Annotated in this window: 221 protein-coding genes and 4 tRNA genes (2 of these 225 cut by a window edge); 127 read left to right on the top strand and 98 right to left on the bottom strand. The window is 68.3% G+C overall.

The genetic code is table 11. The annotated features are described in order from the left end of the window. The 3 genes from ACFSXZ_RS17320 to ACFSXZ_RS17330 all read right to left on the bottom strand — a co-directional run. A protein-coding gene (locus tag ACFSXZ_RS17320) for an FkbM family methyltransferase (protein WP_378266049.1) crosses the window boundary here: on the bottom strand, window positions 1-417 show its 5' end (the start). The gene continues 3,243 nt to the left of window position 1, outside the view; only the first 417 of its 3,660 coding nucleotides appear in the window; it begins with the start codon at window positions 415-417; its stop codon lies beyond the left edge, outside the window. 169 nt (window positions 418-586) lie between these two features. Further along, window positions 587-1,771: a hypothetical protein gene (locus tag ACFSXZ_RS17325; protein WP_378266050.1), complete on the bottom strand. Its 1,185-nt coding sequence runs from the start codon at window positions 1,769-1,771 to the stop codon at window positions 587-589. A gap of 115 nt (window positions 1,772-1,886) precedes the next feature. Beyond that, window positions 1,887-3,023 (bottom strand): hypothetical protein, encoded by a 1,137-nt coding sequence (locus tag ACFSXZ_RS17330; protein ID WP_378266051.1) that lies wholly within the window; start codon window positions 3,021-3,023, stop codon window positions 1,887-1,889. A gap of 293 nt (window positions 3,024-3,316) precedes the next feature. On the opposite strand from ACFSXZ_RS17330, the gene msrA reads away from it, so the two are divergent. From msrA to ACFSXZ_RS17345, 3 genes are all read left to right on the top strand, one after another. Beyond that, on the top strand, window positions 3,317-3,988 hold the full coding sequence (gene msrA / locus ACFSXZ_RS17335; RefSeq protein ID WP_378266052.1) for a peptide-methionine (S)-S-oxide reductase MsrA: 672 nt from the start codon (window positions 3,317-3,319) through the stop codon (window positions 3,986-3,988). A gap of 278 nt (window positions 3,989-4,266) precedes the next feature. After that, window positions 4,267-4,620 carry a type II toxin-antitoxin system RelE/ParE family toxin gene (locus ACFSXZ_RS17340; RefSeq protein WP_378266053.1) on the top strand — a complete coding sequence of 118 codons (354 nt, stop codon included), beginning with the start codon at window positions 4,267-4,269 and terminating at the stop codon, window positions 4,618-4,620. Window positions 4,621-4,625: 5 nt separating this feature from the next. Beyond that, on the top strand, window positions 4,626-4,925 hold the full coding sequence (locus ACFSXZ_RS17345) for a helix-turn-helix domain-containing protein (protein ID WP_378266054.1): 300 nt from the start codon (window positions 4,626-4,628) through the stop codon (window positions 4,923-4,925). A gap of 43 nt (window positions 4,926-4,968) precedes the next feature. On the opposite strand, the gene ACFSXZ_RS17350 is transcribed toward ACFSXZ_RS17345, so the two are convergent. Continuing rightward, complete coding sequence (locus ACFSXZ_RS17350) at window positions 4,969-6,915, bottom strand: ABC transporter ATP-binding protein (protein ID WP_378266055.1); 1,947 nt, start codon at window positions 6,913-6,915, stop codon at window positions 4,969-4,971. Continuing rightward, a complete protein-coding gene (locus tag ACFSXZ_RS17355) occupies window positions 6,912-7,475 on the bottom strand; it encodes a TetR/AcrR family transcriptional regulator (protein WP_378266498.1) in 564 nt (187 codons plus the stop codon). The genes ACFSXZ_RS17350 and ACFSXZ_RS17355 overlap by 4 nt, the downstream gene beginning before the upstream one ends. A gap of 130 nt (window positions 7,476-7,605) precedes the next feature. On the opposite strand from ACFSXZ_RS17355, the gene ACFSXZ_RS17360 reads away from it, so the two are divergent. Further along, window positions 7,606-8,034: a hypothetical protein gene (locus ACFSXZ_RS17360; RefSeq protein ID WP_378266056.1), complete on the top strand. Its 429-nt coding sequence runs from the start codon at window positions 7,606-7,608 to the stop codon at window positions 8,032-8,034. A 68-nt stretch (window positions 8,035-8,102) separates the two neighbouring features. Here ACFSXZ_RS17360 and ACFSXZ_RS17365 read toward each other — a convergent pair whose 3' ends face one another. From ACFSXZ_RS17365 to pdhA, 3 genes are read right to left on the bottom strand one after another with little or no spacing between them, the layout of a single operon-like run. Further along, complete coding sequence (locus ACFSXZ_RS17365) at window positions 8,103-9,407, bottom strand: dihydrolipoamide acetyltransferase family protein (protein ID WP_378266057.1); 1,305 nt, start codon at window positions 9,405-9,407, stop codon at window positions 8,103-8,105. A 2-nt stretch (window positions 9,408-9,409) separates the two neighbouring features. After that, window positions 9,410-10,444, bottom strand: coding sequence for an alpha-ketoacid dehydrogenase subunit beta (locus tag ACFSXZ_RS17370; protein WP_378266499.1), 1,035 nt, complete (start codon window positions 10,442-10,444; stop codon window positions 9,410-9,412). Further along, on the bottom strand, window positions 10,444-11,676 hold the full coding sequence (gene pdhA / locus ACFSXZ_RS17375) for a pyruvate dehydrogenase (acetyl-transferring) E1 component subunit alpha (protein WP_378266058.1): 1,233 nt from the start codon (window positions 11,674-11,676) through the stop codon (window positions 10,444-10,446). Before pdhA ends, ACFSXZ_RS17370 begins: the two co-directional genes overlap by 1 nt. 361 nt (window positions 11,677-12,037) lie before the next feature. On the opposite strand from pdhA, the gene ACFSXZ_RS17380 reads away from it, so the two are divergent. From ACFSXZ_RS17380 to ACFSXZ_RS17395, 4 genes are all read left to right on the top strand, one after another. Beyond that, window positions 12,038-13,465 carry a M20/M25/M40 family metallo-hydrolase gene (locus ACFSXZ_RS17380; RefSeq protein ID WP_378266059.1) on the top strand — a complete coding sequence of 476 codons (1,428 nt, stop codon included), beginning with the start codon at window positions 12,038-12,040 and terminating at the stop codon, window positions 13,463-13,465. Window positions 13,466-13,578: 113 nt separating this feature from the next. After that, entirely contained in the window at window positions 13,579-14,511 is a 933-nt protein-coding gene (locus ACFSXZ_RS17385; RefSeq protein WP_378266060.1) for an ABC transporter substrate-binding protein, read from the top strand. A gap of 4 nt (window positions 14,512-14,515) precedes the next feature. Then, a complete protein-coding gene (locus ACFSXZ_RS17390; RefSeq protein WP_378266061.1) occupies window positions 14,516-15,454 on the top strand; it encodes an amino acid ABC transporter permease in 939 nt (312 codons plus the stop codon). Then, on the top strand, window positions 15,451-16,224 hold the full coding sequence (locus ACFSXZ_RS17395) for an amino acid ABC transporter ATP-binding protein (RefSeq protein WP_378266062.1): 774 nt from the start codon (window positions 15,451-15,453) through the stop codon (window positions 16,222-16,224). Before ACFSXZ_RS17390 ends, ACFSXZ_RS17395 begins: the two co-directional genes overlap by 4 nt. 9 nt (window positions 16,225-16,233) lie before the next feature. Here ACFSXZ_RS17395 and ACFSXZ_RS17400 read toward each other — a convergent pair whose 3' ends face one another. Continuing rightward, window positions 16,234-16,605, bottom strand: coding sequence for a winged helix-turn-helix transcriptional regulator (locus tag ACFSXZ_RS17400; RefSeq protein WP_378266063.1), 372 nt, complete (start codon window positions 16,603-16,605; stop codon window positions 16,234-16,236). 192 nt (window positions 16,606-16,797) lie between these two features. Here ACFSXZ_RS17400 and ACFSXZ_RS17405 point away from each other — a divergent pair, with 192 nt between their 5' ends. The 3 genes from ACFSXZ_RS17405 to ACFSXZ_RS17415 are packed head-to-tail and all read left to right on the top strand — an operon-like array spanning window position 16,798 to window position 18,211. Beyond that, a complete protein-coding gene (locus ACFSXZ_RS17405) occupies window positions 16,798-17,529 on the top strand; it encodes an alpha/beta hydrolase (RefSeq protein WP_378266064.1) in 732 nt (243 codons plus the stop codon). Between the two features lie 44 nt (window positions 17,530-17,573). Then, on the top strand, window positions 17,574-17,804 hold the full coding sequence (locus ACFSXZ_RS17410) for a FitA-like ribbon-helix-helix domain-containing protein (RefSeq protein ID WP_378266065.1): 231 nt from the start codon (window positions 17,574-17,576) through the stop codon (window positions 17,802-17,804). Continuing rightward, on the top strand, window positions 17,801-18,211 hold the full coding sequence (locus ACFSXZ_RS17415) for a type II toxin-antitoxin system VapC family toxin (protein WP_378266066.1): 411 nt from the start codon (window positions 17,801-17,803) through the stop codon (window positions 18,209-18,211). Before ACFSXZ_RS17410 ends, ACFSXZ_RS17415 begins: the two co-directional genes overlap by 4 nt. A gap of 9 nt (window positions 18,212-18,220) precedes the next feature. On the opposite strand, the gene ACFSXZ_RS17420 is transcribed toward ACFSXZ_RS17415, so the two are convergent. Next, window positions 18,221-19,219: a hypothetical protein gene (locus tag ACFSXZ_RS17420; RefSeq protein ID WP_378266067.1), complete on the bottom strand. Its 999-nt coding sequence runs from the start codon at window positions 19,217-19,219 to the stop codon at window positions 18,221-18,223. Between the two features lie 176 nt (window positions 19,220-19,395). On the opposite strand from ACFSXZ_RS17420, the gene ACFSXZ_RS17425 reads away from it, so the two are divergent. Then, window positions 19,396-21,714 carry an oxidoreductase gene (locus ACFSXZ_RS17425; protein WP_378266068.1) on the top strand — a complete coding sequence of 773 codons (2,319 nt, stop codon included), beginning with the start codon at window positions 19,396-19,398 and terminating at the stop codon, window positions 21,712-21,714. Window positions 21,715-22,008: 294 nt separating this feature from the next. Here the strand turns inward: ACFSXZ_RS17425 and ACFSXZ_RS17430 are convergent. After that, a tRNA-Gly gene (locus ACFSXZ_RS17430) sits at window positions 22,009-22,081 on the bottom strand. Between the two features lie 173 nt (window positions 22,082-22,254). On the opposite strand from ACFSXZ_RS17430, the gene ACFSXZ_RS17435 reads away from it, so the two are divergent. The 12 genes from ACFSXZ_RS17435 (at window position 22,255) to ACFSXZ_RS17490 (ending at window position 34,450) form a co-directional block, all read left to right on the top strand. Continuing rightward, window positions 22,255-23,724: a sigma-70 family RNA polymerase sigma factor gene (locus ACFSXZ_RS17435; protein ID WP_378266069.1), complete on the top strand. Its 1,470-nt coding sequence runs from the start codon at window positions 22,255-22,257 to the stop codon at window positions 23,722-23,724. 91 nt (window positions 23,725-23,815) lie between these two features. Next, window positions 23,816-24,256, top strand: coding sequence for a DUF983 domain-containing protein (locus ACFSXZ_RS17440; RefSeq protein ID WP_378266500.1), 441 nt, complete (start codon window positions 23,816-23,818; stop codon window positions 24,254-24,256). 3 nt (window positions 24,257-24,259) lie between these two features. After that, window positions 24,260-25,111, top strand: a complete 852-nt coding sequence (locus tag ACFSXZ_RS17445; RefSeq protein ID WP_378266070.1) for an Fpg/Nei family DNA glycosylase — start codon at window positions 24,260-24,262, stop codon at window positions 25,109-25,111. A 245-nt stretch (window positions 25,112-25,356) separates the two neighbouring features. Next, window positions 25,357-26,667, top strand: a complete 1,311-nt coding sequence (locus tag ACFSXZ_RS17450; RefSeq protein WP_378266071.1) for a histidine kinase — start codon at window positions 25,357-25,359, stop codon at window positions 26,665-26,667. A 146-nt stretch (window positions 26,668-26,813) separates the two neighbouring features. Continuing rightward, window positions 26,814-27,659 (top strand): S49 family peptidase, encoded by an 846-nt coding sequence (locus ACFSXZ_RS17455; RefSeq protein WP_378266072.1) that lies wholly within the window; start codon window positions 26,814-26,816, stop codon window positions 27,657-27,659. A gap of 51 nt (window positions 27,660-27,710) precedes the next feature. Beyond that, entirely contained in the window at window positions 27,711-28,532 is an 822-nt protein-coding gene (locus ACFSXZ_RS17460) for a LytR/AlgR family response regulator transcription factor (RefSeq protein ID WP_378266073.1), read from the top strand. Between the two features lie 5 nt (window positions 28,533-28,537). Beyond that, on the top strand, window positions 28,538-29,038 hold the full coding sequence (locus ACFSXZ_RS17465; RefSeq protein WP_378266501.1) for a hypothetical protein: 501 nt from the start codon (window positions 28,538-28,540) through the stop codon (window positions 29,036-29,038). 42 nt (window positions 29,039-29,080) lie between these two features. Then, entirely contained in the window at window positions 29,081-30,862 is a 1,782-nt protein-coding gene (locus ACFSXZ_RS17470; RefSeq protein WP_378266074.1) for a sodium/solute symporter, read from the top strand. A 245-nt stretch (window positions 30,863-31,107) separates the two neighbouring features. Then, complete coding sequence (locus ACFSXZ_RS17475; RefSeq protein WP_378266075.1) at window positions 31,108-31,452, top strand: DUF485 domain-containing protein; 345 nt, start codon at window positions 31,108-31,110, stop codon at window positions 31,450-31,452. Further along, on the top strand, window positions 31,449-33,056 hold the full coding sequence (locus ACFSXZ_RS17480; protein ID WP_378266076.1) for a solute symporter family protein: 1,608 nt from the start codon (window positions 31,449-31,451) through the stop codon (window positions 33,054-33,056). Before ACFSXZ_RS17475 ends, ACFSXZ_RS17480 begins: the two co-directional genes overlap by 4 nt. Before the next feature lie 96 nt (window positions 33,057-33,152). After that, window positions 33,153-33,500, top strand: a complete 348-nt coding sequence (locus tag ACFSXZ_RS17485) for a rhodanese-like domain-containing protein (RefSeq protein WP_378266077.1) — start codon at window positions 33,153-33,155, stop codon at window positions 33,498-33,500. 8 nt (window positions 33,501-33,508) lie between these two features. Next, the gene (locus ACFSXZ_RS17490) at window positions 33,509-34,450 is read left to right on the top strand and encodes a DUF4328 domain-containing protein (RefSeq protein ID WP_378266078.1); all 942 of its coding nucleotides are present in this window, start codon (window positions 33,509-33,511) and stop codon (window positions 34,448-34,450) included. Here the strand turns inward: ACFSXZ_RS17490 and ACFSXZ_RS17495 are convergent. Continuing rightward, complete coding sequence (locus ACFSXZ_RS17495; protein ID WP_378266079.1) at window positions 34,442-35,608, bottom strand: cytochrome P450; 1,167 nt, start codon at window positions 35,606-35,608, stop codon at window positions 34,442-34,444. The two genes, ACFSXZ_RS17490 and ACFSXZ_RS17495, sit on opposite strands and share 9 nt — an antisense overlap. Before the next feature lie 153 nt (window positions 35,609-35,761). Between ACFSXZ_RS17495 and ACFSXZ_RS17500 the strand changes: the two genes are divergently transcribed. The 4 genes from ACFSXZ_RS17500 to ACFSXZ_RS17515 all read left to right on the top strand — a co-directional run bounded on the left by ACFSXZ_RS17500 (window position 35,762) and on the right by ACFSXZ_RS17515 (window position 38,510). Further along, a complete protein-coding gene (locus ACFSXZ_RS17500; protein WP_378266080.1) occupies window positions 35,762-36,625 on the top strand; it encodes a DUF5926 family protein in 864 nt (287 codons plus the stop codon). Window positions 36,626-36,641: 16 nt separating this feature from the next. Further along, complete coding sequence (locus tag ACFSXZ_RS17505; RefSeq protein WP_378266081.1) at window positions 36,642-36,983, top strand: DUF952 domain-containing protein; 342 nt, start codon at window positions 36,642-36,644, stop codon at window positions 36,981-36,983. 109 nt (window positions 36,984-37,092) lie between these two features. Continuing rightward, complete coding sequence (locus ACFSXZ_RS17510; protein ID WP_378266082.1) at window positions 37,093-37,692, top strand: SigE family RNA polymerase sigma factor; 600 nt, start codon at window positions 37,093-37,095, stop codon at window positions 37,690-37,692. Beyond that, window positions 37,689-38,510: a hypothetical protein gene (locus ACFSXZ_RS17515; protein ID WP_378266083.1), complete on the top strand. Its 822-nt coding sequence runs from the start codon at window positions 37,689-37,691 to the stop codon at window positions 38,508-38,510. Before ACFSXZ_RS17510 ends, ACFSXZ_RS17515 begins: the two co-directional genes overlap by 4 nt. Before the next feature lie 5 nt (window positions 38,511-38,515). Here the strand turns inward: ACFSXZ_RS17515 and ACFSXZ_RS17520 are convergent, their stop codons facing one another. Together ACFSXZ_RS17520 and ACFSXZ_RS17525 are read right to left on the bottom strand one after the other, a co-directional pair. Next, complete coding sequence (locus ACFSXZ_RS17520) at window positions 38,516-39,067, bottom strand: ferritin (protein WP_378266084.1); 552 nt, start codon at window positions 39,065-39,067, stop codon at window positions 38,516-38,518. Between the two features lie 59 nt (window positions 39,068-39,126). Further along, window positions 39,127-39,747 carry a TetR/AcrR family transcriptional regulator gene (locus tag ACFSXZ_RS17525; protein WP_378266085.1) on the bottom strand — a complete coding sequence of 207 codons (621 nt, stop codon included), beginning with the start codon at window positions 39,745-39,747 and terminating at the stop codon, window positions 39,127-39,129. Between the two features lie 42 nt (window positions 39,748-39,789). On the opposite strand from ACFSXZ_RS17525, the gene ACFSXZ_RS17530 reads away from it, so the two are divergent. Together ACFSXZ_RS17530 and ACFSXZ_RS17535 are read left to right on the top strand one after the other, a co-directional pair. Then, the gene (locus tag ACFSXZ_RS17530) at window positions 39,790-40,800 is read left to right on the top strand and encodes an NADP-dependent oxidoreductase (protein WP_378266086.1); all 1,011 of its coding nucleotides are present in this window, start codon (window positions 39,790-39,792) and stop codon (window positions 40,798-40,800) included. Window positions 40,801-40,905: 105 nt separating this feature from the next. Beyond that, the gene (locus ACFSXZ_RS17535) at window positions 40,906-41,388 is read left to right on the top strand and encodes a nuclear transport factor 2 family protein (protein WP_378266087.1); all 483 of its coding nucleotides are present in this window, start codon (window positions 40,906-40,908) and stop codon (window positions 41,386-41,388) included. 27 nt (window positions 41,389-41,415) lie between these two features. On the opposite strand, the gene arcA is transcribed toward ACFSXZ_RS17535, so the two are convergent. Together arcA and ACFSXZ_RS17545 are read right to left on the bottom strand one after the other, a co-directional pair. Further along, on the bottom strand, window positions 41,416-42,609 hold the full coding sequence (gene arcA / locus ACFSXZ_RS17540) for an arginine deiminase (RefSeq protein WP_378266502.1): 1,194 nt from the start codon (window positions 42,607-42,609) through the stop codon (window positions 41,416-41,418). Between the two features lie 53 nt (window positions 42,610-42,662). Next, window positions 42,663-43,475, bottom strand: a complete 813-nt coding sequence (locus ACFSXZ_RS17545) for a CPBP family intramembrane glutamic endopeptidase (RefSeq protein ID WP_378266088.1) — start codon at window positions 43,473-43,475, stop codon at window positions 42,663-42,665. 24 nt (window positions 43,476-43,499) lie between these two features. Here ACFSXZ_RS17545 and ACFSXZ_RS17550 point away from each other — a divergent pair, with 24 nt between their 5' ends. After that, window positions 43,500-43,955, top strand: a complete 456-nt coding sequence (locus tag ACFSXZ_RS17550; protein WP_378266089.1) for a PPOX class F420-dependent oxidoreductase — start codon at window positions 43,500-43,502, stop codon at window positions 43,953-43,955. 15 nt (window positions 43,956-43,970) lie between these two features. Here ACFSXZ_RS17550 and ACFSXZ_RS17555 read toward each other — a convergent pair whose 3' ends face one another. Continuing rightward, on the bottom strand, window positions 43,971-44,717 hold the full coding sequence (locus tag ACFSXZ_RS17555) for a DUF2470 domain-containing protein (protein ID WP_378266090.1): 747 nt from the start codon (window positions 44,715-44,717) through the stop codon (window positions 43,971-43,973). 282 nt (window positions 44,718-44,999) lie between these two features. Here ACFSXZ_RS17555 and ACFSXZ_RS17560 point away from each other — a divergent pair, with 282 nt between their 5' ends. Continuing rightward, window positions 45,000-45,854 carry a hypothetical protein gene (locus tag ACFSXZ_RS17560; RefSeq protein WP_378266503.1) on the top strand — a complete coding sequence of 285 codons (855 nt, stop codon included), beginning with the start codon at window positions 45,000-45,002 and terminating at the stop codon, window positions 45,852-45,854. Next, a complete protein-coding gene (locus ACFSXZ_RS17565; protein ID WP_378266091.1) occupies window positions 45,854-46,483 on the top strand; it encodes an IclR family transcriptional regulator in 630 nt (209 codons plus the stop codon). The genes ACFSXZ_RS17560 and ACFSXZ_RS17565 overlap by 1 nt, the downstream gene beginning before the upstream one ends. Before the next feature lie 27 nt (window positions 46,484-46,510). Here ACFSXZ_RS17565 and ACFSXZ_RS17570 read toward each other — a convergent pair whose 3' ends face one another. Further along, window positions 46,511-47,113, bottom strand: coding sequence for a TMEM165/GDT1 family protein (locus ACFSXZ_RS17570; protein WP_378266092.1), 603 nt, complete (start codon window positions 47,111-47,113; stop codon window positions 46,511-46,513). A gap of 219 nt (window positions 47,114-47,332) precedes the next feature. On the opposite strand from ACFSXZ_RS17570, the gene ACFSXZ_RS17575 reads away from it, so the two are divergent. From ACFSXZ_RS17575 to ACFSXZ_RS17590, 4 genes are all read left to right on the top strand, one after another. Next, window positions 47,333-48,805: a cytochrome ubiquinol oxidase subunit I gene (locus tag ACFSXZ_RS17575; protein WP_378266093.1), complete on the top strand. Its 1,473-nt coding sequence runs from the start codon at window positions 47,333-47,335 to the stop codon at window positions 48,803-48,805. 229 nt (window positions 48,806-49,034) lie between these two features. After that, window positions 49,035-50,042, top strand: a complete 1,008-nt coding sequence (cydB, locus tag ACFSXZ_RS17580; protein ID WP_378266094.1) for a cytochrome d ubiquinol oxidase subunit II — start codon at window positions 49,035-49,037, stop codon at window positions 50,040-50,042. Continuing rightward, entirely contained in the window at window positions 50,039-53,335 is a 3,297-nt protein-coding gene (gene cydD, locus ACFSXZ_RS17585) for a thiol reductant ABC exporter subunit CydD (RefSeq protein ID WP_378266095.1), read from the top strand. The genes cydB and cydD overlap by 4 nt, the downstream gene beginning before the upstream one ends. Window positions 53,336-53,343: 8 nt before the next feature. Then, window positions 53,344-54,492: a GAF domain-containing sensor histidine kinase gene (locus ACFSXZ_RS17590; protein ID WP_378266504.1), complete on the top strand. Its 1,149-nt coding sequence runs from the start codon at window positions 53,344-53,346 to the stop codon at window positions 54,490-54,492. Between the two features lie 223 nt (window positions 54,493-54,715). Here the strand turns inward: ACFSXZ_RS17590 and ACFSXZ_RS17595 are convergent, their stop codons facing one another. From ACFSXZ_RS17595 to ACFSXZ_RS17605, 3 genes are all read right to left on the bottom strand, one after another. Then, window positions 54,716-55,204, bottom strand: coding sequence for a MarR family winged helix-turn-helix transcriptional regulator (locus ACFSXZ_RS17595; RefSeq protein ID WP_378266096.1), 489 nt, complete (start codon window positions 55,202-55,204; stop codon window positions 54,716-54,718). 282 nt (window positions 55,205-55,486) lie between these two features. Then, window positions 55,487-56,113 carry a response regulator gene (locus ACFSXZ_RS17600; RefSeq protein ID WP_378266097.1) on the bottom strand — a complete coding sequence of 209 codons (627 nt, stop codon included), beginning with the start codon at window positions 56,111-56,113 and terminating at the stop codon, window positions 55,487-55,489. 9 nt (window positions 56,114-56,122) lie between these two features. After that, on the bottom strand, window positions 56,123-57,505 hold the full coding sequence (locus tag ACFSXZ_RS17605; RefSeq protein ID WP_378266098.1) for a carboxylesterase/lipase family protein: 1,383 nt from the start codon (window positions 57,503-57,505) through the stop codon (window positions 56,123-56,125). 214 nt (window positions 57,506-57,719) lie between these two features. Between ACFSXZ_RS17605 and ACFSXZ_RS17610 the strand changes: the two genes are divergently transcribed. The 3 genes from ACFSXZ_RS17610 to ACFSXZ_RS17620 all read left to right on the top strand — a co-directional run bounded on the left by ACFSXZ_RS17610 (window position 57,720) and on the right by ACFSXZ_RS17620 (window position 61,121). After that, window positions 57,720-58,115: a DUF3024 domain-containing protein gene (locus tag ACFSXZ_RS17610; RefSeq protein WP_378266099.1), complete on the top strand. Its 396-nt coding sequence runs from the start codon at window positions 57,720-57,722 to the stop codon at window positions 58,113-58,115. A 38-nt stretch (window positions 58,116-58,153) separates the two neighbouring features. Beyond that, window positions 58,154-59,488: a DUF6880 family protein gene (locus tag ACFSXZ_RS17615; protein WP_378266100.1), complete on the top strand. Its 1,335-nt coding sequence runs from the start codon at window positions 58,154-58,156 to the stop codon at window positions 59,486-59,488. A gap of 97 nt (window positions 59,489-59,585) precedes the next feature. Next, window positions 59,586-61,121: a hypothetical protein gene (locus ACFSXZ_RS17620; RefSeq protein ID WP_378266101.1), complete on the top strand. Its 1,536-nt coding sequence runs from the start codon at window positions 59,586-59,588 to the stop codon at window positions 61,119-61,121. On the opposite strand, the gene ACFSXZ_RS17625 is transcribed toward ACFSXZ_RS17620, so the two are convergent. The 3 genes from ACFSXZ_RS17625 to ACFSXZ_RS17635 all read right to left on the bottom strand — a co-directional run bounded on the left by ACFSXZ_RS17625 (window position 61,105) and on the right by ACFSXZ_RS17635 (window position 63,055). Then, window positions 61,105-61,278, bottom strand: a complete 174-nt coding sequence (locus tag ACFSXZ_RS17625) for a hypothetical protein (RefSeq protein ID WP_378266102.1) — start codon at window positions 61,276-61,278, stop codon at window positions 61,105-61,107. The genes ACFSXZ_RS17620 and ACFSXZ_RS17625 overlap by 17 nt on opposite strands. Window positions 61,279-61,405: 127 nt before the next feature. After that, entirely contained in the window at window positions 61,406-62,338 is a 933-nt protein-coding gene (gene coaA / locus ACFSXZ_RS17630) for a type I pantothenate kinase (RefSeq protein WP_378266103.1), read from the bottom strand. Window positions 62,339-62,443: 105 nt separating this feature from the next. Next, on the bottom strand, window positions 62,444-63,055 hold the full coding sequence (locus ACFSXZ_RS17635) for a macro domain-containing protein (protein WP_378266104.1): 612 nt from the start codon (window positions 63,053-63,055) through the stop codon (window positions 62,444-62,446). Between the two features lie 161 nt (window positions 63,056-63,216). On the opposite strand from ACFSXZ_RS17635, the gene pheA reads away from it, so the two are divergent. The 3 genes from pheA to ACFSXZ_RS17650 all read left to right on the top strand — a co-directional run bounded on the left by pheA (window position 63,217) and on the right by ACFSXZ_RS17650 (window position 65,565). After that, the gene (gene pheA, locus ACFSXZ_RS17640) at window positions 63,217-64,137 is read left to right on the top strand and encodes a prephenate dehydratase (protein WP_378266105.1); all 921 of its coding nucleotides are present in this window, start codon (window positions 63,217-63,219) and stop codon (window positions 64,135-64,137) included. A gap of 49 nt (window positions 64,138-64,186) precedes the next feature. After that, window positions 64,187-64,804, top strand: a complete 618-nt coding sequence (locus ACFSXZ_RS17645) for a histidine phosphatase family protein (protein ID WP_378266106.1) — start codon at window positions 64,187-64,189, stop codon at window positions 64,802-64,804. Between the two features lie 110 nt (window positions 64,805-64,914). Beyond that, window positions 64,915-65,565 carry a DUF4232 domain-containing protein gene (locus tag ACFSXZ_RS17650; RefSeq protein ID WP_378266107.1) on the top strand — a complete coding sequence of 217 codons (651 nt, stop codon included), beginning with the start codon at window positions 64,915-64,917 and terminating at the stop codon, window positions 65,563-65,565. Between the two features lie 187 nt (window positions 65,566-65,752). On the opposite strand, the gene ACFSXZ_RS17655 is transcribed toward ACFSXZ_RS17650, so the two are convergent. Then, window positions 65,753-66,103, bottom strand: a complete 351-nt coding sequence (locus ACFSXZ_RS17655; RefSeq protein WP_378266108.1) for a metallopeptidase family protein — start codon at window positions 66,101-66,103, stop codon at window positions 65,753-65,755. Between the two features lie 4 nt (window positions 66,104-66,107). Beyond that, on the bottom strand, window positions 66,108-67,106 hold the full coding sequence (locus ACFSXZ_RS17660; RefSeq protein ID WP_378266109.1) for a septum formation family protein: 999 nt from the start codon (window positions 67,104-67,106) through the stop codon (window positions 66,108-66,110). A gap of 62 nt (window positions 67,107-67,168) precedes the next feature. Between ACFSXZ_RS17660 and ACFSXZ_RS17665 the strand changes: the two genes are divergently transcribed. From ACFSXZ_RS17665 to ACFSXZ_RS17680, 4 genes are all read left to right on the top strand, one after another. Further along, a complete protein-coding gene (locus ACFSXZ_RS17665; RefSeq protein ID WP_378266110.1) occupies window positions 67,169-67,750 on the top strand; it encodes a hypothetical protein in 582 nt (193 codons plus the stop codon). Continuing rightward, the gene (locus ACFSXZ_RS17670; protein ID WP_378266111.1) at window positions 67,751-68,917 is read left to right on the top strand and encodes a glutathionylspermidine synthase family protein; all 1,167 of its coding nucleotides are present in this window, start codon (window positions 67,751-67,753) and stop codon (window positions 68,915-68,917) included. 64 nt (window positions 68,918-68,981) lie between these two features. Then, window positions 68,982-69,428, top strand: a complete 447-nt coding sequence (locus tag ACFSXZ_RS17675) for a DUF350 domain-containing protein (protein WP_378266505.1) — start codon at window positions 68,982-68,984, stop codon at window positions 69,426-69,428. 9 nt (window positions 69,429-69,437) lie between these two features. Next, entirely contained in the window at window positions 69,438-70,343 is a 906-nt protein-coding gene (locus ACFSXZ_RS17680; RefSeq protein WP_378266112.1) for a haloalkane dehalogenase, read from the top strand. Window positions 70,344-70,524: 181 nt separating this feature from the next. Here ACFSXZ_RS17680 and serS read toward each other — a convergent pair whose 3' ends face one another. Beyond that, entirely contained in the window at window positions 70,525-71,814 is a 1,290-nt protein-coding gene (gene serS, locus ACFSXZ_RS17685; RefSeq protein WP_378266113.1) for a serine--tRNA ligase, read from the bottom strand. Next, window positions 71,807-72,541, bottom strand: a complete 735-nt coding sequence (locus ACFSXZ_RS17690; protein WP_378266114.1) for a maleate cis-trans isomerase family protein — start codon at window positions 72,539-72,541, stop codon at window positions 71,807-71,809. The genes serS and ACFSXZ_RS17690 overlap by 8 nt, the downstream gene beginning before the upstream one ends. A gap of 105 nt (window positions 72,542-72,646) precedes the next feature. On the opposite strand from ACFSXZ_RS17690, the gene ACFSXZ_RS17695 reads away from it, so the two are divergent. Continuing rightward, window positions 72,647-73,156 carry a DUF3558 family protein gene (locus ACFSXZ_RS17695; RefSeq protein WP_378266115.1) on the top strand — a complete coding sequence of 170 codons (510 nt, stop codon included), beginning with the start codon at window positions 72,647-72,649 and terminating at the stop codon, window positions 73,154-73,156. Here the strand turns inward: ACFSXZ_RS17695 and lhgO are convergent. Then, entirely contained in the window at window positions 73,145-74,326 is a 1,182-nt protein-coding gene (gene lhgO, locus ACFSXZ_RS17700; RefSeq protein WP_378266506.1) for an L-2-hydroxyglutarate oxidase, read from the bottom strand. The genes ACFSXZ_RS17695 and lhgO overlap by 12 nt on opposite strands. 127 nt (window positions 74,327-74,453) lie before the next feature. On the opposite strand from lhgO, the gene ACFSXZ_RS17705 reads away from it, so the two are divergent. The 4 genes from ACFSXZ_RS17705 to ACFSXZ_RS17720 are packed head-to-tail and all read left to right on the top strand — an operon-like array spanning window position 74,454 to window position 78,235. Then, window positions 74,454-75,572 carry a DegT/DnrJ/EryC1/StrS family aminotransferase gene (locus ACFSXZ_RS17705; protein ID WP_378266116.1) on the top strand — a complete coding sequence of 373 codons (1,119 nt, stop codon included), beginning with the start codon at window positions 74,454-74,456 and terminating at the stop codon, window positions 75,570-75,572. Beyond that, on the top strand, window positions 75,563-76,504 hold the full coding sequence (locus tag ACFSXZ_RS17710; RefSeq protein WP_378266117.1) for an NAD-dependent epimerase/dehydratase family protein: 942 nt from the start codon (window positions 75,563-75,565) through the stop codon (window positions 76,502-76,504). The genes ACFSXZ_RS17705 and ACFSXZ_RS17710 overlap by 10 nt, the downstream gene beginning before the upstream one ends. Window positions 76,505-76,506: 2 nt before the next feature. Further along, window positions 76,507-77,703: a glycosyltransferase family 4 protein gene (locus ACFSXZ_RS17715; protein WP_378266118.1), complete on the top strand. Its 1,197-nt coding sequence runs from the start codon at window positions 76,507-76,509 to the stop codon at window positions 77,701-77,703. Beyond that, entirely contained in the window at window positions 77,687-78,235 is a 549-nt protein-coding gene (locus ACFSXZ_RS17720) for an acyltransferase (RefSeq protein WP_378266119.1), read from the top strand. Before ACFSXZ_RS17715 ends, ACFSXZ_RS17720 begins: the two co-directional genes overlap by 17 nt. Here ACFSXZ_RS17720 and ACFSXZ_RS17725 read toward each other — a convergent pair. The 5 genes from ACFSXZ_RS17725 to ACFSXZ_RS17745 form a co-directional block, all read right to left on the bottom strand. Continuing rightward, window positions 78,232-79,065 (bottom strand): helix-turn-helix domain-containing protein, encoded by an 834-nt coding sequence (locus ACFSXZ_RS17725; RefSeq protein ID WP_378266120.1) that lies wholly within the window; start codon window positions 79,063-79,065, stop codon window positions 78,232-78,234. The genes ACFSXZ_RS17720 and ACFSXZ_RS17725 overlap by 4 nt on opposite strands. A gap of 111 nt (window positions 79,066-79,176) precedes the next feature. Further along, window positions 79,177-81,048 carry a copper resistance protein CopC gene (locus tag ACFSXZ_RS17730; RefSeq protein ID WP_378266121.1) on the bottom strand — a complete coding sequence of 624 codons (1,872 nt, stop codon included), beginning with the start codon at window positions 81,046-81,048 and terminating at the stop codon, window positions 79,177-79,179. 7 nt (window positions 81,049-81,055) lie between these two features. After that, window positions 81,056-81,742: a YcnI family copper-binding membrane protein gene (locus tag ACFSXZ_RS17735; RefSeq protein ID WP_378266122.1), complete on the bottom strand. Its 687-nt coding sequence runs from the start codon at window positions 81,740-81,742 to the stop codon at window positions 81,056-81,058. A 150-nt stretch (window positions 81,743-81,892) separates the two neighbouring features. Next, window positions 81,893-82,933, bottom strand: a complete 1,041-nt coding sequence (locus ACFSXZ_RS17740) for a multicopper oxidase family protein (protein ID WP_378266123.1) — start codon at window positions 82,931-82,933, stop codon at window positions 81,893-81,895. A 118-nt stretch (window positions 82,934-83,051) separates the two neighbouring features. Continuing rightward, window positions 83,052-85,913, bottom strand: coding sequence for a plastocyanin/azurin family copper-binding protein (locus tag ACFSXZ_RS17745; protein ID WP_378266124.1), 2,862 nt, complete (start codon window positions 85,911-85,913; stop codon window positions 83,052-83,054). Window positions 85,914-86,539: 626 nt separating this feature from the next. On the opposite strand from ACFSXZ_RS17745, the gene ACFSXZ_RS17750 reads away from it, so the two are divergent. Beyond that, window positions 86,540-87,094, top strand: a complete 555-nt coding sequence (locus ACFSXZ_RS17750) for an MmpS family transport accessory protein (protein ID WP_378266125.1) — start codon at window positions 86,540-86,542, stop codon at window positions 87,092-87,094. Window positions 87,095-87,138: 44 nt separating this feature from the next. Beyond that, window positions 87,139-87,942, top strand: coding sequence for a hypothetical protein (locus ACFSXZ_RS17755; protein WP_378266126.1), 804 nt, complete (start codon window positions 87,139-87,141; stop codon window positions 87,940-87,942). A gap of 136 nt (window positions 87,943-88,078) precedes the next feature. Here the strand turns inward: ACFSXZ_RS17755 and ACFSXZ_RS17760 are convergent, their stop codons facing one another. Then, window positions 88,079-89,050: a Gfo/Idh/MocA family protein gene (locus ACFSXZ_RS17760; protein ID WP_378266127.1), complete on the bottom strand. Its 972-nt coding sequence runs from the start codon at window positions 89,048-89,050 to the stop codon at window positions 88,079-88,081. A 91-nt stretch (window positions 89,051-89,141) separates the two neighbouring features. Continuing rightward, window positions 89,142-90,248, bottom strand: a complete 1,107-nt coding sequence (locus ACFSXZ_RS17765) for a DegT/DnrJ/EryC1/StrS family aminotransferase (RefSeq protein ID WP_378266128.1) — start codon at window positions 90,246-90,248, stop codon at window positions 89,142-89,144. Window positions 90,249-90,313: 65 nt separating this feature from the next. Between ACFSXZ_RS17765 and ACFSXZ_RS17770 the strand changes: the two genes are divergently transcribed. The 7 genes from ACFSXZ_RS17770 to ACFSXZ_RS17800 are packed head-to-tail and all read left to right on the top strand — an operon-like array spanning window position 90,314 to window position 96,089. Next, the gene (locus tag ACFSXZ_RS17770; RefSeq protein ID WP_378266129.1) at window positions 90,314-91,015 is read left to right on the top strand and encodes a UDP-N-acetylglucosamine acyltransferase; all 702 of its coding nucleotides are present in this window, start codon (window positions 90,314-90,316) and stop codon (window positions 91,013-91,015) included. Between the two features lie 2 nt (window positions 91,016-91,017). After that, window positions 91,018-91,248 carry an acyl carrier protein gene (locus tag ACFSXZ_RS17775; RefSeq protein WP_378266130.1) on the top strand — a complete coding sequence of 77 codons (231 nt, stop codon included), beginning with the start codon at window positions 91,018-91,020 and terminating at the stop codon, window positions 91,246-91,248. Continuing rightward, complete coding sequence (locus ACFSXZ_RS17780; RefSeq protein ID WP_378266131.1) at window positions 91,241-91,957, top strand: SDR family NAD(P)-dependent oxidoreductase; 717 nt, start codon at window positions 91,241-91,243, stop codon at window positions 91,955-91,957. Before ACFSXZ_RS17775 ends, ACFSXZ_RS17780 begins: the two co-directional genes overlap by 8 nt. Then, window positions 91,954-93,351, top strand: a complete 1,398-nt coding sequence (locus ACFSXZ_RS17785) for an AMP-binding protein (RefSeq protein ID WP_378266132.1) — start codon at window positions 91,954-91,956, stop codon at window positions 93,349-93,351. The genes ACFSXZ_RS17780 and ACFSXZ_RS17785 overlap by 4 nt, the downstream gene beginning before the upstream one ends. Beyond that, entirely contained in the window at window positions 93,348-94,343 is a 996-nt protein-coding gene (locus ACFSXZ_RS17790) for a LuxE/PaaK family acyltransferase (protein WP_378266133.1), read from the top strand. The genes ACFSXZ_RS17785 and ACFSXZ_RS17790 overlap by 4 nt, the downstream gene beginning before the upstream one ends. After that, on the top strand, window positions 94,340-95,536 hold the full coding sequence (locus tag ACFSXZ_RS17795) for an acyl-CoA reductase (RefSeq protein ID WP_378266134.1): 1,197 nt from the start codon (window positions 94,340-94,342) through the stop codon (window positions 95,534-95,536). Before ACFSXZ_RS17790 ends, ACFSXZ_RS17795 begins: the two co-directional genes overlap by 4 nt. A 28-nt stretch (window positions 95,537-95,564) precedes the next feature. Then, window positions 95,565-96,089, top strand: coding sequence for a hypothetical protein (locus ACFSXZ_RS17800; RefSeq protein ID WP_378266135.1), 525 nt, complete (start codon window positions 95,565-95,567; stop codon window positions 96,087-96,089). Here the strand turns inward: ACFSXZ_RS17800 and ACFSXZ_RS17805 are convergent. Next, complete coding sequence (locus ACFSXZ_RS17805) at window positions 96,007-97,848, bottom strand: DUF6541 family protein (protein ID WP_378266136.1); 1,842 nt, start codon at window positions 97,846-97,848, stop codon at window positions 96,007-96,009. The genes ACFSXZ_RS17800 and ACFSXZ_RS17805 overlap by 83 nt on opposite strands. 122 nt (window positions 97,849-97,970) lie before the next feature. Here ACFSXZ_RS17805 and ACFSXZ_RS17810 point away from each other — a divergent pair, with 122 nt between their 5' ends. After that, the gene (locus ACFSXZ_RS17810) at window positions 97,971-99,125 is read left to right on the top strand and encodes a hypothetical protein (RefSeq protein WP_378266137.1); all 1,155 of its coding nucleotides are present in this window, start codon (window positions 97,971-97,973) and stop codon (window positions 99,123-99,125) included. Between the two features lie 97 nt (window positions 99,126-99,222). On the opposite strand, the gene ACFSXZ_RS17815 is transcribed toward ACFSXZ_RS17810, so the two are convergent. After that, complete coding sequence (locus ACFSXZ_RS17815) at window positions 99,223-100,038, bottom strand: Cof-type HAD-IIB family hydrolase (protein ID WP_378266138.1); 816 nt, start codon at window positions 100,036-100,038, stop codon at window positions 99,223-99,225. An 89-nt stretch (window positions 100,039-100,127) separates the two neighbouring features. Here ACFSXZ_RS17815 and ACFSXZ_RS17820 point away from each other — a divergent pair, with 89 nt between their 5' ends. Next, complete coding sequence (locus tag ACFSXZ_RS17820; RefSeq protein WP_378266139.1) at window positions 100,128-101,015, top strand: LLM class flavin-dependent oxidoreductase; 888 nt, start codon at window positions 100,128-100,130, stop codon at window positions 101,013-101,015. Here ACFSXZ_RS17820 and ACFSXZ_RS17825 read toward each other — a convergent pair. Genes ACFSXZ_RS17825 through ACFSXZ_RS17835 form a run of 3 tightly spaced genes read right to left on the bottom strand, consistent with a single transcriptional unit; the run spans window position 101,001 to window position 102,543 of the window. Beyond that, window positions 101,001-101,942: a phosphotransferase gene (locus ACFSXZ_RS17825; protein WP_378266140.1), complete on the bottom strand. Its 942-nt coding sequence runs from the start codon at window positions 101,940-101,942 to the stop codon at window positions 101,001-101,003. The two genes, ACFSXZ_RS17820 and ACFSXZ_RS17825, sit on opposite strands and share 15 nt — an antisense overlap. Beyond that, window positions 101,891-102,358, bottom strand: coding sequence for a glycine-rich domain-containing protein (locus ACFSXZ_RS17830; RefSeq protein WP_378266141.1), 468 nt, complete (start codon window positions 102,356-102,358; stop codon window positions 101,891-101,893). Before ACFSXZ_RS17830 ends, ACFSXZ_RS17825 begins: the two co-directional genes overlap by 52 nt. After that, window positions 102,355-102,543 carry a hypothetical protein gene (locus ACFSXZ_RS17835; RefSeq protein ID WP_378266142.1) on the bottom strand — a complete coding sequence of 63 codons (189 nt, stop codon included), beginning with the start codon at window positions 102,541-102,543 and terminating at the stop codon, window positions 102,355-102,357. The genes ACFSXZ_RS17830 and ACFSXZ_RS17835 overlap by 4 nt, the downstream gene beginning before the upstream one ends. A gap of 241 nt (window positions 102,544-102,784) precedes the next feature. Here ACFSXZ_RS17835 and ACFSXZ_RS17840 point away from each other — a divergent pair, with 241 nt between their 5' ends. The 7 genes from ACFSXZ_RS17840 (at window position 102,785) to ACFSXZ_RS17870 (ending at window position 110,441) form a co-directional block, all read left to right on the top strand. Further along, window positions 102,785-103,546 (top strand): GntR family transcriptional regulator, encoded by a 762-nt coding sequence (locus ACFSXZ_RS17840; RefSeq protein ID WP_378266143.1) that lies wholly within the window; start codon window positions 102,785-102,787, stop codon window positions 103,544-103,546. A gap of 54 nt (window positions 103,547-103,600) precedes the next feature. Continuing rightward, window positions 103,601-104,827 carry a UDP-galactopyranose mutase gene (gene glf / locus ACFSXZ_RS17845; protein ID WP_378266144.1) on the top strand — a complete coding sequence of 409 codons (1,227 nt, stop codon included), beginning with the start codon at window positions 103,601-103,603 and terminating at the stop codon, window positions 104,825-104,827. Then, on the top strand, window positions 104,820-105,353 hold the full coding sequence (locus tag ACFSXZ_RS17850) for a phosphatase PAP2 family protein (protein WP_378266145.1): 534 nt from the start codon (window positions 104,820-104,822) through the stop codon (window positions 105,351-105,353). Before glf ends, ACFSXZ_RS17850 begins: the two co-directional genes overlap by 8 nt. Window positions 105,354-105,436: 83 nt before the next feature. Continuing rightward, a complete protein-coding gene (locus ACFSXZ_RS17855; RefSeq protein WP_378266507.1) occupies window positions 105,437-106,306 on the top strand; it encodes a decaprenyl-phosphate phosphoribosyltransferase in 870 nt (289 codons plus the stop codon). Further along, window positions 106,303-108,252, top strand: coding sequence for an arabinofuranosyltransferase (locus ACFSXZ_RS17860; RefSeq protein WP_378266146.1), 1,950 nt, complete (start codon window positions 106,303-106,305; stop codon window positions 108,250-108,252). Before ACFSXZ_RS17855 ends, ACFSXZ_RS17860 begins: the two co-directional genes overlap by 4 nt. Next, window positions 108,249-109,670, top strand: a complete 1,422-nt coding sequence (locus ACFSXZ_RS17865; RefSeq protein ID WP_378266147.1) for a hypothetical protein — start codon at window positions 108,249-108,251, stop codon at window positions 109,668-109,670. Before ACFSXZ_RS17860 ends, ACFSXZ_RS17865 begins: the two co-directional genes overlap by 4 nt. A gap of 51 nt (window positions 109,671-109,721) precedes the next feature. Beyond that, complete coding sequence (locus ACFSXZ_RS17870; RefSeq protein WP_378266148.1) at window positions 109,722-110,441, top strand: hypothetical protein; 720 nt, start codon at window positions 109,722-109,724, stop codon at window positions 110,439-110,441. A gap of 43 nt (window positions 110,442-110,484) precedes the next feature. On the opposite strand, the gene ACFSXZ_RS17875 is transcribed toward ACFSXZ_RS17870, so the two are convergent. After that, a complete protein-coding gene (locus ACFSXZ_RS17875; RefSeq protein WP_378266149.1) occupies window positions 110,485-111,240 on the bottom strand; it encodes a decaprenylphospho-beta-D-erythro-pentofuranosid-2-ulose 2-reductase in 756 nt (251 codons plus the stop codon). Further along, window positions 111,237-112,628 (bottom strand): FAD-binding protein, encoded by a 1,392-nt coding sequence (locus ACFSXZ_RS17880; RefSeq protein ID WP_378266150.1) that lies wholly within the window; start codon window positions 112,626-112,628, stop codon window positions 111,237-111,239. The genes ACFSXZ_RS17875 and ACFSXZ_RS17880 overlap by 4 nt, the downstream gene beginning before the upstream one ends. Window positions 112,629-112,706: 78 nt before the next feature. Between ACFSXZ_RS17880 and ACFSXZ_RS17885 the strand changes: the two genes are divergently transcribed. The 3 genes from ACFSXZ_RS17885 (at window position 112,707) to ACFSXZ_RS17895 (ending at window position 116,793) form a co-directional block, all read left to right on the top strand. Beyond that, a complete protein-coding gene (locus tag ACFSXZ_RS17885) occupies window positions 112,707-113,180 on the top strand; it encodes a GtrA family protein (protein WP_378266151.1) in 474 nt (157 codons plus the stop codon). After that, window positions 113,180-115,099, top strand: a complete 1,920-nt coding sequence (locus ACFSXZ_RS17890) for a glycosyltransferase (RefSeq protein ID WP_378266152.1) — start codon at window positions 113,180-113,182, stop codon at window positions 115,097-115,099. The genes ACFSXZ_RS17885 and ACFSXZ_RS17890 overlap by 1 nt, the downstream gene beginning before the upstream one ends. Before the next feature lie 179 nt (window positions 115,100-115,278). Next, window positions 115,279-116,793, top strand: coding sequence for a hypothetical protein (locus tag ACFSXZ_RS17895; protein WP_378266153.1), 1,515 nt, complete (start codon window positions 115,279-115,281; stop codon window positions 116,791-116,793). Window positions 116,794-116,802: 9 nt separating this feature from the next. Here ACFSXZ_RS17895 and ACFSXZ_RS17900 read toward each other — a convergent pair whose 3' ends face one another. Continuing rightward, window positions 116,803-117,045, bottom strand: a complete 243-nt coding sequence (locus ACFSXZ_RS17900) for a hypothetical protein (RefSeq protein ID WP_378266154.1) — start codon at window positions 117,043-117,045, stop codon at window positions 116,803-116,805. A 71-nt stretch (window positions 117,046-117,116) separates the two neighbouring features. Between ACFSXZ_RS17900 and ACFSXZ_RS17905 the strand changes: the two genes are divergently transcribed. Further along, window positions 117,117-117,878 carry an ESX secretion-associated protein EspG gene (locus tag ACFSXZ_RS17905; RefSeq protein WP_378266155.1) on the top strand — a complete coding sequence of 254 codons (762 nt, stop codon included), beginning with the start codon at window positions 117,117-117,119 and terminating at the stop codon, window positions 117,876-117,878. Here ACFSXZ_RS17905 and glfT1 read toward each other — a convergent pair. From glfT1 to wzm, 3 genes are read right to left on the bottom strand one after another with little or no spacing between them, the layout of a single operon-like run. Further along, the gene (gene glfT1 / locus ACFSXZ_RS17910; RefSeq protein WP_378266156.1) at window positions 117,866-118,786 is read right to left on the bottom strand and encodes a galactofuranosyltransferase GlfT1; all 921 of its coding nucleotides are present in this window, start codon (window positions 118,784-118,786) and stop codon (window positions 117,866-117,868) included. The genes ACFSXZ_RS17905 and glfT1 overlap by 13 nt on opposite strands. A 1-nt stretch (window position 118,787) precedes the next feature. Continuing rightward, window positions 118,788-119,600, bottom strand: a complete 813-nt coding sequence (gene wzt, locus ACFSXZ_RS17915; protein ID WP_378266157.1) for a galactan export ABC transporter ATP-binding subunit Wzt/RfbE — start codon at window positions 119,598-119,600, stop codon at window positions 118,788-118,790. Window positions 119,601-119,606: 6 nt separating this feature from the next. Beyond that, a complete protein-coding gene (wzm, locus tag ACFSXZ_RS17920; protein WP_378266158.1) occupies window positions 119,607-120,557 on the bottom strand; it encodes a galactan export ABC transporter permease subunit Wzm/RfbD in 951 nt (316 codons plus the stop codon). 179 nt (window positions 120,558-120,736) lie between these two features. On the opposite strand from wzm, the gene ACFSXZ_RS17925 reads away from it, so the two are divergent. After that, the gene (locus ACFSXZ_RS17925; protein WP_378266159.1) at window positions 120,737-122,569 is read left to right on the top strand and encodes a glycosyltransferase; all 1,833 of its coding nucleotides are present in this window, start codon (window positions 120,737-120,739) and stop codon (window positions 122,567-122,569) included. Between the two features lie 220 nt (window positions 122,570-122,789). Here ACFSXZ_RS17925 and ACFSXZ_RS17930 read toward each other — a convergent pair whose 3' ends face one another. Then, the gene (locus ACFSXZ_RS17930) at window positions 122,790-123,353 is read right to left on the bottom strand and encodes a bacterial proteasome activator family protein (RefSeq protein WP_378266160.1); all 564 of its coding nucleotides are present in this window, start codon (window positions 123,351-123,353) and stop codon (window positions 122,790-122,792) included. Window positions 123,354-123,455: 102 nt separating this feature from the next. Here ACFSXZ_RS17930 and ACFSXZ_RS17935 point away from each other — a divergent pair, with 102 nt between their 5' ends. Next, entirely contained in the window at window positions 123,456-124,655 is a 1,200-nt protein-coding gene (locus tag ACFSXZ_RS17935) for a cysteine desulfurase-like protein (protein WP_378266161.1), read from the top strand. Window positions 124,656-124,831: 176 nt separating this feature from the next. Here ACFSXZ_RS17935 and ACFSXZ_RS17940 read toward each other — a convergent pair whose 3' ends face one another. After that, a complete protein-coding gene (locus tag ACFSXZ_RS17940; protein ID WP_378266162.1) occupies window positions 124,832-125,809 on the bottom strand; it encodes an NAD(P)H-quinone oxidoreductase in 978 nt (325 codons plus the stop codon). Window positions 125,810-125,880: 71 nt separating this feature from the next. Between ACFSXZ_RS17940 and ACFSXZ_RS17945 the strand changes: the two genes are divergently transcribed. Beyond that, a complete protein-coding gene (locus ACFSXZ_RS17945; protein ID WP_378266163.1) occupies window positions 125,881-127,347 on the top strand; it encodes a M28 family metallopeptidase in 1,467 nt (488 codons plus the stop codon). A 5-nt stretch (window positions 127,348-127,352) separates the two neighbouring features. Here ACFSXZ_RS17945 and ypfJ read toward each other — a convergent pair whose 3' ends face one another. After that, window positions 127,353-128,282 (bottom strand): KPN_02809 family neutral zinc metallopeptidase, encoded by a 930-nt coding sequence (ypfJ, locus tag ACFSXZ_RS17950; protein ID WP_378266164.1) that lies wholly within the window; start codon window positions 128,280-128,282, stop codon window positions 127,353-127,355. Between the two features lie 501 nt (window positions 128,283-128,783). On the opposite strand from ypfJ, the gene ACFSXZ_RS17955 reads away from it, so the two are divergent. Continuing rightward, a complete protein-coding gene (locus ACFSXZ_RS17955) occupies window positions 128,784-129,248 on the top strand; it encodes a MarR family winged helix-turn-helix transcriptional regulator (protein WP_378266165.1) in 465 nt (154 codons plus the stop codon). Between the two features lie 13 nt (window positions 129,249-129,261). After that, a tRNA-Ser gene (locus ACFSXZ_RS17960) sits at window positions 129,262-129,346 on the top strand. Window positions 129,347-130,041: 695 nt separating this feature from the next. Here the strand turns inward: ACFSXZ_RS17960 and ACFSXZ_RS17965 are convergent. Together ACFSXZ_RS17965 and ACFSXZ_RS17970 are read right to left on the bottom strand one after the other, a co-directional pair. Beyond that, a complete protein-coding gene (locus ACFSXZ_RS17965) occupies window positions 130,042-130,329 on the bottom strand; it encodes a DNA-processing protein DprA (protein WP_378266508.1) in 288 nt (95 codons plus the stop codon). 640 nt (window positions 130,330-130,969) lie between these two features. After that, on the bottom strand, window positions 130,970-131,320 hold the full coding sequence (locus tag ACFSXZ_RS17970; protein WP_378266166.1) for a winged helix-turn-helix domain-containing protein: 351 nt from the start codon (window positions 131,318-131,320) through the stop codon (window positions 130,970-130,972). Between the two features lie 143 nt (window positions 131,321-131,463). Between ACFSXZ_RS17970 and ACFSXZ_RS17975 the strand changes: the two genes are divergently transcribed. Together ACFSXZ_RS17975 and ACFSXZ_RS17980 are read left to right on the top strand one after the other, a co-directional pair. Further along, the gene (locus tag ACFSXZ_RS17975; RefSeq protein WP_378266167.1) at window positions 131,464-131,952 is read left to right on the top strand and encodes an NUDIX domain-containing protein; all 489 of its coding nucleotides are present in this window, start codon (window positions 131,464-131,466) and stop codon (window positions 131,950-131,952) included. Between the two features lie 269 nt (window positions 131,953-132,221). Further along, entirely contained in the window at window positions 132,222-133,808 is a 1,587-nt protein-coding gene (locus tag ACFSXZ_RS17980; RefSeq protein ID WP_378266168.1) for an alpha/beta hydrolase, read from the top strand. Between the two features lie 72 nt (window positions 133,809-133,880). Here the strand turns inward: ACFSXZ_RS17980 and ACFSXZ_RS17985 are convergent, their stop codons facing one another. Then, the gene (locus ACFSXZ_RS17985) at window positions 133,881-134,294 is read right to left on the bottom strand and encodes a RidA family protein (RefSeq protein ID WP_378266169.1); all 414 of its coding nucleotides are present in this window, start codon (window positions 134,292-134,294) and stop codon (window positions 133,881-133,883) included. A 66-nt stretch (window positions 134,295-134,360) separates the two neighbouring features. Between ACFSXZ_RS17985 and ACFSXZ_RS17990 the strand changes: the two genes are divergently transcribed. From ACFSXZ_RS17990 to hypF, 3 genes are all read left to right on the top strand, one after another. Then, window positions 134,361-134,975, top strand: a complete 615-nt coding sequence (locus ACFSXZ_RS17990; RefSeq protein WP_378266170.1) for a TetR/AcrR family transcriptional regulator — start codon at window positions 134,361-134,363, stop codon at window positions 134,973-134,975. A 165-nt stretch (window positions 134,976-135,140) separates the two neighbouring features. After that, the gene (locus tag ACFSXZ_RS17995) at window positions 135,141-135,881 is read left to right on the top strand and encodes a GON domain-containing protein (RefSeq protein ID WP_378266171.1); all 741 of its coding nucleotides are present in this window, start codon (window positions 135,141-135,143) and stop codon (window positions 135,879-135,881) included. Window positions 135,882-136,016: 135 nt separating this feature from the next. Continuing rightward, complete coding sequence (gene hypF, locus ACFSXZ_RS18000) at window positions 136,017-138,245, top strand: carbamoyltransferase HypF (RefSeq protein WP_378266172.1); 2,229 nt, start codon at window positions 136,017-136,019, stop codon at window positions 138,243-138,245. 9 nt (window positions 138,246-138,254) lie between these two features. On the opposite strand, the gene ACFSXZ_RS18005 is transcribed toward hypF, so the two are convergent. From ACFSXZ_RS18005 to ACFSXZ_RS18015, 3 genes are all read right to left on the bottom strand, one after another. Then, complete coding sequence (locus tag ACFSXZ_RS18005) at window positions 138,255-139,421, bottom strand: hypothetical protein (protein WP_378266173.1); 1,167 nt, start codon at window positions 139,419-139,421, stop codon at window positions 138,255-138,257. Then, window positions 139,418-141,184, bottom strand: a complete 1,767-nt coding sequence (locus ACFSXZ_RS18010) for a dynamin family protein (RefSeq protein WP_378266174.1) — start codon at window positions 141,182-141,184, stop codon at window positions 139,418-139,420. Before ACFSXZ_RS18010 ends, ACFSXZ_RS18005 begins: the two co-directional genes overlap by 4 nt. 82 nt (window positions 141,185-141,266) lie before the next feature. Further along, on the bottom strand, window positions 141,267-142,595 hold the full coding sequence (locus tag ACFSXZ_RS18015) for an IniB N-terminal domain-containing protein (protein WP_378266175.1): 1,329 nt from the start codon (window positions 142,593-142,595) through the stop codon (window positions 141,267-141,269). A gap of 168 nt (window positions 142,596-142,763) precedes the next feature. Between ACFSXZ_RS18015 and ACFSXZ_RS18020 the strand changes: the two genes are divergently transcribed. Continuing rightward, window positions 142,764-143,888: a hypothetical protein gene (locus tag ACFSXZ_RS18020; protein WP_378266509.1), complete on the top strand. Its 1,125-nt coding sequence runs from the start codon at window positions 142,764-142,766 to the stop codon at window positions 143,886-143,888. Beyond that, on the top strand, window positions 143,885-145,918 hold the full coding sequence (locus ACFSXZ_RS18025) for a LuxR C-terminal-related transcriptional regulator (protein WP_378266176.1): 2,034 nt from the start codon (window positions 143,885-143,887) through the stop codon (window positions 145,916-145,918). The genes ACFSXZ_RS18020 and ACFSXZ_RS18025 overlap by 4 nt, the downstream gene beginning before the upstream one ends. Before the next feature lie 6 nt (window positions 145,919-145,924). Here the strand turns inward: ACFSXZ_RS18025 and ACFSXZ_RS18030 are convergent, their stop codons facing one another. Next, the gene (locus ACFSXZ_RS18030; RefSeq protein WP_378266177.1) at window positions 145,925-146,242 is read right to left on the bottom strand and encodes a L,D-transpeptidase; all 318 of its coding nucleotides are present in this window, start codon (window positions 146,240-146,242) and stop codon (window positions 145,925-145,927) included. Here ACFSXZ_RS18030 and ACFSXZ_RS18035 point away from each other — a divergent pair. Continuing rightward, on the top strand, window positions 146,226-146,639 hold the full coding sequence (locus tag ACFSXZ_RS18035; protein WP_378266178.1) for a hypothetical protein: 414 nt from the start codon (window positions 146,226-146,228) through the stop codon (window positions 146,637-146,639). The two genes, ACFSXZ_RS18030 and ACFSXZ_RS18035, sit on opposite strands and share 17 nt — an antisense overlap. A 61-nt stretch (window positions 146,640-146,700) precedes the next feature. Further along, window positions 146,701-148,536: a rhodanese-like domain-containing protein gene (locus ACFSXZ_RS18040; protein ID WP_378266179.1), complete on the top strand. Its 1,836-nt coding sequence runs from the start codon at window positions 146,701-146,703 to the stop codon at window positions 148,534-148,536. A gap of 46 nt (window positions 148,537-148,582) precedes the next feature. Here ACFSXZ_RS18040 and ACFSXZ_RS18045 read toward each other — a convergent pair whose 3' ends face one another. Further along, window positions 148,583-149,971 carry a purine-cytosine permease family protein gene (locus tag ACFSXZ_RS18045; RefSeq protein ID WP_378266180.1) on the bottom strand — a complete coding sequence of 463 codons (1,389 nt, stop codon included), beginning with the start codon at window positions 149,969-149,971 and terminating at the stop codon, window positions 148,583-148,585. Between the two features lie 45 nt (window positions 149,972-150,016). On the opposite strand from ACFSXZ_RS18045, the gene ACFSXZ_RS18050 reads away from it, so the two are divergent. Continuing rightward, entirely contained in the window at window positions 150,017-152,341 is a 2,325-nt protein-coding gene (locus ACFSXZ_RS18050) for a molybdopterin-dependent oxidoreductase (protein ID WP_378266181.1), read from the top strand. Window positions 152,342-152,381: 40 nt separating this feature from the next. On the opposite strand, the gene ACFSXZ_RS18055 is transcribed toward ACFSXZ_RS18050, so the two are convergent. Further along, entirely contained in the window at window positions 152,382-153,182 is an 801-nt protein-coding gene (locus ACFSXZ_RS18055; protein ID WP_378266182.1) for a trypsin-like serine peptidase, read from the bottom strand. Between the two features lie 294 nt (window positions 153,183-153,476). Here ACFSXZ_RS18055 and ACFSXZ_RS18060 point away from each other — a divergent pair, with 294 nt between their 5' ends. Both ACFSXZ_RS18060 and ACFSXZ_RS18065 read left to right on the top strand, forming a co-directional pair. Next, window positions 153,477-154,709, top strand: a complete 1,233-nt coding sequence (locus ACFSXZ_RS18060) for a sensor histidine kinase (protein WP_378266183.1) — start codon at window positions 153,477-153,479, stop codon at window positions 154,707-154,709. A gap of 23 nt (window positions 154,710-154,732) precedes the next feature. After that, window positions 154,733-155,425: a response regulator gene (locus tag ACFSXZ_RS18065; protein ID WP_378266184.1), complete on the top strand. Its 693-nt coding sequence runs from the start codon at window positions 154,733-154,735 to the stop codon at window positions 155,423-155,425. 325 nt (window positions 155,426-155,750) lie between these two features. Here the strand turns inward: ACFSXZ_RS18065 and ACFSXZ_RS18070 are convergent, their stop codons facing one another. The 4 genes from ACFSXZ_RS18070 to ACFSXZ_RS18085 all read right to left on the bottom strand — a co-directional run bounded on the left by ACFSXZ_RS18070 (window position 155,751) and on the right by ACFSXZ_RS18085 (window position 158,065). Further along, window positions 155,751-155,957 (bottom strand): hypothetical protein, encoded by a 207-nt coding sequence (locus ACFSXZ_RS18070; RefSeq protein WP_378266185.1) that lies wholly within the window; start codon window positions 155,955-155,957, stop codon window positions 155,751-155,753. A 341-nt stretch (window positions 155,958-156,298) separates the two neighbouring features. Beyond that, entirely contained in the window at window positions 156,299-156,979 is a 681-nt protein-coding gene (locus ACFSXZ_RS18075) for a hypothetical protein (protein ID WP_378266186.1), read from the bottom strand. Window positions 156,980-157,036: 57 nt separating this feature from the next. Next, window positions 157,037-157,441 carry an SsgA family sporulation/cell division regulator gene (locus tag ACFSXZ_RS18080; RefSeq protein ID WP_378266187.1) on the bottom strand — a complete coding sequence of 135 codons (405 nt, stop codon included), beginning with the start codon at window positions 157,439-157,441 and terminating at the stop codon, window positions 157,037-157,039. A gap of 147 nt (window positions 157,442-157,588) precedes the next feature. After that, entirely contained in the window at window positions 157,589-158,065 is a 477-nt protein-coding gene (locus tag ACFSXZ_RS18085) for an Lrp/AsnC family transcriptional regulator (RefSeq protein ID WP_378266188.1), read from the bottom strand. A 221-nt stretch (window positions 158,066-158,286) separates the two neighbouring features. On the opposite strand from ACFSXZ_RS18085, the gene ACFSXZ_RS18090 reads away from it, so the two are divergent. Next, window positions 158,287-159,294, top strand: coding sequence for a beta-ketoacyl-ACP synthase III (locus ACFSXZ_RS18090; protein WP_378266189.1), 1,008 nt, complete (start codon window positions 158,287-158,289; stop codon window positions 159,292-159,294). A 16-nt stretch (window positions 159,295-159,310) separates the two neighbouring features. Here the strand turns inward: ACFSXZ_RS18090 and ku are convergent, their stop codons facing one another. The 5 genes from ku to hisC all read right to left on the bottom strand — a co-directional run bounded on the left by ku (window position 159,311) and on the right by hisC (window position 163,853). Then, window positions 159,311-160,282, bottom strand: coding sequence for a non-homologous end joining protein Ku (gene ku / locus ACFSXZ_RS18095; protein WP_378266190.1), 972 nt, complete (start codon window positions 160,280-160,282; stop codon window positions 159,311-159,313). A 51-nt stretch (window positions 160,283-160,333) separates the two neighbouring features. Then, on the bottom strand, window positions 160,334-161,278 hold the full coding sequence (gene ligD, locus ACFSXZ_RS18100; protein ID WP_378266510.1) for a non-homologous end-joining DNA ligase: 945 nt from the start codon (window positions 161,276-161,278) through the stop codon (window positions 160,334-160,336). An 82-nt stretch (window positions 161,279-161,360) separates the two neighbouring features. Beyond that, entirely contained in the window at window positions 161,361-162,164 is an 804-nt protein-coding gene (locus ACFSXZ_RS18105) for a SigB/SigF/SigG family RNA polymerase sigma factor (RefSeq protein WP_378266191.1), read from the bottom strand. Further along, a complete protein-coding gene (locus ACFSXZ_RS18110; protein ID WP_378266192.1) occupies window positions 162,161-162,613 on the bottom strand; it encodes an ATP-binding protein in 453 nt (150 codons plus the stop codon). Before ACFSXZ_RS18110 ends, ACFSXZ_RS18105 begins: the two co-directional genes overlap by 4 nt. 175 nt (window positions 162,614-162,788) lie before the next feature. Then, on the bottom strand, window positions 162,789-163,853 hold the full coding sequence (hisC, locus tag ACFSXZ_RS18115; protein ID WP_378266193.1) for a histidinol-phosphate transaminase: 1,065 nt from the start codon (window positions 163,851-163,853) through the stop codon (window positions 162,789-162,791). A gap of 101 nt (window positions 163,854-163,954) precedes the next feature. On the opposite strand from hisC, the gene ACFSXZ_RS18120 reads away from it, so the two are divergent. The 5 genes from ACFSXZ_RS18120 (at window position 163,955) to ACFSXZ_RS18140 (ending at window position 168,629) form a co-directional block, all read left to right on the top strand. Then, window positions 163,955-164,578, top strand: coding sequence for a dienelactone hydrolase family protein (locus ACFSXZ_RS18120; RefSeq protein ID WP_378266194.1), 624 nt, complete (start codon window positions 163,955-163,957; stop codon window positions 164,576-164,578). A gap of 73 nt (window positions 164,579-164,651) precedes the next feature. Continuing rightward, entirely contained in the window at window positions 164,652-166,622 is a 1,971-nt protein-coding gene (locus ACFSXZ_RS18125) for an acetoacetate--CoA ligase (RefSeq protein ID WP_378266195.1), read from the top strand. Between the two features lie 26 nt (window positions 166,623-166,648). Beyond that, on the top strand, window positions 166,649-168,361 hold the full coding sequence (locus ACFSXZ_RS18130) for a phosphatidylglycerol lysyltransferase domain-containing protein (protein WP_378266196.1): 1,713 nt from the start codon (window positions 166,649-166,651) through the stop codon (window positions 168,359-168,361). Between the two features lie 63 nt (window positions 168,362-168,424). Beyond that, window positions 168,425-168,514: transfer RNA gene (locus tag ACFSXZ_RS18135), tRNA-Ser, on the top strand. A 42-nt stretch (window positions 168,515-168,556) separates the two neighbouring features. Beyond that, window positions 168,557-168,629 (top strand) — tRNA-Arg (locus ACFSXZ_RS18140). An 8-nt stretch (window positions 168,630-168,637) separates the two neighbouring features. Here ACFSXZ_RS18140 and ACFSXZ_RS18145 read toward each other — a convergent pair. Beyond that, on the bottom strand, window positions 168,638-169,030 hold the full coding sequence (locus ACFSXZ_RS18145) for a tyrosine-type recombinase/integrase (RefSeq protein ID WP_378266511.1): 393 nt from the start codon (window positions 169,028-169,030) through the stop codon (window positions 168,638-168,640). On the opposite strand from ACFSXZ_RS18145, the gene ACFSXZ_RS18150 reads away from it, so the two are divergent. Continuing rightward, the gene (locus tag ACFSXZ_RS18150) at window positions 168,933-169,436 is read left to right on the top strand and encodes a hypothetical protein (protein WP_378266197.1); all 504 of its coding nucleotides are present in this window, start codon (window positions 168,933-168,935) and stop codon (window positions 169,434-169,436) included. The genes ACFSXZ_RS18145 and ACFSXZ_RS18150 overlap by 98 nt on opposite strands. Window positions 169,437-169,497: 61 nt before the next feature. On the opposite strand, the gene ACFSXZ_RS18155 is transcribed toward ACFSXZ_RS18150, so the two are convergent. Beyond that, window positions 169,498-170,367 (bottom strand): hypothetical protein, encoded by an 870-nt coding sequence (locus ACFSXZ_RS18155; protein WP_378266198.1) that lies wholly within the window; start codon window positions 170,365-170,367, stop codon window positions 169,498-169,500. After that, on the bottom strand, window positions 170,364-171,377 hold the full coding sequence (locus ACFSXZ_RS18160) for a GNAT family N-acetyltransferase (protein WP_378266199.1): 1,014 nt from the start codon (window positions 171,375-171,377) through the stop codon (window positions 170,364-170,366). Before ACFSXZ_RS18160 ends, ACFSXZ_RS18155 begins: the two co-directional genes overlap by 4 nt. Before the next feature lie 324 nt (window positions 171,378-171,701). On the opposite strand from ACFSXZ_RS18160, the gene ACFSXZ_RS18165 reads away from it, so the two are divergent. Beyond that, a complete protein-coding gene (locus tag ACFSXZ_RS18165; RefSeq protein WP_378266200.1) occupies window positions 171,702-171,974 on the top strand; it encodes an NUDIX domain-containing protein in 273 nt (90 codons plus the stop codon). A 7-nt stretch (window positions 171,975-171,981) separates the two neighbouring features. Continuing rightward, window positions 171,982-172,587, top strand: coding sequence for a hypothetical protein (locus ACFSXZ_RS18170; RefSeq protein WP_378266201.1), 606 nt, complete (start codon window positions 171,982-171,984; stop codon window positions 172,585-172,587). Between the two features lie 310 nt (window positions 172,588-172,897). Here the strand turns inward: ACFSXZ_RS18170 and ACFSXZ_RS18175 are convergent, their stop codons facing one another. Continuing rightward, on the bottom strand, window positions 172,898-173,560 hold the full coding sequence (locus ACFSXZ_RS18175; protein ID WP_378266202.1) for a response regulator: 663 nt from the start codon (window positions 173,558-173,560) through the stop codon (window positions 172,898-172,900). Next, window positions 173,557-174,690: a sensor histidine kinase gene (locus ACFSXZ_RS18180; RefSeq protein WP_378266203.1), complete on the bottom strand. Its 1,134-nt coding sequence runs from the start codon at window positions 174,688-174,690 to the stop codon at window positions 173,557-173,559. Before ACFSXZ_RS18180 ends, ACFSXZ_RS18175 begins: the two co-directional genes overlap by 4 nt. Window positions 174,691-174,886: 196 nt before the next feature. Between ACFSXZ_RS18180 and ACFSXZ_RS18185 the strand changes: the two genes are divergently transcribed. Further along, window positions 174,887-175,267, top strand: a complete 381-nt coding sequence (locus ACFSXZ_RS18185; protein ID WP_378266204.1) for a DUF6223 family protein — start codon at window positions 174,887-174,889, stop codon at window positions 175,265-175,267. A gap of 97 nt (window positions 175,268-175,364) precedes the next feature. After that, window positions 175,365-175,733, top strand: coding sequence for a DUF998 domain-containing protein (locus ACFSXZ_RS18190; RefSeq protein ID WP_378266512.1), 369 nt, complete (start codon window positions 175,365-175,367; stop codon window positions 175,731-175,733). A gap of 20 nt (window positions 175,734-175,753) precedes the next feature. Here the strand turns inward: ACFSXZ_RS18190 and ACFSXZ_RS18195 are convergent, their stop codons facing one another. From ACFSXZ_RS18195 to ACFSXZ_RS18210, 4 genes are all read right to left on the bottom strand, one after another. After that, the gene (locus ACFSXZ_RS18195; protein ID WP_378266205.1) at window positions 175,754-176,011 is read right to left on the bottom strand and encodes a hypothetical protein; all 258 of its coding nucleotides are present in this window, start codon (window positions 176,009-176,011) and stop codon (window positions 175,754-175,756) included. 164 nt (window positions 176,012-176,175) lie between these two features. Continuing rightward, window positions 176,176-176,685, bottom strand: coding sequence for a hypothetical protein (locus tag ACFSXZ_RS18200; RefSeq protein WP_378266206.1), 510 nt, complete (start codon window positions 176,683-176,685; stop codon window positions 176,176-176,178). 19 nt (window positions 176,686-176,704) lie between these two features. After that, window positions 176,705-177,751, bottom strand: coding sequence for a NucA/NucB deoxyribonuclease domain-containing protein (locus tag ACFSXZ_RS18205; protein ID WP_378266207.1), 1,047 nt, complete (start codon window positions 177,749-177,751; stop codon window positions 176,705-176,707). 483 nt (window positions 177,752-178,234) lie between these two features. Continuing rightward, window positions 178,235-178,612, bottom strand: coding sequence for a hypothetical protein (locus ACFSXZ_RS18210; protein ID WP_378266208.1), 378 nt, complete (start codon window positions 178,610-178,612; stop codon window positions 178,235-178,237). A gap of 263 nt (window positions 178,613-178,875) precedes the next feature. Here ACFSXZ_RS18210 and ACFSXZ_RS18215 point away from each other — a divergent pair, with 263 nt between their 5' ends. From ACFSXZ_RS18215 to ACFSXZ_RS18225, 3 genes are all read left to right on the top strand, one after another. Next, window positions 178,876-179,283 (top strand): hypothetical protein, encoded by a 408-nt coding sequence (locus ACFSXZ_RS18215; protein ID WP_378266209.1) that lies wholly within the window; start codon window positions 178,876-178,878, stop codon window positions 179,281-179,283. After that, window positions 179,283-179,483, top strand: coding sequence for a helix-turn-helix transcriptional regulator (locus tag ACFSXZ_RS18220; protein WP_449224277.1), 201 nt, complete (start codon window positions 179,283-179,285; stop codon window positions 179,481-179,483). The genes ACFSXZ_RS18215 and ACFSXZ_RS18220 overlap by 1 nt, the downstream gene beginning before the upstream one ends. Before the next feature lie 101 nt (window positions 179,484-179,584). Then, the gene (locus tag ACFSXZ_RS18225; RefSeq protein WP_378266210.1) at window positions 179,585-179,809 is read left to right on the top strand and encodes a hypothetical protein; all 225 of its coding nucleotides are present in this window, start codon (window positions 179,585-179,587) and stop codon (window positions 179,807-179,809) included. A 41-nt stretch (window positions 179,810-179,850) separates the two neighbouring features. Here ACFSXZ_RS18225 and ACFSXZ_RS18230 read toward each other — a convergent pair whose 3' ends face one another. Further along, the gene (locus tag ACFSXZ_RS18230; protein ID WP_378266211.1) at window positions 179,851-181,101 is read right to left on the bottom strand and encodes an alpha/beta hydrolase family protein; all 1,251 of its coding nucleotides are present in this window, start codon (window positions 181,099-181,101) and stop codon (window positions 179,851-179,853) included. Between the two features lie 272 nt (window positions 181,102-181,373). On the opposite strand from ACFSXZ_RS18230, the gene ACFSXZ_RS18235 reads away from it, so the two are divergent. The 3 genes from ACFSXZ_RS18235 (at window position 181,374) to ACFSXZ_RS18245 (ending at window position 183,430) form a co-directional block, all read left to right on the top strand. Further along, window positions 181,374-182,147, top strand: a complete 774-nt coding sequence (locus tag ACFSXZ_RS18235) for a dienelactone hydrolase family protein (protein WP_378266212.1) — start codon at window positions 181,374-181,376, stop codon at window positions 182,145-182,147. Between the two features lie 57 nt (window positions 182,148-182,204). Next, complete coding sequence (locus ACFSXZ_RS18240) at window positions 182,205-183,083, top strand: methyltransferase domain-containing protein (protein WP_378266213.1); 879 nt, start codon at window positions 182,205-182,207, stop codon at window positions 183,081-183,083. Between the two features lie 194 nt (window positions 183,084-183,277). Further along, on the top strand, window positions 183,278-183,430 hold the full coding sequence (locus tag ACFSXZ_RS18245) for a hypothetical protein (RefSeq protein WP_378266214.1): 153 nt from the start codon (window positions 183,278-183,280) through the stop codon (window positions 183,428-183,430). Between the two features lie 133 nt (window positions 183,431-183,563). On the opposite strand, the gene ACFSXZ_RS18250 is transcribed toward ACFSXZ_RS18245, so the two are convergent. Both ACFSXZ_RS18250 and ACFSXZ_RS18255 read right to left on the bottom strand, forming a co-directional pair. Continuing rightward, complete coding sequence (locus ACFSXZ_RS18250) at window positions 183,564-184,424, bottom strand: aminoglycoside phosphotransferase family protein (RefSeq protein ID WP_378266215.1); 861 nt, start codon at window positions 184,422-184,424, stop codon at window positions 183,564-183,566. Between the two features lie 11 nt (window positions 184,425-184,435). Further along, on the bottom strand, window positions 184,436-185,011 hold the full coding sequence (locus ACFSXZ_RS18255; RefSeq protein ID WP_378266216.1) for a TetR family transcriptional regulator: 576 nt from the start codon (window positions 185,009-185,011) through the stop codon (window positions 184,436-184,438). A gap of 80 nt (window positions 185,012-185,091) precedes the next feature. On the opposite strand from ACFSXZ_RS18255, the gene ACFSXZ_RS18260 reads away from it, so the two are divergent. Together ACFSXZ_RS18260 and ACFSXZ_RS18265 are read left to right on the top strand one after the other, a co-directional pair. Further along, entirely contained in the window at window positions 185,092-186,147 is a 1,056-nt protein-coding gene (locus tag ACFSXZ_RS18260; protein WP_378266217.1) for an NAD(P)H-binding protein, read from the top strand. A 240-nt stretch (window positions 186,148-186,387) separates the two neighbouring features. Beyond that, window positions 186,388-186,870 (top strand): MarR family winged helix-turn-helix transcriptional regulator, encoded by a 483-nt coding sequence (locus tag ACFSXZ_RS18265; protein ID WP_378266218.1) that lies wholly within the window; start codon window positions 186,388-186,390, stop codon window positions 186,868-186,870. Between the two features lie 54 nt (window positions 186,871-186,924). Here the strand turns inward: ACFSXZ_RS18265 and ACFSXZ_RS18270 are convergent, their stop codons facing one another. After that, the gene (locus ACFSXZ_RS18270; RefSeq protein ID WP_378266219.1) at window positions 186,925-187,383 is read right to left on the bottom strand and encodes a nitroreductase/quinone reductase family protein; all 459 of its coding nucleotides are present in this window, start codon (window positions 187,381-187,383) and stop codon (window positions 186,925-186,927) included. Between the two features lie 244 nt (window positions 187,384-187,627). Here ACFSXZ_RS18270 and ACFSXZ_RS18275 point away from each other — a divergent pair, with 244 nt between their 5' ends. From ACFSXZ_RS18275 to ACFSXZ_RS18295, 5 genes are all read left to right on the top strand, one after another. After that, window positions 187,628-188,311, top strand: a complete 684-nt coding sequence (locus ACFSXZ_RS18275) for a L,D-transpeptidase family protein (RefSeq protein ID WP_378266220.1) — start codon at window positions 187,628-187,630, stop codon at window positions 188,309-188,311. A 21-nt stretch (window positions 188,312-188,332) separates the two neighbouring features. Further along, window positions 188,333-188,617, top strand: a complete 285-nt coding sequence (locus ACFSXZ_RS18280) for a hypothetical protein (RefSeq protein ID WP_378266221.1) — start codon at window positions 188,333-188,335, stop codon at window positions 188,615-188,617. A 16-nt stretch (window positions 188,618-188,633) separates the two neighbouring features. After that, a complete protein-coding gene (locus tag ACFSXZ_RS18285; protein ID WP_378266222.1) occupies window positions 188,634-188,903 on the top strand; it encodes a hypothetical protein in 270 nt (89 codons plus the stop codon). A gap of 87 nt (window positions 188,904-188,990) precedes the next feature. Further along, the gene (locus ACFSXZ_RS18290) at window positions 188,991-189,182 is read left to right on the top strand and encodes a DUF2795 domain-containing protein (RefSeq protein WP_378266223.1); all 192 of its coding nucleotides are present in this window, start codon (window positions 188,991-188,993) and stop codon (window positions 189,180-189,182) included. Window positions 189,183-189,256: 74 nt separating this feature from the next. Beyond that, entirely contained in the window at window positions 189,257-189,646 is a 390-nt protein-coding gene (locus ACFSXZ_RS18295; protein ID WP_378266224.1) for a phage holin family protein, read from the top strand. Between the two features lie 291 nt (window positions 189,647-189,937). Here ACFSXZ_RS18295 and ACFSXZ_RS18300 read toward each other — a convergent pair whose 3' ends face one another. Genes ACFSXZ_RS18300 through ACFSXZ_RS18310 form a run of 3 tightly spaced genes read right to left on the bottom strand, consistent with a single transcriptional unit; the run spans window position 189,938 to window position 193,082 of the window. After that, a complete protein-coding gene (locus tag ACFSXZ_RS18300; protein WP_378266225.1) occupies window positions 189,938-191,092 on the bottom strand; it encodes a sulfotransferase family protein in 1,155 nt (384 codons plus the stop codon). A gap of 11 nt (window positions 191,093-191,103) precedes the next feature. Then, complete coding sequence (locus ACFSXZ_RS18305; protein ID WP_378266226.1) at window positions 191,104-191,880, bottom strand: SDR family oxidoreductase; 777 nt, start codon at window positions 191,878-191,880, stop codon at window positions 191,104-191,106. Beyond that, complete coding sequence (locus tag ACFSXZ_RS18310; protein ID WP_378266227.1) at window positions 191,880-193,082, bottom strand: hypothetical protein; 1,203 nt, start codon at window positions 193,080-193,082, stop codon at window positions 191,880-191,882. Before ACFSXZ_RS18310 ends, ACFSXZ_RS18305 begins: the two co-directional genes overlap by 1 nt. Before the next feature lie 189 nt (window positions 193,083-193,271). On the opposite strand from ACFSXZ_RS18310, the gene ACFSXZ_RS18315 reads away from it, so the two are divergent. Continuing rightward, a complete protein-coding gene (locus ACFSXZ_RS18315) occupies window positions 193,272-194,150 on the top strand; it encodes a helix-turn-helix domain-containing protein (RefSeq protein ID WP_378266228.1) in 879 nt (292 codons plus the stop codon). Between the two features lie 24 nt (window positions 194,151-194,174). On the opposite strand, the gene ACFSXZ_RS18320 is transcribed toward ACFSXZ_RS18315, so the two are convergent. Further along, window positions 194,175-194,660, bottom strand: coding sequence for a nuclear transport factor 2 family protein (locus tag ACFSXZ_RS18320; protein WP_378266229.1), 486 nt, complete (start codon window positions 194,658-194,660; stop codon window positions 194,175-194,177). Window positions 194,661-194,753: 93 nt separating this feature from the next. On the opposite strand from ACFSXZ_RS18320, the gene cysD reads away from it, so the two are divergent. Together cysD and cysC are read left to right on the top strand one after the other, a co-directional pair. Beyond that, complete coding sequence (gene cysD, locus ACFSXZ_RS18325; RefSeq protein WP_378266230.1) at window positions 194,754-195,665, top strand: sulfate adenylyltransferase subunit CysD; 912 nt, start codon at window positions 194,754-194,756, stop codon at window positions 195,663-195,665. Further along, a complete protein-coding gene (gene cysC, locus ACFSXZ_RS18330) occupies window positions 195,665-197,509 on the top strand; it encodes an adenylyl-sulfate kinase (protein ID WP_378266231.1) in 1,845 nt (614 codons plus the stop codon). The genes cysD and cysC overlap by 1 nt, the downstream gene beginning before the upstream one ends. Before the next feature lie 158 nt (window positions 197,510-197,667). Here the strand turns inward: cysC and ACFSXZ_RS18335 are convergent, their stop codons facing one another. Next, entirely contained in the window at window positions 197,668-198,525 is an 858-nt protein-coding gene (locus ACFSXZ_RS18335; protein ID WP_378266232.1) for a S1 family peptidase, read from the bottom strand. A gap of 457 nt (window positions 198,526-198,982) precedes the next feature. On the opposite strand from ACFSXZ_RS18335, the gene ACFSXZ_RS18340 reads away from it, so the two are divergent. Then, window positions 198,983-199,735 (top strand): DUF2625 family protein, encoded by a 753-nt coding sequence (locus ACFSXZ_RS18340; RefSeq protein WP_378266233.1) that lies wholly within the window; start codon window positions 198,983-198,985, stop codon window positions 199,733-199,735. A gap of 13 nt (window positions 199,736-199,748) precedes the next feature. Here ACFSXZ_RS18340 and ACFSXZ_RS18345 read toward each other — a convergent pair whose 3' ends face one another. Then, window positions 199,749-200,948, bottom strand: coding sequence for a GDSL-type esterase/lipase family protein (locus ACFSXZ_RS18345; protein WP_378266234.1), 1,200 nt, complete (start codon window positions 200,946-200,948; stop codon window positions 199,749-199,751). A 34-nt stretch (window positions 200,949-200,982) separates the two neighbouring features. Next, window positions 200,983-202,200: a cytochrome P450 gene (locus ACFSXZ_RS18350; protein ID WP_378266235.1), complete on the bottom strand. Its 1,218-nt coding sequence runs from the start codon at window positions 202,198-202,200 to the stop codon at window positions 200,983-200,985. A gap of 273 nt (window positions 202,201-202,473) precedes the next feature. Between ACFSXZ_RS18350 and ACFSXZ_RS18355 the strand changes: the two genes are divergently transcribed. The 5 genes from ACFSXZ_RS18355 (at window position 202,474) to fxsT (ending at window position 210,320) form a co-directional block, all read left to right on the top strand. Further along, window positions 202,474-203,007, top strand: coding sequence for a MarR family winged helix-turn-helix transcriptional regulator (locus tag ACFSXZ_RS18355; RefSeq protein ID WP_378266236.1), 534 nt, complete (start codon window positions 202,474-202,476; stop codon window positions 203,005-203,007). A 71-nt stretch (window positions 203,008-203,078) separates the two neighbouring features. Next, complete coding sequence (locus ACFSXZ_RS18360) at window positions 203,079-203,369, top strand: effector-associated domain 2-containing protein (RefSeq protein ID WP_378266237.1); 291 nt, start codon at window positions 203,079-203,081, stop codon at window positions 203,367-203,369. A 41-nt stretch (window positions 203,370-203,410) separates the two neighbouring features. Further along, window positions 203,411-204,889 carry a VMAP-C domain-containing protein gene (locus ACFSXZ_RS18365; RefSeq protein ID WP_378266238.1) on the top strand — a complete coding sequence of 493 codons (1,479 nt, stop codon included), beginning with the start codon at window positions 203,411-203,413 and terminating at the stop codon, window positions 204,887-204,889. Further along, the gene (locus tag ACFSXZ_RS18370; RefSeq protein ID WP_378266239.1) at window positions 204,886-205,932 is read left to right on the top strand and encodes an AAA family ATPase; all 1,047 of its coding nucleotides are present in this window, start codon (window positions 204,886-204,888) and stop codon (window positions 205,930-205,932) included. The genes ACFSXZ_RS18365 and ACFSXZ_RS18370 overlap by 4 nt, the downstream gene beginning before the upstream one ends. Beyond that, the gene (fxsT, locus tag ACFSXZ_RS18375) at window positions 205,929-210,320 is read left to right on the top strand and encodes an FxSxx-COOH system tetratricopeptide repeat protein (RefSeq protein ID WP_378266240.1); all 4,392 of its coding nucleotides are present in this window, start codon (window positions 205,929-205,931) and stop codon (window positions 210,318-210,320) included. The genes ACFSXZ_RS18370 and fxsT overlap by 4 nt, the downstream gene beginning before the upstream one ends. Here fxsT and ACFSXZ_RS18380 read toward each other — a convergent pair. Both ACFSXZ_RS18380 and ACFSXZ_RS18385 read right to left on the bottom strand, forming a co-directional pair. Further along, window positions 210,307-212,115 carry an HEXXH motif domain-containing protein gene (locus ACFSXZ_RS18380; protein WP_378266241.1) on the bottom strand — a complete coding sequence of 603 codons (1,809 nt, stop codon included), beginning with the start codon at window positions 212,113-212,115 and terminating at the stop codon, window positions 210,307-210,309. The genes fxsT and ACFSXZ_RS18380 overlap by 14 nt on opposite strands. Next, window positions 212,112-212,315, bottom strand: a complete 204-nt coding sequence (locus ACFSXZ_RS18385) for a hypothetical protein (RefSeq protein ID WP_378266242.1) — start codon at window positions 212,313-212,315, stop codon at window positions 212,112-212,114. Before ACFSXZ_RS18385 ends, ACFSXZ_RS18380 begins: the two co-directional genes overlap by 4 nt. Window positions 212,316-212,823: 508 nt before the next feature. Here ACFSXZ_RS18385 and ACFSXZ_RS18390 point away from each other — a divergent pair. Continuing rightward, entirely contained in the window at window positions 212,824-213,363 is a 540-nt protein-coding gene (locus ACFSXZ_RS18390) for a hypothetical protein (protein ID WP_378266243.1), read from the top strand. Window positions 213,364-213,404: 41 nt separating this feature from the next. Here the strand turns inward: ACFSXZ_RS18390 and ACFSXZ_RS18395 are convergent, their stop codons facing one another. Together ACFSXZ_RS18395 and ACFSXZ_RS18400 are read right to left on the bottom strand one after the other, a co-directional pair. Next, window positions 213,405-213,995: an ImmA/IrrE family metallo-endopeptidase gene (locus tag ACFSXZ_RS18395; RefSeq protein ID WP_378266244.1), complete on the bottom strand. Its 591-nt coding sequence runs from the start codon at window positions 213,993-213,995 to the stop codon at window positions 213,405-213,407. Window position 213,996: 1 nt separating this feature from the next. After that, window positions 213,997-214,368 carry a helix-turn-helix domain-containing protein gene (locus tag ACFSXZ_RS18400; RefSeq protein ID WP_378266245.1) on the bottom strand — a complete coding sequence of 124 codons (372 nt, stop codon included), beginning with the start codon at window positions 214,366-214,368 and terminating at the stop codon, window positions 213,997-213,999. Between the two features lie 103 nt (window positions 214,369-214,471). Here ACFSXZ_RS18400 and ACFSXZ_RS18405 point away from each other — a divergent pair, with 103 nt between their 5' ends. Next, window positions 214,472-214,747 (top strand): DUF2188 domain-containing protein, encoded by a 276-nt coding sequence (locus ACFSXZ_RS18405; RefSeq protein WP_378266246.1) that lies wholly within the window; start codon window positions 214,472-214,474, stop codon window positions 214,745-214,747. Window positions 214,748-214,787: 40 nt separating this feature from the next. Here the strand turns inward: ACFSXZ_RS18405 and ACFSXZ_RS18410 are convergent, their stop codons facing one another. Together ACFSXZ_RS18410 and ACFSXZ_RS18415 are read right to left on the bottom strand one after the other, a co-directional pair. Then, window positions 214,788-215,345, bottom strand: coding sequence for a D-sedoheptulose-7-phosphate isomerase (locus tag ACFSXZ_RS18410; RefSeq protein ID WP_378266247.1), 558 nt, complete (start codon window positions 215,343-215,345; stop codon window positions 214,788-214,790). 179 nt (window positions 215,346-215,524) lie between these two features. After that, entirely contained in the window at window positions 215,525-215,806 is a 282-nt protein-coding gene (locus ACFSXZ_RS18415) for a metal-sensitive transcriptional regulator (protein ID WP_378266248.1), read from the bottom strand. Window positions 215,807-215,897: 91 nt separating this feature from the next. Between ACFSXZ_RS18415 and ACFSXZ_RS18420 the strand changes: the two genes are divergently transcribed. Next, entirely contained in the window at window positions 215,898-216,923 is a 1,026-nt protein-coding gene (locus ACFSXZ_RS18420) for a HoxN/HupN/NixA family nickel/cobalt transporter (protein ID WP_378266249.1), read from the top strand. A 67-nt stretch (window positions 216,924-216,990) separates the two neighbouring features. Here ACFSXZ_RS18420 and ACFSXZ_RS18425 read toward each other — a convergent pair whose 3' ends face one another. The 4 genes in view from ACFSXZ_RS18425 to ACFSXZ_RS18440 are tightly spaced (at most 42 nt apart) and all read right to left on the bottom strand, a layout consistent with a single transcriptional unit that may run on beyond the window. Continuing rightward, window positions 216,991-217,959 carry an alpha/beta hydrolase gene (locus tag ACFSXZ_RS18425; protein WP_378266250.1) on the bottom strand — a complete coding sequence of 323 codons (969 nt, stop codon included), beginning with the start codon at window positions 217,957-217,959 and terminating at the stop codon, window positions 216,991-216,993. Continuing rightward, window positions 217,956-219,248 carry a CHAT domain-containing protein gene (locus ACFSXZ_RS18430; RefSeq protein ID WP_378266251.1) on the bottom strand — a complete coding sequence of 431 codons (1,293 nt, stop codon included), beginning with the start codon at window positions 219,246-219,248 and terminating at the stop codon, window positions 217,956-217,958. The genes ACFSXZ_RS18425 and ACFSXZ_RS18430 overlap by 4 nt, the downstream gene beginning before the upstream one ends. Then, entirely contained in the window at window positions 219,233-222,112 is a 2,880-nt protein-coding gene (locus tag ACFSXZ_RS18435; RefSeq protein WP_378266252.1) for a protein kinase domain-containing protein, read from the bottom strand. Before ACFSXZ_RS18435 ends, ACFSXZ_RS18430 begins: the two co-directional genes overlap by 16 nt. 42 nt (window positions 222,113-222,154) lie before the next feature. Further along, a protein-coding gene (locus tag ACFSXZ_RS18440; RefSeq protein WP_378266253.1) for an IclR family transcriptional regulator crosses the window boundary here: on the bottom strand, window positions 222,155-222,688 show its 3' portion. The gene runs 252 nt beyond the window's last position; the window shows 534 of its 786 coding nt (coding positions 253-786); its start codon lies beyond the right edge, outside the window; it ends in the stop codon at window positions 222,155-222,157.

Consider the following 222,688-nt stretch of genomic DNA (forward strand, 5'->3'; position numbering starts at 1 on the left):
GTCGGGCTCCATCCCGTCGCGCGGCAACGGCTTGAGAAAGTGCGGCGCGAGCACGATGGAGCGCTCACCGGCGAGCTTCGGCACCTCGGGCATCGGCGCGAAAACCTGGATGTCGGGATCGAGGTAGATCACGACGTCGTTGTCCTGGCGCAGTTTCCGCAACAGGAACGGCTTCACCGCGGTGGCCAGCTCGGTCACCGAATACGCGGTGGCCATCCGCGGGTACTCGTCCTCGGCGATACCGAAGGAGTCCGGGCCGACCACGCGGTAGCCGTCCTGCTCGGCGTTTTCGCCGCGCGGCGCGTCGATCACCGCGATCACGAAGTCGTGACCCGGGTGATGCTCGAGGTAGGAGGCGGCGAGCACGCGCGCCGCGGGCAGGTAGTTGCGCGCGACGATCGTGCACGCGGTGGTCACGTCAGCGTCTGCAGCTGAACGCGCCCAGCCGATCTCATGGCCAGGGATCTCCTCAGTGCCCGGCCCTCGTTTTGGCTGACGGGAGCCCTGCCCCCGAGATCGGCTACCTTCGGACGGCGCGTTCGGCCGGTCATTTTGCATGGCTAACTCAGCATTCGAAAGCAGTCTCTCAGGCATTTGCCGGCAGCACCTGCATCTGTGAAGCGAGGACGTTCGAGAAGTCGGTCTGCGCGGACTGCTGGTTCTTCCCGCTCACCTCGACCCGGACGATCACGTTGCCGTGGGCGTAGTGACCGCGGACCTGCGCGTCGTTGTTCTCCTTCGGCTTGATGGTCGTGGCGTAGACACCGTTGGGGCTGTCGTTCAGCCGTGACGCGCCATTGCGGATCTGGATGGACATCAGCTGGTTGGCCGCGTTCTGCGCGGCCACCGGGCTGTTCACCTCGGTGAGCAGCAGGACCACGGTGTTGCCGTCGTCGAGGTGGTGGACCACGTACTTCGTGGCGGCGGCACCGGCGCTGGAGTAGGTCGACAACTCGTTGGAGTTCAGGTAGTTCAGGCCGGGGACCGCGTTGAAGGTGGTCACGTTCTCGTGGCTTTCCGCCGCACCCGGGATGTTCGCGACGGCCAGCGGGTCGGGCGGTGCCTGACTCGTCGGCTGGGCGGCGCTCGAGGGAGCGGCCTCATGGCCACCACCGCCGCCCGTGCCCCACAACAGGTAGGCACCCAGCGCGATACCGGCGAGCACCACCACGGCGGCGACGATCGCGATGATCTTCTTCGTGTTTCCGTTGCCGGACTTGTCGTCGAAGGACTCCGGACCCTGCTGGACCCAGCCCGGGTCACCGGACGGGACCAGCGGCGGGAGGTCGCCGCCGCCCCACGGCGGTGTCTGGTCGGCCTCGGGCGCGTTCCACGGCTGCTGGAAACCACCGGCCGGGGAGACCGGGCCTGCCTGCGGGAAACCGCCGGCGGGCGCGACCGGCCCCGCCTGCGGAAAACCGCCGGGCGGTGAGGCCGGGTACTGCGGTTGCCCGTAAGGGGGGCGGCCCGGGTCCATCGGTTGCTGGGGCCGCCACGGCGGCACGGCCTGCGTACGTTCGGCGTCCTCGGGGGGCGGCTGCTGTTGCGGCGTGCCCTGGGGCGGACTGACCGGTTGGATCACCTGCGTGCTGTCACCGGCCGCACCGTTGTTCTCGGCCGGAGGCACGGGCTGCTGCGGGGCGGCGGTGTTGTCGGGCTGTCCGACCGCCGACGACAGGACCTGGTCACGCCGTACCCGGTAGTCGTCCGCGGAGAGTCGGCCGGAAGCAAGCTCTTCGTCCAGCTTGCGCAGCTCCTCCTGCCAAGACACCAGGGGCCCCCTTAACTTGTGACTGGCGGCGTGTCGCGCGCCACCGGAGTGACGACTCGCAACATTGTGCACGCCAGCGGTACTTCTCGGATGCGCGGGTCGAAGCGGGCGATCCTCAGCCCGCGGGCAGCGTCGTCGCCAGGCTGTCGTGGACCTGCGTTATCCGGGTGTGAAGGCTTGCGGGGTTCGCGGTGAGCGGCTGGGAAACGCCGATGCCGATCACGACCGGGCCGGAGGCATACCACAACGCGGTCACCCGGCCCGTCGAATTGCTCCCGGTATAGGCGGTGTCGGCATCCGCCCTGCCCAGGGGGTCGGCGCGGAACCCGGCGTTGATGAGGGTTTCGCGGAGGCCCTTGACCAGTTTCCCCGCGTCTTCGGCGGACGCGGTCGGGATGGCCACCATCATGTAACCGGCGTCGGGCTGGGCCGTTTCCGCGGAGGCGCGATAGACGACCTCCTGGGCACCGCTCGCCTTGACCTTGGGCACGTCGGTGGCGGAGATGATCTGCATCTGGGCGGCCTTGTCCACCGACATCGTGGAGTTGTTCGGGTTCGGCGTTCCGGGCAGTTCGGGCAGCTTTCCTTCCACGTCCAGCTGGGGATTGGCGACCGCGCTGCCCGGTGCGGGGGCGGCGTTGTCCGTCTTGGAGCCGCCGAACAGGAAGGTGGCACCGATGATCAGACCGAGGACCAGGAGCACACCGAGCGACAGGAACAGCCAGGTCGGTCCGTGCCCTCGCGGTTTGCCCCACACCGGCACGCTGGGCTGGCGCACCACACCCGAGGAATGGCGGGGCATCGGCGGGATGAGGCTGGGCGTCTCCTCGGCGCGGACAGGCCTGGTGATCACGGTCGGCGCCTCCGCCATCGACGGGTAGCGCATCGACTCGGTCGGCCGCTCGTCCGCGGGACTCGGCGCGCTGGTCGGCCGCTCCGAGGCGAGCAGCGCGGCCGAAGTGCCGGTCTGTTCCTGCGGGGACTCTTCGGCCGGCTGGGCCACCTCGGCGGGCTGCTCGGCCGGGGCGGGTTCCGGCGCCGCGGTGCCCGACCCGGGGTTGGCGCTTTGCCAGCCGGAAAAACCCCGTGGCGGGGTGCCCGTCGGGGCGAGAGGGGCGGCCACCGGCGACGGGGCGGCACCACCGGAGGCGGCGGCCAGCAGCTCGTCGCGTTGCTTGCGGTGCTCGTGGCGGCTGATCCTGCCCCTGGCCAGTTCCGAATCCAGGCGGCGGAGCTCCTCCTGCCAACTCATCGGGACTCCTCGGGTCGTTCACGTGGCGTCCGGGAAAGGCCCGACGCCGGCCCACCGACACCGTAGCGCCAACGGTCAGGCCCGTGTCGCAATGATCCGACAGCGTAGCCCACCCGTCACCCTCCACCACCCTCAACGGGCACGCTTCGCGTGGCAGTCACATCCACCGTCACCCTCCACCACCCTCAACGGGCACGCTTCGCGTGGCAGTCACATCCACCGTCACCCTCCACCACCCTCAACGGGCACGCTTCGCCGGACGGTCTTTTCCCACGGCGACGTACAGTGGAAACATGGCTTGGTTCGGCAGTGACATCTCGCGCAAGACTCACCCCGTGAGCGCCGAGGAGGCGCTTCCTGGACGCAGCGAGCCATTGGTGACCCCGGAATGGCACGCGGTGTACCCGGATCGCCGTATCAAACCGCCGTTCCCGGAGGGCTCGCGCACCGCGGTCTTCGGCCTCGGCTGCTTCTGGGGCGCCGAGCGGTTGTTCTGGCAGACCCCCGGCGTGTATTCGACCGCTGTCGGGTATGCGGGCGGCCATACCCCGAACCCCACGTACGAAGAGGTGTGCAGCGGCCGGACCGGCCACGCCGAGGTCGTCCTCGTGGTCTTCGACCCCGCGCGGGTGAGCTACGAAACGCTGCTCAAGGTCTTCTGGGAGGGCCACGACCCCACCCAGGGCATGCGCCAGGGCAACGACATCGGCACCCAGTACCGCTCGGCGATCTACTACACCGACGACGAGCAGCGCGCCGAGGCCGAGTCGTCCCGTGAATCTTTCGCCAAGCCGCTCGCCTCGGCGGGCTACGGCGAGATCACCACGGAGATCGCGCCGTTGCGGGAATTCTACTACGCGGAGGAGTACCACCAGCAGTACCTGGACAAGAACCCGAACGGGTACTGCGGTTTGGGTGGGACCGGAGTCAGCTGCCCGGTGGGTCTCGGGGTTTCCAGGGACTGATCGTGTGCTCTTCCACTCCCTGATTGCCTGCGCGAGGACCGACCGCAGCGCTCGCGCCGCCGAGGGCCGCGACGCTCTTCGGGTCGCGTTGAAGTTCGCTCCACGGCATTTCGATGACCATGTGGCAATTCTGGCTTTTCGAGAAGAGTTCGCGAGCCTGTTGCGATAGTCGTGACGAGGTGAGCCGACGGGCCTGCGTCTCTTGCCCAGCGCGCCTCGGCGCGCACGAGAGCTGATCACCCAAACGTGTTCTGACGAGGACTTATAGCATTAACGGTATGCCCTGGGGTACCGTCGAGTTGGAAGCGGAAGTTCGGGCCTGGATGGAGGGTCTGCCGAGCCGGTACTTCGCAGCGGCCGCCTTCTACGTCGATTTACTCGCCGAGCACGGGCCGTTGCTAGGAGAGCCGTACACCCGGCAACTCGACGGCAAGTCGCGTGAACTGCGGTTCTACCTGAACGGTGAGGCTGTGCGAATTACCTACTGGATAGCCTCGGGGCGACGCATCGTCCTGTTGACTCAGTTTCGAAAGAGCCGCATGCGCGAGGAACGCGAAGTGGCACGTGCTCGGACGGCGATGCGGCGATGTATCGCGGAAGGGCACACTGTGGGCGAGCACGGTGGAGAGTGACGGACATGAATGAGCGAACCGATTGGAAGAGTCTTCGGGACAGGCGTCTGACGGAGCATGGTGCTGAGGATGCTTACGAGGCTGCCCGCGTGGCGTTCGAGTTGGGGAAGGCCGTCCGGGAGCTTCGCGAGTCGCGTAACTGGACTCAGGTTCAGCTTGCGGACGCCGCCGGCATGACCCAGCCTGCGGTCGCTCGTTTCGAAGCCGGTGGGACGGTGCCGACGATTCCCGTTCTCGAGCGCCTCGCTCACGCACTTGGAGCTGACTTGGTGGTGCGATTGACCCCGCGCACGTCGGCGGCGTAACCGTCACGAAGCCGTGCAACCACCATGCGACCGCTCCCAACACTCATGAGTGGTAGGCGGAGGCTTGGAGTGTGAAGAGTTCGGCGTAGGCGCCTTCCAGTGCCATCAGTTCCGCGTGCGTGCCCTGCTCGGCGAGTTTGCCGTGGTCGAGCAGAAGGATTTTCTCGGCTTGGCGCACGGTGGAAAACCGGTGCGAGATGTAGAGCGTGGTGCGTCCGTGCGCGAGGGCGCGGAGCCGGGTGAACAGGTCGTGTTCGGCCCGCGCGTCCAGTGCCGAGGTCGGCTCGTCGAGGATCAGGATCGGTGAGTCGCGCAGGAAGGCGCGGGCCAGGGCGATTTTCTGCCATTCGCCGCCGGAGAGGTTGACTCCCTGGTCGAACCACCGGCCGAGCGGGCTGTCGTAGGCCTTCGGCAGAGACTCGATGCGTTCCGCGACTCCCGCCTGCTGTGCGGCGTCGGAGATGCGCGGCCGGTCCTCGAGATGGTCGAGCTGGCCCAGCCCGATGTTCTCCGCGGCGGTGCCCTGATAGGTCACGTAGTCCTGGAACATCGCGCTGATCAGCGAGCGCAACCGCTCCGGCTCGAACTCCCGGATGTCCACGCCGTCGAGCAGGATGCGACCCGCGGTCGGGTCGTAGAGCCGGCACAGCAGTTTGAACAGCGTCGATTTGCCGGCCCCGTTGCGGCCGACGACGGCCACGGTTTCGCCGGGGCGGATCTCGAAGCTGACGCTGTCCAGCGCGGGTGCCTCCGCGCCGGGATAGCAGAACGTGACTTCCTGGAATTCGACGTGTCCGCGTACTGGTTCGGGGAGTGGTCGTGGTCGCGACGGCGCGGTGATCTTCGGTTCGGTGGCGAGGAACTGGTACAGCGTGTCGAGGTACAGGTTGTTCTCGTACATGCCGGAAAACCCGTTGAACAGGCCGGAAACCGCGGTCTGCACGGCGGTCGCCGCGCTGGTGTAGAGCGCGAGGTCACCGATGGTGAGCCGGCCTCCCACCGCTTCGAGCGCGATGTAGAGCGCGATGGCGGAACCGGTCACCGTGGACAGCAGACTCCACGAGGTGCCCACGAGGTTCCGTTTCGTGGTGAGTTCGCGTTCGCGCGCGTAGTAGGTCTGGCCGAGTTTGCGGAACCGGTCGACCAGATACGGGCCGAGGCCGAAGAGTTTGGTCTCTTTGGCGTAGGTGTCCAGGGTGACCAGCTGCGACAGGTAGTCCAGGCGGCGGCGAATCGGCGAGATGTAGAGCGCCAGCATGAACGCGCGGTTCCCGTACTTGGACTGGGAGATGAAGGCGGGAACCGGGGCCAGCAGCGAGATGATCGCCAGCACGGGGCTGATCGACACGAGCAGTCCGATCATGCTGCCGAACGTGATGGCGGTTCGTCCGAGGCTCAGCGCCGAACTCATCATCGAGACCGGGCGTGACGGAGCCTCCTGCGAAGCCTGGCGGAGGAGATCGTAGGAGACCGAGTCTTCGAAGAAGGACAGGTCCATCCGGCTCGCGTGCGCCATCACCTGGTGCCGGATGGTCAAGGTCATGCGTTCCTGCAACATCTGTTGCGCGATATTGGTGAGCGCGGTGCTGATCGCGGTGAAGGTGAACACCGCGAGCTGGAACCCGGTGATCTCGACGATCCGGGCCGTCGAGCCCTGCCCGCGCACGGCCGCGACGACGGCGTCGAGCAGGAGTTTGGCGATGTAGGCGGTGAGCGTCGGCATCAACCCACTGACCACAGTGGACAGTAAGACCACGATGGTCATCGCCGGGCTCGCCTGCCACGTCAGCCGGGCCACCCGGGGCAGCCCCCGCACGGTCCCGCCGATCGAGGTGCGCAACCGGTTCAGCCGGGCACGGAGGTCTTTCGGTTCGTCCGGCGGTTGCGGGTCGGGAATTTCGATCGGGCCGGTGAGACCGCTGTCCGGAACGGTGCTGCTGGCCTGCCTCAGGCGACGCCTGAGCCCCAGCGGCGGACCACCCTGCGTCATGAGGGCGTCACCGCCCCGTTGAGGAAGACGTCCACCAGATCAGCGGTCGTGGGTCCGTCCTGGTCGTCGCGGGCGCGGCTGAGCAGCAATGACAGGAAGACGCCACCCAGTTGGTTCGCGGGAAGCCGAAGCCGGTCGCGCTCGGGTTCGAAAAGTTCGGCCAGGGCGTCACGCATCGCGGTGAACGAGCGGTGCCGGTCGAAGCGGTGCCGGTCCTCCGGCTTCCGCTCCGGTGTCCGTCCGGACGCCTGCAGGGCGGCGGCCATCGCGCCCATCCGTTGCAGGTGGGCGGAGAGCGCGTCGGCCGCTTCGGTCAACCGGTCCACCAAGGGCCGGTCGAACGGGATCTCCGCGATCACCTCGATGACGTCGTCAGGGCGCAGGGCCTCGTGCAGGCAGGCGTCGATCAACTCGTTCTTGTCGGTGAAGGCGCGGAAAATCGTGCCTTCACCGATCCCGGCGGCGCGGGCGATCTGCGCGGTGGTGACGGCGGCGCCGTGCTCGACGACGAGTGGCAGCACCGCCCTGACGATCATCTTGCGGCGCTCTTCCTGGCTCATGCCCGGCGCCCGGCGTTTGGTTCCACTGGAGGTCACGCCGTCCAGGATGCGGAGTGAGTGCTCACTCCGTCAAATGGTTTAATTCCGGTGACGCGAAGGAAGGCAACCGGCACCACTGGCGGCACGTCGAATGAGCGTGGTTTCCTCCGAGCCGGTGAGCAGCGCGGTGACTCGTAACAGGTTTTTCCGGCCTGTCCTGGCCATCGTGGCCTTCCTGGCGGCACTGGCCCTCGTCGTGTTCGCCGGGTCGTCGGTCTCGGTGCACGAGAAGGTGCTCTACCAGGCGTCGTCGAAGGATGCGGGCGTCACGTACGAGGACATGGGAGCCCAGTGGGCGAGCGATCTCTCCCTGGTCCGGATCTTCAGCCTGAACGGTAGTCGTTACGAGTTGCACCTCGGCCCGGGCGCGAAGGACTACTACTACCCGGTGGCCTTGCGGTTCGGGTCCGGCGAACCCCGGATCCGCAAGGTCGACTGGAAGTCCGACGGCGTCACCGTGACCTTCGAATCGGGGGATTCGGTCGGTGTGCCCGCGGACAACTTCCGCAAGGTCAGATAGCTCCAGCCGGAAAGGCCGTTTCGCCCGGAACCCGGGCGAAACGGCCCCTTTCGCGAAGACCGAACCGGTCAGTAGGTGATCGCCACCGCCGGGTCGGCCAGGATCGCGCCGACATCGGCGAGGAACTCCGATCCCTGCTGGCCGTCGACCAGCCGGTGGTCGAAGCTCAGCGCGAGCTGGAGCACCTTCCGTACCCGGATCTCGCCGTCCACCACCCAGGGCATGTCCCGGATCGCCCCGAACGCGAGGATCGCGGCCTCACCGGGATTGATGATCGGGGTTCCGGTGTCCACCCCGAACACCCCGACGTTGGTGATCGTGATCGTCCCGTTCAGCATGTCCGCGGGTGGGGTCCTGCCCTCACGGGCGGTCATGGTGAGCCCCTCGATGGCGCCGGCCAGCTCCGCCAGCGACATCGCGTCGGCGTCACGGATCTTCGGCACCACGAGCCCGCGCGGGGTGGCCGCGGCGATTCCGAGATGCACGTAGTCCTTGTAGACGATCTCGCCGGCCGCCTCGTCCCACGTGGCGTTCACGTCCGGGGTCCGCTTCACCGCCAGGCAGACGGCTTTGGCCGCGAACGCGAGCGGGGTCAGCTTGATCCCGGCGAACCGGGGATGGCGCTTCAGCTTTTCCCGCAGTTCCATCATCGGCGTGACGTCGACGGTGAGGAACTCCGTGACGTGCGGCGCGGTGAACGCACTGTCCGTCACCGCCCGCGCGGTCGCCTTGCGCACGCTCTTGATCGGTACCCGGCGCTCCCGGGCGTCCGCGAGCGCCGGCGGCGGGGCCGCCGCCCGTTCCACATCCTCCCGGGTGATCACACCGCCCGCGGCCGAGCCGTTCAGCGCACCGAGGTCCACGCCGAGGTCCTTGGCGAGCTTGCGAACCGGTGGCTTCGCCAAGGGCACGTATCCACCGCGCCGCCCGGTTTCGGCCGGTGGCTCCGGTGGAGCTTCCGGCCGCGAGACCGCGTCGGCCTTGGCTGGTGTCTTCGGCGCGGCTTGTGCTTCACGGCGGGGGCGACGTTGTGCCGAACCCTGTTTCGAGCCGTAACCGACGAGGGGCTTCATCTCCTCCTCGGCGGCCGGAGCCGGCGGAGTGCCGTTCGACGCGGCGACCCCGGCGGGGTCGATGTCGATGGTGAGGATCGGGGCGCCCACCTCGACCGTGTCACCGGCCGACGCGAGCAGTTCGGTGACCACCCCCGCCCACGGGATCGGCAACTCGACCGCGGCCTTCGCGGTCTCCACCTCGACGACGATCTGGTTCACCTTCACCTCGTCGCCCGGTTTCACCCGCCAGCCGAGGATTTCGGCTTCAGTGAGGCCTTCGGCGGTGTCGGCGAGCAGGAACTGTTTGAGGTCGGGCACGCTCACCACCCCAGCGAGCGGTCGACGACGTGGAGCACCCGGTCCAGGTCGGGCAGATAGTGTTCCTCGATCTTCGACGGCGGATACGGCGTGTCGAACCCGGTCACCCGCAGCACCGGCGCTTCCAGCGAATAGAAGCACTCCTGCTGCACCCGCGCGGCGATCTCCGAGGTCAGGGACGACTCCGACGGTGCCTCGCTGACCGCGACGAGCCGTCCGGTGCGGCGCACCGACTCGAACACCGGCGCCAGATCCAGCGGGGAAAGCGTGCGCAGGTCGATGACCTCCAGCGACCGGCCTTCCTCTTCCGCCGCGATCGCCGCGTCCAGGCACACCTTCACCGAGGGGCCGTAGGCCACCAGCGTCGCGTCCGTGCCCGGGCGCACGACGCGGGAGGCGAACAACGGACCGGGTGGCGTGGTGGTGTCCACTTCGGACTTGAGATGCCCGGAGTGGTAGAGCCGTTTCGGTTCGAAGAACAACACCGGGTCGTCACAGGCGATGGCCTGCTGGATCATCCAGTAGGCGTCCGCGGGGTTGGAGCAGGACACCACCTTCAGCCCCGCGATGTGCGCGAACAGCGACTCGGGCGACTCGGAGTGGTGCTCGACCGCTCCGATCCCGCCGCCGAAGGGCACCCGGACGACCACCGGCACCTTGATCCGGCCCTGGGTCCGATAGTGCAGCTTGGCCAGCTGGCTGCTGATCTGGTCGAAACCGGGGAAGATGAACCCTTCGAACTGGATCTCGCACACCGGGCGGAATCCGCGCACCGCCAGGCCGACCGCGGTGCCGATGATCCCGGACTCGGCCAGCGGCGTGTCCAGCACGCGCTGCTCGCCGAAGTCCTTCTGCAGCCCGTCGGTGATCCGGAAGACCCCGCCGAGCTTGCCCACGTCCTCGCCGAGGACGAGCACCTTGTCGTCGGCCTCCATCGCGGCCCGCAGGCCGAGGTTCAGCGCCTTGCCGATGGTCAGGGCGCGCGGCGCGGCCGGCGTCACGTCACTGCCTACGTCCGACTTCACGGGGGCCGCCATCATCGCTCACCCGCCGCGGCGAAGCCTTCCAGGTAGGACAGGTACTCCTCGCGCTGCGCTTCCAGCGTCGGGGAACCCTCCGCGTAGACCTGGGAAAAGACCCGCTCGGGCGGCGGTTCGGGCATGTTGAAACAGAAATCTCGCAGCTCGGCGGCGAAGGCGTCCGCCTCGGCTTCGATCCCGTCGAAGTAGGCTTGGTCGGCCATGCCGGTCCGGGCCAGGTGCACCCGGACCCGTTCGATCGGGTCCTTGTGCTTCCACACCTCGAGTTCCTCGGACAGCCGGTAACGGCTCGGGTCGTCGGTCGTGGTGTGCGCGTCCATCCGGTAGGTGAACGCCTCGATCAACACCGGGCCGTTGCCGTGGCGGCACTCTTCGAGCGCCCAGCGGGTGACGGCGAGGCAGGCCAGCACGTCGTTGCCGTCGACCCGGATACCGGGGAAGCCGTAGCCGCGGGCGCGCTGGTACAGCGGGAGGCGTGACTGCCGTTCGGTCGGCTCGGAGATCGCCCACTGGTTGTTCTGGCAGAAGAACACCAGCGGCGCGTCGTAGACCGCGGCCCAGACGAAGCCCTCGTGCACGTCGCCCTGGCTGGTCGCGCCGTCACCGAAGTAGACGATGGTGGCCTCGTCGTCCTCGGCGGGATTGCCGTCGGCGTCGGTGTTCCCGACCCGGCCCTCGAACTTCTGGCCCATCGCGTAGCCGGCCGCGTTCAGCACCTGGTTGCCGATGACGATGGTGTAGGGGTGGAACCCGCGGGCGCTGAAGTCCCAGCCACTGTGGTCGGTGCACCGGAAGATCCCGAGCACTTCGCGGAAGTCGACGCCGCGAGTGAACGCCACGCCGTGCTCCCGGTAGCTGGGGAAGGCCATGTCCTGTGGTCGCAGCGCCCGGCCCGAGCCGATCTGCGCGGCTTCCTGGCCCAGCAGCGGTACCCAGATGCCGAGCTGGCCCTGGCGCTGCATGGCGTTGCATTCGCGGTCGGCTCGCCGGACCAGCACCATGTCGCGGTAAAGGCCACGGAGCGTTTCGGCGTCGACATCGCTGACGTAGGGGTCGAATCGCGCCGAGGCGACTCGTTCTCCTTCGGGGGTGAGCAGCTGAGTCAACTCAGCGCCACCTTCGGTCGTTGCTCGCAAACCGGCGATCACCTGCTCCCGGGTCGGTTGTGCCGCTCGTGCGGCCGGTCCGTCTCCGGGTTCGGGGTGCGTCCACTGTTCTGGGGACGACATGCGCTCTCCTCGGTATCCATGCCGTTGACCTGCTTTTGGCGGCCAGCGGCGGCCGGCGGCCACCCGCGCATCGGATCTCAAGCGCTCGGGTCGGCCGCCGGTTGTGGCGGCCTACGCCGAACATCCTGACATGAACTCGCCTCTCCGGGTGAGAGGCCGAAGCCCATTCGTTGCCGGGAAACCCGCTATGACCAGCGGAAATGCTTGGACTACCGAGTGTGGGCACGCCGAAGGTCGGTCTTGCTCACGCGGTGTGACCAGCTGTGGCGCGGTCCTTCGCCGGACGTGGTGGCCCAGATGGCGATCATGACGTGACCTCGGCCACACCGCTGCCCGGTGCCTTACGGGGGGCGATGGCAGGATGGTGACCGTGGAGCAGACAACCGTGCGTGAAACCGTCAGCAGGCTGTGGTCCGAAGAGATCCTGCCGAGCCTGTCCGGGCTGGTGGAGATCCCGGCGCTGTCCGAGGCATTCGATCCCGACTGGTCGGCCAACGGGCACCTGGCCGCCGCGGTCGAGCACGTCCGTGCCTGGATCACCGCGCGGAACCTGCCCGGCGCCACCCTCGACGTGGTGAAGCTCGGTGATCGCAGCCCCGTCCTGCTGGTCGACGTGCCCGCGACGCCCGGCGCCGAGGACCGGGGGACGGTACTGCTCTACGGCCACCTCGACAAGCAACCTCCGGTCGGGGGCTGGTCCGACGGCCTCGGCCCGTGGACCCCGGTCGTCCGCGACGGCAGACTCTACGGTCGCGGCTGCGCCGACGACGGCTACTCCGGTTATGCGGCCACGGCCGCGTTGGAGGCCGTCCACGCGGCCGGCGGGCGGCACGCGCGGTCGGTGATCGTGCTGGAAACCGGCGAAGAGTCGGGAAGCCCGGACCTGCCCGCCTACCTCAACCATCTCGAGGACCGGCTGGGTGAAGTGTCCCTGGTCGTGTGCCTGGACGCCGGCGGCAACGACTACGAGCGGCTCTGGCTGACCACCAGCCTGCGCGGCATGGTGCAGGTGCGGGTCACCGTCGGAGTGCTCGACTCGGCCCAGCATTCCGGGTTGGCCAGCGGCATCGTGCCCAGTTCATTCCGCATCCTGCGGCGACTGCTCGACCGGATCGAGGACAGTGAGACCGGGGAGATCAAGCTCGCCGAGTTGAACGTCGAGATCCCAGCCGATCGAGTGGCGGAGGCCCGCGCGTCCGCGCAGGCGACCCCAGGGGCGATCCGGTCGGCCTTCCCCCTGCTGGAAGGCATGCGGCCGGTGACGGACGACGAGTTCGAACTGCTGCTCAACAACAGCTGGCGCCCGACGCTTTCGGTGATCGGTGCCTCCGGACTTCCCGAACCCGCGAACGCGGGGAACGTGCTGCGGGACTCCACCACGCTCGCGCTGAGCTTCCGCCTGCCGCCCACCGCCGACAGCGCGGTCGCGCTCGCGGCCGTCGAAAAGGCGCTGACCACCGACGTTCCGTACGGGGCACGAGTGACGCTGTCCGGCCTGGAGTCCGCCGACGGGTGGAACGCCCCGGAGCCCGCGCCGTGGTTCTCGGCCGCTCTCGACGAGGTGGGCGAGGGAGTCTTCGGCGCACCGGCCCGCGGCATCGGCATCGGTGGTTCGATCCCGTTCATGGGATTGCTGGCCCGGAAGTATCCCCAGGCGCAGTTCCTGGTCACCGGTGCGCTCGGCCCGGACTCCAACGCGCACGTGCCCGACGAATGGCTGAATCTGGCGTTCGCGGCTCAGGTCACCGAGGCGGTCGCGCATGTCCTGAACGCGCACGCGCACGGCTGACGACCTTCTTTCTCGCTGCAATCAGTACGTAACAATGTGGGTACTGCGTTAGAGGTCGTTCCGATGGCAGGATGCGAGTTTCACACCGATCCGACCTACCGGGAGTGACCAACGTGGCGTGTGGAACACACATCAAGGTGCTCATCCTGCTGCCCGCCGTCGCGTTGGCCGGCCTGACCGCCGCCTGCGGCGCGGGCGGTAACGGCTCCGGCGGCGCGGCCGCCACCTCCGGCAGCAGCGCCGCGGCGGCGCCGGTACCGGCGGTGGCCAAGGATGACCGGCTCGCCGCGCTGGTGCCCGCCGCCGTCGCCGCCGACGGCAAGGTGACCGTCGGACAGGACCAGACCTATCCACCGAACGAGTTCGTGGACGAAGGCGGCAAGGTCGTCGGCTTCGACGTCGACCTCGGGAACGCGATCGGCCAGAAGCTCGGCCTCACCTTCGAGTACCAGAACGCCGACTTCAGCGGAATCCTGGCCGGTCTGGCGGCGGACAAGTACGAGCTGGCGATGTCGTCCTTCTCGGTCAACGCCGAGCGCCTGCAGACCGTGGACATGGTCTCCTACTACAAGGCGGGCACCTCGCTCGGCGTGCTCAAGGGCAACCCGGCGAACCTCACCCCGGACACGTTGTGCGGCAAGAACCTGGCCGTGCAGAAGGGCACCGTGCAGGTCGACGACGCGACCAAGCGCTCGGAGAAATGCACCCAGGAGGGCAAGCCCGCGATCAACATCCAGCAGTTCCAGGCCCAGACCGACGTGAACCTGCAGCTGACCACCCGGCGCAGCGACGCGATGCTCGCCGACTCGCCGGTGGTCGACTACGCCGTCACCCAGACGAACGGTCAGGTCGAGGTCGTCGGCCAGCCGTACGACACCGCGCCTTACGGTGTCGCGCTGAAGAAGGGCAACGGGACCTTTTCTCAGGCCGTCCAGGGCGCGGTGCAGGCCCTCATCGACGACGGGACCTACGGCAAGATCCTGGCCAAATGGCACCTGAGCACCGCGGGCGCGGTCACCAAGTCGGACATCAACCCGGCCGGCTGAGGCGATGAGCGAGCGCGTCTCAGCCGACCGGGAAACCGTCGCGCCCGAGGCCATTCGCGCGGTGCCCGTCCGGCACTACGGCCGGTGGGTCGCGGGCTTGGTCATCCTGCTGGTCGCCGTCATCGTGGTGCACAGCGTGGTCACCAACGCCCAGATGCAGTGGAACGTCGTCGGGGACTACCTGTTCAACCCCCGGGTGCTGCGCGGGCTGGAGAACACGCTGATCCTCACCGCGATCTCGATGGTGATCGGCGTGGTGGGCGGTGTGCTCCTCGCCGTGATGCGGCTTTCACCGAATCCGCTCACCTCGAGCGCGGCGGCGCTCTACATCTGGTTGTTCCGGGGCACACCGCTGATCACCCAGCTGATCATCTGGAACTATCTCGCGTTGTTCTATCCCCGGCTCGGCGTCGGCATCCCGTTCGGCCCGACGTTCGTCTCCGCCGACACCAACCACCTGATCACGCCGTTCGTCGCGGCGCTGCTCGGGCTCGGGCTCAACGAGGCCGCCTACATGGCCGAGATCGTGCGCGGTGGCATCCTCTCGGTGGACGAAGGCCAACTGGAGGCGGCGAGCGCGCTGGGCATGTCCCGGACGCAGACGCTGCGACGGATCATCCTGCCGCAGGCCATGCGGGTGATCATCCCGCCGACCGGCAACGAGACCATCGCGATGCTGAAGACGACCTCGCTGGTGATCGTCATCGGGTACTTCGAACTGATGACCTCGGTCCAGCAGATCTACGCGCAGAACTTCAGGATCGCCCCGCTGCTGATCGTGGCCGGGTTGTGGTACCTGCTGCTCACGTCGATCCTCACCGTGGTCCAGACCTGGATCGAGAAGAGGTTTTCGCGGGGTTCGGCCTCGCCGAAGACGACCATCTGGACCGCGCGCATGCTCGGCTTCCGCTTCGGCTCACGGAACGAGGGGGCCGCGCGATGACACCCGTGGTGCAGGCGCAGGGCATTCACAAGCGGTTCGGGCGCCTGGAAGTGCTCAGGGGCATCGACTTCGAGGTGCGGCCGAAGGAGGTGGCCTGCCTGATCGGCCCGTCCGGCTCGGGCAAGTCCACTCTGCTCCGCTGTATCAACCACCTGGAAAAGATCGACGCCGGGCGGCTCTACGTCGACGGGCATCTGGTCGGGTACCGGCAACGGGGCGACAAACTCTACGAGCTGCGGGAAAACGAGATCGCCGAGCAGCGCAGGGACATCGGCATGGTCTTCCAGCGCTTCAACCTGTTCCCGCACATGACGGCGCTGGAGAACGTGATGGAGGCGCCGGTACGGGTACGCCGGGAGAACAAGTCGCAGGCCCGTGAGCGGGCGCTGGAACTCCTCGACCGCGTCGGCTTGGCGGACAAGGAACGGACCTACCCGGCTCAGCTTTCCGGCGGTCAGCAGCAGCGGGTCGCGATCGCGCGTGCCCTGGCCATGCGGCCGAAGCTGATGTTGTTCGACGAACCCACGTCGGCACTGGATCCGGAACTGGTCGGGGACGTGCTCGGCGTGATGCGGCAGCTCGCGTCCGACGGCATGACCATGGTCGTGGTGACCCACGAGATGCAGTTCGCGCGCGAGGTCGCCGACAAGGTGATGTTCATGGACGGCGGGGTGGTCGTCGAGGCGGGCACTCCGGAGGAGGTCATCGGCCATCCGGCGCACGAGCGCACCCGGGCCTTCCTCGCCCGTGTGCTCACGCCGAACGACTGACCGGATTCCCTAAGCGGGCGAGGTGCGCGCGTCGTATTCGGCGCGCGCGGCATCGATGTGCGCCAGGTTCGTGACGCTCCATTCCAGCAGGGGTAGCGCGGCTTCGCGGAGGGTCCTGCCCATCGGGGTCAGCTCGTAGCTGACGTGGGGCGGCATGACGTTGTGAACGGTACGGGTCAGGATGCCGTCGCGTTCCAGCGCTCGCAGGGTGACGGTGAGCATGCGCTGACTGATGCCGTCTATTTCCCGCTTCAGTTCGGTGAACCGGTGCGGCCCCTGACTGAGATAACGCACGACCAGCAGCGACCACTTGTCCCCGACGAGATCCAGCACCGCCCGGGTCCGGCACGCGTCTTCCTGCCGCAGCTCGGAAGCGGCCATGGTTACCTCCTTCTCGCGAGTTTGCGCGCCCCCGCGATCGTGGTTACCTCCAAGGAACCGGGGCACCGAAATGTGCCTTATTGCCTGATCCGCGCCGGGCGCACCACAATGATCGTGGTTCCCAAACCATACCGAGGCGGGAATAGTAACCGCCAGTGCTTCGCGCGCTGTCGCGTATCGAAAAGGAAGATCATGTCAACATTTCTGCTGGTCCACGGCGCTTGGCACAGTGGCCGGTGCTGGGATCGGGTAGTCGGCCTGCTGGAGTCGGCCGGGCATCTGGTGCACGCCCCGTCGCTGACCGGCTACGGCGACAAGGCGCATCTGCTCAGTCCCGAGGTGGGGCTGGACACCCACGTCGACGACGTCGTCACGCTGATCGAGGACGAGGATCTCGCCGAGGTGATCCTGGTGGGGCACAGCTACGCGGGGCTGGTCATCTCGTCCGTGGCCAACCGGGTTCCGGACCGGATCGGGCACCTGGTGTACCTCGACGCCATGGTCCCGGAGGACGGCGAGAGCGCGGTCGACGTCATGCCCGTCACCCAGCACCTGATCGACCTGGCCGCCAAGTCCGACAGCAGTTGGCGTATTCCACCGATGCCCGAGCAGCCGGCACCCCATGGCCTGTTCGGAGTCACCGACCCCGCGGATATCGCCTGGCTGCGCACGATGATCTCGGATCATCCGGTGCGGTGCCTTCAGCAGCCCGTTCGCCTGGACAACCCGGCGGTGAACGAGATCCCGTGCACCCACATCCACTGCGTCGGCGGCGTGAAACCGGAGGGCGTCGTCCGCAGGCCCGTTGCCGCGACACAGCGCAACGGTTCTCCGGCGCAGGTATGGGAGTTGCCGACCGGCCACGACTGCATGGTCACCATGCCCGCCGAACTCAGCGAACTGTTGCTCAAGCTCGGCGACTGAGCAAAAATTCTGCAATTTGCATGCATTGATGCTATAATGTATGCATGTCCGCTTTGACGATCAGAGATGTCCCGGATGACCAGATTCAGACACTGAAGATTCGCGCCGCCCAGGTCGGGAAGTCGCTCCAGGCGTACTTCCTTGATCTCATCGCGCGTGAGACGTCCAAGCCTACCTTGGCGGAGATGGTGGAGCGGCTGAATCGGGAGACCACGGCCAGTATCAGCACCGACGAAGTGCTGGCCGCGATCGACGCGGCGCGGACCGGGCGATGAGCGAGACGGTAGTAATCGACTGCTCAGCCCTGGTGCATTTTCTCGTGAACCATGATCCGCTCGGCCTCGCTGTCCGCACGCGGGTAGGTGCCGCTGAGACCGTTGCCGTGCCGACGCTGATCGACTACGAGATCCAGTCCGCCCTGCTCGGCATGAGGAGGGCGGACAAACTCGCGGAACGCGAAGTCGCCAAGGCCATTGATGCCTACCGGCAGCTCCCGCTCGCCCGGCACGAGACGTTCTTCCTGTGGGATCGCGTCCGGGGACTGCACGCGAACCTGAGCGCCTACGACGCACAGTACGTTGCCCTGGCCGAGGCTCTGGCCGCGACGCTGATCACCAGTGACGCGAGGATCGAACGGAGTGGTGCCGCGAAATGTGGCATCGAGGTCTTCGGCTCGAATTGAAGAGCTGACTCAGACGTCGGCTTTCAGGGCGTAGGTGGAGGGGGCGACGCGGACGAGGCGGTCGGTCGCGTTGAGCGCGTTGCGAAGGCCTTCACGAGTGATCGGCTTGCTCAGCTTGGCCCGGATTTCGTCCAGGTGCAGCGGCCTTCCTTCGGTCTCGATCAGGCGGGCGGCGTTGTCCGCGCTCGATCCGGCCGCCTCCGCGTAGGGCTCGATGTCCCAGCCTGCGAGCGCGAACGTGCTGGGTGCGATGCGAAGGAACCGGCCATCCGCGTTGAGGCGGTTGTACAACGGGCCCCGGCTGAACCTCCGCGGCAGGCGCCGGAGGACTTCGTCGATGTGCAGCGGAGAACCGTTCTGTTCCAGCAGGGCGGCGACCAGGTCCGTCGCACTGGGCCCTCGCGCACCTCTTCGAGCGGCGGAAACGCGCTCGTGCAGCCGGTGCAGGCTTTGGCGGGGCCGGTGCAGTTCCAGGCGCGAAACCCGGTACCCGCAGTGCGTGAGCCATTCCAGAAGTTCCTCGTCGGCCAGGGTGAACCCGAGGTCGCCGAGCATGGCGGCGGGGGAACGGCCCGCCAGTTCGGTGACCGCGGCCCGGGTCATGGCCACGGCGGAGGCGAGATCCGGCACGGCGGCCCAGCCGGCGGAGACCTCGAACACCCCGCCGAAGTGGGCGAGTACGCGCCAGACGGAGACATTCGGGGCGATCACCGGGAAATCGAGCTCGGGATGGTCGGCGATCAAGCGCGCCAATGGTACGGCCGGGGCGATTTCGGCGCGCAGCTCGGCACACCAGCTCCCGAGCGCGCCTTCGCCGGTCACCGCCCCCCGGACGGCCGCCTCGAACTGCTCTTCGATTTCTCTCCGGCGATCCGGCGTGGTGGGCAGGTATTGGCCGAGCCATCGATAGGCGGCGTCTTCGTCGGCCCACAGGCGGCGGCGGAGTGTGGCCAGTTCCCCATAGGTCACCTCACCGGTGACCGTTCTCAACTCCCCAAGGGCCTCCACGTCACCGACGATAGCGTTGTTCGCACTATTCGTGCCCGCGTTCGCCTGTTCATCCGCGATTGCCCGCACGAATGGCCCGGTATCTTCGCTTCAGGGGCAAAAATCGACGCTGGAACTTCCACACACGGTAGGCCGTCACAGTAAAGTCGGTTACACCGAATGGAGGAGTGACGCGAATGGTGGTAGGCCAGATGGGGTCGGCGGAGCAGCAACCGCCGCCGCTCGACCCGTTCGCGGGAATACCCGACGCGCGGTACCACCTGGCCGCGGCGGATCTGCTGAAACCTCTGCTGGAGCCGGAAACGGGCGTGCTGCAACGCTGGCGGAAGCAGACCACCAACGCTCCGGTCGTCCCCGTTGAAAACGCTTACATAACCGGGCGGCTGGACCTCCGGGGCGCCGATCTCGATTGCCTGTTCCGCTTCGAGAACTGCCGCTTCGAGTTCGCGCCGGACGTGCGCGAGGCGAAGCTGCTCGGCCTGGTGTTCCGGCAGTGCTGGCTGCCCGGCCTCAAGGCGCGCAATCTGCGCAGCCGCAACGACGTGCGGTTGATCCGGAGCGTGGTCCAGCCCTCGGACTCCGCGGACGGTGAGACGGCGGTGCAGCGCGCCAGCGGCCGGGACCGTGGCATGCCGGACGCGGCGATCAACCTGACCGACGCGGTGGTGGACGGGTCGCTGGTGCTGACCCGCACCCGGATCGACCACCCGCAGGGCAGGGCGATCCAGGCGGACCGGCTGGTGATCACGGGCGCGCTGCTGGCCTACCGGATGGAGGCCGATGGCGAGGTGCGCCTGCCGGGCATGCGGGTCGGCGGCAATGTGAACTTTTCGGGCGCCACGCTGGACAACCCGTCGCGATTCGCGCTCGACTGCAACGGCGTGCACATCGGCGGAAGCCTGCTGTGCGAGACGGACACCTTCGGCGACGCCGGGCGGCGCCAGGTTTTCACCGCGCGGGGCGTGCTGCACATGCCGAGCGCCCGGGTGGACGGCGACGTCGTGCTGCGGGGTGCGGACCTGCACAGCGCGAAACGGGGCCGCGTCGACATGGACGGTGACCCGTACGTGGATCCGTGGCCGTCGCTGGTCGCGGACCGGGTGCGGATCGACGGCAACGTGGAGCTTTCCGACGGCCTCTCGGCGACCGGGACGCTGCGCATGCTCAACGCGCGGATCGGCGGCACGCTGCGGCTGGCGCGGGCACGTGTGAAGGTGCCGCGCGGTGAGGCGGAGCCGTTCTACGACCGGGCGGTGCACCTGGACGGCAGCGAGATCAACGGTGACATCGAGGCGACCGGGCTGCGCGTGCCGTCCGGTCAGATCCGGATGAACGACGTGACCGTCGGCGGCAACGTGCTGCTGAGCCGGACACATCTGTTGCACACCGGGCGCGACGTGGTGTCGGCGCGACGGATCAAGGTTGCCGGGAACCTGGACCTGAGCCAGGCCAAGGTCGAGGGCACTTTGCGGCTGCAGGGCGCGGAAACCGGGGGCAGCATCGACCTCGACGGCGCCGAGATCACCGGTGCGGCGGTGCGGTTGCGTTCGAGTTTCTCGGCGGACCTGCGCACCGCGCGTGCCGGGCGCGATATCACCCTCACGTCCTCGCATGGCCGGCCGTTCCACGCGGAAGCCGGCGTCACCATGGACGGCGCGGTCGCGGCGCGCCGGGTCGATCTGACCGGAGCGATGCTGAATTCCCTCCCGGAGCACCGGGTAGCGCTGGACGCCAGTGACGTCCGGGCGGACGAGTTCCTGTTGGTGCCGGGTGAACCGCCGCAGGGCCGCGTGGTGTTGCGGCACGCGCAGTGCCAGATGCTGGACGACAACGCGGTTCTCTGGTCCGCCACGGGCGGTCTGGACATCGAGGACTTCCGCTACGACGTGTTCCGGCACCCCATCGGCATGCAGGACGACCGGGCGGTGGAGGAACGGGTCGAGTTGCTGCGCCGGGCGATGGACGGGTACCAGCCTGGCCCGTTCGACCAGCTCGCCACCATGCTCCGGAGCAGCGGCAACGAAGAGCACGCGGACACCGTGCTGTTCCGCAAGCAGCAGTACCGCTACGAAGCGCTGGCCCGCGGCCGCCGGGTCCTCAAGCCCGGTGTGCATCTCTGGAGCTGGCTGCAACGCTGGATGGTGGGCTACGGCTACCGGCCGATCCGGGCACTGGGCTGGCTCATCGGCCTGCTCGTCGTGGGCAGCCTCTGGTTCGGTCTCGGCACTGACGACTGCACGACCACGGGCGGTCCCGGCTACTACATGATCCACGGTCCCCGCTGCGCGATCGACCAGCAGGACAGCGGCCTTCAGTGGAACCCGATCCTCTACACCGCGGACCTGCTTGTCCCCATCGTCGACTTCGGCAACAAGAGCCGCTGGTACATGCACGGTGCCGACAAATGGGTGAGCGACGGCTTCATCGCCGCCGGCTGGATCCTCGCCACCACCGTCGCCGCCGGCGCCGGCCGCATGATCCGCCGAGACACCTGACCCAAAAAGGTCCAGACCACACTCCCCAAACCCACCCCACCGCACTACACTTGACCCACTCCGGTGGTCCAAACCCACCCCCCACCACCCAAAACCCACACCCCTAAGACAAACGCCAACCCACAAACGACCAGTCGCAACACGCGGCACAAAAATGAGGAAACGCCCAACTCGCGGGGGGTCCAGGGGGCTTGCCCCCTGGCGGGGGCCCGGGGGTTCGACCCCCGGTGTAACGGCGATGGGGTGCCCCCGGCGAAGCGCGAAGCGCGAGTAGGGGGCAGCAAGCCCCGAGCGAGCGGACGACGGGATTCGAACCCGCGACCCTCACCTTGGCAAGGTGATGCGCTACCAGCTGCGCTACGTCCGCGTGGTTCCGGGTGACCGGAACGGAACAACAGTCTATACCGATAGCTTTCGGTGGCTGACAGCCACCCGGTAGGAGGGAAGTCAGCCACTCCAGGAGTACAAGGGGTGACGACGGGCCTTTCCCTCCGTATGGTGTGCACATTCAACCAAACGGGGGAGGAGGTGCGTCGCCGAATGACGGAGGAAACGGCGGTGCCGGAACAGCGCACGGCTTCGGCCGACGAACAGGCGCTTCTACTTCGCCTCCGAACCGGTGAGGACAAGGCGTTCAGCGAACTTTTCGAACTGCACGCCGAGGCCGTCCGGCGGCTCGCGCTCGGTCTCGCGGCCGATCGCTCCGAGGCCGAGGACATCACCGCCGAGACCTTCTTCCGGGTCCTCCAGGCGTTGCGCCGCGGCGCTGGTCCTCGCGATCACGTGCGTGCCTACCTGTTGACCGTGGCGCGCCGGGTCTCGTGGGAATGGCGGGGGGCGCGCCGGGACGTCCCGGTCACCGACGACGAGTTGAACCACCGTGCGGGTGCCGGCGCCGACGCGCACGCCGGAACGGCGGAGCGGAACCTGATCGCGACCGCCTTCACCAGTCTGCCCGAACGGTGGCGTGCCGTGTTGTGGCAGACCGAGGTCGAGGGGGAGCAGCCCGCGGTGGTGGCGCCCCACTTCGGGCTCAGCGCGAACGCGACGGCGGCGCTGGCCAGGCGTGCCCGTCAGGGGCTTCGCGCCGCCTACCTCCAGGCGCACCTGGCGATGAACCGCGTCCCGGATGTGGGGTGCCGGAGCGTCATCGAGAAGCTGGGCGGTTACACGGCCGGGAGCGTGACCGGTTCGGAAGCCCGCCGGATCCGTTCGCATCTGCTCGGGTGCGCCTCGTGTCGCTCGATGCACGCCGAGTTGCGCGAGGTCTGCTCGTCCCTGCGTGCCCACGCGGGTGTGCTCGCGATGCTCGTCCCGGCCACCGGGGTGGCATCCGGGGCGTCGGGTGCTCTGATGGCGCTGAAGGGTGCGCTGCTGTCGAAGCTGAAGGTGGGCATCGCGTTGCTGTCCACCACCGCGGCGGGTGTGGCCGGCATCGCGGTGGGGCCCGCGCTGGTCGGCTCGCACGAGTCGCGCCCCATCAGTCTGCCCGGTGGCGCCGAGTCGCATTTGGCGGCGCCGCCGTTCCCCGCGCCCGTACGGGGTTCGGCCGCCGCTCCGGACGGGGCGAAACGCGATCCCGGCCCGGCTCTCCCGAGGGACCCCGACACATCCGAACCCCTGCCGCCCTCCGTCGGCGCGTCTTCGACCGGGAATTCCTCCCAGTCTTCGGTCATGGTGAGCCTCTCACCCACGCGAACCACGGGCACCGCCACGCGTTCCAGCACGGGCGGCCCGGACAAGGGTTCCCAGAGCGCCTCCGGGTCCGGCAGGGCCGACTCGGGATCGTCGACTACGGCCACCTACGGCGCGGGTGGCAGCTCCACGACCAGGACCGGGTCCGGCGCACCGGGCACCCATTCCGGCGAAACGTCGACCGGCCGCCCGCGCCACGACTGCGGGCGGGACAAGGACGACCGGCACGAGGGGGACCGGCGATCGTCCGGCAGGGAAGGCCGCCACCCCGAGGTCGCGCCGGGTGAGCGGCACGCGCACGCGGTAACGGCGTAGAACCTTGCCCTTCCGCATCTCGCGCGGTCCGGCCCGGCCGCGCTAACGTTGACCACGCTCAGGGCACGATCGAGCGGGAGGCGTGAAGCAGATGAACCGGGCGGTGCGTGGCCAGGACGACCGGGAGTGGGTCATCCGGGCGCAGATGGAGTGGCGTAGGCCGGTCACCGCGGAGGACTTCGAGCACGACGTGGCGGGCAGCCCCGCGTCCGGGTTCGCGATGCTCACGGTGACCATCGTCCTGGCCGTCATCCTGGTGACCTGGTTGCCCAAGGGCGTGGTGGTGCCCCCCTGGGTGATCTACGGGATTCTCCTGATCATCCTCTTCTTCCCGTTGCGCTGGGTGTTGAACCGCCCGTGGAAGGTGGTCGCCGAAACCGACGGTGACGTGATGGGCGAGCAGTCGCCGGAGCGCTGGGTGGGCGTGGTCTCGGGGATGTTCCGCGTCCGCCGCGAAGTGAACGAGGTCGCCAAGTCGATCCACAAGCACTCGATGCCGGACTTCGACGGCCCCCTGCACCCGATGGAGTGACCCGTGCCCGAACTGCCCGAGGTCGAAGCCCTGGCCCACCACCTGCGTGAACACGCGGTGGGCCGCACGGTGACGCGGGTGGACGTGGCTTCGCTGTCGGTGCTCAAGACCGTGACTCCACAGTGGACGGAACTGCACGGCCGGGAGGTGACCGGCGCGGGCCGCCACGGCAAGCATCTCGATCTCGACTGCGACGGGCTGCATCTCGTCGTCCATCTGGCGCGCGCGGGCTGGCTGCGCTGGTCGGACTCGCTGTCCCCGGCTCCGCCGAAGCCCGGCCGGGGGCCGCTCGCGCTGCGGGTGCACCTCGGCGGCCCGGGTTTCGATCTGACCGAGGCCGGCACGAAGAAGGGCCTCGCGGTGTGGATCGTCCGTGATCCGCGGGAGGTGCCGAGCATCGCGCGGCTGGGCCCGGACGCCCTCGAAGTGGATCGCGAAGAACTCGGACGGCTGCTGTCCGGACGCACCGAACGCCTCAAGACCGCGCTCACGGACCAGTCGCTGATCGCCGGGATCGGCAACGCCTATTCCGACGAGATCCTGCACACCGCGAAGCTTTCGCCCTATGCCACGCCGGGACGGCTCTCCGGCGAGGCGCTGGACAGGCTGGCCGCCGCGATGCGGGAAGTGCTGACCGGAGCGGTGAAACGGTCGGTCGGTCAGGCCGCCGCGCGGCTCAAGGGGGAGAAGCGTTCCGGGTTGCGGGTGCACGCGAGGACCGGACTGCCGTGTCCGGTCTGCGGGGATACCGTTCGTGAGATCGCTTTCGCGGACAAGTCTTTCCAGTACTGCCCGACCTGTCAGACCGGTGGGAAGCCACTCGCCGACCGCCGCATGTCGCGCCTGCTCAAATAGTTCTAGTCCATTGTGGACATAAGTGTCGCTCGTCATGCCGGACGCGGAATGAGCAGGTCAGGGCGGCTGGACAGGGCGGAAAGGCGAGGAACTCGTGGCCGTCGGCCGGCTGCCGCGCGCGCGACCGCGTCACGTCGCGCCCACGCACACCTCGCCTCCGGGTAGACTGATCGTTACCAGAGGGTGAGGTCGCCGGAACAGAAAGTGGGCCGGAAGGCTTGCACCTCGCCCCCCTCTCAAAGAGCATGGACGCCGTGCCCGCGTTGCCGATCGCACAGATCATCCCCTGGTCCGTCGCAGGGGTGCTGCTGATCGCCCTCGTGGTGGTCGCCGCCCGTTCCCGCAAGCCGAGCAGCTTCGTCGACGACGCCGTTCTCGAGGCCGTCTACCACATGTCGAAGGCCACTCCCGATCTTCGCGAAGGTTTCGACCAGAACTCCGCCGACCGGATCACCTCCCAGCTGCTCGAACTGCTCAAGTGCGTGGCGATCGGCATCACCGACGCGGAAGCCACGCTGGTTTCGTGGGACGGCGAGGCCAACGACCACTACGTCGACCTGACCGCCGCGATCGGCCTGGCCATCCGCAAGCATCGCCGCGAGGTGGTGGCACACGACGACGTCCCGTGTGACCACCGCGGGACCTGCAAGATGAAGACCGCCGTGATCGTGCCGTTGATCGTCGACGGCGAGATCGAGGCGGTGCTGATCGTGGTCGGCCGCAGCCGCGGTAAGCGCCTGATCCAGATGGCGGACGCGGTCGCGCAGTTCGTCTGCACCCAGTTCGAACTGGCCCGGCTCGACGAGTCGAAACTCCAGCTCCAGCAGGCCGAAATCAAGGCGCTGCGGGCGCAGATCTCACCGCACTTCATCTACAACGCGCTCAACACGATCTCCTCGCTCATCCGCACCGATCCCGAAGAGGCGCGCGAACTGCTCCAGGAGTTCGCGGACTTCACGCGGTATTCGTTCCGCACGTCGGGCATGTTCACGTCGCTGGCCGACGAACTGCGCAACATCGACCGCTACCTCACCATCGAACGCGCTCGCTTCGGCGGCCGCCTCGAAGTCCGGCTGAAGATCGCCCCCGAGGTGCTGTCGGTGGTGGTGCCGTTCCTGATCATCCAGCCACTGGTGGAAAACGCGGTCCAGCACGGACTGGCGAACAAGCCCACCGGTGGCATGGTCACGGTGACCGCGCAGGACTACGGCGCCGAAGCGCTGATCAGCGTCGAGGACGACGGCATCGGCATGGATCCGGCGCGACTGGCCGATCTGCGCAACTCGCACCGCACGGGCGCGCACGTCGGCCTGGGCAACATCAACGCGCGGATGCGGCAGCTTTTCGGCGACGAGTACGCGCTGATGGTGGAAACCGCGCCCGGCGCGGGGATGAAGGTGACCCTGCGGGTGCCTAAGTTCGCGCCCGGCGTGCGCACCGAACTGCCGGACTACTCGGCCGCCGTACCGCCACAGGAGGCGCGCGGCGGCTCGCCCGCGCATGCTCGCCGCAGCGCCGCGTCGCACCGGCCCGACGGCAGCATCGGGATCAGGTAGCGCGGGGTCCGGGCGTTTTCCGGCGGGTGAGCCTGCTGTGTCGTTTGTTACTGATCCGACCACAGCCACGGCTATCCGGCTTGCGTAGTAACGGTACGTAATGCTCGGGGGCGGCCTACTTTTGGTCGGATCAGTAACCTGGCGGCATGGATGTCAAGACTGTCGCCAGCAGGATCCCGCGCATCGGTGACCGAAGCGATCGTACCGACGTGGTCGCGGTGGTCAGGCTGCACGGTGTGATCACGCCCTCGGGCTCGCCGTTCCACCGTGGTGTGATCAACCTCCAGTCCGTCGAGTCGGCGCTGACCAGGGCGTTCGCTCACGACCGGCTCCAGGCGGTCGCCCTGCTGATCAACTCGCCGGGTGGCGCGCCGACCCAGTCCGGGTTGATCGCCGAGCGGATCCGGCAGATGGCCGCGAAGAAGCAGGACGTGCCCGTCCTGGCGTTCTGCGAGGACGTCGCGGCCTCCGGCGGTTACTGGCTCGCCTGCGCGGCGGACGAGATCTACGCGCACTCGACCTCCATGGTCGGTTCGATCGGCGTGGTCAGCGGGGGTTTCGGGTTCACCGGCCTGCTGGAGCGTTTCGGCATCGAGCGCCGCCTGCACACCGCGGGCGAGTACAAGGCACGCCTCGACCCGTTCAGCCCGGAGAAGCCGCAGGACGTCGAATGGCTCAAGAAGATGCATGCCCAGCTTCACGAACTGTTCGTGGAATGGGTGAAAGAGCGCCGTGGTGACCGGCTCGCCGGGACCGAAGAACTGTTCACCGGCGACGTCTGGCTGGGCGGCAAGGCACTGGACCTGGGGCTGGTGGACGGCGTGGGAAACTTTCGCGAGGTGATCGCCAAGCGCTTCCCGGACGCGGAAATCACGGTGGCGGAGCCGAAAAAGCCGCTTTTGGCCAGGTTGGGCCTGTCCGCGCCGGCCGCCGCCGGGGCCATGCTGGACGCGGTCGTACAGCGAGTGGCTTGGTCACGCTACGGGCTTTGATTGTTCGTCGCCCGGCAGCGGTATGGACATCCGGGTCCCCCACTGGGCAAGATGCGAAACACTGTGAGTGCGCACAACGACACCCGAAAGCTCATCGTCCTGGCTGTGGACGACGAGCCCCATGGCCTGAACCTGCTCGTCGACAACCTGCGGGGCAATCCCAATATCGGCAAGGTCTTCCGCGCGGTCGACGCGGCCGAAGCCCTGCGCCTGCTGGCTTCGGACGATCCGGAATTACGGCAGCGCAAGGAGCGCGGACTTCCCGTCATCGACGCGGTCTTCGCCGACCTGCAGATGCCCGGCCTCTCGGGCATGGAGATGGCGAAGGTGTTCTCCGCGCTCAATCCCGCGCCGGTGCTGGTGTTCGTCACCGGGCACGCGCACGAGGCGGTCAACGCCTTCGACCTCGGCGCGGTCGACTACCTGCTCAAACCGTGCAACCAGAGCAGGCTGGACCGTGCGGTCGAGCGAGTGCTGGAGCGGTTGCGCGCGGCGCCCGCCCAGACCGGGGCCGCGGCGGCCCCGGTCAAGCAGGACGACGACGAGGTGATCCCGGTCGAACTCGCCGGGACCACGAAACTCGTGCCCCGCTCCACGGTGCGCTGGGTGGAGGCACAGGGCGACTACGCGCGCCTGTTCACCGACGACGGCAGCAGCCACCTGGTGCGCATCCCGCTCACCCAGCTCGAAGAGCGCTGGGCCAAGGCGGGGTTCGTGCGGATCCACCGGTCATTCCTGGTCGCGCTGAACCTGATCACCGAACTGCGCATGGGGCAGGGCGGCTACCAGGTGGTGATCGGGAACGAGGAAAAGCTGCTGCCGGTGTCACGGCGGCACACCCGTGAACTGAAGGATCGGCTGACCGGCCGGTGACGCCTGTGCGCGATGAGGACTACTACCAGGAGGCCGGCGGGGTCCGGGAGCCGGATCCCACGCTGGGCAAGCGGTTCCATGCGTTCGCTCCGGTGGAGTCCATCCCGCCGGCACCGCCGACCGAGCCGCCGCCCGCCCCGGCGAAGCCCCCCAAACGGCAGCGTGTGGTGCTCGCCGATCCCCGCTCCCGATCGACACCCACGCTGCGGGCCAGGGTCGAACTGGAGGAGCAGACAAGCTGGGGCGAGGCACTGATCAAGGATCTGGTGAAGCGCCAGATGCGGACCGCGCTCGGACTGGCCCTGTTGGTGCTGCTCGTGCTGGCCTCGCTGCCGGTCGCGTTCTATCTGTCGCCGGGGTTCGCCGCGATCCGGCTGATCGGGGTGCCGCTGGCGTGGCTGTTGCTCGGCATCCTGCCCTTTCCGCTGCTTTTCGTGGTGGGCCTGGTCTACAACCACCTCGCCGAGGGCCACGAGCGGGACTTCGTGGCAATGATCGAAAGTTGACACAGCACGCTTTCCATTTGCCAGCCCTGAGACAATCCCCGCGTGCAGTTGAACCCGTGGGCGTTGACCGGTGTCCTTGTGGTCGCGGTCCCGACCTTCTACCTGGGGCATCGCTCGTCCCGGTTCGCCAGCACCACCCATGACTTCCTGGTCGCGCGGCGCACCGTGCGCTCCCGCCGCAACGCGGCGGCGATCTCCGGCGAGTACCTTTCCGCCGCGTCGTTTCTCGGCGTCGCGGGCATCGTGCTCAAGGACGGCGCCAACGGCCTGTGGTATCCGATCGGCTTCACCGCCGGATACCTGGCACTGATGCTGTTCGTCGCGGCGCCGTTGCGTCGTTCCGGCGCCTATACCCTGCCGGACTTTCTCGAGGCGCGGCTCGGATCGGTGGTCCTGCGCCGGTTCGCCACCGCGTTCGTGGTGTTCATCGGCGTGTTGTACCTGGTGCCGCAGCTTCAGGGAGCCGGGCTGGCGGTGAGCACGGTGCTGCCGGTGCCGCTGTGGGTGGGCGAGGTCGTGGTGATCCTGGTGGTGATGGGCAACGTGATCGCGGGGGGAATGCGCGCGATCACGGTGGTGCAGGCGTTCCAGTACTGGCTCAAGTTGTTCGCCATCGCGGTGCCCGCCTTCGTCCTCGCCGCGGTGTTCCTCGCGGGGCGCCAGCCCGGGCCGGCCGGTCCGCTCGACTCCCCGGCACCTCCGACGTTCTCGCAGGAGACCACGGTCGAGCTGCAGACCGACGTGACGCTCAAGGTGGACCGCCTGACGCCGGTCCGGGTCCGGGCGCCCGGTGCGACGTCCGACCACATCGAGGCGTGGGTCTCGGGAGCCACCGAACGTGTCTCCAACGGCACGAAGCTGACCTTCCCGGCCGGCACGCCGACACCCGTGGTCGTCGACGCGACCTCGGCGAACAGCGACTGGCTGCACCCGGGGTCGGGCGGGTTCCCCGACGTGCTGCAGACGTATTCGCTGATGCTGGCGCTGTTCTTCGGCACGATGGGCCTGCCGCACGTGCTCGTGCGCTTCTACACCAATCCGGACGGCAAGGCGGCGCGGCGGACGACCGTGCACGTGTTGCTGCTGCTCGGGCTGTTCTATCTGTTCCCGACGCTCCTGGGCGCGATGGCGCGGATGTACGTTCCACAGCTGCTCGTCAACGACCAGACCGATGCCGCCGTGCTCCAGTTGCCGTCCACCATGGTCTCGGGGCTGGGCGGGCAGATCCTCGGCGGGGTGACCATGGCGGGCGCGTTCGCCGCCTTCCTGTCGACGTCTTCGGGGTTGCTGGTCAGCGTGGCCGGCGTGGTCTCGACCGACGTGTTCAAGGGCCGGGTGTCGCAGTTCCGGACCGCCGCGGTGATCGTCGGCCTGGTCGGCGCGACGCTCGCGCTGGCCTTGCGGACCACGGATCTGTCGCTGAGCGTCGGTCTGTCCTTCGCCCTGGCCGCGTCGACGTTCGCGCCGTTGCTGGTGCTCGGGGTGTGGTGGCGGGGGCTCACCTGGCCCGGCGCGGTCGCCGGCATGGTGGTCGGGGGCGGGCTGGTGCTCGCGTCGCTGGCCGCGAACATCATCAGCGGCTATACCCGGAACACGATGCCCTGGTTCGTGGTGCAGCCGGGGCTGATCACGGTTCCGGCCGCGTTCGTGGTCACCATCCTGGGCAGTCTCGCCACGCGCGCCGGGCGGCCGGCGGATGTCAACGCGGTCATGCTCCGGCTGCACGCGCCCGATCCGCTCGGTTTCATGCGGGACCGCGCGGTGGCGCGCTTCGGGCAAGTCGAAGAAAAGGCCCGAACCCGGCGTGGTCGCCACCGTAAGTAACCACCTGAATGGAGTAGTTAACCACTCTTTTGGTGGTATACCCTGCGCCCGGGTGAGCGGCCGCTCCGGTGCGTGCACAGGACGGCGGGGATATTCCGACAGTTTGCACTCAAACGGGCAGGAATTTGTCCACGCTTGGTGGAGTCTTTCACCCGAAAGGATTAACAACATTGGGTGGTTGACCGGGCAAGATCTACCCGCATCCCCCCCACGGACAACAGAGCAACGCAGATGGAGGTCGTTCGGTGAGCAGTACGGACCAGGACCTGGAGACGGGTCCGGGTACTGATTGGGAGCAGGTGCAGGCGAGCGCCGAGTTCGCCGATCTGCGCCGGAGGCTTCGGGTCTTCGTCTTCCCGATGACCGTCATCTTTCTGGCCTGGTACCTCCTTTACGTTCTTCTGGCGGACTACGCGCACGGCTTCATGTCCACCAAGGTGGCCGGCAACATCAACGTGGGCCTGGTCATCGGCCTGTTGCAGTTCGTGTCCACGTTCGTGATCACCTGGCTCTATGTCCGGTACGCCAACCGGAAGCTCGACCCGGTGGCCGACAAGATCCGCGGTGAGATCGAGGGAGAGTCCGAGTGAAGCAGCTGGCCGCGGGCGTCGAGGGCAGCAACCCGACGCTCAACATCATCATCTTCGCGGTCTTCGTGGCGATCACGCTGGTGATCGTGTTCTGGGCGAGCCGCAACACCAAGACCGCGTCGGACTACTACGCGGCAGGCCGGGCGTTCACCGGTCCGCAGAACGGCATCGCGATCTCGGGTGACTACCTGTCCGCCGCCTCCTTCCTCGGCATCGCGGGCGCGATCGCGGTCAACGGCTACGACGGGTTCCTCTACTCGATCGGGTTCCTGGTCGCCTGGCTGGTCGCGTTGCTGCTGGTCGCCGAACTGCTGCGGAACACCGGCAAGTTCACCATGGGTGACGTGCTGGCGTTCCGGATGAAGCAGGGACCGGTCCGCGCCGCCGCCGCGGTCTCCACGCTGGTGGTCTCGTTCTTCTACCTGCTGGCCCAGATGACCGGCGCCGGTGGCCTGGTCAACCTGCTGCTCGGGGTCAGCGGGAACGTGGCGCAGGACGTCGTGATCGCGGTCGTCGGCGTGATCATGGTGCTGTACGTGCTGATCGGTGGCATGAAGGGCACCACCTGGGTGCAGATCATCAAGGCGGCGCTGCTCATCGTCGGCGCGCTGGCGATGACCCTGTGGGTACTCGGCAAGTACGGCTTCAACCTGTCGAACCTCATGCAGCACGCGGTGGAGAAGGGCGGCAAGACCGGCGAGGCGCTGCTCGGACCGGGCAAGCAGTACGGCAAGACCGGCACCACCAAGCTGGACTTCCTGTCGCTGGCCATCGCGCTGGTGCTCGGCACTGCGGGCCTGCCGCACGTGCTGATGCGCTTCTACACGGTGCCCACCGCGCGTGACGCCCGTCGTTCGGTGGTGTGGGCGATCGCCTTGATCGGCATCTTCTACCTGTTCACCCTCGTCCTCGGCTTCGGCGCCGGCGCGCTGGTCGGGCCGGAAAAGATCAGCAAGGCCCCGGGCACCACGAACGCGGCGGCGCCGCTGCTCGCGCTCCAGCTCGGCGGTCCGGTCCTGCTCGGGCTGATCTCGGCGGTCGCCTTCGCCACGATCCTGGCCGTGGTGGCCGGGCTGACGATCACCGCGGCTTCGTCGTTCGCGCACGACGTGTACGCCAACGTGATCAAGAAGGGCGCGGTCGACAGCAAGCTCGCCGAGGTGCGGGTCGCCCGGATCACCGCGCTGGTGATCGGTGCCGTCGCGATCATCGGCGGCATCCTGGCCAAGGACCAGAACGTCGCCTTCCTGGTGGCGCTGGCCTTCGCGGTGGCCGCCTCGGCCAACCTGCCGACGATCCTGTACTCGCTGTTCTGGAAGCGGTTCAACACCCGGGGCGCGCTGTTCAGCATCTACGGCGGTCTCGTCGTCACCATCGTGCTGATCGTGTTCTCGCCCGCGGTGTCCGGTGGCGCGAAGCCCATGATCAAGGGCGTCGACTTCCACTGGTTCCCGTTGGAGAACCCGGGTCTGGTCTCGATCCCGCTTTCGTTCTTCCTCGGCTGGCTGGGCACGGTCACGTCCAAGGAGAAGACCGAGAAGTACGCGGAGATGGAGGTGCGCGCGCTCACCGGCGCCCACGCCGAAAAGGCCGCCGCCCACTAGGGCAGTGGTGCGAGGCCGTCCCCCGGGCAACGGAGCCCGGGGGACGGCCTCGGTCCTTTATGGGCAGGGAACGCGCCGGGATGGGAGGATGGCCCCGTGAACGTGGAAGAGGTGCCCACCGCCTCCGTATCCGACCTGCCCGCCGATGGTGTCTCCCTGCTCGATGTCCGGGAGCACGACGAGTGGACCGCGGGACACGCGCCCGACGCGGTGCACATCCCGCTCGGTGAACTGCCTGCCCGGGTCGGCGAACTCGCCGACCTGCCCGACGACAAGCCGGTCTACGTCGTTTGCCGGACCGGCGGGCGCTCGGCACGGGCGACGGCCTGGCTGAACGCGAGCGGCTGGGACGCGGTGAACGTGGCGGGCGGCATGAAGTCCTGGCACACCGAGGGGCGGCCGGTCGTCGGCGACCGCGACGGTGTGCCGCCGGTCATTCTCTGACGAGTCCCATGCACGGTCAGGGTGAGTGGTGGCGGCAGCCGGGTCTCCAGCAGTTCCGTCCGCGTCCGCGGATGCGCTGGGTGGCATCCGTGCCGCACGGATACCAGGCCCGCCGGCCCCGTCCCGCCGAGCGCTACAGCGGCCCGCCCTCCTACCCGTTCCCGCCACGCTGGGGATTTCCGAACCTCACCTGGCGTGAGCCGACCACCGTGCCCGGTCTGGCGTCGGGTCTTCCGTCTTCGCTGGAGCGGGCAAGGCTGCTCGCCCGCAACGCCGTCACGGTGCTGGGGTTCCTCGCCGGCCTGGCGACCGCGGCCGCCGGGGCGGAGTTCTGGCGCTACGCGCTGCTCGTGATCAGCCGGAACTCGGCGCTCGACGAGGGCGTGGTGGGCATGTCCGACACGCTGGAGATCATCACCTCGCTGCTCACGGTCGTGTTCGGGCTGATGGCCCTGGCCTGCGTGCTGTGGTGGCTCTACATCGTGCGGTATGCGCTGGCCGAGGAGAACGGCCGCCGCCCGCCTCGCACCTCCTGGCAGATGCTCGTGGGCATCCTGGTGCCGGTGGTCAACCTGGTGATGGCCTTCTCGATCGTCGCCGAACTGGAGCACGCGGTGCTGAACGGTCCGGCGGACCGGCGGCCCACCCCGTCACGCCTGGTGCTGTGCTGGTGGGGGGCTTGGGTGGTCAACGAGGTGATGATGGCGGTGGTGCTTTTCTGGCGGATGCGAAGCGGTGTGCAGGCCGAAGCCGACGCCGTGCTGCTCGGCGGTCTGCTGGATGTTTCCGCCGCCGTCCTCGCCGGACTGACCGGGTTCGTCGTCTACCGGCTGAGCAGGCTCATCTCGCCCCTGCCGCCGCGCCGCCTCCGCCAGCGGCGGGTGCTCTCGGTCAACGGCGCCCCCGCTCCCCGTCTGCGCCAGGAACGCCCCCCGGGAGCCTCACGTTGAGACCGGCAGGGTCTTCAACCCACGGATGACGAATTCCGGGCGGCGCACCGGTGTCCCCGCGAGTGACAGGCCGGGCAGCCGGGTGAGCAGGGCACGCAGGGCGGCGGCGACTTCGATCCGGGCCAGTGGCGCGCCGACGCAGTAATGGATCCCCGCGCCGAACCCCAGATGCGGATTGGGCGAGCGGCCGACGTCGAACGTGTCCGGCTCGTCGAACACCGCGGGATCCCGTGCCGCGGCACCGAGCAGGGCGGCGATCTTCTCACCCTTGCCGACGCCGAATCCGGCGATTTCGACCTCCGTGGTCGCGGTGCGCTCGAACAACTGCAGCGGCGAGTCGTAGCGGATCAGCTCTTCGACCGCCGTCTCGACCAGACCCGGATCGTCGAGCAGCCTCCGCCACTGGAGAGGGTGCCGCAGCAACGCCCACACACCGTTGCCGATCACGTTGACGGTCGCTTCGTGCCCGGCCATCAGGACGAGGACACCCGTGGCCACCACCTCGTCTTCGCGAAGGTCCGCCGCGACCAGGTCGCTGATCAGGTCCGGCCCGGGCCGGACCCGCCGCTGGCGGGCCAGCTCACGCACGTATCCGGCGAACTCGGAAGCCGCGCGTTCCGCGGCGTCCCGTCGAGGCTCGGCCAGCCCGTATTCATACATTTTGACGATCGCGTTGCTCCAGGGCACGAGCCGCGGCCGGTCGGCCTCCGGCACGCCGAGCAGCTCGGCGATGACCGCCACCGGCAGCGGCTGGGCGAGGTGGTCGAGCAGGTCGGCGTCCCGGCCGCCGGCGATCTCCCCGGCCAGCTCCGCGGTCATCGCGTCGGCGAGCGCGGCCACCTTGGGCCGCAGCCGCTCGACGTGCCCGCGCCCGAACGCCGACGAGATCGCGCGGCGCAGGCGAGTGTGCTCGGGCGGTTCGCTCTCCAGCAGCGAGTGGCGATGGAGCAGGTTGAACGAGGCGAACCGCTCGGCCGGGAGCGCGTCGGTCCAGATCCGCCCGAGCCCGCGATGGCGCAGGACCGCCGAGGCCGCGCGATGCGAAACGGCGATGACCAGGCCGAGCCCGTCGTGCCGGTGTACCTCTCCGGTCGCGCGCAACCGCGCGAATTCGGGATAGGGGTCAGTGAGGAAATCCGGATCACGCGGATCGAACACCAGACCGACGATAGCCCACCCGTCTCCCACCGCCACCCTCAACGGAAGCGCTGCGCGCTGCGGTCCCGATCATGCGCGGGTTGTCCACCCTGGTGAGGGGCATGTCGCGCGAGCCCGGGAGGCGGTCGCCGACCGTCCCAGTATTCTCCTCGCATGGGTAAGGCCGCGCGGAAGAAGACCAAGGCGCCGAAGGTGCGCGACGTGTTCGTGGCACAGCCGTTCGAAGGGCTGGCCGCCGAGCCGGAGCTGATCGCCATGCGCGAATTCGTCCCGTCGGCGACCGTCAAACTGTCCCTTGTGGACGATCCGGGCCGCCGTGTCACGCTGGGCACGGTGCTGCCGATGGCGGCGGCCGCGCTGGTCCGTACCGGTGGCGACGTGTTCCTCGGCCTGCAGGTCCAGACACGCTCTTCCGACATCAGCCGTGACCTCGGCCGCGCGCTGCGCTGGGCCCTCGAGGCCGCCGAAGGCGACGTGCTGTCCGTGCCCGACACCACCAGCCCGCCCGCCGAAGGCGAGCGCCTCCAGGACCTGCTGGTCGCCGACGAAGAGTTCGACGTCCAGCTGCACGAGGACTTCTCGTGGTGGCTGCCCGAGGGCAGCGAGCCCGCGGCCGACGTGCAGCTCTCGCTGGACCGCGCGAACGAGGCCATCATGCCGACCGAGCGGCTCGGCCCCGGCTCTTACTGGGTACTGGCGGGCGAGAAGGCGCACCTGCGCTGGGTCCGGCCGGAGCCGGAGAACCGGCTCCTCCAGGCGCTGGCACGGCTGTCCGCGGCGGGCGAGCTGGGGTTGGGCGAAGGCTCGCGCTACGCGGGTTCCTTCCGCGCGCACGGCCTGCTCGTGCCGGTCTGGGATCTCGATGCCGAGGCGCACGCCCGCGAGTGGGTCGAGCCCGCGAAGCACCTCGGCGTCCGGTTGGAGACGGCGCTGGCCTCCCTCGACAACGAGCCGTTGAACGCGGCCGAACGGCGGGCCCGTGACGGCCTGGTCGGCCGCCAGCTCACCCTCCGCTGATCGCCGAAGCGCCGGCGTGATCTTCCACATCTGTTCCGCCGCCGACTGGACCGGGGAACGCTACCGGGCTCCGTCACTGGACACGGTGGGGTTCATCCACTGCTCCGATCTCGGCACGGTGCACCTTGCCGCCAACGCCGCCTTCGCCGGCCGGATCGATCTCGTGCTGCTGGAGATCGACCCGGCACGGCTCGACGTGCCCCTGCGCTGGGAACCCGGCGATCCGCCGCATCCGGCCGGAATCTGGTTCCCGCACGTCTACGGGCCGATCGGTGCCGACGCGGTGGTCGCCGTGCACGACTTCATGCCCGGCGCCGACGGCGTCTTCCTGCCGCCCGCGCCGGTCGCCAGGCCCTGACCGGACCTGACCGGATGTGCGTCCGGCGGACAATTCCGTGACCGGTTTCAACGTCGGCTGATCCCGGACGTCTTCAGAACGGAAGGCCAGGCAACCGGAGAGGGCCGGCATGCGTGAACTGGGCGAGGCGGACAGACCGGCGGCGGAGGGAGACATCGCGGTGACAGCCTTGCCCGCGGCGCTGTATGCCGCCCCGGTGGCACCGCCTGCCACCAGTCCGGCCGAGCTCACGGACTTCGGTGAGTTCGTGCGCGTCACGCTCCCCGGCCTCCTCCGCTATGGCCACGCGCTCACCGGAAATCCCCACGATGCCGCCGATCTGGTGCAGATCGTGCTGGAGAAGGTCGGCTCGCGGTGGGCGCACGTGCGGCGTAAGACCGGCGACCCGCTCGCCTACGTTCGCCGGTCGATGGCGAACGCGCACATTTCACGGTGGCGGCGCACGCGGCGGGAGAGCCTGGTCGCCGACATTCCGGACCGGACGGCCATCGCCGAGACGGATCCCTTCGAGCACGAGCCGCTCTGGCAGGCCCTCCGGGAACTGCCGCCGAGGCAACGCGCGGTCATCGTCCTGCGTTACTACGATGGACTGTCCGAAGTGGACATCGCGCGCACACTCGGGGTCACCCAGGGCACGGTGAAGAGCCAGGCCAGCAAGGCGATCGCGAGCCTGCGCCGGAAGATGGCCGAGGGGAGGGAACCGACATGAGTGCCGAAGACGAGGAACTGGCGGGGCGGCTCCGGCAGTTGTTCTCCGACGACGCGCGCCTCGACCTGCCGTCGCGACCGGACGCCGAGCAAGCCGTGGTGGCCGGAGCGCGGCGGAGGAGACGGCGCCGCGTCGCCGCGGCGACGGCCGGTGGCGCGCTGGCCGCGGTCGTGCTGGTCTCCGGGAGCCTGGCGCTCGCGGGTCTCCGGCCGGGAACACACCCGGCCTCGATACCGGCGGCGGGCCAGCCCGCGCTCGCCCCCTCGGCCTCCTCGGCACCGTTGCCCTTGCCACTGACGGCCGTGGCGCCCACCCAGACGCCCGCGCCGGGCACGGACCTTCCCGCGCCGGCCGCCACACCGGAAAACGGGCGTCCCACCGCGCCCGGTGTTTCGTCGTCACCCAGGGACACACTGTCCACGGGACGGGTCGTGGGGCCGCTCGGCTACGGCGGGCTCCAACTCGGTATGCCTCTCGCCGAGGCGGAGGCGACCGGGATGCTCGCCGACACCGGACGGCCGACATCGGGATGCGCCACCTATCCGCTGAGGGAGGGTTCGGCGGTCGTGTCCGGCGTCGTCATCTCGCCCACCCAAGGCATCGTCCGGTTTCAGGCGAACGGAGGCCGGACCCCGGAAGGCATAGGGATCGGCTCCACCCTCGACCAGTTGCGGAGTTCCTACCGGGACCTCATGAGGTCCCGGTCCTCGCCGGGCTATACCGCTTCGGCGGGCTCAGGCGGGGCGTACGTGTTCGCGGTGGACGACAGCGACACGGTGGTTTCCTTCCAGCTCACCGCTTCGGCCCCCGCCTGCTGACCCTCTTACAGGGCGCCGCCCGCGACCGCCGGCATGGTCGGGTCGGGACCGGTTTGGCCGACCGTCTCCCGGGCGAGGAAGTTCTCGAGTTCGAAGAGGTTGCCCTCGGCGCGCTTGACGACCGTGAGCAGCGTGGTCATCTGTGAGATTTCTTCGATCTGCTCCTTGAGGAACCACTGCACGAACTGCTCGCCCTGGTAGTCGTCCTCCGCGCGGGCCGTCTTGGCAAGGGTTTTGATGTCCTCGGCGACCTCTTTTTCGCTCTCCAGCGCGAGTTCGACGACGTCGGACACCTGGGAGAAGTCGTTGCGAACCTCGCCGGTGCCGGGGATTTCCACCGGATGGGCGGTGTCCATCAGGTACCGCACGATCGCGAGCGCGTGATTGCGTTCCTCGACCGACTGGCGGTAGAAGTGCCGGGCGAGCTGCGGCAGATCCTCGCCGTCACACCACACGGCCAGCGCCAGGTACTGCTGAGACGCGTTGAACTCGCTGTGTATCTGCTTCTGGAGAAGCTCGTGGAACTTGGAGCGGGGTTCGCTTCGCCTGATGCCCATGCGACCACGATAGGGAGTCCTCGTAGCGGTCTCCACCGGAGCGCTCCCGGCGCCGGGTCCTAGGAAGCTGTTCGCACGATCGCGCTCACCACGACGTCGAAGAGGTGGTCGGCGCGCGGCGCGTGCGAGGGTTGATCACCGAGCCACGCGAGCGCGGCGACCAGGTCGAACAGTTCGTCGCCGTCGATGTCGGTCCGTGTTGTGCCCTCGACCTGCGCACGGGTGAGGAGGCGAGCGCCTGCCGAACGCAAGGTGACACACGAGGCATGCAGCGCGGACTCAGGGTCCTCGATGGCGCTCGTCATCGCTTGCGTGACACCACGGTAGGTGCGCGCGTACGCGACGAAATCACGTAGCCACGACACCAGGGCGTCTTCGGGAGAGTCCGACTTCTCCAGTCGGGTCGCGTTTTCCGCCAGTTCGTCGAAGCCCGCGCGGAGCAGGGCGGCCAGCAGCGCCTCGCGCGTCGGGAAGTGACGGAAGAGCGTGGCGAGCCCCACGCCGGCCCTGCGCGCGATGTCGCGCAGCGACGCGTCGGCGCCCTGCTCGCTGATGACGGCACCCGCGACCGCGAGCAGGTGGTCGTGATTCTTCCTGGCGTCGGCGCGCATGCGGCCCCCTTGACTGTCCGGATCAGTGATCCGTATTATCGGATCACTGATCCGGATGATTGGGATCACTGATCCGTTAAGCATATCCCGTGCTGGAAGAAGGAGAAAACGATGTCGGCAGACACGATGAGGGCGGTCCGGTTGCACGAGTTCGGCGGCCCGGCGGTGCTGCGTCACGAGGAGGTGCCGGTGCCCGAGCCGGGGCCGGGCGAGGTGCTGGTCCGGGTGCACGCGGTGGGCCTCAATCCGCCCGACTGGTACGTGCGGGAAGGCATGCCGGGCGTGCCCGCCGATCTGCTTCCGCCGATCGAGCTGCCGCTGATTCCGGGGACGGACGTGTCCGGGGTCGTGGAGGCGGTCGCGGCGGACGTGGAGGACTTCTCGGTGGGGGACGAGGTCTTCGGCATGCTGCGTTTTCCCGGTTTCGGCGGTGCCGCGTATGCGGAGTACGTGGCCGCGCGGGCGTCGGATCTGGCCCGTAAGCCGGCGAACGTCGATCACGTGCATGCGGCGGGGGCGCCGATGGCCGGGCTGACGGCGTGGCAGTTCTTGATCGAGCTCGGGCACGAGGAGCCGAACCCCTTCCAAGCGGTGCCGCATCGCCCGGTGCCGATCGGCCCGGAGACGACGGTGCTCGTCAACGGCGCGGCCGGTGGTGTGGGGCATTTCGCGCTGCAGTTGGCGAAAACGAAGGGCGCACGGGTCATCGCGGTGGCGTCGGGCAGGCATGAGTCGTTCCTGCGGGAATTGGGCGCTGACGAGTTCATCGACTACACCAAGACCCCTCCCGAAGACGTGGCACGCGACCTCGACCTCGTTCTCGACACCCTCGGCGGACCCACCAGCGGCCGTTTCCTGCGCACGCTCAAGCGCGGTGGTGCCCTGTTCCCGGTCTATTTCGCCGAGTACGACGCCGACGAGGTCGCGAGGCTGGGCGTCACGACCTCGGTCGCCCAGGTCCGTTCCAACGGTGCGCAGCTTGCCGAACTGGGCCGGTTGCTCGACGCGGGCACGGTTCGCGTCGGCATCGACAGCACGTTCAAGCTCGCCGATACCCAAGCGGCGCACGAACGAGCCGCCCAAGGACACATCCAGGGCAAGATCGTGCTGACGGTCTCCTAGCGCGTGTCTCATAAGTCCGTGTTGGCGCACGAGGCGAGGAGGTGCGCGCGATCGCGCGCCTTGGAAAACACCGCTTAGTTCTCCGACCACTCCAAGGAGTTCGCTATGACGACAACGGCGGCTTTCGGCTGGGGAAGCAGCTACCTCACCGCGACGCCCGCGGGCGAGGTGAACATCGATCCCGAGGACCGGTTCGCCGTCCAGCAGACACTGGCGCGCTATGCCTTCGCCCTGGATCACGCCGATCTGGTGGCGTTGGAGAGTCTGCTGACCGACGACGCCACCTTCACGGTCACCGTCGCCGGTGAGGCCGGCCTCGGCCCGTTCGACGGGCGCGCGGCGATACTCGACCTGGTCCGAGAGTCGACACAAGCGCAAACCGACCAGCGACGGCACAACCTGGTCAACATGGTCTTCCGCAGTGCCGACGGCGACACCGCGGTGGTGTGGGCATACCTGATGCTCACGTCGAACGCGGGGGGACGATCGAGCGTGGTCACGACCGGCTTCTCCACGTTCACGCTGCGGCGCACCGGAGACGGGTGGCGTATCGCGAAGATCCTCGTCGGGATGGACAACGCCGGGTGAAGCCGGCCGGTCAGATCTCCAGCGCGGTCAGGTGAGCGCATCACGCAGGATCGGGCACGACATGCATCGCGGTCCACCACGGCCGGACCCGAGTTCCGAGCCCGCGATCGGGAGCACCTCGATCCCGGCCTCCTCGAGCCGGGCGTTGGTCTCCACGTTTCGTTCGTAACCGACGACGACGCCGGGGGCGAGCGCGAGCGTGTTGTTCCCGTCGTCCCACTGTTCCCGCTCGGCCGTGACGGGATCGAGGCCCGTGTCGATCACACGCAGTTTCTCGATCCCCATCGCGTCCGCCGCGGCCTGCAGGAACGGCTCGGGGCCTTCCACCCGCAACGATCCTTCGCCGTCGGGACGCATCGCGTAGGCCACCAGGGAATCGCGCGCCAGCGGGTACATCACCACCGCGTCACGATCGACCATCGTGCAGACCGTGTCGAGGTGCATGGTGGCGCGCGCCTGCGCGATCGGCACGGCGAGCACGGTGTGCGCGATGTGGTCGGCGAACACCGAGCGGGCCAGCGACTCCGCGCCCGCGGGCGTGGTGCGCTCACCGATTCCGACGGCCAGCACACCGGGGGCCAGCAGCATCACGTCACCGCCCTCGACCGGAGCGGAGTGTGCGCCGTAGGCGCGAGCGGCGTGCCGGAACCGCGGGTGGTAGGCGTAGACGAGATCGAGCAGCGCGGTTTCCCGCCGGCGCGCGGGCATGGCCAGCGACGAGATCGCCACCCGGTCGCCGATCCAGATCGACGAGTCGCGGGTGAAGAGCAGGTTCGGCAGCGGATCGACGGCGAAGTCGTGGGGGTGGTGCATCTTGCGCACCAGCGACGCGGCGGGAGCGCGCGAGGCGGGCAGTTCCTCGAAGGTGATGCCCGAGGTCAGGACTTCCGCCAGCGCTGCCGCGTCCACAGTGGACAGATCGGCGCGCAGGGAACCGGCCAGCTCTTCGCCGAGGCGCATCGCGTCGACGGCCGCGTGCACACCGGCCGCGTGTGCCCTGGCGTCGGTCAGCGCCTCGCGAAGCACGTCGGCGAGCAGTAGTACTTCGATTCCGCGGCCGCGCAGGACCTCGGCGAACTCGTCGTGCTCCTGCTGGGCCCGGTCCACCCAGGGGATCGAGTCGAACAACAGCTGGTCGTTGTTGCGCGGCGTCAGGCGCTTGAGCTCGTTCCCGGGCCGGTGCAGCAACACCGTCCGCAGCCGGCCGACTTCGCTGTCCACTCTCGGTGTCACGCTGTCTCCTCTGTGCTGCGAGGGGGTGTCACGTCTGCAGGCTACGGGAGCCAGGCGACGTGCCCACGGAGCAGCGTGTAGCCGACGAAGGAAAAGACGTCGAGCAGAGTGTGCGCGACGATCAGCGGCCACAGCCGGTTGGTGCGCTGCCACACCCGGCCGAACACCAGGCCCATGACCAGGTTGCCGACGAACCCGCCGAAGCCCTGGTAGAGGTGGTAGGAGCCGCGCAACACGGCCGCGCCGAGCAGACCGGAGTTCTCGCGGAACCCGAGTTGCCGCAGCCGGGTCAGCAGGTATCCGACGACCAGGATCTCCTCGGCCACGGCGTTCCCGGCGGCGGAGATCACCAGCGCCACCGGCCGCCACCACGTGTCGTCCAAAGTGGACGGTACGACCGCGAGGTTGAGGCCGAGTTTCCAGGCGGCGAAGTACAGCGCCAGTCCGGGGATGCCGATCAGCGCCGCGAGTCCGGCACCCCAGGCCGCGTCGCGCCCCGGGCTCGCCCGGTCCAGGCCGACGGCCGCCAGCCGGATGCCTCCGCGAACGAGCAGATACGCGCCCAGCGCGCCCCAGGCGAACAGTTGCACCGCGGCGAGCAACTGCGCCAGGAGGTCGAGCAGGTCCGCGGCGGCCCTCGGCGCGTTGAGCGCGACATGCTGCCTGTTCAGCGGCTCCGGACGCAGCAGCGAGTCGATGAGGGAGACCAGGCTCCTGGCCCCGGACAGGCCGAGGGTCACCGTGAAGACGATCAGTAGTTCGATCTTGAGACGGCGCCGCTCCGGCTCGCCGGTGACCGGTGCGGGCACCTGCGGGCGCTCGGGGCGCAGCCAGTCGCGGGCCAGGGATGTCACCCTGGCACGCTACCGTCTCCAGGTATGAAGATCGCCACCGCAGACCGCGTCGACCGGGCCGGTCTCCTGGAATTCCTGCGTCCCCGCCACCGCGCCATCCTGATGACCACCCGGGCCGACGGCACCCCGCAACTGTCCCCGGTGACGGCAGGCATCGATCCGGAGGGCCGGTTCGTCGTCTCGACCTATCCCCAGCGGGCGAAGGTCCGCAACCTCCGCCGCGACCCGGCCATCTCGGCCTGCGTGCTTTCCGACGAGTGGAACGGCGCGTGGGTGCAGATCGACGGGCAGGCCGAGGTCCTCGACCTGCCCGACGCGCTGGAGCCGCTGGTCGAGTACTACCGCTCCATCTCCGGAGAACACCCGGACTGGGACGAGTACCGCGAAGCCATGCGCCGGCAGGGCAAGAGCCTGATCCGGGTCACCATCACGCGCTGGGGTCCGATCGCGACCGGCGGGTTCCCACCGGAAGCCGCCTGAGAGGCGACGGGACGGTCAGCGTAGGCCCGCCAGGAACGGGCAGCCCAGCAGCCGTCGAAGCTCGCCCGCCAGTTCGGCCGGGCAGGCCACCGGTCGCGAGAAGGCGAGCCGCACGTCGTGGTCCCCCTCCGGGTTCTCCACCCGCAGCCGCAAGCCGAAGCGGTCGAGCCCGAGCGGCCGGATCCGGCCGTCGCGCAACTCCTCCGGCACATGCCGGGCGAGTTGTGCCATGACGTCCGGGTGGGCTGTCTCGAGATGGCGGAGCCACTCGGTTTCGTAGGCGTGGAACGGGTCCGGGGTGGCCGCGCTGACCATGTGCGGGCGAAGCGAGTGTGTCCCGTCCGCGTCCGCCAGCACCATCGAGGCGGGGGTCAGGCGCAGCAACCGTGTCCCGTGGCCGACGTCGAGGAGCCGGGGGTCAGGCCGCGTCTCGGCGATCGACAGCGCGCGAGCCCTGGCGGCGATGTCGTTGAGGGGACGGAGCCAGCCGGTGATCCACAGCAGGCCGCGCACCGTCTCGCGCAGTTCGACCGGCGCGGGGTCGGTCAGTTCGAGCATCACCGGAGTGTCTTCGCGGCCGGCGAGGGGATGTGACTCCGGAAGGAGGACGCTGACACTCCCGCTGGAGTGCACGTGATGCAGTCGCGGCGCCACCCGCTCCCCGGAGCCGGTCGGGACGAGGGTGGCGGGACAGTTTCGAATGGCGATGGTCCTGGCGCGCTCGGCGGGGCTCGGCGTGGGCGGGCGTCGGGTCTCGATCACGGGCACCTCCTGGTTAGGTGAGCCTAACCTGATGTCGGCGCCTTGGGAAGGCGTGCTCCCGACCATCGCCCGATCGGGGTGTCGTGGCCGTGTTCGTGCCCGGATCGACGCGGGGTGCCGGCAACGCGGCGCGCGAATCCGGAGAAAGCGGTGTTTTCCTGTGGAAGCGCTGACTCGCGGGAGGACCGGTTAGGCCAACCGGCCTAGCCGGGATATGTACGTCCACCGAACAGTTTTGTCCATATAACGTACGCTACTAGCGTGTCCCTTGTGTCAAGCGCTGTGGAACTCACGCCACCCGGCCCCCGTGGTATTCCTCCCCTGTTCGCACGGCTCGTGGACGACTCGGCCCTGTTCCCGCCAGGGGACGCGAAGATGCCCGAAGCGCTGCGCGCTCACTTCGCGACAAGAGCGGGGGAACACGCGGGCGTGCTCGGGGTGTTCCTGTGCCAGGCTTCGCGGCTGCCGGAGCTGATCACCGAGTTGATCAAGGTGAAGCCCAAGGAACCACTGCCGCTGTCGCTGATCATCGACACCGGGCTGGGCGGTGTGCCCAAGGCGATCTCGATCGTGGAATCGCGCAGCGAGCTGCTGTCGCTCCGGATGGTGGAAATGCCCGCCCCCTCCGATGTCGACGAGGTCTGGCTGGAGCGGGTATCGGAGTTCGTGCCCGAAGACGTGATCAGGGTGGTCGAGCCACGCCGGGGTGTGGGCTGGCTCGACGGGGTGCGCAAGGTGATCGAGCACGGCAGCTGGCCGAAGATCCGCTGTGGCGGGCTGTCGAGTGAAAGTTTCCCCAGCGTCGACGAACTCGCCGACTTCCTCGCGGTGGTCGGCGGTAGCCAGGGAGCGTCGTTCAAGGCGACGAACAGCCTCCACCGCGCGGTGCGGCACCGGGAGGACGAGACGGGTTTCGTCCACCACGGCTTCCTGAATCTGCTGGTGGCGGTGGCCCGCACGCTCTCGGGCGGCGACGTCAGGGCGGCCCTGTCCTCGACCGACGCCGCGGCTCTCGCCGAGGAGGCGAACGGGTTGTCCGAGCCTGCCGCGAAGGCGGTCCGTTCGCTGTTCGCCTCCTATGCTTCGGCAAGCTTCGAGGAGCCCGTCGCCGATCTCGAGGAACTCGGCCTGCTGTAGTGGCCGCCGAAGGGTCGCTGACGCTCGAGCGAGGTCTTGCCCTGCTCCAGGCGGTGGCGGACGCGGGCGGTGAAGCGGCGACCATCTCGGAACTGGCCGAGGCCGTCGGGGCGAGCCGTGCGGCCATCTACCGGCTGCTGACCCCGTTGGCCGCACGCGGGCTGGTGCGGCGGGACGGCAGCAAGGTCCGGCTCGGCGTCGGTGTGCTGCGGCTGGCCGAGCAGGTGCTGCCCCAGGTGCGGGAGGTGGCGCGGCCGATCCTGCGGGAACTGGCCGACAAGGCCGGGGCGACCGCGCACCTGTCGGTCGCCGAAGGAGATCAACTGCAGTCGATCGCGGTGGCGGAGCCGTCGCGGACGGATCTGCACGTCGCCTACCGGGTCGGCACTCGTCATCCGATCGGGTTCGGCGCGGCGGGCAAGGCGCTGGGCCTGCGCCAGGGCGGTCGTGGCTGGGCCGTCGCCCGTGGTGAGGTGCATCGCGGCACGTCGGGACTGGCGGCGCCGGTGCGGGGCGTGCCCGGGTTGCGCGCCTGCGTCGGGGTTCTGTCGCTGGGGCCGATCAACGCGGAGAAGGCCGGGCCGCGGGTGGTCGAAGCCGCCTCGGCGCTCGCCCGGGCGCTGCGCTGACCACCCGGCCGGCCGCCGGAAGCGCGTTCAGACGGCGAAAACCTGCCACAGCGCCGCGGCCGTGAACGCGGCGAAGGCGAACCCGGCACCCCGTTGCAGCAGCTTCGGCCGGATCCGTGCGCGCACCTTGTGACCGATGAACACCGCCACGGCGGCGACCGTGACCAGGGCGAGGAAGGCGCCCAGCGCGATGGCGAGCGGGTGCCCGTAGCGGGCGGTGAGCCCCGCGGTGGCCAACTGTGAGGCATCGCCCCATTCGGCCGCGAACAACACGCCGAACGACGTGATCGCGGAGCGCGCGAAGGCCACCGGTCCGGGCCCGATGCGGGAGGCGTCCTCTTCGCCGTCCGTGCCCGTGGAAAACCCTTCCCGGAGCAGCATGAACGCCCCGATGCCGAAGAGCGCCGCCACGACGGCGGCCACCACGGTCTTCGGCAGGAGAGTCAGCACGTGTCCGAAGACGACCGCGATCAGGCACTGCACGGCGAATGCGCCGACGACGCCCGCGAATACCGGCCAAGCGCGGAAGCGAGTGGTCAGAACAAGGGTGGCGACCAGTGTCTTGTCCGGTAGTTCCACGGCAAGAATCAAGGCGAACGCGCTGGTCAGCGCCAGTAGTCCGGTCGTCATCGCGGAAGTATCCACCCCTTTCACGGTAACGATAAAGGAGCTGTCGGAAAAAGGCCAGAAATGGGGGCCTCGAATCGTTTTCTTTGGTGGGTTCGGAGATTTTTTTCGGCGTGGCGAAACCTCTTTTCCCGTGCGCCGTGGCGAGCGGGACCTAGGTCCCGTCAAGATCAGGACCCCGGGACCTGACGCGGTGATCGATGCCAGGGGAGGCTGGACGGCGTGGATGTGCTTCAGCTGGCGCGATGGCAGTTCGGTATCACCACCGTCTACCACTTTCTGATGGTGCCGCTGACCATCGGCCTGTCCGTACTGGTGGCGGGGATGCAGACGGCGTGGGTGGCCACCGGGAACGAGCGCTATTACCGGATGACCAAATTCTGGGGCAAGCTGCTGCTGGTCAACTTCGCGATGGGCGTGGTGACCGGGCTCGTGCAGGAGTTCCAGTTCGGGATGAACTGGAGTGCCTACTCCCGGTTCGTCGGTGACGTGTTCGGGGCGCCGCTGGCGATGGAAGGCCTGGTCGCCTTCTTCGTCGAGTCGACCTTCCTCGGTCTGTGGATCTTCGGCTGGGACCGGCTGCCGAAGAAGGCGCACCTTGCCTGCGCATGGGCGTTTTCGCTGGCCAGCGTGGCGTCGGCGTACTTCATTCTGGCGGCGAACTCGTGGATGCAGCATCCGGTCGGGGTGCGGTTGGTCGACGGGCGTCCGAGGATGGACTCGATCTGGGCGGTGTTGACCAACAACACCGCACTGGCCGCGATCCCGCACACCGTCGCCGGAGCGTTTTCGGTGTCGGCGGCGTTCCTCGTCGGGGTCGCCGGATGGCATCTGTGGCGCCGGCGCGACGCGCATCACGATGTGTGGCGGGCTTCGCTGAGGCTGGGCGCGTGGACCGGTCTGGTCGCTTTCGCGGTGCTTGCCGTCACCGGCGACGCGCAGGGAAAGCTGATGTTCGAACAGCAGCCGATGAAGATGGCGTCGGCGGAGGCGCTCTGCCGAACCGAGCAGCCGGCGAGCTTCTCCATCGTGGCCGTCGGCGACGTCGCCAAGCAGGACTGCGAGGACGTCAAGACGTTCAACGTCCCGGCGCTGCTGTCCTTCCTCGCGCACGGTGATTTCTCGACGCGAGTGGACGGCGTGGAGGACCTGATCGGCCAGTACCAGGCGCGCTACGGCAGCAACTATCCCGATGATCCGGACCTCGGCGCGTTGGCGGGCAAGCCGATCGACTACACGCCGAGCCTTCCGGTGACCTACTGGGGATTCCGCGCGATGATCGGGCTTGGCGCGGTTTCCGCCGGTATCGGGGCGCTCGCGCTGTGGTTGACCCGCCGCGGCCGGATCCCGGACTCGAAATGGTTCCCACGACTCGTTCTGCTGGGCATAGCGGCGCCGTTCGCCGGGAACAGCGCGGGCTGGATCTTCACCGAAATGGGCCGCCAGCCCTTCGTCGTGGCACCCAATCCGTCCGGTGTGGACGGTGTGTGGATGTTCACCGCGCGGGCGGTCTCCCGGTTGTCCACCGGTGAGGTGTGGACCTCACTGATCGCGCTCTCCACGGTCTATCTCATCCTGGGCGCGGTCGAGTTGTTCCTGATGCGGAAGTACGTGCGCGGCGGTGTCGACGGCGTGCTGCCGCCCCGAAAACCCGGTCACGACAACGAAACCGACACGCTCGCCTTCGCCTACTAGGAATGCACGTGATGACCGAATCCGCTCGGAATACCCGGGCAGCGTGGGAAGTGCGGGAAACCGTGCGGACTCCAGCCCCCCACCCTCCCGGGGGGCGACCCCTCGTCCAGCCTACCGCCCCTCGGCGCTTTTTCCGGGCTGTGGGGAAAGTTGTGGACAACTTGGGGACACTGTGGACAACACGCCGGCCCGCCGCGGTCGCGCGGGTGGACTGCCGGGGGTGTGGGGTATGAGCCTGCCGTTGGTGTGGTTCTGCGTCATCGCGTTCTTTTGGCTCGGTTACCTGTTCCTCGAGGGGTTCGACTTCGGGGTCGGGATGTTGTTGCCGATCCTCGGCCGTGACGACACCGAGCGGCGGGTGCTGGTCAACACGATCGGGCCGGTGTGGGACGGCAACGAGGTGTGGCTCGTCGTCGCGGCCGGCGCGACGTTCGCGGCGTTTCCCGCCTGGTACTCCTCGCTGTTCTCGGGCATGTACCTGCCCGTACTGGTGACGCTGCTCGCGCTCATCGGGCGTGGGGTGGCGTTCGAGTATCGAGGGAAGGTCGACTCGCGTCGCTGGCGCCAGGTGTGGGACCGCGTGATCGTGGCCGGGTCGGCGATCGCGCCACTCGGCGTCGGGCTGATCCTCGCGGCCACCTTTCTCGGGCTGCCCCTGGACGCGCACGGCGATCGCGTGGGTTCGCCGTGGGCGGGCATCCGCTGGGACACTCTGCTCGGCGCGATCGCCTTCGCCGGGTTCGCCCTCGTGCACGGCGCCGCGTTCCTCACCCTGAAGACCGACGGCCCGCTGCGGGAACGTGCCCGCTTCCTCGCGGTGCGGCTGCTTCCCGGCGCGCTGCTGCCACTGCTGGCGCTGCTGCTGATCGTGCAGGAACGCGAGGGTTCACTGTGGACAGTGCTGCCGCTGGTCATCGCGGTCGCCGCGGCCGGGATCGCGTGGCGGAAACTGGCCCTCGACCGGGACGGGCAGGCCTTCATCGCCCTCGGCGTGACGATAGCGGCGGCCGCATTGACCCTGTTCGGCGCGCTCTATCCGGACGTCCTTCCCTCCACTTTGGACAATGGTCACTCGCTGACGGTGGCCGGTGCCGCGTCCGGTCCCTACACGCTGAAGGTGATCACCTGGGTGGGCGGGTTCGGCGCGCCGGCCGTGCTCGCTTACCAGGGCTGGACCTACTGGGTCTTCCGTAAGAGGATCGGCGTCCATCACATCCCGCCGGTGCACACCCCATGAGCTTCCCCGGACGCGCGACCCTTCCCGCATCGGTGTCCACAACGGACACCGCGCGTCCGGGGAAGGGACCGCTCGGTGCGCTGCCCGTCCTTTCCGGGACAGCGCGCCGGGCGCTTGCCCTCACCGGTGTGCTGGCGCTGGTCAATGCCGGCGCGCTCGTCGCGCAGGCCTTTCTCCTGGCTTCCGCGTGCGCGGTGATCGTCGCCGGCCAGGGTGTTCCCCTCGGGCAACTCGCCGCATTGACGGGTGTCGTCGCGGCCAGGGCCGGCATCGCCTGGGCGATGCGCTTGGTCGCCGCGCGCGCCGCGGCGGGAGCCAAAGAGGAACTGCGCGCGAAGGCCGTCGATCACGCGCTGCGGCTCGGCCCCGAATGGATCGCGGCCCGCGGACCCGGTGCGCTGACCGCGCTGGCGACCAGCGGGCTGGACGCCCTCGACGCCTACTTCACGCAGTACCTCCCGGCGCTGGTCACGGCGGCGGTCGTGCCGCTCGGCGCCGGCGCCGCGGTGGTGGTCGCGGACTGGCCGTCCGCAATGATCATCGCGCTCACCGTGCCGTTGCTGCCGGTCTTCGCGATCCTGGTCGGCCGGTACACCGCGGAACGGTCGGCGGCCGCCGTCGAAGCGGTGCACCGGCTCTCCGGTCAGCTGCTCGAACTGGTCAGGGCCTTACCGGTGCTCGCGGCGTTCCAGCGGGCCGAGGCGCAGGCCGAGACGGTCCGGGCGGTGTCGGACCGGCACCGGCGCGCGACGATGCGAACTCTGCGTATCGCCTTCTCGTCGGCGTTCGTGCTGGAGTTGGTCGCGATGCTGTCCGTGGCACTGGTCGCGGTCGCGATCGGCGTCCGGCTCGTCTCGGGGGAACTGCCGTTGGTGATCGGACTCGGCGTGCTGATCCTCGCGCCCGAGTGCTACCAGCCGCTGCGTGCGGTCGGTGCGGCGTTCCACGCGAGCGAGGACGGTGTCGAGGCGGTCCGCCGGGTCGCCGGCATTCTGGCCGAGCCGCTTCCGCCGCACGGAACGGAATCCGCCTCGCCCGGTGAGGTGCGCGTCGAAGGACTGCGAGTCGCCCGACGGGACGGCTTCGCGCCCGACGGCGCGACCTTCGCGGTGAGGCCAGGCGAAACGGTGTGGCTGCGATCTCCGAGCGGATCCGGCAAAACCACGACCATCGCCGTCCTCCTGGGATTCGTCCGCCCCACCGGAGGAACCGTGACCGTGGCGGGCATCCCGCTGAGCGATCTCGATCCGGTGTCGTGGCGCCGCGATCTCGCGTGGGTGCCGCAGTCCCCGGCCTTCGCCGGGGGCACCGTGCGCGCCGAACTCGAACTCTCCTTGGCCGACCGGGAAGACCCGTCGCCGGGTGAAATCGAAGACGTCCTCGCCTCGGTCGATCTCGCCGACTTCGCGTCCGCCCGGGTCGACCAGCTGTCCGTGGGGCAACGTCAGCGTGTCGCGGTGGCGCGTGCCTTGCTGCGCGTGCGGCACGGCGCCTGGCTTCTTCTGCTGGACGAACCGACCGCGCATCTCGACGCGCCCAACGCGGTCCGCGTGATGGCGGCCGTGGAAACCGCACGGCGTTCCGGCGCGGCCGTCATCATCGCCGCACACCGCAGGCCCGAAGGCGAGGTGACGCGCACACCCGTTTCCCTCACGGCGCGGCCAGGTGAGGAGACCACGGAAACCGGGCGCGGCCCGTGGAGCTTCCTGTCACCTTGGGCACGAACACGGAATTCGGTACACGGCCTGGACTCCCGCCTGCTCGCGGGATCGGCACTCGGGGCACTGGCGCTGCTCGCGGGACTGGCGCTGACGGCGACTTCCGGCTGGCTGATCGCGGAAGCGTCACGGCAACCGCCGATCCTCACCCTGACCGTCGCCGTGGTCGGGGTGCGGGCCTTCGGGCTCCTGAGGGCCGGACTCCGTTACGCCGAACGCCTGACGACCCACGACGCTTCCTTCCGGATCGCCGGCCGGCTGCGCGTCCAGTTGTGGCGGGCACTCGTGAGGATCGGACCGGCCCGCGCCTCCGCCCTGCGTCACGGTGAAGGACAGCGACGGCTCGTGGCCGATGTCGACACCGTGCGCGACCTGTTGCCTCGCGTGCTCACCCCGCCGGTCGTGGCCGGGGCCGCACTGCTCGGCGCGGTCGTCGTGGACACGCTCCTGCTGCCGTGGGCCGGGCTCGTGCTCGCGGTAGCCGTGCTCACCGCCGCGCTCGGTGGGCCGCTGTTCGCTGTGCGGATGGAACGCCGTGCGACGGCAACGCTGGCCGCGGGGCGCCGTGACGTGAGTGCCAAGGTGCTCGAACTCTTCTCCTCGGCGGGCGAACTGCTGGCCTTCGGCGCTCATCGCACCCACCGGGACGAACTCGCTCGCACCGACTCCTGGCTCGCGGCACGATCACGGCGGCAGGCACTCGGCAGCGGTGCCGCGGACGCTTTGATCACCCTGTGCACGGGTCTGGCGGCGGTGGCAGGGACCTGGCTCGCGGCGACGAGCGACGGTCTCAACCCCGTGCTCGCGCCCGTGATCGCGCTCATTCCACTCGCTGCCGCCGAAGTGCTGGCGTTGCTCCCAGCGGTCGCTCAGCACGCCGACACCCTTCGAAACGCGAGGTCGCGTCTGGCCGGTCTCGCCGAGGTGCCTTCGGCCCCGAGCCCGGAGCCCCACCGGGGATCACCGGAAGCGGTCGAACTGCGCGGCGACATCGGGTGGCCGGACGGCGAAATCGTGCTCCATGACGTGGACGTCCGGATCCCGGCGGGGCGCTGGGCCGCGCTGGTCGGGCCGTCGGGTGCCGGGAAATCGACGCTCGTGGCCGCCCTGCTCGGATTTCTCGGCGCACGTGGCAGCCTGCCCGCCAAGGCCGCCTGGGCCCCGCAGGACCCGGGACTGGTGTCCACGACGGTGGCCGAGAACCTGCGACTCGCCGATCCCCACGCCTCCGACGATCGTCTGGCTGAGGCGCTTCGGCTGGCGTGCCTGCCCGGACTGCGACTGGACACCGTGCTCGACAGCGCCGGCAGCGGTCTGTCGGGCGGCCAGGCCCAGCGCCTTGCCCTCGCCCGGGCCCTCGTGGCGGCGCCGGCAGCGGAACTCGTCCTCCTGGACGAGCCCACCGCACACCTCGACGAACCGACCGCACGCGAGATCCGGGAAAACCTGCGCACCGCACTCGCCGGCAAGACGGTCGTCCACGTGACACACCATCCCGGCGAAGCGGAGGACGCGGACATGGTGCTCGAAGTGCGTGACGGGCGCGTCCGGGTGCTGGAGGGCGTCTACGCTTGACATTGCTCATGGAACCGACCCTCGCCGCGCAGGCACTGTCCGCGGCAACCGAGATCACCACCGCCGCCCTCTCGGGCGACGAGCCCGACGCGGTACTCGGCTCGGTGGTGCGGAAGGCCGCCGAACTGGCGCGGGCGGATCTCGGCCTGGTCATGGTGAGCCTGGACGATGGAAACGTGTCCGTCGAAGCGGACCATGGCAGGTGCCCTGCCGACCCGCGCGGCCTGATCCTGCCCGCGGAGTCGGCCGTGGGGCAGGTGGCCCGCGGAGGTGACACGGTGGTCACCGCCGATCTGACGACCGACCCGCGCACCGCGCCCTATGTGCCGGACGAACTGTCCGGCTACGGACCGTTCGCGGCGGCACCGTTCGGATCCGGTGGCCGGGTGCTCGGCGCGCTGGCGGTGTACCGGCTGGCCGGGACGGAATCGTTCTCCCCGGCCACGGTCGAGGTGCTGACCGCGTTCGCCGCGCAGGCCGGTGTGGTCCTTGCTCTCGCCGAAGGCGCCAGCGCACGGCACCGCATCACGCTCTACCAGGAACGCGAGCGCATCGCCCGCGAACTGCACGACGTGATCGTGCAGCGGCTGTACGCGGCCGGAATGCAACTGGACCGCGTGCGCAGGCGGATGCGCAAACGGTTCGCCGGCAACGACGCCACCCGTCTCGGCGAGGCGATCGACCAGCTCGACCAGACCATCGACGAGATCAGGGCGACCGTGCGCGAACTCCGGTCGGCGGTGCCCGAGCCCGAGACCGAACCCTCCGCCGACCTGGCCGAATCCGCCCGCGATGAGGTCGGGATCGCCGCCGAGCTGCTGGGTTTCCCGCCGACCCTGGAACTCTCCGGCGAGTTCACCGGCATTCCGGCGGAGCGGGCCGACCACATTCGCGCGGCGTTGCGGGAGGCACTGTCCAACGCGGTCCGGCACTCCGGCGCCAGCGAGATCCGGGTGACCCTGCACCGCGACGCCGGCGAGGTGCGGTTACGCGTGCGGGACAACGGATCCGGCGTGCCGCAGGGCGTGGCCACGCGGGGGTTGCGGCATCTCGCCGAAAGGGCGGAGGCCTCCGGCGGGAAGTTCTACCTCAACTCCTCGCCCAGTCTCGGCACACTGGTCGCGTTCGACCTGCCTCTGGGCAAGCGCACGGGCTGAACTCCGCGTGCTTGCCCCTCCACTGTGGACACACATGACGCCTTACCGCGCACGCCCCGCCGAATAAGCGGTAATACCTCGAAAGGCGCGCGTGAACATGGATGTGTCACCGGTGAGTGAGCATTACCGCACCTTACGGCGCAAAGCTTCCACGGGAATGCATACGCTCGCGGAAGCGGAATAATCGGTTTTCTCCGGTGGCGCTTTCCCGGTGCCGGGGTTTTCAGGCGGTGAAACCGGAAACCGTCCGCAGGACCGTCGAAAGAAGGCCGGCCAGTTGGTCGTGCTCGTTGCGCGAGAGGTTCGCCAGGACCGCCTTCTCCGCTTCCATCTGGCGCGGCAACAGCTGATCGATGAGTGCGACACCGTGGTCGGTCAGGCGGACCTGGATCACCCGGCGGTCCCGCTCGCTCGCGGTGCGGGAAACCAGGCCCAGCCGCGCCAGCCGGTCGAGCCGCTTGGTGATGGCCGCACCGGAGGCCAGCATCTCCCGGCTGATCTGGCCGGGATTCAGCACACCGCTGCGCCGCAGGGCACACAGCAGTTCGAACTCGGCCCGGTTCAGGTCATATCCGGCCAGCAGCTCGTCCAGGCCCCGCCGGATCAGCGAAGCCAGCCGCAGCACCCGGCCGGTCACCGCCATCGCGGAAGTGTCCAGTTCGGGCCACATCTCTCCCCACTGCCGCTGCGCTCTGTCGATGAGATCACTCAACCGATCGCTCCCTCACCCTGGGGTTATTCCGTTGTTGTCCTATAGTCAATTGTGTGGAGCGCGGGATACCCCTCGTACCACGCAATTCCCGGTCGCGACGCGCATCCGGCACGAAGTCAGATTTCGACGGCGCGAACCATGACCGGGGCGAAACCATAGTCCTGTTCCGTTCCGGCCGTGCAAGGTATGCCCGTTTTCGTGCCGATGGCCTTCATTGAAACGATCCGCTGGCCGTGTTCGGCGACCGCTTCCGCGGATGTCGTAGGCCGATGCCGGCGAGCGCTATTTACCTCGCCGCGCCACCCAAGCGGCGGCCTGTGTCCGGCGTTGCATGCCGAGTTTGGCGAGCACGGAGGTCACGTAATTCTTCACCGTCTTCTCGGCGAGGAAAAGGCGTTCCGCGATCTCCCGGTTGGACAGGCCGTCACCGATCAGTTCGAGCACACTGCGCTCGCGTTCGGTCAGCTGCGACAGGGTGTCCTCGCTCCGGCCGCGGATCTTGTCGAGCACCCGTGCCGTGGTGACCGGGTCGAGCAGCGAGCGGCCCGCGGCCACCTCCCTGACGGCGTTCACCACGTCCTGACCGCGAACCTGTTTGAGCAGGTAACCCGACGCACCCGCCATGATCGCCCCGACCATCGCCTCCTCGTCGTCGAAGGCGGTCAGCACCAGACACCGTGGCGGGTTCGGTTTGGACCGCAGCTCGCGGCACAACGCCACGCCGTCGCCGTCGCCGAGACGCACGTCCACGACGGCCACATCGGGTTCGAGGTGCATCGCGACGGCCAGGGCCTCGTCGGCGCCGCCGGCCTCGGCGACCACCTCGATGTCCGGCTCGTCGCCGAGGAGTTCGCGCAACCCCCGGCGCACCACTTCGTGATCGTCGACGAGCAACACCTCGATGGCCATACCCCGAGGTTACGTCGCCGCTTTCACCGCATCCCAGATGCGGCGGGAGGACTCCTCCGGATCGGACACGATTCGCGACGGCACGTCCCACACGCGCGCCAGCCGCGTGTCGGCGTGATATTCGGGCCAGCCGGGGTCCCCGGTCGCGGCGAAGGAGGTCCAGGCTTTCCGGATCTCCTTCGACAGCGGTTCGGCGTCGCCGGGTAGCGGGTCGCCCAGCAGCAGGGTGGCGAACGGATTGTCGAAGGTGCCGAAGGTCAGTGGGACGTCGAGCGCGTGGCAGGCACCGAGTGAGGGGCTCGACCACGTGAGTTCGTACAGGTACGCACGGCCGGGATGCTCACGCGCGCACCAAAGGGAGGGCATGCGGAAGACCGTGTCGGAGAGGATGAGTTCCGCGAGACCGGCTTCGCTCAGGCCGGGATACGCGGCGCGGTACTCCTCGACCGCGGAAGGCGGTAGCCCGAGTGCCGCCGGATCATCCGCCTTCGCGCCCAGCAACTGGGTGAACAGGCGGTATTCGTCCTGGTTGAAACCGGTGATCAGATCCACTTCGGGTCGCAAGCCCTGCCACGGCCTGCCGCGCACCAGGTCGCCGTCGATCGTCGGACCGTAGGGCGTGATCTCACCCGGTCCGATCTGGACCCGGTGGATCGCTTCCGCCGGTACGCCGTCGAAACCCTCGGCGGACGGTTCGACGCCGAGGGCGTTCGCGATCCGTTCGGTCGTGGCCCGGGCGGCCTCCGGCGTCCGCTCCGCGCGGGCGACGCTTTGCGCGATGGCGCGGCGGAACAACCCGCGTCCCGCTTCGGTCGCGGTCAGCAGCGCCACCGCGGTCGCGCCCGCGGATTCGCCGAAGATCGTCACCGCGTCCGGATCGCCGCCGAACGCCGCGATGTTGTCCCGCACCCAGCGCAGCGCGGCCAGTTGGTCCAGCACCGCGCGGTTGAGCGGAACCCCCGGCAGCCAGCCGAATCCCTCGAAACCGACGCGGTAGTTGAGCGTGACCACGACGACTCCGCCGCGCGCGAGGTTCGCGCCGTCGTACTGCGGGAAACTCGAACTGCCCGCGAGGAAGGCGCCACCGTAGATCCACACCATGACCGGCAGGTTCGCGCCGGGATCGGGCGTCCACACGTTGACGCTGAGGCAGTCCGTGGAGTCACCGGGTGACCAGACCGGCGGCCTGCCGGGCCACTGCGAAGGCTGTGGCACCGCGGCGCTGAAGGCTGTCGCTTCGCGGATACCGTCCCAGGGCGAGGGGGGAACCGGCGCCTGGAAGCGACGGGGCCCGTCGAGGGGAGCGGCGTACGGAATTCCTTTGAACACGGCGATTCCGCCGTCCATGCTGCCACGGACGGCGCCATCGGCGGTCTGCGCGATCGGATTCACATGCCGGTGATACCACGTTCCCGGACCGGTCCGGCCGGCCTTCCGCTCCGCGGAAAAATTCGCGCCGAGCCGGCTGTGGCACCGGGATCCTTTTTGGCCGGAAACCACCGTTCGTCGTGGTCCGTCCGGGCGTTTCCCGCCGGTAGCGGGCAACGGAACAGCAGGTCATGCCCTTGCGGTCGGCGGGCGTCACATTGCCCCGATACTCCATCCGGTGCCGTTTTCACGATGCGGTATCACTGTGGGCATGTCGGCGATCCCCGAGCTTCAGCAACGCCAGATCGATCGCTGGTGCGCGCGGCGTGTGCCGGCGGACCGCCGTGGCGAACTGAAGGTGATGTCCCGGTGGCGCGGTCGCATGGTGACGTTGGTGGAAAAACGCATGGAGTGGCCGGACGGAGGCGGCCCGGCCGGGGTCACCGAGCGCGCCTTCGCGCAGTTGCGTTACGGCGTGGATGGTTTGTGGACCCTCTATTACTGGCTGGACGACCCCGGGCGCTGGCACCAGTATCCGGAGAGTCTGCCCGAGAATTCGCCGGTTCCCCTGCTGGAGGACATCGACCGCGGCGCGTTCAGCGGCCGCTTCTTCGCCTGGCTCACGCCACGCTGAAACTGACGGGGACGACCCCATAGGCCAAGATATGGCGCGTGAAGGATCTTCGCGCCTATCTCCGCTCGCTCGACGTCGAGACACTGGCGGATCTCCTGCACGAACAATCCGAGCGCGACCCGGAACTCCGCACCCGGCTCCGGCTGCTCGCGGGCGAGGTCGGGGGCGATCTGGCGGAGGTACGCAGTCTGCTCGACCGGGGGCCGAGCCAGGCGGGTTTCGCCGAGGCGCCGAAGATCACCGCGGTGCTGGACACGTTGCAGCATCTGCTCGACTCGGGCACCCGGGCCGATGTCGCGCCGCTGGCCCGCCGGACCGTGGACCGGATCACGGAAGCACTCGGTACCGCCGACGATACTTCCGGCGCGATCGGCGTGGAGTTGCGGCGAGCCGTCAGGCTCTACGCGCGAGCGTGCGCGGCGCACCCACCGGAGCCGGGGCAACTGGCCGAATGGATTCTCGGTATCGCCTTCGGTGAGTCGGGACGCCTGGAGATCGACCTCGCGGATTTCGCGCAGGCACTGGGAGAATCCGGACTCGCGCTGGTCAAGTCCACTGTGGACACAGTGCTCGGCCAGGAGGAGTCCGGGCGCCGCAGGCGGGTCGCGGAAAGGCTGAACGAGCAGCTCGCCGAGATCTCCGGCGACGTGGACACGCTCCGGGAGATCCTGTCCGGCCGGATGCCGCGCCTGGACGTCAGCCTCAAGATCGTGCGGGTCCTCCGCGCCACCGGCCGGACCAGCGAGGCGATCGCGCACGCCGCCCAGGCACTCGCGAGGAGCACCGGCGGCGCGCGAGCCCCGGTGGTCGACGCGCTGGCCGAAACGTTCGAGGAGAACGGCCGTCACGACGACGTGCTCACCTTGCGCCGGTCCGAGTTCGAGCGGTCGCCGGACCGGCCGGCCTATCTGGCACTGCGGGAGAGCGCCACCGAACTCGGCCGGTGGGACACGGACCGTGACTGGGCGCTCGGCGTGCTGCGAGAGCGCGCCGATAACGATCGCGACACCGCCGGCGAGTTCGCGCGGATCCTGCACGAGGAGGGGCTGAGCGAGGAAGCCTGGCAGGTCGCGCAGCGCCACGACTGCTCCCTTCAGGTGAAGTTGGAACTGGCCGAGGCCAGGGAGACCGACCATCCCGCCGACGTGATCGACGTCTACCAGGCGCACATCGAGGACCTGATCCGCTACAAGGACGCGGATCATTACCGGCACGCCGCGAAGCGGCTGAAGAAGCTGCGCACGCTCTACCGCAACGCCGGCCGGGCCGCCGAGTTCGGCGACTACCTGGCCTGCCTGGTCCGGGCACACGGGCGCAAGGCCCGGCTGCTGACCGAGATCCGCAACGCGCGGATCGCTCTCCCGAAGTCCTGACCTGGGGTGTCGGCCGGGCGGGTGACAGTCTCGTCCTTGAAGGTGACATGAAGTAATCGTGATCCCGGCCGCACGCCTGCGACCGCGCGGTGCGACCATGAGCGACATGACGGAGCTGCCGCAGCAGGAATCCAGCGACCAGACCGAGGCCGAGGACATGACCGGACTGCTCGAAGAGGTCCTGCGAGAGTTCGCCGAGTTGGGCCCGGACGCCGACCCGCTGCGGGTCGAGCTGGTCACGTCGGAAATCCTCGGTGAGTGGTGGGAGGCCGGCGACGACCTCGCCGCCGAACTCATCGCCTTCGCCGCCGCGCCGCCCGAGCCCGAGCGCCTGGTGGCGCCGCTGGCCGCGTTGCGGGCCCTGGCGACCACCGCCGAGCACCGGGAGGCCGCCGCGGAGGCCCTGGAGAAGCTGGACCTTCCCGAGCCGCCCTGGGCCGAGGGGCTCGGCCAGGCCCCGGTGGGCGAGTGCTGGCGCACGGCCGACGTCTACGGTGACGGCGGCTCGGTGCTCTGCGTGTTCGGGACCGGGGAGTCCCGTCACGGGTTGCTGGTGGCGATCAACTACGCGACCCAGGGGGGCTGGGCCGAAGAGGCCGCCATCGTCGAGTCGCCCGAAGAGGTCGTCGCCGAGCTGCACACGCAGGCCGAGCAGAGCGGTGACCTGGTCATCTGCGAGTCGATCACGCCCGGCCGCGCGCACCAGATCCTCGCCGACGCGTTCGCGGGCACCGAGCGGCAGGACGATCCCGAGGTCACCGACGACTACGTCCGCTTCCGGGTGGTGGCGATGGCCAGGACGCGGGCCCTGCCCGAGCGGGAACCGGCCGCGCCGGCGCAGGTGCTCTCCGCCGTCCAGGAAGCGGAGATCATCGACGACTTCATCCGCGGTTCGGGGATCCCGGACAGCGAGGTGACGCGCGTCTGCGCGCTGCGGCTGATCGAGTTCGGCCTGGAGCACGACCCCAGGCAGCCGCTGCGGGTCGGGCCGGACAAGCTGGTGGCCTTCCTCGACGCGGTCGACGACGGTTCCGTCGAGTTGACCGACGAGCAGGACGAGGCGCTGGAAGCGGTGCTGCCGGCCTGGGCTCGCTGGGGAGCGAACCGTGACGGTCTCCCCGAGCACGCGGTCGAGCCACTGCTGGAGGCGGTGGACGAGCGGCTCTCCGAGCGGATCGTGGAGATCGAGTCCATCTCCTACCTCGACGACACCGACGGGCTCGACGAGGCGGCCGTCACCGACCTGCTGGCCCGCCGCCGGTTCGCGGTGCCGTCGGTGTACACCGAGATCGGTGACGAAGAGGTCGAACTCGACCCGACCGACCCGGAACAGCGTCGCCTGCTCGTCCTCGGCGAGCACCCCGAGTTCCAGCACTCCCTCACCGAGGAGGAACTCGACGAGGAGACCTTCCTGGCCGTCGCCGCCTACACGGCCGTGGTGGACCAGTTGTGGGACAACGAACCGCGCGAGGTGTGGGAGGCGGCCCAGCGCCTGAGCGAGCGGGGCCTTCCGCGCTCGGAGGTGCTGGACGCGCTGGCCGAGGTGCTCTCCGACCGGCTCGAGCCCGTCGAGGGCGACGGGCTCGAGTTCGACATCGACGACTACATCGCCGCTCTCACCGAGTTGGACTGAGCCCCGCGCCGGCGTCCGGGGTGACCTTGCCCCGGTGCCGGGCGTGGCGATCGGTGAGCGCGTCGTGGAAATCGAGGACGAAGGCGCCGAACGCCATGGCCAGCAGTACCGCGATGCCCAGCAGCGCCCCGACCCACGTGAACACGGTGGTGATCATCGGCGTGCCTCCTTCCCTGGTGAGGGATGCTTTCCCCACTAACCAGAGTGAGCGTTACGCCGTTGTGACGGTATCGGCCAACCGGTTACTGCCGAGGAAACCCGGTCAGCCATTCGGCTGACCGGGTTTACAACTTGCGCAGGCGTACGCGGTTGATGGAGTGGTCGGCGTCCTTGCGGAGCACGAGGGTGGCCCGGGGCCGGGTCGGCCGGATGTTCTCCACCAGGTTCGGTTCGTTGATGGTGCGCCACAGATGCCGCGCCTCGGCCCTGGCCTCGTCGTCCGGCAGACCGGCGAAGTGGTGGAAGTGCGAGGCCGGGTCCGCGAACGCGGTCTGCCTCAGCTTGAGGAATCGTTCGACGTACCAACGCTCGATGTCCTCGGTGTGGGCGTCCACGTAGATCGAGAAGTCGAACAGGTCGGACACCGTCAGTCGGGGCCCGGGCTGCAACACGTTCAGCCCTTCGATGATGAGGATGTCGGGGCGCCGCACCACTTGTTCGAGGCCGGGCACGATGTCGTAGGCCAGGTGCGAGTACACCGGGGCGCTGACCTTTTCGGCCCCCGACTTCACCTCGGTGACGAACCGCAGCAGCGCGCGCCGGTCGTAGCTTTCCGGAAATCCCTTGCGGTGCATCAAACCCCGGCGGACGAGCTCCTCGCGCGGGTAGAGGAACCCGTCGGTGGTGACCAGGTCGACGCTGGGATGGTCGGGCCAGCGGGCGAGCAGCGTGCGCAGCAGCCGGGCGGTGGTCGACTTGCCGACGGCGACACTCCCGGCGATGCCGATGATGAAGGGCACCTTGGTGCCGCGCCAGTCTTCACCGAGGAACGTGGTCGTCGCCTCGTACAGACGTTGCCGGGCGGCGACCTGAAGGTTGATCAGGCGGGAAAGCGGGAGGTAGACGTCGGCGACCTCGTCGAGATCGACCTGCTCACCGAGACCGCGCAACCGCAGCAGCTCGTCGCCAGTCAGCGGGAGTGGGGTGTTGCGCCGGAGTTCCCGCCACTGCTCCCGGTGCAACTCGACATAGGGGCTGACCTGGAGAACCCGTGGCATCCCACTCTCCTTGCCCGAGGCGGCGTCGTACATCGGCGTAACGCGCCCTCCACGTTAAGGCTTACCCGAGACCAACGGGCTGTGAGTTAGGCCATTGGATCAAGTTCAGCGGTCGAAGACCTCGCTCCAGGCCGCGGCGACCTGACGGGCGCAGGTTTCCGGGGCCACCCCGCCCACGCCGGTGCCGAGGCCCGGCATGGCGATCGTGCCCACCACACGGCGCAGTTCGACGCCGTGCTCGAGCCGGCCCTCGCGCCAGTGGCGGAACACCGCGCGGGCCGCGAGATACGGATGCACCGTGTCGGACGGCAGCCGTTCTCCGGGCTCCCGCATGGTGGGCGCGCTGATCATCCACGCCGGTACGGGTTCACCCGTGGGCACCGCGAGCGCCTGGCCGATGGGAAGTTCGCCGCCGTGATAGGCGAGAACAGCGCTGCGCACGTTCTGCTCGACCTCGGGGAAGGCCCTGGCGTAGACCGCGTCGATTCCACCGCGCATCCAGCCGTAGGAGTTGGCCGGGCTCACCACGGCGTCGGCGACCACGTCCAGAACGGATCCCTGGTGTACATGCACCACACCGCGCACGGCGTCCACTACGGACTGCCAGGCGCGGGCCAGCGGCTTGTCGAGGGCACACAGCACGAGAACGGGCGAGTGCGGCGAGACCCGTTCGTCGGTTCCTTGGTGGGTGGCGTGCGTGCCGGATTCGGCGGTCACCCCTACACCATGCCAAAAAAAGGAACCCGGCGTAACACCTCAGCCTGGCCGGATGCCCGAACAGAGCAGCCTGGGTGCTACGCGGCCGAGTGAACCCGCAACGGAAACGCTCCGCGTTGCCGGCAGCTTCGGCGGGTCGGACGGACGGCTAGGCTTGCGGCGTGTCACGGATCGCGTATTTCGGCCCCGAAGGAACGTTCACCGAACAGGCGGCGCGTGAGTTGGCGCGCGGCGCCGAACTGATCCCGGTCGAGACCATTCCGAACGCTTTTTCGGTGGTACGTAAGGGAGAAGCCGACGCCGCCTGCGTTCCGGTGGAGAACTCGGTGGAAGGCGCGGTGCCGGCGACTCTCGACGGGCTGGCCGAGCAGGAGCCGTTGGTGGCGGTCGCCGAAGCTTTGCTTCCTGTTCACTTCAGCGTGCTCACCCGGCCCGGGATCACCGATGCCGGTGACATCCGCACGGTGGCGAGTCATCCCCACGCGCTGGCACAGGTCCGTCTCTGGGCCGAGACCCATCTGCCCAACGCTCGTCCGGTGGCGACCTCGTCGACCGCGGCGGCGGCGGTGGCCGTGCGGGCGGGCGAGTTCGACGCGGCGGTGACCGCTCCCGTCGCGGTGCGTCACTATCCACTGCCCGTGCTGGCCACCGAGGTCGCCGACGTGCGCGACGCGCGAACCCGGTTCCTGTTGGTGCGCAGGCCCGACCATCCGTTGCCCGCGCCCACCGGAGCCGACCGCACCTCGATCGTCGCGGCCGCGGCGAACCGGACCGGCGCGCTCGCCGAACTGCTCACCGAACTGGCCGGCCGGGGTATCAACCTGACGCGGCTGGACGCGCGTCCCGCCAAGGGGAATTTCGGCGAGTACCGGTTCTTCATCGACTTCGAGGGACACGTGGCCGAGCCGCGGATCGGTGACGCGCTGGCCGCGCTCCGGCGGCGTTGCCGGAACGTCCGCTTCCTCGGTTCTCATCCACGTGCCGACGGGGCGCGTGCGACGATCGAGCCGTTCGCGGGCAACGACGACTTCGTGGACGCGGCCGAATGGGTCGAGGCCGTGCGCAGGGGGGAACAGGCGTGACCAACGCAAGTCGCGGGGGCGCGCAGGCTCGCGGAAAGGAAGAGCAGGCGTGAAGCTGTATCTGATCCGGCATGCGCAGAGCGAGGCCAACGTACGGAACATTCTCGACACCGCGTTGCCGGGACCGCCGCTCACGGACCTGGGCCGCGAGCAGGCGCAAACGCTTGCCCGGACGTTGGCCGACGAGCCCGTGGCGGCCGTTTACGCGTCGCACGCGCTGCGTGCGCAGCAGACCGCCGCCCCGCTCGCCGACGCCTTGGCACTCGAGGTGCAGTCGCTCGAAGGGATTCATGAGGTCGGCGTCGGCGATCTAGAGGGCCGTGGTGACCGCGCGTCCATCGAGACCTACCTGGCCGTGGCCCGGCAATGGACTCGCGGAGATCTCAGCGTCCCGATGCCGGGGGGCGAGAGCGGTTACGAGGTGCGCGCCCGGTACACCACGGCCATCGCCGAAGTCCGGGCCAAGCACGAGCCGTCGGACCCGGACGGCGCCGTGGCGGTCGTCAGTCACGGGGGCGCGATCCGGCTCAACGCGGAGTGGCTGTCCGACAACGTCCGCCCTGAGCTGGCAGACCAGGGCCTGATCCCGAACACGGGAGTCGTCGTGCTGGAGACCCTCCCCGGTGAGGGTTGGACGTGCCTCACCTGGGCCGGCGTGCCGATGTGACGTTGATTTTTGCCCTGATTGGATTATTTCCGGTAACAAATGGGCGGCCCGGTCCAACCGCCGGTATGAACCACACGTCTTCCGGGTACTGCGAGACAGGGAGGCGAACAATGGCACGACAGAGGTTTTCCCAGATCGGTCTGGCGGTCACGGGGATGGTCCTGGGGGCCGCCGTGGCGGCGTGCGGCGGCGGGAACAACGCTCAGCCCGCCCCAGGGAGCGCCGCGGTCTCGACACCGCAGACCGAACCGGCTCCGTCGTCCAGCGCGGTGAGCCAGGCGGTACCACCGGCCGCCGCGGGCAGCGGCGCTTCCGGGGCCGCCGGTTCCGGCTTGTGCCGCTCGTCGGACCTGCGGCTTTCCCTCGGTCGCGGCGATGCCGCGGCGGGCACCGTGTACCGCCCGCTGGAGTTCACGAACATCAGCGACCACCCGTGCGTCCTCGACGGTTTTCCCGGGGTCTCCTACGTGGGTGGCCCGGACGGCCACCAGGTCGGTGCCCCGGCGAACCGCGAGGGGGACAAGGGGACGTCGATCACCCTCGGCAAGGGTGAGGTCGCCTCGGCGATGGTCGGGTTCGCCAACGTCAACAACTACGACCCGGTGACCTGCCAGCCGCAGCCCGTGCGCGGCCTGCGGGTCTACCCGCCGCAGGAGACCGCGTCGCTGTACATCGACATGCCGACGACGGGCTGTGGCAACGACAAGATCCCCGGCGACCAGCTCAAGGTGAAAGCCATCCAGAAGGGCACCGGTTCCTGACCCGCCGAGGCCGCTGAACTGGAGCAAGGTGTGTTTGCTCGGCCGGAGGCGGCAACATCTACCGCCCACGGCGCGAATTGTCCGCCGGAGGCCGCTTCACGCGGCCGGACACGCTTTTCGTCCGGCCGCGGGTCGACACGGACTATCCGTAGTAAAGACACCTTGCTGCATAACAACCGCTCGGGCTTCAGCCCCAGCCGAGTTCGTGGAGACGGTCGTCGTCGATGCCGAAGTAGTGGGCGATCTCGTGCACCACGGTGACCAGCACCTCTTCCACCACCTCGTCCTCGGTGTCACAGAGGGCCAGGATCGGGGCGCGGTAGATGGAGATCCGGTCCGGGAGCACACCGCCGTAGGACGAGGTGCGCTCGGTCAGGGCCACCCCGTGGTAGAGGCCGAGGATGCCGGGCGCGTCGTCGTTGCGCTCTTCCACCAGGACGACCACGTTGTCCATCGCCTCGGCGAACTCGGCGGGCACCTCGTCGAGGGCGTCGGCGACGAGTTCCTCGAAGCGCTCCGCGGACATCTCCACGGGCATCCGTCTAGCCGTTCGGCGGTTTCGCGGTCGGCTGACCGCCGTTGGGCTGGCCACCGGGCGGCTGGCCGCCGGGCGGCTGGCCGCCCGGCGGCGCGTCCTGGGCCTGTTGCCGGACGCTGCCGGTGATCGCCTGGAGCCCGCTGTTGTCCGGGAGCTTGGCGCCGACCTTGCAGTTCACCTGCGTCGAACCGGCTGTCCAGCTCTCGCTCTCACGGGTGTCCCAGGTGAGGATCAGATGCTGCCCGGCGATGTCCACGCCTCCCGCGTAGGACTGGACGGCGTTGCTGCATTCGGTGTCCAGCCAGGTGCCCTGATCCTTCTGGCTCGGGTAGTCGGCGCCGCTGAAGTGTTTCTTCAGGTCGATGGTCGCGACGATCTCGTAGGCGTGCGGCTGGGCGCAGTCGATCGGATTCCCGACCGTCTTGCCTGCCAGCGCGAGGCAGGTGCCCGGATCCCAGATCGCCGCCTGGGACTGGTCCGCGACCTTGCCCTTCACCATCTGCAACGCGCCGGCGGGAGCGGCCCACTGCAGCACGCAGCGCATGTCCCTGTCGCCGCTGGACCATTCGCCGCCGCCCGGCCGGAGGGCACTGACGCTGAACTTGCCGTAGGGATCGAGCGGCTTGCCGAGGTACTTCTGCGTCCCGGGGGTGCAGCGATCCACCGCGATGGCGCGCCATTCGTCGACGGTCGGGGCGGGTGTCCCGGGCGGGTACCGGTCCGCGATGTTCACCACGCCGGTGACCTCGTACAGGTGGGGCAGTTCGCACGGCACGACGTGGATGTCCGAAACGTCGGCCTGGGACCAGAACAGGCAACTGCCGGCCGCGGCGTGGAACGCGGCCTTGGCTTCGGGCGACTCCTCGACCCGTCCGCCGCCGAGAACGCCGCCGCCCCAGGAGAAGGCGACGCTCAGGGAAAGTGCCGCGATCGCACCGACGAAGACACCGACCATGACCAGCCGGGTACGCAGCGTGTTGACTTCGACCTTGTCCGCGAGCATCGGGTCAATAATGCCCGCGTTTTCTCCCGGTGACACCCCTCGGGTGGTTAATGTTGGCCGTGATGACCGAAGAGAACCCACCGGAGTCACCCGACGAGGAACCCGCGCACGGCTCGATGCGGTTCCAGGACCCGGAAACCACGAAGCCGCGCGAGCCGACGCTGGCCGAGCAGCGAGCGCGCCGCAAGGCGATGGAAGAGCGCGAAGAGGCCGAAGCCGCCCGCGCCGAGGCCGAAGCCAAGGCCGCGACGCGCCGCAAGGTCCTCATTGGCAGCGGTGTCACAGTCGGCCTGGTGGGTGTCGTCGCCGCCTGGTACCTGGTGGGCACGCCGCAGGAGGTCAGTGCGGTCTGCACGGACGACTCCGGCACGGTGGTCGCCGACGACAACTGCGACGACAATTTCGTCACCGCCCAGCACGGCCACTACGACTCGGGGACCGGTTTCTGGATCATTCCGTTGGCCAATGGCGGTTACCGTCAGTACCGCTACAACTACGGCGGCACGGGCGTTGTCGGCAGCCATGTGGCCGGCGGTTCCTACTCCGCGCCGTCGAGCCATACCACGGTCACGACCAAGTCCGGTACCACGGTTCAACGCGGCGGCTTCGGGATCAGCGGAAGCGGAAAGAGCGGGGGGTCGTAGATGCGGCGGGGCACCAGTTCTCCCAGGCGGGACTGGCAGCGCATCGTGGAAGAGCAGGGCCTCGTTTTCGGCACTCCGGCGCGATACGGATCAGGGCAGGCGCGGCCGTACTGGGACGAGTCGGTGCATTACGTCCTCGAGATGGACGAGGTGCTCTCGCTCGAAGCGGATGTCGAACTGCTGCACTCGATGTGCCTCGAGGCCGTGGACAACGTGGTGCTGACCGAGCGGTACGCGGAGTTCGGGATCCCGGAATGGGTCTGGCCGCACATCGCCGAATCGTGGAAACGGCGCGACCCGCACGTCTACGGCCGGTTCGACCTGCGCTACGACGGCGGCGGTCCCGCCAAGCTCCTGGAGTACAACGCGGACACGCCGACCTCGTTGCTCGAGGCGTCGGTGCTCCAGTGGCACTGGAAGACCGCGGTGTTCCCGGACGACGACCAGTGGAATTCGATCCACGAAAAGCTCGTCGAGCGCTGGCAGGAGATCCGCGGCGTGCTCCCGTCGTCCGACCTCTACTTCACGTGGTCGGCCGCCGATCCCACCGGTGAGGACCACATCACCACCTCCTACCTCCAGGAGACCGCGGCCGAGGCCGGTCTGGACACGATCGGCCTGGCGATCGAGGAGATCGGCTGGGACCCGGTGCTCAACCGGTTCGTCGATCTCGAAGAGGCGCCGATGCGCAACGTGGTCAAGCTCTACCCGTGGGAATGGGTGGTCGACGAGGAGTTCGGGCGGCACGCCGCCGAGTCGCTGCCGAGGACGCTGTGGATCGAACCACTGTGGAAGATGCTGCTGTCCAACAAGACCCTGCTGGCCATCCTCTGGGAGAACTACCCCGGGCATCCGAACCTCCTGCCCGCCTTCTCCGACGATCCCGGCGTGCTCACCGAATACGTGCGTAAGCCGAAGCTCGGCCGCGAGGGGGCGAACGTGCAGATCGTCGCGCCCGGCTACGAAACCGAGACACCGGGCGTCTACGGCAGCGAGGGCTTCGTCTACCAGGCCTTCGACCCGCTGCCGGAGTTCGACGGTTTCCGGCCCGCGCTGGGCGCCTGGATCGTCGGTGACTCCTCGGCGGGGCTCGGCATCCGGGAGACGCCGGGGCTGGTCACCGATGACGGGGCGGCGTTCGTTCCCCACCGAATCCCCCAAACGTGATAAACCACGCGCGAGAACTCACCGCAGACCGCCACGACCACCGGGAGACCCCGTGACCGCCCCCATCGTTCTTGCGCTGCCCGAAACCTTCGGCCACGACCTGCTCAGGGGGGTCGGCGCCATCCTGCTCTACGGCGTCGTGGGACTCCTGCTGATGTTCATCGGCTTCTACGCGATCGACTGGACGACTCCCGGCAAGCTGTCCCAGCTCGTGCACCGTGGCCTGCCCAACGCTGTGATCGTCACCTCATCGGCACTGCTGTCCATGGCGTTCATCGTCGTGGTGGCGATCTTCAACTCCGCCAGCGACCTCACCGAGGGGCTGATCACCGCTCTCGTCTACGGCCTGTTGGGGATCATCGTGCAGGTCTTGGCGGTGCGCCTGCTGGAATGGGCGACCCGCATCGACGTCGGGCGGACCATGGAAGCGGAGCGGTTCCAGCCGGTGAGCGTCGTCGTCGCGGCGGCCCACCTCGCCCTGGGGCTCGTAGTCGCCGTCGCGATCTCCTAACCTGGGGGTGTGCGCCTGCTCAGGACACCAGACGACCGGTTCGACGACCTGCCCGACTTCGACTTCCCTGCCCTTTATGCCGATCTTGACGATCCCGCCGACGGAATCGTGCGCGTCGCCTATGTCGAGGCGGGGCCTCCGGACGGACCGCCCGTGCTGCTGTTGCACGGCGAGCCGAGTTGGTCCTTCCTCTACCGCAAGGTGCTGCCGGTGCTCGCCGACGCCGGCTTACGCGCCATCGCGCCCGACCTGGTGGGCTTCGGCCGGTCCGACAAACCGGCCCACGCCACCGATCACAGCTACGCCCGGCACGTCGAGTGGATGCGCGCGTTCGCCTTCGACGCGCTGGACCTCCGTGACGTGACGCTCGTGGGACAGGACTGGGGCGGCCTGATCGGCCTGAGACTGGTGGCCGAGCACCCCGGCCGGTTCGCGCGCGTCGTCGCCGCGAACACCGGCCTGCCCACCGGTGACGACGGCATGCCCGCGGTGTGGTGGGCCTTCCACGACGCGGTGGAGAAGGCGCCGGTGCTCGACGTCGCACGGCTGGTCCAGGCGGGGTGCCGGACCAAGCTGTCACCCGAGGTCCGCGCCGCCTACGACGCGCCGTTCCCCAACGAGATGTACAAGGCGGGCCCTCGGGCGATGCCCGGCCTGGTGCCGGTGACCCCGGACGGCCCCGGTAGTGAGGAGAACCGCCGCGCCTGGTCGGTTCTGTCCACATTGGACATACCGGCGCTCTGCGCGTTTTCCGACTCCGACCCGATCACCGGCGGGATGGCTCCGGTCCTGGCGCGGTCCCTGCCGGGCGCGGCGGGCCGGACTCACCCGACGATCGCCGAGGCGGGTCATTTCCTTCAGGAGGACGCGGGCGAGGAACTGGGCCGCGTCATCGCCGACTTCGTCCGCTCCTGAGGCTCGCGCTCAAACGGAGGAAGGTGGATTTACTCGGCCGGAGGCGGCAGCGGCGACCACTACGCACATAAACTCCTCCGCCGGAGGCCGCTGCACGCGGCCGGACACGCTTTTCGTCCGGCCGCCGATCGACGCCGTTGATCCGTAGTAAATCCACCTTGCTTCACAACGGGGCGGGCCGTCAGGAGACGGAGCCGTCCTTGTTGATCACGGCGAAGCCGGTGTAGGGCGTCAGGGCTTCGGGGATGGCCACCGATCCGTCGGCCCGCTGGTGCTGTTCGAGGATGGCGACCAGGGTCCGGCCGATCGGCAGGCCCGAGGCGTTCAACGCCGCGACCGCGCCGCGCTTGCCGTCCTTGCCCTTCCCCCGGATGCCCGCCCGCCGGGTCTGGAACGTCCCGGTGTCCGAGGCGCTGGAGATCTCGCGGTAGGTCTTCTGGCTCGGCATCCACACCTCGAGGTCGAAGGTGATCTGCGCGGAGAAACCGATGTCCCCGGCGGGCAGCTTGATCACCCGGTAGGCGAGATTCAGTTTCCGCAGGATCGTCTCCGCGTGCACGACGATCTCGTCCAGCGCCGCGCGTGAGGAGTCCGCGTCGACCAGCTGGACCAGTTCCACCTTCGAAAACTCGTGCTGACGGATCAGGCCACGCGTGTCCCGCCCGTAGGAGCCGGCTTCCGAACGGAAACACGGCGTGTGCGCGGTGTAGCGCAGCGGGAGTTCGTCGAGGTTCAGTATTTCTCCCGCGTGCAGGTTGACCAGCGGGACCTCGGCGGTGGGGATGAGGAACAGTTCGCGGTCGGCGACGGCGGTGCGGAAGAGGTCTTCCTCGAACTTGGGCAACTGGCCCGTGCCGGTCATCGTCTGCCGGGTCACCAGCGACGGCACCGAGAACTCGGTGTAGCCGTGTTCCTGGGTGTGCACGTCGAGGAAGAACTGGGCCAGCGCCCGCTCCAGCCGTGCGCCCGCGCCGCGGAACACCGCGAACCGGGGGCCGGAGAGTTTGGTGGCCCGGCCGAGGTCGAGGATCCCCGCGCGCTCGCCGAGGTCGACGTGGTCCAGCGGCTCGAAGTCGAACTCCGTCGGGGTGCCCCAGGTGCGCACCTGTTCGGCGAACTCCTCGGTGGCACCGTCGGGCAACTCGTCCAGTGGCAGGTTCGGGATGCTCAGCAGAAACTCGTTGAGCTCGGCCTCCACGGCGCGCTGCTCGCTTTCGAGTTCGCTGATGCGGTTCTTGAGTTCACGGGCCTGCTCGCGCAGGCCGGTGACGTCTTCGCCACGGCGCGCGGCGGCCTGGACCTCGGCGGCGGCCTTCTTGGACTCCGCGCGAGCCTGGTCACCCTCGCCGATGACCTCGGATCGCCTGCTGACGAGCTTGCCGAGCCGGTCGGTGTCCAGCACATACCCGCGACGGCGCAGCTTGGCGGCCGCATCGGTGTCCGGGTCGAGAAGAAGGCGAGGGTCATGCATGTATCGAGGGTAGCCACCGGCTCCAGGGGTTTTCCGGGTGCCCGGCCATATCCAGGGCCGCCCACATCGTCACCTGGTTCGCGGTGAGCACCGGTCGGCGGACGTAGGTTTCGAGCGGGCCGATGAGGTCGTAGGTGGGCACGTTCGTACAGCTGATGAACAGGGCGTCCGCCTCCCCGGTGTCCACGGCGTTCACCGCGGCGAGCACGTCGGAATAGGACATCTTCCAGATGTCACCCAATTTCCCCAGACCGACGTACGAGGGGACCGAGATGCCGAATTCGGCGAGGAAGGCCAGCAACCGCTCGGTCACCGCGTCCACGTAGGGCGTGATCACCGCGAGCCGCCGCACACCGAGGTGTTCGCAGGCGCGGATCATCGCCCCCGAAGTGGTGACGGCGGCGGGCGCGCCCGCGTCGAGCATGCCCTGGACCAGGGCGGCCTCACCGGCCGCGCCACCGGCGAAACTGCCCGAAGCGCACGCGTAGGCGACCACGGCGGGCTCAGGGACCAACAGGTCCCTGGTGGCCCGCAGGACGCCGGCCGAGTCGCCCAGCGCTTCGGCCAGACGGACCGTCACCGGTTCGGGCACGTACGGTAACCGTGTGCTGTGCAAGGACACCTGCTCGGGTACCCAGCGCCACAGTTCCCGGTCCAGCGCGAAATCGAACGGCGCGATCACGCCTATTCCCGTTTGCGCTGGAAGTGGGATCTCGAACTGCCTCATCCGGCCTCTCACTCACTCGATCGCCGCGGTACACGCTAGGTTCGGCGTGCGACGACCGCGGCCGCCCGAGGTTTCCGGGCGGTAAAACATCCGAAGGGTGCGCGCTTGAAGGGCCGATACAGCGTTCTGCTCGCCGCGGCGCTTCTCGTGACCGGGTGCACCGTCTCGGTGAACGGCACGCCTGGCCCGACGGCGGGACGGAGCTGGGCGGTCAACCCGTGTTCCCTGCTCACGGACGCGGAGGCGAAGCAACTCGGCCTGCAGACGCCGGGCACGCCCAAGCCCGCCGCGCCGCAGTACCGGACTCCGCCGAGCTGCCTGTGGTCGCCGGCGAGTCCGGATGCCGCCTACGAAGGCTCGTTACAGGCGTTTTACGCCACGGACCAACCCATCGACCAGTACTACACGACGAAGTCGACGGTGCGGGTGCAACTCGGTGGCCTCGTCTGGGACCGCTATCCGAGCGCGGTCGGGGACTTCATCTGCGACCTGGCGGTCCGGCTCTCGAACTCGTCGTTCGTCGCGCTGTCGAGCCAGGATCTCGCCAACACCACCAAGGCGTGCGCGGTCGCTCAGGCGGCGGCACCCGTGGTGGCCAGGCACCTATCGAAGTGACTCCAGCCCGGCGACATGCCGGGCGATCTCCAGCGCGCTCGTCGCGGCGGGCGACGGGGCGTTCAGCACGTGGACCTGGTTCGGTGCGGTCTCGATCAGGAAGTCGTCGACCAGGGAGCCGTCGGGCAACAGCGCCTGCGCGCGCACTCCCGACCCGTGCCGCACGATGTCGTCAGGACCGACAGCGGGGACCAGGCGCGCGAGGCTCGCCGCGAAGCGGCGCTTGGACAGGGAGCGCCGCACTTCGTCGAGACCGGTCGGGAAGGCGTACTTGCGCGCGAGTCTCCAGGTTCCGGGGAAGCGGGCCACGCCGGCGAGATCCGCGGGCGAGATGTCACGCCAGCGATAGCCCTCGCGACGTAACGCGAGGACGGCGTTCGGACCGGCGTGCACACTGCCGTCCAGCATGCGGGTGAGGTGCACGCCGAGGAACGGCAGCGCCGGGTCGGGCACCGGGTAGATCAGGCCGCGCACCAGGGACGAACGGTCCGGCCGCAGCGTGTAGTACTCGCCGCGGAAAGGCACGATCCGTGCGCGTGGCGTGATCCCGGCCAGGCGCGCGATCAGGTCGGACTGCAGGCCCGCGCAGTTCACCAGCGCGTCGGCCCTGATCACCTCGGTGCCGGTGGCGACTTCCACGCCACGGTTCGCGCGGATTCCGCGCGCGGGCGTGCTCAGGCGCAGGTCGGCGCCCTTGTCGGCGAGCAGGCCGGCGAGCGCTCGGCAGATGGCGGGGAAGTCGATGATTCCGGTGGACTCGACCCGCAGCGCGCGCACGCAGGACACTTCGGGTTCGTACTCGAGCGCTTCTTCGCGGCTGATCAGCCTGGCGGGGACGCCATTCGCCTCGGCCCGGCGGGCGAGTTCGGCGAGCGCGGGCAGTTCGCTTTCATCGGTGGCCACGACGAGCTTGCCGCAGACCTCGACGGGCACCCCGTTTTCCCTGGCGAAGTCCACAATGGACCGGTTTCCGGCCACCGACATCCTGGCCTTCGCCGAGCCCGGCCGGTAGTACAGGCCCGCGTGCACGACATTCGAGTTGTGCCCGGTCTGGTGCGCGGCCCAGTGGGCCTCCTTCTCCAGCACCGTGACGGCCGCGCCACGCCTGGTCAGCTCCCAGGCGACGGCCAGCCCGATGATCCCGCCCCCCACCACCACAACTCGCTTCACCACGTGGGCACCCTCCCACAGCGACCCCCTGATTAGGGAGCGCGCCGAGGCTTTTACCCACCCGCACCCGCGGTAACCTGGGCGTTCGCCCGATCGTGTGGCGGGGGTCTCACGTACGCTGCGCGCGATGATCGAGGGAATTCCGCTGGGGCGGCCGAGTGTGGGCGAAGCCGAACTCGCCGCGGTCGCCGACGTGTTCGCCTCCGGGTGGCTGTCCGGGGCGGGGCCGGCGTGCCGCCGGTTCGAGGAGGCTTTCGCCTCCGCGACCGGCACCGGGCACGCGCTGGCCACCAGCAGCTGCGGCTCGGCCCTGTTCCTCGGGCTGCGTGTGCTCAAGGTGCGCCCCGGCGACGAGGTGATCGTCGGCGACTACACCTTCCCGGCGACGGGGCACGCGGTGGTCCAGGCGGGGGCGACCCCGGTCTTCGCGGACGTGCGGCCGGACTCGTTCTGCGCCGACCCGGCGGCGGTCGAGGCCGCGGTCACCTCGCGCACGGTCGGCATCATCGCGGTGGACGTCGCGGGCCAGCCCGGCGACTTCGACGACTACCGCGCCATCGCGAGCCGTCACGGGCTCTGGCTGTTCGAGGACGCCGCTTGTTCGGTGGGCGCCACTTACCGGACGCGGCCCGCCGGGAGCCTCGCCGACCTGGCCGCCTTCTCCTTCCACGGCCGCAAGGGCATCACCGCGGGGGAGGGCGGCGCGCTCGTCTCGGACCGTGCCGGGGAGATCGAGCGGGCGCGGCGTCTGCACACCTACGGTGTCGAGCCCGCGCTGTCGCGGCGGCAGGTGGTACCGGCGTTCGAGGAGATCGGGTACAACTTCCGGCTTTCCGACGTGCAGGCCGCGATTCTGACCGTCCAACTGGAACGCCTGCCCGCGCTGCTCGCCGCGCGAAGGTCCGTTGCGCGGCGCTACCACGAAGGCTTCGCCGGCCTGCCGGGCGTGACGGTCCCCGCGGAACTTCCCGACCGGGAGCATCCCTGGCAGAGCTACCTCCTGCTGCTGTCTCCCGGCATGGACCGGGATCGTGTGGTCACCGCACTGCGCGCCCGGGGAATCCAGTGCACCTTCGGCACTTACGCCTCGCATCTTCAGCCCGTGTACGGGAAGCGGGATCCTCTGCCGGTTTCCGCGGGGCTGTTCCGGCGGCACCTGGCGTTGCCGATGCATGCCGGATTGACCGCGGAGCAGGTGGACCGGGTGATCGAAGCGGTTCGTGAGGAGATCGCCACATGCGGGTGAACGGTGACGGGCGAAGGGTCTTCTTCACCGGTGGTGCCGGATTCATCGCGGGCCACACGATTCCCCTGTTGCTGCAGCGCGGCTATTCGGTGCGGATCTTCGACAACATGACCAGAGGTGACCGGGAACGGGTCGCGGAGTTCGCCGCGGACGGTGCGGTGGAGTTGGTCGAAGGCGACGTGCGGTACGGCGGGGCCGTCCGCGCCGCGATCCGGGGCTGCACCCATGTGGTCCACTTCGCCACGGTGTCGATCAACCGGTCGGTCGCGGATCCGCATGAGTCGATCGACGTGAACATGACCGGCAACCACAACGTGTTCGCCGCGGCCGCCGACGAAGGCGTCCGGCGTCTGGTCTTCGCCTCGTCCGCGTCGGTGTACGGCGAACCGAAGACGTTGCCGATGCGCGAGGACGACCCTCTTCAGCCGCTGACCCCGTACTGCGTTTCCAAGCGCGCCGGGGAGGATCTGCTCGGCTTCTACCGACGGCATGCCGGACTTTCGTGGATCGCTCTGCGGTTTTTCAACGTGTACGGGCCGGGGCAGCGGATCGAGGCCTACTACACGTCGGTGATCAACCATTTCATCCAGCGGCTGCTCGCCGGTGCGCCACCGGTGATCGACGGCGACGGAGCGCAGTCGATGGATTTCGTCCATGTCGGCGATCTGGCCAGGGCCGTGGTGCTCGCGCTGGAATCGGAGCGCGCGGATCTGCCGGTCAACATCGGCACCGGCGTCGACACCTCGATCGCGACGCTGGCGAAGATCCTCATCGACGCCGTCGGGGTGGACCTGAAGCCGCAGTTCGGGCGACGGCCGGTGCTCGTTTCCCGGCGGGCGGCGGACATCACCCGGGCACGGGAAATCCTTGGCTGGAGTCCGGAAATCAGCGTGGAGGACGGTATGCGCGCACTGGTGGAGACCTACCGGTAACCATGCGCATCGCGGTCGTCAACAATTTCTTCCCGCCGAGGGTCGGTGGCAGTGCCCACATGGCGGCGTCGCTGGCGCAGCGGTACGCGGCCGCCGGACACGACGTCCTGGTGCTCACCGCCGCCTACCAGGGGGCTCGCGTCACCGAGAGCCACGACGGTTACCGGATCGTCCGGCTGCCCGCGGTCACGATGCCGAAACTGGGCCTGTCGATCGACTTCGACCTGAGCTTCCCGTCGCTGGTGCCGGGCACGCGGCGGCGGATCTTCCGCCTGTTGCACGAGTTCCAGCCGGACGTGCTGCATCTGCACGGTCAGTTCTTCGATTTGTCGTGGCTGTCGGGCCTGTACGCCCGCAGGCACGGGATTCCGGTGTTGCTCACCGTCCACACCCTCCTGGTGAGCGAACGCATCGGGTACGCACTCGCGTTCCGGTTGCTCGACGCGTGCCTGGTCAGGCCGATCCTGAAGCGGGTGAATCCCCGGTTCGCCGTGCTGGACAAGCCCGGCCGCGACTACTGCGTCCGCCGGTACCGGGTGGAGGACCGGGAGCTGGAGTTCCTGCCGATCGCGGTCGACACCCGGCCGTTCGACCGGCCGGCGCGGGGTGGCATCCGGGCCGAGCACGCCATCGGCAACGACCCGTTGATCGTTTCGCTGGGCCACGTCATCCCGCTGCGCGACCGGATTCCGTTGGTGGAGGCCATGCCGGAGATCCTGGCCAGATATCCGCGCACCCGCGTGCTGGTGGTGGGCAAGGTCTACCACGATGCCTTCGTCGAGCGGGCCGAGGACCTGGGGGTACGGCACGCCTTTCTCGTCCGGGGCGCGGTGCCCCGGAACGACGTTCCCGCCTACTTGGCGGCGGCGGACATCGTCACCCACGACCTCAACGGCGGCTGTGGCACGGCTTCTCTGGAGGCGATGCTGTCCGGCACCCCGACGATCGTTTCGATCGGTGAAGACCATTACCCGGGTGTCGATCTTCGCGACGGCGACAACATGCTCCTCGTGCCGCCGGACGACCCGGACGCCGTCGCGTCGGCGGTGATCGGCCTGCTCGACGATCCCGTCCGGGCGGCCGCGATCGGGCGGCGGCAGGGCGAACTGGTGCGGCGCACGTTCGCCCTCGACGTGGTGGCCGGACAGTACCTGCGGATCCTGGAGAAAATGGTGGCGGCGGATGTTCTCGGACGATGAGCGCAGTAACCGGCTGCGGCCGCTGATCCTGACCGAACTCGTCGCCCAGTATCTCAACGACACGGAGCGGGCCCGCTTCTACGGGCTGCCGGAGACCACCCGTATCCGGGAGCGCGCGAAGATCATCAGTCCGGACCGGCTGGTACTCGGCGAGCACTGCTGGATCGGCGAGGGCGCGGTTCTCGACGCGAGCGGTGGCCTGACCATCGGCGAGCACACCAGCATCGGGGTGAACACGCTGGTGTTCACCCATTCCAGCTGGCTGGCGAACATGATGCTGGAGAACCATCCCGGCAGTGACCTCATCGAGCGCAAACCGGTCCGGATCGGCAAGGGGTGCTTCGTCGGTGGCCTGAGCGTGCTCCTGCCCGGCGTGACCGTGGGCGATTTCGTCGTGGTGCAACCGAATTCGGTCGTCGCGCGGGATGTCCCGGATCGCTGCCTGGTCGCCGGGAATCCCGCCCGCGTCTTCTCACACCACGACGAGGACCACATCCGGGCCGAAGCCGCCCGCGTTCGCGCTTCCGGCTAAGGGAAGCGGACGGCGATCCGGCCCGCGGTTTCCCGTGGCCAGGAACGGAGAATCTCGTAGTGCCGCAACGGCCATCGGCAGACGATGACGTTGAGACGGCGCCCGAGCTGGTCCGTCAGCCGCCGCACGAAGTCGGTGCTCTGCCCCGGGCTGAACGGGCCCAGCCCGGCCTGGAAGTAGACCACTCCCCGATTCGAGACGGCGAGGAGCACGTTCACATCGCCGAAGTAGTCACGGAAACCGGAAAGCAGGTTCCGCCCTTCCGCGGCGGGCCGGTACGGGGCCTCCAGCGGCGCGTGCGGCCGGGTCCACGCCACCCAGAGCACCTCCCCGTGGGGGATCCACCGGTCGCCGTCCGTGGTGGGCCGTCGCCCGGCGGCGACACCGGTCACCCTGCCTCGCATCATCCGCTCGAGATGCGGCTCTTCGATCAGGCGCCAGCGGGTCAGGTACTGGGCCACCGTGGCCGGGTTGAGCGGGATCCCGAACTCCCGGTTGACGAGTTCGGCGATCGCCTGACGGGTCCACAACCGGTACGGCATGCCGTGCGCGTCCGGCGTCCCGGCCACCATGGTCTTGATCGTCCACGCCTGTTGGGCGGGAGAGAGCGCGAGTTGCTCGCCCGGCCTGCGGCCGCGTGTCTTCGGCCGGAAGGCGTCGTCTCCCACCGATCGGTAGGCGAGCACCCAGGCGCCGACCGTTTTCCTGGACACCCCGAACAGACGCGCCACCTCGGTCCGGGACGCGCCCGATTCGACCGCCGCGACGGCGCGCCTGCGCAGCGTTTCCAGCGCCTCCGAGGAAAGGCTGCGGGCGTCACGTGTTGCCATGTCCAAGCCCTGTAATTTGACGGATGTCCGGTTCATGCCTGGTGCTCCCGAAGTTAAGGACAGGTCACCGTTGGCGGGGTGAACGGCGATAGGACGTAACAGACGCTTAACTCACCGTGCGCCCACCGGGACCCGGACGACCGCCTGGTCCGTTTCGGACGTTCGCACCGTGATGCCGAGCTCCCACTGACCGGGCATCGGCAGGGAAGCGTTCTGAGCGATGTAGTGACCCGCGCCGTCGTCTTCCAGAGACACCGGGAGTGGCCCCAGATTCCGTTCCGGCAGCCGGAGTTCGGCGCGGACCTCCGCCACGTCGCGAGGCTGGTTCTGGCCGTCCAGCACGGACAGATGGATCTCGTTCGGACCGACCTTGCCGGGCAACACGGTGACCGCGAGCTGCCCGCTTCCGTTCGCGCCGCCCGCGGCGAACGGAAGGACCACACTGACCGGTCCGGTGATCGCCGGCGGCCGTGCCGCCGTGGCTTCGCGCGTGAGCTGGGCGTCCGCGGGCTCGACGCTCACCAGCGCGCTGGTCACGCCGAGCACCAGCACGGCGACCACGGTTTCCGCGGTGACCGCGCGCCGGAACCGGCTCAGCTCGGCGGGCGGCGGGCCGCGGCGGGCGCGCCGTTTGTCGGAGACCGAAACAACACGGAAGCCGTAGTGGGTCCGCACCCAGCGCCGGGCCGACCAGGCGAAGGTGGTGATCACCGCCACCAGGCCGGTCTTGACGAGCAGCAGCGTGCCGTAGGTGGTCCCGGTCAGCGCCTTGAGGGTGCCGGTCTCGCGCCAGGCCTGGAAGACCCCGGTCGCCACGAGTACGCACACACAGATGAGCGCGGTCCTGGAAAACCGGGGGACGGCCACCCGCATCCCCAACACGTCACCCGAACGCAGCATGACCACGCCGAGCACCGCGAGGCCGCCGAGCCAGACGCTCATCGCCGTCAGGTGCGCGGCGTCGGTGATCAGGGCAAGCGGGACGAGCGGACCGGTCGCGGCGTGGTCGGCAAGACTCCACGTGAAACCGAGCAGCATGCCGGACGCGATCACGGCCACGGCGGGCATCCGGCTTGCCCACCCACTCGCGCCGGCCGGATTGTCCGAAGTGGACACAGGGCTCTCCGGTACCGGCGGCTCTGCCGGTACCGACCGCGCCGAACCCCCGGCGCGGGCTCCGGCCAACGCGGGACGGCGGACCGGTGCGGGGGTGGGCGGCTCGGGGATCCGGCGCAGGATCGGCACCGACGCGGCGGCCGAGATCCCGAGCAGGACCAGGCGGATCAACAGCGTCAGGCCGAGCCGGCTGGCCAGTGTGGGACCGAGCAAGGAAAAGGCGCTCGACAGGCCTCGTCCCGTCGCATAAGGACTGTAGACGACGAGAATGCCCAATGTGGACATCACGAGCGCGCCCCATCCGGTCCACAGGAACCGGCGCACGGCCGTCCTCGTGCTGCCACCGGGCCAGCAGACCGTGGCGAAGAACGCGGCGCCGACGAGCAGTGCGAGCGCCGCGTAGGCCGTCCAGCGGAAAAATCCGTACACAATGGACAGAAGCCCGCCACCCGAAGCGGCGGCCAACGCGTTCGGCGCGGCACCACCGCTCGCTTCGCCGACGCTGAACGTGAACGCGCCCTGCACCGGATGCGAATCCGCGGAGACCACCTGGTAGGCCACCGTGTGGGTGCCGTTGGCGAGCGCGTTCGGGATCGCCACGGAGAGCACCGACGCCTGTCCGGCCGGGTGCTCGGGACGCCCGATGCCGGAGATCTCGTCGCCGCGAGGTCCGATCAGCCGGACTTCGGCCAGCGCCGCGTCGACCGGTTCGTTGAACCGCAGGGTCACAGCCTTCGGCGAGGTGTCGACGACCTGCCAGCCCTCCGGCGTGGTGCCGAGGAGCACGGCGTGCGCCGACGCCGTCCCCGGGAAGGCGAGCAGCACGACGAAGAAGGCGATGACAACGAGGGCTGACTTCCGTGGCATCGGGGTCTCACACTCCAGCCTTGGCCCGGTCCTCGACGGACGCCGGTTCGGCGCCGGTGGCGCGTTTGCGGCCGGTGAACCACCAGCCGAGCGAGGTCAGGCCGGACAGCAGGCCCACGGTGCCGAGCACGCGGGCGAAGACGTCGGCGCCGGTCTCCGGCGCGGGCGGTGCCGGCGGTGTCGCGACGGTCAGCACCGGTGCGGGGTGTTCCGGGTCCGCGCCGGCTTCCGGCCCGTCGATCCACCGCACGACCGTGCCGTTGGAGTAGGTCTGCAGCGCCTTGAACATCAGCTTCCCGGCGTCGAGCCGGCCGAGTGAGACGGGGAACTGCTGGAAGTGACCGGGCTCGATGCGCCCGCCTTCCCAGGTGATCGACGAGACCGCGTCGGTCACCTCGCCGTCGTCCGTCTTCACCGGAGTGGCGAGCTTCTGCTTGTGGATGGTGGCGGTCCATCCCGGCACGTCGCCGACCGACGCCGTGGGCAGCGGCCGGTCGGCCGGGAAGACCACTTCGAGCCGCACGGTCGCCGCGTCGTCGCGTTCGTTGGGGACCCGGAAGGAGATCTGGCTCGACTGTCCGGGGACGGAGGTGTTCGGGGTGATCGAGACGTGCGCCCAGGCGGTCGGAGCCATCAGCAGGGAGCCGGTGATACCGAGGAAGACCGCGGTGCCGATAGTGCGCGAACGTGACATGGAATGCCTCCTGGGAAGGGGAAGCGCCGGTGGGAGGAGGGCCGGCGCTTCCCGTGGACTGGGGGTGTTCGGATCTGCCGGGCGTTCACGGGGGCGAGGTCTTACCTCACCCCCGCGAAACCCTTCGGCGATCTGCGATCCCGCGCGGTTTCAGCCCACCGCGGGGAGTTTGACCGTGGCCGGCGTGACGTTGGCGATGATCACCATTCCGGTCATGCCCGCCATTGTTTCCGAATGCGAGAAGATATGACAGTGGATCATCCATTTCCCGGGATTCACCGGGGTCCAGATGAGGTCGTAGGTCTGCCCGATGCCGAGCGTGACCGTATCCATTTGTATGGGATTTATCAGTGGCCGGCCGTCCTGGGCCACGACGGTGAAATAGCCGCCGTGGATGTGGATCGAGTGGGTCAGTTCCGGTCCGGTACCGATCAACCGGATGTGCACCCGTTCCCCGACGGCCGCGGAAAGCACCGGCGTGGCCGGGTAACTCTTCCCGTTCATCACGAAGCCGAGCGCGCCGTCACCGGTTTCGATCGTGTAGTCGTGATCCGCCGGGATGTCGCCGAGCAACGGGACCACTTCCAACGCCCCGTAGACTCCCCTTCCTTCCTGGTCGCCACCCATGTGCGAGTGATACCAATGGGTTCCGGTCGAAACCGCGGTCCACTGGTAGGTGAAGCTCTGACCCGGTGCCACCTGCGGCTGGGTCAGGTCGGGCACGCCGTCCTGCGAGTTCGGCAGTTCCATGCCGTGCCAGTGCAGGGCCGAGCCGTCGGACATGTTGTTGGTGAACACGATCCGGACCTTGTCGCCTTCGTTGATCCGGATCGTCGGCGCGGGAATGGACCCGTTGATCGCGAGCCCCTGCTTCACCCGGCCGGGTTCGGTGGTCCAGGACAACGGAGCCGCCGTCAGGTGGAATTCCTTGACGCCGTCCTTGAGTTGCCACGCGGCCAGCTTGGTGCCGTCACCCAGGTCGGCCTCGGCCTGCGAGGTCTGCCCGAACGCGGTGCCGAGCGGGCGTTGCAGAGCGGGCAGCACGGTCGCCGGCCGCACGTCGACCTTTTCCGTCGAAACCCCCGGCGTCCCGGTGAGCCCGGTGAGCGCGGAGGCCATGAGCCCGGCCAGCACGCCGAGAGTGACATAACGCAGGGTCCGCGCACCGTGTTCCGGAGCCAAGAACCGCACTCGGGCTCGCGTATTTCGCGAATAACGCGGAAAACGCATGATTATCCCTTCTTCCTTACGAAGGGTGGGGCTGGGGTACCGAGGGAAACCCTCGGTACCCCAGCCGTGCGGACAGAGGTTATTTACAGACGGTCGCGTACTTGACCGGGTTCCGCTGGCGACACGTCAACTGGTTGTTGATCGCATTCGCCGGAGCTTGCTGGACCCAGCCTTCGTAGGCCAGCGGAACAGGCAGCACGCCCATCCCACCGAATCCCGCGAAATCAGTGAGCTTGTCGTCCATGGCGGTCTTCTCGTCGCCCGCCAGGGCGAGCCGGCCGACGATGGCGGCATCACTGGGGTTTCCGTCCCCGTTGGGGTCGGTGTCCACGATCAGCATTTCGTTCGAGAACTTGCTCGAGACGTAGGCGTAGTAACCTCCGCCCTTCTTCGCGCCGAAGTTGATCCCGTGACATCCGGAGTCACACGGCAGGTACTTCACGACCTTGTCGGTCTTGGGGTCGATCACGGTGATGTTGCTGGTCAACGTGTTCGCCACCAGGACCGCGGAATTGTCCGGTGCCACGGGGATCTGGATGGACAGACCACCCCAGTCTCCCTTCGGCCCGGCGACCGGGTCGTAGTTGGCCCACTCGTCGATCAGCTTGGACTGCTGCTTCGTTCCGTTGTCCGAAATACAGGCGGCTTCGGCCTTCAGCGAGTTGCAGGCAACCGTCCCGTCGCCGAAGTCGGCCTGGTACGCCTTCGAGGCGTCCGGCGTCATTCCGGTGGCGATCGGGAATTCACCCGTCTGCAGATGCTTGATCGACCCGGACGGGACATCGACCTGTGTCGCGTCGTAGAGGTTCACGTTCGGGGTGACCATGATCATCCCGTCGCCGCTCATCCAGTGTGCGTGCGGATGAGCGATCTTCTCGCCGGGCAGTTCGACCGGGAGCCTGCGGTCGATCTTGGTGGCTCCTGGCGAGAGCTCCATGACCGCGCCGCCGCCGTTGAGCGCGACGTGCTCCTGGTCGGTGTCGGTCCTGGTCATCACGTGTGATGGATCAGGCCCGACTTCGATCTGCCGGATGAACTGCCCGCTTTGCCGATCGAACACGTCCAGCTTGTTGTTGAACCATTCGGTCTGGTAGATCACCGACTCGCTGCGGTCGGTCCACATGTTGTGCGGGTTGTTCATGTTGATCTGTGGCAGCGCGACTTTTCGCTCCACCTGCCAGTTCTGCGCGTTGATCCTGGTCGCGGCGCCGACCTTGCTCTTGCTCGCGTACTGCTCCATTTCCGTGTCGACCCAGACCTCGCCGACACCCGGCGTCGCCGGCGTCTTGTTGGCGGCGGGCAGCGTCTTGGGCACGCCCTGGTGGTCCTTGAGGAACAACGACAGCAGCGGGATCAGCTGCGGGTTGCCGTCCTTGTCGTAGGTCAGAATCGGCGCCGGCGGGTAGTCCGACGGGTTCCACTGCGTGTCCTGCGTGGCGCTGTAGTGCTGCCAGTTCCCGGGTGCGGTGATGTTGAAGAACTTCGTCACCAGCTGGGTGATGATGTCGGCGTTCGACGGCACGACCAGATTGCGGGAGTTGACGTGCAGCTTCTTGCCGAAGTCCAGACCCGGGGTCAACGGGTCGTCGACGACGACCGCGCCGAGCATGTACGGGTGGACCTTGCACTGGAACGCGTACAGGCCCGGTTCGGTGAGCTGGACACTCTGGTTGCCGACCCACGCGCCACCCTGGTCGAACGGGAAGCCCTTGGCTCCGTCCGGCCAGATCAGCGAAGTCGCGGTGTGCGCGTTCGCCGCCTGTGGCTGCGACACGTTGAAGTTCACCGTGACCGGCAGGGTGATGTCGTTGCTGGCCCACTTGCCGAGGTTGTCCAGCAGCGTCATCAGGTCGGCGCCGACCGGCAGCTTGTCCAGTGACACGGGCAGGTTCGCGGGCTGGGCCGCGACCTCGTCCTGGAACTTGGTGAGCAGGTCGTTGGCCTGTCCCAGCCGCGGGTCACCCGCGGGCAGGATCTGGCTCACCGCGCTGCGCAGGTTGCCCACGTTCAGCAACTGCGCCGGGTCGACACCGAGGTCGCCGACCTTGGGTGTGGATGCCCCGCTGGGGTTCACCTTGCTCAGACCCGAAAGGTCCGGCTTGAGCAGGTTGTTGACGTCCAGCTTGCCGAGCCCGCCGTTGCCGAGCAACGGCAGATTGGACAGGTTCAGCGAGCCCAGCGAGCCCAGCACGCCGGGAGAGCTGAGCGCTTTGCCCAGGTTCACCCGGGGCAGTTCGGCCACCGCGAGCGACTTGGTGCCGAACAGGTTCAGTCCCGTGTCGTACCAGGAGCCGTTGTTGTCCGTCAGCTTGAACTGAATCGGCAGGGGACCCACACCGACCGGCAGGCCACCGGCGGCAGGCGTGGTCGACGCGGCCGACGATCCCGGTGCCGACGTGCCGGTCGAGCTCGACGGGGGAGTCTCACTCGTGGACGGCGAGCTGGTGCTCGTGTCGGTACTGGTCGGGGTCGTGGTGGTCGGCGGTGCCGTGCTGGTGGTGGGCGGTGCCGTCGACGTGGTCGGTGGTGGCTGGTTGCCGCCCACGTTGATGGTCATCTGCATGTCGGGGTGGAACCGGCAGGTGATGTTGTAGGTCCCGGAATTGCCGAAGGTGTAGCTGAACGTCGCGCCGGGCGGCATGTCCGGCGAGTTGATCTCACTGCCACCGGACTGGACGACGCTGTGCGTGGTGCCGTCCGTCTCGTTGTTCGTCCAGGTGACTGTGTCACCGACCGCGATGGTCATCTGCGCGGGGTTGAACTGCAGGTTCTTCTGCTCTGCCTGGTGGGTGGCGGCCATGGCCGGAGCCGGGGCGGCCAGCAGAGCGGTCATCGTGCCGAGCGCGACGGCCGTGGCGGCCGCGAGCGCTCGGTAGGTCTTCCGGCGTGGTGGCCGGAAGCGGCCCGACGAGAACATGCGCTGCAAATGCGGTGCGCGCATACCTTTCCTTTCTTCTGTTTTCGGCCGCACGCCACCATGGCCACTCCGGTGTTCCGGGTGGCTTGCGACGCCGGCCGGTTGTGGTTGATGGCGAACCATCCACCGCGGTGGCGGAAACACCGCGGTACGGGTCATTACGAACCCGGTTTGTGTCAGCCGGATGGCTCATTTGTTAACGGCGCATGACAAGAGGTTCCGTAGATGTCTTTTCGAAAGTGATCGGCAATTTTCCTCGATCATTTCTGTGGCTCTGCCGAACGCAAATAGGTGTCAGTCCCGCCGGTGGCCTCGGATGTCGCATCTGTGCTGCTCAAGGCTACTTTTCGGGGCTCGCGGAGTTGGCTCCGGGGTGGCCGGTATTTGCCTGAGGATCCATTTTCCGGCCACCCGTCCCAGTGGGCAGGGAAGATTTTGCCCTGTGTTGTCCGGCGATCGCGGGGCGAGCCCGTCAGCTGCGGAAACCGGTTTGTTTCCCGAGCGTGAACGCTTTTTCCGGAACCCGTTCCGGCCGGTTTCGGCGCTGCTGGTCAGAACGGGTCGGCGCGTGTCACCATGCCGCTGGAGAAATTGAGGCTCTCATATCGGGCCCCTGAGTACCTGAGAAGAATCCAAGAAAGTGAGGGCCGGTGAAGGACACCAAGACTCCGGCGACGCCCAGTCCCGAGCCTCGTTCCCCGGAGACTCCGGCGACGCCCAGTCCCGAACCCCGTTCCCCGAAGAACCTTGTCGGACCACCGGCTTCGGCGGCCTACCGGTTCGTCCGGCGCACCTGGTGGATGCCGTGGCTGATCGGCGCCGCCGTGGTCACCGTCGGCACGCTGACCGCGGTCGAGGTCTTCGCCGGCGGGGACGGGCAGGCCGGCTGGAACGACGTCCACCTCCCGCATTCCACGCATCACGTGGTCTACGAGATCACCGGCACCGGGAAGTCGCCGGAGATCAGGTACGTGGTCGACGGGGTGAACGGCAGCGAGACGGTCAACAACGCCGATCTGCCCTGGCATCGCGAACTCACCATCACCGTCGGTCCCGGGCTGGGCGTGGTGCAGGTCGCCGCCGAAAACAACGAACTCGCCGGTCCGCTTTCGTGTTCGGTGCGGGTGGACGGCAACATCGTGCACCAGGCGACCGCCCCCGCCGGAGGGGCGTCCATCTCGTGTTCGTCGGTGCTCCGGCCATGACTCCCCGGCCGGACCGACGGAAGGCTCCGAGGGTGAGGCGACTGGTGGCCACGGGCACCGCCGCCCTGGCGTTCGGGCTGCCCTTGGCGATCGTCCCGCCGGCGAACGCGGCGCAAACCCGCGTGCTCGACAGCTGCGTCGCCACGGTCACCGACGGCGGTCAGCTCGCGCTGAACCCGGCCGCCGTCACCGAGCCCATCGTCACCGCGTTGACCCCGCTGGACCCCCTGCACGTCCTGGTGCCCGCCTTCCGCGGAATCTGGGCCCAGCAACAGCCGATCCTGTTGCCCGGCGGACAGGCGGTGATCACCGGCGACCAGATCGCGACCGGGGTGCTCGGGAGGCTGCAGGGCATTCCGCTGCTGTCCCCGGTGCTGGACGCGCTCGCCGGTCCCCTGCGGGACGAACTGCGGTCGACCTGTTCCATCACGGTCACCCCCGCGCCGCCCACGGGGCCGCCCGCCGGAGCTCCACCCGCCGGATCCGCCCCGGCTCCGGGCGCGCCCGCGGCCGCGCCGACCAGCCGCCAACCGGTTTCCGCCGACGCTCCGGGCGTGGCCGCCACCTTGCTGCCGGGCTACGTCCTCTCCTCGGTGCCCGGCGTGCCGGGCGAAGGCGGTTTGCCGCCGGACGGCGTCGCTTTCAACTACGACAACGCCGCGGTTCCCCAGCCCGATGCCCAGCGGCTCGCGCTGGCCAATTCGCCGGGCACCGCGGTGGCCCTTCCCCGGGAAGCCTCCGTCACCAGCCCTTGGCGGCCCGCCGTGCTCGCCGCCCTGGTGCTGACCCTGGTGGGCACCCAGTTGCTGCGCGTCTGGCTGCTGCGACGGCAGCGGAACCACCCTTGACCACCTGCGCGAGCAGGTGCCGCATGAAGTGGGGTCCAGCGGACGTTCCGCCCGTCCGCTGGACCCCACGGAGGCCCTGACCGCATTCCAGGGGCCACCCTCAACTGTAAACCGGCTGGGCGGCCTTTTCCTGAGGCTAGCCTTTGAAAGGCGGGGCGAACGCGGCGTGGGCGAGGACGGTGCCCACCACCTGGTGCGCGGGCAGGATCGAGGCCCGCTCGGCGGCGGCGTCGCCCTTGCCCTCGACGAGATCGAGGAAGTGGTCCAGTTGCGCGGCCAGCGGCTCGCGCGCGGAGATGGGCTCGGGGATTTCGATGATCTCGCGTGGCCGCCACAGCGAGTCGCCGGAAGGCAGACCCTCTCGCGGAACGTGCCGGTAGATCGTGACGTCCTGCCGCAGGAGGTCGAGTTCGATCAGCCGGTCCAGCTCGGCGATGGTCAGGGAACGCACTTTCCGCTGGCCGAGCCGTGAGGCGGACAACGTGGCCAATCCGGACGGGAAGGCGAGGACGGCGTCGACGGTGTCCTCGGCGCTCTCGTCGGACCCGGGGTGGAAACGACCCGCGGCCGAAGTGATCCGGGACGGCGACGTACCGAAGAGCCGAAGCGCGATGTCGACGTCGTGGAGGAGCAGGTCCCATGAGACGCCCGTCCGGACCCGCGACGCGTACGGGCTGTGACGGCGGGCCAGCAGGTGCACCGGCTCACGACAGAGCGCCAATGCCGTCAGCACGGCGGGATTGAACCGCTCGACCAGACCGCACATCAGGGGAACGTCGAGCGAGGCCGAGAGCGTGACGATCTCCTGAGTGGTGTACCGGCTGCTCGCCACCGGTTTTTCCACCAGGAGCGGTTTACCCTGCGCCAGAATCTCGCGGGCGAGGTCGGTGTGGGACTCCGTCGCGGACGCCAGCACCACGGCGTCCACATCGGACAGCGATTCGAGTTCGGCGGACCACTGGGTGTCGAAGTGGCTCGCGCAGGCGCGGCCCGCGTCTTCCCGCGGCTCGATCACGCGGATCAGTTTCGCCCGGTCCGTGCGGGCAAGCGCCAGGGCGTGCAACGCTCCCATCGTGCCCGAGCCGACCAGTGCGATCCGGTGTGTCATGGACTCTCTCCTTGTTTTCCGCGTGCCCGCGCGCTCGAGACGGTCATGGTGTTCCTCGTATCCGCGAGTCGCGCGGTGCGGGTAAGCGTTTTCAAGCTCCGAGCGCCTCGCGTACCTCGCCGATGATGGTGTCCACATCGGACTCCGTGAGTGCCGGATGCACCGGAAGGGACAGTGCCTGGTCGGTCAGCGCGGCGGCGACCGGGAAGTCCGCGGGGGTCACCGCGGGAACCCGGGGGTGGCCGCGGAAGCATTCGTGGTCGAAGACCAGCCTCGGATAGTAGGTGGCCGTGGCGATACCGCGCTCGGCCAGCTCGGCCGCCAGCTCGTCGCGGGAGAGCATGGCGTTCGGGCCGACCAGAACGGTGTAGTGATGCCACGCGTGGACACGTCCGGGCAGCTCGGCCGGGACGGTGAGACCCGGCGTTCCGGCGAGGCCGGCGGACAGCCGGGCGGCGTTGTGGCGCCGGAGGGCGAGCAGATGGTCCAGCCTGGCCAGTTGCGGGATGCCGATCGCCGCGTGCAGCTCCGACATCCGGTAGTTGTTTCCCGGCAGCTCGTACTCGTACGGCGTGCGCATGCCCTGGTTGCGGAGGAGCCGCAGCCGCAGGGCGAGCTCGGCGTCGTCGGTGGTGATCACGCCGCCCTCGCCGGTGGTGACGTTCTTGGTGGCGTAGAGCGAGAAACAGCCCACCCCGAACGATCCCGCCCGCCTGCCCTGGAAGGACGCGCCGATCGCCTGGGCGGCGTCTTCGACCAGGTGGAGCCCGCGTTCCTCGGCCAGTGGAGCGAGTTTGCCCAGGTCCGCGGTCTGCCCGTAGAGGTGGACCGGCATGAGCACCCGGGTGCGCGGGCCGATCGTGGCCGCCGTCGCGTCCGGGTCGAGCGCGAAGTCCTCGCGGGAGACGTCGGCGAATCGCACCGTCGCGCCCGCCCCGAGGATCGCGTTCACCGTCGCGACGAAGGTGAACGGCGAGGTGATCACCTCGTCGCCGGGGCGCAGGTCGAGCGCCTGGACCGCGGCCACCAGCGCGCTGGTGCCACTGTTGACCGCGACCGCGTGCGCGGTCCCGGTCAGGGCGGCGAAGCCGGCCTCGAAACGCGCGACCATCGGCCCCTGCGCCAGTGAGCCGGAGCGGAGCACGTCGACCACCAGCGGCGCTGAGTCGCGGACATCGACCACGGTAATGGGAATCATGCGGGCTGTGCTCTTTCTCGACATCGGTAAAGTGGATCGCCGGTATCGTCTAAGAACGGAACAGCGTGGTAAATCAGATCCACCCGACCGTGGTAATCGGTCCGGGTGTCGAAGTCGGCGACGACAACGTCATCGGTCCGTACACGGTGATCGCCGGTCCGGTGGTTATCGGCGACGGAAACTGGATCGGACCGCATGTCACCATCGGCACTCCGGCCGAACATCGCGACGGCCCGCATCCCGATCCGTTCACCCGGCCCGCCGGCCGGGGGGTGCGGATCGGCAAGGCGAACCGGATCCGCGAATACGTCAGCGTCCATCAGGGAATCGAGCGCCCGACGGTGGTCGGGGACGGCGGCTACTACCTGCGCGGCAGTCATGTGGCGCACGACTGCGTGCTCGGTGACTCGGTCACGCTGGCCTCCAATGTGGCCCTGGGCGGGCATGTGCGCGTCTGGTCCCTGGCCAACCTGGGCATGGGCGCGACCGTGCATCAGCGGGTGGAGATCGGGCCGGGCGCCCAGGTGGGCATGGGCGCGGCGATCCGTGCCGACGTCGGCGCGTTCACCGTCTCGGTCGGCAACCCGGCCAGGGTGACCGGTTTGAACCTGGTCGGGCTGGCCAGGCTCGGACTTGCCGAGGCCACGATCGTCGAGCTTGAACCGTGGCTCAAGGGCACCGGCCCATTTCCACCCGATAAGCTGATGGACCGCCTTCCTCCGGCCGTCTCTACTTTGGTGAAGGCTTTCCACGACCGAAAGGATTGATCGTGCACGAGAGGTTGCGGGCGGTTTTCATCGAGGCGCTGGACCTCGGCGCGGACGTCGATGTGGAAAACCTGAAATACCGCGATATCGGGGCGTGGGACTCGGTCGGTCAGATGAGCCTGGTCGCCGCCATCGAGGACGAGTTCGGTATCCGGCTCGAAACGGATCAGGTGATCGATTTGAACAGTTTCCAGGCCGCCGTCGCACTGGTGAAGGAGGCCCCCGGTGCCTAGCCTCCGCGGGCGCGTCGCGGTGGTCACCGGCGGGACGCGCGGGATCGGGCTGGCCACGGTTCGCGCGCTCGCCGACGCCGGGGCGGTGGTGGTGGCGACCGGACGGGACGAGACTCGCGCCAAGGAGGTCGCGCGCACGGTGCCCGGCACGGTCGAAGGACGGGCCCTCGACGTGACCGACGCCGGCGCGGTGAGCGCCGTGGTCCGCGGCGTGGCGAAGGAGTACGGCCGCCTGGACATCGTCGTGGCCAACGCCGGCGTGTTCGCCGACGGCGTCTTCGGCATGATCCGGGAGGAGACGGTCGGCGAAGTGCTGACCGTCAACGTCGCCGGCACCCTGCACACCGTTCAGGCCGCGGCTCGCGCGATGATCGGCTCCGGAAGTGGCTCGATCGTCGTGCTTGCGTCGGTCGCCGGCGAACGCGGCGCGGCCGGGCAGGGGGTCTACGCGGCATCGAAGGCGGCGGTGGCCGGGCTCGCGAAGACGGCGTCGAAGGAACTCGGGCGCCACGGCATCCGGGTGAACGCGGTGGCCCCCGGTCTGATCAAGACCGACCTCACCCGCGGCCTGACCGGTGACTTTCCCAGTGCGCTCGGCCGGCGCGGAGCACCCGAAGAAGTGGCGAAGGTGATCCGGTTCCTGGCGAGCAACGAGGCGTCGTTCGTGACCGGGCAGGTCATCGCGGTCGATGGGGGACTGGTCCTATGACGTTGATCGGCGAAGGCGCCAGGCTGGCCGACACGAGGACGGGCCGGACCCTCGGAGGCCGCGCGCTGAGCGCCGCGGTCGAACGGGAAGCCCTCGCGCTCGCCGTCCTGCCCGAAGGGGTGGTGTTCCTGCGCGCCGGCACGGATCTGCCGACCGTGCTGCGCTACCTCGCCGCGTTCGAGTCCGACCGGGCCGTCACGCTTGTCGACCCCGCCCTCGATTCGGGATCGCTGTCCCTGCTCGTCGACCGGTTCTCACCCGCCGCGGTGCTGGCCGCGCCCGAAGGCGAGCCTCCGGGCGGTTACACCGCGGACGGCGATCGCTGGGTTCGCGGGAGCGAGGGCGGAGTGCGGGTGCATCCCGAACTCGCCGTTCTCCTGCCCACCAGCGGCTCCACCGGAAACCCGCGCCTGGTCCGGCTTTCCCGCCGCGCGGTGGAGACCAACGCGCGGGCGATCGCGGACGTGCTCGGCATCACCGGGGACGATGTCGCGCCGACCAGCCTTCCCTTACACTACAGCTACGGGCTTTCGGTGCTGAACTCACACCTCGCGCGGGGCGCGACGGTGGTGATCGAACCGTCCGGCCTGCTCGGGCGCGGTTTCTGGGACGCGGTGGACAGCTACGGCTGTACGAGCCTCGCCGCGGTGCCCTACCACTACGAAGTGTTGCGCCGTCTGGGTTTCGACCCGGCGAGCCATCGGCGTCTGCGCACGCTCACGCAGGCGGGTGGCAAGCTGCGCACGGAACTGGTCACCGAGTTCGACGCGAAGATGCGGGCGGCGGGCGGTCGTCTCTATGTCATGTACGGGCAGACCGAGGCCGCGCCACGGATGTCCACGATGCCCGCCGGGCGGCTCGCCGACAAGCCCTCTTCGGTGGGGCCCGCGCTCCCGGGCGGCAGCTTCGGCATCCGGCACAACGACGGGTCGGAGACCACCCACCCCAAGATCACCGGCGAAATCGTCTACCGCGGGCCGAACGTGATGATGGGTTACGCGCAGCGGGAAGCCGAACTCGCGCTGGGTGAGCAGACCGGCGGCGTGCTCGACACCGGTGACTTCGGCTATCTCGACGACGAGGGTTTCCTGTCCGTCACCGGCAGGCTCAAGCGGATCGGCAAGGTCTTCGGCAACCGGATCAGCCTCGACGACCTGGAGCAGGCGGTTCGCGCGACGGGGCTCGGCATCGAACTCGTCGCCGCCGTTCCGGCCGACGACAAGGTGGTGCTCTTCGCCGAAGGCGCGGCCCAAGGCGTCTGCCGGATGGCCTCGCGGGCCCTGGCCGACCGGCTTCACCTGCACTCGTCCGGCTTCGACGTCCGGGGGATCTCCGCGATTCCGTTGCTGGCCAGCGGGAAGATCGACTATCAGACCCTGGTGGAGCAGGTGTGAGCCTGCTGCCACGCCTGGCCGAACTCACTTCCCACCACCGGCACCACTGCGCGGGCTACGACCGGATCCTCAGCGCGCTCCGGGTGGGCGACGAGTTCGCCGACCTCACCGATCTTCCCTGGCTGCCGGTGCGCCTGTTCAAGACCCATGTGCTCAAGAGCATCCCCGACGAAGAGGTGTTCACGGTTCTGTCTTCCTCGGGCACCAGCGGTTCCGGCGCTTCCCGGATCCATCTCGACCGGGCCGCCGCGGCCGCGCAGACCAGGCAGCTCGCCGCGACGCTGCGCACGGTCCTCGGCCCCGATCGCCTGCCGATGCTGATCGTCGACACCGCGCGGGTGGCGAGGGCCCGCTCCGCCCGCGCGGCGGGCGTGCTCGGCATGTCCACCTTCGGCCGGGCCCACACCTACCTGCTCGGCGACGACGAGCGCGCCGACCCGGTGGTGCTCCAGCGCTTCCTGGCCCGGTACGGCGGTGAGCCGTTCCTGATCTTCGGGTTCACTTTCCTGGTCTGGCAACACCTTTACGCCCTCGCCCGGGACCACCGGCTCGACCTGTCCAACGGGATCCTGATCCACTCGGGTGGCTGGAAGAAGCTCGCCGACCGTGCCGTCGGCAACGCCCGGTTCCGGGCGGCCTTCACCGCCGACACCGGGCTCACCCGGATCCACGCCTACTACGGCATGGTCGAACAGATCGGGACGATCCATCTGGAAGGGCCGTCGGGAAACGGCCTGTACTGCCCGGATGGCGCCGACGTGGTGATCCGGGACCCGCAAACCTGGCGGGAGCAGCCGGTGGGGAAGCCGGGGTTGATCGAAGTGCTCAGTACGTTGCCGACCTCCTACCCGGGCCATGTCCTGCTGACCGAAGATCTGGGCGTCTGCCACGGAATCGACGACGGCGACCGGCCGGGCAAGCGATTCTCGGTGCTGGGCCGGTTGCCGAAGGCCGAGCCGCGAGGCTGCTCCGACACGATCCGCGCGGCATGAACGTCACCTCGCTCTTTCCCGCGGACGCGCCCTTCCGGCTCGGGGACCTGACCGACGGGCCGACAGACGATTTCCTGACGGTGGCCGACGAGCGGATCGGGGACTTCCTGGCACGGCTCGGCCGCGCGCTGCTCAGACCGGCGATCGCGCGGGCCCACCCCGAACTCGCGCCACTGGGTTTCTTCTTGCGCCGCATGCCGGTCCCGCCCCGCGACGAAGTGCTGAGGGTGCCGCGTGGGCTGGTGTTCCACGTTCCACCAGCCAATGTGGACACTGTGTTCGCGTACTGCTGGGCGTTGTCCGCATGGAGCGGAAACCGGAACGTGGTCAAGGTTTCCGCGCGAGCGGGGGATGCGACCCGGGTCGTACTGGACGCCGCCAACGATTTACTGTCCGAAGTGGACAGTGTGGTGGCGCGGACCCAGCGGGTGATCGGCTACGGCCACGACGACGCGATCACCGCCGCGCTGTCGGAGGCGGCCGACCTCCGGGTGGTCTGGGGCGGTGACGCGTCGGTGCGCGCGCTGCGCCGGTTTCCCCTGGCTCCCCATGCCCGCGACCTGACCTTTCCGGATCGTTCCTCGTTCGCGGTGATCTCCGTGCCAGGTTGGCGCCGGTCGACCGCACGGCAACGGCGGGCCGCGGTCGAGGGCTTCCGCGACGACACGTTCTGGTTCGGTCAGGCCGCCTGCTCGTCACCGCGTGGTGTCTTCTGGATCGGCGACCCGGATGACGGGCGGAGCGCCGCCAGGGAGTTCCGTGGCCTCCTGACGGCGGTCGTGGCGGAGAAGGGGTACTTCCCCGACCCGGCGATGGCGGTCCAAAAGCGAGTCTCCGCCTACGGCGCCGCCGCGGACGGGCGCGTCCGGCTGATCGAGTTCGACAGCGAGGCCGTGGCGACACTCGAATTGACCGAACCCGCGGCGTTACCGCGTGCCTGGCTGGGGCCCGGTGTATTCACTCATTCGTGGGTCAAAAGCCTCGACGATTTGCGACGGATTGTCTGCCGGAAGGATCAGACCGTCACCCATTTCGGGTTCGACCGGGCGGAGTTGGTCACCTTCGCCCGGAAACTGGCCGGGCGTGGTGTCGACCGCATCGTCCCGTTCGGCTCCGCGCTGGCGTTTTCGCCCGTCTGGGACGGCTACGACCTGCTCACCGAATTCACCAAAGTGGTCACGGTTTCGTCCTGAGCAAGAGTGGCTGCTAACGTCGGAAAAGGTGAGCGGAAGAAAAGCCGATTTGGTGCGCTGGGCGGCGCTCGTGGTGGTCGCCGGATTCGCGGTCCGCGAAATCACCGCGCACTGGGCGCAATTCCGGGACACGCTCGGCGGTATCGGCTGGATGACCTTCATCGCGAGCTCGAGTGCTCTGGTCGCGAGCCTCGCGGTGTCCGCTTACGGGTGGCAGGCGGTGGTCGACGGGCTCGGCGAAGGCGTGGGGTACCGCTGCGGCGCGCGGATCTGCCTCGTCGGCCAGCTCGGCAAGTACGTGCCAGGGTCGGTCTGGGCGTACCTCATGCAGATGGAACTGGCCCGCCAGGCCGGTTTGTCCCGAGCGCGAGTGTTCACCGGCTCACTGATCTACGCCGCCATCGGCCTGGTCGCCGCGGCGCTGGCCTACGCGCTCGCGTCGCGGGTGATGTTCACTCTGGCCGACCTGGTCACGACGTCGCTAGCAGCTGGTACACCACGGCGTCGGCGTTCCGGTAAGCCACTCGAAGGAACGGCAGCCCGTCCAGATTGACCAGGCCGGGCTCCCGTGGTGCGTCATGCGGGAAGCCGCCGCGGCCGAGGATGACCCACCGGATGTGCATCCGCCGCACGACCGCACGCACCCGTGAATCCGTCGCGTAGTCGCGGAAACGCGCTGCCAGCAGGACGTATTCGGGCGTCGGCAGGGCCGGGTCGTAGTGCGCGGCGACGGTCCGCACGCCGCTGATCGCGTATGTCCACGCTGAGCCGTCCGCGCGGTCGTTCATCGCCCAGTCACCGGGTGCGGCGAGCCTGCCCAGCGCGAGCATCGCCTGCTTTTCGGCGTGGCTGACCGGGAGATCGTCTTCCGCGATGCCGTCGTGTGGTCCGTACCCCTTTTCGATCACGACGGCGTTGGACACGGTGTAGAGCGCATTGCTGGCGACGTAGAAGGTGGCGAACGTCAGCACGGCGACCGCGGGCGCGAGGGAGAACCGGTCGCGCAGGTATCGCTGCACTTCGGCCAGCCCGTGCCCGGCGAGCACACACAGCGGCACAGCGGACAACGCGACAAGCCGGTGCGGATCGTTCCACCACGGCCGCGACAGGGCCTTCACGAACGGGCTTCCCATCGACAACACCAGGACCGCGAGCAGTCCGGTCAGCAGCGCGCTCGCGGCGATCCAGCGCAGCTCACCGAGCCGCCGCCAGGCGATCAGGCCGCCGAGCAGGGCGGCGGCGAGCCACAGTTGTGCGTGTGCCTCGGTGTTCTGGAAGGTGAGCACGATGCCCACGGCCTTGTTGGTGGTCGTCTCGGTGGGCCAGCCGTTGTACGGCAAGGCTCCCGCGGCGAGTCCGATCGCGCCGGCCAGCTGGAACCACCCGGCGAGCACGCAGGCGGCGGCGACCGGGAGCAGCTTCACCAGGGTTCGCCGATGCCGGATGAGCAGCGGCAACGCGAACAGAATCCCGCCGAACAGCGTGGAGGAGTGAATGGTGAGCAGGCCGAGCGCGACGGCGGTGAGCAGGAATCCGGTGTCACGCCCAGGCCGCCGGAGGTACTCGGCGAGCGCGACGGCGCCGACCGGGGTCAGGGCGAGACCCAGCAGGAAGGGCAGCAATGGGCCATGGTCGAGCGATTCGTACAGCAGCGTCACCGGCGCCACGCAGACGAGCGCCACGGCTCCCGCCAGCACCGCGCGCCCCCGGAACCGCCGGACCAGCACCACCATCGACAGTGCGAGCAGGCCGGGCAGCAACACCGAACCGGAGTCGAGGACCTCGGGAATTCCGGAGCCGGTAAGCCGATAGATCAACGACCCGATCAGGTGATACGCATTGGGATAGAACAATCCGTTCGGGTACCAGTTGAGAGTACCCATTCCGGTGAGGCTGCCATCGCCGGTTTCGGCGATGTAGCGAATTCCGTTGCCGTGGTAGACCGCGTCGTAACCCTGGGGAACCGCGTCGATCCTGCCGATGCCGATCAGCACCGTGCGTGCCCCGGCCGTCGCGGCGGCGAGCAGGCAGCCGAGCACCGCCAGGTGACCCCGTCCGTCCCACAGGCGATCGGGCCCCGGCTTGCGGCCGAGCAGCCACGCGAAGGCGGCGAACACCGCGGTCGCGGCCAGGAACGACATCACGGTGAACCGGATTCCGGCCAGCGCGTACCAGGGACCCGCCAGGCCGGCGACGCAGTAGGTGAGCACCGGGGCGAACCCGGCGAGCAGCCAGCCCCTGGCCCCCGCGAGGGCACCGACCAGCGCGCCGGGAAGGAATATCACCAACAGGGAAACGAAGATCGTGAGCAAGGTTCAATCCGTGGTTTCGAGAAACGATTTCCGAACCAGCACGATACTTTCCGTGAGAGTTTTGCGCTGTCACGGAGGGCGGGCGCGACGTGGGGGTTCGGGGCCGGGTTTTGCTACCGTTCGTGCTGGCGCTTGCCCTGGTCGAGCAGTTGTTGTTCGGCACGATGGGGGAAAGTGCTTTCGTTACTTTCCGGTACGCCGAGAACATCGCGGCCGGGCACGGCGCGGTCTTCGACCTGGGTGAGCCGGCCGTGGCACCGGCGAACTTCGCCTGGCTGGTCGTGGTCACGCTGCTCAAGGCGATGTTCGGTCTCGACGTGGCGGCGTCCGCGATGGTCCTGAGCATCGTCTGCGTGCTCGGCTGTGTGGTGCTTTCCCACCGGCTCGGCGGCCCGTTCGGGCCGCTCGCCGCGGTGCTCACCACCGCGGCCGCGGTGCCGGCGGCCTGCCGCCTCACCGGTACCGAAATGGGTCTGTTCGTGCTGCTCCTGCTGGCGGTGGCGAGCGCGCTCGCCGGCGGGCACACCGTGGTCGCCGGGGTGCTCGCGGCGCTGGCCCTGATGACCAGGCCGGAGGGGGCGATACCCGCCGTACTGGCCGGGATCTGGCTCGCGGTGGGTGCGGTGAAGCGGCGGTGGAGCTGGTGGGCGCCCCTTGGCTACCTGCTCGGCGGGTTCGTGTTCGTGGCGCCGTGGTTCACCTGGCGGGCCCTGTCCCCGGACCGGCCCCTGAGCGCCGCGGCGGCCGTGGCGTGCGGTCCGGCGACCTACGGTTTCCTGGGGGTCACCCTCCTTTCGGTGGGCAGCGCCGTGCTCCTCGCCCGGCGCCGGTCGGCACCGCGTCCTGCCCCGCGCGCGGTGACCGGCATCGTGCTCGCCGTGTGCACGCTCAGCCTGACGATCTCGGCGGCGGCGTGGTCCGGCGTGACCCATCGCCGGGCACGGACCGAGGAGGCGAAGGAGATCGGCTCCTGGCTGGCGGAGTGGCTGCCACCCGGTTCGGTGATCGACGCGAGGGGGAACGCCGCGCTCGCCTACGCGGCGGGCCCGCGTCTGGTCGTGGCCGACGATCCTGCCGTCACCCGTCCGGCGCTGGTCGCCTACACCCCGGCGCGGGACTGCGCCGGGCTCCCGGGGCCGTACGAATCGGCGACCTTCCAGCGCGTGGCCACCGGCGCCTGGATCACCGTCTACCCGCGCGAAGACGTCTTCGGGAGCATCCTCGGCCGCCTGACCGCCGACCCGCGCCTGACCTACGCGCCGTGCCCGCGGCCATGACCCCTGACTGTCGCGCGGAGCGCGTCCGTCGAGGGCGGCGGTGGGGCTGGATGTGGCCGCGCGGAGCCTCTTCGAGGGTGGCGGTGGTGAGACGGGTCTAGAACCACCGTTCGAGGACCTGGGCGACGCCGTCCTCGCTGTTGGGGCCGGTGACCTCGTCCGCGACGGCCAGGACCGCCGGATGCGCGTTGGCCATCGCCACGCCGTGCCCGGCCCACCGCAGCATCTCCACGTCGTTGGGCATGTCACCGAACGCGATCGTCCGTTCCGGGGACACGCCCAGTCGCTCGGCGACCTCGGCGAGGCCGGTGGCCTTGGTGATGCCCCTCGCGGCGACCTCGATCAGCCCGAAACCGGCCGAGAAGGTGATGTCCACCGACGAGTCGAGCACGGCGCCCGCCGCCGCGGCCATCTCGTCGGATTTCATCCCCGGGTGACTGACCAGCAGTTTTATCGCCGGCCGCCCGATCACCTCGGCGCGGGGCGACTCCATGCCCTCACCGTCACCCCACGGGTTGCGGTAGCCCGGCTCGATGACCAGGTTCCGCACCTCCGGGTCGATCGCCCTGGCACCGATCCGCTCGGCGGCGAACCCGCAGCCGGGCAGCGCTCGCTCCAGTTCGGCCACCACGCCGGTCAGCAACATGGGCTCCAGCAGGCCGTTCACCGCCACCACCCGGTCGGCACCGATGTCGTAGAGCACCGCGCCGTTGGCGCACACCGCATAGCCGGTGAGGCCCGCGGCACTGGCCACCGAGGGAATCCACCGGGGCGGGCGCCCGCTGGCCAGCACGACGGGCACGCCGGCCTGACCGGCACGGCCGACCACCTCCGCGGTGCGCGGGGACAACCGCTCGAACGGGTCGAGCAGGGTGCCGTCCACGTCGGAGGCGATCAGTTGCGGTTTCTCCACCTGGCCATTGTCCCAGAGCCGCGGAGGTGCCCCCGCGTTCCCGGCCTCACAGCGTCAGCGCGCTGACGTTGCTCTAGTAGCGTGGCCGGGTGCGCGTTGGCATCGTGATCCTTCCCGAAGACCGCTGGTGGGCAGCCGAGCCCAAGTGGCGTGCCGCCGAGGAATACGGTTTCGACCACGCCTGGACCTACGACCATCTGGGCTGGCGATCCCTGGTCGACGGCCCGTGGTTCAGTTCCGTCCCGACGCTGACCGCCGCCGCGACCGTCACCTCGACGATCCGCCTCGGCACGTTCGTCGCCTCGCCGGTCTTCCGGCACCCGGTGCCCTTCACCCGCGAGCTGATCACCCTGGACGACGTCTCCGACGGCAGGCTCCTGGTCGGCCTTGGCGCCGGTCCCGCCGCACCGGCCTACGACGCGGTCGTGCTGGGACAGCCCGAGCTGACCGCCCGGCAGCGGGCCGACCGGTTCGCCGAGTTCACCGAGGCGCTGCACGGCCTGCTCACCACGGACTACTTCGACTACCAGGGCACGCACTACACGATCCGCCAGGCACGGAACCTGCCCGGCCCGGTGCGGCGGCCGCGGATGCCGTTCGTGATCGCCGCCAACGGCCCCCGCACCATGCAGGTGGCCGCCCGCTTCGGCTCCGGGTGGGCGACGAACGGCCTGCCCTCCGACCACACCGACGGGTGGTGGAAGTCGGTGGCCGAACTGTCCGCGACCTTCGACGACATCATGGAACGCACCGGGCGCGACCGGCACGACGCGGCCCGTTACCTCCAGCTCGACGCCGGACCGGTGTACTCCCTGTCCAGCGTCGACTCCTTCACCGACGCCGTCGGCCGCGCGGCCGAACTCGGCTTCACCGACGTCGTGACCCACTGGCCACGGTCCGGAACACCGTACGAAGGCCGCGAATCGGTCCTCGAAGAGATCGCCGCCGACATCCTCCCCGGCCTAACCGGCCGATGAGCCGAGCCGGTACTTTGCCCACCTTTGGGCCGCTGACGTCAATGCTGCTCGATGGGGCAACGGGTCGGTGCGCTGGAGGTACTCCCATGCGCCCCAGATCGACACGGCGAATGCGGTGAGCTTGGGTTCGGAGGTTGCCCGCCAAGCCGGGAGCAGACCGGCCCATGCTTCGGCTGATTCCGGCGTATGCCCTGCGTGGATGAGTCGGATGACGAGGAGCGCGGCGTCGGTCGCCGCGTCGCCTTTGCGTGACCATGCCCAATCCACTATCCACGCGCGGCCTTCGCCGACGAGGATGTTGAGCGGGTGCAGATCGGTATGGACGAGGCCGTCGCCGTCGGCCCATTCGATCCCCTTGGCCTCCCATTTGAGGAGTTGATCAAGCCGGTCCCGTGGCCAAACGTCCAGATAGTCCGGCATGGCGGCAAGCCTTTTCCATCCGCTCAGCCACCGCCACTTGTCCGCGAGTCCGGGCGCGCGAGCCGTGCAGTGAGCCAGTGCGTCACTGGTAGTGGCCATAGCGTCGGCCACAAGCGCTAGGCCAGGGGAGCCGGGCGATAGATCCGCATGTCGCCCGCCGACGTGTTCGAAGCCGAGCAGCAACCACTCAGCTACTTCGGACACCCAAGCCAGGCGTGGGGCAACCGGAGGCAACCACGGATTGATGTACGCCTCGTGCCGTTGGGCGCGTCCCCTCGGCCCGTTCGCGTCAGCTGTGCCCTTGCAGAACACCCTTCCGTCGGCCATGTGCAGAGTGGCCGAGAAGTCGGCGTTTCGCCCCCCGGAAGCAACCTGAGCTCGAATGACGCGCCCGCACCGGTGCTCGATCGCGGCGCGCACCGGTGCGGGCAGGTCAGCCCAGCCAGGACGGGTCATTAATTCCTTCCAGGCGGCGGTGGCGGATCGTCGTAGCAGCCGTTCTTGCATTGCGAGCAGTTCGCGTTCACCGGCCAGAGGTCCTGGTCGACCGCGAACCCGGCGTCCATGATCGCCTCGACGGTTTGCGCCAGCTTCGCACGGGCGGTCTCGCCGCTTGCGGCGGGCTCACCGTCCGCACGAACGTGGTGCAGGAACCGGCCGCCGATGCGTTGGCAAAAGTCTTTGTATTCCCGGGTGTAGAGGATGAATGTGTGCCATCCGACGTCCACGAGTTCGCTGGGGGTCAGGTGCGCGCGGTGGTACCGTGCGCAAGTCCCGAGGAAGGCCAGCGCCTGGTCCATGATCCTCGCAGCCAGGTCGTAGGTCTTGCCGTCGTCCGTGACGATTCGTGAAACCAGCCGCTCGAAGAGATCTTGCGGAATCAGAGAACGGCCAGTGACTCTGTCCGTTACCACAGCGGTCATGCGAACTCCTTTGCATCGGTTTTCATCTCTTGTTTGTCCAGCGCATGCGTGGACACCGGCGTGATGTAAGTGCCTTTGGAACGGACGGTGACCACGAGGCCGTGCCTGCGTAGCAGCGCGATCGCGCGACGGGCAGTGCCCAGCGAGACGCCGTGCTTCTGAGCGAAGTCGGCCTCGCAGGGCAACGGTTACCACGGCGTGAGTTCACCGCTGTGTATCTGCGTCGCGATGTGATTCGCCAACTGCTCATATCGGTAGGCCCGTGGGTCGGGCCACGGTGCCGTGGTTTCCGGCGCTTGTGTGACCTCACGTAACGGCCGCAATGTGATCGACTCTTCCACCAGCCTCCTACTGGATAAGACGTCATTACCAGTTGCAGTATGAAGCGGAGGGCGATAGCTGGTCAAGACGAGTTAACCTGTTGGCATGGTGGATCGGACGAGCGGTGTCCCGGCCTTCCGGCAAGTGGCGGCCGACCTGCGAGACAAGATTTCGGCCGGTGCTTACCCTCCTGGCGCCCGGTTACCAAGTGAGCGGGACCTCGTGGATACCTACGGGGTTTCGAGGCCGACGATTCGCCAAGCGGTAGACGCTCTCCGCGTGGAGGGCATCGTCATCACGGAGCACGGGAGAGGAGTCTTCGTGAAGCCAACTCCCAGCATTCGGCGTCTGTCTCGTCACCGGCTCTCGAAGGAGGCGCGGGCCCGCAACCAGGGGGCGTTCCTTGCCGACGCCGAGGCGCACGGCTTCAAGCCGTCCTCGACGGTGAAGGTCCGCTTCGAGTCCGCTGACGATCGTGCGGCCGGGTATCTCGCGGTAGAGCAGGGCGAGGAACTCACGGTTCGGGACCGCGTGATGCGGGCCGATGGGGCCGTCGTGCAACTTGCTGTTTCGAGGCTTCCACGCCGGTTCACCACGGGATCAGCCATTGAGCAGGTCGACACCGGTCCAGGTGGGACGTATGCGCGCCTGGAGGAGGCCGGGCACGTCCTCGGTAGCTATGCCGAGCATGTCGGTGCCCGCATGCCGACGCCGGACGAGGCTTCGGCGCTTCAGCTCGGCCAGGGTGTTCCCGTCGTCACAGTGACCCGCGTGGCGTACCGGGAAGACGGGGTGCCGCTGGAGATGAACGACATGGTGTTGTCGGCCGATCGGTACGAACTGTCCTACGAGTGGGCGGCGGACTAGGTGATCTGGCGGCCGGTGCGGTCGCGCTGGGTAGCGTAGGTACGCTCGGCTGCCGTGAGCGAGCACACCAAGCAGACAGACTTCACTGAGGCCGACTTCACCGGTTTCGACCTGATCGTGGTCGGTTCCGGGTTCTTCGGGCTGACCGTGGCCGAGCGCGCCGCCACCCAGCTCGGCAAGCGCGTGCTCGTGCTGGAACGGCGCGCCCACATCGGTGGGAACGCCTACTCCGAGCCTGAGCCGGAGACGGGTATCGAGGTGCACCGCTACGGAGCGCACCTGTTCCACACCTCGAACAAGCGGGTGTGGGACTACGTCAACCAGTTCACCGAGTTCACCGGCTACCAGCACCGCGTGTTCGCCCGCCACGCCGACCAGGTCTACTCCTTCCCGATGAACCTGGCGCTGATCAACCAGTTCTTCGGCAAGTCCCACACCCCGGACGAGGCGCGCGCGCTGATCGCCGAGCAGGCCAGCGAGATCGACACCAAGGACGCGCAGAACCTCGAAGAGAAGGCGATCTCGCTGATCGGGCGCCCGCTCTACGAGGCCTTCATCCGCGGGTACAACGCGAAGCAGTGGCAGACCGATCCGAAGGAACTCGCGGCGTCGATCATCACGCGGTTGCCGGTGCGGTACACCTTCGACAACCGCTACTTCAACGACACCTACGAGGGCCTTCCCGTCGAGGGCTACACCGCGTGGCTGGAGAAGATGGCGAACCAGCCGGGCATCGAAGTCCGGCTCAACGTCGACTACTTCGACGTCCGGGGGCTGATCCCGGCCGGCACCCCCACGGTGTACACCGGTCCGCTGGACCGCTACTTCGACTACTCCGAGGGCAGGCTCGGCTGGCGCACGCTGGACTTCGAGCAGGAAGTCGTGCCGACCGGTGACTTCCAGGGCACTTCGGTGATGAACTACAACGACGAGGACGTCCCCTTCACGCGGATCCACGAGTTCCGGCACTTCCACCCGGAGCGGGACTACTACCCGAAGGACAAGACCGTCATCGTCCGCGAGTACTCGCGGTTCGCCAAGGAAGACGACGAGCCCTACTACCCGATCAACACCCCGGACAACCGCGCCATGCTGGAGCGTTACCGCGATCTGGCCAAGCAGGAGGCGGCCGAGCGGAACGTGCTGTTCGGCGGCCGGCTGGGCACGTACAAGTACCTCGACATGCACATGGCGATCGGATCAGCGCTGTCCGTCTTCGACAACAAGATCGCGCCGCACCTGACCGACGGCGCTCCTCTTGACGGGAGTTTGGATGCTTAAAAAGGCCATCTCCGCCGGTTCGCGCGAGATCAAGGTGCTCGCCACCGCGCAACGGGCCCTCAAGCGGCCCGGCGCGGTGCGGGCCGCCCGCGGGTTGTCCCACTTCGGTGAGCACAGCATCGGCTGGTTCGCGGCCGGGCTCGTCGGCGCGGCCGTTGACCGCGAACACCGCAAGGACTGGCTGGTCGCGGCGGCCGGTGTGGTCGGCGCGCACGCGGCGTCCATCGCGGTCAAGCGGGTGGTGCGCCGCCCGCGCCCGGAACACGAAAGCGTGGAAGTCCTGGTCGGCACGCCGAGCAAGCTGAGCTTCCCGTCTTCGCATGCCACCTCCACGACGGCGGCGGCGGTTCTCTACTCTGGACTGACGGGGCGTAACCTGGTGCCCGCCCTCGTCCCGCCGATGCTGGCCTCACGGCTCGTGCTCGGCGTGCACTACCCGACGGACGTGCTGGCGGGCGCGGCGCTCGGCGGCGCGGTCGGTGGTCTGCTGCGCAGGAAGATCCGCAAAAGGGGAAGCCGCTCGTGACCAAATCAATCAATGAGGCTGCCACGGACGAGACAGAGGCCGAGCCGGCCGCCACCACGGTCCAGACCGCCAAGGGCGGTCCCATTCGCATGATCTTCGGCGTGGTGAAGACCGCGCGCCCGCGCCAGTGGGCGAAGAACGTGCTGGTCTTCGTCGCGCCGTTCACCGGTGCGAAGATCACCAACGGACCGGTGCTCCTCGACGCGCTGATCGCGTTCGCGGCCTTCTCGCTGGTGGCCTCGTCGGTGTACCTGATCAACGACGCGATCGACGTCGAGGCCGACCGTGCGCATCCCACCAAGCGCAACCGGCCGATCGCGGCCGGGATCGTGCCGGTGCCGGTGGCCTACGTCGCCGCGGTGGTGTTCTTCGCGGCCGGTCTGGCGGTCGCGTTCCTGGCCAACCCGAACCTGGCGATCGTGCTCGGGGTGTACGAGGCGGTGCAGCTCGGCTACTGCTTCGGGCTCAAGCACCAGCCGGTGATCGACCTGGCCATCGTCGGGTCGGGCTTCCTGATGCGCGCGATCGCCGGTGGTGTGGCGGCGAGCATCACGCTGTCGCAGTGGTTCCTGCTGGTGACGGCGTTCGGTTCGCTGTTCATGGTGGCGGGCAAGCGGTACGCCGAGATCATGTTGTTCGAACGCACCGGCGCCAAGATCCGGTCTTCGCTGAAGAAGTACACGGCGAGCTACCTGCGGTTCGTGTGGGCGACCGCGGCCGCGATCCTGATCATGTCCTACGCCTTGTGGGCGTTCGACCTGCGGGTTCGCGCGGAGGGCTCGGTCTGGCCGGTGATCTCCATGGTCCCGTTCGTCATCGCGGTGCTGCGGTACGCGGTCGACGTCGACGGTGGCACGGCCGGTGAGCCGGAGGAGATCGTGCTGAAGGACCGGATCCTGCAGGTCCTCGGTGTGCTGTGGGTGGCCACTCTCGGGATCACGTTCTACCTGTGACGACCGTTCACGATCGGGTGGAATCACCGGACCCTCAGGCGGATCGGGACTCCTCGGCGGACCACTCCGGTGAAGCACGCCTGACCCTGCTGGGGCCGGGGCGCACGTTCGCCGAACTGGCGATCGGTGTGCTGTTCGCGGTGGTGTTCAGCCTGGCGCTGCAACTGGCCGCGGGCCGGATGCACGTCGACCCCGGCACCAACGTGCCTGCCGCGCTGCTCAACCTGGCCGTCGCGGTGATCCTCGTGGTGCTGTTCGCGCTGATCGGCTTCGGCTTGGCGCGCGGCTGGCCCTCGTGGGTGAAGGTCGGCGGCGCCTGGGCCGTGCTGACCGCGTTCACCACCCTGCTCTTCGCGATCCCCCTGCAGGCCAGCAGGTTCTTCCTGGGCGGGTCCTCGGTCGACAACACGTTCCGGCTGCAGTACATGGAGCGCATGGCGGCCACCGGCTCGCTGACCGATCTGAACTACCACGGCCTCGCCCCGTACTACCCGGGCGGCTGGTTCTGGCTCGGCGGCCGTTTCGCCAACCTGCTCGGCTGGGACGGCTGGGCGGCCTACAAGCCTTACGCGATCACGTGGATCGCTCTGTCTTCGGTGGCCGCGTTCGTGCTGTGGAGTCTGGTGGTGAACCGGCGCCTCGCGGTGCTGGTCACCCTCGTGACGGTGCTCGCCGGGGTGCTTTCGGTAGCGGTCGACGAGCCCTACGCGTGGCCGAGTTCGGCCTGCCTGCCGCCGATCGCGGTGCTGGCCTGGAAGGTCCTGCGCCGTCGCGACCGCGCGCCCGCCTGGACGATCGTGCTGATCGGCGGCTACCTCGGGTTCTGTGGGATCACCTACACGTTGCATCTGGTGTTCGGGGTGCTGGTCGTGGTGGCGCTGGCCCTGCTCGCCGGTTTCCTCGACGTCCGCCAGGGTGCCGCGGCCGGGGAGGTCACGCGGCGCCTGCTGCTCCGGCTGGTCGGTATCGGCGCGCTGACCGCGCTGCTCTCGCTGGTCACCTGGGGCCCGTTCATCCTCGCGGGCGGTCTCGGCAAACCGAACGTCGCCGCACACTTCCTGCCCGACTCCAGCGCCAACTTCCCGACCCCGTTCGTGCCGGGCAGCGTCTTCGGCGTGCTCTGCCTGGCCGGGCTGGTGTGGATGGTCGTCCGCGCGCGGCGGCAGCCGGTGGCGCTGGTGCTGCTGGTCATCACCGCCGCGGTGTACCTCTGGTTCGCGGTGTCCACGCTCGCGCTGGTCGTGCACACCACGTTGCTGGCCTTCCGGTTCGTGGCCACCATCGACATCGCGCTGTCGGTGGCCGGTGTCTTCGCCGGGGTCGAACTCGTCCGGGCGGTGGGCCGCCAGGTCCGGCCGGTCGAGGTCGCCGCCTTCGTGCTCGCCTTCGCCGGCGCGCTGGCCATGGTCCAGACCAGTGTCGGGTCCTCGATGAAGGACTCGATCGGGCTGGCCGAGTCCGACTACTACGCCGACGGCCACAACGCGAAGGGCCAGCACGATCCCGAAAAGGACGGGGCGTGGACGGGCGAGCTGATCGCGACGATCAACACGGTGTCCGGACGCGCGCCGGAGGGCAACGTCGTGCTCTCCGCCTACGACCGGCTGCTGTGCTTCCAGCCGTACTGGGGTTTCCAGCAGACCACCCCGCAGTACGCGAACCCGCTCGCCGGTTACGTGCAGCGCAACGCGGAGATCAGGCACTGGGCCGATTCGGCCACCGCGAACGACCTGCTCGCGCGGCTCGCTGCGAACCCGCACGAGGCGCCCAACGTGTTCGTGCTCCGCAAGGACGGCGACAGCCTGGTGATGCCGATCGCATCGGACTCCTTCCCGCAGGGCTCCCCGGTGCACATCGACGATGTCCGGTTCTCCCCGAAACTGTTCGCCTCACCTCGCTTCGTCACCAGGGAGGTCGGCCCGTTCGCCGTTATCGTTGAACGGTGAGGTCGAGCAGGTGGCTTCCGCCGGTCGCTGCCGTGCTGTCCGGATTGGCCTTCCTGCTGACCGCGGACAGCTTGACGGATGACGCCTACATCACCCTGGACTACGCGAAGAACCTCGCGGTCCACGGCGAGTGGGCACTCATCCCCGGGCACACCGCGAACACCGCCACTTCGCCGCTCAACGTGGGGCTCATCGGCTTCTTCACGCTGCTGACCAGGGTCTCGGGCTCGGCGCACACGATCATCGCGCTGGGCGTGGTGAACGTGCTCGCGGGCGCGGTCCTCGGCTGGGGCTGGGCGCGGCTGCGCCTGCCCGTGGCGGCCATCCTGCTGGTGCTGGCCAACCCGTTGGTGCTCTCCGCCGTCGGTCTCGAGGTCCTGTTGATCCCGGCGGTACTGATCCTGCTGGTCGTCTTCGCCGACGAGGGCCGTCCGGTCGCTTTCGGTGTCGCGGCGGGCCTGACGCTGCTGACCCGGCTCGACCTGATCGTTTTCCTGCCGCTCATCGGTATCGCCCTGGGGGCACGGCTCGCCAGGGCGCTGGGGCCGATGCTGCTGGTCGCTCTGCCCTGGTACGCCTTCAGCTGGTTCGCGTTCGGCTCGGCGGTGCCGGACACCCTGGTCATCAAGCAGTTGCAGCGGAGCTTCGGCGGGGCGGGCTACTTCGCCACCGGTTTCGACCAGATGTGGGGAACCGACCTCAAGACGGTACTGACCTTCCTGCCCGCCGAACTGGGCACGATCGCGTTGGTGGCCTGGCTGGTCTCCGGCCGGTTCGGTCCCTTCGGCGGGCTCGGCGCGGGCGGGCTCGCCTACTACGCGATGTACTCGTTGCTCGGTGTGCCGCCCTACCACTGGTACTACGTGCCACCGGTGGTGGCGCTGACGATCGCCGGAACCGGGATCGTTTCGGAGACACTTTCGCCGCAGAGGGTGGCGGGCGGCGTGCGGAAGTCACCCCGCTGGGCGGTCTTCGCCTTCGCCCTGGTTCCGCTCCTCGTCGCCGGCTATCTGCCTGCCTTCACCGGCCGTGGGGTGCCGTGGACGTCTCCGCCGTTCTTCGGCAACTGGGCCAGTGCCACGGACTACGCCCGAGTCGGCAGGGAGCTTCGCGCGCGGATCGACGGTGCCCCGGTCGGGGCGCCCGGCGAGATCGGCACGATCGCGTACTTCTGCGACTGCGCCATCATCGACGGGTTTTCCGATCGCGGTCTCCTGGGTCCCGAGATCGACAAGCGTATCGCCGAAGCCGGTCCGGTCATGCGACCGCTGCTGAAGGTGGACTACGCCCGATTCGACCGTTCTCGCCCGCCGGTCCGGCTCGCGTACCAGCTCCGTTACGGTCCGGGGCCCGGAGAATGGACGGTGTACTCCGCCGCGAAAGGCGTCGGCCACTTCACGTTGGAAACCGTTTCCTAGTTTGCGGCCCGGGGCGGCCGGGGTGAAGATGTCGGCAGGAGGGCGTCCCCGATGAGTTACCCCCTGTACAGACGTGGCACGTTCGCCGTGCTGGGCGGGTCTTCCTATCCGGTTTCCTACACCGCCGGTGACGACTACGCGCGTTTCTCCGACGGAGAACCGGTGGAGGTGGACGGCTGCGACCGACTGTTCTCGGTGCAGGTCTACGCGACCTACCGGGGGCACACCGTGCTCGTCGACGACGTGGGCGTCACCGGTTCGGCTCGCGTGATGGACGCGGAATGGGACGGGGCGTGGGCCATCGAAAACGGTTTCGTCCAGGAAAAAGCCTACGAATACTTCAAGACGGTCGATCTGCGGGACCTTCGCGACTACTACGAGAAGCAAAGCGATCTGCTATTCGTCCGGTGGCGCGACGCCCGTTTCGTGCGCCCCACCGGACAGGATGAACCCGGCGAGGCCGGCGTGTCGGGAGTTTTCGACGGCAGGCCGCGTTCCGGCGTACTGTCCACTGAGGACGGCCGGATGGCGGCCGTGACCACTCGTGCCGAGTACCTCGGATATCCCTGTGAAATAGCGGGGATCGCCGTCGGCGGCGCGACCCGCATCTACTCGCTCGCCGCCGACGAGACCCGCGCCGAGGCCGACGGGTTCGTCTTGGGCGACAACGGACGGTGGGCGAAGACGGTGCACATCTATGACCTCGCGCGCTATCACGAACACCACACGGACCTGCTGTTCGACCAGTGGCGTCAGCAACTCCCGGACTGACCACGTCCCCGGCGGACGGGCGCCCGCCGGGGGATGACCGGGATCAGATCGGGAGCTTGCGGAAGATCGGCCGCGGCACGTGCCGGAGGATCGACATGACCACCCGGAACTGGGCCGGTGCCCACACCAGGTCCTTGCCCTTGCGCACGGCGTCCACCGCGATGTCGGCGACCTGCTCGGCGGTCTGCTCGAGCGGCGCCTTGCCCATGCCCTCGGTCATCTTGGTCCGCACCTGGCCGGGCCGGACCACGGAGACCGTGACGCCGTGCGGCTTCAGCGCTTCACCGAGGCCCAGGTAGAAGCCGTCGAAACCGGCCTTCGTGGAGCCGTAGAGGAAGTTCGAGCGGCGGACCCGTTCGCCGGCCACCGACGACAACGCGATCACCGCGCCATGCGCCTGCGTCTTGAGCCGGTTCGCGAGCGCGACGCCGACCGACACGGCCGCGGTGTAGTTGACGGTCGCCAGTTCCACGGCCTTGGCGTGGTCCTGCCACACTTCTTCGGCGTCACCGAGGAGTCCGAACGCGACCACGGTCACGTCGATGTCACCGCCGCTGAACGCCTGCTCGATCATCTTCGGGTGTGAGCCGATGTCCGCCGCGTCGAAGTCCACTTCGGACACTTCGGCGCCCTGGGTGCGAAGCTTTTCGGCGGCCGCTTTCCGGCGTTCCGAGGGCCGTGCCGCGAGCACGACCCGAATCGGGCGCTCGGCGAGGTATTTCCCGGCGATCGCCAGCGCGATGTCCGAGGTGCCGCCGAGCAGCAGCAGCGACTGGGGGTTTCCTACCGCGTCGATCACAGCTCGAGCCTCCGGCTCATGTCTGAGGCGAAAACGCCTTCGGGGTCGACGGAATGGCGCACCTTGCGCCACTCGTCCAGGCGGGGGTACATCTTCGCGAACAGTTCGGCGTCGGTGCGGGAGTCCTTGGCGGTGTAGAGCCGCCCACCCGCGACGATCACGTCCTGATCGAGTTCGCGGCAGAACTTCCCGAGTCCCTCCTTGATCGGGAAGTCGACGCTCAGCATCCAGCCGGGAGACGGCCAGGAAAGCGGCGCGCGGTTCGCCTCGCCCATCCGCTTGAACACGTTGAGGAAGGAGTAGTGGCCGGACTCCGCGATCCGGCGGCACAGGTGTTTCAAAGCGTCCTCGCGGCCGAACGGGACCGAGAACTGGTACTGCAGGAAGCCCTTCGAACCGTAGGCGCGGTTCCATTCGCCGAGCATGTCCAGCGGGTGATAGAACTGCGTCAGATTCTGGATCTTGCCCCGCACCCCGCGCTGCGGAACCGTGCGCTGCCACAGGTTGTTGAGCAGCCCGAAAGTGAGCTTGTTGCCCAGCCCGTTGGGGAAGACGTCGGGCAGCGTCATCAGTTGCGGCGCGTCGAACTTCAGCGGGTCGGCACGGAGTTTGTCCGGAAGCTGGTCGACCGTGGCCAGCGAACCGCGCGAGAACGTGGCGCGGCCGAGCCGGGGGCCGGTGGAAATGAGATCCGGCACCGCCATCGAATAGTCGTAGTTGAGATCCGAACCGTCGGTGAACAGCGCGAGCGTCTCGTCGAGATTCGCGGTGCGGTCCGCGTCGACGGAAAAGTACGCCGTCTCGGTCCGCTTCATTTTCACCGCCGCGCGCACCACGATTCCGGTGAGCCCGACGCCACCGACGGTGGCCCAGAACAGTTCCGACTCCGGACCGTCCGGGGTGAGCGTGCGGATCGTGCCGTCGGCGACCAGCAGATCCATGGCGACGACGTGGTTTCCGAAACTACCGGCGCTGTGGTGGTTCTTGCCGTGGATGTCGTTGGCGATCGCGCCACCGATCGTCACCTGGCGGGTGCCGGGCAGCACCGGGACCCACAGCCCGTACGGCAGCGCGGCCTTCATCAGCTGGTCGAGGCTGACCCCCGCGTCGACGTCCGCGACCGCCGTGTCCGGGTCGATCGAGTGAATTCTGTCCAGGGCGGTCATGTCGATCACCAGGCCGCCCGCGTTCTGCGCGGGGTCGCCGTAGGAACGGCCCAGTCCGCGGGCGATCACGCCCCGCGCGCCGGCCTGCGTCACCGCGCGGGCGATGACCTCCACGTCAGGGGTGCTGAGCACGTCTGCGACCGTCGGGGCGGTCCGGCCCCACCCGGCCAGCGTCCGCCGCTCGGTCTGCGGTATCGCGTTCACCCGGCCCAGGGTAACCATGCCCGACCGTGGCCTTGGACGGAGGCGCTTCTACACTTTCCCCGGTCCGCCAATTCGCGAGCCGGTGAGGTAGTTGAAGTGGTGTCCACGGAACCGCAGGAGTCGGCACAGGTTGCCAGTGACGCGCCGGGTCTGATCGGTCAACTGGTGCGTTTCGCGCTGATCGGTGGCTTCTGCGCACTACTCGATTACGGCACGTACACCGTGGAACGGATACTGGGCATGGATTCGTCGCCCTGGGTGAACATCGCCCGGGCGATCAGTTTCATCGTCGGGACGACGACGGCCTATTTCCTTAACCGCAAGTTCACATTCTCTGCGGGACGCAGGGAAGGCGGGAGCCAGGTCGGCGGATTCGTGCTGTTGTACACCGTGACGTTCTTCGTCGCGGTCGGCATGAACGCGTTGATGCTGGCGGTGTTGCCCGGCACACTGTGGCAACAGCCCACCTTCGCCTGGGTGATCTCGCAGGGCACCGCGACGGCCATCAACTTCGTGATGTTGAAATGGGTCGTGTTCCGCGAGCCGAAGCTGGAGGAGAAGACACCATAATGGCCGCAAGGGCGACAACCACCAGGGCGAAGAACGCTGCCGCGACGAAGGAGCAGACCACGTTCTCCGAGCACACTCCGCACGGCAGACTGACCGCACAGCGGGGCCTCTTCTCCGGCCCTTCCCCGGTGGTGCCCAAGGACCTCTACGTGGAGGTGCTCGAGGGGGAGGCCACCCGTAAACGGGACAGTGTCGCCCTCGAAGAGTCCTCGACGGTCTCCGCCAACACCTACTTCGGCCGTTTCCCGGCCAGTTACTGGCAGCGCTGGACCACGGTGCGTGAGGTCCGCGTGGAACTGGTCGTCACCGGTTCCGGCCGCCTCGCCGTGCGTGCCTCGGACGTGGAGGGCGAGCCGAGGACGGTCGCCGCCCAGGACGTCGAGAACGCGGAACTCACCGTCGTCACCTTCGACCTCAAGATCGACAAGTTCTTCGACGGCGGCGCGCTGTGGCTCCACCTGGAGACGGAGGCTGGACAGCGGCTGACCGTCGAGCGGGTTCGGTGGTCCGTCGAGCCGCCGGAGAAGGTGCGGCCCACCGCGGTGACGATCTGCACGATGAACCGCGCCGACGACTGCCTCGCCAATCTGCGCGCGCTCGCCGACGACCTGACCTCGCTGGACACCCTCGACGCGATCTACGTCGCCGACCAGGGCACCGACCGCGTCGACTCCCGGGAAGGGTTCCCGCAGGTCGCGAAGGACCTGGGCGAGAAGCTGCACTACATCAACCAGCCGAACCTCGGTGGCGCCGGCGGCTTCACCCGCGGCCTGTTCGAGGTGGCCGGGCACACCGCCACCGAGCACGCGAACGTGCTGTTCATGGACGACGACGTGCTGCTCGAACCCGACCTCATCGTCCGGATGACGGCGTTCTCCAACCGTGCCGCCAACCCGGTCATCGTCGGTGGCCAGATGCTCAACCTGCTGCACCCGCACCAGTTGCACGTCGGGGCGGAGTACGCCCGGCTGAACACTCTGGAGCCCGGCCTGCCGGTCAAGCACAGCCTCACCACTGCGGACCTGCTGGGGGTCGACGAGGAGACCGGCAAGCCCAACCGCCAGGAGCGCCGCCTCGACGCCGGCTACAACGGCTGGTGGTCGTGCCTGATCCCGTACGAGGTGGTCAAGGCGATCGGTTATCCGCTGCCGTTCTTCTTCCAGTGGGACGACGCCGAGTACAGCTACCGCGCCCGTGGCCACGGTTTCCCGACGGTGACGCTGCCCGGCGCCGGGGTCTGGCACGCGGACTTCTTCTGGAAGGACTGGGACGAGTGGCACCGGTACTTCAACCTGCGTAACTCGATCATCACCGCGGCCCTGCACAGTGACTTCAACCTCGTGCTGCTCTGCCGGGTGCTGACCGCGCAGCTGGTCCGCTACCTGCTCGGCATGCAGTACGGCCTCTCGCACACGCTGATCAAGGCCATCGAGGACTTCCTCGAAGGGCCCGAGGTCCTGCGCGACGGTGGGGTCGCCGCGATGCAGGAGATCCGGGAACTCCGGTCGCACTACCCGGAGACCAAGCGGCACGACGCCACCGCGGTGCCCGGCATCGCGTCCAACGACATCGGCATCATCAACACGGCGCCGCGGCCCACCCTTCAGCGGCTCGTGCTGATCAAGCGGGTCGTCGACCGGCTTCGTGGCCGGTCGCGGTTCTCCCTCGGCGCCATCCCGCTCGACGAGGCGCACTGGTGGCACGTCGGGCTGTTCGAGACCGCGGTGGTCACCGACGCCTCGCAGGAGGGCGTGCGGGTGCGCAAGTACGACCGCGACCGCATGTTCAAGCTGGCCAAGCACGGTCTGCGCGTGATCAACCGGCTGCGCAAGGAAGGCCGGGCCGTGCAGGCGCAGTACCGCCGTGCCCTGCCCGAGCTGACCAGCCGTGAGAACTGGAAGCGCCTCTACAAGCTCTGAGCCCCCACGGGAAGCGGCGGTCACGTGCGTGACCGCCGCTTTTTCGTCTCGTCGGAACCGTCCGCCGCCTGCCGCCGTCATAATGAGGTTTCCGGCCGAAAGCGGGCTCACGCCTGCCCGGAAAACACTAAGCTCCGAACGGAAAGCGGCCTTCTCGACAGGGGTAAGGGGACGACGCGATGACTGCTCCGCAACCGCCGAAGACCTACGGCGACTCGAATCTGACCGCGCAGCAGATCACCGAGATGTCGTCCGGTGACAGAAAGCAGTACATCGCGCAGCACATGTCGCCCCAGGATCGCGACGGCTACCTCCAGCAAGCCGCCAGTGACCAGGCCGGGGGCGGTCCGTTCTTCCGGCGCATGTTCGAAGAAATAGCGGCGGAGGAGAAGGCCCAGCAGCAGTCCGATGCCTACCGGCAGCAGAGCATGCAGCAGGCGACCGGTGCGGACACCCGGTACGTCACCGGCCTCTCCCCGTCGGACATGAACTACCAGAGTGTCGACCACTCGCAGTTGCAGCAGTACGTCGACAGCGGCCTGGACGCCGGTCAGATCGGCGCGATGTCCGACGGCTACCACCAGATGTCGAGCACGTTCGACCAGATCGCCAAATCGCTCACCGACGCGGTGAACAAGTCGCAGGGCGAGTGGGAAGGCGACGCGGCGGAATCGGCCCGCGGGTTCTTCACCAGCCTGCAGCAGTGGGCCGACGGGAACTCGCAGAACGCGCGCCTGGCCTCCGAGGTCACCTACGAACAGTCCGACGCCGCTTCGACGGCGAAGAACACCATGCCGGCGCCGATCCCGTTCAGCTGGGCCTCCGAGGCGAAGAGTTGGGCCACGTCGAACCCGTTCGACCTCGTCGACAATGTGAAGGCGTCGGTGGCCAAGCAGAAGGAGAGCCAGGAGGCGCACGACCAGGCGGCCCAGGTCATGACGACCTACGACCACAGCCTCTACGGCGCCGCGTCGAAGCAGCCGGTGTTCGCCCAGCCCCCGAAATTCGACATGAGCACCAACGCCTCGGCCGTCAACGTGTCCGGCAGCATCGATGGGTCGGCGGCCTCTGGCTACAGCGGAGGTCCCGGCCTCGGTGGTGGAGGTGGCGGCGGGCACGCCTACTCGCCCGGCGGGGGCACGCCCGGCTCGGTGTCCGGGGTGACCGGTGCGCCCATCCTGAACGCCGGCGCGAAGATCGGGGCGGCCAACAACGCCCAGAAGACCCGTGCCCAGGGCTACCAGCCGCCCCCCGGTGCGGCGGGGCCGTCGGCGGCGGCCAACGCGGCGAACAACCCGCTCTCCGCCATGGGCGGGATGCCGATCGGCCCGATGGGCGGCTTCGGCGGGTTCGACGACGAGGCGGCCGGGGGAGGCTCGGGCAGGGCAGGCCGTGGCGGCGGCTTCGGGCCGGGCGCCGGCAGCGGGTTGGCCGCGGGCAGCGGCAGCGCCGCCGAGGGTGCGCGGACAGGCGTGCGTGCCGGTGGAGCGGGCGCGGCCGAAGCCGCGGGTGCCGCGGGCGGCCGTGGGGCGGCCGGACGCGGCGGCATGTCCGGTATGGGAGGTATGGGTCACGGCAAGGGCGAAGGTGAGGAGGACGCGGAACACCAGCGCCCGTCCTGGCTGGTCGAGGCCGACCCGGACGATGTCTTCGGCACCAACGAACGCACCGCGCCCCCGGTCATCGGGGAGTAGCCGTCGACCCTAATGGAGCCCGAAAACCTTGCCCTTGCGTTGCAGATCCTCGATGTAGGCGGCGGCGACGTGGGCGAAGTTGACGACCACCGCGGTGTCCTCCTTGGTCCGGACCGTTTCGACGGAACCGTGTTCGAGCAGCAGGTGTAGTTTCTTCGCGAGGTCTTCCGCCTCTTCCCCGGTCACGGCGAACACGAGGGGTTCGCCGCCGGTGGCGAGGTGCAGGACGAGGGCGGGTCTGGTTTCGGCCATGGGTCCACAACACCAGTGCGCGATCTCGCCCGGCAAGCGGATTCGCTGAAAGCAGAGAAGGGGAGCAAGAGGTGGGGGTTTCGTTCTCGCTGTCGCTGACGGCGGTGGACATCCTGCTCGAAAACCTGAATCTGGGCCGGGCCCCGTTGCCGTTCGAAGTGCCGCACATCGGCACGACCTTCGAGCAGCGGGCACAGGTGCGGGAGGCGGTCTTCCGGGATCTCGAAGGACGGGGTCTCGTCGCCTATGGACGCCCCGCCGGCGACGTCGAGCGGACATTGCGCACCTTCGTCACCGCTCCCGTGGCGATCACCGCCGTCGCCCAACTGGAAGCGGGAAAACCGCTGTTCGCGAGGGTGGTTTCCGACGGCGAGCACGCCGTCGAGTCCCATCAGGACGCGAACATGCTGATCTTCACCGAGGTGCGGCCGACCGCGATCGTGCGATGCATCGTGGATCTGCTGCCGTCGGTGCCTGCCGCCGCGGGCCAGTCCGTGACCGTGGCCAAACCCGCACCACAGCGGCGTCCCCGGAACGAGGATTACGACGCTTTCAGCGCCGTCTCACGGCCGCGGGCATCGGCAGGGTCGGCCCAGACGCGCATGGTCGAGCGAATCTTTCAGAAGCCGAAGGTGCGCATCGGCCAGTTCACCGCCTTCGTCGGCGGCGGCCAAGCCCTCTCCCCGACAGTTTGGTTCGACACGCCGGACGGCCGATACTTCGTCACGTCACGTGAGGCCGAGGACGGGCAGAGCTGGATCACCTACGCGCCCGCGGACGAGGCCCGCCTCGCGCGGCACCTCTCCGGACAACTCGAAGGCTACTTGTCGTAGCGGTAGAAGCGCTCTCGCTGGCCTAGGCGAACCAGACGCAACCACTGCAGGAACGCCTGCGGGTCACGCTTGACGCCCAGGAAGTACAGGCCGAAGCGCACGACCTCCAGCGCACCGATCTTGCGCATTCCCGGCTGCGACACCAGGAAACCGCGGTTGCGGTAGGTGTAGTAACGCTTGATCTCGTTTTCCGGGTCCTGGGCGTGGAAACGGCCGCCGAGCATCGGCTTGAACTCGTCCGAGCCGTCCGGGTGCAGGTAGGACGCCTTGAGCGAGGTGCCGAACGGCAGGCCGGAGCGAACCAGCCTGCGGTGCGTTTCGACCTCGTCACCACGGAAGAACAGCCGCAGGTCCGGCACGCCGATGACGTCCAAAGTGGACGAACGGAACAGCGCGCCGTTGAACAGCGACGCGATGCCGGGCAGGAAGTCGGTGCCCAGTTCGGCCGCGGAGCGTTTCCAGGTCAGGCCGCGCCGGAGCGGGAAGGCGAGCTTTGCCGGGGCGTCGATGTTGGTCACCATCGGTGAAATCTCGGCCAGCCCACGCCGGTCGGCCTCCTCCAGCAGGACCGCCAGCACGTTCTCGTCGGCCGGCCGTCCGTCGTCGTCGGCGAGCCATACCCAGTCCGCGCCCATGGCCAGCGCGTGCAGCATGCCCAGCGCGAACCCGCCGGCCCCACCGAGATTGCGGTGGGAGGGCAGGTACGTGCACTCCACGCCCGCGTTCTCGACGACCGCCCTGGCCGGGCGGTCCGGCCCGTTGTCCACGACGATCAGGTGATCGACCGGCCGGGTCTGGGCGGCGATGACCTTGAGCGAGTCCGCGAGGAGATCGGACCGGTGCCGGGTGACGACCACCGCCACCACCGCACCTGGGGTCAGCGGGGCCTGCTCCGGAACCGTCGTCATGTCACTCTCCGTTGATCGCGGCGGCGGGTTCGGCTCCCAGCCGCTCGGCGGTCTCCGCACTCATGCCCTCGAACGGGTCCCGGCCCTTGTAGGCGGTGAGGACCTCGCGCAGTGAACCCTGCATCTTCATCCGGCCCTCGTCCATCCAGATGGCCGTGGTGCACAGCTCCAGGAGCAGGTCGTCGGCGTGGGAGGCGAAGACGAGCATGCCGGACCGGCGCACCAGGTCGACCAGCCTGTCCCTGGCCTTGTTGAGGAACGCCGCGTCGACCGCGCCGATGCCCTCGTCCAGGATCAGGATCTCCGGGTCGATCGTGGTGACCACGCCCAGCGCCAGCCGCACCCGCATACCCGTCGAGTAGGTCCGCAACGGCATCGACAGGTAGTCGCCGAGCTCGGTGAACTCCGCGATGTCGTCGACGCGTTTCTCCATCTCCTTGCGGGTCATGCCGAGGAACAGGCCGCGGATCATGATGTTCTCGTAGCCGGAGATCTCCGGGTCCATCCCGATGCCGAGGTCGAAAACCGGTGCCACCTTGCCGACGACACGAGCTTTGCCACGGGTCGGTTCATAGATTCCGGACAACAGCCTCAGCAGCGTCGACTTGCCGGCGCCGTTGTGCCCGACCAGGCCCACCCGGTCACCGTCGGACAGTGACAACGTCACGTCCTGCAGCGCCTCGATGATCGGGACCTTGCTCTCCGTACCGATCTTGCCACCGACCTTGCCGAGAACCCGCTTCTTCAGCGAGCGGGTCTTCGCGTCGAAGATCGGGAAATCGACGTAGGCGTTCTGCACTTCAATGCTGACCATGGTTCATCACACCCAGTAGGAGACGCGGGCTCGGTAGTTACGCATCGTGGCAAGCGCGAGCAGCCAGCCGACGACGGTGATGCCGCCGACGACCACCCAGCTCCAGATGCTCACCGCCTGTCCGATCAGCGGAGCGCGGAGAATCTGCACGAAGTGGTAGAAGGGGTTCAGGTGCACGATCGGCCGGATCGCGGCGGCGAGATGGGCGCGCGAGCCGTGGCCGTAGAGCTGGTCGATCGGCCAGACGATCGGAGTCATGTAGAACAGCAGCTGGATCACCGAGTTGATCAGCTGCGGAAGGTCGCGGTACCGGGTGGAAATGACGCCCAGCAGCATGGTGACCCAGCAGGCGTTGAGCGCCAGGACGAAGAACGCGGGAATCGCGCTCAGGCTCCACCAGCCGAGACCGGGATGACAGACGATCGTGTCCGGTCCGCAGGTTCCGCCGTTGAGGTCGTAGGGCTTGCTCAGCTCGGGCGCGAAGATCGCCACCACGACGACCACGACGATGATGTTGTGGAGGAACATCAGAGTCTGCCGCCAGACGGTGCGCAGTACATAGACCGTCAACGGCGCCCTGATCTGTTTGATCAGTCCCTCGTTGGTGATGAAGGTTTCCATACCTTCCGAGAGACAGCCGCTGATGAACCCCCAGACAATGAAGCCCGTCGCGATGTAGGGCAGAAACGTCGAAATGGGGTTGTTCCACAGCGTCGCGTAGAGGATGCCGAGGCCCAGGGAGATGACGGCCTGGCTGATCGTGATCCAGAACGGTCCGATCACCGACCGCCGGTACCGCTGCTTGATGTCCTGCCAGCCCAGGTGCCCCCACAGTTCCTGCTGATGGAAGCCATCCCGGATATCCGCGAAGGCGCGTGCCCAGGAGCGGCTGCCCGGCGTCGGGGGCTCTTCGGTGGCGAGATCGGTGGTCTGATCGACCGTGCTGGTGGCTTGCACCCGCTCAGGGTAGCGACCGTCGGTCGCGTTCGGTGCCCAGGGCTTCCTGACCTGGCGGGTGAAGCGGTCTCCGGGGTCTGGCGAACCGTTACGGAAACGATCCGGGTAATCTTCGGCAAAGCTCGTTCGGGGGACGAATATCGCCAAACCACATAAGGCAGAAGCGGGGTGCTGACGGCATGACCGATCGAAGGGAAGAGTCCGGCGAGAGGTTGCTCGCGCAGCGAACATTTTTCGCCGCGCGGTCTTTCCGCGCTCCCGACGGGATGTATGCCGGACGGACGCTCGGCGCGGTCGTGAACGAACGTGACCGGGTCATCCTCCAACCGCATGCCTTCGTCACCACGAACACCTATTTCGGCCGCTTCCCGGCCAGCTACTGGCAGCGCTGGACCGAAGTTCGCGAGGTGGTCATCGAGGCCGTCGTCACCGGGTCGGGGAAGCTGCACATCGGCGCCTCGGACAGCCTCGGCAACGACCGGGTGGTCGCCGGCGAGACCGTCTCCAAGGCCGAGGCGCAAACCGTCCGCATGACCGCGGCCATCGACCGCTTCATCGACGGCGGGGCGTTGTGGCTGGACATCGAGACCGGCGAGGAACGGCTGACGGTCGAGGATGTGCGCTGGCTGGTGCAGGCCCCGCGCGTGCGGCGCCCCGTCTCGGTTGTCATCTGTACGCACAACCGCGCCGACTACTGCCTCGACACGCTGTCCGAGCTCGCGGCGGACAGCGCGGCCCTGGAGCACGTGGCAGCGGTACACGTGACGGATCAGGGTGACGACACCGTCTCCTCGCGCGATCGCTTCGCCGAGATTTCCGCGGCGATCGGCGACAAGCTCCACTACCGCCGTCAAGCCAACCTCGGCGGCGCCGGCGGCTTCACCCGTGGCATGTACGAGGTCCTCGAGGGTGAGGGCGGCGAAAACGCGCACGTCCTGCTCATGGACGACGACATCAAGCTCGAATCGGACACCGTGGTCCGGCTCGGCACGCTGGCCAACTGCACGGTCGATCCGACCATCATCGGCGGGCAGAACCTGTGCGAGTTGCATCCGGGGCAGCTCTTCGTCGACTCCGACATCGCCAACCTGCCCAAGCTGCGCGCGGGCGTCGACCGGACCGAGGAGTCCCTGTCCGGCACGAGCATGCTGGAGGACAACCAGGACCGCCGCATCGACGCCACGCACAACGCCTGGTGGTGCTGCCTGATCCCGGCCGAGGTGGTGGCCAAGGTCGGCTATCCGCTGCCGATCTTCTTCCAGTGGGACGACGTCGAGTACGGCCTGCGTGCCCGTGCGGCGGGCTTTTTCACGGTGACCCTGCCCGGTGCCGGTGTCTGGCACCAGGACCTGCACTGGAAGGGCTGGGACGACTGGGCCCGCTACTTCCACTACCGGAACGGCCTCATCACCGCCGCCCTGCGCGGTCAGCTCGACCCGCGCGCGATGACCGAGTACCTGCTGGTCGACTTCGCCGAGACGCTGGCTTCCATGCAGTACGGGATGGCCGCCACGATGATCAAGGCCATCGAGGACTTCATGCGCGGGCCGGAGGTGCTCGCCGACGGCGGCGCCGAGGTGGTGCCCGCGGTGCGCAAGCTGCGCGCCGAGTACCCGGAGACGCAGATCGTGCCCGCCGCCACCACGGGGGTGCCCGCCGATCAGGTCCCGATCACCATCCCGGCCGCGGAGCCGTCCATGCCGCGGCTCGTGCTGATCAAGCGACTGCTCAACCAGCTCCGCGGCACGCCCGGCGGCGGCGCGGCCATCCGGGCCGGCAGCGAGCACTGGTGGCACGTGTCGCGGTTCCGCACCGCGATGATCACCGACTCGTCGCAGACCGGGGTGCGGGTCCGCAAGCTGGACCGCGACCTGTTGCGCCGCCTGGGCCTCAGAGGTGCGCGCACGCTGTGGCGGCTGCGCCGGGAGGGTGACGCCATCGTGCGCCGCTGGCAGGCCGCCGAGGGGCAACTCACCAGCAAGGAAAACTGGGAACGGCTCTTCCGCAGCTGATACCCAAGCTGATTTCTTCAGCTGAAGAGGAAGGTGGCTTTACTCGGCCGGAGGCGCCAACAGCGGCCAGCCACGGCATAAGCTGCCCGCCGGAGGCCATTGCACGCGGCCGGACACGCTTTTCGTCCGGCTGCTGATCAGACGCCGATCATCCGTAGTAAAGCCACCTTCCTCCCATTCGAAGCCAGGGCGAACGGCTCACTCGTGGTTCAGGGGCGCGTCACAGGTACTGGCCGGTGCCGCTGATGCCCGGGCCATGGACTTCTTGGCCCTTGCCCGCCGAGGCGCCCGGCGGCAGCCCGCGGCGCATCTGCTCGAGTTGCACGCGCGCGGCCATCTGCTGTGCGAAGAGAGCGGTCTGGATGCCGTGGAACAGCCCCTCCAGCCAGCCGACCAGCTGAGCCTGTGCGATCCTCAGCTCCGCGTCGGAGGGCGTCGAATCCTCGGTGAACGGCCGCACCAGGCGTTCCAGCTCGTCACGGAGCTCCGGCGCCAGCGACTGCTCCAGCTCCTTGACCGAGGTCTGGTGGATCTCACGCAGCCGCTCGCGGCTCGCGTCGTCCAGGGGAGCCGCGCGTACCTCCTCCAGCAACTGCTTGATCATCGTGCCGATCCGCATCACCTTCGCCGGCTCCTCGACGAGGTCACCCACCGACTCCTGGGCCTCTTCGTTGCCCTGCGGGAGGCGCGCGGTGCCGACCGGTGAACCGTCCGGGCCGACGACCACCACATGCTGGGCGTTCTCGTCGGAGTTCGGATTGCTGCTGAGTGGGGACTCGGTCATGGCGCCCAGCCTAGCGGCCCCACCGCGCGCGGGTGCGACGCGACGAGCGGCGCCAGCCAACCCCGAACGCACCGGGAAAGAACCGCTCCGTACCGTGTGCGCATGGCGTTCGACGTCGCTCGAATTCGTGGGTTGTTCCCCGCGCTGGGTGACGGCTGGATCCACTTCGACGGCCCGACCGGAATGCTGGTGCCCGAACAGGTGGCCTCGGCCGTGTCGACGGCGATGCGAGCACCGGTCTCCGCGCCTGGTGGCGCGTTTCCGGCCTCGCAGCGTGCGGAGAGCATAGTGGCCGCCGCGCGGCGTGCCGTGGCCGACCTCGTCGGGACCGATCCGGCCGGTGTCGTGCTCGGCCCGAGCTCGGCGGTCCTGCTGCAACGGCTGGCCGACGCGATGGCCGAGCGCTGGACTCTCGGCGACGAGGTCGTGGTGTCCCGGCTCGACGAGCAGGCGAACCTCGCGCCGTGGCACCGCGCGGCCAAGCGGGTCGGCGCGGTGCTTCGCTGGGGCGAGATCGACATCGAAACCTGCGAGCTTCCGGCCTGGCAGTACGAGAGCCTCGTGTCGGGACACACCAAGGTCGTCGCGGTGACGGCGGCGTCCGGCGCGGTGGGCACGCGGCCCGACGTGGCGACCATCGCCGAGTTCGCCAAGCGGGTCGGTGCGGCGGTGGTGGTGGACGCGACCTACGCGGCGCCGTTCCTCCCCTTGGACCTGCGTGAGCTGGGCGCCGACGTGCTGGTCGTGTCGTCGCAGGCGTGGGGCGGGCCGCCGGTCGGCGCGTTGGCGTTCCGTGATCCGGAAATGCTGGAGCGGCTGCCGTCGCTTTCGCTCGACCCCGAGGTGCGCGGCCCGGCGCGGCTGGAACTCGGTCCGCATGCCTATCCATTGCTCGCCGGACTCGTCGCGTCCGTCGACTACCTGGCAGGCCTGGACGACGCGGCCACCGGTTCCCGGCGTGAGCGGCTGGTCACCTCGCTCGGTTCGGCCAAGTCGTACCACGCCGGATTGCTGGCCCAGTTGAACACGGAGCTCCGGTCGCTGAGGCACGTGATGGTCATCGGTGACGCGATGCGCCGGATTCCCGCGCTGGCCTTCACGATGACCGGCAAGAAGGCGCCCGAGATCGCCGAACACCTTGCCACGCAAGGGTTGTGCGCGTTCGCCGACGAGGGCGGACGCGGGGTGTTCGCCGCGCTCGGAGTCGGTGAGGTGGGCGGTGCCGTCCGGATCGGCCTCGCCCACTACTCCAACATCTTCGAGGTCAACCAGCTCGTCCGGGTCCTCGACGAACTCCGCTAAGAGACCGTCTTCAAAACGGGAGATGTCTGGTCGAGGTGAGTGGTCGAACCCGCCCTCCGAAGGTACCCGATCTCGGGGGTAGGGCTCTTACCAGCGAAACGAGACGCAAATACCGCAGTCGAGCCCTGGCCGCGAGATCGGGTGGGCGGGTTTCGAAACAGGCGCTGAATACCAGGTTACGAGTGTGCGGTCAGGAGGATCTTGCCGAACACGCTGCCCTCTTCGAGGATGCGATGGGCGTCGGCGGCCTCGGCGAGGGGGACCAACTGGCCGACGACGGGGTGCACGGAACCGTGGTCGACCAGGGGCCACAGATTCCGGCGCACGTCGGCGACGATGCGGCCCTTGTCCTCCACCGGCCTCGCCCGCAAGGTGGTCGCCATGATGCTCGCCCGCTTGCCGATCAGCTTGCCGATGTTCAGCTCGGCCTTGAGTCCGCCCTGCATCCCGATGATCGCCAGCCGTCCGCCGGTGGCCAGCGCGTCCAGGTTTCTGTCCAAATAGGACGCTCCCATGTTGTCCAGGATGACGTCCGCCCCACCGGTGGCTTCCTTGAGTTCGGCCACGAAGTCCTGCTCGCGATAGTTGATGGCGATGTCGGCGCCGAGCTGGCGGCACCGCTCCAGCCGTTCGTCCGAACCCGCGGTCACCGCGACCGTCGCGCCGAGTGCCTTGCCGACCTGGATGGCATGCGTGCCGATACCGCCCGCGCCGCCATGGATCAGCAGCACCTGGCCCTCGTGCAGGCCGGCGTCCAGGACGACGTTCGACCAGACAGTGCACGCCACCTCCGGCAGCCCGGCGGCCGCGACCAGATTCACCTCGGCGGGCACCGGGAGCAGTTGCACCGCGGGGACCGCGATCTTTTCCGCGTAACCCCCGCCCGCGAGCAGCGCGCAGACCTCGTCGCCGACCTGCCATCCTTCGACACCTTCGCCGAGTTCGACGATGGTGCCGGAGCATTCCAGGCCGAGGATGTCGGACGCGCCTGGCGGCGGCGGGTAGTACCCCTGACGCTGCAGCAGGTCCGCGCGGTTGACGGCAGTCGCGGTGGTTTCGACCAACACCTCGCCGGGAGCCGGCTGCGGGTCGGGCACTTCGCTCCATACCAGCACTTCGGGTCCGCCGGGTTCCCGAATGGTGATCGCTCGCATGGGGGCGACTGTACGCGACCCTACTAACGGCCCTTGTCCGTGTTCGTGGAGGACGCGAATTATTACCACTCATGTCGTCATGGGGTAGAAGATCCTGTTTGGCTCTTTCGCTGACCACGCTTCTCGCCGCGACCGCGATTCCCGCCGTCGCCGCCGAATCGCTGCCGGACCAGCTCGTGAAGCAGGTCGGCTCGGCCGGTATCAACCGGCATCTGATCGCGCTTCAGCGGATCGCCGACACCAACGGACACACGCGCGCCGCGTCCACCCCCGGGCACGCCGCCTCGGCGGAGTACATCGCCGGGAAGCTGGAGGCCGCCGGTTACGACGTGACCAGGCAGGAATTCCCGTTCGTCTACACACAGACCCTGGCGCAGAAGCTCACGGTCAACGGCACCGATGTGCCGATCATCGTGATGACCTACAGCCCCTCCACACCCGAGGGCGGGATCACCGCGCCGCTGGCCGTGATTCCGGTGGACGACACCCCGGGATGCGAGAAATCCGACTTCGGTGACGTCACCGGAAAGATCGTGCTCGTTCGGCGCGGCGGGTGCACGTTCGCGCAGAAACAGCAGTCGGCGGCCGACGCGGGAGCGGTCGGGGCGGTGATCTACAACAACGCCGACGGCGATTTGAACGGCACCCTCGGTGACCCCTCGGCAGCACGGATTCCGACCGGTGGCATCACCAAGGCGGCCGGTGCCGATCTCGCCACCCGCGCGGGTGCCCAGGTCACGCTCGAGCTGAGGCAGCTGCGGGAGTCCAGGACCTCCTACAACGTCGTCGCCGAAACCAAGACCGGCCGCAAGGACAACGTGGTCATGGCGGGCGCGCACGTGGACAGCGTGCCGGCGGGCCCGGGGATCAACGACGACGGAAGCGGCTCGGCGACCCTGCTGGAGATCGCGCTGCGGCTCGGCGGCAGCCCGAAGGTGGCCAACGCGGTGCGCTTCGGGTTCTGGAGCGCCGAGGAGCTCGGGTTGATCGGGTCGACCTACTACGTAGATTCGCTGAGCTTCGACCAGCAGCTCGATATCGCGCTGTATCTGAACTTCGACATGATCGCTTCGCCGAACGCGGGCTACTTCGTCTATGACGGCGACGACTCCGACCACACCGGCGCGGGCCCCGGCCCCTACGGTTCGACGCAGATCGAGCAAACCTTCACCGGCTATCTGAACGGCCACGGTGTCGCGACCGAAGGGACGGACTTCGACGGTCGTTCCGACTACGGCGAGTTCATCGCGGTCGGCATTCCTTCCGGCGGCCTGTTCACCGGCGCGGAGGGGATCAAGACGGCCGATCAGGCCACGAAGTGGGGAGGCAAGGCGGGAACCGCCTACGACCCCTGTTACCACCAGCTCTGCGACAACCTGGGCAACCTGGACTACGTCGCCCTGGACCGCAACGCCGACGCCGCGGCGTACGCGATCGGCACTTATGCCCTCAGCACCCAGTCGATCAACGGTGTCACCAGCACCGGTCCGGCGAAGAAGCCCGCACGCCTGCACACGCAGGCGGTGAAAGCGGGCTAACCGGCTCAGCCGAGGTCGCGGGCACCGAACGTGTCGCACCGCGCCGGATCACCGGTCGTGTACCCGGTGTTGTACCACTTCTGGCGCTGGGCCGAGGTGCCGTGCGTGAAGGTGGAGGTGTCCACGCGGCCGTTGCCGAGGTTGCGCTGGATGTAGTCGTCGCCGATGCGGGAGGCGGTGTCCAGCGCACGGTTGATGTCGTCCTGGGTGACGTCGGTGATCAGCGGCTTGCCGCTGGCGGAGGGCGTGGTCGTGGCGTGCTTGCCCCACACGCCGGCATAGCAGTCGGCTTGCAGTTCGAGCCGGACGGAGCCGGATGTGGGGCCGGTACCGCTGCCGACGCGCGAGGACGTACCCAGCAGGTTCTGCACATGGTGGCCGTACTCGTGGGCCAGGACGTAGGCCTCGGAGAACGTGCCGCCCTGGGCGCCGAAGCGCGTCCGCAGCTCCGAGAAGAAGGAGAGGTCGATGTAGACCTGTGAATCGGCGGGGCAGTAGAAGGGCCCGGTGTCGGAGGTGGCGTTCCCGCAGCCGGTGCGGACGCCGCCGTTGAAGAAGTCGGTGGTCACCTTGCGGTAGGTCTTGCCGGAGCGGGCGAACTGATCGGTCCAGTAGTCCTGGATCGAGTTGATCATCGCCACCACGGCGCAGTCATGGTTGCGGTTGGCGTCCGCTCCGGTGTGGCACTGCTGGGACAGCGCGGTGTTGTTGACCTGGCGCCCCGAGCCGAGCCCGCTGAGGCCGCTCACCCCGCTGGTGCTGGGGTGTATCCCGCCGAGGTGGGAGAGCACCAGGTAGATGACGACACCGATCACCCCGAGCCCACCGCCGCCGAGCGCCACTCGCCCGCCGATACCACCACCGCCGCCGCCGTCACCGCCCCGCAGATCGGACACCTCGGAGGTGTCGAGCCCGGCGTCATCGTCGAACCTCATGACCGTCCCCGTCCTGTGCCGCGCCGTGGTGCCGGCCCGCGGGCCCTGCCCGGGCTCACATTCCGCATGCCGGAAGACTCCCTCACACATGCCTGGGTGCGGCGTCCGCGGACGCCGCACCCAGGTTACCGAGGTTGTCATTGTAGTGGCGGTTGGCTGCCGCGGGGGCCGGCGAGTCACGCGCCGACGCGCGCACGAACCTGCCGGTGCCGGCCGTCTGACTCCCCTTGCCACCCAGAACGGATGTCGAGCGCATGAGTACTGACATCCTGGTGCTGCTCACAGTCGCAGCCGGGTCGCGCCTCTCGCATCCCGGCCGTGGGTACACAGCCGGCAGTCAACCGCGAGGTAACATCGCCATCGAACCACCTACCCTTTCCCGGCGGGGTGCCGGACCGGACTTCCCGCCGTGCGAACAGGATGCGCCTTTCCCGCGGCAGTCTCAACCAATTCGTTATCCCTCTTCTGGGGATATTTCTCCTGCCTGGATAGGGTGCCGTCATGGCTGAACCGCGCTGGTTGACCGATGCGGAGATGAGCGCCTGGCGCTCTTACGTCGTCGCCACGTTGCGCCTCCGGCAACGGCTCCACCGTGAGCTGACCGAGGCCCACGACGTCTCCCTCGCCGACTACGAGGTCCTCGTGCTGCTGGACGCCCAGCCCGACCGGCGGATGCGGATGTCCGAACTCGCGAGCCTGCTCGGCTCCGCCAAGAGCCGCCTCTCCCACCAGGCTGCCCGGATGGAGGCGGAGGGCTACGTACGGCGGGTCTCGGACCCCGACGACAAGCGCGGCGTGATCGCCGAGCTGACCCGGGCCGGCAAGCGCGTGCTCAAGGCCGCCGCGCCCACCCACGTCGACGGGGTGCGAACCCATCTGATCGACCAGCTCTCGCCCGACGAGCAGGCCGTGCTCGCGTCCGCTTTCTCCCGGGTCCTCGTCCATCTCGACGAGCTGGACGAGTAACCTGGCCTCCACGGGAAGCGTGGCAGAGCGGCCGAATGCACTCGCCTTGAAAGCGAGCGTTGGGAAACCAACCGGGGGTTCAAATCCCTCCGCTTCCGCAGCGTTGACCAGGGCGGATGTCTCTCGCGCATCGTCCGGTGCCGTGTCCGGCATCTGCCCTGGTCTCAACTGCCGTCGGGCAGCACTGCCCTCGTTGGTCACTGGCACCCCGTGTGGTGCCACGGGCAGTGCTGGGGGTTGTAGTCCATGGCCAGGTACGTGCGTATGAATTTTGTGTTTTCGCCGTAACTTTCCTTGAAGTATCGAGCCAAGGCCATAATCGATGCTTTCGAAGCTCCGGCAAGACATACCGTCTCAGGGCGGCGGACTGCGCGTGTCGTCCACTTGTCCACGTATCGTCGATCACGAGGACGTGTGAACCAGGAGTCAGCTGAAAGTTCGCGCGGAAGTGGTCACGGCGAAACGCTCGCGGGTCGGAGATTTCGGGGCTGCCGTAAGGGGAACCTCGGGTATGTTCGCCATGATGGGAGCGAGTATCTGATGAAGTGGGTGTTCGCCTGACTTGGCGGGCAACGATGGCACCGATGTCCAGTGCGTCACCGGGAAACCCGCTACTCTGCGCAGGCAATCCAGGTGAAGGTAGAGTCCAGCGAACGCGAGTAAAGTGACGGACCGTCGTCGTGCAGACGGAACATGTCCTGCCCGGAATTTTGATGGTATTACGAAGGTAGCCACCGCCACTAACGACCAGTTCGGACAGAAAATGCTGAGCCGGCTCCCCCCACGGGACTGCTCACACCGCGGGTAGCAGCTTCTCTAGCGACCCCGCAGACGAGGGGCGCTCGGCCGTCACGCTGCGGACGATGTCAACTATGTCTTTCAGGCTGCATGCACAGTAGACGCCAGGTCGGGGCAGCATAGCCTTGGCCCAACTGTTCTGCTCTACGACGGATTCGGTCAAGATCACGGCGCGTCCGTGCTCCACGGCCAGACGTGCCTGAGCCCGTGTGCCGCTGATTTCACCTGCTTCAACGACCACGGTCGCCACTCCATAACCGGACATCGTGGCGTTCCGCATCAGAAAGTTGTGCCGCTATGGCGGTGCATCCGGCCAGAACTGCGACATGAGCAGGCCGCGATCCGCGATCTCGTCCCGAAGGCCGCGATTTGCCGCTGGATAGTATTTGTTTGGTGGCGCCAGGGGCAACGGCACTACCACTCGTGATCACCTCGGCGGTTATTTCCGGCCAGCTCAGGTCGTTCGGCCTCTCCTGAAGCAGCGCTACAAGCGCGGCGTGCTCTGACTGCTCCATGCGACCCATCCTTTCACACTTTCTCCTCGGGTCAGGCCGGTAGCACGATGAGTACGGTCGCCGCTCATCATCGAACGTGCGTACGACATTATAGCTCAGTGGTGTCATTGACCTGGCCTTTTGTCCTCTGGAGTGGTTCGCGCGGACGAGTGGATCCCTCATCCCGGGTTAGTGGCAAGCGTCGGACTCAGCGGTTGCTGCCCGTGAAGAGTGCCCAAGATCAGACGCTGTACAAGGGAACCTGTGCGGCGCTCCCGTACCGTGCTGCCGTTGTGACGTGAGGCTTCCGATCCCGGTGGTGTGTCTGCTACGTGCGCACAGTCATTGCACGGGGGGTTGATGTCGAGAACCCGCGGGCCCGGCATTTGGCTGCCGGGCCCGCCCGGACACGCGGGGTCCGGCTCGGTCTCAGTCGTTGCTGGTCGACGTACCGTGCCGTTGCCCAGCCGAGTCGCGGTGCTCCCGTGCTGTCGTGATGCTGTGCAGGGTCGCGCCGTTGCCGGCCTGCTGGGCCCGCGTCTTCCGGTCGGCGATGAAGGTTCCCTTGGCCCGCAACGTGAAGACCAAGCCTCGCTTCCGCAGCGCCTCGGTGGCGCGCCGCGCGGTTCCGAGCGAGACGCCGTAGTCGTCGGCGAGGCGCCGTTCGGCGGGCAACCGCTCATTGGGCTGGAGCTCTCCGGATCGGATCCGGGCCGCGAGGTGGTCGGCCATCGTTTCATAGACGTAGGCCGGGGTGTCGCTTTGGATCTTGAAGGTCATGACCGATGTTCCACTCTTTCTCAATCAGGTTTTGTCGATATTTCCACGGTGATTCACCGCTGTTTTCGTGGTGCCAAATAGTTGTCCCGGCCGCGTGAAGCGGAGAACCGCCACGGTGGCGGACGGCCGGTAACCTCTTGTGCGTGGAGCTCCTCCCATTCGACGAGTACGTACGGTCGCTCGACCGTAAACGCATGTCCGCCGGCGTCCTTTTCCGAGACGCGGTAGACCGCGTACTACTTGTCGAGCCGTCCTACAAACCTCGGTGGGAGATTCCGGGCGGGGCGGTCGACGCCGGAGAACCACCGTGGACCACGGCGGTCCGGGAGGTCCGGGAAGAGCTCGGTCTCGAACGGCCCGTGGGACGGCCGCTGGTGATCGACTACCAGCCCGGAGACGATCGCCTTCCCGAAGGCATCGCGTTCGTGTTCGACGGTGGCCTGATCACCCAGGAAGAGGTTGCCGCGCTCGTGCTCACCGACCCCGAAATCGTGGCTGCTCGTCTGACCGATCTTGAGGAACTCCCCGAGAAGCTGAACGCGTCCCTCGCGCGCAGGGTCGCCGTCGCGTTCGATGTCGTGCGAACGGGCGAACTCGCCTTGTGTGAGAACGGCCATCGCATCGGCCGATAGTCGTTGAGGCTGGGTGGTCAGGACCACCGGGTCGACGACACCGCGGAGCAGCGTCCGGCAGGGCAAGGCGTCTTGAGCTCGACTTGATGTCCACATAGGACTTTCCGGGCGCTGGGGCGGCGCATCGCGAGGGCCTTGTCCCCCTGAAGAGCTACACGGTTTTGTCCGCTCCAAGGTGACGTGCGAGGCCTGCCGTTCTCGATAACTTCATCGCCGTCGAACGCGCCAGGCCAAACCGGCGGCCGCGCGGAGAATCGGAGGACGAAGCGATGAGCAAGACACGCGGTTCCGGGGGACCCGGCCGTTTCGGGGGGCGCCGCTTCGGTGCGGCCTTGGTGGCCTCGACCTTGGCCGTCGTCGGTGTGGCGGCCTGTGACTCGGATGACGACAGCCACCCCGCTGCCGCGGGGCCGGCTCCGGCGGCCATCCAGTGGGGAGCATGCCCGGCGCCGGGCCAGGGGGAGACCAGAGACCCACGCCTGACCTGCGCGACGGTGAAGGTGCCTCTGGACTACGGCCACGCGGACGGGAAGATGATCGACGTGGCGGTGTCCCGGCTGGCCGCCGCGGATCCGCAGAAGCGGCACGGCGTTCTGCTGCTGAACCCGGGTGGTCCGGCCTTGCCGGGGCTGGACATGCCCAGCACGATGGCACCGACGCTGCCGAAGCCCGTCCTGGACAGCTACGACCTCATCGGCTTCGACCCGCGCGGGGTCGAGCACAGCACACCGCAGAGCTGCGGCCTTCCGGCTTCCGGCGTGTCCGACCTCTTCCCCTATCCCGCCGCGGACGGCTCGAACGCCGCGAACATCGAGGCCGCGCGTGCCGAAGCTCAGCAGTGCCAGACCAAGGCCGGAAACGACCTGCGGTACTACACCACCGCCAATACCGCCCGTGACCTGGACCGCATCCGCGAAGCGCTCGGCGAGCCGAAGATCTCCTACTGGGGCCAGTCCTACGGCACCTACCTCGGTACCGTGTACGCCTCTCTGTTCCCGGACAAGACCGACCGCATGATCCTCGAAGGCAACGTGGACGCCACCAAGGTCTGGTCCGGCGTGGTGAACGGCTGGGGCAAGGGCATGTCCGAACGGTTCCCCGACGCGGCCGCGGTCGCCGCGGCGCAGAACGACACCCTGGGGTTCGGTCGTACCGTTCCCGAGGTCACCGCGAAGTATCTCGCGCTCGCGGACCGGCTTGATCGCCAGCCGGCGCAGGTTCCGGGCATGTCGCTGTCGGTGAACGGGGCACTGCTGCGCAACGCCACCTACGGTCTGCTGCTGCACAACAACACGCTGCCGGTGCTCGTCCAGCTCTGGAAGGCTCTCGAGGACCTTGCCGACGGGCACTTCAACCAGGCCGACGGTGCGGTGCTCCAGCAGGTGTCCGCGGCCACGAACACCCCGCCCACCCCGGGCGTTCCCTCGGACAACCAGGCGACCATGGGCAGCGCGATCGTGTGCGGTGACGCCCAGTGGCCCCGCGACGTCGACAGCTACGCCGCCCGCACCGCTGCCGACCGCAAGGCTTGGCCGCTCACCGCGGGTATGCCGGCCAACATCTGGGCTTGCGCGTTCTGGCAGCCCCCGATCGAAAACCCGGTCACCGTGACCGACCAGGGGGTGCGGAACATCCTGCTCCTGCAGAACCGCCGGGACAACGCCACGCCGTGGGACTCCGGGGTCGGGCTTCGCCAGGCCCTCGGCAACCGCGCCGCCTTCGTCGGCGTCGACAACGGCGGTCACTACGTCTACAACGAGGGATCGGCCTGCGCCGACCGGGCGACCGTCGACTTCCTCACCAGCGGTCACCTGCCGGACAAGGACGTCTTCTGCACCGACGTCACACAGCACTGACGCAGCACTGACCAAACCGGCGCGGGCGGCCTTCCTCAACGGGAGGGCCGCCCGCGCTCCGTTGTCCGTGGATCAGTCGAGGACCGCGGTGGCCTCGATCTCGACGAGCATGTCCGGCTCGGCCAGCGCGGCGACTCCGATCCCGGTGAGCGGTGGCAGTACGGCCGGTTCGACGCCCAGTTGTTCCGCGGCCCGCGCGACCCCGGCCACGAAGAGCGGCATTTTCTCGGGAGTCCAGTCGACCAGGTAGACGGTCAGTCTGGCGACGTGCTCGAAGGACGCGCCGGCCGCCGCCAGCGCGGTCGCGACGTTGAGGTAGCACTGCTCCACCTGGGCTGTGAAGTCGCCCTCGCCCACCTTGGCGCCGTCGGCGGTGCGAGCCACCTGGCCGGCGATGAAGATCAGCTTCGACCCGGTCGCCACCGCCACCTGCCGGTAGATGTCCACCTTCGGCAGTCCTTCGGGGTTCGCCAGGGTGATGGCCATGCTGTGTCTCCTCGCTCGGGACGGTATTTCGAACTATAACATTGCAATGCTATGTATCCTGGCTTCATGGCCAGGACGAAGGATCCCGAGGTCCGGAACCTCCTCCTCGAACGGGCCGCGCAGATGCTCCGCACGCGCGAGCCCGTCACCCTGCGTTCGCTGGTCGCCGGGACCGGAGTGTCGACCATGGCCGTCTACACCCACTTCGGCAGCATGGACGGCATGTGGCAGGCCCTGCGTCAGGAGGGGTTCACCCGCCTGGCCGTCCGGTTCGCCGGGGTGGCCACCACGCGCGATCCGGTCCGCGACCTGACCACGCTGGTCGCCGCCTACCTCGGCCACGCGCTCGACCATCCCGACCTGTACCGGGTCATGTTCGACGCCGACTTCGCCCTCGAAGACCTCAAGGCCGCCGACGCCACGCTCGAATACCTCGTCCAGGCCGCCCGGCGAGCCCGCGACGACGGCCGGTTCCGTGCCGAACTGGAACCGCTCGACCTGGCGATCCAGAGTTGGGCCATCGGTCACGGCCTGGTCTCCCTGGTGGCCAACGGCCCGCTTCCCCACGAGACCCTCGATCACACGGTTTCCCTGTTGACCGCGCTGTTCGTCAGTGCGGGCGACGCTCCGGAGAAATGCCGCGCCTCGGTCGCGAAGGGATGGGAGCACCCGCGCCGGTGACCGTTACTCCGTCGTCATACCCGAAGTGGGGAATTCTGGCGCTCCAACGGGTTACGGGTACTGCTTATCCAGTGTGGACTGCGCTTTTCTGGGCCGGGAGGTAATCCTCTTCCGGGACATCGGGTCATCGGCGACCACGTTTCCCGGCGACGGAAAGGAAATCTGGTGGGAAGATCGAGAATCCCTGGATTCGCGCTGTTGGCAGGCTTGTTCTCGTCGCTGCTGGCGCTCGGGGTGCTCCCCGCGTCGGCCGATCCCGTTTTCTTGTTCAGCAGTTGTCAGGACGCCCGTAACCACCTCGTGCAGGCGCCGGACGGACAGTACATTCTGTTGAACAACGGCCGGGAGTTCACCGTTTACTGCTACGACATGGCCGGCACTCCGCGGGAATACATCAGCCTCGCCGACACCGGGGCGAACGTGAATTTCTCGCAGTACACCGCGGGCGGGGCCTCCCCGGGGACCAACGTCCGGACGACGTTCACCAAGGTGCGCGTCGATCCTTCGACACTGACGGTCGACCTCGGCGACCTCACCTTCTCCTCGTCGACCGGCTCCCTGCGCCATGGTGGTGCGACGGTGACTTCGATGGCATACTCCGCGGCGATGTCCTGCGTGGCTCCCCAGAACGCGGCAGGCGTCGGAAACATCGACCTGCAGAACACGCCGTTCCAGGTCAACGACTCGTTCCCGTTGGGGGGATACCTGCCCGCCGGAGGGGCGAAGGTCAGCCAGAACAACCAACTCGTCGACCTGTCGGGTGGCGGGTACTGCGGCTGGATCACCCCGGCACCGGGCGCGTACAACCCGTTCAACCCCGGCCCGGGCCTGTACCTGCTGAACCTGGCCTGTGCCCAGAACGCGAACGTCCCGGGCAGCAACCAGTTCTGCGTCAAGGTCGCCTGATCCTGGTTCACCGACGGTGAAAGTGGCCGTCGTCCGGGTGGACGGCGGCCACGCCTGGGTGAGGTTCGGACGATATACCGACGAGTGGGCGTTCCGAGGTCGACGGGGGTGGCGCGGTGACGGCAGACTCGGGTCATGGTAGTCCGGGTGTCCGTTCGAGTCGGCGGCGTGGTGCAGGGGGTCGGGTTCCGGCCGTTCGTGTACGCACTCGCGGTGCGCCTCGGGCTGAACGGGCACGTCGGCAACGACGTCGCAGGGGTGTTCGCCGAGGTCGAAGGGCAGCCGAGCGCGGTCGAGGAGTTCTTGATCGCGTTGCACGAGGAGGCGCCGCCGCTGGCCGTGGTGGACGAGGTGAGCGTCCGCGAGATCGCGTCCTTGGGGGAGACCGGGTTCCGGATCGTGCCCAGTCCCGACGGAGGCCACGCGGCCACGCTCGTCTCGGCGGACAGCGCGACCTGCGAAGACTGCCTCCGCGACCTGCACGACCCCGGCGATCGACGGTACCGCTATCCGTTCATCAACTGCACGAACTGCGGGCCGCGGTTCACCATCGTCCGATCCGTGCCCTACGACCGGCCGTCGACCACCATGGCGTCGTTTCCCCTGTGCCCGGACTGCGAGCGCGAATACCACGATCCCGCCGATCGCCGCTTCCACGCCCAGCCGGTGTGTTGCCCGGCGTGCGGTCCCCGGCTCGAACTGACCGATGTTCCCGGTGATCCGGTCGAGTCCACTGTGGAATTGTTGCACGGGGGTGCGGTCGTGGCGATCAAGGGGCTCGGCGGCTATCACCTGGCCGTTGACGCCGGGCAGGAAGCCGCCGCGAGCAGGCTCAGGGGACGAAAACACCGCGAAGACAAACCGTTCGCGGTGATGGTGCCCGATCTCGCGGCGGCTCGCGAGTTGTGCGAAGTGGACGAAGTCGCCGAGCGGATGCTCGGCGGGCGCAGGCGGCCCATCGTGTTGCTGCCCCGCCTCGACGGTGGCGCGATCGCTCCGTCAGTGGCGCCGGGCAACCGGCGGCTCGGGGTGATGGTGCCCTACACCCCACTGCATCACCTGCTGATGGAGGCTTTCGGCGGTCCGATAGTGCTGACCAGCGGCAACGTTTCCGACGAGCCGATCGTCTACCGCGACGAAGAAGTGCGCGCGCGGCTGGCCGGCATAGCGGACGCCTTCCTCACCCACGACAGGGAAATCCACATCCGCACCGACGATTCCATCGTCCGCCCGTTTCGCGGGCGCGCACAGGTGCAGCGCAGATCCCGTGGCTACGTGCCGGAACCGGTCACGGTGCATCGCGAGTTCTCTCGCCAGGTGCTCGCCTGCGGCGCGGAACTCAAGAACACGTTCTGCCTGGCCAAGGACAAGCACGCCTTTCTTTCCCATCACATCGGCGACCTGGAGAACTTCGAGACGCTGGAGTCGTTCACGTCGGGCATCGAGCATTTCGCCGGGCTCTTCGACATCAAGCCGGAAGTCGTCGCGCACGACCTCCACCCGGAATACCTGTCCACCAAGTACGCGAAGGAACTCACCGGCGTGGAACTGGTCGGCGTGCAGCACCACCACGCTCACATCGCCTCGTGCCTCGCGGACAACGGCAGGGACGGACCGGTGCTCGGCGTCGCGTTCGACGGAACCGGCTACGGCACCGACGGCACGATCTGGGGTGGCGAATTCCTGCTCGCAAACCTCTCCGGGTTCGATCGGGTCGCGCATTTCGCCCCGGTGCCGATGCCGGGAGGAACCGCGGCGATCAAGCAACCGTGGCGGATGGCGTTGTCCTATCTGGGAACGGACGATCCAGTGGCGCTGGATGTCTTCCGGCGCAACGAAGGCGCGTGGGAAACGGTCGCGTCGTTGGCGCGCAAGGGCCTGAACTCGCCGATGACCTCGAGCGCGGGGCGGTTGTTCGACGCGGTGGCGGCGCTGCTCGGTGTCCGCGACGCGGTCAACTACGAGGGACAGGCGGCGATCGAACTGGAACAAATCGCGGATCCCGGGGAAGAGGGTGGGTACCGCGCGGAGATCACGGGCGGCGAGCGCTTGGTCGTTCATGGCCGTGATCTGGTCCTGGCCGCCGCGGGTGATTTGCGTGCGGGCGTGGCTGTTCCGGCCATCGCGGCCCGCTTCCACAACGGTGTGGCGGACGTCGTCACCCGCACCTGCCGCAGGCTGCGGGAAGCGACGCAGGTGACGACGGTGGCCCTGTCCGGCGGGGTCTTCCAGAACCTCCTGCTTCTGGAGCGGACCGTGGATGCCTTGACGGACAACGGTTTCGAGGTTCTCACCCACTCGCGGGTCCCGGCCAACGACGGTGGGATCAGCCTCGGCCAAGCGGTCATCGCCGGTCGCGCGTGAACTTCCGGGTCAGAGCGCGCCGGTGGCGAGCGCTTCGCAGGTGCGTACCACGACGGCGGCCGCCTGCCGTTCCGCGGAAGCCAGTCCGGGGTCCCCGGCGCGGGCGCGCCACCGCCGGCTCGCGGCGGGCAGATCGATCTCGGCGAGCCGGTCGCCCGGGGTGTTCCCGTCCCCACCGACCAGGCGGACGGCCTCGTCGCGGAGTCCCTCCGGCAACACGACGCATCCGGTGCGGATCGCGGCCAGCAGCCGCAGTTCCCGGAAGTCGTGTGCGCTCGCCACCACCTGCTCCAGGTCCTTGGCGAGCGCCGCCGCGGCGGGGCGGGGCTCCATGCGCAGCACGACTTCCAGGCCGAGCAGCGCCGAGCGCGCCTTGAGCACTTCGCGCCGGCCCAGGAAATTCCCGTCGATCGATTCCCACAGTTCGCTCAGCCCGCTGCGGCGCAGGAGCTCGTCCGAAAGTTCCCGCAGCGTCCTGGCCTCGCCCCGGAGAAGCGGGATCGCCACCCGGACGCCGAACAGCCCCAACCACTCCAGCAACGTGGCGTGCCCCTGCGAGATCGAGGCGAAGCGGTCCGCGGACAGCAGGTAGGGCTCCAGCTCCGTCCGGTCGAGCGCGGCCAGTTCGGCGAGCGCGTCGAACTCGGGCCGGCCCAGATTGCGGGCCGCGCGCGCGAGCAGGCCGGCCACCGGCACCACGTCCTGACACAGGCCGCGCACCTCGGGCTCGCGCCGGTGGTGCCGTGCCACCCTGCGGGCCGAGACCAGCGCGTCGACCCGGCCTCCGCAGAGTTCGTCGGCGCGCGAGAGCACCATGATCGCGTTGACCGCCGCAGTCCTGGCGATGGGATGATCCTGGACCGTGTAAAGGAAATCGAGGTCCGCGTTGTGCGGATGCCGCGTCAGGTAGAGCACCGCGTCGGCTTCGAGACAGATGTTCTCGATGGTCTCCGGGCTCGGTGGCGGGGCGTCGATCAGGGTGAACTCGCCGGGCAGATCGCCGATCGCTTCGACCAGGGTCGACTTGCCGGATCGGGGAGGCCCCACCACGGCGAGCCGCAGCGGTTCGTCGAAGCGCTCGAGGTGCCGGCCCAGCCAGCCGGTCGCTCGCGGGCTGTCCTGATAGACCGAGAGTGCCTGCGCGAGCATGGTCCGGGTACGCGAGGCCAGGTTCACGCGATGAGCCCCCGGGGACGCATTGTCACGAGGGCCTGAGCGTGCTGCCTCAGCCGGAGCAGTTCCTCCATCCGGGACCGGATTTCGTGTGCCCGGGTCGTCCGCCGGCTCATGTCGTCGTCGATGAACTGCTTCACAGCTTTCGCCGTTTCGGTGATCTCGGCGCGCAGCTCGTCGGTGACCGCGGACAACCGGTCGCGCAGCGCGCGGTGGATCTGGCGGGCGGTGTCCTTGCTGTGTTTGCCGTAGGTGATGAAGAAATCGTCGACATACCGGTGCGCGGCGTTCTTCGCCGCGGCCTGCCGTCGCTTGAGCCGGTTTCCCCGTTCTTCCAGCACGCTTTTCGCGCCGAACGCGGCGCCGGCCCCGATCGAAATGGGGTTGATCAGCGGTAGGCCGGCGATCGTGGTGGCCAGCCCGAACATGAGCAGCCCACTGTAGGAACCCCGCATGCCGATGAAGAGTTTCTGGCCCACACCGAAATTTTCCACGCGCGGCATCCGCATTTCGCCGACCGGGTCGGCGGGCACCTCGCGGGGCAGCGAATCGGGCAGGGCGTCGGTGCGGTGCGGTGCGACATACCGCCCGATCTTGCGGGCGATCCACTCGAAACGATCGAGCAGCCATTCGGAGTTCGTCTCGGCGACCGTGGTGAGGTTTTCCCGCAGCCATTCCTCGAATTCCGGCCAGGTGCGGGCCGGGTCCGCGGTTTCGAAGTACTCGTCGGCTTCGACGAGGATGCGGCGGGTCCGGTCACGCAGATCGAATTCGATATCCGAGAGCAGGTCGGAGACCTCGTCGGACAACATCGTCTGCCAGCGGGTGGCGTCCCGCTGAAGCTTCTCGGCCCGTCGCCCTTCGGCCTGCCAGCGTGCCATCGCCGGGCCGCTGGCGGACTGCTGAGCCTCCACCAGCTCCTCCTGCAACGGGGTGAGCAGCGTGTCGACCGTCGCCACGGTCAAGGTGGCGACCGTGCGCCTCGCCAGCAGGTCCGTCTGGTTGAGCATGTCCGTGTGCAGGCACTGGATCAGCGCGCCGAATCCGGATTCTTCGTTGAGTGCCTTGTCTCCAGCACGGGCGGCGGCGAGGCGCAGCGTCGCCGAAACCGGGATGACGCTCGCGCCGAAACCGCCCCCTTCGAGCTGGGCCCGGTTGCGCTCGGCCACGGAACGCCATCCTGGTACCAGGTCGATCTTGGTCAGCACCTGCACGATCGTCGGGCAGCGGGGCACGACCTGTTCCAGCAGGCGCAGTTCTTCCAGCGACAACTCGCTCGTGGCGTCGCTCGCCAGCAGGACGGCGTCCGCGGAGTCGACCATGTCGACCGACCTCGGCGGCGAGTCGACCAGCGCCAGCCCGTCGGCGAGCAGGGCACGGGGCAGGCCTATTTCGGCACGCACCGCGTTCGGCTCACGATTGGCCTGCGCGGTTACCGCCTCGACGGCCAATGGTCTGTTCGATGGCCCTTCGATGGCACGAGGGCCTTCCGTGATCATCGTGGCGGTCGGGGTCTCGGCATGTTCGATGACGGCAGGCACGGCCGTGGTGTGATCGTCTCCCACCGCGCAGACCGGCGCGTTCAGCAGGGCGTTGATCAGTTGACTCTTGCCCTGGCCGGTCTCACCGATGACCACCACTCGGAGTTTCGGGTCCGTCAACCGGGATCTGCGCTCGCGCAAGCGTCCGACCAGGTCGCCGCGCTGGTGGGCGGCGCAGGCCTGGGTGGTGGAGTCCAGTACCTCGAGCCAGGACGGTGCCATCACAGCGAGAGTGTCCCACAACGGCAAACAGCCGGCTTCCCGCCGCTGTTGGACAAGCGACAAGAAGCCGGCCGTTCACCCGTTGTCAGTGACCGAGGGGGAGGTCTCCATGCAGGTCACCGATTTCCGGCAGCGCGGCAACGTGGTCGAGGGCGCCGGTCACATTGCCCAGCGGGCTGTGCGAGACGGCGTCGGTCACCGGGGCGAGGTGCTGCTCGATCGCGGGCAGCGGGTTCGCCACCGGCAGGTGGTTGAGCGAGTCGAGGGTGGGCAGGTGCGGCAGCGAGTGCGGAACGTCCGCCTCGATGTGCACTGGCAGGTGGCCGGGCAGCTGCGAGGCCAGGTCGGCCGGGTTCGGCAGCGAGGGCAGCGCGGGCAACGCCGGAGCGGCCAGCGTCGGGTGCGCGGCGGCGTCCGAGATCGCGTCGGTACCGGTGGCCACGTGCTGTCCGAGCTCCTCGCCACCCGCGGACACGGCGTGGCCCGCGGTGGCGCCACCGCTGGTCAGGTAGCCGCCCAGGGTGTTGGCACCGGAAGCGACGTGGTCGGCGAGGACCTGGCCGCCATCGGAGACGAAGCTGGCCACGGTGCCGCCGGCCGCCGCCCCGCCCTTGCCCATGAGGTCGGAGTCCAGGGTGTTGGCCAGGTCGGAAACGGGGTTGTCCACGTTGTCCATGCTCACGGCGTAGTGGCCGAGCGGGCTGTCGGTCCCGATGCCACCACCGATGCCGTGGGTGGTCAACGAGGCGCCGCCGGTGAGCGACGAACCCTCGGTCGCGCCGGCCGCGGCGAACTTGACACCCTCGGTGCCGACGCTGCCGCTCGCGGCACCCACGGCCTCGTCGCCGGTGTAGGTCAGGGCACCGGTGACGCCATCGGCGGTGCCGAGGGTCGAGGTCTCGATCGTGCCCACGCCGGGCGCGGAGATCGGCAGGTGGCCGAGGTCAGGCGCGTTGAGCGGGAGCTCGCCAAGGTTCGACAGGGGCAGGGAGCCCAGGTCGGGCGCGGAAATGGGCAGCGCGCTCAGGTCGGGCGCGGAGATCGGCAGGGAACCGAGGTCCGGGGTGGAGATGGGGAGGGAACCCAGGTCCGGGGTGGAGATCGGCAGGGAACCCAGGTCGGGCGTGGAGATCGGCAGGGCGCCGAGGTCCGGGGTCGAGAGGGGCAGGGCGCCCAGGTCCGGGGTGGAGATCGGCAGCGCGCTCAGGTCGGGCGCCGAAACCGGCAGCGAGCCCAGGTCCGGGGCGTACTCGGCGACCAGCGGGGCCACTTCCTGGATGTCCTGCGGAGTCACGTCGCTCAAGCCGGCGTCCGCCAGCGCGGCGGTCGGGTCGGCGAGGAAGGCGCTCCGGGCGGCTTCGTCGGTCAGCAGGTTCAGCACGAACCCGTGCAGATTCTCGGCAGGGAGGGACAACGAATGCTCCGCAATGTCAGGTGAACAGGTCGCGGCACAACCTATTGACACCGACGAAGGACGGACATCGGGGATCCGCCCGGGTTGGTGATCACCAAACGGTCAGCGGATCGTTAGGGGATTAGGGGATGTAGCCCCATTGGGTGACACTGGTACGAATGGGTGCCTATGCGCTACGTGGTGGGAATCGACATCGGGAGCACCCGTGTCTCGGCGGCGATCTGCCGCCGTGCCGGGGCTTCCTGGGCCGAGCCCCAGGTGGTCTGTCTGGCCGACTCCGTCCTGCATGTGGCGGCGGACACCACAGTTCACATCGGTCTGGACAGCGCGGGCGTTACAGCCGAACCGCATCGGGTGGCGCACGGGTTCCTGCGCCGGGTGGGAGATGACGTTCCGCTCCTGCTGGGTGACGAACTGTATGCACCCGAGGCGCTCGCGGCCGCCGCGGCGGGCTGGGTGGTCGACCAGGTGGCGGAGATCGAGGGCGAGGAACCCGAGCGGATCGCCCTGACTCATCCGCCGGGCTGGGGCCCCTATCGACGTGGTCTGCTCCATGGCGCGCTGCACGACGCCGGCATGCCCGGGGTGCTGCTTCTGCCCAGCCCGGTGGCCGCCGGCGAGAGTCATCTGGTCCGTGAGCGTGTCGAGACGGGAACGATCATGGCTGTCTGCCGGCTGGGTGGCGAGCACGTGGACACCGCGGTGCTGCGGCGTGGACCGGCGGCGTTCGAGATGGTCGCGTTCGGCGAACCGGCCGAGCCGTTCGCGGGAGCCGCGATCGACGATGTTCTCGCCGACCATGTCGGTGCGGGGGTCGATCGTGCTGTTTGCGTCCGGGCGAAGGAGATGCTCTCCACCGCGCCCGAGGTCACCATTCCGATGGGCAAAGAGCTGAAGCGGGTCACCAGAGCGGAGTTCGAACGCCTGATCCGGCCGTTGCTGGCGGCGTCGCTGGCTCAGTTGCGCCGCTACGACCCGGTTCCCACCGTGCTGCTGGCGGGCGGCACGGCCCGTATTCCGCTGGCCGCCGAACTCGCCACCGAGGCACAGGATTGCCGTGTCGTGGTCGATCCCGATCCGGAGACCGCCGTGTGCCGTGGCGCGGCGCTGGCCGCCCGGCCGCCCGCGCCGGCACCGCCGGAGTCCACCGCGCTGGTGCCGCGCGTGCAGGCTCTTCCGGAACTGGACGTCGATGAGGTATACGATGCCGAGCCGGCTCCGCCCCGCCCACCAGTCGTGCTGACGCCGCTGGAACCGCCCAAGCGCCGGTTCGTCAAGGGAGGCCGTCGGTGATCCTGTTGGACGAGCCCACGGAAAAACTGTGTGCGGCGATCCGGTCCGGCGAACTCTCGCCCGTCCGGCTCGCGATGGTCGCACCAGGTGGCTACGGCAAGACCGCCGTGCTCGATCACCTCGCCAGGGAAGGACTCCGGCTGGTCGACGACGCCCACCTCCTCCGGGAGGAGGAACTCGACGAGCTGCTGCGCTTTCTCGACGACGAAAGCGCCGACCTGGTGATCGCCGCGCGGCCGTATCCGCGCTCCGCCGGATTGAACCGGATTCTCGGGCGGCTGCGAGGCCAACTCGTGCTGCGTCCCTTCGACCGCGACAGGACGGCGGAGTTCCTGCGCCGGGTCGACGCCGCGCACTCGCCCGACTTCGTTCTGGCCCAGACCGGTGGCGTGCCGGGTTTCGTCCGGCGGCTGATCGAAGAACCCGATCTGTCCGGATTCCGGGGGGAACTGGACCTTCTCGGTGAAGACGTCGTCCGCTATCTCCTCGCGCTCGACACCGGCGCCGACTGCCCCGGCGATACCCGGGAAGCGGCCCGCGCGGCCGGTTTGCTCGCCGCCGACGGGACGGTCCTGCCGTTTGTCGCACGCGCCTTGCGGGAGCTGATGCCCGACCGGGCGGTCGGCGCACGCTGGGCGGAAGCCGCGGCGCAGGCCGGCGACTTCGACGACGCGCTGCGGCTGGCCGACCAGGTGATCGCCACCGAGCACGCGCCGGACCGCGCCGAAGGCGCCCGGGTCGCCGGGACGGCGCTCGCCCACCGCGGCCAGCTCGCGCGGAGCGCGGAACTGTTCCAGTGGTCGGACACCGGTGCCTCGAACTGCTTCGCCGCGATCGGGCTGGTCGGCACCGGGCGGCTCGCCGAAGCCGAGAAACTGCTCGAAGAGTCCAGCATGGACGGTCCGCCGACATTGTTGTCCGGCGCGGTGTCCTCGGCCGCCCGCGGAGTGGTGGAGTCGGTCGCCGGGCAGCCCGCCGTCGCACTGTCCACTTTGGTCCGATCGGCCGAGATGCTCCAGCCGGCTTCGGCACGCATGCTGCTTCCGGACACCCCCGCCGCGCTCGGCGCGTTGGTCGCGTTGAACTGCGGCGAGCTGTCGATCGCGGAACCGTTGCTGGGACGGGCGATCGAGTCCGGCTCGCTGGTCGCACGGCATACCTTGCTTCTGGCCTGGATAGCGATGGTGCGCGGGGAAGAGGAACTCGCGGCGACGCGGCTGCGCTCCGCCGGGGAGGAACTCGCGCCGAGGGACTGGCTGTTCGCGGTGGGGTTGCGGGTCGGGCTGGCACGCCGCGCGAGTGACGTGGCGGAGCTGCGTCAGATCTGGGGGCAGGCCCGGGAGGCGGTGATCCGTCAGCCGGTCGACCTGTTCACGTTCCTGCCGTTCGGCGAGTTCGAGGTGGCGGCCGCGCGACTGGGGGAGCGTGACCGGCTCGCGCCGCATCTCCGGCAGGCACGGGACCTCCTGGCAGCGCTCGGTGACCCCCCGCTGTGGGCGACCGCGTTGCATTGGAGCGGACTGCACGCCGCGATTCTCGCCGAGCAGTATGACGAGGCCGCCGAGCACGTCACGGCCTTGGCCGCCGGTGCCGGCGCGGGCCCTTATTTCGGCGTGATGGCCGACGCGGCCCAATGCTGGCTGAAGGTACTCGGCGGAGATGTCGACCCGACGGAGGTCGAGAAGGCGGCGAGGGGCCTGCACGACGCCGGCCTGCGCTGGGACGGAGCGCGCTTGGCCGGGCAGGCCGCCATCCGCACCACGGATCGCAAGGCGATGGTGAACCTGCTCGACTGCGCCCGCGTGCTTCAGGGTCGCGAACCCACGTCCGGGCCGGGACCCGCCCGGCTGAGCGACCGGGAACGCCAGGTCGCCGAACTCGTGATCGCCGGGCTGACCTACAAGCAGGTCGGCGACCGGCTGTTCATCTCGGCCAAGACCGTCGAACACCACATGGCGCGGATGCGTCAGCGGCTCGGCGCCTCCAGCCGGTCGGAACTGCTGAGCGAGTTACGCGCCGAACTTTCTTGACAGTCCTTAGTGGACTACCTGAACCGGATCGCCGACGTGCAGCACCGTGAAGAACTTCAGGGAGGCGGTGCTGGACAGGTGGATGCAGCCGTGCGACGGGGTGGAGAGGCTTCCGGTGTGGAACGCGTCGCCGGGATAGAAGAACACCGAGTTCGGCATCGGGGCGTTGTCGAACTCCGTGCTGTAGTGCATTTTCTCTTTGGACAGCACGTGGAACATGCCCACCGGCGTCGGATATCCACTCCGGCCCGAAGTGATCGGCACCGGCCCGTAGACGATCTGACCGCCCTCGAGCAGCCACGCCTTCTTGGCCGACAGGTCCACACAGGCACCGCTCGTGATCGCGCACGGCACCGCCGGGTTGCGCACCGGCGTCACGGACGGCTTCGGCTTCGGCGTCGTCGCCGGGGGCTTCGAGGAGGTCGCCGGAGGCTGGGACGACGTCTCCGGAGGCGGCGTGCTCGTCGTGGGCGGGGGTGTGCTGCTCGACTCGGTCGTGCTGGGAGGCACCGGAAGCGGAGCCGTCGCCGCGGTGTTCGTCGTGCCCGGGGAGCATGCGGCCACCAATGCCGTCACGGCCAGCCCGCCCAGCGACGCCAAGATCCTCTTCACGCGTTTCTCCCCAGAAATCCGATGTGGTCCTGCTACCACCGAGACGTGCAGGATATGCGCTCGGATCTCGCCCGGTGATCACGTTTTCGTTTCGTGCGGCTTCGAGTAAGGGAGCCGGTACGCGGTACTACCTGGTGCACGGCGCAACCCCGCGAGGCAGGATGGGCGCCATGCGATACGTCATCATCGGCGCTGGGGCGGTGGGTTCGACCGTGGCGGCGCAACTGCACCTGGCGGGGATTTCCGTGGTGCTGATAGCGCGCGGCGAGCACGGGAAAGCCATCCGCGAAGACGGCCTGCGTTACCTCCGGCCGGAAAGCGAACGGCGGGTTCACCTACCGGTCGCGGCGGATTCCCGCGAGGTGGAGCTGACCGCCGACGACGTTCTCGTCCTCGCCACGAAGGCTCAGCATACCGAGGACGTGCTGCGCGAGTGGTCGTGGCGTCCGGCGGGCGATGGCCTCGCGGCCGATCTGCCCCTGGTGAGTCTCCAGAACGGCCTGGAGAGCGAACGTGCCGCGCTGCGGCGGTTCGGCAGCGTTTTCGGTGCTTCGATCTGGCTTCCGGCCACCTATCTCACACCCGGGGAGGTCAGCGCCGAAGGTGCCCGGGCTCCTGGCATCTTCTGGCTCGGCACGTATCCGGACGGCCGGAACCCGCGCGTGGACGCCATCGCGGAGGACTTCCGGCGTGCCGAGTTCGTGGTGCGTGTCGTCACCGACCTGTCCCGGTGGAAGGCAGGCAAGCTGCTGAGCAACCTGGTCAACGCGGTTGACGCGCTCTGCGGGGAACAGGTCAAGTCGATCGTGGACGAACTGCGTGACGAGGGCCTTCGTGTGTTCGCCGCCGCCGGCATCGGTGTGGCCGACCTCCGGAACGAGTCCGATGTGGACCTTTCCGTCGTCAAGGCGGTCGAGACCGGGGGCCGCGCGCGGCGCGGAACTTCGACGTGGCAGAGCATGGTGAGAGGTGCGGGGTCGGTCGAAGTCGACTTCCTCAACGGCGAAATCGTGCTGCTCGGCCGCCTTCACGGTGTCCCGACCCCGCTGAACGCTCTGGTGCAACGTCGGCTTTCGCTGGCCGCCGAGCGTGGTGAGCGTCCTGGCTCGATGGACGCCGACGAGTTGCGGCGCGAACTCGAAGAGGCGGCACGGGAGGTCTCCTCGCCAGGCGGTGTGCTCATCACCGCCGGCGAACTGGCCGGGCAAATGGAGTCCGAGGACCCGCCGGTGCTGCTGGACGTCCGCTGGGCACTCGGTGATCCGCATGGCCATCAGCACTATCTCGACGGCCACATCCCCGGCGCGGTGTACGTCGATCTCGACACCGAACTCGCGAGCCCGCCGGCTCCGGCGGAGGGACGGCATCCGCTTCCGGCGCTCGATGATCTCCAAACGGCGGCGCGGCGCTGGGGCGTACGGGAAAACTCACGGGTCGTGGTCTACGACGACAACGGAAATCTGGCCGCGGCGCGGGCTTGGTGGCTCCTCCGGTGGGCGGGCGTCGCCGACGTGCGGCTCCTCGACGGCGGTCTGGCCGCCTGGACCGGGCCACTCGAAAGCGGTTTCGGGTCGAGCCCGCAACCTGGCGATGTCGTCCTGAAGCCGGGACACCTGCCCGTCCTGACCGTCGAAGACGCGGCGGCGCTACCCCGCACGGGTGTCCTGCTGGACGCCCGCGCGGGCGAACGGTACCGCGGCGAACAGGAACCGGTGGACCCCCGCGCGGGCCACATTCCAGGCGCGCTCAGCGCGCCCACCGGCGAGAACCTCGGCGCAGGGGGCCGCTTCCGGCCCGCGGCCGAGCTCGCCGAACGGTTCCGTGGACTGGGGGCCGGCGACGGGGCCGTGGGGGTCTATTGCGGGTCGGGAGTGACCGCGGCGCACGAAATCGCCGCGCTCGCCATCGCCGGTATCGAAGCGGCGCTGTATCCGGGCTCGTGGTCGCAGTGGTCGTCCGACGCCGATCGCCCCGTCGCCACCGGACCCGAGCCCGGTGAGGCGTGACCGGCGGCCCGATGCGGACACTGCCTTGGCAGCCGGCGGCGATCGGTCATGACGTCGATGTCCGGAGAACCTTCCTGATCAGCAGGTAAACGATCCCGGACACGACCAGGCCTACGTAGTAGGCGATGTCCGCACCGTGCAGGGCGGAAGCCACCGGCCCCGTGTAGATGGTCGTGTTCATGAACGGCACGACAGCCGCGCATCCGGCCACGAACGCGATCAGCGCCGGCCAGCCGGGCTGCGGGCGCGAGACCTCCTCCAGCACGTCGAATCGCACACCGAGGCGGGTCCTGACCCACCAGTCGAGCACGACGACGCCGACGAACGGCGGGATCCAGTACCCGATCAACAGCAGGACGTCCTCGAACTTCGATGACAGCTCACCGCTGTGCATCCAGAGGATGAGCGCGAACGCGATCACCGTGACCACCACGGCCGACAGGGGCCGGCGCAGACGGACACCGACCGTCTGCAGGGCCAGAGAACCGCTGTAGTCGTTCATCGCGTTCGACGAAACGGCGGTCAGGGCGATGACCGCCAGCGCGATCGCGCCCAGCGCACCGCCACCGAGCAATGCGCTGATGCCCGCGGTCGTCTGGTCGGCCAGGGTTCGGCCCGCCGCGAGCCCGAGTGCTTCACCCCAACCGAAGGACAGGGTCAGGCCCAGCAACGTGTAGACGAACGCGCGGGGCCGCGATGTCGTCGGCGGAAGATAGCGGCTGAAGTCGGATGCGTAACTGGCCCAGGAAATCGCCAGGCTCAACGCGATCGTGCTGAACAGGACGAACGCCCCGGCGAGGTCGGCGCCGGAGGCGGTGTTCGCGAAGACGATCGTGTGCCCGTTCAGCAGCCGGATCGTCAGGACCACGAAGAAGACGCCGATCACGGCGGTCATCACCGCCTGCACCCGGTGGATCACCTCGTAGCCCAGCACCCCGACGGCACATTGGAGTACCAGCACGATCGCGACCGCCAGCCAGAACGGCAACCCACTGAGCTGCGCCAGCGCGTCTCCGCCGAACAACCCGACGAGCGCGTCCCAAGCGATCGAGTTGAACCACTGGACCAGGCCGGGCAGGACGACACCGCGGCGGAACGGCAGCCGGGCCAGCGGAAGCTGTGCCGTGCCGGTCAACGGACCCCATGTGGCCAGGTACGCGACCGGAATCGACCCGAGCACCGTGCCGGCCAGCAGGGCGATCAGCCCAGTACCGAAGCCGAGACCGAGGGCGGCGCCCAACGTGCCGGAGAACACCGCGGTCATGGTGAGGTTCGGCGCGAAGAACACGGTGAGCAGCCGGGCCGGCCGACCGAACCGGTTGGCCTGTGGGATGGGTGCGATGCCGTGCGACTCGACCACGAGATCGCCGGCACGCGAGGGCATCCGGCCGCCGAACGCCTTCTCGGTCAACGCTGTCCGGACGTTCCTCTCCATGGAATCACACTCTCATACGTCGAACCTCCCTGTAGACCTGAAGACATGGACGTCACGCCGAGCACCTCGCACTGGGGCGCCTTCTCCGCCGGCCTCGACGCCGAGGGACGGCTGCGAGTGAATCCTCATCCCTCGGATCCGTCGCCTTCGCCGCTGCTGGGTAACCTGCCCGGCTCGCTGCGTCATCCGACCCGGGTCGCCGCACCCGCGATCCGCCGCGGTTGGCTCGAGCGCGGGCCCGGTCCGGACCAGGCCCGCGGCCACGACGAATTCGTCGAGGTCGAGTGGGACGAAGCACTCGATCTGCTCGCCGCCGAACTCCGCCGGGTCCGCGACGCCCACGGTAACGAGGCGATCTTCGGTGGTTCCTACGGCTGGGCGAGCGCCGGCCGGTTCCACCACGCGCAGAGTCAGCTCCACCGCTTCCTCAACGCATTCGGCGGCTTCACTTCGTCGCGCAACACCTACAGCACCGGTACCAGCGCCGTGCTTCTGCCACACGTCGTCGGCAGCGCCGACGAGGTGCTGCGGAAGGCATCGAGTTGGCCGACCATCGTGGCGAACACCGAACTCCTCGTCGCCTTCGGTGGCGTTCCAGAGAAGAACGTGTTCGTCACGCCGGGCGGCGTCACTCGTCACCACACCCCCGGCTTCCTCGGCCGGCTCGGCGAACGTGGCGTTCCGGTCGCACTGATCAGCCCGCTCCGTGCCGATCTGCCCGCCGGCCTCCACGCCCGGTGGTATCCGATCCGTCCTGCCACCGATACCGCGCTCATGCTCGCCCTCGCCCACACTCTTGCCGCGGAGTGCCTCCACGATCCGGACTTCCTGGACCGGTACTGCGTCGGCTACGACGAGTTCGAGCGCTACCTCTTCGGCGCCGCGGACGGCGTGGTGAAGGACGCCGAGTGGGCGTCCGCCATCACCGAGTTGCCCGCCGCGGACATCGTCGCCCTCGCCCGCCGGATGGCGTCGTCACGGACGTTCATCACGGTCACCTGGTCCCTCCAGCGCATCGAGCACGGCGAGCAACCCGTCTGGGCGGCGATCGCACTGGCGGCGATGCTCGGCCAGATCGGCCTGCCCGGAGGAGGTTTCGGCCACGGTTACGGTTCGATGGGGGAGATCGGCGACACCGGTCCCGACCTCCGCGTGCCGTTCCTGCCCCGGCGCGCCAACCCCGTCCGGCAGTTCATCCCGGTCGCCCGGATCGCCGACCTGTTGCTCAACCCCGGCGAGCAGTACGACTACGACGGTGCTCGGCGCACCTATCCCGATATCCGGCTTGTCTACTGGGCCGGGGGCAATCCGTTCCACCACCATCAGGATCTGAACCGGCTGCGCAGCGCTTTCACCAGACCCGACACGGTCGTCGTGCAGGATCCGTTCTGGACCGCGACCGCCCGTCACGCCGATTTCGTCCTGCCCGCCACCGTTCCGCTCGAGCGGGAGGATTTCGGTTCCGGACGACGCGACACCCACCTCATCGCGATGCACCGGGTGGCGGAGCCATATGGGCGGGCGCGCGACGACTACGCCATTTTGAGCGGGTTGGCGGAACGGCTCGGGATCGGACAGCGGTTCACGGAGGGACGGACGCCCCGCGACTGGCTGGAACATCTTTATGGAGAGTGGCGTCAGAGCCTCCTTTCGCGAGGAGTGGAAGTACCTGCTTTTGCCGAATTCTGGTCGGCCGGCGAATATCGGTTACCCGCGCAAAACGCGGACCGGACTTTGTTCGCGGAGTTCCGGCGGGACCCGGTGCGCCATCGGCTCCGCACCCCGAGCGGGAAGATCGAGATCACCTCCGAGCATGTCCGCTCATTCGGCTATGCCGACTGTCCAGGGCATCCGGTGTGGCTCGAACCGCGGGAGTGGCTCGGTGGCGCACGCGCCACCCGCTTCCCGCTCCACCTGATCGCCAACCAGCCCAGTACCCGGCTGCACAGCCAACTCGACGGTGGCGCCGTCAGCCAGGCGGGCAAGGTCGCCGGCCGCGAGGCGATCCGGATCCACCCGGCGGACGCCGCAGCGCGTGGCATCGCCGAAGGTGACCTGGTCCGCGTGTTCAACGAGCGCGGTGCCTGCCTGGCGGGGGCGCTGCTCACCACGGATTCACGGTCCGGTGTCGTCCAGTTGCCCACCGGCGCGTGGTTCGATCCGCTCGGGTCTCTCTGCGTCCACGGAAATCCGAATGTGCTCACCGCCGACGTGCCTTCGTCCCGGCTTTCGCAGGGTTGTACCGGGCAGCACGTACTCGTCGAGATCGAGCGGTACGCCGAGAAGCCGCCCGTGCTGACGATCGGCTCACCGCCGATGATCACCCGTGAGCACCCTCCGAACCCGGACGGAACACACGCCCGCGGATGACTTACCGCCTGCGCCGTTCTTGGTGCCACCGCCCATGCCGTCAGCTGTCGGCCGCTTCGGCGTACAAGGCCGCGATGTCGTCGTCGAAGTAGCTGCTGTAGGACACGTCGGGCGAGTCGCCACCCAGCTGGTAGCCCCCGATGACGCCGATGACGGTGCCCACGTCGCTCGCCGACGCGGCTCCGGTCACCCACGGGCCACCGCTCGTGCCGTCCTGGAAACCCGGGCAGTCGATGCGCATCTGGTAGGAGTCCTGTCGTCCGGTGACGTTCCGGCAGGCCGTCGGTTCTTCGCTGTCGTCGGAGTATCCCGACAGGACGACCGTGTTGACGAACCCGTGATTGGTGCCCAGCTGGTTCGCTCCCGTTTCGCTTTCCAGCGGGCGAGGATTGCCCGCCTGGTGCACCACGAGGAAGCCGACATCGAGGTCCGAATCCGACGAGTCCGCCCAGCGGTGGTCCACGATGAGCTGGGTCGCGGTCCACACACCGTAGGGAGCCGTACCGTCGTGATAACCCGGCACGAACGTGACGCCGGTCCGGTAGTCGCCGCCGTCGCCCTCGTGGATGCAGTGTGCCGCGGTCAGGACGAGATCGCCGCGCGGGCTGTGCACCACACTGGCCGAGCAGTAGTGCGAACCGTCGACGAACAGCGCCCCGACCGTCGGTGAGACCGAGGCCGAGTCGATCTTCGTCGAACTCACCTGGCTGACGTCCGGGGGACCGGTCCGGCCGTAGTGGGATGGGCGTGGTCCGTCCTCGCTGGCGGGCACGGGCAGGGCGGCCACGACGGCCAGCAGAACGAAGCTCAGCACGATCGAGACCGGGCGGAGGCTCCTCATGCCTTCCAGATGAGCACATCGAGCCACTCTTCGCATTCTCGGACAGGAAAACCACAGGAACTCCTCAGCCTCGGGGTGGATTGGGGGTACGGCCTGACCCGGCCGCACCGCCAGCCTACAGAATTATCGAACCTGTGTTCGTAGCTCGATTGGGTGTTCTTGGCGGAAGCTGGACCCAAAGATCTGTCTTTTGGCAGATGGTCTTCCCGACCGCCGGGCAGGCAGGATGGGACGGACCGACCAGCGATGAGGAGCGAAGATGTGGGCACCGCGACAACAGGCCATTCTTTTGCCGTGCTCAAGCGCCGAGTTTCCTTCCGCACGGGAATACCTTCCGTGCCGCGCGGGCGCCACGCGGAGCGTGGCGGGTACCGCGATTTTCTTCGCGTCCGGTCCCTGTTCGCGGTCGTCGCGGTGGCCGTGTGCGCGCTCGCCGGACTCCCTCGCGTATCCCTGTTGCCTGCCTCGGCCGCCGTGACCGCGGTGATCGCGGCGACGGCGGGAGCGATCCAAAGGCCGCGCGGACCTTGGGTGGTCTCGGCCGGCGCGCTGGTGGCCGCCGGAGTCTCGGCAGTCGCCACCGTCACGAATCACGTCGCCGGTACTGCGACGCCGATCCGATGGCTTCTGATGGAAACCGCTTTCAGCCTTGTCATCGTCGTCCAGGTAGCACGTACCGCACCGACACGCGTGCTGTTGCCCGTCGGTCTGATCGTGGGCGCGGCGATCGTCGCCTCCCCATCGCGGATCAGCGACATGCCGACGTTTTCGGGATCGGCGACCGTCATCAGCATGTGTTCTTGTTGGGCAGTGCTGGTGATGTGCGCGGCCGCGGTCGGCATGTACCTGCGCCATCTGGACGAATCCAGGAACCGGTCTGTGGCCACCGCTCGCCGGGAACAGCGGCTTCAACTGGCGAGGGACCTCCACGACTGGCTCGCGCACGAGGTCACCGGCATCGTGCTGGAGGCGCAGGCCGCGCGTGTCGACGGCGGGGATCCGGCCGGGCACGGGGCCGCGCTCATGCGAATCGAAGAGGCGGGCGTGCGGGCGCTGGACGCGATGGATCGCGCGATCGGGCTCATGCGGGGTGCGGGCGAGTGTGCCGGCTCCTCCTCACCGGAACGGCTGCGCCTCGCGGACCTGCGTGAGGTGGTGCGCCGCTTTTCGGTGGCAGGTCCGGTGGGTGTCAGCCTTGACATGGTGGAGGTCGACGACACAGGTCCCGAAGCCGCAGCGGTTGCCCATCGCTTGGTCGTGGAGGCCCTCACCAATGTGCGGAGGCATGCGTCCTCGGTGACTGTCGTTCGGATTCGGGTTGCGAGGACAGGGGGAAATCTCGTGGTCAGCGTGACCGACGACGGCGAGCACCGTCCTGCCTCTCGGTCGCTCAGCCGCAGCGGGCAGGGTGGGTCCGGTCTGCCGGGCCTGGCCGAGCAGGTCGAGACGCTGGGTGGGTCGTTCAGCGCCGGGCCCTTGATACCGCAGGGCTGGTTCGTGTGCGCGGTGATACCGGACCTGCGCTGACCGACTGAGTGGAGGGGGATCGAATGAACAAGCCGATCACGATTCTGATCGCCGACGACCATGAACCGGTTCGCCGTAATCTGCGGCGCATTCTGGAGTCACAGCCTGGCCTCCGTGTGGTGGGCGAGGCGGCCGATGGTGTGGCCGCGGTCGAACTCGCCCGACTGCGACGCCCCGATGTCGTTCTGGTCGACGTCAGGATGCCGCGTCAGGATGGGCTGGTCGTGACCAGGAAACTGGCCGGCCCGGAGGTCGACGAACCGCTGCGTGTCGTCGTGATCACGACATTCGAGTTGGACGAATACGTCTACACCGCACTGTGGAGCGGCGCGTGCGGTTTCCTGCTCAAGCGTTCCGGTCCCGGGTTGCTGATCGAAGGCGTCCGCGCCGCGGTCGCCGGCGATGTGCTGATCAGTCCCGAGCTCACGATCCGTCTGCTGCGCCGCCTTCCTCTCACCGGCCGGATTTCCCGGTCGCAAGCCAATTTGACAGAGCGGGAGCTCGACGTCACATGCCTGATCGCCCAGGCGAAAACCAATGCGGAAATCGCCGGAGAGTTGGGAGTCACGGAAGGAACGATTAAGACGCACGTCGCCAACGTCCAACGCAAGCTGCAGGCGCGTAACCGGGTAGGCATAGCTGCCTGGGCTTGGGAAACGGGTGCCATCCGGGGAGGTGAGTACAGCCACCGTCATCCATCTATCGCACCAGAGTGAGCTCGATCGTTACGCTGCGCTGGAACGCCTTCGCTAGTCTTCACCCAATCGAGTCAACTTCCGCGTATACGAGGGAAAGTGAGACTTTCTCAGCAACTTTGCTCGACGCATGCTGGTAGCTTCGGCCGGGCCTCGTTTGGCTGGGATGCGGATCGAAAGACAATCAGTCGGCGCGAGGTACGGGACATAGCCACTCGGTGCCGATGGAGGATGGTTCATGAGGCGCGCAGTCCTGCGCGGCAGGTCGGGCGACATCGTGACGGCAATACAGTTGGCAGACCGTACCGGAATTGTCGCAGCAAGTGCGCCTCCGGCCGACTCAGTGTCACCGGTCGCCCGCCATCTTGTCCTGCTGGACGACGAGGTGGTTCCGGAGGCGAGCGCTCGACGCCTCCAGTCGATCCACTTGGATGAGGTTGAGGTGCGCCGTTCCATCGCGGGACGGGCTCGACGCCGGGTGCTGTTCACGGGTGCGGCCGCGGCGTGCCTCGCCCTTGGCTGGATTGGCGGCGGAACCTTCGGCTACCGGCATGCCGAGCAGAACGCTCCCACCGTCGCCGTGGGCGTCGCGACCGAGCAGGACCAACCCAAAGCGAGCGACCAGGGCCCCGCCCCTGCTCCCGTGAAGACGCCTGAGGTGCCGAATCCGCCTGTCACGGTGACGCCCCCACCCCCCAAGCCGCCGAACAAGCAAACCGTCGGCAGCGTGCGACGGGATGGCCCTCCGCGGGCCTCCAGCACGCCGTCGCCCAGCTCTCGGTCCCGAACCCCCTTGCCGGGCACCATGGTTCGAACCGACCGGGACACCGTGCGCGCCGCGTTCGATGAGTTCCAGCGGTTTGTGAACTCCTGGTCGTTGCGGTAGGTGACCGGTCAGGACTTGAGCGCACTGACCGCCCAGGCCACCACGAGCAGCGCGAGCAGCAGCGAGATCACGGCTTGCACCATCATGAGAACCTTCGCCCAGGGCCGGAAGGGCATGACGTCGGTGGGGCTGAACGCCGTGGCGTTGGTGAAGGCCAGGTACAGATAGTCCGGATAGGTCGGTTCCCAGTCCTTTCCGGCCAATTCCGGATCGCTCATCTGCGGGAACACGAAGTCGGGATGCTGTTCCGTCCCGCTCGCGCGGCGTGCCGGTCCGCCACGGTCCAATTCCCAGTACCACAGGGAGAACACCACGATGTTGGTCCAGTAGACGATGCCCGCACTCACCAGGACCGAGGTCGGGTGATCGGTGATCGTCGCCCGCAGGATGCCCTCCGCCAGTTGAACGGCTGACGCGGCGTTGGTCGCACTGACCATGGCCACGAGAAACAAGGCGACGGTCCGCTCCATCCGGCCGTGCTTCCCGATCCGGCCGGGATTGATCAGCAGCAAGGTGACCACGAGCAGTGTCGACAAGCCCGGCAACAGCCACCCCGGCCGCAAGACGAACTCGCTGGGCAGAAGACTCTGCAGCGCGATGGTGGCTAGGACCACCACCACCGCCAGCCATCGGTGCTCGCTCCGCGTCTGTCGGCGCCACGCGGGCCCTACCACTCCTTGCGGTTCCACCGGATCGACGGTAACCGCGAAGAGCCCCCATTCGCCACGCGGAGGACGGTACCCGGATCAGACCTTGGTGATCTCGTCGATGAACGCGTCGAGGTCGAAGGAGTCGCTTTCCGCGCCGATCGGGACGATCTCGGCGGAGGCGTCGATGAACCGCTCCACGTCCTCGCGTTCGACCTCGACCAGGGCGTACCCGTCGGGCGACTCGATCTCGAGGATCAAGATGTCCTGGTCCGCGGCGAGGTCCGGGTGCACCCGGACGTCACCGATCCCCGCGGGTTCGGACAGTCCGGTCACGAGCAGGTCGCGGGCGAAGGTCCACTCCACCCACCGGCCGTGTTCGGTGCGGAACGCGATGTTGACGGCGAACGGCTCGCTGCCCACATAGGACAGTCGAGACAGGACAGGTGCGGTCGAGCCGTTCAGCGAGACGAACTGGCTCTGGGTTACGGCATCGCTGTTCACGTGCCCCCTCCTCGCGGACATGGTTCGCGCGAGCGCGAACTGGACGGACAGCCAGTGAGACGTAAGCGGCGGTCGATCATGATGCGCGCCGTCGAACTTTCACGCGATCCGGTGTATATGCGCGCAATCTGTAACAGCGGTGCGCAGTCAGCCGCTGTCCAAGGGGAGCGCGAGCCCGACCTTGACCCGATCCATCACGACGCTGGTGGTGAAATGCCGGACTTCCCCGTTCTGGAAGAACATCCGCCGGGTGAACGCGTCGAACTCGCTCATTCCGCGGCACTGGACGACAAGGATGAAGTCGGCCGCCCCCGTTACGTAGTAGCACTGTTGCACTGCGGAGTCGCCCAGTGCCTGCTTGCGGAAGGTGTCGAGCACGTCGAGCTGCTCGCGCTCCATCTCCACGGCGACGACGAACGTCATGGCGATGCCCACCGCCTTCGGATCGAGCACGGCCACTTCGCGCGCGATCACGCCGGCGGAGCGCAACCGCTTGATCCGGCGCTGGACCGCGGCGGCGGACAGACCGACCTGCGCGCCGATCGTTTCGGCGATGGTGCGTGAGTCTTCTTGGAGTCTTCGGAGAATCGCGTGGTCCAGATCGTCCAGGTCAACGGCAGGCACCTTCGCATAGTAACCAAGAACGGTCACGCTCCGTGCGAAAAAGGGAAGGTGTGTGCGGCCTCCATAAGGTCCAGACCGGGCCGCGGCGTGATGCACGAGCGTTTGCACGAGCGAGTACGGCCAGGCGCTGTGCTCCGCGGCCCAGTACGCGGGAGCCCTGTGATTAGTGAGCTGGAACACAACCGACCGGTCTACCCAGGGGTAGGCCATACAAGTGGTTTATGACGAAGGGGCGGTCCGCGGTCCTCGCCGGGCTCGGTGCCTGGTTGCCGCCGCGGGTGGTGGACAACGACGAGCTCGCACAACGACTGAACACTTCCGACGCATGGATTCGTACCCGGACCGGGATCCGGACGAGGCATATCGCGGGCCCCGAAACGTCCACAGTGGACATGGCGGTTCGCGCCGGGGGAAATGCGTTACGCAGCGCCGGTTCCGACATCGTGGACGCGCTCGTGCTGGCCACGGCCACGCCCGACCACCTGTGCCCGGCGAGCGCGCCGCAGGTGGCGGCCGGTCTCGGGTTGAGCGGGATCGCCGCCCTCGACGTCAACGCGGTGTGCAGTGGATTCATCTACGCACTCGCCACCGCCGCCGGGCTGATCGCGGGCGGGATAGCCGGCAAGGTGCTGGTCATCGGTGCCGACACGTTCAGCAGGATGTGCGACCCCGACGACCGCACCACGGTGCCGATCTTCGGCGATGGCGCGGGTGCCGTCGTGCTGCGAGCCGGGTCCGACGCGGAACCGGGCGCGTTGGGGCCGTTCGACCTGCACAGCGAGGGCGAACACGCCGACCTGCTGATGGTCCCCGCCGGTGGGGCGAAGCAGCGCACGGCGGAGGAGCATCACGACTATTTCCTCGCCATGCAGGGCACCGCGGTGTTCCGGCATGCCTGCGCGCGGATGAGCGAGTCCGCACGCGCTGTGCTGGACCGTGCCGGAATGACGATCGACGAGGTGGACCGGTTCATCGGTCACCAGGCCAACCTCCGCATCCTCAAGTCGGCGGCGAAGCAGCTCGGCCTGCCGGAGGAACGGCTGGTGGTCGACATCGACCACACCGGGAACACGAGCGCGGCGTCGATTCCGCTGGCGATGGCTCATGCCTGTGAAGACGGAAATCTTCGTCCGGGTCATCGAGTCCTGATGACCGCCTTCGGCGCCGGCCTGACCTGGGGATCGACCGTGCTCACCTGGCCCGAGGTCAAGCCAGGCGGGGAAGAGTAGTCCCTCCCACGACGGGTCAGGACGCGCGGCGGCGACCGGGACCGGCGTCGCGTACGGCCTTTTCCAGCGCGGACCGTGACATCTTGGACCGACCCTTGATGTCGAGTTCGCGGGCCATACGGTCCAGTTCGGCCTTGCTCAGCTCGGAGAGGTCGGGCCCGTTCGAGCGGCGAGAGGATTTCTTGCCGGACTCGGCACGGCGGGATTTCTTGCTGGACTCCACGCTGCGGGCAAGGGCGTCGAACAGGTCGACGACCTTGGTCGGCTCGGCGGGCTCGGTCTCGACGGTCACCTTCCGTCCGGCCTTCTTGTCGTCGATCAGCTTGTGGACCCGCTCGGTGTAGGTGTCGTGGAACTCGTCCGGCCGCCAGTCTTCGCTCATCGAGTCGATCAGGCTGACCGCCATGTCGAGCTCTTTGCCGCGGCTCTTGGCCGGCTCCGGCAGTTTCTTCAGATCACGGGCGGGGTCACGCAGGTCCTCGGCGAAGAGCAGCGTGTCGAGCACCAGAACGCCCTCGGAGGCGCGGACCGCCGCGATGTGTTCCTTGCCGCGCATCACGAACCGCGCGATCCCCGCCTTGTTCGTGCGATCGAGCGCCTGCGTCAGGAGCCCGTAGGCCTGCCCGAACTCCTCTTTTTCCGGCGCCAGCCAGTAACTCCTCTCGAAGAACATCGGGTCGATGTCGTCGAGGTCCACGAAGGCTTCGATGTCGATCGAGCGCGACCGGCCCGGCGCGATCTCGTCCAGCTCGTCCTGCTCGACGAGAACGTATTCGCCGTCACCGAGGTCGTAACCCTTGACGATGTCGGCGAAGTCGACCTCCTTCCCGGTGCGTTCGTTGACCCGCTTGTACCGGATGCGGTCCGAGGTGCCCCGTTCGAACTGCCGGAAGTGCACGGTGTGGTCCTCGGTCGCGCTGTACAGCTCGACGGGCACCGTGACCAGGCCGAAACTGATCGCACCGCGCCAAATCGATCGCACCGCCATGGTGTCTCCTTCGTATACCCCGCCAACCGAAGTCCACAATGGACAATTCGTTCACGGTCGTTCCCGTATCACTTCACGGGCGGGCTTGTCCTCACGGACACCCGTGAAGCGCGGATGTCTGAGGCGGCCGTCACCGGTCCAATCCGAAAACGCCACCTGAACCACGAGTTCCGGATCGACCCACCGCGCCTGGCGGTCCGGCACCGGATCGGTGAACGGAGAACGGCTTCGGGTCATGCCGGCGAGCCTGGCGGACAGCTCCCGCAACGTCGCGTCGTTGTAGCCGGTGCCGACCTTGCCCGCGTAGCGCAGCCCGGTTCCGTCGTGGTAGCCGATCAGCAGCGCTCCAAAGCCGATCCGGGAACCGCCGGGCGGGGTGAAACCGCCGACCACGAACTCCTGGCCCCGCGAGCACTTGAACTTGCGCCAGTCGCCGGACCTGCCGCCGCGGTACGGCGCGTCGGCGCGCTTGGCGATCACGCCCTCCCAGCCTTGCCGGCACGCGTGCGCGAAGAACTCCTGACCGTCACCGTTGCGATGGCCGGAGTAGCGGAGTGGGCTTTCCCATTCGAAGGCCTGGCGCAACAGCCTTTTCCGCTGCCGTAGCGAAAGCGGGCGCGCGTCTCTGCCGTCGAAGGAGAGGAGGTCGAACAGGTAGTAGTACACCCACACCCCGGCCGCCTCGATGCGCTGGGGATCGGTCAGGTGGATCCGTTGCTGCAGCTTGGCGAAGCTGGTGCGGGGTCCGTCGAAGGCGACGATTTCGCCGTCGGCGATGAAGTCGGAGGCACCGTATGCCGCGAGTGCCTCGACGATCTCGGGATAACTTTCGTCGAGCGCCCGGTGGTTCCGTGACCACAGCCTCGGGCGTCCGCCCGAGCGGGAACAGATCACGCGAACGCCGTCCAGCTTGCGTTCGAAGATCCAGTTCTCGTGCGAGAAGGGCCGGTCGGTGAGCGTCGCGAGCATGGGCTCACGCCAGCCGGACTCGGTCACCATGCCCGTCGGCTACCCGCGGGTTCCCTGGTCAAAACGGACGGACCAGGCCCGCGGATACCTTCCGGTGATCGCTTCCGCGCTATTCCTCCTCCTGTTCGGTGAGGCCGTCACGAAGACGCTGGAGGGTGCGCGCCAGCAACCGGGAGACGTGCATCTGGGAGACGCCGATCCGGTCCGCGATCTGTGTCTGCGTCATGTTGTGCACGAACCGCAACCCGAGAATCCGGCGTTCCCGCTCGGGCAGCTCCCGGATCAGGGGCAACAGCGCCTCGTGGTTCTCGACGCCTTCGAGCCCGGAGTCCTCCTCACCGAGCGTGTCGCCCAGCGCGAGGTTCTCGGTCTCCCCGGAGAGCACTTCGTCGAGTGACATCGAGTGATACGCGTTCCCCGCTTCGAGGCCCTCGTACACGTCGTCCTGGCTGATGCCGAGATGTGTGGCGATCTCGCTCGGCGTCGGCGCGCGGCCGAGGCGCTGGGCCAGTTCGGTACTCGCCGCCGAAATCGACAGGTGCAGTTCCTTGAGCCGTCGCGGCACGCGCACGAGCCAGCCGGTGTCCCGGAAGTGACGTCGGACCTCACCCATCACGGTGGGCACCGCGAAGGACAGGAAGTCCGACCCGCGGTCGGCGTCGAACCGGTCGACGGCGTTGATCAGGCCCACGGTGGCGACCTGGACCAGGTCCTCTTTGGCCACCCCGCGGCCGGAAAATCGCTGGGCGATGTGCTCGGCCAGCGGAAGATGCCCGGTCACCAGCTTGTCGCGGACCTCGGACCGCCGCGGATCCCCCGGCGGCAGCTGGGCAAGTTCGTCGAACAGCGGGGCGAGAACCTGATATTCGTTCGACGAGGTGGGCGGTGCGGCTTCGGGCCGGGAGCTCCTCACGCGCCCGCCCCTGGCACCTCCACCACCACCCGCCGCTTGGCGAGTTCGATGTCCAACCGGTGGTGCTGGCCGTTCGAAGAGATGTGGCTGTTGACCATGTCGGTCAGGGTGGTCAGGACCCGCCACCCGAACGACTTCGTGCTCGGCTCCGCCTCGGTCTCCGACTCGACGGTGCCGACGAAACACAGGGAGTCACCCGACATGGTGAATCGGCAGCTCATGGCCGTCCCGGGGAGAGCCCGGGTGATCAAGGTCGAGCACGCCTCGTCGACGGCCAGCCGGAGATCGGCGATGGCATCGAGATCGAAGTCGGCCCGGGTCGCGATAGTCGCCACCACCGACCGCACGATCGGCAGGTTGACCAGGTCGGCGGCGAGCCTCAGCTCGATGTCGCCCGGACTCAGGTCACTACTGCGTGCGTGCTGGTCGGGAGGTTCCCAGTCGGTCACGTTCACCTCACCTACGTTCGGATACAGCCTGCGCACCATAATGCCTCGAACGGAGTACTTTCGCCGTGTTTCAAATGTGACGAAGCACGGGAGTGCGCGTCGTGGCCGGTGAGCGTGAAGTGGTCGTCCGCATACGCTCGGAATACCACGCCGTGATCAGGGCGAAACGTCCGGTTCAGGCGTCCCGGTGCGGAAAAGTGCGGGCCGTCCGCAAAAAGAGGTCGTTCTCCTCGGGTGTACTCACGGTGACACGGACCCCGTCCCCGGCGAAGGCCCGCACCACCACCTTGTCGGCCAGTGTGTGTTCGGCGAACTCGAGGGAGCGATCACCCAGCGGCAGCCAGACGAAGTTCGCCTGGGATTCCGGCACCCGGTAGCCCATCTCGAGCAGTTCCGTACGTACCCGCTCACGCTCCGACGCGGTCGACGCACAACGGGCCAACAGCTCGTCCTCGGCGTCGAGACAGGCCAGGGCGGCCGTCTGCGCGAGCGCGTTCACGCTGAAGGGCACATACACCTTCCGGACCGCGTCGGCGACGGCCTCCGGCGCGGCCAGGTAGCCGACGCGCAGGCCGGCGAGGCCGTAGGCCTTGGAGAAGGTCCTCAGCGTGGCGACGTTTTCCCGCTCGTGCACGAACCGCACGCCGTCCGGGATGTCGGGGTCGGTCACGTACTCGCGGTAGGCCTCGTCGAGCACGACGAGGATTTCCGGCGGTACCGCGTCGAGGAAACGCACCAGTTCCTCACGGCGCACCGCCGTGCCGGTGGGGTTGTTCGGGTTGCACACGAAGATCAACTTGGTGCGGGGCGTGATCGCGGCGAGCATGGCGTCCAGGTCGTGGGTGTAGGCGGCGTCCAGCGGGACACGGACCTGCGTCGCCAGCGCGACGTGCGTGACCACGGGGTAGGCCTCGAACGATCGCCAGGCGAACAGCACCTCGTCACCGGCCGCGCACAAGGCCTGAACGAGTTGCTGGCAAAGGGAAACCGATCCGCAGCCCACGGCGACGCGTTCTGGCGGCAGGCCCAGTTTGGCCGCCAGCCGGTGGGTGAGCGCGGTCACCGCGGTGTCCGGGTAACGGTTCACTTCGGCCGCGGCTTCGGCGATCGCCTTCGCGACGCTGGGCAGCGGTCCGCCGGGCGCCTCGTTGCTCGACAGCTTGATCGCACCGGGCACGCTGCGTCCCGCGACATAGGAGGGGAGCGCGTCGAGGTCGGCGCGGGGCTTGACGGACATCATGTGCTCCTTGTGGGCGAACCGAGGTTGCTGTCACGTTAACCTGCGCGCACTCATGAAGTTCGTGTTGACTTCTGTTCACCCCGAAGTGGTTGAGTAGCGAGATGACGCAGACGCACACCGAACTCTACGAGCGCGAGGCCGGCCGCGCGATCGAACTGACCTACGCCGAACCGGAGACCGTGGTCCGCGGGGGCCTCGTGGTGTTGCACGAGGTCGGGGGAATCACCGACGGCGTGCGACTGCTGATCACGAGCCTGGCGGCCGAGGGATGGCTCGCCGCGGCACCGCGTCTGAGTAGTGCCAGCCCCACCCACGAGGACGTGCTGGCGGCCACCGACGTCACGCTGGCCTGGCTGGTGGAGCGTGGGGTCAAGCCCGACCTGCTCGGCGTGGTCGGCTTCGACCTCGGTGGACTGGCGGCGCTCGTCGTGGCGTCCAACCGTCAGCTCGGTGCCGCGGTCAGCGTCGGTGGAGGGCATGACCTGCCGGAACTGGCGGACATCGCCGCCAAGCTGACGAGCCCCTGGCTCGGCCTCTACGGAGACGGTGGCGACGAACTCGCCGCCACCGAGTTCGAGCGACTCCGGGACGCCGCGGCGAGTTCCGGCGTGGTCACGAACGTAGTGCGCTATCCGGGGGCCAACCATCGCTTCGACGCCGACCCCGCGGCTGCCGTCGAGGCGTGGCAACGAACGCTGAGCTGGTTCGACGCTCATCTGCGCTGACCTCCGCTGTGACCCGTGCCTCCGCCTTCCGTCAGCCTCTGGAAATGGGTGTTTCGCGGGTTAAAGTCATCCGGTGACCAAAGCCGCTGACACCCCGGAACTTCTGTGGCAGCCCTCCTCCGACGACGTCGCCGCCAGCCGGATCCAGGCCTTCCGCGACTGGCTCGGCAGTGAGAAGGGCGTCCACACGGCCGACTATGACGAGTTATGGCGTTTCTCGGTGACCCAGCCGGGCGAGTTCTGGGGGGCGGTGGCGGACTTCCTCGGGGTGCGATGGCACGCACGGCCGAGCGAGGTGCTGGCCGACGCGAGCATGCCGGGAGCGCGATGGTTCCCCGGTGGCACCTTGAACTACGCCGAGCACGCGCTTGACGGCAAGGACGCCGGCGAGTCGGCGGTGATCTTCGTCCGCGAGGACGGGCTGCGCATCGAACTCACCTACGGCCAGCTGCGCGAACAGGTCGCGGCGGCACGGGCCGCACTGGCCGAACGCGGGGTCGGCAAGGGCGACCGTGTGGTCGCGCTCGCGCCGAACTGCCCGCAGACCCTCGTCGCGTTCCTCGCGACCGCGAGCCTCGGCGCGATCTGGTCGTCGTGTTCCCCGGACTTCGGGGTGCGGGCGGTGGCCGACCGGTTCAGCCAGATCGAACCGAAGGTCCTCGTGGCGGTCAACGGCTATGTCTACAATGGACGATCATTCGACGTCCGTCCCACGATCACGTTGCTGCGCGAGGAAATCCCGTCGTTGCGGGCAACTCTTCTGGTCGACTACACCGGTGGTGGCATGCTCGACGGCGTCCTCGACTGGGACGCCACGCTCGCCCGGCACGAAGGTGCGGCGATGGAGTTCGAGCCGGTGCCCTTCGACCATCCGCTGTGGGTGCTCTATTCGTCGGGAACCACCGGGCTGCCGAAGGGCATCGTGCAAGGGCACGGCGGCATTGTCGTCGAACATCTGAAGGCGCTCGCCCTGCAGATGGACATCAAGGCAGGCGAGCGGTTCTTCTGGTTCACCACGACCGGCTGGATGATGTGGAACTTTCTCATCGGCGGTTTGCTGGTGGGCGCCACGATCGTGCTGTTCGACGGCAGTCCCGGCCATCCTGACCTGGACGTGTTGTGGGGGATCGCCGAGCGGGAGCGGATCAGGTACTTCGGGACCTCCGCGCCGTACATCCAAAGCTGTCTCAAGGCGCACCTCGAACCGGCGAAGAACCATGACCTGTCGGCGTTGCGGGCCATCGGATCGACCGGAGCACCGCTGAGCGTCGAGGGTTTCCGGTGGATCGCCCAGGAAATCGGTGAGAACGTACAGATCTGTTCGGTATCCGGGGGCACCGACCTGTGTGCGGCGTTCGTCGCGTCCGCGCCGGACGTGCCGGTGTGGATCGGGGAGCTGTCGTGCCGGGCGCTGGGGGCGGCGGTGGCCGCCTTCGACGAGGATGGCAACGAAGTCGTCGACGAGGTCGGTGAGCTGGTGATCAAGCAGCCGATGCCGTCGATGCCGGTGTTCTTCTGGCACGACCAGGATGGTTCGAGGCTGCGCGAGGCGTACTTCGACCACTATCCCGGGGTGTGGCGGCACGGCGACTGGATCATGATCACGCGGCGGGGGTCGGCGGTGATCTACGGCCGCAGTGACTCGACGCTGAACCGTGGTGGCGTGCGGATGGGAACCGCGGAGTTCTACCGGGTCGTCGAAGGCTACGACGAGGTGACCGATTCACTGGTGATTGACACGTCCGGTGCCGGGAACACCGAGGGGGAGCTACTGTGCTTCCTCGTCCTGGCGAAGGGGGTGACGCTGGCGGACGTGGAGCCGCGCCTGCGGCGTGACCTGCGCGGGGCGTTGTCGCCACGACACGTGCCGGACCGTTTCATCGAGGTGGCTGAAGTGCCGCGCACGTTGAACGGTAAGAAGTGCGAAGTGCCGGTGAAGAAGATCCTGGGTGGAACCGCCCCCGAACGCGCGGTCAGCCGGGATGCGCTGGCCAACCCGGACGCGCTGCGTCCGTTTGTCGAGCTGGCGTCGGGGAGGAGATAGGGGGATATCGGTTGGCGGGGAGGACGTTGACCGGGGACGAACGCCTACCGGCCGTGTGGCGGGTGGCGGGCGGGGTTTCGGTGACGGGGATCACCTGGGTGACCAGGCTCGTCGGGTTGATCGCCGTGCTTTCGGTGGTGTTGCCGGTCGGGCGCCGGGGGATGCACGGGAAAGTCGCCCAATGGCTTGAACTGCCTCAGGACGCCACCACGGCCGCGGCGACCGTCGCGCTGGTCACCGGGGTGCTGTTGATGCTGCTGGCCTCGGGGCTGCGCCGGCGTAAACGCCGCGCGTGGCAGTTGACGCTGTGCGCCTGCGTGCTCCTGGCGATGGCGCACTTCGGTTTGCGGCATGCCCTGGGCGCCGGGCTGGTCTCGGTCGCGCTCGCGGTGGCGTTGGTGATGAACCGACGGCACTTCATCGCGTTGCCGGATCCGGTGACCGGAAGGTGGCGTGCCGCGGCGGTGTTCGTCCAGCTCGCCTTCGCGGGACTGATCATCAACTTCGGGCTCCTGACCTTCGCCTCGCCGCGCCTGGCCGACCGGCTCGGCTTCCGGGACCGGCTGGCCGAAGCGGCACTGGCACTCGTCGGCATCAGTGGTCCCGAGGTGTTCCACGTGACGTGGCTCGACGACCTCGTGGCCAGCGTCGGCCTGCTGTTCGGCTTGGGCGCAGTCCTGCTCGCCGCGTACTTCCTGCTGCGCTCGGCCGAACCCGCGCCGCAGCTGTCCGAAACGGAGAAGTCTCGGCTGCGGGACCTCCTGTCCGACCACGGCGACCGCGACTCGATCGGGTATTTCGCGTTGCGGGACGACAAGTTCGTGGTCTTCTCGAAGACCGGTAAGGCCGCCGTGACCTACCGGGTGATCGCGGGCGCGGCGGTAGCCTCGGGTGATCCGTTGGGTGACAGCGAGGCATGGCCCGGCGCGATCGACGAATTCTTCGACGTGTGCCGGCGATACGGCTGGGTGCCCGCCGTGATGGGCTGCTCGGAACTCGGCGGGACGGTGTGGGCGCGGTACGGTCTCGACGTCCTGGAAATCGGTGACGAAGCGGTCGTCGACACGAAAGACTTCACTCTCGAAGGCCGCGTGATGCGGGGCGTCCGGCAGGCCGTGGCCAGGACCAAACGTGCCGGTTACGAGGTCCGCGTGAGACGCGCGGAGGAACTCGACAAGGACGAACTCGCCGAGTTGGAGGCGCTCGCGGCCAACTGGCGCGGCAGCGACACCGAACGAGGCTTCTCGATGGCGTTGGGCCGCATGGGCGACCCAGGCTCGATTCTCGTCACCGTCGAGCATCAGGGGCGGATCCGGGGCCTGCTGCAGTTCGTCCCGTGGGGCGAGCACGGACTGTCGCTGGACGTCATGCGCCGCGACCGCACGGCCGACAACGGCATCAACGAACTCATGATCTCCGAACTGCTCATCGAGGCCAGAGAGCGCGGCGTGAAGCACGTCTCCCTCAACTTCGCGGCCTTCCGCAAGCTGCTGGAACAGGGCCGGCGCCTCGGTGCCGGTCCGGTGGCGCGGTCCTCGGCGAAGATGCTCCACTGGCTCTCCCGGTGGATCCAGATCGAGACGCTGTACCGGTTCAACGCGAAGTTCCAGCCCCGGTGGCAACCCCGGTACCTGGCCTTCCCCGGCGTCCGCGAACTGCCTCGCGTCGGCGTCGCGGTCTTCGAAGCAGAGGGGCTCGGCGGCCGTTCCCGCTGGTTGTTGCGCATGCTGCGCCGATGAGGGGGTCCTTTGCCGGGGCGTCGGAGAGCTGTGTAGTCTATGCAGGCAGTGGTCGTTGATCCGGGAGGCTTCGCCTAGTCTGGTCTATGGCGCCGCACTGCTAATGCGGTTGGGGGTAACCCCCCCTCCCGGGTTCAAATCCCGGAGCCTCCGCTCAGCGCCGGTTCGCCGCGTGCTAAGTTGATAACTGAACAAGCGCCCGTAGCTCAACGGATAGAGCATCTGACTACGGATCAGAAGGTTAGGGGTTCGAATCCCTTCGGGCGCGCTTCCATCTCAGATTCCCGGCATTGGACTGACCTGCGGAAACAGGTCGCGTGAGTGCCACTCTTCGACGTTACAGTCGATCACCTCCGCCGCTCGGAACGGGCTCAGTGTAGCCAAAGTTGTCCGAAAGTTGCCCCGGCCGTCTTGGGCGTGTCTTCGGGGGATCAGCGCCGCGAGTGATCCGGCGGCCTCGGCGAGAAGTTCGTTCAGCACCGATGTGTAGATGTCCGAGGTTGTGCTTCGGGTGCTGTGGCCGAACATGCGCTGGACCACTTTGATGTCTGTACCGATGGCGAGCAGCATCGTGGCCGCGGTGTGGCGGCAGTCGTGCAGCCGGATCGGTGGTAGGCCCGCGGCCGCGATGTGTTGGGCGAAGCGCTCGCCGATCCAGGACGGCCGCAGCGGCGAGCCCGTCGGGCCGGGTGAACACCTTGCCGGAGTTGATCCACATCCCGCCGACCTCGACCTTGCGGCGTTGGTGCTGGACCAGCAGTGCGGGTTCTCCGCGGTCCAGTTTCACGGGCCGCTTGGAATCCGCCTTGGGCGCTTTCTCTTCGTAGCCGTTGGTCTCGGTTCGCTGGATGATGATGTTGATCTGGGAGTGCGCAAGCTGGGTTTCGGTCCAGGGCAGGCCGGCGACTTCGCCGCGGCGGGGCCCGTACTTGAGGAGCAGGTGCCACATCGCCTCGTAGTCGGGGTCGTGCTCGGCGACGTGGTCGAAGAAGGTTCCGACGTGCTTGGGCTGCCACACCAGCACTTTCCCGGGTCTCGTCGGCTTTCAACGACGGGCGCCAGGCACGTGCGTTGAAACCCGACGAGGAACTGGCCCGCAAACTCGGGCTCCCGTTGACGGCGGTCACCGAAGCCGCCTACGTCGTCTCTGTGCCTACCTTCGCGCTCCTGCCCGTTCGATGCTGTGCCCAGGATGTTGCGGCTGTTCGCAGGCGCAGCTTCCACGGGCGCGGGTCGGTGGCGGCGATTTGGGTCCAGAGCGCGGCGTTGATGGCTGCGAAGGCGTCGAGGGTTGGTGGTGTCGCGGTGGTCCAGGTCGGGATTGCGGCTGCCCAGTTTTCGGCGTCGGTGGGGGTGTGGCCTTCGGCGATGAGCCAGAGTGCGGTGCAGGCTGTGTCGATCCAGGGTGCGTTGAGGGTGGGCCATGACCAGTCCACGAGGCGTGCGCCGTGGTTGGTGATGAGGATGTTGTGGGGGTTGAGGTCGGTGTGTGACAGGTGGTTTCCGGCGAGCAGGGTCGCATCGGTTCCGGCCTGCTCGCCGGCATCGGCCCACGGGTCTTCGATGCGCCTGCATCCGGTGGGAGGTGGTGTGAGGTCGGTGAGTTGGGCGAGCATGCGCGCGACGGCCGGGAGGTCAGGTGAGTGGGGTGAGAGATCTGCGGGGTGGCCGTCGAGGTGTTCGAAGCCGAGGACGTGCCAGCCGGCGGTGTCGATGTGCCAGTGCAGGCGTGGCGCGATGGGGTGCGCGTGCGGGTTGATGAGGGCTTCCCGGCGTTGTGCGGCGGCGCGTGCGCTGGGCACTCCTTTGGCGAATACCGGGCCCGTGTCGGTGAGCAGGCGTGCGGTGAATGTGGCGTTGAGTCCGGTGGTGATCGTCTCGGCGTGATGGACCGTGCCGGTGTGCGCCTCGATGGCGGCGCGGACGGCGGGAGGCAGGTCATGCCATCCGGTCCGTGGGGTGGCTGGAGTCATCGCCTGGGCGGCGGAGGATCCGGCGGCGCTCATGCGCTGAGGCTGACTGTGTAGCCGAGTGGTCGGAGTCCTTCGGCGAGGAATAGTCGGTCGGACGATCCTCCGGCGCGGGTCTGGAGGAGTTGGTAGTCGGCCTGGTGGCGGATGCTCCAGTGTTCAACGGCCCGCCATAGGGCGCGGCCGTGGCCGTTGCCGCGCTGTTCGGGTAAGACGCCGAAGTACTGCGGCAGCAGCATCCTTCGGTTGTGTCGGTCGTGCATGATCGTCAGTGGTCCGATCGCGCCGATGACGCGCCCGTCGGTGTGGGTGACGAGGATCGGTCCGTCGATGTGGCCGGTGGCGCGTCGTTTGCGTAGGAAGTCGAAGCCGTGCTCGGCCATCGATTGGGCGAACGCGGGAAATGTGGCCGCGAGGTCGGGGTCGCAGTTGTCGAGTTCGGTCACGACAGGTCCGGCGGGGGCCGCGGTGGTCGCTCGGCCGAACTCCTTGAGGAGCACTCGGGTGCGGTCCGTCGCGGTGGGCGGACTGGTGTTGAAGGAGATCACCCGGCCACGGGCAGCGCGGTAGGTGGTGCAGCAACGGCGCGTTGCCGTGCGCAGTGCATCCAGGTCGGGTGAGCGGCCGTAGTACAAGGTCTTGACCATGCCGCCGCCGCGCGGGGTCAGCACGGGGATGATCGTGTGGTCGGGGCGGTGGGTGATCTCGTCGACGAGCACGCTGTCCGCCTTGTCGGGCGACCAGCGGCGGTCCTTGTCGAACGGGAGCGCGGTTCCGGCCTGGCTGGCGGCGAGTACCTCGGTGAACACGTCGATGAACGTCTCCGGGGTGAGCTGGTCGGGGTGGGTCGGCCCGAGGACCGGCACGTAGGGGACGGTCAGCACGACGGTGCCGACCGTGCGGGCGAGTTCAACCAATGCATGGGCGCTGGTTATCCCGGAAAACTGTGTGAACCCGCGGTTGGCCAGCGCGGCACGGAAAGCGGTTTCTCCTTGCGGCGAAAGGACATCAGCGATCTGCGGTGACGGACAGGACGTCGGCATCATCCACCTCTTCCCAGGAGCGCTGACCGGTTAGTTAGAAAGCACACCCCGGCCGGGTACGGCCCGTAAAGTGACAGGTTGTCAACCCAGCGCAACCAGCCGAACGCGCTCGGTCGTGCTAGATTCCCCGGATACTGACGGCCGTGCAGCAGACCACTCCAGAGGGGCGCCCCAGGATGAACCCGGCCTCCGGCCCCAGCTCGTTCCCCATCTCCGTCAAAGGCGTCGTCGTCCGGGATGGGCGGGTTCTGTTGCTACGCAACGACAGAAACGAGTGGGGAGTTACCGGGCGGTCGGATCGAACTCGGCGAGACACCCGAGGCATGCGTGGCGCGCGAGGTCACGGAGGAGACGGGGTGGACGGTGCGGACCGGGCCGATTCTGGACGCGTGGATGTACTACATCGCCGTCGTCGACAAGAACGTGTTCATCGTGACCTACGGTTGCTACCCCGAAGGCGATGACGAGCCCGTGCTCTCCCACGAGCACAACGACATCGGCCTGTTCAGCGAGCACGAGGTTGCCGGCCTGCCGATGCCGGATGGATACCAGCGTTCCATCGCGACCTGGTTCACCATGCTGGCCGAACGCGTCGAATAGCCGGATCGTGCAGCGGCGCCGGTGCGAGGCATGCGGGGCGGAACTCAGCCACTTCGCCGTCGCCCGCCTCGAACACGCCGTCCACCTCGCCCACGACCCCAGCGAACGCGGCGCCGCGCTCGCACTGCTCGCCCGCGCCACGGGCGAGACCGGCAACGCCGACGCGTTCGACCACGCCATCACCGCCCACCGCGACCTGCTCGACCGGCACGCCGGCGACAGCATGCTGTTCAACCCTTTCACCTTCCACGAAATCCACCTCCGCGGCCTCATCGCCACCGGCCGCGCCCGCAAGGCGGCTCTCCTCATCCAGGACAACCCACCTGCCTCGACGGCACCTGCACCGCAGTGGCATGTGATCGAGCGCGTCACGGCCGGACACGCCTTACTGGCCGCCGACGACGTCAGCGGCGCCGAAGAAGCTCTCCGCAGCGCACTGCTTGCGGCCGAGACCCACCGCCTGCCCCACCGGATACAGCGGATCGTCCGCATCGCCCGCGACGCCAACCTTCGCCCGCTGGCCACCGAGGCCGAGGCCGCGCTGACCGGGGCGTGCGCCTTCCTCGCACTGCACCACCAGGCTGCGCGGTCCCCTTACCCGTCGGACTCGTAGCCCGACGGAACGGCAGCTATTGGACGAGCATGGAAAACTGGTTTTCGATGGGCCCGACTGGGTCGGTCAAGACCCGGCTTGTCGCGTTGCGGGATCCGTCCGGCGCGGGCAAGACCACCAGCGCGCGGTACGCGCCCGAATTGGCCGTGGTGTGGCGGTTCTCGACCTTGGCCTTTGGCGACGAGGGCTTCGATGAGGGCCTCGGTCTGATTGGGACTCGGATAGCAGAGCCCCCACCGAAAATGCGCCAAAGCCGAACTTGAAACAGTCCCCCCGACGGTCGCGGACCCTGTGGTTCTGTCCGTGGACGTCAGGAGTTGCGCGGGGCTACCAGGCCTGATTCGTAGGCGAGAACGACGAGCTGAGCGCGGTCGCGGGCTTGGAGCTTGGTCATGGCTCGGTTGATGTGGGTTTTCGCGGTTGTCGGGCTGATCACCATGTTGTCGGCGATTTGGTTGTTGGACAGGCCTTTCGCGACCAGGGCCACCGCCTCGCGTTCGCGGTTGGTCAGCTGTTCCAGCGCTGTGTCGGTACCGGTTTTGAGCGGCTGGGAGACGTACCGGTTGATCAGCTTGCGGGTGATCGACGGTGCGAGCAGGGCGTCCCCGCGTGCGGCGACGCGCACGGCGTGCAGGAAGTCCTCCGGCTGGATGTCCTTGACGAGGAAGCCGGCCGCGCCGGCCCGCAGCGCGTTGAACACATGCTCGTCCAGGCCGTAGTTGGTCAGGATGACGACGTGCACCGCGGCCAGGGCCGGGTCTGCGGCGATGCGCCGTGTCGTCTCGATGCCGTCGACGACGGGCATCTGAATGTCGATGAGCGCGATATCGGGCAGATGCTTTCTGACCAGCGCGAGGCCCTCGCCGCCGTCGGCGGCCTCGGCCACTACCTCGATGTCGTCCTCGACGTCGAGGAGCGCGCGGAATCCGCTGCGAATGAGCGGCTGGTCGTCGACCAGCAGGACTCGGATCATGATGTGTGATCCACGGGAAGTTCGGCCAGGACGGTGAAGCCGCCCTCGCTGCGCGGTTCCGCCCGCAGCCGGCCGCCGAGGGCGGTGACTCGTTCGCGCATCCCGAGTAGCCCGACGCCGGACACTTCGGTGCCGGGCACCGGCGCGGTGTCCGGTGTGGCCTTGCCATCGTCGTCAACCCGGATGACCAGGGCGTCGGGACGGTAATCGATCCGGACCGACGCGGTCGCGGCGGCGGCGTGACGACCGATGTTGGTCAGCGACTCCTGAACGATGCGGTAAGCGGTGCGGTCCACCGCGGCCGGCAAACCGTGTCGGGGTCCGTCGATCGTCAGCGTCGCGTCCAGGCCGGTCGTCCGGGCCCGCTCCACCAGGTCCGGGACGTGGTCAAGCCCGTGCGGCGGGTTCCTGTCGTCATCGCGTAGTGCCTCCAAGGTCGCTCGCAGTTCCCAGGCCGCCTCACGACCGGCCTCCCGGATCGCCAGCAGCGGCTCCGGCACCTGTTCACCCCGCTTGCGGGCCACGTGGACGGCGGCCTCGGCCTGCACCTTGATGACGGAGATCTGGTGGGTGAGGGAATCGTGCAACTCCCGCGCGATGTGCAGCCGCTCCTCGTTCGCGCGGCGCCGCGCGGTCTCCTCCCGGGTGCGTTCGGCCTCGTCCGCACGCCGCTCGGCCTGCCGCAACGCCTCACCTGCCAAACCGGCGGCGACCAGCCAGGCCAGCTGGAGCACGTCCCGGTTGTGCGTGAACGCCTCGCCCGCGGTCCAGGAGTGCGGCGAGGCGAGGAGTGCGAGCGGCAGCGTCACCACCATGATCACCGAAGCGGCCACCGCGACGAGCCGGTGTCCCGCCCGTACGGCGGCGTACACCGCGAACAGGTACGCGAGGGCAGGCACGTCAATGCCGACGGCCTCGTACCCCACCACGGACAGCCCGGTGATGGCCAGCACGGCGACCGGTGCGCGGCGGTGCGCGGCCAGCGCTAGGCCACCGGCGGCCAACAGCACGTAGCCCAACGGGGCGAGAGTGGTGGCGGGGTGCCGTTCGGACACCCCGATCACCAGCAACACCACCGCCGCACCGGTGGCGATCGCCCAGTCCCGGACGCCGATCCGTTCTCTGCGCACACCCGGACTCTAATCGGATTGCCGCGCAGGAAACTCCTCCACACAGATGATCGGTCGGCTACCGCGCACGCGGTAGTTTTGCGCCGGCTACGGCAGCGGCGGCAGCGCGAAGTGCCCGCGTTCGCTGGACGACCGACAGTGGGGACACCGGACATGATCGGGCGAGGTCCAGTCATCGGAGAAGAAGGGGCACCTCATGTCCGTCCGTCACCTGCTCGCCACACCAGCAGCCGCGCACCTCCTGGCCCAGTCGGCCGATCCCAGTTCATACGGCTTTACCCCCGCGCGAATCTGGGCCTCCGCCGCCGCGCTGCTGGCGCTGGTCGGCGCGGTCATCGGCGGGCTGGCACTGAACCGCTCCGTCCGCCGCGTCCGCAACAGCGGGCGAAAAGGCGCCATCGTGGCCCTGGCGGCGGGGCTGATCGCCATGGTCAACGGCGTGGTGAACCTGGCCGTCGCCGACGGTGGTCCCGGCACCGGCAACGGAGTAGTCGGCGCCGGTGTGGCCGTGGTGCTGGGGTTGGTCGCCATCGTCCTGGGCGGGCCTGCCCTGGCCCGCTCCCGTCGCACCGCCTGACCGAGACGTCTGAAGGAGACGCAACGAACACCATGGTGAAAAAGTCGACACCGGCCCCGGCAAGGCCGGCACGCACGACCCGGGCACTGCCGGTCCCCTGTATGTGACGGTGACACTGGCCCAAGAGCTGACCCGCGACGGCTTCGACCCCAGGGTGCACACCTTCAGCAACGGGCTGCTGACCGGCGTGCTGATGGTCCTCTTCGCGGTTGGTGCGAGCCGGGTGCTGTACACGGGTCGCTTCGCCGCGTGGGGACCGCGACTGCTCGGGCTATACGGCGCGGCCATCATCATCGTCGACGGGATTCGCCGTACACCCGTACCGACGTGTAGCCCCGGCAGGCACGATCACGCCCGACACCGCCTGGCAGGAGCGGAAGTCTCATCATCCAGGCCAGCAAGAACGGCGGGCCTCACCACAGGCAATAGTCACAGGAGGGTCGGGCCAAGCACCTCGTGCACATGAAGCTTGAACGGCGAGATGAACTAGTTCGCCGGCGATTGCGGAGACGGCTCGCGCATGGTTCGTGCGGCACTGCGGGCGAGTTGGGCCGCAGTTTCAGGGGTCAAGTAGTTCAAGGCACTCCGCTGGGTGATGCCGAACTGGTTGGCGATCCACCCTAGATGTGCTCGCAAGAGTTCTTTCGCTCCGCCGGGTTTCAGCCGCATGTTCCGCACCGCGAACTCGCGCTCAATGGCGCCGGCAATCTCAAGAAACTGCTTGGTGCGATCGACCTCGGCCATGCCACAGACCCTACCCAGCGATCGCTCCAGTCAAGGGAGTCATCGTGTAACCCTTGCCGCTGAACGGGTCGCGGTGCCTTGGGACCCGATGTCTGATCAGCTGGCCCGGTGACCTGGCCGGTTCGGCTTCCCGGGTGTTGCTGTAATCCCGTGCACGGTCGGGCTCATGACCGTGTGGTCCGGATTTCTTGTCCGTGGTTGTCGGATTGCTTGTAGATGGTCTCGGCTGCTTCTGGTGCGGGCCAGACGGAGATCTTGTAGTCCTCGACTGGTTCGTCGACTGGGGCTTTGGGGGCTGTGTCGCGGCCGCGGGCGTGCACGCGGAGCCGGTAGGTGCCAGGTCCCGTGTGGGACAGGTCCATGAAGCCCGGCGGCGTGTCGAGGTCGCCGCAAGCGAGGAGTTCGCCATCTTCGGAGTCCACCGAGACCTCGACGACTTCGTCCCAGTCGTCGAGATCGACCGAGCCCGGTGCGGTGTCGAGCAATTCCACGGTCAGGTTGACCGGACCTGATTTTATGCCGGTGAGGACAACGGCCGCGGTGGCATCCGTTCCCACGAGACCGTTCGAAGCATCGAAGGCCTGGTCGGTGACCTGACCGTCCAGGTCTCTGATTTGGAAGAATCCGTAACTCACGTGCACTTCAGCGGTCGTTGTCCTCACCGGCTCGGTCATCTGTCTCCCTCTGGCTCGACTACACGATTGTTACCACAAACGGGTCATGGTTGAGTACGCGCTCCTGGTTATAGAACTGCTGCAACGCGTTGCCGCCCAGTTGGTTCTGCTTTGAGTTGATCGCCTCGGCGTCGTACGGGCCGAACGCTGCCCCCTCCCACGTCGAAGCGAAGGGATACTCATCACAATCCTCCCCGGGTTTCTTGGGGAAACTGGTGGGGCAGGCCACTTTCGAGTTGCGGTCCTGCGCGTCCTTTTCGGTCGTGCGGGTGAGTGGCTGATCGGCCGTGCCCCCTGGTAGACCCTTTGCTTGCGCCTCCTGGATGTGCCGGGCCAACTCAGGGTACGGCCCGCCAAGTTCGTAGATCATTACGGGTTTCACTGTGGGCACAACACAGCCAGCCGCGATACTAGTAGAGAACATGTTGTCGCAGCGGACGGCTGGGGTCGCTCCTGAGGTTACGACGGGTTCAAGCCAGCCGGGGTTGGTGAAGGTTGCGGTGGCTTCAAGGATGCCACTTCCGATTTCTCCGGGCTGATAGGTGGTGGACTCGCCGACTACGTAGTCTTCCCAGAAGCCGTCTTCGACGGCGACTTGGGTGGGCCACTCCTGGCTGCTGGTTATGCAGTCGCCATCGCATTGGCCGGTGCCGGTGACCGTCGTTCCTTCCGCGGCTCCCCAGATTCCGGTGAACTGCTGTGATGCCTCGTATTGCCAGTCGATCAGCTGCGGATCGGTGGACATGTAGCCCAGCCGGCCGACGTACATTCCGCCAATCTCTCCGCCATTCTCGATATCGTAGACGTGGAGTTGGAAGGTTCCCATGCCACACGCGGCATGTCGCGTGGTCACGACCTCGTCGGGCGTGCACCAGTCAGGGGCGGGCACGGTGCCGCTCGCGGTCATCTTCCTGGTGGACGGCTCCGAGGTAACGCACGCCGCTTCGTGCTTGCCGCCGACGGCTCGGCTTTTGAGCTGATCCTTGTGGTTCTTGATCTGGTCCTTGACTGTCTGGCAGTTGTCTGCGGTGCTGAGGCTGAAGGGCTGCACGACCCGTTGTGTCACCTGAGCACTCGTCTGCTGTCGCATCGGGCTAGCGCTTGCAGTGGACGTGGCTTCAGCGGCGCCGGGTAACGATAGTGCGAACGCTAGAACAGAAGCGAAACCGGCCGCCGCAATCCGGGTCGGCAGGAACAACGATCCACGTCTTCGTGTCGATGACGTAATTCTTCTCAAGGTGCGGCGCCTTTCGATCCACTTTTTTACGTTGGTTTGAGAGGGTTGCCTGTCCAGCAGGCATGAGTTGGGTCAGCCCAGCACGCTTTGTTCAAGACAGGCAGAGCAATGGAGGAGAATAAATCGATACCCTTGGTTGACGACCGGCCGAATATTGGCCTGATCAAATTACAAAGATCACTGAGGATGTACAACGGGCCGGGTCTTTCTTCGCTCGCTATCGGCAGGCACGGGGCTGGTGTTCACGGGAGCCAGCCGGTGAGGTGGAGTAAGTGGGTGTGCTCGGATTCGTCGAAGCCCAGGCCTACGGCCTCACTGCGGATCCGTTCGATCTCGCGTGCGGGGAAGCCAGTCGCCCACCGGGCTGGACTCGTAACTGCGAATCGACTGCGCATAGTCGTTCACGTTCGTGACGTGCGCGTGCAGCGCCAGCACGGCCTCGTGACAGTCGTTGAACCCGAGGTCCGCGGCGAACTTCTGCTGAACGTCATCGCGGAACCGGCCGCACGCTTGCGCGGCCGCGACCTCCGGGGTCGGTTGGGCGATAGCGTCGTAGACCCTGCGGACCGCTTCGTACGGGTCGGTGGAGAGGATCTTGTTGGGGTGGTAGGTCCCGGTGCCGCTGTCGCAGGCTTGGATTACCTTGTCCGCGTCCTGGCGGATTTCCAGGGCACGCTGTTCGCCACTCATGCCCAGCACCTGCTGGCGTTCGTCCCCGTAGGCCGGGTCCAGGCTCGTGGACTGACCAGTATCGAGGTAGCGGGGCGACCCCCTCGCCCCGCTACTGGCAGGCCGCGGACTTGGCCGTGATCAGGTGATGTGACATGGCGAACCACCTGCCGGTTTCGATCAGCTATCGCTGGATGTACCTCCAGGAGCAAGTGACCTAGCGACACGCTGGTCGATGACAAGCGACCTTGACTTGATTCGCGGTTGCGGCATACGCTCGAAGGATGACAAGCGACCTTGACTCCGGTGGTGAATCCCCCAGCGAACGGCGACGTCAGCGCCGTTTCCGTGTGCGGGTGTGGCTCGGGGCCGGCTGTTACCTGTTCGCGAGTCTCGCGCTTTCGTTGTCGAGCGGTCCGTGGCGTCTCGTCTGGGCGGTGCTGTCGCTGCTTCTTGCGGCGTTGCTTGTCGTTCTCACCGTGCTCCGTGTGCGCCAGATGGACGAGTATCAGATCAAGCTGTTCTTTCCCGGCCTGGCTGTCGGCTTCGCCGCCGCGATGTTCGCCGCCCTCACCGTGGGCACTCTCAACGCCACCGGGCTCCACGTGCCCAATGGCGGATGGCCCGTGTGCATCATCGGGATGTTGGCGTGGCAGGTTACCAACCTCGTTGTCGGGGCACCTCAACGCTGATGAAGAACCTGATCCGTTCGGAACGCGAAGGCCGGGGCTGGACTCAGGCAATGCTGGCCGAACGCCTGGAAGTGTCGCGTCAGACCGTCGTCGCCCTCGAGACGGGAAAGTACGATCCGTCACTCCCGCTGGCCTTCCGTATCTCCCATCTTTTCGGAAAACCAATCGAAGACATCTTTTTCCCCACAGGCAATTCCTGAAAGGAACCCGTCAAAGGTTCCGCGGGAATCCCTGCTGAGGGTCGGCAGGGTGGTCCACTATCGCGCACCCAGTGCTCCGGTGGCACTCACGCAGCCGATGGGTGCTCGTCAAAGCTGACAACCGAGACGGGATCGATCCGGGCGATCTGTGGCGGTGGCTGCTCGACGGCAAGGCCACGCTGGTACTGGCCGGAGCCAGTCCGCGTACCAGCGTGGAACTGCTACGCAGAATTCGCGCATCCTTTCCGGACTCGCTGCTCGTGGCCACGCTGAACCCAGCCCAGATGAAACGAATGACCCAGCTGACACCAGCGTCGGCGACCTAAGCTAATTGTGCGGGGTAACCCGCCCCCGAAGGGGACACAAACTACTGGACGAACGTGATCGGGTACCGCGATGCGCCGCCGTCCAGGCGGTGGTCGTTGCGGCCCTTAAGGAATCGGTCGAAGAACGAGGCCACCTCTGCCCGGTCCGCCGCCACTGCGCGGTGCGGGTCAACCGTTCCCACCGCCGCGGCGAGCGTCGTGGCCGGTACCCGGCCGGCCAGTTGTGGGACTAGCGCCTCGGCGTCGGTGAACGACGCGTGCGCGGAGTCGTTCAGTGTGACGTCGGCTTTCCAGCCGTGCTGGTGCTGCCAGAACGCCGCCCATGACGGCTCGCGGTGGATATCGCTGCCGTCGGTTGCGGAGCTGCTGCCCATCAGCAGGAACGGCCGGTCCAGTCCGTGCAGCGCGACCTCGCTGAGGTTGGTGCCGTCGAGTTTGACGGTGTACTCCATGGTGCCGTCCATGTTGATGCCGGCCGTGATCCGGGGATCGGTGTACATCGCGTTCGCCGCTGTGAACCCGCCGGCGGATTGGCCGAACATGCCGATCCGGTTCAGGTCCATACCATCGGTCAGCCGGACGGGCAGGCTCGTCAGCCGGTCCAGCACCAGTTCGGTGTCGGCCACGCGCGTGTCCATCAGCTTTGTGAAGAACGCCAGCGTCGTGCCGTTCTGGAAGGCCTGGGCCCAGGCCGCCATCAGGGGCCCGTTACCGACCACGTGGCCGTCGGGGAACTGCACCGCCGGTGCCTCCCCGGTGTGGTCGATGGTGACCACCACGAAGCCGCGCGAAGCGAGGTCCTCGACCAGTGACACGTTCCAGTCCCGCGGGTCCCCGGCGCCGGGCGAGTACAGGACGACCGGGAAGCGGCCCGGCGCCATCGCGGCGTCCTTCACCGAGTGGGTCTTGGTCGCGGCCCAATCGACGAGGCCGGTCGGCAGGTTGAAGTTCCCCTCGACCGCGGGACCGACCGCCGCGGCCACCGCCGCCGGAAGCTGGTTCGTGAACGGCTCGCCCGCGGTGTGGACCGCGGGGTAGAAGACGCTGATCATGAGCGCACGGTAGGGCTGGCTGAGCACCCACGGGTCCGGGCGCTTGTCGTCGACGAGCCGGACGGTCGACTCGCCGGTCGCGTAGCGGCCGTGTGGCGCAGGAAGCGTGAGCGTCAGGCCCTGCGCAGGATTCGTTGCCACAGACACGGACGCGGCCGAAGCCGGGGCCGCGGTCGAGACCACAAGACTGGAGACGACGACCCCGACCAGAGAAGCGGCAACGAAACGGGAGCTGCGCATTGAGGGGTCCTTCAGATACGGCGTTGCGGTGTTCGAACACATCGATGTTCCCAACGCGCCTTCCCACACGCCACCGTGCTGCCAGGCGTTTCATTACTCCGGAAAACCAGACCGCCATAGGGTGGACAACCGCCCCATGACTGTCACGGACTCGACGGGGCTCGATGAGAACTTCGCGTCTGACTGCCACGACTGGAAACGGACACGGGACACCAACCGCTTGCGAGTGAACGTCGACCCGTGGGCGGCGCGCACTCGCTAGCGTCCAATGCATGATCACAACGCGTGAAGTCACCTATGACATCGACGGTCTGACGATGGTCGCTCACCTGGCCTTACCGCACGGAGAGGGACCCTGGCCGGCGGTGATCATCGGGCACGACGGAATCGGTCTCAACGACTTTCAGCGTCGTCGCGCCGACCGTCTCGCCGAGCGTGGCTACGCGGCCCTGGCCATGGACTACCACGGCGGCCGGTATTTCTCGGGAAACCCGGAGGCGATGTTGGCCCGGGTCCTGCCACTGATCGCCGACCCCGACCGGATGCTGGCCATCGGCCACGCCGCGCTCGATGTCTTACTCGCGGTGCCGGGCGTGGATCCTGACCGGCTCGGCGCCCTCGGCTATGGTGCCGGCGGCAGCATCGTGCTCGAACTCGCCCGAGCCGGGGTGCCCTTCCGGGCCGTCGCCGTAGTTCATCCCGGCCTACCGACCACCCGTCCGGCGGACTGGACCGACACGACCGCCACATTCCTGCTCTGCACTGGCTCCGAAGACCCAATCTGCACGCCCGACCAGGTCCTCGCGTTCACTCAGGTGCTCCAGGAGGCCGGCGTTGATTGGCGCGTGCACGTCTACGGCGGCGCCAAGCACGCGTTCTGGGCCGCTCCGGCGAATCCCGATGGCACTCCTACCGGCGGGACTACCCACGTCACGCCCACTGTGCCTGGGGTGGGTTACCACCCGGCGCACACCGCGCGGGCGTGGCGGGCGGTTCTCGACCTGTTCGACGAGACCATCGGGGCGCGAGGTTCGCCGGCCGTGTGAGATGTTCCTCTCCCGCCGTCGTGGCGCCGGTGGTCTGGGGAGGTTGACCATGGAGTGATGACATCCTCGCCCCACATCGGTGGCCGACCTGATCCGTTGAACGGGACTCTCGGTGGAGAGTCCGCTCCTGCCCGTGGGTACCTGTTGGACAACGCGCGTGCCGAGGCGGGCGAGCGATTCGTGTGGCTGGCCGAGTTGTTCGACGGTGTGTCGCGTGGGCATTTCGATCGGCTGGCGGTCGGGGCTGGTTCGCGTTGCTGGGAAGTGGGGGCTGGTGGGCCCGGTATCCCGGAGGCGCTCGCGGCAGCGGTCGGTGCGACCGGGTATGTGCTGGCTACGGACATCGACCCGTCGTGGTTGACGGCAGGCGAGGGGTACGAGGTGCGCCGGCACGATGTCGCCGCTGATCCGCCTCCGGAGCCGGGGACGTTTGATCTGGTGCACGCCCGGCTGGTGCTGGTTCATGTACCGGACCGGGCTCGGGCGTTGGCCACGATGGTTGCGGCGCTTCGGCCTGGCGGGTGGTTGCTGGTCGAGGATGCCGATACCGCTTTGCAGCCCTTGGCGTGTCTGGATGAGAGTGGTTCGGCGCAGCGCCGGGCCAATCGGTTGCGTGACGCGGTGCGGGAGTTGCTGGTGCGCCGTGGTGCGGATTTGCGTTTCGGTCGGACGCTGCCGCGGGCGTTGCGTGAAGCTGGTTTGGTGGATGTGGCCGCGGCGGGCTCGTTTCCGGTCGGCGGGTTGGCCTGTGACCGGTTGGAGGCGGCGACCATCCGGCATGTGCGGGATGAGTTGCTGGCGGCCGGTCTGGCCGGCGATGCCGAGATCGACGCGCACCTGGCCGCCATCGACGCGGGCGAACTCGACCTGACCCTCGCGCCGCTGATCTCGGCCTGGGGACGCCGTCCAGCCGAGCATCCGCCGACACTTGGTTAGGTGCATTCAGGTGTTATCCGACCTGCCCACCTGACGCCCAAGCTTCCGTGCGGTTGGCGGGTTCCGCCCCGATCGCTTCCGAAATCGCGTTACGGCGAATGACGGATTGCCGGTGTGGCTGGTTACCGTTCGACTTGGTGCGCAACACAGCCGCGTGCGGACAAGCGGCACGCGCCACCTCAGGGGGATCGTCCATGGCACGTCCACGGGTAACGTCGCGCGTCGGAATCCTGGCGATCGGCGGCCTCGTCACGGTGCTGGCGGGTGCGGGCGTCCTTCCAGCGCAGGCCACGGCCACCACACAGATCACCGATCTCGGCGTACTGCCAGGCGGCAGCTACAGCTAATGGCTGACGCCGGATCAGGGTCGTCCAGTCCAGTGCGGGGAGACGGTTTCGACCAACATCGCGGAACCCGGAGAGGCACACGCCCGCCGCACGTCGGATGTCGGCGATGTCGATCCCGTGGGTTTGCGCCAGGTCATGACCGGCTGAAGCGCAACAAGGGACCGGGGTCACGACCCCTGGCAATGGCGGCGATGGCCAGCACTGGGGCGCCTACCCGGCACCAGTCGGCCAGGCGTTCGCCGTCGAATCCGGTGAGGGCGACCAGGTCGTCGATCTTGCGTGATATTGGTTGGGTGCCGTCGAGGACCCAGTCGATGGCGTCGAAGCATGGTTCGCCGATGGAGCTTTTCGGGTCGATGGCGACCAGGCCTCGGTCGGGCCCGCAGTCGAGCAGGTTGTCGTAGTGCAGGTCGCCGTGCAGCAGGACGGTTTCGGTCTGGCTGGTGACCAGCCGGTCTCGTAATCGGCGTGCTCTGGCGATGTCCTCGGGGAGCACCACGCCGGCGATGCCGTCGAGCCCGAGTTTGGCTTCGGCGAGGGCCAGGAAGTACTCGACGCCGTCCCGCAACTCCTTGTCCACCACCGCACGTGGGGATGCCACGGCGCCGTGCAGGCCGGACAGCACTTCGGCCAGTTGCGCGGCGGTCGGCGTGGTCACGCGCCCGCCGGGCAGGCGTTCCAGCAGTATCGCGCCGTGTTCGGGCGCGGACCGGAACACAGCGGGTACCCGCCCGCCTGGCTGGAAGGCGCGCAATACCCGGTCCTGTTCGGCGATCACGTCCAGCTGCGGGGAAAGCTTGAGCACCGCGTCGGTGCCTGACTCTGTGGTGCAACCGACGGTCAGGGACGTCGACCCGTCGGGGAACATCGTGTTCGGCCTTAGGCGCCACTCAAGCGCCAGCCGTTCGGCAAGAGCGGGCGCGGCCTGGACCCAGTCGATGATCTGGGGGCCGAACCGGCGCGTCAATCGGTCCGCGAAACCGGGCTCGATCACGAACGCTTCTCTCAAGGCAACGTGCTCGTCAGGTGTTTCATCGACGCCAGGGTCTGGTTGATGGTGGCCGGGAGGTCGGGATCGCCGTGCTGGTTGAGCCAGCGGGTCGCCGCTATCCGGAACGTGGTCACGGCGATCTCGGCAGCCAGCCGGGCGGTCAGGTCGTCGATGCCGCGGTCGCGGAAGCCCTGCTCCAAAGCTTCCGACATCAGCGAGAACTTGCGCAGTTCGCGCTCGCGCAGGGCGGGTTCGGCGTCGATCGCGGCCCGTCGGCGTAGCAGGTAGTCGAGGTCGCGGCCCTCGAAGATCTTGACCGCGGCGGGCGGCAGGCCCGTGGCGATCAGTTCCATCGGGCCGAGCGAGGGCGGGGCTTCGGCCATGAAGCGGGCCACCTGCTCGGGCACCGAACGATCGCCGGCGAAGAGCACCTCCCGCTTGTCGGCGAAGTACCGGAAGAACGTACGGGTCGTGAGTCCGGCCCGCGCCGTGATCTGCGGGACGGTGGTCTCGGTGTAGCCCTGATCAAGGAAGAGATCGAGCGCGGCCTGCTCGAGTCGTTCTCGCGCACCCGGCTGCCATCGGCCCATGCGGCGAATTCTAGTGATGACACGACGTGTCGTCTATGTCATAGTGATGACACGACGTGCCATGGCTGATGGAGGCGAACATGACAGGTGAGATCTGGGTGCTCGGTGCGACCGGACGGGTCGGCAGGGAGGCGGTGAAGCGTCTGTGGCAGGCGGGCGCCGAGGTGGTGGTGACCGGCCGCGATCGGGAGCGGCTGGCCCAGGTGAGTCCGGACGCCCGGGCGGTGACCGGCTCACTCGACGAGGTCTGCGCGCGGCTGGCCGCGGAGGCGCCGGCGGTCGTGATCAACACGGTGGGCCCGTTCGCGGCCACCGCGCCGCAGGTCGCGCGGGCTTGCCCGCCGGGCACCCACTATGTCGACGTCGGCAACGAGTTGAGCGCGTTCGAGGCGCTCCACGGCATGGACCGGGAGGCGGCGGAGACCGGTCGCACGCTGGTCGCCGGGGCGGGCTTCGGCGTGCTCGCGACCGAGAGCATCCTGTCGCATCTGCTGGCGGGTGAGGAAAAGCCTGCGCGAGTACGCGTCGACGCCATCGCGTCAGTCGCGATCGAACCCGGCGCCCTCGGCGAAGCCCTGGCCGCCACGATCGTGCGCTCGTTGCTCGACGGTGGCCGCGAGGTGCGGCAGGGCCGGCTGGTACACACCCGCACCGGCGGTGCTGCCGAGCGATTGACAACCCCGGAGGGCGACGTGGTCACCACCGCTTCCCTGGGCAGCGGCGAGCTCTTCGCAGCCTGGCAGGTCAGCGGTGCCCCGTCGGTGATCGGAGCCTCGGCGCTCGCCCCGGGCAGCCCGGCCGCCCGAGCGGCTGCGTCGGCGACCGCGGGCCTGCTGCGTTTGCCCGGCATGGCCGGCTTCGCCACCCGGCGCCTCGCTCGCATCACCACGACCAAGGCCAAGGAACCCCCGCGCCGATCGTCCTGGGGTCGCGCCCGAGTCGAATGGCCGTCCGGTCGTGTGCGTGAGGGCTGGCTGCGCACCGGCGAGGGTATGACCTTCACGGCCGGCGCCGTCACGGAAGTGGCCCAGCGGCTGGCCAAGGGCGAGGGCCGGCCCGGCGCGTTCACCCCGGCCCGGCTCTTCGGCCCCGAAGTGGCGCTGGCCGCCGGAGCCGAGTTCGTGGTCACGGACTGACGTAATTGTCCACTGTGGTCAGACCACGGTCTCGGCGGGCCGGTCGGCTCTCGTATAATATGATTGTCAAATTTTACCGATCCGACCAAAAGTAGGCGGAGCCGGACTGCGGCCAATCTGGCTGTATAGACCCGTTTCCGCCGTGGCTGTGGGCGGATTGGTAACGATCGGCACAGTACGCGATCGAGAGTTCAGGGCGATCCGGTGTTCGTCCCGTTCCGAGTCGTAAGGTACGAGTCCGTGACAGATCGAGCCGCCGCCCGGCGCCGCCGACAGCTGACCAATGTCGTCAAGGAGGCCCTTCGCGACCTCAACATGCAGATGGCGCTGCTCAACCGTCGGCTGGGTGGCAAGGTCGAGCTGAAAGACACCGAGTGGACCTGCTTGGACCTGCTCAACCGGCAAGGTCCCCTCTCGCCGACCGAGCTGGCCCGACGCGCCGGGCAGCATCCCGCCACCATCACCGGCGTGCTCGACCGGCTGGAGCGTGGTGGCTGGGTTACCCGGGAACGCGATCCCGAGTCCACCGACCGCCGCGCCGTCACCGTCCGCGCCCTCCGCGAACGTAACCAGGAGCTCTACCGCACGTTCGCCGGAATGAACAAGCGGATGGATGCTCTTTGCCGCGGCTACAGCGAGCCGGAACTCGAAGTGATCGCCGACTTCCTCCGCCGTACCACCGAAGCGGGACAGGTCTCCACCGAAGAACTCGACACCGCATAACCGATCGGGATCTCGGCGAGGTTCGAACAGGCGTCCGCGTCGGACCAGTCCGCGTCAGGCGGCCTCGATGCGGAACACGGCGATCCGGTCCGCCGCCGCGGCCACCGCGTCCGGCGTGGGTGCGTCGGCCAGACCGTTGGTCACGTAACGCTTGGCCGCGCTGGCCGGCTGGGTTTCCACCACCTCGCGCAGCAGCGGGCGGCGCTCCTCCACCGGCACCTCGACCAGCCGCACGGTGGAACTGCGCCGACCGCGTGTCAGGGTCGCCGTTTCCGCGGCCCGCGCGTTGGCGACCCATGCCGCGTTCCGGAACGCCTGGACCAGGTACCGGCCGCCGGTCAGCGGGAGTACCGCGATCGGGAAGGTGCGGGGCCGGCCGCTACGCCGCCCGGGGACGGTCAGCAGTTGCGTCGGCCCGAACGCGATCCCGAGCCGTTGGAGCCTGGTGATCACTGTGTTGATTCTGTTGACCGTGCGGCGGTAGCTCTGCGCCTTCGGCGTTTCCTCAGTCATAGCGGCAGCGTATGCCCACTATCAGACTGGAAACCAGATAATATGCTCAAGATGTTATATGAAACTCATACAAGATGGACCTTGGTCTCGCCGAGGTCTGGGTCGCGAGTTCCCGTCGGGGAGGGTGAACTACGAGCCGGCCGGAAAAGGGGTGGGATTTGTCCTGTTCGGGCAAATGCTCGCGGTCCGGTGCGATCACGCCCTACACTCGCGCCGGACCGTACGAGGACCTGGAGTCTCTGTGATGCTCGCTCGACTGACCGTGGCCGCGGCGACCGCAGCCGTGTTGCTGACCGCGCGGCCGTCCGCGGTATCGGCGCAGGGTGCTGATCCGCTGCCGCTGCCTTACACCGGGAATGCCGAGCAGGTGGTGGCCGTGGTGGCCGACAGTTCGAGCGCGACCACCGCCGTGCTGACCGCGTGGCAGCGCAGCGGGCCGTCCTCGGACGACTGGACGGTCGCGTACGGCCCGGTCAAGGCCTTTGTCGGCTCCGACGGCGTCGGTCAGGCCAGCGAGACCACGTCCAAGACGCCGGCCGGTGTGTGGACGCTGACCGAGGCGTTCGGCATCCAGGCCAACGACGGCACCCGGTTGCCGTACCGCCAGGTCGGCACCTCCGACTGGTGGGTTTCGGACGTGAAGTCCCCGCTCTACAACACCTACTACCACTGCGATCCCGGCACGTGCCCGTTCAACGAGTCCGCGGGCGAGGACCTGGGCGAGGTCGGCCCGGCCTACGACCACGCGGTGGTCATCGACTACAACCGCACGCCGGTCGTGCCCGGCGCCGGCTCAGCCTTCTTCCTGCACGTCTCCAACGGCAGGCCGACCGCGGGCTGCGTGGCCATCCCCGCCGACGACCTCAAGGCCGTGATGGCCTGGCTGGATCCGGTCAAGCACCCCGTGACCGACATCGGCGTGCGCTGATCAGCGGATCCGGCCGGCTCGATGGCCGATGACGCGGCGGTCGTCTTTCTTGTCGAGCCCGTGCGCGATGTGCCCCCGGTGCCCTTGGCGCCCGCAAGGGCGAAAGCGCGATGCCGGCGCGCGCTCACGGTAGGCCGTGACGGGTCGAGATCAGGCTTGAACCGCAAGGAAAAGTACGACAACAGCGCCATCTCGATGGTCACGGTGGCCTGCGCGAACACCAGCCCGAATGCGCTGAGCACCGACTTCGCCACCCCGCCGGAAGCGGTGAAGTGCGGGCTGAGTGTCGTGGGCATGGTGGTGTAGCGGAGGAGAATCCAGAATGCGCATGTCCTGCGGTTCGATGAGGGCGACCTTCGCCGGGTGGACCTGCCGGGCGACGAGCAGTGCCTGCAGACCGCCTTCGCTGTGGCCGAGGATGTCGAACCGCAGGGTCATGACGCCGTCGTCGTTTCGTGCCCGGCCGGTGGGTGGGCAGGTGGACCGTGCCGTACGCGGTCGTGCCTTCGGCGACGAACTGGACTTCCCGGTCGGCGGCGGGCACGAGCTGAGCGGCACCTCGCAAGGACGTCGGACCCGTTACACGGCGTGACGTTGTTGCTCCGCGAAAGCGGGTCGAGCCGGGTGTGTTTGCCTCCCTCGACGACGGGTATCACGGTCGAACGAAGGGAGGCACACCATGAGCAAGATCAATCCCATCGCCGTGCAGAAGGCATTGTCCGGTGTGGACTACCCCTGTGGGAGGGACGATCTGATCGAGGCGGCGAAATCCAACAGCGCCGATTCGGAGGTCCTGGACAATCTGCGCAAGCTTCCTGACGAGAGTTACGAAGGGCCAGACCGGGTCAACGCGGCGCTGGCCGGGGTCTGACCACGGGAGAACTGTTGTTTACGGTGCGTAGCGACCATGCTGCAGGTCTCCGGCGGCACTTCTGAGGAGCGGATATGGCGAACAAGAGGGCCAGCGAGGTCGCCGGGGACCTGGCCCAGCACGTCGGCGAGTTGGTTCGCGAAGAGCTGAGGGTCGCGGGCCGCGAGATGCGGGAGAAGGCGGCGCGCGGCCGGAAAGGCGGAGTGCTGATCGCGGCGGCTGGCGGGCTGTTGCTGTACGCGGGTGGCGCCGCGCTGAGTGGCTTCGTGTTGATGTTGTCGCGCGTGATGCCGCCGTGGGCGGCGGCGTTGGTGACGAGTGGCGTGCTCACGGCTGTCGCCAGTGCGTTGGGTGCGATCGGGCTCGGCGAGGCCCGTAAGGCGTTGCCGTTGCTCCCGGAGCGAGCCGCGGAGGACGCGGTCAGCGTGGCGGAGGCGGGTACGGCGGTGCGTCCCTCACCCTGACGGGTCCGATGGTGTCGTCGCGGTGACGGTGTTCGGGCAGGGTGTCCGGTAATCCCGTCGGGGGGCCCAGCCCGGACAACCATCGGATGGTAGGTATGTCGGCCGGTATGAAGAAGTGTCTTCTTGTCGTCCTTGTCCTCTTGGTGCTGTTCTACCTCATAACGAGGCCCTCGGAGTCGGCCGACGTGGTGCACACCTCTCTCGGTGGACTACGCGACGGGGCCGATTCACTCGTGACGTTCGTCGGCAACCTGTTCTCTTCGTAATTGACCCGATGGGCTGACGCGCACCTCAGAAATGCGCGGCCAGATACGGTGCGAACCGTTCGTCGACCTCCTCGGTGGTGAGGCCGTAGTCGGCGAGGGTGTATCGATGCGCGGGCCGGGCGGTGCCGGCGGTGCTTTCCGAGTGCAGCTCGGCCATCGCGGTGCGGGCCTTGTCGCTCAGCGGCAGGCCGAAGTGACGGTAGATGTTTTCGACGGTGCCCAGCGGGTCGGCGACGAAGTCGTCGTAGTGGACATCGCAGAATTGGGCGGACGGGTGCCGCTTGCGGGCTTCGAGGAAAGTCGCCGCGCCCCGCGCCCAGAGTTCGAGTTGAGCGGCGCCGACGACCGATCCGGTGAACTTCTCCGACCATCCCGCGGAAGCCTGCTCGTTCAGGCTGCACACCGAAGCGACGATGGTGCTCGGCGGGCGATGAGTCTGGATCACCAGCGCGTCGGGATAGACCGCGAGCAGCGCGTCGAGGGCGAACAGGTGGCTGGGGTTCTTGAGCACCCATCGCCGGTCTTTGTCGGGCAGGCCGATCAGCTGAAGGTTCCGGCGGTGCCGTTGGTAGGCGTCGGTCCAGTCCTGTCCGCGCAGCCACCGGGAATACTTCGGTACATAGGCCAGGCATTCGTAGGAGACCGATTTCGCCGACTGCCGCAGCAATTGCCAGCACTCCTCGACCTGCTCGGCCGAGGAGTGGTGCACACCCATGAATTCCGGATGCTCCACGTGGTGCTGTTCGTAGCCGGCCTGGATCCGCTGGAAAACCGGGTTGTCCGGCCAGGTTTCGCGCGGCGGGCGAGGCTGTGGCACCTCGGTCAGCCACACCTCCAGCCCCTGGTGAGCGGGGTCGGCGGTGAGCAGCCGGTGCAATGCCGTGGTGCCGGTGCGAGGCAGGCCCGTGACGAAGATCGGCCGTTCGATCGGCACGTCGGCGTGTTCGGGAAAGCTTTTCCATGCCGCTTCGCTGAGCAGCCGGGCCACGAGCGCGCCCCGCAGGAAAGCGCGCTTGATCTTGTTACCGAACGGCGTCAGGTGAGCGTCGGCGGCGTAGGACTCCAGCAGTACCCGAAGGCCTTCGCGGTAGCCGTCGTCGCCGAAATCGTCCAGCCCGGTCATCCGGGTGGCCGAGGCGTGCAGGTCCTCGACGGTGCCGACGTTGTCCCGGCCGATCATGGGAAACCCTTTCAGTGGTGGAATTCGCCGCCGTTGACGTCCAGGCAGGCGCCGGTGATCGCACGGGCCAGCGGCGAGGCGAAGAACACCACGGCGTCGGCGATCTCGTCCGGCTCGGGCAGTTTGCGCAGGTCGATGGTGGCGGCGGTCTCCTGGTAGACCTCTTCGGGGGTGATGCCGCGCTGCTTGGCCAGATAGGAGAAATACCATTTCAGGTTGTCCGCCCAGATATAACCGGGCGCCACCGAATTGATCCGGATCCCGCGCGGACCCAGTTCCGTGGCCAGGCTTTGCGCCAGCGCGAGCAGACTCGACTTGGCCATCTTGTAGGCGCCGAAGGTGCGCCGCGAGTGCCGCAGCACCGCCGAGTTGATCATTACCACCGAGCCGTTGGAGGCCTCGAGAGCCGGGGTGAACAGGCGGGTGAGCCGGAGGGCCGCGATCACGTTGGTCTCGAAGCCCGCCCGTACCGCGTCGATGTCCACATCGGACAGATCGGTGATCGGCGGGATGGCGAAGGCGTTGTTCACCAGAGCGTCGACCCGCCCGAAGGCTTCCACGCTCGCCTGCGCCAGATGCCGCGCCGCGTCGTCGTCATTGATGTCGGTCGGCACCACGACCGCGCGCCGTCCCAGTCCGGTGATCTCCTTGGCCACCTCGGTCAACCGCGACTCGGTGCGCGCCGCCAGCACCACGTCGGCACCGGCACGCGCACTCTGTACGGCGATGGCCTGTCCCAGTCCGGGACCGACCCCGGACACCACGACGACCTTGTCCTGTAACAACATCAGCCGAGCATCCTGTTCGCGACGGCGGCCTGCCGGGCCGCGATCCGGGCGCGCCACTGGTCGGGCGTCACGCGTGCTTGCTCGTAGAACGGCAGTTTCCGCGGCAACTCGTCGAAGCCCACCACTTCGACCTCGGGCCCATCACCGGGCTTGAGGTCACCGGAGAGCCGCTGCCACCGGATCTGCGCATAGGCGCGCCGATGCCCGGTGCGTTCGAGCCAGTTCGCCAGGCCGGGGTCACGCTCGCTGATCGCGAACCGGATCTTGCCGTCGGGATCGACGTGCGCCTGGTCGGCGGTGAGGCTGGTCTGGTGGTTGATGTAGTCCAGCGACACGTACCACATGCTGCCGAGCTGGATGCCCTGGTACGGCGCGTCGGACTTCGGCACGGTCACGATCATGACCTGATCGTCGGAAAGGTCGTAATGACCGGCGGAGGAGAACTGGGTGGCCAGGCCGCCGGGAGTGGCGCGCGGTTCGGTCATCGTGTTGACCGGCAGGTCGAGGTAGAACCACTTGGGAAAAGCCAGGAAGGTCCGTAGCCGGGACAACAGGATCTTGCCTGCGACGCCGTACCGCTTGGCCATGGTGTCCTTCGACAACGGGGGCGGCGCACCGCCCTGGGAGTCGACGCGGTGGATACGGATCGTGCCCGGTCGCTCGTTCGCCCAGTCGCTGTAGACCTCGCGCACGACCAGCATCGCCGAGCCCGGAGCGAGCGTGAAGTAGTTCCGCCCCGCCTTGCCCGGCCCGAAACGGATTTCGTACGAGCCGTCCGCGGCGATCTCGATCTCGCGGTCGTCGAAGGCGGTCAGGCTGTCGGGAACCTCGACGGGCGAATAGTCGCCGTTGAGGATCTGGAAGCTCAGGTCCCTGGTCGTCCCGCGGGTGCCGGTGACCACGTATTCGGCGTCGTCGCGCAGGTACGAGTGGAAATACAGGGTGTCGGGATTGTCCAGGCCCATCTTGGTGTACGGGCCGGTGGACCGGACGAAGAACGGGAAGTCCCGCTCGTAGGCCCAGGCCATCTGCAGCGACGCGCGGATGCTGCCGGCGAGATAGTCGTAGCCCTCGACGAGGTCCTGTTCGGTCCGCACGTGCGGGGCGCCGGTGATGATTTCTTCGGCCTGTTTGACGGCTTCCGCGAACTGCTGTGTGAGCACCGGCGGCTCCTTGGTCGGTGTGGCCGTTGGCTGGTACATATATGTACCGATGCGGTACATTCCACTTGCCGCAACAGTAGAACGTGTTCTAGGAGTTGGTCAATGGTGCCGGGTGGCCACAGGGCGCGCCCTGTCGGCACGATCGCGGGGGCGCGCAAAGTCGCGGAGAAACAATTGGTCAATGGCCGCCTTGGTGCACCGCGCGGCTGTCACCGTGGCGGAGGAACGATGACGGGGCGTAGGTCCGCTCCCGCGCGGCGGGTGGTCGCCGTGCTGGACTTCCTGGTCGAGCGGCCTGGCGAGCGGTTCGGGCTTTCGGAACTGGCGCGTGAGCTGGACCTGGCCAAGCCGACCTGCCTGGGCATCCTCAACGAACTGGCGGCAAGCGGCTACCTCGTCCGCGACCCGGGGACGTTGACCTACGGCCTCGGCCCGGCGCTCGTCGCCGCGGGGAGGGTCGCCCAGGACGGTTTCGCCGCGGCCCGGCTCGCCCGCGCGCACCTCGACGCGCTCAGTGCCCGTTACCGCACCACGTGCACGGTGTCGGCCGTGGCGGGTGAGCAGATCATGGTGCTGGAGAGCGCCGGGCCGGGTCCGGTCAAGGTCGGCCAGACCTATCCGTTCGCGCCGCCCGTCGGGCTGATGTACGTGCTCTGGGACAGCGACGCCGCGTTCGACGAGTGGCTGGCGAGACCGCCGACGGTGCCGGTACGCCTCGACGCGGTGCGGCTGCGGCAGGTCGTGAAGGAGTGCCGTGAGCGGGGCTACCTGGTGGAAAGCCTCAGCTCGGCGGGATGGCGACTGTATTCGCTGATGGCGGGCATGTCCGCGCACGAACTGCCAGGCGAGGTCCGTGACCTGGTCGGTGAGCTGGTGTCCAACCTCGGCGAACGGGTCTACCTCGGCGCGGACCTGGCTCCTCGCCGCAAACACGAAGTGAGTTTGCTGGCGGCGCCGACCTTTTCCCCGGATGGGCGCCAGGAACTGGTCATGACGATGTACGTCGGTGCGGCGATCACCGGTGCCGAGATCGCGCGCCGCGGTACCGCGCTGGTCGCCGCCGCCGACGCGGTCACCGCCGAGTCCGGCGGCCGGAAGCCGTGCTGACTCCGGCCGCCGGCACAAGGGGTGTCACTGGGCGGGTTCGGGAGTGGCCCAGCGGTTGGCGGTGATTTGGAAACTCTTCAGGTCCTTCAGCGAGAGCATCGCCTCGTAGGTGCGCTGGTAGCCGGTGTGGGTGAGGCGCCATTTGCCGTCTTCACAGCGGCGGTAGCGGTCCTCGTAGAAGGCCGCGCCCTTGATCGCGACCTGGTGTTCGACGGCGATCACGAGGTCCTCGAACGCCCAGGTCCCGGTCGCGGTGTCACCGTCGATGTCGATCTCCGGATGGGTGGCCAGATGTGCCGTGATGATGCCGTTGCCGAGTTTCTCCCGCATGAAGGCCACGATCTCTTCGCGGCCGTTGAGGGTGATCGGCTTGCCGTAGGTGGGCGTGCCGTAGTCGGCGGTGGCCTCCGGGGCGAACGTGTCGCCCAGTTCGTCCCAGCGCTTGAGGTCCACGCAGCGCAGATAGCGGTACTTCACGCGTTTGATCTCTTCGAGTGCGACAAGGTCCATGGGGGAAGCATGCGCCCCTCGGTTGACCTTTCACAAGAACGCGTTCTAGTTTCTGTTCGTGAACCAGTGGGTGACGTCGGAGGTGGCACCAGGGTGACGAGCACTTACGAACTGACTCAGCTCGACGCGCTCGAGGCGGAGGCGGTGCACATCTTCCGTGAGGTGGCCGCGACGTTCGAGCGGCCGGTGCTGCTGTTCTCCGGTGGCAAGGACTCGGTGGTGATGCTGCACCTCGCGGCGAAGGCGTTCTGGCCCGCCGCGCCACCGTTCCCGGTGCTGCACGTGGACACCGGGCACAATTTCGACGAAGTGATCGAGTTCCGCGACCAGGAGGTCTCCAGGCGGGGGGTGAATCTGCTGGTCGGCCGGGTCACCGACGACATCGAGGCGGGCCGGGTGACCGAGGAGACCGGGCCCCGTGCCTCTCGGAACCGGTTGCAGACCTTCACCTTGCTGCGGTCGATCCGCGAAAACGCGTTCGACGCGGTTTTCGGCGGCGCGCGGCGTGACGAAGAAAAGGCGCGCGCCAAGGAGCGGGTGTTCTCCTTCCGCGACGAATTCGGCCAGTGGGATCCGCGCGGGCAGCGGCCGGAGCTGTGGAATCTCTACAACGGGCGGCACCGGAAGGGCGAGCACATCCGGGTATTCCCGCTGTCCAACTGGACCGAACTCGACATCTGGTCCTACATCGCGGCCGAGAAGATAGCGTTGCCGCCGATTTATTACGCCCACCGGCGGCAGGTCGTGCAGCGGGACGGAATGCTGCTCGCGCACACCCGGTTCCTCACTCTGCTGAACGGGGAAGAGTCTTACGAGGCCACAGTGCGGTTCCGGACGGTCGGCGACGCCACCTGCACCGGATGCGTCGAGTCCACCGCGGCCACGCCCGAGGAGGTGGTCGTCGAGGTGGCGGCGACCCGCGTGACCGAGCGAGGCGCGACCCGCGCCGACGACCGGATTTCCGAGGCAGGCATGGAAGACCGCAAGAAGGAAGGCTACTTCTGATGAGGTCGCAGCAGCTTCTCCGCCTGGCCACCGCCGGCAGCGTCGACGACGGGAAGTCCACCCTGATCGGCCGCCTGCTCTTCGATTCCAAGACGATTTTCACCGATCAGCTCGCCGCCATCGAGCGGACCAGCCGGGACCGTGGCGAGGAATACCCGAATCTCGCGTTGCTCACCGACGGCCTGCGCGCCGAACGCGAGCAGGGCATCACCATCGACGTGGCGCACCGCTATTTCTCCACCCCGCGCCGGAAATTCATCATCGCCGACACCCCGGGCCACATCCAGTACACCCGTAACATGGTCACCGGGGCCTCCACCGCGGATCTCGCGCTGATTCTCGTCGACGCGCGCAAAGGCGTGGCGGAACAGTCGCGGCGGCACGCCTTTCTGGCCAGCCTGCTCGGCATTCCGCACCTGGTGGTCTGTGTCAACAAGATGGACCTGGTCGGCTGGTCGCAGGACCGGTTCGAGGAGATTCGCGAGGAATTCCGTTCCTTCGCGATGAAACTGGACGTGCACGATCTGGCGTTCATCCCGATTTCGGCGCTCCACGGTGACAACGTGGTCCACCGTGGCGCGAGCATGCCCTGGTACGCGGGAAGCCCGCTGCTGCACCACCTGGAAGAGGTCCACGTCGCTTCCGACCGCAACCTGATCGACGCGCGTTTTCCGGTGCAGTACGTGATCCGCGAGCACAGCCGGGACTTCCGCGGTTACGCCGGAACCATCGCCGGCGGGACTTTCTCGCCGGGTGACGAGGTCGTCGTGCTGCCCTCGGGCTTTTCCTCCCGGGTCGAAGCGGTCTGGGGCCCCGGCGGCAAACCCGTCGACCAGGCCTTCGCCCCGCAGGCGGTCACCCTGCAACTGGCCGACGACCTCGATGTCGCTCGCGGCGACCTGATCTGCCGCCCCGGAAACCGGCCGCACGCCGGAGCGGATCTCGACGCGATGGTCTGCTGGTTCGGCGAACGCACCACGCTCACCCCGGGCGCGACCTACACCATCCTGCACACCACTCGCGCGACCACCGCGGAGGTACGCACCCTCGACTACCGGCTCGACATCAACACCCTGCATCGTGACGAGAGCGCGGAGTCGTTGTCGCTCAACGAAATCGGCCGGATCCAGCTGCGCGCCCGCCGTCCGCTGCTGTTCGACGCCTACCGGCGCAACCGCGCCACCGGCGGTTTCATCCTGGTCGACGACGCCACCAACAACACCGTCGCGGCCGGCATGATCACCGGTCCGAGCCAGCCCGCTTCGCGGGTCGTCTGGCACGCCGCCGCGGTCAGCCGGGACGAACGCGCCACGAAGGGCATGACGGTGTGGCTGACCGGGCTTTCCGCGTCGGGCAAGTCCACCGTGGCGGTCGAACTGGAGCGACGGCTGGTCGCCGCGGGGCGGCCCGCCTACCTGCTCGACGGCGACAACCTGCGGCACGGGCTCAACGCCGATCTCGGGTTCAGCGCCGGAGACCGGGCGGAGAACGTGCGGCGGGTCGGCGAGGTGGCGCGGTTGTTCGCCGACGCCGGGATCGTCGCCGTGGTGTCGCTGATCAGCCCGTACCGTGCCGACCGGGACCGCGTGCGCGCCGCGCACGAGGCGGCCGGACTGTCCTTTGTGGAGATCTTCGTGGACACGCCGCTGGAGATCTGCGAAGCGCGAGACCCCAAGGGCATGTACGCCAAGGCGCGGGCCGGCGAGATCACCGGATTCACCGGCGTGGACGACCCCTACGAGCCGCCCGGAGAGCCGGAAATGGTGCTGCGCCCCTCAGACGGCGACCCGGCGACGATGGCGATGACCATTCTGGCCAGGGTGCAACGGGGCCAGGACGGCTAGTCTCAAAAGTCCGCGTTACTGCCCGAGTGACAGGGTGCGCGCGGGTGCCGAGGGCCTCGGATTTTCGGAGGCGGGCCGCCTGCTCGCAAAGAGTGACGGTAGCTCCAGGGCCACGGCCCGTCTACGCAAATTCGATCGCGCGCCGTTGGAACACAGACCTAACCGCGGAGCTGCTGGTGGATCCAGTCGGCGACGACGTCGATCCTGGCCAGGATTTCGGTGCCGGGCTGGGGACAGTCCGGTCCCGAGTCTTCGATGCCCATCAGCGGTCCGTGTACCTCGTCACCGGGAGGAAAGTAGGGCGACCCGGAGTCGTCCGGGCAGGGGCTGTTGTCCGTTGTCCGGGGCACCAGCGGCTGGGCCTCGAGTGTGGTCGCGTTGATCCCTGAAATGACGAAGTGGCCTCGTTTGAGGTGGTCGGACTGCTCGATGACGGTAGCCGAGTGCGAGCCCCAGCCGGCGAACTCCAGTTGCTGGCCGACGTTCACCGGGCGTTCGTCGAGCGTCAGCGGGGTCACCGCGGTGATCGGCGAATCGAGTTTCACCACCGCGAGGTCGTTGAGCGGTGACTGACGGACGTCGGTGATTTGCCGGGTGTAACCGCCCGGGTCGCTGTCCTTCGTTTTCCCCACGACGACCGTCATGTGATAGAGCGGCCGGCCCGAGCGCCGGTTGTCGTTGACGTCGTGGAAGCAGTGGCCGGCCGTGATCACCCAGCTGGGATCGATCAAGGAGCCGCTGCACCCGCCGGTACGCACGCCACCACCCGGGACGGGAATGTCGTGAGAGGTGAGTTTCGCGTTGAATCCCATCGGAGGCGGCGGTGGTGGAGGAGTCGAGGTGCTCGGCTGGAAACCGGGCTGGTCAGGGTGATTGTGCTCAGCCGCGACCACCGGCGAACCAGCGTTGACCGGTGCTTGTACCCTGGCTGCGACGGTATGGAGAAAAGCGCTGGTCGCGCCAATCGTAATCGCGGTCGCCAAGGCCCATTGCCGGGCGTAGCCGCGTTTCCTCATACCGTTCCTCACGGGAAATATGACGGTTCGGCTCACCGCCGGTTGTGTGATTTCACGCACCGGTACGGTGGACGGTCCACCGAGACGAGCCTGGCGAAGCGTACTTCGCCGCGGAAAGCGCGGACCGCCGAGGGAGCGCGGGCAGCCTCCTGCCGCGCGGTGCCGCGGGCCGCTGCGCCGTGATGACGAGGGACGACGGCGTCATCGGACGGGCGGGTGACATGTCCCCCGAGATGCAAGTTTCATGTCCGGAAAGCGTTCGGCCGGCCGGTGGTGATCGCCTCGGCTGGCCGGATGGTGCGGGATGATTTGTCCGGAAGGGCAGTGATTCGTGCGGAAGTACCTGAAGCTCGTCCCGGCCGGTCGACCCGGCTAGGCTCGGCGCCCAAGTGACGCGGGCCGCTGTCTGTCCACTGTGGACCCGCATGCCGAGAATATGGACGCAGGGAGCGGTCTGATGAGGGACATCACCGAGCTCGTCGATGTGCCCACGCCGTCGTGGCCGATGGTCAGCGACGCGTTCGCGGCCAGTTTCACCAGCTACCGTGTGCTGCCGCCCGATCCCGGCCGGTGTCGCGCGACGCTGCACCAGTTGCAGGTGACCGCGCGGTCGCCGCTGGGCGCGATCACGCTGAACACCGGCGGGATCCTGGTGCACGACGGGTGGGTCCGGGTCTACGGCGGCTCTGGCGGCGGTGAGACCGGAATGCCCGGTATGGCGGAGGTCAACAGGTTTCCCGCCACCGTCGAGCCCGACTGGCAGCCGCCGGCCGGACTGATCATCGCGCACGATGTGCTCGGGGGCGTCTTCGCCCTGAACGGCGTCGCGCCGGAACAACACGGCAGGCCGGGTGGCCCCGGCAGTGTCGTGTACTTCTCGCCGGTGACCTTGACCTGGGAAGACATGGAGATGGGCCACAGCCAGTGGCTGAACTGGCTGCTGGACGGTGGCGCCGCCGGTCACTACGAGGACATGCTCTGGCCGGGGTGGCGCGCCGAGGTGGCCGAACTCGGCCTGCGTGACGGCATCGCGGTGTACCCGTTCCTGTGGTCCGAAGAAGCGCAGCAGGACCTCGCCGCCACCACGCGCAGCGCGGTGCCGCTGGAGCAGATCCTGAACATGCACGGCGACTTCTGCGGCCAGCTCGGTCTCGACCGGCCCGGCGACCTGGGCGCGGTGGTGACGGCACCGGCACCCGCCACGGCGTGAGCCTCGCCGAGGCCTACCCGCCGAACCGCCCCCGGAAGGCGAGCTTGGCGAAACGTTCGCCCATGCGGTGATGGGTGGCGGCGTCGGGATGGAGCTCGTCAGGCAGCGGTAGCTCGGCGAAGTCGTCCTCACCGTAGAGGGCGAGGCCGTCGAGGTAGTGGAGGTTCGGGTCGTCGGCCGCCCGTTGGGCGAAGATGCGGGCCAGTTCGTCGCGGATGACGGTGAGTGTCAGCTTCCCCGCCGCGCGTTCCGCCGGGTCGCCGGTGGCCCGGAACCGCACCTGACCGTCGCTGAAGTCCGGTGCGCCGGGACCGGGCGTGTCCTCGTGGATCGGGCAGTAGATCGGCGAGACGACCAGCAGCGGCGCGGTGGGATGGCCCTCGCGGATGGTGTCGAGGAAGCCGTGTACGGCCGGGCCGAAGGCGCGCAGGCGCATCAGGTCGGCGTTGACCAGGTTGATACCGATCTTGACGCTGATCAGGTCCGCGGGGGTGTCCCGCAGCGTGCGGGCGGTGAACGGGTCGAGCAGCGCACTCCCGCTGAAGCCGAGGTTGATCAGCTCGACGTCACCGAGGGCGGCGGCGATGGCGGGCCAGGTCGTGGTGGGGCTCGCGGCGCCGGAGCCGTGACTGATCGAACTGCCGTGGTGCAGCCACACCCGGCGCGTCCGGCCGGTCATGGGCTCGACGGGCGCGTCGGCGCGCAGCGCGACGAGCTCGGTGATCTCGTTGTGGGGCAACCAGATCTCCACGTCCTTCGCGTGGCCGGGCAAGCCGGTGAACCGGACGGTGCCCGCCGGACCCGGCTGCCGTTCCATGGACCGGGCGACCATGTCGATCATCAGTACGTTTCCGCCGGTCACACTGGCCTGGGCGGCGAGGCTGCCGTCGACCAGGAGGTCGTACACACCGTCCGGACGGGGCGGAGCGCCTCGATAGGCGATTTTGGTGCGCCGGGTGTCCAGCTCGACGGCCGTGGCACTGGTGCGCAACGCCAGCCGCACGCCCGAGGGCTGGGCTTCCGCCATGGCCAGTTGACCGTCGGCGCACTGTGCGCGGGCCCAGGCGGGCAGCCGGTGCGGCAGCAGCCCCTCCTCGGTCCGCTCCAGCTCGATGGCCCCACGCAGGAGGTCCGTCGTGATCGGCGTGGTGATCCAGTCTGACGCGTCGGAGGTCACGCGCACAGTCTTCCCCGGCCGGGTGCCTTCCGCCACCGAGTTCTCCTCCGTGGCGTGACCGAAAGCGCTTTCAGCCGACCTGGAACCGCACCGGCAGTGCCACCGGCCCGCGGGTGAACACGCCCTTTTCCACCGGGGTGAAACCGGGTTCCAGGTGGACGCCGGGCATCGCGTCGAGGAGCTGGTTGGCCGCCGTTTCGAGCTCGGCCTTGGCCAGCATGGCACCCACGCAGAAGTGGCGCCCGAGCGAGAACGCGAGGTGTTGCGCGGCCGCGGAAAACGCCGTCTCGGTGGGAAGGTCGTCGCGGAAGATGTCGAACCGGTCGGGATCGGCGAACCTGGCGGGATCCCGGTTGGCCGCGGCGAGCAGCAGGATCACGGTGCTGCCCGCGGGCACCACGCCGGCGCTGAGCTCGATGTCCTCCGCGGCCACGCGCATGAGCATGTGCACCGGCGGCGAGTAGCGGAGCGTCTCCACCAGGGCCTTTTCGACGAGTGTGCGGTCGGCCCGGACGGCTTCGAGCTGGTCCGGGTGTTCCAGCAGGTTCTTGAACAGGCCGGCGAGTGCCTTGTCGGTGGTCTCCCCGCCGGCCCCGAGCAGCAGGCTGACGAACGACTTGATGTCCTGGTCGCTCATCTGGGTGCCCTCGACCTCGGCGGCGCACAGCGTCGACAGCAGGTCGTCACCGGGGTTCTCGCGCCGCTCCCGCACGACCGGGATCATGTAGGCGGCGAATTCCTCGGCGGTGGCCAGGCCCTGCGCGGTGACCGCGGGGTCCTGGCTCAAATTGCCGAGAAAGTCGGTCAATGACAGGTACCAGCGCTGGAACCGCTGATAGTTGCTCGGGTCCAGGCCCAGAATGTCGACGATGATCTTGATGGGCAACTGGTGGGTGACATCGCCGACCAGTTCCGCTCGGCCGGTGTGCCGGAACGCGTCGATCAGATTCCGCGAGGTGCGCTCGATCACCGGCAGGAACTTGTGCTTCAGGTCGTTGCCGCGGAAGGCCGGGGCGACCAGCGCCCGCCGGATCGAATGCTCGCGTCCGTTCATCTGTGGCAGGATCCGGCCGCCGTGGGCCGGGGCGAGCTGCCAGGCGTAGTTGTCGGTCGTGAAGGCGGGGTCCTTGCACGCGCGGGCCACATCCTCGTAGCGCGAGATGACGAACTTCTCCATCCGCTCGTGCCAGAGCATGGGCACGCGTTCGTGCATGGCGCGGTAGGTGGCGTAGGGATTTTCTTCGAATTCGGGGGAAAGGATGTCCGGTACGTCGGCGGCCACACTCATTCCATGCTCCCTCGGACAAGCGATGGACAACGGTCACGAGGCTAACCTTTTCCGGCGGAAAACACGAACGATCACTATTTCGAAACATTCCGTGTCCGGCAAATGGGCGATGCGGACTGCGAAATCCGGTCGAGGGGCTCCGCGCCCGCCTGCCGATTGCCCGGCCCGGCCCGTGCGCCGCGGGAAACGGACGTCGTACCGAGCTTCGGTAAAAAGTGCCCACTGCAATATTTGTGCAGGGTGTTCGTGCCGCGGGTGAGGTAGAAAGGACGCATGCCCACGCGCCGACCACCGCGATCGACCGCCGGGACCGGCCGCGCGGTCCGGCTCACCGACAAGCCGGCCCCCGACGACGTCGACGCGATGACCGACGCCGTCCTGACCGCTTCACGGCTGCTGGTCGCCGTGTCCGCGCGGTCGATCGGCGAGGTGGACGAGTCGATCACGATCCCGCAGTTCCGGCTCCTGGTCGTGCTCGACGGCCGCGGTCCGCTCAAGCTGACCACGCTCGCCGAGCATCTGGGGGTCAACCCGTCCACGGTGACCCGCATGGTCGACCGTCTCGTGACCGCCGGGCTGGTCAGCCGGGAAGCGAACCCGGCCTCCCGGCGTGAGCTGGTCGTCTCGCTCACCGGCGCCGGCACGGACGTGGTCCGCGAGGTGATGCGGCGGCGCCGCGCCGAGGTCACGCGCATCGTGAGCAGGATGGCGCCGACCGCCCGGCGAGGGCTGGTCCGTGCCCTCAACGCGTTCGCCGAAGCCGGGGACGAGCCCGTGACCAGGGAGGGCGACCTACGCTGGGTCTGACCCGTCCCACGGAGGGGCCGGTTCGTGCTGTACTGGTGGCATCGCACGGGCTGTCGCGAGGGGGGAGTGCCATGGACCGGCCGTTCTTCCGGCTCGCGGACGCACTCGACGCCCTGCCGACCCTCGCCGACCAGGGCACGCGCGAGTTGGTGATCGGCCAGCTTCCCCCGGCGATCTCCGGAGCCGTCCGCCATCACGCCCAGCGCCGTCTGCAGATCATGGAGATTCTGCGGACGTGCCTCGACTATCCCGGGGGAGTCGAAGAATTGCTGGTCATTCTCGGTGAACTCGAGGGGGACTCGCTGCCGCTAGGACGTTTGGTTGAAACTGTTCGGGAAGTGCTCCCCCAGATGGGTGGGTGATGGCTACTATTCCGTGACTGTCACGAGAAAGGGAGCCGCGCATGGGGACCGCGGAGGGCCCGAACCCCGGCCAGGACCTGCTCTGGCCGTTGGTCGAGGCGCTCCAGAGACTGTCCTGCCTGGCCGAACTCTCCGGACGTAACCTCATCGTCCGCATGCTCGCCGACGAACTCGGTGCCCGGTTGCCCATCGAGGAGCACGCCAACCCGGTTTTCCACGTCTACTCGATCGTGGACGCCTGCCGCCAGCGGTTCGACGGACTGCCCACCCTGGTCGAGGTGCTGGACCGGGTCGAGCAGGGATCGAACCCGATGCGACGGGTCCGCGCCATCGTCGGGAGCATGACCGCGCTGGAGATCTGGCCGCAGGAGGAGCGCGACCGGTTGTTCGACCTGCTGCGTGGCGTGGTCATTCCCGACATCGGGGACATCTACCGGTTCGTGGCGGGCCCGGAGTCCCGCGAACTGCTGCGGCAGACCACCTTCCCCGAGGTCTTCCTCGCCCTGGAGATGCTCAACGCCCAGCCGGACGGATTGCCGAAACCGCTGGTCTTCGTCGAGTACCTGGCCACCCGCGTGCGCTTCGAGCTGGCCTGCGAGCTGCGCCGGTGGGCCGATCAGCAAGCCACCCGGTTCGGCGTCGTCGCCGAACTGCAGACCGTCCGCCGCCGGTTCGCGCACGAGTCGCTGCCCGCGCCACCGCCGAGGTCGCACGCCTATCTCGTGCTGTTGTTGCGGCCGGAGGGCCCCACGGGCGAGAACTACCGGTTGTGCCACTGGGCGCAACTCGACATCTCCGCGGGCTGGCATCCCGACCGTGGCCCCGATTTCGTCGGCGATCTCGCCGCGATCCGGTGGCGGGTCGCGGAACTGGTGGAGACCGCGGCCGAGGACTGGGCCCAGTACGAACCGGAGATCCACGTCGAATTCATTCTCTCCCGTGAACTGCTGAACCTGGAAGTCGACCGGTGGCAGTGGGAAACCGAAACACCGGTACCGGAGCCGGTCGGCTGCCGGTTTCCGGTGGTCGTCCGCAGCCTCGACCGGATGACGGCGGGTAAATGGCACGGTCACTGGCGCACTCGCTGGAAAAAGCTCCAGGAACAACTCGGGGGCGAGGGGATGATCGCGAAGAATTCGTCTCACCGTCCCGAAACGGACGATCTGCTGAAGTTGACCGCGATCTTCGAGCGGGAGCCGGAACTGGTGTCGCTGGTGCTCGGCGACCCGCCGGAGGTGGGCCGTCTCGGCGCGGGCCAGGTCCAGGTCGGGTTGCGGGCGGGCGTACCGGTGATGGTCTGGCACCGCGAGGACTGTGAGTCGGCGGAGTTCATCGAAATCGTCGAGACGCTGCTGCATCAGGACGGTCCGGGCGACGTGCCGCAACGCGCCCGGCGGGTGCGCGCGAGCGCCTTGGCGGAGGGGGCCGACCACGTGGGCAATCATGTGACGATCCTGTGGGATGACCCCGATCGGCTGGTGGTACCCAGAAACGTCGCGCCGCCGGAGCCCGTCCTATGACCTTCAGCGCCGACACCCCGCCGGAATGGCGCGTCTACCACGGGACGGGCTGGCCGTCGGATCCCTTGCCGTCGCTGCCGAAACCGCCGCCGTGGCGCCGTTTCGACCGCGACGGCGCTCCGGAGGGCCCACTCGCGGAGCAACCGTCGGAAGACCGGAGCGAGTTCGACCGCAGGCTGGGGACGACGCGCGGGAACCGGGTACCGCACCGCAACGAGCTCGCGATGGTCAACGCCGCCCTGTACCTGCGCCGTCCGTTGCTGGTGACGGGCCGTCCGGGGACCGGCAAGTCCAGCCTGGCCTACCTGATCGCGCGGGAGCTCGGACTCGGGCCGGTGCTCCGGTGGCCGATCACCTCCCGGACCTCCCTGAAGGACGGGCTCTACCTCTACGACGCGATCGGCCGGGTGCAGGACGCCGGCAGCCGCGAGGACGGCGTGCCGCCGGACATCGGGGACTACGTGCATCTCCGCCCCCTGGGCACGGCGCTGTTGCCGCACGCGCGCCCCCGGGTCCTGTTGATCGACGAGCTGGACAAGAGCGACATCGACCTGCCGAACGATCTGCTCAACGTGTTCGAGGACGGCGAATACGAAATCCCCGAGCTGGTCCGGATCGCCCGACGGCAGCCGGAGGTCACGGTGCTGACCGCCGACCGCGGCGGTTCCGCGGCGATCACCGGTGGCTTCGTGCGGTGCCGCGAATTCCCGGTCGTGATCATCACCAGCAACGGCGAGCGGGACTTTCCGCCCGCCTTCCTGCGCCGTTGCCTGAACCTGCACATCGAACCGCCGACGGCACAACAACTCGGTGCGATGGTCAAGGCGCAGTTCGGGCCTGCCGACCGGGTGGACGTGGCCCGGCTGATCGGCGAATTCCTGGAACGCAGCGAGGCCGTCGGCGGTCTCGCCTCCGACCAGCTGCTCAACGCCGTCCACCTCGCCGCGGAACTGGCCACGTCGGGTGCCTACCAGACCGACGAGGAATGGCAGGATCTGCTCAAGGCGATCTGGCATCCGCTGTCCTCGGCGGGTGGGCTTTGAACCCACGCCCGTGGCCCGCCGCCGCTGCCGCCGATTCGGTGGTGGCCCGCTACTTCGAGCAGGCGGAGCGGCCCGTCGACCGCCTGTCCACCGCCGATCTGGACTGGCGCGAACTCCGGGACGTGCTGTGGCTGGCGAAATCGCTGGCGCCCCCGTCCGCTCCCGAGGCTCAGGAGCCGCCCGCCGGCACCGATCCGGAGTCCGACGCGGAGCCCGATGCGGGCCAGCACCCGCCGCGGGAGGAAACCGTGGGGGTCGCGGACCCTCCACCGGAGGCCGGAAGCACCGCGACCGAGGTCACGGAAACCGCGCGGGAAAGCGAATTCACCGATCGTCCCGGCGAGCCGGAGAACTGGCCGGTCGGCACGGCACAACAGGCCAGGCCGGCCGCGTTGCTGCCCGGCTCCGGCCGGGAAACCGCGCCACTGGCGTGGCCGTCGACGCCCGCGCTGCCGGACGCACGCCTGATCGCCCGTGCCCTGCGCCCGTTCAACAAGTCCTCGCCCTCGCCGTGGCGGACGGAACTGGACGAAGAAGCGACGGCGGACCGCGCGGCGCGCGACCAGATGTGGATACCGGTGTGGCGGCCCGCCGCGTGGCACCGTTTCGAACTGGTGCTGGTCATCGACACCAGCGCGTCGATGGAAATCTGGTCGCACACCGTTTCCCAGTTCCGGGCGATGCTCGAACAGCAGGGCGCGTTCCGCGCGGTACGGACGTGCTTTTTCGACTGCGGCCGCCCCGACGACGGCAAACTCACCCTGCGCGGCGAAGGACCGGCGGGCACCCCCCTGAGCCGGCGGGATCTGATCGACACGACCGGCCGGCGGGTGGTGCTCGTCCTCACCGACGCGGTCGGCGACGCGTGGCGCAGCGGGGTGGCCACCCGCTGGGTGGCGCGCCTGGCCGCGAAGATGCCGCTGGCGATGGTCCAAACCCTGCCCCAGAAACTGTGGCACTGGAGCGGGGTTTCGCCGCATCGCGTCAAACTCCGCTCGTCGAGGCCGGGCATGGCCAACGGCGAACTGCGGGTGCGGACGGAGGGCCGGATCGCGAGAGACGCCGTGGCGGTGCCCGTGCTCGCGCTGGCGCCGGAGTGGTTCACCGCCTGGGCGGGCCTGGTCACCGGGAGCCGGATCGGCTGGGTCGAGACCACCGCGGTGCTCGCCCGGCCCGACGCGGTCCTCGACGCCGACCTCGAAGAGCGGGAACCGGTGGCCGCGCCCAGCGCCCACGAGAAGGTCCTGCGCTTCCGCACCATCGCGTCGGTCCAGGCCTTCCAGTTGGCGGGGCTGCTGGCCGCGGCGCCGCTCAACATCCCGACCATGAAACTGGTGCAGCGGGTACTGCTGCCCAGCGCCGGTCTGTCCGCCCTCGCCGAGATCATGCTGGGCGGTCTGTTACGGCGGGCGCCGGGCGGGAACGCGGACGATCCGGACGAGGTCGCCTACGAGTTCCACGACGGGGTCAGGGAAGAACTGCTGTCCACCGAACGGCGTGACAACACCGTGCGCGTCGCGCGGATCATCAGCGAGTACGGCCGGGCCTCGGCGATACTGCGCAACTTCCGGGAGGCGCTGTCCGACCCCGACGGCACGGATCTCCCCGAACCCTCCGAGCGGAACACGCCCCACCTTCGAGTGCAGGAAGCCGTTTTCCGTGCCCTGTCCGGGCGATATTCCCGGCGTAGCCGCCGTATCCGGCGGAGGCTGGGTAGCTCGGCGCCGACCGATACGGTAAAGATAGTTGATCAATCTGGACCGGCCCCCGAGGGGCGTGAAGAGGCTACTGTGACCACGACTCAGCTTTCCGTATCCTCCGATGGTGACGCTCAGAGCAAAACCGGGGGAGGAACCTTGACCAGTCCCGGTCCCTCCGCGATGAGCGAGAGCCGGAGCGCGGGAAGCCAGCCGCGGATCTGGGGACAGATTCCGTTGCGGAATCCCGATTTCGTCGGCCGCATCGAACTTCTGGAACAACTGCGCCGCAGGCTGATGACGCCGGGGACCACCGCGGTGCTGCCCGAGGCGCTGCACGGAATGGGTGGCGTCGGCAAGTCGCAGACCGTGGTGGAATACATCTACCAGCATGCCTCCGAATACGACGTGGTGTGGTGGATACCGGCCGAGCATTCCGCGCAGATCCGCACCAGCCTGGTGGATCTGGCCAAACAGCTCGGCCTGCCGGAGTCCGGTTCGGCGGACGCCGCAGTGCCCGCGGTGCTCGAGGCACTGCGTAAGGGTGAACCGCATTCGCGCTGGCTGCTCGTCTTCGACAACGCCGACCGCCCGGATGTGGTGAGCCCGTTCTTCCCCGCGGGCTCCGGGCACATCGTGGTCACCTCACGCAACTCGCAGTGGGCCGGTGTGGCCAGGACGGTCGAAGTCGAGTTGTTCAGCCGCGCCGAGAGCAAGGAACTGCTGCGCCGCCGTGGCGGGGAGCTCACCGAGGAGGAGGCCGACCAACTGGCGGCCGCGCTGGGTGACCTTCCGCTCGCCATCGAACAGGCCGCGTCCTGGCGCGCCCAGACGGGCATGCAAGCGGAGGAGTACGTCCGCCTGCTCGACGAGAACCGCACCGAACTGCTGGAAACCGGCGCGCCCGCGGACTACCAGCTCCCGGTGGCGGCGGCCTGGAACGTGCCGCTGGCGCGGCTGCGGACCGATCATCCGGCCGCCCTGCAACTGCTCCAGCTCTGCGCGTTCTTCGGTCCGGAGCCGATTTCCCGGACGGTGTTCGCCGGTGCCCGTGACGCTCCGGTGCCCGAGGCGCTGCACGAGGCCTTCAGCGATCCGATCAAGCTCAACCGCGCCATCCGGGAGATCAGCCGGTACAGCCTCGCCAAGATCGACTACCGGGACAACACGCTCCAGCTGCATCGGCTGGTGCAGGCGGTGCTGAAGAAACAGCTGCACGAACCCGAACACGGCGACATGCGCCATTCCGTGCACCTGTTGCTGACCAACGGCGACCCGAACGACCCGGAGAGCACGGCGAACTGGCGCCGTTACGCGGAGCTGCTGCCCCATGCGAACGCTTCGGCCGCCAACCGGTGCACGAACCCGTGGGTGAAGCAACTGGTCACCAACCTGGTCCGGTACCTGATCAGCAGCGGCGACTTCCACGGCGCGCGGGACGCGGCGAGCCAGGCGCTGGCCGCGTGGCAGGAGACCCTGGGGGAGGACGCTTCCGACACGCTGGACATGGCGCGTCTCTACGCGGTCGCGCTCAGCCGTCTCGGCATGGTGCAGGAGGCCAGGACGCTCAACGCGCGGACCTACGAACGCCTGCGGGCGACGGTCGGCGAGGACGACGAAAGCCTCATCCGGATGGGCGACGCGGTAGCCGGTGACTTCCGGGCGCAGGGCCTCTTCGAGCAGGAGCTGACCGCGCAGCGGGAAGTCTACGAACGAGGGGTGCGCATCCTCGGCGAAGACGATCCGGAAACCCTCCGGCTCGCGTCCAACCTGGCGAGTTCCTACCGCCTGGTGGGGAACTACTTCACCGCGCGGGACCTCGACGAGGACACCGCCCGCCGGAGGACGTACACACTGGGCGAAAACCACACCGCCACGCTGATGTCCTACTGCGCTCTCTCCATCGACCAGCGCGAATGTGGGCTGTACCTCGAGGCCGCCGAACTCCAGCGCGAGATCCTGGCCAGGTACCGGGAAATCCGTGGTGAGGACCACCCCACGTCCGTCGGAGTGCTCCGCAACCTCGCGGTGGCCGTCCGCAAGGCGGGCCGCTACGAGGAGGGCCTGGTACTCGCCGCCGAGGCCCGCGACCGCTATCTCCACCAGTCCGGGGAGAAGCACAGCAACACCGTCACCGCGACGATGGGGCTGGCCATCGATCATCGTCACCTCGGTGACCTCGCGCGCTCGAAGGAGCTGGGCGAGTGGAGCTACCGGATGTTCGGCGAGGCCAGGGGCAAGACGCATCCCTTCACGCTGATCGCCGGAACGCACCTCGCGGTGACGCTCCGCCTGCTCGGCGAGCTCGACGCCGCGCAGGAGCTGAACGATTTCGTCTCCAAGACCCTGCGGGACACCCTCGGCGCCGACCACCCGTACACGTTGACCTCCATGGCCAACCTGGCCAGCGACCTGGCGGCGCTCGGCCGGGTGGTCGAGGCCGGTGAGCTGGATCAGGACACGCTCGAGCGGTCCGAGCGGGTGCTCGGCGCGCTCCACCCGGTGACTCTCGCGGTGGCGCTGAACCTTTCCCTGGACCTCAACCAGTTGAGCCGGGCCGACGAGGCCGCGATCCTGCACACCAAGACCACGAACTCGTTCCGCGAGGTGCTGGGCTCCGATCACCCGGCGACGCTCGCGGCCGCGCGCATGGTCCGAGCGGACTGCGACACCGACACTATGCAGATGTAGGGGTCCCGCGTCCCAGCCATCCCGCCAGGGCGGCCGGATCGGGCGTGGGTCCGGGCACCGTGGCCCGGATGCGCTCGTGGATCGCCACGACGAGGGCGGGAAAACCGAGGATGCCGTCGGCGGCTTCACGGTCACCGAGCACCCGCAGCGCCAGGCCGAGACCGATCCAGGCCTGGCTGTCCCCGGGATCGGTCGCGATGCGTTCTCGGTAGCCGATGGCGGCGGTGTGGTGGTCGCCTGCCGCGAAGGCGCGGTCCGCCGGCGGGACGGGCCCGGCTTCGGCGAAACCGGCCGGGTCGAGCACCTTCAGCTTGAGCAAGGCGAACCGCCAGGTGGAGCCGGGTTCCCGGCGGTGCGGGACGACCGTGGGCCGGGGCAGCCCGCCGGCCTCGGCTCCCCGGAGGAAGCCGGCGGTGAGGTTCTCGACCTCGTCGGCGGCGAAGTCGTGGTGGCACCATCGCCAGCCGGCCCGGTGGCCCGCGTTGAGGTGGGCCACCACCTCCGCCATGCCGTCGTCGATCCGGTCCTGTTCACACCGTGCCAGCCGCTCGTCCGCGAGGTCGACGAACCGTCGGCCCGGCCGGGTCAGTTCCGGCAGGTCACGGGCGATTTCGATGGTCTCGCGCACCTGTGCTCTGCGCCGGGCGAAAAGGTACTCGGCCAGCCTGGCCTCCGGCCCGCTCGCCTGGTTCCGGTGGGTCTGGTTGAACTCCACGGTGCTGGTGAAGGCGTAGATGCCGTGCAGCAGGCCGGCCGCGGGGCGCGGGTCGTCCCGCCACGGCGCGTACAGCGTTTCGTCTCCCTCGTCCCTCAGCAGGGGAACGAGATCGAGCAGGGCATTGAACTTGGAATGCTGAAGTTCGTGCACCAGCACCTCGGCGAGTAGCGCGGCGGACGATTTGGGCGAGACCAGCATCCCGCCGAAGGCCGCTCGGGAGGACGCCGCGAACAGGGCGTGACCGGCACTCGCGGGAGCGAGCATGGCGAGGGTGGACGCCAGTTCGGTGGCATAGCGCGGATGGTGCGCGCTCAACAGGTCCCAAGCCTCGGCGAACAGTTTGTCCCACTCGGCGAATTCGGTGTGGTCGACGCGCCGGGGTGGCCGGGGCGAAGTGAATTCACGGTAGGGATCGGTGTCGTCGAAGCGGAATCGGAGAACTCCGTGATCGGAAACACAGACCTGTGACCGGGTGGGCAGAAAGAACGCCGTTTCCTCGTCCGAGGACAGGGTGACCCGGTCCACGCCGGAGCGCACGTGCAGGCCGTCACGGTCGTGCTCCAGGCTCGCGACACCGGTGGGAAAGCGGCCGGGAAGCCGGAGTTGACCGACCGTCGGCAGGTTCACCGCACCGAACAGCACCGGAACGCCGAGCGAAAACGGGATTGCCGCGCGGAAAGCGACGGCGGCGGTCAGCGAATGCAGATAGCCCAACTCTGTCCACAGTGGAATGTTGTCGTCGATCGCGCCGAGCAGACGCCGGATCATCCTGGTGACCCAGGCGCCCACGGGCGGATACATCAGCACGTCCCCGACGATGCCGGGCGCGCGTTCCTCGGCCGTGGCCAGGATGTGCCACGTCGCTCCGGCGTCCGGCAACGGTCCGAGCGCGGACGTGTTCGTACCGAGCCGGTCGAGCAGCGTCCGCAACAGCAGTTTTCGTCTGCTGTACTGGGCGGCGAACTGGGCGGACAGGTCGTCGGGTGGCAACGGACCACGGCAGGCCCGCTCGAAGACGTCGAGGGCGAGCGTGTGGCGGCGCAGCGGTTCGAGACCCGGGGTGATCGCGTCGGTCATGAACGTGCGGTTTTCGCCGCACGCACCCCGGGATCCTCTCTCTGGTCCTGCCGTTCGTCCCCGCCGCGTGCCGCGGCCGCGAGGGTCGCTCGGATGGCTTCGTCCAGGTCGGCGCCGGACAGCCGGGCAAGGGCGCGCAGCGGCACGGTGCTGAGGTCGATCAGCTCCGATTGCAGGTGCGTCGTCGCGTCGATGGTCACCTCGGTGCCCCTCTCCCGCCCGGAGTGAGCCGGGCGATCACGTCCATGATGCCGGATCGTCGCGGTGTACGGAATACTCCGCGATCACCTCCGGTGAGAGCGCTTTCCCGGAGGCGGCCGCCCGCTCACCCCGGGGCCGCGGGCAGTTGTTGGCCAAATGTCAGCGCCGCGACGACGTCGGTGCGGTGACCGTGCGTGCGGCAACCATTGCCCGGTGAATCCACCGAAGACGCGCGGGGAATCCTTACGGTCACACCAGGTCGGCGATCTGACCACAGTGGACAGTCGTGATGCGATTGCCGAGCGGTGGAGCCGCGGTGGTGAGGCGTGTCCACAAAGCACCACAGCCGTTCGCGTCCGGAAGCGACGGCCGCGCACCGAAGCAGTGGGGACGCGCGGCTCCGTGGACGGACGGTGGCGAGGTGAGGCGGCGCGGCGTCCGGGCGGAAGGGAGCCGCCGAGGGTAGCAGGTGATTGATTTTGTCCGGCGACGGGTATTCACTGAGGTATGGGCCGCACACTCCTCGGGATCTACCTCAACGATCACCTGGCCGGCGCGATGGCGGGTGTGGAACTGGCGCGAAGGCTTGCCCGCGCCGAAGGCGAGTGGGCGGGTAACGGCAAACTGGAGCGGCTGGCGGACGAGGTCACCGCCGACCGTGATGCCCTGATGGAGATCATGGCGGCGCTGGACGAGCCGGTGCGGTGGCTCGGCATCTGGGCGGCCTGGGGCGTCGAGAAGCTCGGACGCCTCAAGCTCAACGGTCGCGTCGTCTCGCGGTCTCCGTTGAGCCGGGTCGTCGAACTGGAAGCCATGCGTGTGGCCGTAGAAGGCAAGCTTGCCGCCTGGCGATGCCTGCGCGTGCGCGCGGCGGACGACCGGAGGCTCGACACCGGCCGCCTGGACGAACTGATCGCGGGCGGGCGCAGTCAGGTCGCGCGGCTGGAACGGCTTCGTCTCCGCGCTGTCACCGAGTTGTTCGCGGGCGGGACGCCCGGCGCGCAGCCGGAGAGCGGTCGCGACCAGCAGCCGGCGACCAAGTCGTGACCTGAGGGAGAGTGTGACCTGCTCGCTCGCGGTCCCGGCGGTCAGGCGGACGCGGCGTGGGCACGCAGACGTTTTCCCCAGGTACGGGCGGCGACCCTGCGGGCGCCCGTGACGTTCATCCGCCACCGCGCCATCCGCAGGCTGACCCGGAAATGCGTCGCGACCGCCTGGTCGGACCAGCGGCGGAAAGCCGCCAGCCGGGCGGCATCGGTGGGGACCAGGAGCTCACCGGACAGTTCGGTGGCCTCCTCTTCGATCTCGGGCGCCACGGCCCGGCAGCCGTCGGCATCGGTCAACGTGAGGCCGAACGGGTGTTCCAGGAGCACGTGCGCCATCTCGTGCGCGATGGTGGCACGCCGCCGTCTCGGATGGTGCACGTGGTTTTCGATGATGAGCGCGCCGCTGGGCCGTAGCGGGACGAGCGCGCCGGAGAACACGTGCGGCCGCTTCTCGGTGAAGTGCCGGACGGATTCCGGTGGCAGGCACGGGTGGGACGTGTCCAGCACCTCGATGCCGTAGAGCTCGGCCAGCGCGTACGGGTCCAGCGGGGCGAACACGCCGACGCCCAGTTCGTCCCGCACCTCGAGCGTGATTTCCCGCGCCAGCTTCCTGAAGCCCCGTCGCAGGGACACCTCAACCTCCTTTGGTCTTCCGGGCTCTGAAGTGCCGGACGGTCATGTTGACCATGTCGATGAGATGCCGGCGGTCTTCCTCGGCGAGTTCTTCTTGCGCGCGCAGGAGGGGCGCCAGCTGCGCCTCCAGCGACAGCTTGCGCCGGGGGCGTCCGCCCTCCGGCCAGATCATGAAGGTCTCCGCGGGCATGCCGAGCCACTGCACCAACGCGATGAAACCGTCGAGATCGGGCCGGTGACCATTGCCCATCCGGCTGACCAGGGAGGTGCTCACGCCCGCGTCGGCCGCCAGTTGCCGCCATGACAGCCCGTTCGCCAGCCGTTCCGCGTCCAGCGCCGCGTAGAGCTTGCCCGCGTCCAGTCGTCCACTCATGCCTTCACCCTCGTCAACGCGTGCCGACGGCGCCACATCGATGTACCATCAGTGATACATATTGCACTATCGCAACAGACGTTCAGGGGAAGGGAGCCGGAAGATGGCACGCCAGGTGTACTGGGTCGCCCCGCTGCTCGGCGGGTGGGACGTGCTGCACGGGGAGCGAGTGATCTCCCATCATGAACGCAAACGGGAAGCGGTGATCGCGGGTGCGCGCCTGGCCCGAGCGGACCGGCCCAGCGTGCTGAAGATCCGCAAGCGGGACGGTTCGATCCAGAGCAGACGCCTGTACGGCAATGATCCGCTGCCACGGCCGGACCGTGGAGGTGGTGGGGCTGTCGTCGAACATGAGTTCGAGCATAGGGGTGGGGTCTGACAATTCGGGCGGACCGGTCTCGCGATCGTGGCCGTGGGCGTCAGGACGCGCGGGTCGCCGCCAGCGCGGATTCCAATGTCGCGGCCAGGATGTGCACCGCGACCAGGTGCGCCTCCTGGACCGTGGCGGCGGTGCCGGGCAGGCACAGGGCATCGTCGACGACGTTGGCCAGTGGGTTCGGGCAGGAGCCTGTCATCGCCCACACGGTCGCGCCCGCCCGGATCCCCGCCTCCGCGGCGCGTACCAGGTTGTGGCTGCGCCCGTTCGCGGACAGCAGCACCACGACATCGTGCGGACGGGCGTGCGCGGTCACCTGCCGGGCGAAGACGTCGGCGTAGTCGTACCCGTACTCGTCGCCCAGCGCGACGAGGCTGGAAGTGTCCGGGTGCAGCGCTATCGCGGACAACGGCGCGCGATCATCGTGATAGCGGCCCACCACTTCCGCCGCGAACTGTTGTGCCTCCGCGGCGGATCCGCCGTTGCCCGCGGTGAGCACACGCTGACCCTGGCTCAGTCGCTCGGCGAGGGTCGCTCCCCATCGGGTCAGCCTTCCGGCCTGCCGTTCCAGTGCGCTGAGGGTGTCTCCCAGGACACTCACATGTCCTCGCGCCACATTCGGTAGCAGAGCCGGATTCATGCTCAAGGGATGCCCGGGGCCCGTCAGGCCAAACGTGGAGGGACGGCCCGGTGGAACGCGTTACCGCGCGGTCGCGGACGGTCTCCACTGTTGCGCCGGAGGAAAAGTCACCACGCGAATAGGTCTGGACCAAACCAGGACTAGGACTTCACCAGCCGGGCGATCGCGTCGGACGCTTCGCGCACCTTGACCTCGGCCTCGCGGCCGCCGGTCCGGGCGGCGTCCACCACGCACCCCGCCAGGTGCTCCTCGAGCAGCTCGAGCGAGAACGACTGGAGTGCCTTCGTGGCCGCCGAGACCTGGGTCAGGATGTCGATGCAGTACTTGTCCTCTTCGACCATCCGTTGAAGCCCGCGGATCTGCCCTTCGATCCGGCGCAGGCGCTTGAGGTAGGCGTCCTTCTCCGCGCTGTAGCTCGCCATTTTCCTGCCCACCTTCGTGCTGGAGTTCTCTTCATCATACCCGTTACCGGTATATGGAAAAAAACCTGTTCATCTGATTATCCTGTCAGATGTGGGGACGCTGAGCAGACAGGACCGCGTGGCCATCGCCGGCGTCGCGGCGGCCATCGTGTTCCTCAACGTCCTGGGCTGGGGGGTGCTGACGGTCTTCGTCGCCTCCCAGATCGGGCTGGGGGTGACGGCCTTCACCCTCGGCGTTCGGCACGCCTTCGACGCCGATCACATCGCCGCGATCGACAACACCACCCGCAAGCTCATCACCGACGGGCAACGGCCGCTGTCGGTCGGTTTCTGGTTCTCGCTCGGACATTCGACCGTCGTGTTCGTCCTGTCCCTGCTGCTTTCGCTCGGTGTGCGCGCGCTCGCGGGACAACTCGAGGACGACTCGTCGGGCCTGCGCCGCGTCACCGGCCTGATCGGCACCTCCGTGGCAGGCCTGTTCCTGTGCCTGATCGCGCTGGTCAACCTGGTCGTGCTGGCCGGCATCGTCAAGGTGTTCCGCAAGATGCGCGCGGGCGGGTTCGACGACGCCGAACTGGAGGCCAAGCTGGCCGGGCGCGGTCTGCTCAACCGCGTCCTCGGGCGCGCCACGCGCGCGGTGCGAAAGCCCTGGCACAGCTATCCGGTCGGCGTCCTGTTCGGTCTCGGTTTCGACACGGCCACCGAGATCGGCCTCCTGGCGCTGGCCGGCGGGGTGGCCGCGTCCACCTTGCCCTGGTATGCGGTCCTGGTGCTGCCGGTGCTGTTCGCGGCCGGGATGACGCTGTTCGACGCGGCCGACGGCTGGCTGATGAACTTCGCCTACGGCTGGGCCTTCTCCCGGCCGCTGCGCAAGATCTTCTACAACTTCACGGTCACCGCGCTGTCGGTCCTCGTCGCGCTCCTGGTGGGCGGTATCGAGGTGATCTCCGTGCTCGCCGAGCAGTTCCACATCACCTCGGGCCCGCTCGCCGCGATCGCGAACCTCGATCTCAACGATGTCGGTTTCGTGATGATCGGCGTGTTCGTGGCGGTCTGGGTGATCGCGTCGCTGGTTTGGCGCGTCGGCCGGTTCGAGGAACGAACCAAGACCGGCTGACGCGTCTCGTTTGGGAGGAAGGGACGTTTACTACGGTTCATCCGTAGTAAACGTCCCTTCCTCCACTTCAGCGGGCAAGGTCGGCCAGCGACAGCAGGAGATGTGCGGACTCGGCGTGGGCGATGTCGGAGTGCGCGCCGGCCGGATTCCACCACCGGCCCCGCCGGTACACCCGGCCCGCGTCGACGTTGACGATGCGGTGGTCCAGTTCGTCGTGACGGTAGAGGGCGCCGGGGGCGCGGAGGTCGACTTCGCCGATGTGCTCCGCGGGGACGCGTGCGCCGGCGTGCCCGATGCCCGGGGTCCCTTCGGCGAGCCGGTGCCAGAGCCCGGTCGCCCGGTCCGCGGTGGACCGGGTGAGCACGACTGGACCGTTGATCGGGGCGGAGTGGAGGATCCGCTCGAACCGTCCGGCGAAGATGTCCGGTGACGCGGCCATCTGGAACACCAGCAGGGTGTCGACTGTGTACGGGTAACGCGGATCGGCGCGGTGCCAGCCCAGCACCGTCGGCCGGTCCGCCGCGGCCTGTACCGCTTCGACCACGAACCGCCCACCGAACGAATGACCCACGCAGTGCAGGTACTGGCCCGCCGAGGTGCGCAGGGTCGGCGGGCCCGCGGGGAGCCGTCGCGTCTCGTTGAGATAACCGAGGAGTTGGGCCAGCACCTCGGCCGCCCGGCCCGTGGTCGTCATCGCGTGCGCGCGGTCCCGGATGCGCCGGTAGCCGCGCAGGAAAGGGCTGCTCGTCGACGGCCACCGGACGATCACGTAGTGCCCGGACCACGCGCCGATCGCGGGATAGCGTTCACGCTGCGCCCGGTAGGTCTCCTCCAGCAGCGTGAAGAAGCGCCCGGCGCGCTTTTCCGCGGTGTGCCGGTTGTTCTGCCAGCCGTGGACGAAGACGACGATGTCGGTCGCGGTGTCGGGCACGTGCAGCCGTTCGGCGAGGAAACCGGGCACCGCGGCCGGGGGCACCGCCTTGCCCTCGTCGGTCAGATCGCCGTTGGAGTCCAGATCGACCAGTACGTGGTTCACCACGCGTCCCGGGGTCCGAAGTGGACATCCAGCCCCCGGTAGAGGGAAAAGATCAGGCCGAGCGGATTGCGATGGTCGTCGGCGAATTCCCGTGCCAGCGCACGGACCACGTCTCCGAGCCTGGTCCCGGGTTCGAGCAGTGCGGAGAACAACCGCGTGGTGTATTCGGCCGCGAACATCCTCGGTAAGTCGATTTGCGGCCCCAGCAGACAGCGCGCGCCGTGCTGGAGCAGATCGCGTCCGAACGCGCCGTAGAAGCGTGAGCAGAGCTGCCCGCCCTGACACGCGCTGACGAACACCAGCGGCCGGTTCGGCAGGAGACGCCCGTGGCGCTGGGAAAGCCAGCCGATGAGTTCGACACCGCGGATCTGCTTCTTGTCGCCCAGTGCGAGGTACGGCGGTTCGGGCTGCCCGCCACCGGCGCCGCTGACTTCGGCGTGGCACCCGAAGTAGGTGATGTGGTCGTCGAAGGGCGATGCCGTGAGCGCGTGCGCCAATTCGTCCTTGCTGGCGCGGACGACGGTGGTGGTGCGTTCGCGGAAGAACCTGATCACCGGCGCGATGAACGGGGTCGGCGGATGTTCCTCGTCGACACCCTGGTCGACGTTGAGCCCGGCCATCACCTGGCCGCCGCGCACATGAATCCGGCTGTCGAAGCCCGGCGTGCGGGAGAAGTTGTGTTCCACCAGATGCCGGTAACCCCAGAAACCGTCCATCGACCAGCCCGCACCCGGGCCCACCAGCCGCTCGTCCTCCCTCGGCGAGGTGTAAAGCAGGCCCCACGGCGCGAACAGCGTGTCGGACTCCGCCGTGATCACGTGCTCACCGGCCCGCAGTGCCCCGCGCAGCAAGGTGGTGATTTCCTCCATACCGGGGTCGCCGAACAACGCCCAGAACAGCGTGTCCCCGGCCCTGGCCAGCTCGATGCCGATCGCTTCCAGGTGCTGCCGGTCGGCCGCACCGGCGAGGTCGACGCTGTCCACGAAGGGATGACGTTTGCGGCCGTCGACGAGTTCGTGGTAGTCGACCACCTGCCGCTGCCATTCGGACCGCACGATGTCGATCGCGGCCTCGACCGAGCGCCCGGTATTGGCGATCCGGCCCTGGTAACCACCTCCTCCGTCCTCCGGGAAAGCGCTTCCCCAGGCCTGCACGAAGAACGATTCGCCGTTGGATTCCCGGGTGAAGCGGAGGTAGATGGTGCGTTCCCGGTTGTAGCCGTATTCGCGGACCCGTCGCATCTGGTGCGTGTGGTCGAAGGTGATCTCCGTGGTCAGCTCGCGCGCCACGCGGCCTCCTCCCCGACCGGCAGCTCAGCCTTGACCTCTTGCAGCGGCTGGCCGTCCCGGTCGCGGTAGACGTGGAAGGTCAGCGGCAACGGGCCGCTGGCCGCCGGGACGACTTCGAACTCGACGGGCCCGGTCGTGCGGTCGACCTCCAGCATCGCGACGCGGGTGACCGGCTTGACCACGGCGCCGGGTGCTTCGAGCAGGATTCGCAGGCGGACCTGCTCGGCCAGTGGAACGTCGAAGCCGGCGTCGTCCGGTTTGGTCACCGCGAAGGCCACTCGCGTGGCAACCCCGGCTTGCGCCGGATCGTCGTCGGGACACCAGACCCGCGTGCGGCGCGGACCGAGCACGTCGCCGAGTGGTTCTCCACAGTGGACACAGAACGCGGCCGCGTGGGGCGCGATACCGTGGCAGTTCTCGCACACGCGGTCCGATCCGGCGGCGCGGCGGCGTCTCATCCGCGAACTCACCGTGACCGAGCCGCGCCCGGTTCGAACGGACCGCAGGCGCATGCTGCTCGCCATGGGCCGGCTCGCGGCACCCCTCAGGGCGCCGGAAAACTCTCCCGGCGCGTGGAAGAAGTCGCGGCGCAGCAACGGTTCCTTGATCCGCACCTTTCCCGTGCCGAAGTCGGTGATGTCGACGACCCGCCGCAGCCGCCGCAGCATGCCCTGATCGTCGCTGGCGAAGGCGAACGCGACCGCGCGTCCGAGTTGGACGTTGGCGCTGTTCAGATCGCCGTTGTCGTAGGCGGTCCACGCCGCGTCCAGCGTCTCGCTCAGTTCGCTTTGCCCGGAATAGGCGGCGACCTTCGGATCTATCCGGTTCGTCAGCGCGACATCGTCCACGCGCTCGACGAGGATGGGCACGTCCTGGCTGTACCGCAGCCATCCGCCCCGCCGGTCCGCCCCCACGTGCACCGCGGCGACCGCGGGGCCGGGATGGGAGGCCGGGTCGATCGCCAGGCACAGGTGGTAATGGCGCTCTTCACCGGCCTGCCAGCTTTCCAGCGGGAAAACCTCTGCCCCGTAAAGGTCCTTCACCTCCGGGAAGACCTGTTTCAGGAAGAGGATCTGGCTGCCCGGCGCGGTCGTCACGGAGAGGCCGATATCGCGACGAGCGCGCCGGGGAAACTTTTCACGTGGGGCGGTGACCGTGATGAGCGCGTGCATTTCCTCGTCGGCGCGGGAGAGGAATCTGTTCTGGTCGACCGTGACCTGGAACTCGGGGATCTTCCGCCAGTTCGGGTACGGCACCGCGTACCGGCGCACGACGAAAGGCAGAGATTCGTCGGCGATTTCCGACTTCGACCCACTGTCCAGATCCAGGGCGGCGAGCCGGATCGTCGTCGAAGTCCGCTCGTCCGCCGAAGGCTCACCGGACGTGCGGGAGGTGAGGACACGAATCGCGGCGACGGCCGCCAGGCGGTGGTGCGGCGCGGACACCTCGTCGAGGATCGCGACCGCGTCGGCACGGCGGCGGTCGCGCAGGGCCAGGCGGGCAAGACCGAAGGCCGCCGCGGCCAGACGGTCCCGTTGCCAGACGGCGTTGTGGAACCATTGGGCGCGGCGGTACCTGCCCTGGTGCTCGGCGCACAGCGCCAGCGCGAGCTTGGGCGCGGCTTCGGCCGGAGTCAGGTCGTACACGGTGGCGAATTCCTCGGCCGCGGCCGCGAAATCGCCGTCCTGTAAACGGGTCAGTCCGCGTTGCCAGGTCTGTAGTACCGGACCGTGCGCGCCGGGGAGCCCGGCGGCGATTTCGTCGTCGTCCGGCAGGCCGGCGAGACGCCGGGACCTGGCCGATAACGGCACCCGGCCGAAACCACCGTCGAGCGCGGCGGTGGTCTCGTCGAAGACCGTCGGTGTCACCGGGCGGGCCTGTCCGTCTCGCAGGGAGAGAATCTCGCGCAGCACCCCGTGCAGTTGCCCGGCCATTTCGTCCGCCGACGCGAAGCGGCGTTCGACGTCCGCGGTGGCGCGGTTGATCACGCGGCGGAGCGATTCGATGCCGAACTCGATGCCCCCGGATTCCGGCTCCTGCCGCGGACGGGCCAACCAGTCGGGGCTCGCTTGTGCCAGTTCGGCGAGCATCCGCCCGGCGGCGTAGAGGTCCGAATGGATCGTCTGCCCGGTTTCGAGGACTTCGGGTGCCTGATAGCCGGGAGTGCCGTACATCGGGCTGTCCCGGTCGTCGAACGCGCGGACCGAACCGAGGTCGATCAACTTGACGCCGCGCGGGCCGACCATCACGTTGTCCGGCTTGAGATCGCCGTAGGTCAGGCCGAGACCGTGCATGTACGCCAGTGCCTTCAGCACCTCAAGCAAGTAGGCGATGACGTGCTCGACCCGCAGGCCCTCGCCCTCGCGGGCAAGATTCTTCACCGCGCGAAGCGACAGTCCGTCGACATACTCCATGACGATGAAGCCGCCGCCGTCGGGCGCCGGGACGAAGTCGAGGATCGACACGATGTTGGGATGGTCGAGTTCGGCGAGGAACCGCCGTTCCATGACGGCCACCGCGAGCGCTTCCTCGTCACCGCTGTTGATGAGGCCCTTCAGGACGACAAGGCGTTCGGCCACGGTGCGGTCCCCGGCAAGGTAAAGCCAGCCGAGCCCACCGTGCGCCAGGACGCCGGCGATCTCGTACCGGCCGCCGACCACCTCGTTCCGCCGTAGTTCCGGTGAAAACGAATATCGCTGGGCGCACTGCGGGCAGTAGCCCTCGTCACGCCCGTCGCGCCCGACCGGGGTGCCACACGAGGAGCAGAACCGCTGGGACTCGGGCACGCTCGGGTCCGGCAGCAGCCGGTCCATCGGCGCCGGGATCGGGAGGGGAAGTGGCGGCGTCCCCCGGTCGTCCTCCATGCCCGACCACGATACGCGGCCGGCACGGCACGCGGCGCGATTTCACCGCCAAGCGACCGCCGGCGCCGGGGCGGATCGCTCGATGGCGTCACGGGCCCGGCCGAGCGCTTCGACGATGACTCGCTCTGTCTCGGGGGTGAGGCGGGCGATCGGCGTGGAGCAACTGATCGCGTCCACCACCGGCATTTCGTAGCGCAGTGCCACCCCGAAACAGCGAAGGCCGATCGTGCCCTCCTCGTTGTCGACGGCGTAACCGCGCTCGCGCACGGCGGCGAGGTCGGCCAGGAGGCCTGGCCGGTCGAGGGTGTGCTCGGTCAGCGCGGGCAGGTCGGCGGGTAAGAGTTTTTCCACGTCGGCGTCCGTCCGCTCGGCCAGGACGGCCTTGCCCAGCGACGTCGCGTAGGCGGGCAGCCGCCGCCCGACCCGGCTGAACGGGCGGAGGTAGTGGCGCGATTCGCGGGTCGCGAGGTAGACGACGTCCGCGCCGTCGAGCCGGGCGAAGTGGACGGTCTCGCCGAGTTCCTCCGCCAGCGCGTCCAAACGCGGCTTCACCACGGCCAGCCACGGGTCACCGTC

The organism is Amycolatopsis pigmentata (genome assembly GCF_042684065.1).
GTDB classification, from domain to species: Bacteria; Actinomycetota; Actinomycetes; order Mycobacteriales; family Pseudonocardiaceae; genus Amycolatopsis_E; species Amycolatopsis_E pigmentata.

Excerpts from the sequence above, each read along its gene's own strand:
- ACFSXZ_RS18050 (WP_378266181.1), top strand. The coding sequence starts at position 150,017 with ATGGACGTCACGCCGAGCACCTCGCACTGGGGCGCCTTCTCCGCCGGC.
- ACFSXZ_RS18120 (WP_378266194.1), top strand. The coding sequence starts at position 163,955 with ATGACGCAGACGCACACCGAACTCTACGAGCGCGAGGCCGGCCGCGCG.
- ACFSXZ_RS18405 (WP_378266246.1), top strand. The coding sequence starts at position 214,472 with ATGGCACGCCAGGTGTACTGGGTCGCCCCGCTGCTCGGCGGGTGGGAC.
- ACFSXZ_RS18235 (WP_378266212.1), top strand. The coding sequence starts at position 181,374 with ATGATCACAACGCGTGAAGTCACCTATGACATCGACGGTCTGACGATG.
- ACFSXZ_RS18290 (WP_378266223.1), top strand. The coding sequence starts at position 188,991 with ATGAGCAAGATCAATCCCATCGCCGTGCAGAAGGCATTGTCCGGTGTG.
- ACFSXZ_RS18045 (WP_378266180.1), bottom strand. The coding sequence starts at position 149,971 with ATGGAGAGGAACGTCCGGACAGCGTTGACCGAGAAGGCGTTCGGCGGC.
- cydB (WP_378266094.1), top strand. The coding sequence starts at position 49,035 with ATGAGCCTGCCGTTGGTGTGGTTCTGCGTCATCGCGTTCTTTTGGCTC.
- ACFSXZ_RS17520 (WP_378266084.1), bottom strand. The coding sequence starts at position 39,067 with ATGGGCATCAGGCGAAGCGAACCCCGCTCCAAGTTCCACGAGCTTCTC.
- ACFSXZ_RS17425 (WP_378266068.1), top strand. The coding sequence starts at position 19,396 with ATGGTGGTAGGCCAGATGGGGTCGGCGGAGCAGCAACCGCCGCCGCTC.
- ACFSXZ_RS17705 (WP_378266116.1), top strand. The coding sequence starts at position 74,454 with ATGATCGAGGGAATTCCGCTGGGGCGGCCGAGTGTGGGCGAAGCCGAA.
- ACFSXZ_RS17590 (WP_378266504.1), top strand. The coding sequence starts at position 53,344 with ATGGAACCGACCCTCGCCGCGCAGGCACTGTCCGCGGCAACCGAGATC.
- ACFSXZ_RS17395 (WP_378266062.1), top strand. The coding sequence starts at position 15,451 with ATGACACCCGTGGTGCAGGCGCAGGGCATTCACAAGCGGTTCGGGCGC.
- ACFSXZ_RS17650 (WP_378266107.1), top strand. The coding sequence starts at position 64,915 with ATGGCACGACAGAGGTTTTCCCAGATCGGTCTGGCGGTCACGGGGATG.
- ypfJ (WP_378266164.1), bottom strand. The coding sequence starts at position 128,282 with ATGAGGTTCGACGATGACGCCGGGCTCGACACCTCCGAGGTGTCCGAT.
- ACFSXZ_RS18195 (WP_378266205.1), bottom strand. The coding sequence starts at position 176,011 with ATGGCCGAGGTCGATCGCACCAAGCAGTTTCTTGAGATTGCCGGCGCC.
- ACFSXZ_RS18040 (WP_378266179.1), top strand. The coding sequence starts at position 146,701 with ATGCGATACGTCATCATCGGCGCTGGGGCGGTGGGTTCGACCGTGGCG.
- ACFSXZ_RS18300 (WP_378266225.1), bottom strand. The coding sequence starts at position 191,092 with ATGATCGGCCGGGACAACGTCGGCACCGTCGAGGACCTGCACGCCTCG.
- ACFSXZ_RS17345 (WP_378266054.1), top strand. The coding sequence starts at position 4,626 with ATGAATGAGCGAACCGATTGGAAGAGTCTTCGGGACAGGCGTCTGACG.
- ACFSXZ_RS17925 (WP_378266159.1), top strand. The coding sequence starts at position 120,737 with ATGACCGATCGAAGGGAAGAGTCCGGCGAGAGGTTGCTCGCGCAGCGA.
- hisC (WP_378266193.1), bottom strand. The coding sequence starts at position 163,853 with ATGATGTCCGTCAAGCCCCGCGCCGACCTCGACGCGCTCCCCTCCTAT.
- ACFSXZ_RS18305 (WP_378266226.1), bottom strand. The coding sequence starts at position 191,880 with ATGTTGTTACAGGACAAGGTCGTCGTGGTGTCCGGGGTCGGTCCCGGA.
- ACFSXZ_RS17330 (WP_378266051.1), bottom strand. The coding sequence starts at position 3,023 with ATGAGTTGGCAGGAGGAGCTCCGCCGCCTGGATTCGGAACTGGCCAGG.
- ACFSXZ_RS18335 (WP_378266232.1), bottom strand. The coding sequence starts at position 198,525 with ATGAGGAAACGCGGCTACGCCCGGCAATGGGCCTTGGCGACCGCGATT.
- ACFSXZ_RS18320 (WP_378266229.1), bottom strand. The coding sequence starts at position 194,660 with ATGGACCTTGTCGCACTCGAAGAGATCAAACGCGTGAAGTACCGCTAT.
- ACFSXZ_RS18270 (WP_378266219.1), bottom strand. The coding sequence starts at position 187,383 with ATGACTGAGGAAACGCCGAAGGCGCAGAGCTACCGCCGCACGGTCAAC.
- ACFSXZ_RS17850 (WP_378266145.1), top strand. The coding sequence starts at position 104,820 with ATGCTTAAAAAGGCCATCTCCGCCGGTTCGCGCGAGATCAAGGTGCTC.
- ACFSXZ_RS17490 (WP_378266078.1), top strand. The coding sequence starts at position 33,509 with ATGCACGGTCAGGGTGAGTGGTGGCGGCAGCCGGGTCTCCAGCAGTTC.
- ACFSXZ_RS17440 (WP_378266500.1), top strand. The coding sequence starts at position 23,816 with ATGAACCGGGCGGTGCGTGGCCAGGACGACCGGGAGTGGGTCATCCGG.
- hypF (WP_378266172.1), top strand. The coding sequence starts at position 136,017 with ATGGTAGTCCGGGTGTCCGTTCGAGTCGGCGGCGTGGTGCAGGGGGTC.
- msrA (WP_378266052.1), top strand. The coding sequence starts at position 3,317 with ATGGCTTGGTTCGGCAGTGACATCTCGCGCAAGACTCACCCCGTGAGC.
- ACFSXZ_RS17350 (WP_378266055.1), bottom strand. The coding sequence starts at position 6,915 with ATGACGCAGGGTGGTCCGCCGCTGGGGCTCAGGCGTCGCCTGAGGCAG.
- ACFSXZ_RS18160 (WP_378266199.1), bottom strand. The coding sequence starts at position 171,377 with ATGATGCCGACGTCCTGTCCGTCACCGCAGATCGCTGATGTCCTTTCG.
- ACFSXZ_RS17725 (WP_378266120.1), bottom strand. The coding sequence starts at position 79,065 with ATGGCAACACGTGACGCCCGCAGCCTTTCCTCGGAGGCGCTGGAAACG.
- ACFSXZ_RS17825 (WP_378266140.1), bottom strand. The coding sequence starts at position 101,942 with ATGCAAGAACGGCTGCTACGACGATCCGCCACCGCCGCCTGGAAGGAA.
- ACFSXZ_RS17655 (WP_378266108.1), bottom strand. The coding sequence starts at position 66,103 with ATGCCCGTGGAGATGTCCGCGGAGCGCTTCGAGGAACTCGTCGCCGAC.
- ACFSXZ_RS17460 (WP_378266073.1), top strand. The coding sequence starts at position 27,711 with ATGCGAAACACTGTGAGTGCGCACAACGACACCCGAAAGCTCATCGTC.
- ACFSXZ_RS17360 (WP_378266056.1), top strand. The coding sequence starts at position 7,606 with ATGAGCGTGGTTTCCTCCGAGCCGGTGAGCAGCGCGGTGACTCGTAAC.
- ACFSXZ_RS18210 (WP_378266208.1), bottom strand. The coding sequence starts at position 178,612 with ATGAGTGGCGAACAGCGTGCCCTGGAAATCCGCCAGGACGCGGACAAG.
- cysC (WP_378266231.1), top strand. The coding sequence starts at position 195,665 with ATGAGGTCGCAGCAGCTTCTCCGCCTGGCCACCGCCGGCAGCGTCGAC.
- ACFSXZ_RS18370 (WP_378266239.1), top strand. The coding sequence starts at position 204,886 with ATGACCTTCAGCGCCGACACCCCGCCGGAATGGCGCGTCTACCACGGG.
- ACFSXZ_RS18055 (WP_378266182.1), bottom strand. The coding sequence starts at position 153,182 with ATGAGGAGCCTCCGCCCGGTCTCGATCGTGCTGAGCTTCGTTCTGCTG.
- ACFSXZ_RS18435 (WP_378266252.1), bottom strand. The coding sequence starts at position 222,112 with ATGGAGGACGACCGGGGGACGCCGCCACTTCCCCTCCCGATCCCGGCG.
- ACFSXZ_RS17435 (WP_378266069.1), top strand. The coding sequence starts at position 22,255 with ATGACGGAGGAAACGGCGGTGCCGGAACAGCGCACGGCTTCGGCCGAC.
- ACFSXZ_RS17955 (WP_378266165.1), top strand. The coding sequence starts at position 128,784 with ATGGCTGAACCGCGCTGGTTGACCGATGCGGAGATGAGCGCCTGGCGC.
- ACFSXZ_RS17870 (WP_378266148.1), top strand. The coding sequence starts at position 109,722 with ATGAGTTACCCCCTGTACAGACGTGGCACGTTCGCCGTGCTGGGCGGG.
- ACFSXZ_RS17935 (WP_378266161.1), top strand. The coding sequence starts at position 123,456 with ATGGCGTTCGACGTCGCTCGAATTCGTGGGTTGTTCCCCGCGCTGGGT.
- ACFSXZ_RS18230 (WP_378266211.1), bottom strand. The coding sequence starts at position 181,101 with ATGCGCAGCTCCCGTTTCGTTGCCGCTTCTCTGGTCGGGGTCGTCGTC.
- ACFSXZ_RS18390 (WP_378266243.1), top strand. The coding sequence starts at position 212,824 with ATGGGCCGCACACTCCTCGGGATCTACCTCAACGATCACCTGGCCGGC.
- ACFSXZ_RS17410 (WP_378266065.1), top strand. The coding sequence starts at position 17,574 with ATGTCCGCTTTGACGATCAGAGATGTCCCGGATGACCAGATTCAGACA.
- ACFSXZ_RS18295 (WP_378266224.1), top strand. The coding sequence starts at position 189,257 with ATGGCGAACAAGAGGGCCAGCGAGGTCGCCGGGGACCTGGCCCAGCAC.
- pdhA (WP_378266058.1), bottom strand. The coding sequence starts at position 11,676 with ATGTCGTCCCCAGAACAGTGGACGCACCCCGAACCCGGAGACGGACCG.
- ACFSXZ_RS17980 (WP_378266168.1), top strand. The coding sequence starts at position 132,222 with ATGAGCAAGACACGCGGTTCCGGGGGACCCGGCCGTTTCGGGGGGCGC.
- ACFSXZ_RS18240 (WP_378266213.1), top strand. The coding sequence starts at position 182,205 with ATGACATCCTCGCCCCACATCGGTGGCCGACCTGATCCGTTGAACGGG.
- ACFSXZ_RS18285 (WP_378266222.1), top strand. The coding sequence starts at position 188,634 with ATGCGCATGTCCTGCGGTTCGATGAGGGCGACCTTCGCCGGGTGGACC.
- ACFSXZ_RS18020 (WP_378266509.1), top strand. The coding sequence starts at position 142,764 with ATGCGCTACGTGGTGGGAATCGACATCGGGAGCACCCGTGTCTCGGCG.
- ACFSXZ_RS17945 (WP_378266163.1), top strand. The coding sequence starts at position 125,881 with ATGTCGTCATGGGGTAGAAGATCCTGTTTGGCTCTTTCGCTGACCACG.
- ACFSXZ_RS18365 (WP_378266238.1), top strand. The coding sequence starts at position 203,411 with ATGGGGACCGCGGAGGGCCCGAACCCCGGCCAGGACCTGCTCTGGCCG.
- ACFSXZ_RS17690 (WP_378266114.1), bottom strand. The coding sequence starts at position 72,541 with ATGAGGCAGTTCGAGATCCCACTTCCAGCGCAAACGGGAATAGGCGTG.
- ACFSXZ_RS18380 (WP_378266241.1), bottom strand. The coding sequence starts at position 212,115 with ATGACCGACGCGATCACCCCGGGTCTCGAACCGCTGCGCCGCCACACG.
- ACFSXZ_RS17720 (WP_378266119.1), top strand. The coding sequence starts at position 77,687 with ATGTTCTCGGACGATGAGCGCAGTAACCGGCTGCGGCCGCTGATCCTG.
- ACFSXZ_RS17940 (WP_378266162.1), bottom strand. The coding sequence starts at position 125,809 with ATGCGAGCGATCACCATTCGGGAACCCGGCGGACCCGAAGTGCTGGTA.
- ACFSXZ_RS17415 (WP_378266066.1), top strand. The coding sequence starts at position 17,801 with ATGAGCGAGACGGTAGTAATCGACTGCTCAGCCCTGGTGCATTTTCTC.
- ACFSXZ_RS18315 (WP_378266228.1), top strand. The coding sequence starts at position 193,272 with ATGACGGGGCGTAGGTCCGCTCCCGCGCGGCGGGTGGTCGCCGTGCTG.
- ACFSXZ_RS17665 (WP_378266110.1), top strand. The coding sequence starts at position 67,169 with ATGACCGAAGAGAACCCACCGGAGTCACCCGACGAGGAACCCGCGCAC.
- ACFSXZ_RS18400 (WP_378266245.1), bottom strand. The coding sequence starts at position 214,368 with ATGAGTGGACGACTGGACGCGGGCAAGCTCTACGCGGCGCTGGACGCG.
- ACFSXZ_RS18350 (WP_378266235.1), bottom strand. The coding sequence starts at position 202,200 with ATGAGTGTGGCCGCCGACGTACCGGACATCCTTTCCCCCGAATTCGAA.
- ACFSXZ_RS18215 (WP_378266209.1), top strand. The coding sequence starts at position 178,876 with ATGACAAGCGACCTTGACTCCGGTGGTGAATCCCCCAGCGAACGGCGA.
- ACFSXZ_RS17735 (WP_378266122.1), bottom strand. The coding sequence starts at position 81,742 with ATGTCACGTTCGCGCACTATCGGCACCGCGGTCTTCCTCGGTATCACC.
- ACFSXZ_RS17880 (WP_378266150.1), bottom strand. The coding sequence starts at position 112,628 with ATGGTTACCCTGGGCCGGGTGAACGCGATACCGCAGACCGAGCGGCGG.
- serS (WP_378266113.1), bottom strand. The coding sequence starts at position 71,814 with ATGCATGACCCTCGCCTTCTTCTCGACCCGGACACCGATGCGGCCGCC.
- ACFSXZ_RS18220 (WP_449224277.1), top strand. The coding sequence starts at position 179,283 with ATGAAGAACCTGATCCGTTCGGAACGCGAAGGCCGGGGCTGGACTCAG.
- ACFSXZ_RS17625 (WP_378266102.1), bottom strand. The coding sequence starts at position 61,278 with ATGATCACCACCGTGTTCACGTGGGTCGGGGCGCTGCTGGGCATCGCG.
- ACFSXZ_RS17730 (WP_378266121.1), bottom strand. The coding sequence starts at position 81,048 with ATGCCACGGAAGTCAGCCCTCGTTGTCATCGCCTTCTTCGTCGTGCTG.
- ACFSXZ_RS17760 (WP_378266127.1), bottom strand. The coding sequence starts at position 89,050 with ATGACACACCGGATCGCACTGGTCGGCTCGGGCACGATGGGAGCGTTG.
- ACFSXZ_RS18275 (WP_378266220.1), top strand. The coding sequence starts at position 187,628 with ATGCTCGCTCGACTGACCGTGGCCGCGGCGACCGCAGCCGTGTTGCTG.
- ACFSXZ_RS17830 (WP_378266141.1), bottom strand. The coding sequence starts at position 102,358 with ATGACCGCTGTGGTAACGGACAGAGTCACTGGCCGTTCTCTGATTCCG.
- ACFSXZ_RS17570 (WP_378266092.1), bottom strand. The coding sequence starts at position 47,113 with ATGACGACCGGACTACTGGCGCTGACCAGCGCGTTCGCCTTGATTCTT.
- ACFSXZ_RS17530 (WP_378266086.1), top strand. The coding sequence starts at position 39,790 with ATGTCGGCAGACACGATGAGGGCGGTCCGGTTGCACGAGTTCGGCGGC.
- ACFSXZ_RS18255 (WP_378266216.1), bottom strand. The coding sequence starts at position 185,011 with ATGGGCCGATGGCAGCCGGGTGCGCGAGAACGACTCGAGCAGGCCGCG.
- ACFSXZ_RS17535 (WP_378266087.1), top strand. The coding sequence starts at position 40,906 with ATGACGACAACGGCGGCTTTCGGCTGGGGAAGCAGCTACCTCACCGCG.
- ACFSXZ_RS17405 (WP_378266064.1), top strand. The coding sequence starts at position 16,798 with ATGTCAACATTTCTGCTGGTCCACGGCGCTTGGCACAGTGGCCGGTGC.
- ACFSXZ_RS17930 (WP_378266160.1), bottom strand. The coding sequence starts at position 123,353 with ATGACCGAGTCCCCACTCAGCAGCAATCCGAACTCCGACGAGAACGCC.
- ACFSXZ_RS17890 (WP_378266152.1), top strand. The coding sequence starts at position 113,180 with ATGGCCGCAAGGGCGACAACCACCAGGGCGAAGAACGCTGCCGCGACG.
- ACFSXZ_RS17370 (WP_378266499.1), bottom strand. The coding sequence starts at position 10,444 with ATGGCGGCCCCCGTGAAGTCGGACGTAGGCAGTGACGTGACGCCGGCC.
- ACFSXZ_RS17985 (WP_378266169.1), bottom strand. The coding sequence starts at position 134,294 with ATGGCCATCACCCTGGCGAACCCCGAAGGACTGCCGAAGGTGGACATC.
- ACFSXZ_RS17895 (WP_378266153.1), top strand. The coding sequence starts at position 115,279 with ATGACTGCTCCGCAACCGCCGAAGACCTACGGCGACTCGAATCTGACC.
- wzt (WP_378266157.1), bottom strand. The coding sequence starts at position 119,600 with ATGGTCAGCATTGAAGTGCAGAACGCCTACGTCGATTTCCCGATCTTC.
- coaA (WP_378266103.1), bottom strand. The coding sequence starts at position 62,338 with ATGCCACGGGTTCTCCAGGTCAGCCCCTATGTCGAGTTGCACCGGGAG.
- ACFSXZ_RS18070 (WP_378266185.1), bottom strand. The coding sequence starts at position 155,957 with ATGCCGGTAGCCGAAGGTTCCGCCGCCAATCCAGCCAAGGGCGAGGCA.
- ACFSXZ_RS17500 (WP_378266080.1), top strand. The coding sequence starts at position 35,762 with ATGGGTAAGGCCGCGCGGAAGAAGACCAAGGCGCCGAAGGTGCGCGAC.
- ACFSXZ_RS17795 (WP_378266134.1), top strand. The coding sequence starts at position 94,340 with ATGAACGTCACCTCGCTCTTTCCCGCGGACGCGCCCTTCCGGCTCGGG.
- ACFSXZ_RS18360 (WP_378266237.1), top strand. The coding sequence starts at position 203,079 with ATGGACCGGCCGTTCTTCCGGCTCGCGGACGCACTCGACGCCCTGCCG.
- ACFSXZ_RS17745 (WP_378266124.1), bottom strand. The coding sequence starts at position 85,913 with ATGCGCGCACCGCATTTGCAGCGCATGTTCTCGTCGGGCCGCTTCCGG.
- ACFSXZ_RS17900 (WP_378266154.1), bottom strand. The coding sequence starts at position 117,045 with ATGGCCGAAACCAGACCCGCCCTCGTCCTGCACCTCGCCACCGGCGGC.
- ACFSXZ_RS17340 (WP_378266053.1), top strand. The coding sequence starts at position 4,267 with ATGCCCTGGGGTACCGTCGAGTTGGAAGCGGAAGTTCGGGCCTGGATG.
- ACFSXZ_RS18185 (WP_378266204.1), top strand. The coding sequence starts at position 174,887 with ATGTCCGTCCGTCACCTGCTCGCCACACCAGCAGCCGCGCACCTCCTG.
- ACFSXZ_RS17450 (WP_378266071.1), top strand. The coding sequence starts at position 25,357 with ATGGACGCCGTGCCCGCGTTGCCGATCGCACAGATCATCCCCTGGTCC.
- ACFSXZ_RS18355 (WP_378266236.1), top strand. The coding sequence starts at position 202,474 with ATGCCCACGCGCCGACCACCGCGATCGACCGCCGGGACCGGCCGCGCG.
- ACFSXZ_RS17620 (WP_378266101.1), top strand. The coding sequence starts at position 59,586 with ATGAGCGACATGACGGAGCTGCCGCAGCAGGAATCCAGCGACCAGACC.
- ACFSXZ_RS18090 (WP_378266189.1), top strand. The coding sequence starts at position 158,287 with ATGACGAAGGGGCGGTCCGCGGTCCTCGCCGGGCTCGGTGCCTGGTTG.
- ACFSXZ_RS18065 (WP_378266184.1), top strand. The coding sequence starts at position 154,733 with ATGAACAAGCCGATCACGATTCTGATCGCCGACGACCATGAACCGGTT.
- ACFSXZ_RS18310 (WP_378266227.1), bottom strand. The coding sequence starts at position 193,082 with ATGTACCAGCCAACGGCCACACCGACCAAGGAGCCGCCGGTGCTCACA.
- ACFSXZ_RS17600 (WP_378266097.1), bottom strand. The coding sequence starts at position 56,113 with ATGGCCATCGAGGTGTTGCTCGTCGACGATCACGAAGTGGTGCGCCGG.
- ACFSXZ_RS17510 (WP_378266082.1), top strand. The coding sequence starts at position 37,093 with ATGCGTGAACTGGGCGAGGCGGACAGACCGGCGGCGGAGGGAGACATC.
- ACFSXZ_RS17380 (WP_378266059.1), top strand. The coding sequence starts at position 12,038 with ATGGTGACCGTGGAGCAGACAACCGTGCGTGAAACCGTCAGCAGGCTG.
- ACFSXZ_RS17670 (WP_378266111.1), top strand. The coding sequence starts at position 67,751 with ATGCGGCGGGGCACCAGTTCTCCCAGGCGGGACTGGCAGCGCATCGTG.
- ACFSXZ_RS17785 (WP_378266132.1), top strand. The coding sequence starts at position 91,954 with ATGACGTTGATCGGCGAAGGCGCCAGGCTGGCCGACACGAGGACGGGC.
- ACFSXZ_RS17550 (WP_378266089.1), top strand. The coding sequence starts at position 43,500 with ATGAAGATCGCCACCGCAGACCGCGTCGACCGGGCCGGTCTCCTGGAA.
- ku (WP_378266190.1), bottom strand. The coding sequence starts at position 160,282 with ATGGCGGTGCGATCGATTTGGCGCGGTGCGATCAGTTTCGGCCTGGTC.
- ACFSXZ_RS17660 (WP_378266109.1), bottom strand. The coding sequence starts at position 67,106 with ATGCTCGCGGACAAGGTCGAAGTCAACACGCTGCGTACCCGGCTGGTC.
- cydD (WP_378266095.1), top strand. The coding sequence starts at position 50,039 with ATGAGCTTCCCCGGACGCGCGACCCTTCCCGCATCGGTGTCCACAACG.
- ACFSXZ_RS17715 (WP_378266118.1), top strand. The coding sequence starts at position 76,507 with ATGCGCATCGCGGTCGTCAACAATTTCTTCCCGCCGAGGGTCGGTGGC.
- ACFSXZ_RS17355 (WP_378266498.1), bottom strand. The coding sequence starts at position 7,475 with ATGAGCCAGGAAGAGCGCCGCAAGATGATCGTCAGGGCGGTGCTGCCA.
- ACFSXZ_RS18155 (WP_378266198.1), bottom strand. The coding sequence starts at position 170,367 with ATGAGCGCCGCCGGATCCTCCGCCGCCCAGGCGATGACTCCAGCCACC.
- ACFSXZ_RS17710 (WP_378266117.1), top strand. The coding sequence starts at position 75,563 with ATGCGGGTGAACGGTGACGGGCGAAGGGTCTTCTTCACCGGTGGTGCC.
- ACFSXZ_RS17990 (WP_378266170.1), top strand. The coding sequence starts at position 134,361 with ATGGCCAGGACGAAGGATCCCGAGGTCCGGAACCTCCTCCTCGAACGG.
- ACFSXZ_RS17970 (WP_378266166.1), bottom strand. The coding sequence starts at position 131,320 with ATGACCTTCAAGATCCAAAGCGACACCCCGGCCTACGTCTATGAAACG.
- ACFSXZ_RS18415 (WP_378266248.1), bottom strand. The coding sequence starts at position 215,806 with ATGGCGAGCTACAGCGCGGAGAAGGACGCCTACCTCAAGCGCCTGCGC.
- ACFSXZ_RS18260 (WP_378266217.1), top strand. The coding sequence starts at position 185,092 with ATGACAGGTGAGATCTGGGTGCTCGGTGCGACCGGACGGGTCGGCAGG.
- ACFSXZ_RS17390 (WP_378266061.1), top strand. The coding sequence starts at position 14,516 with ATGAGCGAGCGCGTCTCAGCCGACCGGGAAACCGTCGCGCCCGAGGCC.
- ACFSXZ_RS18175 (WP_378266202.1), bottom strand. The coding sequence starts at position 173,560 with ATGATCCGAGTCCTGCTGGTCGACGACCAGCCGCTCATTCGCAGCGGA.
- ACFSXZ_RS18340 (WP_378266233.1), top strand. The coding sequence starts at position 198,983 with ATGAGGGACATCACCGAGCTCGTCGATGTGCCCACGCCGTCGTGGCCG.
- ACFSXZ_RS17765 (WP_378266128.1), bottom strand. The coding sequence starts at position 90,248 with ATGATTCCCATTACCGTGGTCGATGTCCGCGACTCAGCGCCGCTGGTG.
- ACFSXZ_RS17515 (WP_378266083.1), top strand. The coding sequence starts at position 37,689 with ATGAGTGCCGAAGACGAGGAACTGGCGGGGCGGCTCCGGCAGTTGTTC.
- glfT1 (WP_378266156.1), bottom strand. The coding sequence starts at position 118,786 with ATGACGACGGTTCCGGAGCAGGCCCCGCTGACCCCAGGTGCGGTGGTG.
- ACFSXZ_RS18280 (WP_378266221.1), top strand. The coding sequence starts at position 188,333 with ATGGCCGATGACGCGGCGGTCGTCTTTCTTGTCGAGCCCGTGCGCGAT.
- ACFSXZ_RS17840 (WP_378266143.1), top strand. The coding sequence starts at position 102,785 with ATGGTGGATCGGACGAGCGGTGTCCCGGCCTTCCGGCAAGTGGCGGCC.
- ACFSXZ_RS18200 (WP_378266206.1), bottom strand. The coding sequence starts at position 176,685 with ATGACCGAGCCGGTGAGGACAACGACCGCTGAAGTGCACGTGAGTTAC.
- ACFSXZ_RS18245 (WP_378266214.1), top strand. The coding sequence starts at position 183,278 with ATGGCACGTCCACGGGTAACGTCGCGCGTCGGAATCCTGGCGATCGGC.
- ACFSXZ_RS17400 (WP_378266063.1), bottom strand. The coding sequence starts at position 16,605 with ATGGCCGCTTCCGAGCTGCGGCAGGAAGACGCGTGCCGGACCCGGGCG.
- ACFSXZ_RS17455 (WP_378266072.1), top strand. The coding sequence starts at position 26,814 with ATGGATGTCAAGACTGTCGCCAGCAGGATCCCGCGCATCGGTGACCGA.